The organism is Pedobacter panaciterrae (assembly GCF_013204795.1).
Lineage (GTDB): Bacteria > Bacteroidota > Bacteroidia > Sphingobacteriales > Sphingobacteriaceae > Pedobacter > Pedobacter panaciterrae.
In genome coordinates this window covers 922742-1153427 of the sequence record NZ_JABMKW010000008.1, presented here as the reverse complement: position 1 = coordinate 1153427, position 230686 = coordinate 922742, and the positions used below count along the sequence as shown (strand labels likewise).

176 protein-coding genes and 2 tRNA genes (2 of these 178 cut by a window edge) are annotated in these 230686 nt (G+C 39.3%); 52 read left to right on the top strand and 126 right to left on the bottom strand.

Annotated elements, in window-relative coordinates; all coding sequences use genetic code 11:
• From HQN86_RS07015 to HQN86_RS07000, 4 genes are all read right to left on the bottom strand, one after another.
• Positions 1-1635, bottom strand: the beginning of a protein-coding gene (locus tag HQN86_RS07015; protein WP_172660275.1) for a TonB-dependent receptor. Its footprint begins 1764 nt before the window's first position; the window shows 1635 of its 3399 coding nt (coding positions 1-1635); it begins with the start codon at positions 1633-1635; the stop codon falls past the left edge of the window.
• A 43-nt stretch (positions 1636-1678) separates the two neighbouring features.
• Positions 1679-2842 carry a FecR family protein gene (locus tag HQN86_RS07010; RefSeq protein WP_172660274.1) on the bottom strand — a complete coding sequence of 388 codons (1164 nt, stop codon included), beginning with the start codon at positions 2840-2842 and terminating at the stop codon, positions 1679-1681.
• Positions 2843-2940: 98 nt separating this feature from the next.
• The gene (locus HQN86_RS07005) at positions 2941-5304 is read right to left on the bottom strand and encodes an ABC transporter permease (protein WP_172660273.1); all 2364 of its coding nucleotides are present in this window, start codon (positions 5302-5304) and stop codon (positions 2941-2943) included.
• 134 nt (positions 5305-5438) lie between these two features.
• Entirely contained in the window at positions 5439-6017 is a 579-nt protein-coding gene (locus HQN86_RS07000; RefSeq protein ID WP_172660272.1) for an RNA polymerase sigma factor, read from the bottom strand.
• Positions 6018-6195: 178 nt separating this feature from the next.
• Here HQN86_RS07000 and HQN86_RS06995 point away from each other — a divergent pair, with 178 nt between their 5' ends.
• Positions 6196-7125: a DnaJ C-terminal domain-containing protein gene (locus tag HQN86_RS06995; protein WP_172660271.1), complete on the top strand. Its 930-nt coding sequence runs from the start codon at positions 6196-6198 to the stop codon at positions 7123-7125.
• 21 nt (positions 7126-7146) lie between these two features.
• The gene (locus HQN86_RS06990) at positions 7147-7434 is read left to right on the top strand and encodes a chaperone modulator CbpM (protein ID WP_172660270.1); all 288 of its coding nucleotides are present in this window, start codon (positions 7147-7149) and stop codon (positions 7432-7434) included.
• A 97-nt stretch (positions 7435-7531) separates the two neighbouring features.
• Here HQN86_RS06990 and purU read toward each other — a convergent pair whose 3' ends face one another.
• Positions 7532-8359 (bottom strand): formyltetrahydrofolate deformylase, encoded by an 828-nt coding sequence (purU, locus tag HQN86_RS06985; RefSeq protein ID WP_172660269.1) that lies wholly within the window; start codon positions 8357-8359, stop codon positions 7532-7534.
• 51 nt (positions 8360-8410) lie between these two features.
• A complete protein-coding gene (locus tag HQN86_RS06980; RefSeq protein ID WP_172660268.1) occupies positions 8411-9655 on the bottom strand; it encodes a hypothetical protein in 1245 nt (414 codons plus the stop codon).
• Positions 9656-9802: 147 nt separating this feature from the next.
• Here HQN86_RS06980 and HQN86_RS06975 point away from each other — a divergent pair, with 147 nt between their 5' ends.
• Entirely contained in the window at positions 9803-10444 is a 642-nt protein-coding gene (locus tag HQN86_RS06975; RefSeq protein WP_172660267.1) for a DUF47 domain-containing protein, read from the top strand.
• A 60-nt stretch (positions 10445-10504) separates the two neighbouring features.
• Here HQN86_RS06975 and HQN86_RS06970 read toward each other — a convergent pair whose 3' ends face one another.
• From HQN86_RS06970 to HQN86_RS06950, 5 genes are all read right to left on the bottom strand, one after another.
• Positions 10505-11674: an aldose epimerase family protein gene (locus tag HQN86_RS06970; RefSeq protein WP_172660266.1), complete on the bottom strand. Its 1170-nt coding sequence runs from the start codon at positions 11672-11674 to the stop codon at positions 10505-10507.
• A gap of 652 nt (positions 11675-12326) precedes the next feature.
• Positions 12327-12620, bottom strand: coding sequence for a colicin immunity domain-containing protein (locus HQN86_RS06965; RefSeq protein ID WP_394367890.1), 294 nt, complete (start codon positions 12618-12620; stop codon positions 12327-12329).
• Positions 12621-13352: 732 nt separating this feature from the next.
• Positions 13353-13820, bottom strand: coding sequence for an SRPBCC family protein (locus HQN86_RS06960; RefSeq protein ID WP_172660264.1), 468 nt, complete (start codon positions 13818-13820; stop codon positions 13353-13355).
• Between the two features lie 29 nt (positions 13821-13849).
• Positions 13850-15061 carry a S41 family peptidase gene (locus HQN86_RS06955; RefSeq protein ID WP_172660263.1) on the bottom strand — a complete coding sequence of 404 codons (1212 nt, stop codon included), beginning with the start codon at positions 15059-15061 and terminating at the stop codon, positions 13850-13852.
• Positions 15062-15143: 82 nt separating this feature from the next.
• A complete protein-coding gene (locus HQN86_RS06950) occupies positions 15144-16955 on the bottom strand; it encodes a hypothetical protein (protein WP_216854337.1) in 1812 nt (603 codons plus the stop codon).
• 241 nt (positions 16956-17196) lie between these two features.
• Between HQN86_RS06950 and HQN86_RS06945 the strand changes: the two genes are divergently transcribed.
• Positions 17197-19431, top strand: a complete 2235-nt coding sequence (locus HQN86_RS06945) for a S41 family peptidase (RefSeq protein WP_172660262.1) — start codon at positions 17197-17199, stop codon at positions 19429-19431.
• Positions 19432-19436: 5 nt separating this feature from the next.
• Here HQN86_RS06945 and HQN86_RS06940 read toward each other — a convergent pair whose 3' ends face one another.
• Positions 19437-19844: a winged helix-turn-helix transcriptional regulator gene (locus HQN86_RS06940; protein WP_216854336.1), complete on the bottom strand. Its 408-nt coding sequence runs from the start codon at positions 19842-19844 to the stop codon at positions 19437-19439.
• Between the two features lie 99 nt (positions 19845-19943).
• On the opposite strand from HQN86_RS06940, the gene HQN86_RS06935 reads away from it, so the two are divergent.
• Positions 19944-20669 carry an SDR family oxidoreductase gene (locus tag HQN86_RS06935; RefSeq protein WP_172660261.1) on the top strand — a complete coding sequence of 242 codons (726 nt, stop codon included), beginning with the start codon at positions 19944-19946 and terminating at the stop codon, positions 20667-20669.
• 80 nt (positions 20670-20749) lie between these two features.
• Here the strand turns inward: HQN86_RS06935 and HQN86_RS06930 are convergent, their stop codons facing one another.
• Entirely contained in the window at positions 20750-23110 is a 2361-nt protein-coding gene (locus HQN86_RS06930) for a TonB-dependent receptor (RefSeq protein ID WP_172660260.1), read from the bottom strand.
• 246 nt (positions 23111-23356) lie between these two features.
• Positions 23357-23884: a DinB family protein gene (locus tag HQN86_RS06925; protein WP_172660259.1), complete on the bottom strand. Its 528-nt coding sequence runs from the start codon at positions 23882-23884 to the stop codon at positions 23357-23359.
• Between the two features lie 274 nt (positions 23885-24158).
• Here HQN86_RS06925 and HQN86_RS06920 point away from each other — a divergent pair, with 274 nt between their 5' ends.
• The 3 genes from HQN86_RS06920 to HQN86_RS06910 all read left to right on the top strand — a co-directional run bounded on the left by HQN86_RS06920 (position 24159) and on the right by HQN86_RS06910 (position 28949).
• The gene (locus tag HQN86_RS06920) at positions 24159-24557 is read left to right on the top strand and encodes a BlaI/MecI/CopY family transcriptional regulator (protein WP_172660258.1); all 399 of its coding nucleotides are present in this window, start codon (positions 24159-24161) and stop codon (positions 24555-24557) included.
• A 19-nt stretch (positions 24558-24576) separates the two neighbouring features.
• The gene (locus HQN86_RS06915; protein ID WP_172660257.1) at positions 24577-26061 is read left to right on the top strand and encodes a M56 family metallopeptidase; all 1485 of its coding nucleotides are present in this window, start codon (positions 24577-24579) and stop codon (positions 26059-26061) included.
• 113 nt (positions 26062-26174) lie between these two features.
• Complete coding sequence (locus HQN86_RS06910; RefSeq protein WP_172660256.1) at positions 26175-28949, top strand: outer membrane beta-barrel protein; 2775 nt, start codon at positions 26175-26177, stop codon at positions 28947-28949.
• Position 28950: 1 nt separating this feature from the next.
• On the opposite strand, the gene HQN86_RS26845 is transcribed toward HQN86_RS06910, so the two are convergent.
• Both HQN86_RS26845 and HQN86_RS06900 read right to left on the bottom strand, forming a co-directional pair.
• Positions 28951-29571, bottom strand: coding sequence for an NUDIX hydrolase N-terminal domain-containing protein (locus HQN86_RS26845; protein ID WP_172660255.1), 621 nt, complete (start codon positions 29569-29571; stop codon positions 28951-28953).
• 4 nt (positions 29572-29575) lie between these two features.
• On the bottom strand, positions 29576-30325 hold the full coding sequence (locus HQN86_RS06900; RefSeq protein ID WP_172660254.1) for a DeoR/GlpR family DNA-binding transcription regulator: 750 nt from the start codon (positions 30323-30325) through the stop codon (positions 29576-29578).
• 101 nt (positions 30326-30426) lie between these two features.
• On the opposite strand from HQN86_RS06900, the gene HQN86_RS06895 reads away from it, so the two are divergent.
• Complete coding sequence (locus HQN86_RS06895) at positions 30427-31065, top strand: HAD family hydrolase (RefSeq protein WP_172660253.1); 639 nt, start codon at positions 30427-30429, stop codon at positions 31063-31065.
• 144 nt (positions 31066-31209) lie between these two features.
• Here HQN86_RS06895 and HQN86_RS06890 read toward each other — a convergent pair whose 3' ends face one another.
• Positions 31210-31659 (bottom strand): SRPBCC family protein, encoded by a 450-nt coding sequence (locus HQN86_RS06890; RefSeq protein WP_172660252.1) that lies wholly within the window; start codon positions 31657-31659, stop codon positions 31210-31212.
• A gap of 238 nt (positions 31660-31897) precedes the next feature.
• Here HQN86_RS06890 and HQN86_RS06885 point away from each other — a divergent pair, with 238 nt between their 5' ends.
• From HQN86_RS06885 to HQN86_RS06855, 7 genes are all read left to right on the top strand, one after another.
• Complete coding sequence (locus HQN86_RS06885) at positions 31898-32752, top strand: SDR family NAD(P)-dependent oxidoreductase (RefSeq protein ID WP_172660251.1); 855 nt, start codon at positions 31898-31900, stop codon at positions 32750-32752.
• Positions 32753-32834: 82 nt separating this feature from the next.
• Positions 32835-33758, top strand: a complete 924-nt coding sequence (locus HQN86_RS06880; RefSeq protein ID WP_172660250.1) for a helix-turn-helix domain-containing protein — start codon at positions 32835-32837, stop codon at positions 33756-33758.
• Positions 33755-34543: an SDR family oxidoreductase gene (locus HQN86_RS06875; RefSeq protein ID WP_172660249.1), complete on the top strand. Its 789-nt coding sequence runs from the start codon at positions 33755-33757 to the stop codon at positions 34541-34543. The genes HQN86_RS06880 and HQN86_RS06875 overlap by 4 nt, the downstream gene beginning before the upstream one ends.
• A gap of 43 nt (positions 34544-34586) precedes the next feature.
• Positions 34587-34937, top strand: a complete 351-nt coding sequence (locus tag HQN86_RS06870; RefSeq protein WP_172660248.1) for a DUF2200 domain-containing protein — start codon at positions 34587-34589, stop codon at positions 34935-34937.
• A gap of 77 nt (positions 34938-35014) precedes the next feature.
• A complete protein-coding gene (modA, locus tag HQN86_RS06865; protein WP_172660247.1) occupies positions 35015-35761 on the top strand; it encodes a molybdate ABC transporter substrate-binding protein in 747 nt (248 codons plus the stop codon).
• Between the two features lie 11 nt (positions 35762-35772).
• Positions 35773-36444 carry a molybdate ABC transporter permease subunit gene (gene modB, locus HQN86_RS06860; RefSeq protein ID WP_172660246.1) on the top strand — a complete coding sequence of 224 codons (672 nt, stop codon included), beginning with the start codon at positions 35773-35775 and terminating at the stop codon, positions 36442-36444.
• Complete coding sequence (locus HQN86_RS06855; RefSeq protein WP_172660245.1) at positions 36441-37055, top strand: ATP-binding cassette domain-containing protein; 615 nt, start codon at positions 36441-36443, stop codon at positions 37053-37055. The genes modB and HQN86_RS06855 overlap by 4 nt, the downstream gene beginning before the upstream one ends.
• A gap of 10 nt (positions 37056-37065) precedes the next feature.
• On the opposite strand, the gene HQN86_RS06850 is transcribed toward HQN86_RS06855, so the two are convergent.
• On the bottom strand, positions 37066-37425 hold the full coding sequence (locus HQN86_RS06850; RefSeq protein ID WP_172660244.1) for a winged helix-turn-helix transcriptional regulator: 360 nt from the start codon (positions 37423-37425) through the stop codon (positions 37066-37068).
• A 155-nt stretch (positions 37426-37580) separates the two neighbouring features.
• On the opposite strand from HQN86_RS06850, the gene HQN86_RS06845 reads away from it, so the two are divergent.
• The gene (locus HQN86_RS06845) at positions 37581-38234 is read left to right on the top strand and encodes a DUF2306 domain-containing protein (protein ID WP_172660243.1); all 654 of its coding nucleotides are present in this window, start codon (positions 37581-37583) and stop codon (positions 38232-38234) included.
• On the opposite strand, the gene HQN86_RS06840 is transcribed toward HQN86_RS06845, so the two are convergent.
• Genes HQN86_RS06840 through HQN86_RS06805 form a run of 8 tightly spaced genes read right to left on the bottom strand, consistent with a single transcriptional unit; the run spans position 38224 to position 43605 of the window.
• Entirely contained in the window at positions 38224-38676 is a 453-nt protein-coding gene (locus HQN86_RS06840) for a DUF1569 domain-containing protein (RefSeq protein ID WP_172660242.1), read from the bottom strand. The two genes, HQN86_RS06845 and HQN86_RS06840, sit on opposite strands and share 11 nt — an antisense overlap.
• Positions 38660-39094, bottom strand: coding sequence for a VOC family protein (locus HQN86_RS06835; protein ID WP_172660241.1), 435 nt, complete (start codon positions 39092-39094; stop codon positions 38660-38662). Before HQN86_RS06835 ends, HQN86_RS06840 begins: the two co-directional genes overlap by 17 nt.
• Before the next feature lie 47 nt (positions 39095-39141).
• Positions 39142-39594 carry a helix-turn-helix domain-containing protein gene (locus tag HQN86_RS06830; protein ID WP_172660240.1) on the bottom strand — a complete coding sequence of 151 codons (453 nt, stop codon included), beginning with the start codon at positions 39592-39594 and terminating at the stop codon, positions 39142-39144.
• Complete coding sequence (locus HQN86_RS06825; protein ID WP_172660239.1) at positions 39591-40409, bottom strand: sulfurtransferase; 819 nt, start codon at positions 40407-40409, stop codon at positions 39591-39593. The genes HQN86_RS06830 and HQN86_RS06825 overlap by 4 nt, the downstream gene beginning before the upstream one ends.
• A 28-nt stretch (positions 40410-40437) precedes the next feature.
• A complete protein-coding gene (locus HQN86_RS06820; protein ID WP_172660238.1) occupies positions 40438-41763 on the bottom strand; it encodes a HAMP domain-containing sensor histidine kinase in 1326 nt (441 codons plus the stop codon).
• A gap of 2 nt (positions 41764-41765) precedes the next feature.
• Positions 41766-42440: a response regulator transcription factor gene (locus HQN86_RS06815; protein ID WP_172660237.1), complete on the bottom strand. Its 675-nt coding sequence runs from the start codon at positions 42438-42440 to the stop codon at positions 41766-41768.
• 14 nt (positions 42441-42454) lie between these two features.
• Positions 42455-43324, bottom strand: a complete 870-nt coding sequence (locus tag HQN86_RS06810; RefSeq protein WP_172660236.1) for a hypothetical protein — start codon at positions 43322-43324, stop codon at positions 42455-42457.
• Between the two features lie 5 nt (positions 43325-43329).
• Entirely contained in the window at positions 43330-43605 is a 276-nt protein-coding gene (locus HQN86_RS06805; RefSeq protein WP_172660235.1) for a hypothetical protein, read from the bottom strand.
• 254 nt (positions 43606-43859) lie between these two features.
• On the opposite strand from HQN86_RS06805, the gene HQN86_RS06800 reads away from it, so the two are divergent.
• From HQN86_RS06800 to HQN86_RS06790, 3 genes are all read left to right on the top strand, one after another.
• A complete protein-coding gene (locus HQN86_RS06800) occupies positions 43860-44645 on the top strand; it encodes a DUF4382 domain-containing protein (protein ID WP_172660234.1) in 786 nt (261 codons plus the stop codon).
• A gap of 42 nt (positions 44646-44687) precedes the next feature.
• Positions 44688-45209 carry a hypothetical protein gene (locus HQN86_RS06795; RefSeq protein WP_172660233.1) on the top strand — a complete coding sequence of 174 codons (522 nt, stop codon included), beginning with the start codon at positions 44688-44690 and terminating at the stop codon, positions 45207-45209.
• 167 nt (positions 45210-45376) lie between these two features.
• Positions 45377-46915, top strand: coding sequence for a hypothetical protein (locus HQN86_RS06790; RefSeq protein ID WP_246269457.1), 1539 nt, complete (start codon positions 45377-45379; stop codon positions 46913-46915).
• A gap of 144 nt (positions 46916-47059) precedes the next feature.
• On the opposite strand, the gene HQN86_RS06785 is transcribed toward HQN86_RS06790, so the two are convergent.
• The 26 genes from HQN86_RS06785 to HQN86_RS06660 form a co-directional block, all read right to left on the bottom strand.
• Complete coding sequence (locus tag HQN86_RS06785) at positions 47060-48388, bottom strand: polysaccharide lyase 6 family protein (protein WP_172660232.1); 1329 nt, start codon at positions 48386-48388, stop codon at positions 47060-47062.
• A 5-nt stretch (positions 48389-48393) separates the two neighbouring features.
• The gene (locus HQN86_RS06780) at positions 48394-49830 is read right to left on the bottom strand and encodes an alpha-L-fucosidase (RefSeq protein WP_172660231.1); all 1437 of its coding nucleotides are present in this window, start codon (positions 49828-49830) and stop codon (positions 48394-48396) included.
• 97 nt (positions 49831-49927) lie between these two features.
• Positions 49928-51115, bottom strand: coding sequence for a glycoside hydrolase family 88 protein (locus HQN86_RS06775; RefSeq protein ID WP_172660230.1), 1188 nt, complete (start codon positions 51113-51115; stop codon positions 49928-49930).
• Positions 51116-51138: 23 nt separating this feature from the next.
• Positions 51139-53019 carry an alpha-L-fucosidase gene (locus HQN86_RS06770; RefSeq protein ID WP_172660229.1) on the bottom strand — a complete coding sequence of 627 codons (1881 nt, stop codon included), beginning with the start codon at positions 53017-53019 and terminating at the stop codon, positions 51139-51141.
• Entirely contained in the window at positions 53007-54170 is a 1164-nt protein-coding gene (locus HQN86_RS06765) for an alginate lyase family protein (protein WP_172660228.1), read from the bottom strand. The genes HQN86_RS06770 and HQN86_RS06765 overlap by 13 nt, the downstream gene beginning before the upstream one ends.
• A 5-nt stretch (positions 54171-54175) precedes the next feature.
• A complete protein-coding gene (locus HQN86_RS06760; protein ID WP_172660227.1) occupies positions 54176-56323 on the bottom strand; it encodes a glycoside hydrolase family 31 protein in 2148 nt (715 codons plus the stop codon).
• A gap of 10 nt (positions 56324-56333) precedes the next feature.
• On the bottom strand, positions 56334-58886 hold the full coding sequence (locus HQN86_RS06755; protein WP_172660226.1) for a glycoside hydrolase family 95 protein: 2553 nt from the start codon (positions 58884-58886) through the stop codon (positions 56334-56336).
• A 9-nt stretch (positions 58887-58895) separates the two neighbouring features.
• On the bottom strand, positions 58896-61355 hold the full coding sequence (locus tag HQN86_RS06750) for a glycoside hydrolase family 2 TIM barrel-domain containing protein (protein ID WP_172660225.1): 2460 nt from the start codon (positions 61353-61355) through the stop codon (positions 58896-58898).
• A gap of 41 nt (positions 61356-61396) precedes the next feature.
• Positions 61397-62089 carry a hypothetical protein gene (locus HQN86_RS06745; protein WP_172660224.1) on the bottom strand — a complete coding sequence of 231 codons (693 nt, stop codon included), beginning with the start codon at positions 62087-62089 and terminating at the stop codon, positions 61397-61399.
• 11 nt (positions 62090-62100) lie between these two features.
• Complete coding sequence (locus tag HQN86_RS06740; protein ID WP_172660223.1) at positions 62101-63648, bottom strand: RagB/SusD family nutrient uptake outer membrane protein; 1548 nt, start codon at positions 63646-63648, stop codon at positions 62101-62103.
• A gap of 11 nt (positions 63649-63659) precedes the next feature.
• On the bottom strand, positions 63660-66812 hold the full coding sequence (locus HQN86_RS06735) for a SusC/RagA family TonB-linked outer membrane protein (protein ID WP_246269455.1): 3153 nt from the start codon (positions 66810-66812) through the stop codon (positions 63660-63662).
• 94 nt (positions 66813-66906) lie between these two features.
• The gene (locus HQN86_RS06730; protein ID WP_172660222.1) at positions 66907-67785 is read right to left on the bottom strand and encodes an AraC family transcriptional regulator; all 879 of its coding nucleotides are present in this window, start codon (positions 67783-67785) and stop codon (positions 66907-66909) included.
• Between the two features lie 180 nt (positions 67786-67965).
• Positions 67966-72045 carry a hybrid sensor histidine kinase/response regulator transcription factor gene (locus tag HQN86_RS06725; RefSeq protein ID WP_172660221.1) on the bottom strand — a complete coding sequence of 1360 codons (4080 nt, stop codon included), beginning with the start codon at positions 72043-72045 and terminating at the stop codon, positions 67966-67968.
• A 79-nt stretch (positions 72046-72124) separates the two neighbouring features.
• Entirely contained in the window at positions 72125-73774 is a 1650-nt protein-coding gene (locus HQN86_RS06720; RefSeq protein WP_172660220.1) for an FAD-dependent oxidoreductase, read from the bottom strand.
• Between the two features lie 187 nt (positions 73775-73961).
• Positions 73962-74714, bottom strand: coding sequence for a porin family protein (locus tag HQN86_RS06715; RefSeq protein ID WP_172660219.1), 753 nt, complete (start codon positions 74712-74714; stop codon positions 73962-73964).
• Between the two features lie 79 nt (positions 74715-74793).
• Positions 74794-75144: a hypothetical protein gene (locus tag HQN86_RS06710; RefSeq protein ID WP_172660218.1), complete on the bottom strand. Its 351-nt coding sequence runs from the start codon at positions 75142-75144 to the stop codon at positions 74794-74796.
• Between the two features lie 94 nt (positions 75145-75238).
• A complete protein-coding gene (locus HQN86_RS06705) occupies positions 75239-76921 on the bottom strand; it encodes a family 2A encapsulin nanocompartment cargo protein cysteine desulfurase (RefSeq protein WP_172660217.1) in 1683 nt (560 codons plus the stop codon).
• Between the two features lie 3 nt (positions 76922-76924).
• A complete protein-coding gene (locus HQN86_RS06700; RefSeq protein ID WP_048906269.1) occupies positions 76925-77848 on the bottom strand; it encodes a family 2A encapsulin nanocompartment shell protein in 924 nt (307 codons plus the stop codon).
• A gap of 238 nt (positions 77849-78086) precedes the next feature.
• Entirely contained in the window at positions 78087-79148 is a 1062-nt protein-coding gene (locus HQN86_RS06695) for an IPT/TIG domain-containing protein (RefSeq protein ID WP_172660216.1), read from the bottom strand.
• Between the two features lie 2 nt (positions 79149-79150).
• Positions 79151-80749, bottom strand: coding sequence for a RagB/SusD family nutrient uptake outer membrane protein (locus HQN86_RS06690; RefSeq protein WP_172660215.1), 1599 nt, complete (start codon positions 80747-80749; stop codon positions 79151-79153).
• 18 nt (positions 80750-80767) lie between these two features.
• Positions 80768-83950 (bottom strand): SusC/RagA family TonB-linked outer membrane protein, encoded by a 3183-nt coding sequence (locus HQN86_RS06685; protein WP_246269454.1) that lies wholly within the window; start codon positions 83948-83950, stop codon positions 80768-80770.
• Between the two features lie 128 nt (positions 83951-84078).
• Entirely contained in the window at positions 84079-88275 is a 4197-nt protein-coding gene (locus HQN86_RS06680; RefSeq protein ID WP_172660214.1) for a hybrid sensor histidine kinase/response regulator transcription factor, read from the bottom strand.
• Between the two features lie 55 nt (positions 88276-88330).
• Positions 88331-89452, bottom strand: coding sequence for a glycoside hydrolase family 26 protein (locus tag HQN86_RS06675; RefSeq protein WP_172660213.1), 1122 nt, complete (start codon positions 89450-89452; stop codon positions 88331-88333).
• A gap of 94 nt (positions 89453-89546) precedes the next feature.
• A complete protein-coding gene (locus HQN86_RS06670) occupies positions 89547-90467 on the bottom strand; it encodes a lysophospholipid acyltransferase family protein (RefSeq protein ID WP_172660212.1) in 921 nt (306 codons plus the stop codon).
• Positions 90468-90554: 87 nt separating this feature from the next.
• On the bottom strand, positions 90555-92507 hold the full coding sequence (locus HQN86_RS06665; RefSeq protein WP_172660211.1) for an LTA synthase family protein: 1953 nt from the start codon (positions 92505-92507) through the stop codon (positions 90555-90557).
• Between the two features lie 55 nt (positions 92508-92562).
• Entirely contained in the window at positions 92563-92865 is a 303-nt protein-coding gene (locus tag HQN86_RS06660) for a CBS domain-containing protein (RefSeq protein WP_172660210.1), read from the bottom strand.
• 174 nt (positions 92866-93039) lie between these two features.
• Here HQN86_RS06660 and HQN86_RS06655 point away from each other — a divergent pair, with 174 nt between their 5' ends.
• The 3 genes from HQN86_RS06655 (at position 93040) to HQN86_RS06645 (ending at position 95377) form a co-directional block, all read left to right on the top strand.
• Positions 93040-94020 (top strand): helix-turn-helix transcriptional regulator, encoded by a 981-nt coding sequence (locus HQN86_RS06655; RefSeq protein ID WP_172660209.1) that lies wholly within the window; start codon positions 93040-93042, stop codon positions 94018-94020.
• Complete coding sequence (locus tag HQN86_RS06650) at positions 94020-94910, top strand: helix-turn-helix transcriptional regulator (RefSeq protein WP_172660208.1); 891 nt, start codon at positions 94020-94022, stop codon at positions 94908-94910. The genes HQN86_RS06655 and HQN86_RS06650 overlap by 1 nt, the downstream gene beginning before the upstream one ends.
• A 107-nt stretch (positions 94911-95017) precedes the next feature.
• The gene (locus HQN86_RS06645) at positions 95018-95377 is read left to right on the top strand and encodes a DUF4180 domain-containing protein (protein ID WP_172660207.1); all 360 of its coding nucleotides are present in this window, start codon (positions 95018-95020) and stop codon (positions 95375-95377) included.
• 14 nt (positions 95378-95391) lie between these two features.
• Here the strand turns inward: HQN86_RS06645 and HQN86_RS06640 are convergent, their stop codons facing one another.
• Positions 95392-96882, bottom strand: coding sequence for an alpha/beta hydrolase (locus tag HQN86_RS06640; protein WP_172660206.1), 1491 nt, complete (start codon positions 96880-96882; stop codon positions 95392-95394).
• A gap of 142 nt (positions 96883-97024) precedes the next feature.
• Here HQN86_RS06640 and HQN86_RS06635 point away from each other — a divergent pair, with 142 nt between their 5' ends.
• Positions 97025-97456, top strand: coding sequence for a hypothetical protein (locus HQN86_RS06635; RefSeq protein ID WP_172660205.1), 432 nt, complete (start codon positions 97025-97027; stop codon positions 97454-97456).
• Between the two features lie 4 nt (positions 97457-97460).
• Here the strand turns inward: HQN86_RS06635 and miaE are convergent, their stop codons facing one another.
• Entirely contained in the window at positions 97461-98042 is a 582-nt protein-coding gene (gene miaE / locus HQN86_RS06630) for a tRNA-(ms[2]io[6]A)-hydroxylase (protein WP_172660204.1), read from the bottom strand.
• 42 nt (positions 98043-98084) lie between these two features.
• A complete protein-coding gene (locus tag HQN86_RS06625; RefSeq protein WP_246269452.1) occupies positions 98085-99965 on the bottom strand; it encodes a beta-N-acetylhexosaminidase in 1881 nt (626 codons plus the stop codon).
• A 120-nt stretch (positions 99966-100085) separates the two neighbouring features.
• Here HQN86_RS06625 and trhA point away from each other — a divergent pair, with 120 nt between their 5' ends.
• The 4 genes from trhA (at position 100086) to HQN86_RS06605 (ending at position 102395) form a co-directional block, all read left to right on the top strand.
• Positions 100086-100724: a PAQR family membrane homeostasis protein TrhA gene (gene trhA, locus HQN86_RS06620; RefSeq protein ID WP_172660203.1), complete on the top strand. Its 639-nt coding sequence runs from the start codon at positions 100086-100088 to the stop codon at positions 100722-100724.
• An 81-nt stretch (positions 100725-100805) separates the two neighbouring features.
• Positions 100806-101369, top strand: a complete 564-nt coding sequence (locus HQN86_RS06615) for an RNA polymerase sigma factor (protein WP_172660202.1) — start codon at positions 100806-100808, stop codon at positions 101367-101369.
• The gene (locus tag HQN86_RS06610) at positions 101350-101619 is read left to right on the top strand and encodes a hypothetical protein (RefSeq protein WP_172660201.1); all 270 of its coding nucleotides are present in this window, start codon (positions 101350-101352) and stop codon (positions 101617-101619) included. The genes HQN86_RS06615 and HQN86_RS06610 overlap by 20 nt, the downstream gene beginning before the upstream one ends.
• Before the next feature lie 92 nt (positions 101620-101711).
• A complete protein-coding gene (locus HQN86_RS06605) occupies positions 101712-102395 on the top strand; it encodes an ATP-dependent Clp protease proteolytic subunit (RefSeq protein WP_172660200.1) in 684 nt (227 codons plus the stop codon).
• Here the strand turns inward: HQN86_RS06605 and HQN86_RS06600 are convergent.
• From HQN86_RS06600 to HQN86_RS26835, 4 genes are all read right to left on the bottom strand, one after another.
• A complete protein-coding gene (locus HQN86_RS06600) occupies positions 102392-103765 on the bottom strand; it encodes a sensor histidine kinase (protein WP_172660199.1) in 1374 nt (457 codons plus the stop codon). The two genes, HQN86_RS06605 and HQN86_RS06600, sit on opposite strands and share 4 nt — an antisense overlap.
• Before the next feature lie 126 nt (positions 103766-103891).
• Positions 103892-104353, bottom strand: a complete 462-nt coding sequence (locus HQN86_RS06595; RefSeq protein WP_172660198.1) for a YybH family protein — start codon at positions 104351-104353, stop codon at positions 103892-103894.
• Between the two features lie 114 nt (positions 104354-104467).
• Complete coding sequence (locus tag HQN86_RS27145; RefSeq protein WP_394367889.1) at positions 104468-104608, bottom strand: pirin-like C-terminal cupin domain-containing protein; 141 nt, start codon at positions 104606-104608, stop codon at positions 104468-104470.
• On the bottom strand, positions 104551-104841 hold the full coding sequence (locus tag HQN86_RS26835; RefSeq protein WP_246269450.1) for a hypothetical protein: 291 nt from the start codon (positions 104839-104841) through the stop codon (positions 104551-104553). The genes HQN86_RS27145 and HQN86_RS26835 overlap by 58 nt, the downstream gene beginning before the upstream one ends.
• Before the next feature lie 102 nt (positions 104842-104943).
• Between HQN86_RS26835 and HQN86_RS06585 the strand changes: the two genes are divergently transcribed.
• Positions 104944-105804, top strand: coding sequence for a helix-turn-helix domain-containing protein (locus tag HQN86_RS06585; protein WP_172660197.1), 861 nt, complete (start codon positions 104944-104946; stop codon positions 105802-105804).
• A 136-nt stretch (positions 105805-105940) separates the two neighbouring features.
• Here the strand turns inward: HQN86_RS06585 and HQN86_RS06580 are convergent, their stop codons facing one another.
• The 5 genes from HQN86_RS06580 to HQN86_RS06560 all read right to left on the bottom strand — a co-directional run bounded on the left by HQN86_RS06580 (position 105941) and on the right by HQN86_RS06560 (position 110018).
• Positions 105941-107341, bottom strand: coding sequence for an RtcB family protein (locus tag HQN86_RS06580; RefSeq protein ID WP_172660196.1), 1401 nt, complete (start codon positions 107339-107341; stop codon positions 105941-105943).
• 6 nt (positions 107342-107347) lie between these two features.
• Complete coding sequence (locus tag HQN86_RS06575; protein WP_172660195.1) at positions 107348-108079, bottom strand: hypothetical protein; 732 nt, start codon at positions 108077-108079, stop codon at positions 107348-107350.
• Positions 108080-108423: 344 nt separating this feature from the next.
• Positions 108424-108497, bottom strand: a tRNA-Pro gene (locus HQN86_RS06570).
• Positions 108498-108551: 54 nt separating this feature from the next.
• Positions 108552-108625 (bottom strand) — tRNA-Pro (locus tag HQN86_RS06565).
• 484 nt (positions 108626-109109) lie between these two features.
• Positions 109110-110018 carry an aldo/keto reductase gene (locus HQN86_RS06560; protein ID WP_172660194.1) on the bottom strand — a complete coding sequence of 303 codons (909 nt, stop codon included), beginning with the start codon at positions 110016-110018 and terminating at the stop codon, positions 109110-109112.
• A gap of 162 nt (positions 110019-110180) precedes the next feature.
• Between HQN86_RS06560 and HQN86_RS06555 the strand changes: the two genes are divergently transcribed.
• Positions 110181-110528: a DUF1622 domain-containing protein gene (locus HQN86_RS06555; protein ID WP_172660193.1), complete on the top strand. Its 348-nt coding sequence runs from the start codon at positions 110181-110183 to the stop codon at positions 110526-110528.
• Between the two features lie 8 nt (positions 110529-110536).
• Here the strand turns inward: HQN86_RS06555 and HQN86_RS06550 are convergent, their stop codons facing one another.
• The 3 genes from HQN86_RS06550 to HQN86_RS06540 form a co-directional block, all read right to left on the bottom strand.
• Positions 110537-110905: a winged helix-turn-helix transcriptional regulator gene (locus tag HQN86_RS06550; protein ID WP_172660192.1), complete on the bottom strand. Its 369-nt coding sequence runs from the start codon at positions 110903-110905 to the stop codon at positions 110537-110539.
• 198 nt (positions 110906-111103) lie between these two features.
• Positions 111104-111919 carry a slipin family protein gene (locus HQN86_RS06545; protein ID WP_172660191.1) on the bottom strand — a complete coding sequence of 272 codons (816 nt, stop codon included), beginning with the start codon at positions 111917-111919 and terminating at the stop codon, positions 111104-111106.
• Between the two features lie 28 nt (positions 111920-111947).
• Positions 111948-113234, bottom strand: a complete 1287-nt coding sequence (locus HQN86_RS06540; RefSeq protein ID WP_172660190.1) for an NfeD family protein — start codon at positions 113232-113234, stop codon at positions 111948-111950.
• A gap of 411 nt (positions 113235-113645) precedes the next feature.
• On the opposite strand from HQN86_RS06540, the gene HQN86_RS06535 reads away from it, so the two are divergent.
• Positions 113646-113990: a hypothetical protein gene (locus HQN86_RS06535; protein ID WP_172660189.1), complete on the top strand. Its 345-nt coding sequence runs from the start codon at positions 113646-113648 to the stop codon at positions 113988-113990.
• A gap of 7 nt (positions 113991-113997) precedes the next feature.
• Here the strand turns inward: HQN86_RS06535 and HQN86_RS06530 are convergent, their stop codons facing one another.
• The 3 genes from HQN86_RS06530 to HQN86_RS06520 are packed head-to-tail and all read right to left on the bottom strand — an operon-like array spanning position 113998 to position 116968.
• Positions 113998-115542, bottom strand: a complete 1545-nt coding sequence (locus HQN86_RS06530) for an ADP-ribosylglycohydrolase family protein (protein ID WP_172660188.1) — start codon at positions 115540-115542, stop codon at positions 113998-114000.
• An 8-nt stretch (positions 115543-115550) separates the two neighbouring features.
• A complete protein-coding gene (locus HQN86_RS06525; protein ID WP_172660187.1) occupies positions 115551-116351 on the bottom strand; it encodes a glycerophosphodiester phosphodiesterase in 801 nt (266 codons plus the stop codon).
• An 8-nt stretch (positions 116352-116359) separates the two neighbouring features.
• A complete protein-coding gene (locus HQN86_RS06520) occupies positions 116360-116968 on the bottom strand; it encodes a hypothetical protein (RefSeq protein WP_172660186.1) in 609 nt (202 codons plus the stop codon).
• Between the two features lie 157 nt (positions 116969-117125).
• Here HQN86_RS06520 and HQN86_RS06515 point away from each other — a divergent pair, with 157 nt between their 5' ends.
• Complete coding sequence (locus HQN86_RS06515; protein ID WP_172660185.1) at positions 117126-117665, top strand: RBBP9/YdeN family alpha/beta hydrolase; 540 nt, start codon at positions 117126-117128, stop codon at positions 117663-117665.
• A 160-nt stretch (positions 117666-117825) separates the two neighbouring features.
• On the opposite strand, the gene HQN86_RS06510 is transcribed toward HQN86_RS06515, so the two are convergent.
• The gene (locus tag HQN86_RS06510) at positions 117826-118389 is read right to left on the bottom strand and encodes a sugar phosphate isomerase/epimerase family protein (RefSeq protein WP_172660184.1); all 564 of its coding nucleotides are present in this window, start codon (positions 118387-118389) and stop codon (positions 117826-117828) included.
• Between the two features lie 60 nt (positions 118390-118449).
• Positions 118450-119646: a GAF domain-containing sensor histidine kinase gene (locus tag HQN86_RS06505; protein WP_172660183.1), complete on the bottom strand. Its 1197-nt coding sequence runs from the start codon at positions 119644-119646 to the stop codon at positions 118450-118452.
• A 99-nt stretch (positions 119647-119745) separates the two neighbouring features.
• On the opposite strand from HQN86_RS06505, the gene HQN86_RS06500 reads away from it, so the two are divergent.
• Together HQN86_RS06500 and HQN86_RS06495 are read left to right on the top strand one after the other, a co-directional pair.
• Entirely contained in the window at positions 119746-120567 is an 822-nt protein-coding gene (locus tag HQN86_RS06500) for a metallophosphoesterase (protein WP_172660182.1), read from the top strand.
• 31 nt (positions 120568-120598) lie between these two features.
• On the top strand, positions 120599-121474 hold the full coding sequence (locus HQN86_RS06495) for an AadS family aminoglycoside 6-adenylyltransferase (RefSeq protein ID WP_172660181.1): 876 nt from the start codon (positions 120599-120601) through the stop codon (positions 121472-121474).
• Here HQN86_RS06495 and HQN86_RS06490 read toward each other — a convergent pair.
• Entirely contained in the window at positions 121467-122528 is a 1062-nt protein-coding gene (locus tag HQN86_RS06490) for a sterol desaturase family protein (RefSeq protein WP_216854334.1), read from the bottom strand. The two genes, HQN86_RS06495 and HQN86_RS06490, sit on opposite strands and share 8 nt — an antisense overlap.
• 179 nt (positions 122529-122707) lie before the next feature.
• Between HQN86_RS06490 and HQN86_RS06485 the strand changes: the two genes are divergently transcribed.
• Complete coding sequence (locus HQN86_RS06485; protein ID WP_172660180.1) at positions 122708-124012, top strand: GH36-type glycosyl hydrolase domain-containing protein; 1305 nt, start codon at positions 122708-122710, stop codon at positions 124010-124012.
• Between the two features lie 6 nt (positions 124013-124018).
• On the opposite strand, the gene HQN86_RS06480 is transcribed toward HQN86_RS06485, so the two are convergent.
• From HQN86_RS06480 to HQN86_RS06445, 8 genes are all read right to left on the bottom strand, one after another.
• Positions 124019-124303: a hypothetical protein gene (locus HQN86_RS06480; RefSeq protein ID WP_172660179.1), complete on the bottom strand. Its 285-nt coding sequence runs from the start codon at positions 124301-124303 to the stop codon at positions 124019-124021.
• 55 nt (positions 124304-124358) lie between these two features.
• Positions 124359-125093, bottom strand: coding sequence for a ThuA domain-containing protein (locus HQN86_RS06475; protein WP_172660178.1), 735 nt, complete (start codon positions 125091-125093; stop codon positions 124359-124361).
• 5 nt (positions 125094-125098) lie between these two features.
• Entirely contained in the window at positions 125099-127384 is a 2286-nt protein-coding gene (locus HQN86_RS06470; protein WP_317171660.1) for a glycosyl hydrolase family 95 catalytic domain-containing protein, read from the bottom strand.
• A gap of 3 nt (positions 127385-127387) precedes the next feature.
• A complete protein-coding gene (locus HQN86_RS06465; RefSeq protein WP_172660177.1) occupies positions 127388-128854 on the bottom strand; it encodes a RagB/SusD family nutrient uptake outer membrane protein in 1467 nt (488 codons plus the stop codon).
• Between the two features lie 11 nt (positions 128855-128865).
• Positions 128866-132255, bottom strand: a complete 3390-nt coding sequence (locus tag HQN86_RS06460) for a TonB-dependent receptor (RefSeq protein WP_172660176.1) — start codon at positions 132253-132255, stop codon at positions 128866-128868.
• Positions 132256-132595: 340 nt separating this feature from the next.
• Entirely contained in the window at positions 132596-133768 is a 1173-nt protein-coding gene (locus tag HQN86_RS06455) for a FecR family protein (RefSeq protein ID WP_172660175.1), read from the bottom strand.
• Positions 133769-134009: 241 nt separating this feature from the next.
• Positions 134010-134597, bottom strand: coding sequence for an RNA polymerase sigma factor (locus tag HQN86_RS06450; RefSeq protein WP_172660174.1), 588 nt, complete (start codon positions 134595-134597; stop codon positions 134010-134012).
• 167 nt (positions 134598-134764) lie between these two features.
• Positions 134765-136453, bottom strand: a complete 1689-nt coding sequence (locus HQN86_RS06445; RefSeq protein ID WP_172660173.1) for a GH39 family glycosyl hydrolase — start codon at positions 136451-136453, stop codon at positions 134765-134767.
• Positions 136454-136759: 306 nt separating this feature from the next.
• On the opposite strand from HQN86_RS06445, the gene HQN86_RS06440 reads away from it, so the two are divergent.
• Positions 136760-137389: a DUF6266 family protein gene (locus tag HQN86_RS06440; RefSeq protein ID WP_172660172.1), complete on the top strand. Its 630-nt coding sequence runs from the start codon at positions 136760-136762 to the stop codon at positions 137387-137389.
• Here the strand turns inward: HQN86_RS06440 and HQN86_RS06435 are convergent.
• The 3 genes from HQN86_RS06435 to HQN86_RS06425 all read right to left on the bottom strand — a co-directional run bounded on the left by HQN86_RS06435 (position 137376) and on the right by HQN86_RS06425 (position 140662).
• Positions 137376-137675 carry an RNA polymerase sigma factor gene (locus HQN86_RS06435; RefSeq protein WP_172660171.1) on the bottom strand — a complete coding sequence of 100 codons (300 nt, stop codon included), beginning with the start codon at positions 137673-137675 and terminating at the stop codon, positions 137376-137378. The two genes, HQN86_RS06440 and HQN86_RS06435, sit on opposite strands and share 14 nt — an antisense overlap.
• A gap of 149 nt (positions 137676-137824) precedes the next feature.
• The gene (locus HQN86_RS06430) at positions 137825-139015 is read right to left on the bottom strand and encodes an alginate lyase family protein (protein ID WP_172660170.1); all 1191 of its coding nucleotides are present in this window, start codon (positions 139013-139015) and stop codon (positions 137825-137827) included.
• Between the two features lie 9 nt (positions 139016-139024).
• A complete protein-coding gene (locus HQN86_RS06425; protein ID WP_172660169.1) occupies positions 139025-140662 on the bottom strand; it encodes a right-handed parallel beta-helix repeat-containing protein in 1638 nt (545 codons plus the stop codon).
• 470 nt (positions 140663-141132) lie between these two features.
• Between HQN86_RS06425 and HQN86_RS06420 the strand changes: the two genes are divergently transcribed.
• The 4 genes from HQN86_RS06420 to HQN86_RS06405 all read left to right on the top strand — a co-directional run bounded on the left by HQN86_RS06420 (position 141133) and on the right by HQN86_RS06405 (position 148693).
• Complete coding sequence (locus HQN86_RS06420) at positions 141133-144423, top strand: SusC/RagA family TonB-linked outer membrane protein (protein ID WP_216854333.1); 3291 nt, start codon at positions 141133-141135, stop codon at positions 144421-144423.
• A 21-nt stretch (positions 144424-144444) separates the two neighbouring features.
• A complete protein-coding gene (locus HQN86_RS06415) occupies positions 144445-146220 on the top strand; it encodes a RagB/SusD family nutrient uptake outer membrane protein (RefSeq protein ID WP_172660168.1) in 1776 nt (591 codons plus the stop codon).
• A gap of 39 nt (positions 146221-146259) precedes the next feature.
• Positions 146260-147297, top strand: coding sequence for an IPT/TIG domain-containing protein (locus HQN86_RS06410; RefSeq protein WP_172660167.1), 1038 nt, complete (start codon positions 146260-146262; stop codon positions 147295-147297).
• A gap of 97 nt (positions 147298-147394) precedes the next feature.
• Positions 147395-148693, top strand: coding sequence for an alginate lyase family protein (locus HQN86_RS06405; protein ID WP_172660166.1), 1299 nt, complete (start codon positions 147395-147397; stop codon positions 148691-148693).
• Between the two features lie 123 nt (positions 148694-148816).
• Here HQN86_RS06405 and HQN86_RS06400 read toward each other — a convergent pair whose 3' ends face one another.
• The 20 genes from HQN86_RS06400 to HQN86_RS06305 all read right to left on the bottom strand — a co-directional run bounded on the left by HQN86_RS06400 (position 148817) and on the right by HQN86_RS06305 (position 182979).
• Positions 148817-150454: a glutaredoxin gene (locus HQN86_RS06400; RefSeq protein ID WP_216854332.1), complete on the bottom strand. Its 1638-nt coding sequence runs from the start codon at positions 150452-150454 to the stop codon at positions 148817-148819.
• Entirely contained in the window at positions 150451-152370 is a 1920-nt protein-coding gene (locus HQN86_RS06395) for a glycoside hydrolase family 97 protein (RefSeq protein WP_172660165.1), read from the bottom strand. Before HQN86_RS06395 ends, HQN86_RS06400 begins: the two co-directional genes overlap by 4 nt.
• Positions 152360-152926, bottom strand: a complete 567-nt coding sequence (locus HQN86_RS06390; RefSeq protein ID WP_172660164.1) for an RNA polymerase sigma factor — start codon at positions 152924-152926, stop codon at positions 152360-152362. Before HQN86_RS06390 ends, HQN86_RS06395 begins: the two co-directional genes overlap by 11 nt.
• Before the next feature lie 194 nt (positions 152927-153120).
• Complete coding sequence (locus HQN86_RS06385) at positions 153121-157275, bottom strand: hybrid sensor histidine kinase/response regulator transcription factor (protein ID WP_172660163.1); 4155 nt, start codon at positions 157273-157275, stop codon at positions 153121-153123.
• Positions 157276-157370: 95 nt separating this feature from the next.
• Positions 157371-158597 (bottom strand): glycoside hydrolase family 88 protein, encoded by a 1227-nt coding sequence (locus tag HQN86_RS06380; protein ID WP_172660162.1) that lies wholly within the window; start codon positions 158595-158597, stop codon positions 157371-157373.
• An 85-nt stretch (positions 158598-158682) separates the two neighbouring features.
• Complete coding sequence (locus HQN86_RS06375) at positions 158683-159699, bottom strand: LacI family DNA-binding transcriptional regulator (RefSeq protein ID WP_172660161.1); 1017 nt, start codon at positions 159697-159699, stop codon at positions 158683-158685.
• A gap of 18 nt (positions 159700-159717) precedes the next feature.
• Positions 159718-162561 carry a heparinase II/III domain-containing protein gene (locus HQN86_RS06370; RefSeq protein WP_172660160.1) on the bottom strand — a complete coding sequence of 948 codons (2844 nt, stop codon included), beginning with the start codon at positions 162559-162561 and terminating at the stop codon, positions 159718-159720.
• Positions 162561-163793 carry an L-fucose:H+ symporter permease gene (gene fucP, locus HQN86_RS06365; protein ID WP_172660159.1) on the bottom strand — a complete coding sequence of 411 codons (1233 nt, stop codon included), beginning with the start codon at positions 163791-163793 and terminating at the stop codon, positions 162561-162563. The genes HQN86_RS06370 and fucP overlap by 1 nt, the downstream gene beginning before the upstream one ends.
• A complete protein-coding gene (locus HQN86_RS06360) occupies positions 163780-163977 on the bottom strand; it encodes a hypothetical protein (protein ID WP_172660158.1) in 198 nt (65 codons plus the stop codon). Before HQN86_RS06360 ends, fucP begins: the two co-directional genes overlap by 14 nt.
• 121 nt (positions 163978-164098) lie before the next feature.
• Positions 164099-165097, bottom strand: a complete 999-nt coding sequence (locus HQN86_RS06355; RefSeq protein WP_172660157.1) for a beta-propeller domain-containing protein — start codon at positions 165095-165097, stop codon at positions 164099-164101.
• A complete protein-coding gene (locus HQN86_RS06350) occupies positions 165094-166116 on the bottom strand; it encodes a LacI family DNA-binding transcriptional regulator (protein WP_172660156.1) in 1023 nt (340 codons plus the stop codon). Before HQN86_RS06350 ends, HQN86_RS06355 begins: the two co-directional genes overlap by 4 nt.
• Positions 166117-166177: 61 nt before the next feature.
• Positions 166178-168937 (bottom strand): glycoside hydrolase family 2 protein, encoded by a 2760-nt coding sequence (locus HQN86_RS06345; RefSeq protein ID WP_172660155.1) that lies wholly within the window; start codon positions 168935-168937, stop codon positions 166178-166180.
• 18 nt (positions 168938-168955) lie between these two features.
• Entirely contained in the window at positions 168956-170149 is a 1194-nt protein-coding gene (locus tag HQN86_RS06340) for a PQQ-dependent sugar dehydrogenase (RefSeq protein WP_172660154.1), read from the bottom strand.
• Positions 170150-170264: 115 nt separating this feature from the next.
• Entirely contained in the window at positions 170265-172562 is a 2298-nt protein-coding gene (locus tag HQN86_RS06335) for a GH92 family glycosyl hydrolase (RefSeq protein ID WP_172660153.1), read from the bottom strand.
• A gap of 54 nt (positions 172563-172616) precedes the next feature.
• Positions 172617-174095 carry a glycoside hydrolase family 28 protein gene (locus tag HQN86_RS06330; RefSeq protein ID WP_172660152.1) on the bottom strand — a complete coding sequence of 493 codons (1479 nt, stop codon included), beginning with the start codon at positions 174093-174095 and terminating at the stop codon, positions 172617-172619.
• 163 nt (positions 174096-174258) lie between these two features.
• On the bottom strand, positions 174259-175857 hold the full coding sequence (locus tag HQN86_RS06325) for a RagB/SusD family nutrient uptake outer membrane protein (RefSeq protein ID WP_172660151.1): 1599 nt from the start codon (positions 175855-175857) through the stop codon (positions 174259-174261).
• A 12-nt stretch (positions 175858-175869) separates the two neighbouring features.
• Positions 175870-179175, bottom strand: coding sequence for a SusC/RagA family TonB-linked outer membrane protein (locus HQN86_RS06320; RefSeq protein ID WP_172660150.1), 3306 nt, complete (start codon positions 179173-179175; stop codon positions 175870-175872).
• A gap of 245 nt (positions 179176-179420) precedes the next feature.
• Positions 179421-180428, bottom strand: a complete 1008-nt coding sequence (locus HQN86_RS06315) for a FecR family protein (RefSeq protein ID WP_172660149.1) — start codon at positions 180426-180428, stop codon at positions 179421-179423.
• A 76-nt stretch (positions 180429-180504) separates the two neighbouring features.
• Positions 180505-181080 (bottom strand): RNA polymerase sigma-70 factor, encoded by a 576-nt coding sequence (locus HQN86_RS06310; protein WP_172660148.1) that lies wholly within the window; start codon positions 181078-181080, stop codon positions 180505-180507.
• A gap of 105 nt (positions 181081-181185) precedes the next feature.
• Positions 181186-182979 (bottom strand): helix-turn-helix transcriptional regulator, encoded by a 1794-nt coding sequence (locus HQN86_RS06305; protein ID WP_172660147.1) that lies wholly within the window; start codon positions 182977-182979, stop codon positions 181186-181188.
• A 164-nt stretch (positions 182980-183143) separates the two neighbouring features.
• On the opposite strand from HQN86_RS06305, the gene HQN86_RS06300 reads away from it, so the two are divergent.
• Genes HQN86_RS06300 through HQN86_RS06280 form a run of 5 tightly spaced genes read left to right on the top strand, consistent with a single transcriptional unit; the run spans position 183144 to position 186326 of the window.
• Positions 183144-183467: a DUF4870 domain-containing protein gene (locus HQN86_RS06300; protein ID WP_172660146.1), complete on the top strand. Its 324-nt coding sequence runs from the start codon at positions 183144-183146 to the stop codon at positions 183465-183467.
• Positions 183468-183478: 11 nt separating this feature from the next.
• Positions 183479-183943, top strand: coding sequence for a hypothetical protein (locus HQN86_RS06295; RefSeq protein ID WP_172660145.1), 465 nt, complete (start codon positions 183479-183481; stop codon positions 183941-183943).
• 16 nt (positions 183944-183959) lie between these two features.
• A complete protein-coding gene (locus tag HQN86_RS06290) occupies positions 183960-184958 on the top strand; it encodes a hypothetical protein (protein ID WP_172660144.1) in 999 nt (332 codons plus the stop codon).
• Positions 184955-185815, top strand: a complete 861-nt coding sequence (locus HQN86_RS06285; RefSeq protein WP_172660143.1) for a hypothetical protein — start codon at positions 184955-184957, stop codon at positions 185813-185815. The genes HQN86_RS06290 and HQN86_RS06285 overlap by 4 nt, the downstream gene beginning before the upstream one ends.
• Before the next feature lie 4 nt (positions 185816-185819).
• Complete coding sequence (locus HQN86_RS06280) at positions 185820-186326, top strand: hypothetical protein (protein WP_172660142.1); 507 nt, start codon at positions 185820-185822, stop codon at positions 186324-186326.
• Here the strand turns inward: HQN86_RS06280 and HQN86_RS06275 are convergent.
• Both HQN86_RS06275 and HQN86_RS06270 read right to left on the bottom strand, forming a co-directional pair.
• Complete coding sequence (locus HQN86_RS06275; protein WP_172660141.1) at positions 186304-187215, bottom strand: bestrophin family protein; 912 nt, start codon at positions 187213-187215, stop codon at positions 186304-186306. The genes HQN86_RS06280 and HQN86_RS06275 overlap by 23 nt on opposite strands.
• Positions 187216-187268: 53 nt before the next feature.
• Entirely contained in the window at positions 187269-189035 is a 1767-nt protein-coding gene (locus tag HQN86_RS06270) for an ABC transporter ATP-binding protein (protein ID WP_172660140.1), read from the bottom strand.
• Positions 189036-189163: 128 nt separating this feature from the next.
• Here HQN86_RS06270 and HQN86_RS06265 point away from each other — a divergent pair, with 128 nt between their 5' ends.
• Entirely contained in the window at positions 189164-189652 is a 489-nt protein-coding gene (locus tag HQN86_RS06265) for a DinB family protein (RefSeq protein ID WP_172660139.1), read from the top strand.
• Positions 189653-189716: 64 nt separating this feature from the next.
• On the opposite strand, the gene HQN86_RS06260 is transcribed toward HQN86_RS06265, so the two are convergent.
• Entirely contained in the window at positions 189717-190328 is a 612-nt protein-coding gene (locus HQN86_RS06260) for a YdeI/OmpD-associated family protein (RefSeq protein WP_172660138.1), read from the bottom strand.
• A gap of 460 nt (positions 190329-190788) precedes the next feature.
• Between HQN86_RS06260 and HQN86_RS06255 the strand changes: the two genes are divergently transcribed.
• Positions 190789-191886 carry a PAS domain-containing sensor histidine kinase gene (locus HQN86_RS06255; protein WP_172660137.1) on the top strand — a complete coding sequence of 366 codons (1098 nt, stop codon included), beginning with the start codon at positions 190789-190791 and terminating at the stop codon, positions 191884-191886.
• A gap of 5 nt (positions 191887-191891) precedes the next feature.
• On the opposite strand, the gene HQN86_RS06250 is transcribed toward HQN86_RS06255, so the two are convergent.
• The 3 genes from HQN86_RS06250 to HQN86_RS06240 all read right to left on the bottom strand — a co-directional run bounded on the left by HQN86_RS06250 (position 191892) and on the right by HQN86_RS06240 (position 194121).
• Positions 191892-192704: an AraC family transcriptional regulator gene (locus HQN86_RS06250; protein WP_172660136.1), complete on the bottom strand. Its 813-nt coding sequence runs from the start codon at positions 192702-192704 to the stop codon at positions 191892-191894.
• 42 nt (positions 192705-192746) lie between these two features.
• Entirely contained in the window at positions 192747-193775 is a 1029-nt protein-coding gene (locus tag HQN86_RS06245) for an SDR family NAD(P)-dependent oxidoreductase (protein WP_172660135.1), read from the bottom strand.
• 166 nt (positions 193776-193941) lie between these two features.
• Positions 193942-194121, bottom strand: a complete 180-nt coding sequence (locus HQN86_RS06240; RefSeq protein WP_068893411.1) for a histone H1 — start codon at positions 194119-194121, stop codon at positions 193942-193944.
• A gap of 420 nt (positions 194122-194541) precedes the next feature.
• On the opposite strand from HQN86_RS06240, the gene HQN86_RS06235 reads away from it, so the two are divergent.
• Positions 194542-195132 (top strand): DUF4142 domain-containing protein, encoded by a 591-nt coding sequence (locus HQN86_RS06235; protein ID WP_172660134.1) that lies wholly within the window; start codon positions 194542-194544, stop codon positions 195130-195132.
• A 71-nt stretch (positions 195133-195203) separates the two neighbouring features.
• Here the strand turns inward: HQN86_RS06235 and HQN86_RS06230 are convergent, their stop codons facing one another.
• From HQN86_RS06230 to HQN86_RS06205, 6 genes are all read right to left on the bottom strand, one after another.
• On the bottom strand, positions 195204-195578 hold the full coding sequence (locus tag HQN86_RS06230; protein WP_172660133.1) for a hypothetical protein: 375 nt from the start codon (positions 195576-195578) through the stop codon (positions 195204-195206).
• 188 nt (positions 195579-195766) lie between these two features.
• Positions 195767-198346, bottom strand: coding sequence for a TonB-dependent receptor (locus HQN86_RS06225; RefSeq protein WP_172660132.1), 2580 nt, complete (start codon positions 198344-198346; stop codon positions 195767-195769).
• A gap of 364 nt (positions 198347-198710) precedes the next feature.
• Positions 198711-200891 carry a TonB-dependent receptor gene (locus HQN86_RS06220; protein ID WP_172660131.1) on the bottom strand — a complete coding sequence of 727 codons (2181 nt, stop codon included), beginning with the start codon at positions 200889-200891 and terminating at the stop codon, positions 198711-198713.
• A 59-nt stretch (positions 200892-200950) separates the two neighbouring features.
• Positions 200951-201241 carry a hypothetical protein gene (locus HQN86_RS06215; RefSeq protein WP_172660130.1) on the bottom strand — a complete coding sequence of 97 codons (291 nt, stop codon included), beginning with the start codon at positions 201239-201241 and terminating at the stop codon, positions 200951-200953.
• 142 nt (positions 201242-201383) lie between these two features.
• Positions 201384-202913, bottom strand: coding sequence for a RagB/SusD family nutrient uptake outer membrane protein (locus HQN86_RS06210; protein WP_172660129.1), 1530 nt, complete (start codon positions 202911-202913; stop codon positions 201384-201386).
• An 11-nt stretch (positions 202914-202924) separates the two neighbouring features.
• Entirely contained in the window at positions 202925-206197 is a 3273-nt protein-coding gene (locus tag HQN86_RS06205) for a SusC/RagA family TonB-linked outer membrane protein (protein ID WP_172660128.1), read from the bottom strand.
• A gap of 306 nt (positions 206198-206503) precedes the next feature.
• Here HQN86_RS06205 and HQN86_RS06200 point away from each other — a divergent pair, with 306 nt between their 5' ends.
• The 4 genes from HQN86_RS06200 to HQN86_RS06185 all read left to right on the top strand — a co-directional run bounded on the left by HQN86_RS06200 (position 206504) and on the right by HQN86_RS06185 (position 213634).
• Positions 206504-207769, top strand: a complete 1266-nt coding sequence (locus HQN86_RS06200) for a YdcF family protein (protein ID WP_172660127.1) — start codon at positions 206504-206506, stop codon at positions 207767-207769.
• Between the two features lie 3 nt (positions 207770-207772).
• On the top strand, positions 207773-208651 hold the full coding sequence (locus HQN86_RS06195; protein WP_172660126.1) for a hypothetical protein: 879 nt from the start codon (positions 207773-207775) through the stop codon (positions 208649-208651).
• A 364-nt stretch (positions 208652-209015) separates the two neighbouring features.
• Positions 209016-212108 (top strand): SusC/RagA family TonB-linked outer membrane protein, encoded by a 3093-nt coding sequence (locus HQN86_RS06190; protein WP_172660125.1) that lies wholly within the window; start codon positions 209016-209018, stop codon positions 212106-212108.
• A gap of 23 nt (positions 212109-212131) precedes the next feature.
• Positions 212132-213634 (top strand): RagB/SusD family nutrient uptake outer membrane protein, encoded by a 1503-nt coding sequence (locus HQN86_RS06185; RefSeq protein WP_172660124.1) that lies wholly within the window; start codon positions 212132-212134, stop codon positions 213632-213634.
• 83 nt (positions 213635-213717) lie between these two features.
• On the opposite strand, the gene HQN86_RS06180 is transcribed toward HQN86_RS06185, so the two are convergent.
• The 10 genes from HQN86_RS06180 to HQN86_RS06135 all read right to left on the bottom strand — a co-directional run.
• The gene (locus HQN86_RS06180; RefSeq protein ID WP_172660123.1) at positions 213718-214470 is read right to left on the bottom strand and encodes an SDR family oxidoreductase; all 753 of its coding nucleotides are present in this window, start codon (positions 214468-214470) and stop codon (positions 213718-213720) included.
• A 29-nt stretch (positions 214471-214499) separates the two neighbouring features.
• Complete coding sequence (locus tag HQN86_RS06175; RefSeq protein WP_172660122.1) at positions 214500-215240, bottom strand: SDR family oxidoreductase; 741 nt, start codon at positions 215238-215240, stop codon at positions 214500-214502.
• Positions 215241-215333: 93 nt separating this feature from the next.
• Complete coding sequence (locus tag HQN86_RS06170) at positions 215334-216254, bottom strand: helix-turn-helix domain-containing protein (RefSeq protein WP_172660121.1); 921 nt, start codon at positions 216252-216254, stop codon at positions 215334-215336.
• 13 nt (positions 216255-216267) lie between these two features.
• On the bottom strand, positions 216268-216648 hold the full coding sequence (locus tag HQN86_RS06165; protein WP_172660120.1) for a hypothetical protein: 381 nt from the start codon (positions 216646-216648) through the stop codon (positions 216268-216270).
• 75 nt (positions 216649-216723) lie between these two features.
• Positions 216724-218556, bottom strand: a complete 1833-nt coding sequence (locus tag HQN86_RS06160; RefSeq protein ID WP_172660119.1) for a glycoside hydrolase family 35 protein — start codon at positions 218554-218556, stop codon at positions 216724-216726.
• 76 nt (positions 218557-218632) lie between these two features.
• The gene (locus tag HQN86_RS06155; RefSeq protein WP_172660118.1) at positions 218633-220336 is read right to left on the bottom strand and encodes a RagB/SusD family nutrient uptake outer membrane protein; all 1704 of its coding nucleotides are present in this window, start codon (positions 220334-220336) and stop codon (positions 218633-218635) included.
• 11 nt (positions 220337-220347) lie between these two features.
• On the bottom strand, positions 220348-223533 hold the full coding sequence (locus HQN86_RS06150; RefSeq protein WP_172660117.1) for a SusC/RagA family TonB-linked outer membrane protein: 3186 nt from the start codon (positions 223531-223533) through the stop codon (positions 220348-220350).
• A gap of 195 nt (positions 223534-223728) precedes the next feature.
• Positions 223729-227814: a hybrid sensor histidine kinase/response regulator transcription factor gene (locus tag HQN86_RS06145; protein ID WP_172660116.1), complete on the bottom strand. Its 4086-nt coding sequence runs from the start codon at positions 227812-227814 to the stop codon at positions 223729-223731.
• A gap of 163 nt (positions 227815-227977) precedes the next feature.
• The gene (locus HQN86_RS06140) at positions 227978-229669 is read right to left on the bottom strand and encodes a hypothetical protein (RefSeq protein ID WP_172660115.1); all 1692 of its coding nucleotides are present in this window, start codon (positions 229667-229669) and stop codon (positions 227978-227980) included.
• 11 nt (positions 229670-229680) lie between these two features.
• Positions 229681-230686: the 3' portion of a DoxX family protein gene (locus HQN86_RS06135; protein ID WP_172660114.1), read on the bottom strand. Its footprint extends 329 nt past the window's final position; 1006 of the gene's 1335 nt are visible here — the last part of the coding sequence; its start codon lies off the right edge, out of view — the gene reads right to left on this strand; its stop codon occupies positions 229681-229683.

The following is a 230686-nucleotide window of genomic DNA, read 5'->3' as shown; positions in this document are numbered from 1 at the left end:
ATATTGTGTGCGCCCGTTATACATATCAGGCAATGGGTTCCTGGTATCCACTATTGGCTGACCTTTGTTTGGCCCGCTTAAATAAAGCGCCTGCGTTGCACCGAATTTGCCGTCACGGGTATATGGAGCAGTAAATGGATACCCCCCATTCTGCATCAGGTACATCACCCGGCTAATTTCATCATATGGCCTTTGCGTAATTTTTCTGGTTGCCTGTACCGTTCCTCCTATCTCCATCCACTTATTCACCTTACTGTTCATGTTCAGGTTTAACCCAAATCTCTTCGAATCAGTTTCTTTAATTATACCATCCTGATCCATATAATTAAACGACAAATAATAATTCTGACGCTCAGAGCCACCCTTTACAGAAACATTATGCTCCTGGATTGGGGCGGTGGTAAAAACTTCATCAAAGAAATTGGTGTTTGGATATAGAAAAGGATCTGTCCCATTTTCAAAAGCGCTAATCACTTCCTGAGGGAAAAGCGGGTCGCCACCATTATTGGCCACTGCTTTGTTCCATATCCCCATAAACTCCGCGCTATTGTCTATAATATCAAAACGACGGCCCAGTTTCTGAACCCCATAATATCCATTGTAAGATAATTGGGAAGGCGAATCATAACTGCCTTTTTTTGTAGTTACCAGCACTACCCCGTTTGCAGCCCTTGAACCATAAATGGCAGATGATGCAGCATCTTTAAGCACCGTCATAGAGGCAATATCGCTGGGATTCAGCTCATTTAAGTTTCCTTCAACTCCATCAATTAAAATCAAAGGGTTTGTGTTATTTAACGTTCCAAATCCACGAACCCTTAATGTTGCGCCGTCACTGCCCGGAGATCCCGAATTCTGACTTACCCATACGCCGGTTACCTTGCCCGACAATGCCTGCGAAGCATTTGTAATAGGCCGGTTATCCATTTCCTTGGTAAAGTCAACAGAAGATACAGCTCCGGTCAAATTCACTTTCTTTTGGGTACCATATCCTACCACTACTACTTCCTGCAGTGCAGACGTGTCTTCTAAAAGTGTAACATCAATGGTTTTATTTGTGGATACAGGAATTTCCTGAGTGGTGTATCCAACAAAACTAAATACCAGAACCCCATTATCTTCAGGAACTGAGATGCTGTATTTTCCGTCGTTTCCCGTAACAGCGCCGGCAGTTCCCCCTTTTACTTTTACACTTACCCCCGGCAAGGGCAAGCCTTTTGAATCTTTTACAATTCCAGATATTAATACCTGCATAGCGCTTTCCTGCATAATAGCAGCAGTTTTTTTAGCAAGTTTTTTCTTTACAACAACCGTATTCTTGGTAATCACATAGGTAAGCGGCTGGTCTTTAAAAACAGCATCAAGTGTTTCCTTAAGGGTTGCATTGGTTAATTTCACATTTACCGGATTTACATCTTTCAGCATGTCCGAATTAAAGGCAAAATCGTAGTTAGATTGTTTACTTATTTTTTTTAATACTACTTCCAGAGAGGCATTTTCTTCAGCAAGGGTGATTCTTTGTGCATATGCCGAAGCTGTGATCTGGGCAGTTAATAGTATCAGTAATAAACATAATATTCTCATTAGCCTTCTAAATAATATAGAAGGCGGTTTATAGGTTAGATCAATTTTCATGAATGTTTTGGTTTAAGGTTAATAGGTTTGATTCAGATAGTACTTAATTGCTAATTGTGACCTCCCTTCCTTTAATGTTGTATTTCATTGATTCTGTTAGCTGAAATAGTTCAAGTACCTCAGAAATGGTACTTTTACGAGATATTTTTGCACTGAAGTTCAGTCCCGACATATTACCCTTATACACAACAGTTACATCATACCAGCGAGAAAGCTTCACCATAATAAGCTGTATATTCTCTTTATTGAAAACAAAATCACCATTTTTCCAGGCCATGGCTTCTTCCAAATCGGCAGGCAAATTCTCCAGATTTTCTTTCTTTTTATTCCATCTCGCCAATCTGCCCGGCACAAGTCGTGTTCTATCAGCCCCCTTGATCACATCAAGTGAACCCTCAAATAAGGTTGTAGAAATGTCTTTATCTTCTTTGTAAGCAGAAACATTGAAGTGGGTACCCAAAACCTCTACTTTCATGTTGTCTACAAACACCCTGAAAGGTCTTTTTTTATCTTTTGCTACTTCAAAGTAAACCTCGCCACTTATGTCAACCCGCCTCTCATTACCTGCAAAAAGCACTGGATAGGTAATGGATGATTCAGCATTCAACAATGCCCTGGTCCCGTCGGGCAGCGTTACCTGATATTGACCGCTGCGAGGGGTGGCAATCACATTCTTGCCTACTTCGTTATTCCCACTTGCATTGCCATTTGACTGGCTGTAAACAACTTTACCATCTTCTGTTTTTGTTATTTTCAGGCCAGATTCCTCTGCTAATATTCCATTTCCTGCCTTATCTAAAACAATAATACTACCGTTGGCAAGTTTTAATGTTGCTTTGTTCCCACCCGGAGCAACATCATCCATCGGCTTATCTGCTATTTCATTGTTTTCTTTAAGAGGCTTATTATAAGAAATAAAGTAGTAAGCACCACCACACAGGAATGCACACAGTAAAATCACTGCGGCAATCCGTAAAATGTAGGAAATAGTATGCTTTGTTTTTTGTAAAGGCTTATCGGTGATATCCGTTTGCAAGCGCGTCCATACACTTGCCAGATCATGTTCGGCCAATTGCTCATCCAAATCAAAACCGCTGTCATTGATATTTTCATACCAATGCTCTACCAGCAGTTTTTCTTCATCTGAGCAAATACCTTCCTTATATTTTTTTATCAATGCTTTAGCATCGAATTCTGAGCCAGCCATAGTTTTTAATGCTTCTTAAAACTATAGTCGGCCAAGTAAGGCGCAGGGGGGTAATAAAAATTGAAATAAATTCAGGATGATGAGATGGCTAACTCACATCATTCATATTTGATTGCATTTATAGGATTTGCTGATGCAGCTCTAACCGCCTGATAACTCACGGTCAGGTAAGCAATCAAAACAATGAATCCAGCTGAGCTGAACATCATGAACCCTGTGATCTCAGTTCGAAAATCAAATTTAGATAGCCAGATATTCATCAGGTAATAGCTTAAAGGAAGGCCTATACAAATAGCGATCAACACCATTTTTACAAAGTTCCAGCTCAGCAAATTAACAATGCCTACATGACTTGCACCTAGTACTTTTCTAATACCAATCTCCTTAGTCCGCAACTCTGCACTATAGGCCGAAAGCCCAAGCAAACCCAAACAAGATATAAAAATAGACAACCCGCCAAACAAATTAGAAAGTATAGAAAGCACACGTTCCCTTTCAAACTTCTCCTGATAAAGGCTGTCCACAAATTCCAGATCCACCGGATAAACGGGGTTCATCTCTTTCGTGATCTTAGTGATGGTTGCCAAAGCTTCTTTGGTACTTCTTGCACTGTTCAAACGCATCGTAATCACGTTTGGCAAAAAGGGTCCCCATGCCACTACCATAGGCATTTCCTTTTTGGTAGGATCAGCCCAGATGATATCTTCAAACACACCAATTACAGTCCTTCGTATTCCTTCATAGAGCACCTTTTTACCAATGGGCTGTTGCAGGTTCATAGCTTTAACCGCACTGGAATTCAGCATAATTGCAGAACTATCTGAAGCAATATCTTTGCTAAAATCACGCCCTATGACCATTTTTACGCCTGTAGTATTGCTGAAATCATTTGTGGTAATGATCTGGTTAAATCTCAGGGATTTATCTGCAGGTAGCATGTCCTCCCATTCAAGCCCGCTGGTCACAGAGTTTTGTGTAGAGATGCTTGCGGTGGTTTTACACATAGAAAGCACTGCCCCAGATTGTACCAAACGGTTTTTAAGCGCATCATAATTTTGGAACAACATCCCCTCCATTGGCATTTCTACCAGCGAGGTACTGTTGTAGCCCATTGGCCTGTTTCTGAGGTACTGAAGTTGATTATAAACCACAATTGTACCGGTGATAAGCAGAACCGCAAAACTGAATTGAACTACAACAAGGGCTTTTCTCAAAGTCACCGAAGATCCATTCTGCCTGATCAATCCCTTTACAGTATCAACGGGTTGAAAAGCGGATAAATAAAAAGCCGGGTAGCTGCCCGACAAAAGTGCTGTAATGAAAACAACAACACAGAGATAGAGCCAGTTTGTAAAGCCTAAGGATTGCAGGGTAAGGTTCACATGTAACAAGTTATTGAACAGTGGCAAGCTGATCTCAACAATTGTAATTGCTAAAATGAAACTAAATGATACCATCAGAATGGCTTCCAGCAAAAACTGATGAATCAATGAGCCCCTTCCAGCTCCCATTGCCTTTTTAATGCCCACTTCTTTTGCACGTTTACCAGCCTTTGCCGTAGCAAGGTTCATGAAATTGATGCAGGCAATGATCAGGATTCCGATGGCCAGACCAATAAAGATGCGTACTTGCCCAATCTTTCCGCCCGCTGGTTTCCCGTTTATAAAGTCTCCGTACAGATTGCTTTTAAGTAATGGATAAATGAAGATTGAGGTAACTTCTTTATTGCTGTGTTGGTTTAAGAAATTGCTAATGTTCTTGTTAAAATCATCGACATTAACCCCTGAGTTTAACTTTAGTAATGTGTAAAAAGAATAATTATCCCATTGCATGGCCTTAGGAAAAATACCCACATTTTCATTGGTCGATACCAGACTCTCAAACCTGTAGCTCATGTTTTCCGGCAGGTCTTCTATAATCCCCGTTACAGTAAGATTCGCAAAATTCATGAATTTGAGAGATTTGCCGATGGCAGAGGTATTAGGGAAAAGCCTTTTTGCCGTATTGCTGGTAAGGATAACGGAATTAGGTTTTGAAAAAGCTGTTTCTGCGCTGCCGCTGATGAATTTATAACTCAATATTTTAAGAATATCCGGCTCAGCTATGCGGTTATCTACTTTCACGCTGGTTGTACCGTTGACTAGTAAGGTTTGACTTGGCCAGGTGATAAATGCCGCTGCTTTCACTCCTGCTAATTCTGATCTCATGGCCAAAGGGAGCGCATTTGGAGAAACACCAGTGGTACCAAATACCTTACCCGCTGCATCCAGAAAATTGGTTTTCACTTCATAGATGTTTTCGGCATCTTTATATTGAGTGTTAAACTTCCACTCATTAGCCACATAAAGCAACAATAACAGAGATGCGGCCAAACCAATAGCCAATCCTCCGAGATTAATTAATGTAAAACCCTTATTTTTCCAAAGGTTCCTCCAGGCAATTTTTAAACTAAGCTTATCCATGCACTGCAATATACCAAGCCAATGCCAAATTTAAACAAGCTCATTTAAAGAACAATAAAGCAAATTATAGATTCCAGGATGTACGGTAGTGAACAGCAGGTGTTCAATTCTGAACGAGAGACTATCCTTAGAAATTACTTATTAAACAAAAGCAGCAACAACGGCAAGTATGTACTTAGCCTTACTCTTAATATACGCAAGGCATTTTTAACATGGCTACGCACACTTTGCTCAGATATGTTTAACCTTTCGGCGATCTCTGCATGAGTCAAATTTTCTTTCCTGCTCAACTCAAACACTTCGCGCATCCTTGTGGGTAAATTCGCAATCTCTTTGTCAATTATCGATGTCAGGATTTTTTCTCTTACCCGATGATCTGTTTGCGATGGATAACTCTCAATAAAAGACTGAAAATGACTAATGTACTGCTCGGCTGTAGAGCTTCTGTCAATAGTATCAATAATCTTATACCTAACCGCCTTAAATAGGTACGAGGATAGCTCTCCTTTTATATCCAAAGTGGTCTTTTTCTCCCACAAACTCAGAAAAATCTCATGAATAATATCTTTTACCTGCTCTCTATCCTTAAGTTTCCTATAAGCATGCACATAGAGCAATCCTTTATACTTGTTGTACAAAGTTTCAAAGGCCTGCTGATTCCCGAATTTCATTTCTAGTAAAAGGCTAGCATCATTGTTATGCTCTACAATCATTTTAACAGTAAAGTTTAATGTTTAGATAGCGGTTACACCATAGAAGTATATCCAGAGAGGTATTCGACAAATAAAATTCTAAAGTAATTAATATATTCACAACTACATTTAATATTTATCAAAAACTAAAACAAAATCGGCAATTAATAACTTAAGATAAATGACAAACTAGTTAATTATGGCATTTATAGATTACTACAAAACCCTGGGACTAGAAAAAAGTGCTACACAGGACGATATTAAAAAAGCCTATAGAAAATTGGCCAGAAAATATCATCCCGATCTAAACCCTAATGACAAAGATGCCAATAGGTTGTTTCAGCAAATAAATGAGGCTAATGAGGCACTGAGCGATCCCGAAAAGCGTAAGAAATACGATGAATACGGGGAACATTGGAAAAATGCCGATCAGTTTGAACAGGCAAAACAATCGCAGCAACAAAACCAAAATGCATACTCTGGTGCAGGTTATCAGGGCGGCGGTTTTAGCGGTGCTGATTTTGGTGGCGAAGGATTTAGCGGTGGCGGAGATTTCTCTGATTTCTTTGAATCTTTGTTTGGCAATGCAGGAGCACAGTCAAAACGCGGAAGCCGTAAATTCAAAGGGCAGGATTACCAGGCAGAGATTAGCATATCGCTTCGCGATGCCTACAACACACACAAGCAAACGCTGGCAGTAAACGGCAAAAACCTAAGGATAACCATTCCGGCGGGGATAGCGAATGGGCAAGTAATTAAATTAGCTGGTCAGGGTGCACCTGGTGCAAATGGTGGCCCTAACGGGGATTTGTACATCACATTTATTATTGGCGACGATCTGCACTTTAAAAGACTTAACAACGATTTGTATACCACCACAGAAATAGACCTTTATACTGCCGTTCTGGGAGGTGATGTAACGGTTACTACATTTGACAGTAAAGTAAAGCTTAAAGTGGCCCCTGGAACGCAAGGCGGAACTAAGGTGCGACTAAAAGGGAAAGGTTTTCCGGTATATAAAAAAGATGGAGAGTTTGGAAACCTCTTTGTAACGTATACAGTTAAGATACCAACCGAGCTTACAGAGAAACAGAAAGAGCTTTTTAATGAACTAAAAAACCTGGGGTAAGGCATTTAAATTAAATTAATCATGGAAACAGAATTAATAACAATAACAGAATATTGCTTTAAGTATGATATTGAACCGGAGTTTATTATATCCCTTGAAGACTCAGGAATCATTTCATTAATGAAGGTTGAATCAGAAAAGTACATACATATCAGACAATTTGGTGAACTGGATAAGTACATCCATCTGCATTACGATTTGCAAATCAATATCGAGGGAATAGATGCGATTAGACATTTGCTAGAAAAAGTAGATGCGATGCAACAGGAAATTCAGGAGCTTAAAAACCAGTTGCATGTACACCAGTAAGGAGGTTCATCATCCTCCTGGTAAAACACCCGTCATACTCTTATTAAAGCTATCGTCATCCTGAAATAAATTCAGGATGACGAGCATTTTGAAGTCCCTAATTCTCAAACACCACCGTTTTATTCTTATAAACAAACACCCTATCACTCAACACCAGCCTCATGGCCTTTGCCAGAACCGCGGTTTCAATCTCTTTTCCTGACCTTACCATATCCTTAGCAGTAAACGAATGATTTACCGGAATAATCTGCTGGGCAATTATTGGCCCTTCATCCAAATCATTTGTTACAAAATGAGCTGTAGCACCAATCAGCTTCACCCCTCTTTCAAAAGCTTGCTTATACGGATTTGCCCCGGCAAAAGCAGGTAAAAAAGAATGGTGTATGTTAATTATCCTATCGGCAAAACTAGCCACAAAACGCGGCGATAGAATTCGCATAAACTTAGCCAGAATCACATAATCAGGACTATACGCATTTATCTGATCAATCATTTCCTCCTCCGGATCATTCACCCCATCAGCATAAGAAATCAAAGAAAAAGGAACATCAAAGCGCTCGCAAATCTTTTTCAGTATATCATGATTGCCAATAACCCCAACCACAGTGGCTCCCAAAGTACCAAAGTTATTGCGTACCAAAATATCGGCAAGGCAATGATATTCTTTAGTGACCATTACCACAATCCTTTTCTCGGCAACAGGATTAACATGAATAAGTGCGCCGGCAGGTAAAATCTTGCACATAGCTTCTGTAAGTAAAGCCTCATCAGAATGCCCATCAACCTCCAAACGCATAAAAAACATACTTTCGGCCTTATCAACATGTTCCCTCATAGAAACAATATTTAGTTTTGCTGCAGATAATATCTGCGAAATATCGGCAACCAGCCCTATCTGATCTTTACACTGTATTATTATTATCATCGATTGTTAAAATAGGAAAGCAAGATAATAATATTTCTTACAAGCGTGAACCTACTCTGCCGATCTAAAGTATTTTGAGTCTGCAAGGTATTTCAATATAGAATCAGGGTCTTTATCCTTTACCTCGTTAACGGTAAACTCCTGCAAATGCCCCAGCTCCAGTAAAGAACCGCAGCCAGCTTTAATAAACAAGTCCTTTAATTGCTCATTCTTTTCGATATGATAAGAATTAAAGGTTGAAAGTTTATCTATCTCGAGGTATATTTTATCCGCTTTCTGCAGCCCTGCAAGCTTTTCCAGCTTGATCCCTTCGGGAGTCCCGTTATTGGTTAAAAATAAAAAAGTATGGATAACCAGCCTGTCGCCATGTAGTTCAACCTGCAGGTATCCTGCCTTTTTATCAGAAAGATAAAACTCAATCAGGCTCCTATCGTAATCCTTATGATGCTTAATTTCCGGATTCATAAAGGTCATAAACACAATAGAATGCATAATACCGGGTGTAATATTTATCCTCTCCTGCAACCTTTTCAGGGCATGCGTTTGTATATAAACATCAAGCGGCACATCTAGCCCGGCAACCCTAAAGCCAAGTGCCGATGGTTTAACTTTAGCAAAAATCCAATTCAGTTCCTCATCAATCCAGCCCAAACGAATCATCGAATGGTTCTCTCCGTTAATAAGCATCGATATTTTATTTGTCTTAAACTCGTACAAATAAATATCATTGTAGTTGCTGGTGATCTCAAAACAGGCCGTTTCACCATAATCAGCCTTAATGATGCTCTTGTTTAAATCACTTAAAAACACAATAATATCCTGCACCAGGGTACCCATCATTTCCTGAATACTTAAATAAGCCTCGGTATCCGGAAAATAATCTTTAAACTCTTCTTTAAGGAGCGCTGCATGAGGAAAATAGTTAGCAGGAACCACATGCAGGAAATGAATAAGCAGCAATCCTTCAGAAAGAAGCATACTAAACAACACCCGCTCACCATTGTTTAAATTAATATATTGATCTTCCAGAAAAGCACTGAGCAGCTTATTAGCCTTTATAACTGTCGATTTAGAAACATCAGAGTCCGGACTTGCCTTTATTTTTAATGCCGGATACCTGGTGGCATACATATGCGCAAGAATTCGCTCGGGGAATTTCTCAAAATATCCCGGTCCAACAAGCGCATTGCAAAGTAGTTCCATACGCTCAATAAATCTTTTCTGATGCATTAATGCCTGTTTAGCTGCATCTGGATTTGAACTACCGTTCCCTTTTTTCTTCTTCTGTTTGCTCATACTTAACTATTGCGATGATCAATTTCTACTAAAATATATAACATGAGTTATAAATGGTAATTTTTAATGTAAACCATTGTTAAATAGCACTTAAACTTCACAATGCGTTAACATTGCAATGATATTTTTGTTAAAAGCAAAAGTACTATGAACTCTGTATTTAATTTTTTTAGTCCTAAAGACAAAACATTTCAACCCATGTTTGAGCAGGCAGGCAACAACCTTGTGCAAATTGCCAAAACGCTTGTTCTTGCAGTAAACACTCCTGATCAGGAAGACAGAAAAGTACACATTAAAGAAATTGCAAGATTGGAACAAGTAGGCGACGATGTTACACATCACATCCTTTTGGGCTTAAGTAAAATATTTATCACCCCGTTTGACCGGGAAGATATACATGCCCTGGCAAGTTCTCTGGATGATATTGCCGATTATATTTATGCAGCAGCCATGAATATGGACTTATACAATCTAAAAAACATAAGCAAGCCAATGATAGAACTGGCCGAACTGCTTTTAGAGATGTGCAAGGATTTAAATATCGCCATAGCTGAACTTAGGAACTTTAAAAACACCAGGCTTATTGCTGAGATATGTATTAAGATTAATAAGGGAGAAAGCACAGCAGATCATATTTGCAATACCGCAGTAGGCAATTTATTTGACCACCAAGCTGATGCTATTGAATTGATTAAACAGAAAGAGGTACTGCAAAGTATGGAAATCGCTTCTGATAAATGCGATGACCTTGCGAACGTATTGGAAACTATTCTTATAAAGAATGCATAATCGTATTAATTAATGAGGGGTTAACACGATCGTGTTAACCCCTCATTAATTACTTACCTTTTACTTACTAAACTTGTAAATAGAAGTTGTTTTATACTGTTGCCCCGGATTTAAAACCGTGGTTGGAAACGCTGGCTGATTCGGAGAATCAGGGAAATGCTGAGTTTCCAAAGCAAGTGCAGTTCTGAAATCATCCTTTGCACCGCCTTTAAATACATTTTTGCCTTGCATAAAGTTACCGCTGTAAAACTGCAACCCGGGCTCTTGAGTATAGATATCCATGATCACACCAGATTTATCACCTTTTACAGTGGCAGCATGGATCATACCTAATCCTTTAGTGCCATTTAACACATAGTTATGATCATAACCTTTACCTGCCTTTAACTGATCGTTAGCTTCTTCAATACGTTTGCCAATAGTTGTAGCAGTTGTAAAATCAAATGGTGTACCTTTTACAGTTACATTTTTACCAAGAGGGATTAAAGTAGTGTCAACCGGAGTATAAAGGTCAGCAAAGATTTGAAGATCGTGGTTTAAAATATCGCCACTACCCTCTCCGTTCAGGTTAAAGAAAGCATGATTGGTTAGGTTAACCACAGTTTTCTTATCTGTAGTAGCCTCATAATCCATTTTCAATTCATTATCATCGTTAAGGCTGTAAGTAACTTTTACTTTCAGGTTTCCAGGGTAACCTTCTTCCATGTCTTTAGACAAGTAAGTAAGTATCAAAGTTTGCGAATCAGGCATTGCTGCATCCCAAACTACCGCCTGGAATCCTTTTTTACCACCATGTAAAGTATTTTGTCCGTTGTTAAGCGCCAAAGTATATTGTTTACCATCTAAGCTAAATTTGCCTTTAGCAATCCTGTTACCATAGCGGCCAATTGTAGCACCAAAATAAGGCTCAGTAGAATTCGCAAATCCATCAACACTATCAAACCCTACTACAACATCTACAAGTTTACCATCTTTATCTGGCACAAGCAAACTAACCAGTCTGCCACCATAATTAGTAAAGGCGGCCTGTACATTGTTTTTATTTTTAAGCACATACAGATTGGTTTTTTTACCATCTATTTCCTTTTGGAATTTTGTACTATCCAATTGAACAGTTGCAGCGGTACTATCGGCCTGCGCTACATTCGAATCAACTTTTTTTGGTTCATTACATGCTGTAATTGCAAGTAAAAATATTGCAGCTAAGCCTGGTTTTAATGTTTGCTTCATTTAATATTTGGTTTTAGTTATAATGTGTTGTGTTAATTTCAATAAGCCTAAATTAATGTATTATTTTAAAAGCGCCTTCATAAGTGCAGTATTTTTCAATTAATTCTATCTTTTATACATCATTAGATGAATTCTTTTAAAAGATATAGCAAATGATTTGTAACAGAACAAACCCAGTTTCACTAATAATTGTAATAAAACAAACATTATTTGTTAATTCCACTAAAATTGTTTGTATTGAAATTCGGCCAGAGAAACCAGGATCAGGTTTCGGGAATCCTTTGGGTGTCTAACAGGTATGTGACTGGTGTACACACATATGAAACCCCGGTTTAGCTCCTGTGAGGTTTGGGTGTCAGACCCGTGGCTAATACTCCTCAATTGATGTTAAAAACTTCCAATTGATTACCCAAAAATCGGATGAGTTTTGGCTTGGTTTTAGGTTGAGAAAGTAAGCGTTTTGCGGCTTATAATATAGTCCGTTTTTGCTACACTCTGAGACCGACATTGTTCGTACCTCGTTCGACCAGAGCCGAACATGTAGCGAACCAGAGTGGCACCAGGTTCGAAGCGTTTGAACTAATCAAAAAAAAGGCAAAAAGGTTGAATGTCCGGGCCAAAATTTTACTATGCTTGCACTGTATTTACCGGTTTATTTAAAGGCCTTTAACTTCTTCAAAGCTTCCTCTGCTCTGCTTTTCACTTCACCTTCATTAAAACTGATCAGATTAACATTAACAAAATCATTGCAGTCGTACAAATAATCGAGTGAGTAATCTCTCACATCAAGATAGAGCGTATCTAAAACCTTCCCAATTTTCTCATCAAACTTTCCCGACAACCAATACTCATCCTGAGCCCTAATTTGGACAAATACACTTTCAAATTCAGGAACCTCAATTTTTTCGGAACATAACAATGAAAGCAGATATAAATACTTTTTCAGGTGTATTTTGTCTGATAACTTTATATTAGTGGCTATAACACATTTACCCGACAGAATCAGGAAATTCCAGTTTTAAACTCTGTTGCATAATGGTGTAGAAATTTGCTATCTGTAGTTGAGGTACAAATAATTTGTAACATCTTATTTCCTGCAGCTTATCAGGATTCAATCTCTTTCTCGTTCATGTTCTTAAGGATGAATTTTTAGGCAAAGCATGGCCATTACGAAGAGTTAATTCGTTTTTTAATGCTGTTTTGTTAACTTTCTTGTTGCTTTAAAACAGTAGTCATCCTGAACTCATTTCAGGACCCCGCACTAGAAAAACTCAATCAGAATGATCGAGAATAAGCGAGTAAAGAATTGCGATACGTATTTCCATATTTAATAATCATGGCTGATATTATATGAAACTTTGAAGGAGGTAGTTAGGGATTTGCTTTATTAATGCAAAAAGCGCGGTACCCAACATATCCGCTAGACTAGGTACTGGTATACCCATAACAACGAATAGTGTGCCCACGCATTTTACACGTGAGTACATTTCACCTATCCCTCTGTTTTTATTTTAAAATTACCAGTTTTTGTCTAACAAAGCGCTCGGTGCTAAATGCTCCAACTATTTTGAAGATTTCGCAAAAATATAATATTAGTCCGTTACATACATATCTTGTTTCGACTAACATATGTAGGTTTGATTCAAACAAACAAATTAGGACGACAGATTTTTTATATTCACCTACTAATTGTTGTTGGTGGTATTACCTCCAATTGTTTTTCAATAAATTCCTTTATCAACATAATGGTAGTTCTCCAATAAAATTCAAGATGTTTAAATATATTTTCTGTAGGAAAATTTTCGATTGCTAACGTTAATATCGTCTGGTTTTCTATAGGTGTCAATGTAAATCTTAGGATTGAATAGTTTTGAGGTATGTCCACAAGTCTCGATACAGAGCTAAAATGACTATATTCAAGAACGCTGTTTATGTCATACTGTAAAACGATCCCCTTATTTTCAAACTTTATATGATGAAATCCACTAATAAGAATTGGACCATTAATTTGCCAATCGGTATGAACTTCTATTTCCATTTCCGGCTCTCCCATCCATTGCCTCATTAACATGGGTTGGGTTAAAGTTCCCCATACTATTGCCGGAGAGGCGTTTATTGTAATTGTATTTTCAATTCGATTAGTCATGGTAACTTATTTGTGTTTCAACAATGTTTCTACCGTGCCTTATCAACATGAATCATTGCCTCGTCCATTCCTTTTGCGTAGTTGTTTACGGAGTAAGTAATTGGTATATCTGGCCTCAGAGGCCCATCATATCCCTTCCAGGTTTCCCAGTACCTGGTAGAATAGCCAATAACAATTTTGGTATGAGGTAGCCTAAAACCCCTTACTTCTCCATAATGATTTACGCTCCCACTAGTTGCCTCTCCCAACAAGATTGCTTTAGTGCCCCGCTTAAGCGCTACTGCATTCATTAATGCCGATGAGAAGGTTCGCTTTCCAATGAGTACATAAAACTTCCCCTTAGTGTTTAAATGGCTTTGCTCAATACGTTCAATAAAAGGGGTTAAAATACCCGAATTACCGCCACCATTATCGCGCAGATCAATAACAAGGCGTTTAGGCTTATTTTTAATGATCGCAGCAAAGAGTTCATCGTTAAAGGCAGAAAATGGGTATCCCTCTTGCTCCTGGCATTTGTTGTAATTGAAATACAACGTACCAGTTCCTGCATCATAGTTGTACCAGTAATTTCCTTTTTTCTTTTTGGAAAGCAGCATGTTTTTCGCTTCTACCAACGGCAAATTATCGACGTTTGCTCCAGCCACAGATTTAATGACTCGTTGAATCTTTTTACCATTTGGATCGGTGAAGTCAAATGTAGTCTCATCTGAATTGCTGGTAATCTGTAAACCTTTCAAAATAAGAGGATTATTAATGAAACGCAAAAAACCTGTGTCAAAGAATGAAGGATTTTCACTTTGTATGATCTCTTTGAAACGACTCATCACCTCATTAATGGCATGTCCATTCACCGCATTTAGCTGGCAAAGTAGCACGTCAGCATTGGCTGTGTCTGTTGCTGTTACATATATTCCTTCAATAAACTTGTTAAACCTAATAGGTACAACTTTGGTAAAAACCGGTTCTATATGGGTGTGTTCATCGCGAATAGCAACAGTGAGTTTGAAAAGTTCAGTGGTAAATTTCTCATTATCGGAATCTGTTAACCGGGATTTAATTGAAGCTATGTTTTTATCGAAATCTTCTTTACTGATCTTGGCAAACAGGTTGATGTGCCGCTTAGACAGCGTATCTTTTAAATATTGCAGATCTTGAAAATAATCGGCTTTTGATAATTGCTGGCAAAAACTTAAACCACTTTGAAGTAGTATGACGCAAAGGAGAATTGTTAATCTGATCATGATTGTTTATTTCATTGTATACACCAACAAGACATCTAAAATATTATAATGTTGCATAATGAATATGAAAATTATCCGAAATCTAAAGCATCTCTATTGGTTTTCCATCTACTTTATTATCACTAAAGTCCACACCTATTACACGTTCAAAAAGAAAGCGTTTCTTATTACTATGAAATGCCGGATACTCTTTATTTGTTTGAATTTTATTGCCTGTAAAAACAAGTCCATCCACAGACTTTGCATATAAAATAGGCTGATCGAAGGTATCAAACTGGTTATTCAGTATCCTTATCCCCGAGTGAAAATATTTCTTTTGATTGGTAAGATCAGGGATTTCTGGATAAATGGAGATTATGGCAGAGGTAAACTGATACATACTGGTTAAGGCATTTACAAACTTATTATCGCGAATAGTAATGTCTCTGCACGATCCTGTTTCATACCAGCCATTACTATCGCCACATAACAATATCGCACATCCGGAAGTATGGTCAAATAAGTTATTTGCTACAAGTGTAGGTTTTGGCGTACTGAACAGTGCACCTCTTGCTCTGTTGTTGCGAATGGTATTGCCCGTAAAAACAACTGACGGTGTCCATGATAAATTTTCAATTCCAATATCCTGTTTGGAAGGATCAATTACAGGATCCAGCGCTTTGGTAAATTCAATCCTGAATTCCTTAATCGGATCGGTGCTATTGCGCAATATTGGCTTAATGGACGCAATAGTATTCTTTGCATCCCATAGTTCCATGGTTTTAGACTGTATGAACTGCACTGTATCCCGTATGTTTCCCCAATCAAAACCATAAGATTGCTCATGCATGTAATTAGCAATTACCGTATGATCATCTAGTTTCTTTGTTATTTTAAGATAGGTTCCGTGGATATTAATTGCGTCGTCCATCATACCCTCGTACAAACCATTTTTAGAGACGATTTCTCCTTTGCATCCCGAAAAATGCGTTGCATCGGCCTGTGTAGTGAAATATCGCGGGTCATTTTTCCCTCTCAGGCAAACGCCAAAACCATCCATATAGATGTTTTCTGTAAGCTGTGCCAAAAGCCCCATTCCCTCTGCATAATGTACCTTTACATTTTCAAAACTGATATTTTTGCCTTTGTGAACAAAAATACCAGGCGCAGGCCGCTGCCAGCTCCTCATGGCTATTACTGTTCCGGGAACCAGTTTCTTATTCTTCCAGTGGTGTGCCATGATTTTGCCTGGCGAAACCTCACTTACGCTCTTAGTACCTACTCCAATATCACCGCTATTGAAAATAATATGTTTAGTGCCGTTTTCGAAGGCAATGCCTGATGTTGGCTGCATTTCCCATCCTTCGCCAGTGTTGTAAAAGGTGCTGTCTTTTAATTTATATTTCACCCATGGTGCAGTTTCAAATACAATATTGCCTGCTGTGGTATCATTTGAAATTATCTTGACCTGGGTAATCTGAGGCTTTTCGAAGTCTATATTCAGATCTTTTATTTTCACATTGCTGCTTTCAATTAATGCCAAAGGAAGCATACGTCCGTGAAACATTAAATCGGTGCCTTTACCAATCAAGGTAATATTGTTGAATTTTTCTATTCCTATACCTACTGTTTTTGGATTGTCCTGATCGTGATTCGAGATATAATATTCTCGCTTGATGGCACCTTCCGGATAAAAATCATACCTACCTTTTTCAAACTGAATAATCACCTTATCGAGATCCGAAGTTTTACTTTTGATCTCCTTAAGCAAAGAAGTTAGCAGAGGTGTGGTATTTTTTCCAGAATTAGGTTTTATGCCATAAGCCGATAACTTGTATATTTTTACGTTGCTTTGCGCTGTTAATGAAAAGTTTAGAGCTGTGGTTAATAAAACCAATAAGATGATTTTTTTCAAGGTGTGTAGTTTATTTTAGTTTTACGAATCTCAAAACTATTAAAAATATTGGATTGGCGAGGGATTATCAATTTTAGCAACTACTAAACAAAAAGGATAACCAGAAATTCACGAATTAACGCAATATATTGACTTGATATACTGGCACTATGAGTTATCTCGTATTATTCTATGACGTTAAAAAAAGTTAAACTTGATTGCAAAATATAGCAGTGAATCCTTAATTCTGTAAATTAGATCTATGATAAGAATTAAACGCTCTCTTTTTTCCATACTCCTGTTATGCAGTGCATTAACACAGGCGCAAAACAAGTTTAACGGCAACTTTGAAGTGCTAGACAACACAGGAAATCCGGAGGGTTGGAATCTTAGAATAAAAACCCAAAGCCCGTACATCGTAAAACTGGATAGTACAATTAAACTGCAAGGAAAATATGCCATTTCTATTACCGACAGTGCAGGTGCTGATTACGGGGGCATAAACTTTAAAATAAACAAAAGATTTAAGGGAAAACAATTAATGCTAGTTGGGAACCTAAAAACCAAAAACGTAACTGGTGGTTTTGCAGGGATCTGGATGCGCACAGATGGCATCAATGGAAAAAGTGTGGGCTACGAAAATTCAGAGAATCAGGCTTTAACAGGCACAAATGACTGGAAAGAGTTTATGATTCAGCTACCTTATGACGGTCGTGAAATAGTAGCCATAAACGTTGGTGCGGTACTGGCTGGCAAAGGCACGGTCTGGGTTGATAGCTTACGCCTGTATCTGGACGAAAAGCCAATAGATGAAGCGCGGGAGCAACAAGCTAATATATACCAGGCACTAAAAGACACGCTACTAAATCAAAACTCTGGAGTAGATACCATTCCATTAACCCCCTCAACTCAAAAAAACTTAAGCTTACTCGGGGAATTATGGGGCTTTCTAAAATACCATCATCCGGCAATAGCCAATGGTGATTATAACTGGGATGCGGAACTTTTCCGTGTATTGCCTGAGGTTCTTAGCTGCAGAACCGATATACAGGTATCGCAGGTGATGGAAAAATGGGTTGATAAATTAGGCAAAGTTCCGCCCTGCGGAGATTGCAAAACACAGCCTAGCCTTGCAAACATCGCCGTTAGACCTGATTACGGAAGCCTATTCAAGAATAAAATTTTTAGCAAAACGCTTTCGGCCAAACTGGATTACATTTTAAAGAACGCAAACATCACAACGAATTATTATGTAGGTGGTCTGATTAATATAAAAAACAGTTCTTTTCTGCATGAAAACAAATACGCTGACAAGAAGTACCCTGATGCAGGTTTACGCTTATTGGCGCTTTATCGTTACTGGAGTATGATTCAATACTTTTGTCCAAACAGAGAACTAACTACTGAGAAGTGGAGCATTATCCTTCCTGCTTTTATCCCACAGGTAATTAAAGCTGATAATGAACATACCTACGTAAAGGCAATGGTTAAACTAATTGCAAGTATCCACGACTCGCATGCATTTATTGAAAGCGAAGTCCGTGAACAGGATCTGGGAAGATATAGATTGCCCTTTGATGCCGGATTTGTGGGGGATCAGCTTATAGTTACAAGTTCTCTCAAAGAAACCTTTGATGTTACTAAGAATCTAACCCGAGGCGATATTATAACTGCTATTAACGGAGAGAAAGTACAATCGTTAATCAATAAATACTTGCCTATCACCCCAGCTTCAAACCATGGAACTGCATTGAGAGATATGACTAGTGTTTACCTGAGAAGAGGTATCGATAGCACTTTTAACCTACAAATCATTAGAAAGAATGTGCCCATGACTGTGGTTCAACAAGGCTTAGAAATAAGCAAGGTCAATGATGTTTATCTGCAATCTCATAAACCTGCATACCAATTAATAAATACTGGTATTGGTTACGTTTATTGTGGCGCTTATAAAAACACCATGCTAGACAGCATAAAAACAAAATTTAAAGATACAAAAGGGATTATTGTAGACATGCGTGGCTATCCGGTTGATGAAATGGAGCGTACCTTTGTTGCCTATTTCAAACCAGACTCGAGTATATTCGCAAAATTTACTGGCCGATCCATCAGCAATCCTGGTATGTTTATATATGAAGAATCTGCCAAAACCGGGATTAAAACAACAGATTATTATAAGGGAAAAGTGGTAGTGCTTGTTAATGAAAATTCACAGAGCAATTCAGAGTTTGTTACAATGGCTTTGCAAAGTGCTCCAAACACTACTGTTATAGGCAGCTCGTCTGCTGGTGCCGATGGCAACGTTACCCCTATTTCTTTACCGGGTGCTATTACAACCTGGTATTCTGGCCTAGGGGTGTATTATCCTGACGGCACTAATGCTCAACGTGTTGGAGTAAAAATTAACAAAGTAGTAAGACCAACCATCGATGGCATACTAACCGGAAAAGACGAGGTTTTGGAAGAGGCTAAAAAACTGATTTTGATAAATAAGTAGCTATATTAAGATTCTTTTAATTCCTTTATTCTAGCTTTTAAAAAGCCTTCTTTATTTTTTTTTATCTCTTTCAACAATGCTTTCCTTTCAGCAGGTAGGGTAAAATATTTTTCGGCCCATAGGTTAATTTCGATCATTATAGGCAATAGATCAATCCCTTTTTGTGTGAGCCTATATAAAACTTTTGCCTTGCTGTCGGGATGGTTTAGTTTGGCAACAATCCCATTTTCTTCGAGCATTTGTAATCGGGTGGCTAAAATATTGGTTGCTATTTTTTCGTCCGATTTTAAAAAATCGCCATATGTGCACTGTTTCGCAAACATAAGATCCCTAACGATCAGCAGCGACCATTTGTCTCCCCAGACATCAAGTGAACAGCTAATAGGGCAATCCGACCTCTTCTTTGTATCCATAATAAAAATATTTATAAAATCACTTGCATTTTGCAAGTTGAAATGTATATTTGTACTTGCAAAATGCAAGCAAATTTACGAATTAAATTTATATAAACAATGAAAACAACAGGAAATACAGTATTCATTAGTGGCGGAAGCGCCGGAATAGGATTAGCAATTGCTAAAAAATTAAATGCAACAGGCAACAAAGTCATCATTAACGGACGTAATGAAGAACGCCTTCAGAATGCACTAAGAGAATTAGGCGATGCTGTCGCTATCCAGGGCGATCTATCGGTAGAAGCTGACAGGGTCCGTATCGCGGCACACCTGAAAGAGCATCACCCAGATGTGAACATCATCATAAATAATGCCGGAGCAGCCTTTAGTTATCTTTTGAATGAAACCTCAAATGCACACGAGAAGGCTGTTATAGAAATGAATACAAATTACTTTAGTGTAATCCACTTTACGGAATTGCTACTGCCACACCTGCTGCAAAAAGCAGAATCAGCGGTTGTAAATGTTTCTTCGATAGCTGTTTATGGGAGTAATAAATTCATACCTACTTATGGCGCAACAAAAGCTGCATTGCACAGCTATACCGTTGCATTGAGGTACACCTACGAAGAACAAAAAAACGTCCAGATATACGAAGTATACCCTCCTTTGGTAAATACAGAATTTTCGGCGGAAATAGGCGGTGCAAATGGCATTCCTCCTGAAGAAGTTGCAGATGAATTCTTTATAGCACTGGAAAAAAATCAGTTTGATGTTCCTGTGGGCAACACAAAGGCTTATGCTTCAGCATTTCAGGAAGCATTAGAAAAACTAAAGGGCTAGATTTTTAAATCTAATAAGAATTATCATGAGGAAATCGAGACGATTTTCTCATGATAATTCTATTTTAAATGTGACTAAAATTAGTAGTTTACTGATATGCCCAGGTTAATTGCTGTACCCCTGCCCTTGGAATAAAAACCAGGTTGCATAAACCATTGCGCCCTTGCTGGAAAATAATCCTGGTTAAACAGGTTTTCTACCCCTAAGGTAATCCGGGTATTTTTATTAGCCCTGTAGCTGCCTGCAAAACTGAATAGGTTATAAGCTTTAACTGCTCCTTCGTTACCATTGTAAACGCCTGAAGCATTTTTCTCGAAGCGGTTACGTGACGCTATTCCGGTATAATTAAGTGTTAAATCTAATATGGTCAACGGGCTATAAGTAACCGTTCCGGTAATTTTTGGTGCCGAAATTCGGCGGCCATTCATATACATGTCTGCACTGTCATCAAAGTTGCCATTGTTATCAATGTCGCGTTTACCTTCGGTGTAACTATAACTTGCACCCAATTCTAATGACGGCATCAATTTGTAATTGGCAGTGAGTTCAAATCCATATATTTCTTCTGGACTTCTTGCGGTATTAAACAATCCGGTAGCTGCGTCGTATACGACTTCAATACCAAGTTTCGATGTACTTTTGTACACAGAAGCAAGAAAAGTCAGGTCCTGATAAGTACTTTGAAAACCAGCCTCATAATTATTCACCTTTACAGCATCGGTATTGATCTTATCAATGCTATTCACTTTGGCCTCACGCAATGCCAGACCAATATCCATCACTGAAAAGCCTTGAGAGAAACTAACAAAAGGACTGAACAATGCAAAACGGTTATATTTTAATGCAGCATTATACAAATAGGTGTTGTACTTTAATTTGCCACCAGTAACATCAAAAGAAGGCGTTAATGTTCCCCCTGTTGCATTTGTAGTGCGCAATGTTTTGTAGTCGTCGACATTAATATTTACATGTTCCAGACGTATTCCGGTGGTAAATATCAAATCTTTTAATGCCGTTATACTTGCCTGTGCAAATGGAGCCAGGTTGGCCATATCCATTTCGGGTACCCAGGTCCTGCCATCAACTAAAGGTTGTGCAGTTTTATCCTTTAAAAAATCTGCACCATAAGCTAGTGTTGCCTTTATGGCCGAGGTTTGTAATACAGGTGTTTCTAAAAATAAACGGGCACCTTTTTTCTCATTTGTAGCAAGCGATTGTCCATCGCCACCATCAAAACGACCTAAAGAGACGTAAAATACATCTTTGCGTTTTTCAAAATAAGTATCAACATGCAGACTAGTGTTCAATAATATGCTGTCTATTTTATATGATAGATGGATATTATGGTTGTAATCGACCCCGGTTGGTATGCCTAGAGGTTTACCTAAAACTCCTGTAGCTTTTTGACCCGTGGCAAGATTACCATTTACTAGTGTGAAATTACTGTTCTGCAAACTGCTGTACAGATTGTACACGAGTTGCAAACGTTGGTTTTTAGTTGGCTGGTAACCAACTTTGAAGAATGCATTGTAACTGTCAGTTTCGCCTAAACTATAGTTCGGACCAACCACATCACCTTTGGCATCTTTATATTCACCGGTTTGTTCATAAGTTCCACTAGCTACGTAATCGATTTTTCCAACCTTCCCGTAAAACATTTGATTGATGCGTCCACCTCCGGAGTTTTTTGGGTTGATCATTGATCCATTTAAGTTAACAGACGTTTTTCCTGCAAACTTTGCCGCAGTATCTGGAACAAGTGTAATGTAGTTGACTAATCCGCCGGCTGCTCCATTTCCATAAATTGCCGTTGCACCTTTTACAACTTCTATTCGCTGCAAAACTGCGGGATCGATAGAACGTAGATCTACCTCTGCATTTCTTAAGGGTGAAGACTGGCTCACACCATCAATCATAACCAGCATTGGACGTCCTCGAAGATTTTGTCCTACGTTATTTCCTGTTTGTGCTGTTGGCGCGAACCCCGGAACCTGATTGGCTAAAATGGTGCTTAAATCAGGGTTGATAATCATTTCTGATTCTAGCTTCTTTTTTGAAACAACACTTACTGAAGCAGCTATGTTCCGTATATTTTCTGGTTTACGTGTCGCAGAGATGACAACATTTTCCAACGTATTGTTTTCTTGTTCCAATATCCAGTTTAAGGTTGTATCACGTTGTAAAGATCCTAATTCTATATTTAGGTTCTTATATCCTACAGCCCTTGTTTTTAATACTATCGGTTTCCCGGCTTCTACAAATAATGTAAAATGTCCCTTAGTATCGGTTTGTGTTTTTATCGATTTGTCTGCCTCGATGGTTACAAATGGAATCCCAGAATTTTTATCAGTAACCACGCCATTAATTTTAATATTCTGTCCATAGGTCAGAGAAAAGGAAAGCATTAAAAATGAGAGCAGCAAAAGTAAGTTTTTAATCATCGTATTTATTTTTTGCCGAAAGTAAGCAAAGTGCATTAATTATAATGAATCTAAATAAAAATACATGATATTACGCTTACTCTTGATCATGCAGATGATGATCTTGTTAAGGGCAGCTTATTGGTATGGGATGCAAAAGGTGCTCTGGTAAAGGAAACTAAATAAATGACCTGATTTTTAAGATTCTGTTAAGGGAGTAATTTAAATTGTCCCTTTAACAGAATCTAGAGGTTCCAGAAAACGTACCTAAAAAAGTTTTTCTTGCGGTGGCTTAACGCCTGCCAATCGAAGATATACAGTTGTTTGTCCTCTGTGATGTGCCTGATGCTCAAAAACTTTAGCCAGAGCCAATCTTTTGGTCATATCAAATTTTCCAAATAATTTGATGGGTGCATCGAGTTGCGCATCGGTCATCTTTTTTATGTTATCGATCACAAAATCATAGCTGGCCAGTACCAAATTGCTCACATTGGTTTTGGATTTATCACTGGTTTTTTCCAGCTCCCCCTGCCCAACCGGGCTCTTAGTACCTGTAACAGCCGAAACAAAACCATAATTGGCATCACCCAGGTGTAACACCTGTTCGGCAAAAGATCGCATTTCTGGAGTGGGCTTTAAAGCATAACCACTTTCTGGCATTGCATCCAGATATTCCTTAGTATAAGCTTTTGACCTTTCCCATTCCTTTACCAGATCGGTTACAGTTACTTGCGCCTTTGCCATTTGGTTGCCTATGATTAAAAATAGTACCACGGCTAAACTTTTAAGTTTCATGTTTTTTAGATTTTAGGGTGAGTATTTAGACTTTTCCTTCTTATAAATTTACTGTTTTTCAAACAATTAAGCTAAGTTAAGTTCTTGTCCTTGATAGTGAAATCGGATAGTTTCATAGTTATCTAATTAATCTTTAATGATTAATCAAATTTACATGCAATGATGCTGCCTGGCATAGGTCAAAATAGACATTTTAGCGGGCTGATTTGGACGAGCAGAAAATAAAAATCTCACTACCTATTGTTTCGTACGAAAAAATTCCTACATTAGATTTATGAAAGCAAATAACGAAACTGAAAACAACAAAATTGAACCTACTAAATCGGAACTTGAGATACTTCAGGTAGTATGGGAATATGGCCCGTCGTCAGTTAGATTTGTAAATGACAGACTAAATGAACGCAGGGAAATCAACTATACTTCTACTTTGAAGCTGATGCAAATCATGGCCGAAAAGAAAATCCTGAAAAGAGATGAAAGCGCGGTAAAACACATTTACCATGTTACAGAAAACGAAGAGAAAACAAAGCGTCACCTCTTGAAGAAATTTGTAGACGCAATGTATAATGGTTCTGCGAGTAAACTGGTAGTACAACTACTAGGAAACGGAAGCACATCAAAAGAGGATGTGAAAGAGATTAGAGACCTGCTAAACAAAATTAATGAGGAATAACTAATTAATCATTTTCAATATGAAACATCTGCTGATACAAGCAATTTGCGATACTTTACTACAATCTCTGTGGTTAGGTTTGGTACTTTCAGTGGTTACTGGTTTAACTATCATTTTTACCCGTAAGTCGAGCGCCAGGTTAAGGTATAGATTACTGACTGGATATCTTTTAATGTTTACTTTGGCCACAGGCTTGACCCTATTTTTCCATTTAGCTGGTCCCGAGGACATTAAGGACGTATATAATCAGACAATTGGCTCAAGTGAGAACAACATTCTTTTTTCCGGTTATCAATATTTAAATTCAAAATCGGAGATCATTGTGCTTATTTGGTTATTAATGATTTGCATCAAATTTACCAGGCTTGGTGTAGGATTTTATAATCTGTATCGTTTGAAGCGCGAACAGCTGATACCAATAGGGAAATACTGGGAAGATAAGGTCAGCTATTTGTGTGAGGTGTTGCAGATTAAAAATAAAATAACTGTAGCTGAGTCTGGGATTGCAAAAATGCCAATGGTTCTTGGTCATTTAAAACCGCTGATTTTACTTCCGGTTGGCTTGCTGACTAATTTATCCGTTGCCGAGGTGGAGGTAATTTTACTTCATGAGTTAAGTCATATTCGCCGTAGGGATTACCTGGTTAATGTATTGCAAAACTTTCTGGAGCTTATATTTTTCTTTAATCCGGCAGTTTTATGGATATCAACGCTGATTAAAGAAGAAAGGGAAAACTGCTGTGATGATATGGTAATAGCCACTAAACAGAATAAAACAGTTTATATAAATGCTTTGCTTTCTTGCCAGCAATACCAGGCAAATCAGCGATTTGCAATGATGCTTTCTGCAAACAGAAACAGTTTAGTTGGACGTGTGAGACGGATGGTTTCAAATGATAACCATACTTTGAGTGGCATAGAAAAAAGCTTACTGACTGTTTGTTTGATAACTGCTGTTGTGCTGACTGCAGCATTTTCGTCTGTAGGTTCACAAAGCGTAAGCAACACTCCTGATCACTTGCTTACTCTTGTGGCTAAAAATACAATTAAGCCACAGACCGACACATTAAAGCTTCGAAAAAAACTGACCACCAGGCCGCCAAAGAAGAGGGTTAAACTTAAAAGAAGTAATTCTTCGAAGCTGCCTGGAGCAAATGTTGTCCAGTCTGAAATGATTAAGATAAAATCTGATGAAGCGAAAGCGAGGTTTGAAGAAGACAGGAAGAGGTCTGAGGTGAATAAGAGAAGATCTGATGAAGCAAAAATAAGATCCGATGAAACAAGAGCGAGAGCTGATGAAGCAAGGGCGAGAGCTGATGAAGCGAAGATAAGATTGGACCAATCCAAAATAAGAATAGATGCAGCTAAAACAAGAGCCGAGGAGGTCAGGATTAGAGCTGAGGAGGTTGCGGAACGATCGTCTAAGTTACGTGTGAAAATAGAATCTTCCGGGCCTAAAGGAAGTCCTGGTCCAACTGGCCCAATTGGAGATTCGCCGAGATAAAACTTACAGAAAAGCAAAATACCTGAGACTAAACAAATAACAATTATTTACTGCAAAATTTAAAAATCACTAAAAAGTGAGAGGAAGCCTATTGCCTAAAATTTAGAAACTTTATGAAAAGAAACGTATTAACGATAGCTTTTGCGCTATTGTCGGTGACTCTATTTGCCCAAAAAAGCAGCCTTACCGGAGTGCTGATTGACAGTGCCAATCAAAAAATGACCATTAATTATGCTACAATTTCCGTTTTTAAGGGGCAGGACTCTGTTTTAACGACCTACAAACTGTCTGACGACAAAGGTGTGTTCAAGATTTCAAACCTGGAAGCTGGAACAAAGTATCGCCTGGTGGTAAATGCCTGGCAATATTTGGTTTTACGTAAAGAGGTTACGCTAACTACAGCAGGCACTAACTTAGATCTGGGGAATCTGCTAATGTCTGTGAAAACAAATGCTTTAAATGAGGTGGTTATCTATTCAGAACGCCCCCCTATCATTGTTCGAAAAGACACGATTGAGTTTAATGCCGGATCGTTTAAAACCCTTCCCACTGCTGTAGTAGATGATTTGCTGAAAAAACTTCCTGGTGTAACGGTTGCTGCAAATGGCAGTATACAGGTAAATGGTAAAGATGTTAGTAAGATATTGGTTGACGGAAAAGAGTTTTTTGGAGGGGACCAACAGATTGCGACCAAGAATCTCCCCGCAAATATCATAGACAAAGTTCAGGTTACTGACGATCAGGAGGCCAAAAGACAGGATCCGGATCTACTGGCCGGAAATGTGCCACAGGTAATCAATTTAAAGCTGAAGAAAGCCATCAAACAGGGCGCTTTTGGTAAACTTTATGCAGGTGGTGGTCTAAAAGAGTTATATGAAACTGGTGGCATTTTAAATTTTTTCAGAGATACGACACAACTAAGTCTGCTGGCTTATGGTAACAATGTGAACAAACCAGGTTTTAATGTTGGAGAGATTTCACGTATTGGTGGGTTTTCCAGAAGCGGCATTAGTTCTATGTATACCAATAGTGATGGAACTGCTTTTGTAAATGACATTTCATTTGGTGGCTCTTCTGCAGGAGTGCAGCGTTCAACCGGGGCTGGTGCAAATTTTAATACACTTACCAAAGGTGGGATAATAGTGAACGGTAAGTATTTCTTTGGGTCGATTGATAACTCCCTTGAACAGATCATTGATGCTAATCAAAATCTGGGTAATGAAAAGCTACACACCACAACCAATTCCAATCAGCGCAACAAGAATTATAACCACAACATTGGCGCCAAGGCTGAATGGCAAATTGATACGCTGACCAAGCTAATACTGGAGCCTTCTGTTGTTCTTCGCACTGTTCGCAACAATGGCTTTCAACAAACTGAGACCAGGGATGCTAGTAGCATTTTACTGAACAATGGGATAAATGATAGTAGATTGCGGGGAACAAATACAGAGTATTATTTTAACGGCAGTTTCTGGAAAGACTTTAAGAAACCTGGAAGAACTTTCTATGCTGCCATAGGCATCAGTGAAAGAGATAATCTCAATGATAATTTTAATATAGCGAAGAATGATTTCTATAATCCGCCTTCAAATAGTGTAACAGATCAGCTAAGAGATAACAACATCCGTAATTTTGGACTGAGCTTAAATGCCAACTATGCCGAACCGATTAGCAAAGCGTTTGCACTAAGTTTTGCTGTTGGCGGCAATTATCTTGACAATGAAAATGCCCTATTTACTTTTTATAAAAACCCACTAAATCAGGCGTATGATATTGCGGTTCCTACACTATCAGAAACAGTTACTCAAAATGGATATAAAAGCAATTCACGTGCAAGTTTGAGATGGAAGATTACAAAGGACTTTAACATCCAGCCAGGTTTTGTACTTAATACCATTGACCTGCAAAACAATTTCAATAGCGCAGCCTCATTTGAACAGCATTACCGCTTCGTTGCCCCTTCGCTGACGGTGAGATACAAGACCTTTAGTCTGGATTACTCCCCATCTTTCAGAGAACCAGATGTAAAATACATTCAGCCTGTGGCCAACAACTCTAATCCTTTGTTCATACAAGAAGGTAATCCTAACCTGAGACCTGCAAGAGCTCATCAAATTGGAACAAGGGTATCTAAATATGACACAAAACATTTGCTCAATTATTTCTATAATGGCTTCCTGACATTTCAGAAAGATGCAATTGTGATGTCCAGGGTAATACGCGACAACGGTGTTCAGGTAAACACTCCTGTTAATGAAGACGGCATATGGCAGTTTAATGGCGGTGGGTCCGTAAGCAAGGAGATTAAAAATGGCAAGAACCAGTTTACATTTGGAGGTGGTTTTTGGCTAACCTATAATCACGATGTAGTACTGGTTAATTCAGTAAAAAGTTTCGCCAATAATATAGCTTTAACCCCAAGACTCAACACTCGACTCAATTTAAATGATAAGTTTGAGTTTGCCGAGACCTATAACCTGGGTATTAATAAAAGTTCTTATGACGATCCTTTTTATAGTGATCTGGATTTTCTGGTACATACAAGTGAAACTGAACTGGTTCTTCGTTTTCCAAAAAAAATGGTTTGGGAAACAACCTATAAGCTACAGTACAATACCCAAACCATAGCAGGGTTTAACAATAACATTCAAATTTGGAATGCCGGCCTTACTTTCTTATTCCTAAAGAACGACAAAGCTCAGTTGAAGTTTGCGGTGAATGATATTCTAAATACTAATACAAGGAGGTCTATTAACATCAGCGAGAACTATATCCGGGATATCAGCACGAATAATTTAGGCCGTCATGGCTTGCTAACTTTGACTTACAACATTCAGAATTTTGGCGGCAAGGTTGGTGGCAGAGATACCTTTTTTAGATTCTAATTTAATCAATCAATGCTTGCTTTTCAGGATCATTTAAATACTCAAACATTAAGTCAATTTGCCCGGCCAGCACCCTGTCTTCCGAAAGCTCCGGTAAATCATCTTGTTTGAAAAAGCCCATATCTAAAATATCAAATGCCTGGTTGTATTCTCCGCTTGTAATTTCACACTGAATAAAGATCTTGTATACGTAATCTAATTGAGGAGGATGTGGATGGCAGCGTTTATCCAACACAGCTAATAGCTTTATCGGTTTAACATTAAAGCCCGTTTCTTCTAAAGCTTCTTTTACAGCGGCTTCCGTTGGAGACTGTCCGATATCTGCCCATCCGCCTGGCAGAGACCATTTGCCATCTGCTTTCTCTTTGACCAGCAAAATCTCATTTTTGTGGTCAAAAATAACTGCCCGTATATCTACTTTGGGGGTGATATATTCCTTTGCTGCGCTAAAATAGCCAGCTAACTGATCTGATGGTAATCCGGTTGCCATGTTCATCATTTCTAAACTGATCTGCTCCAATTCCCGATACCGATCTGTATCATATTCATTGTTGGCATAAGTTAAACCCAAATGGGCAATAGACCTGAGGCGCTTGGCATAATTTAAAATCGTTGACGACATAATATTAAAGGAGTTTTATCCCGGCTTTCCGGTAAGGTTGTAATAATAAATCTTCGGGATCCAGATTTGTGATCATCAGGTCGATAACATCTGTTTTACATATTTCGATGGTCGATACTGCATTCAGCTTTTCTGTGGTAGGTACAACGATCAACTGGTCGCTCATTTCGCTAATCCGTGTTTTAACGTCCGCTTCTTCCAGTACAGGGTCCGTTACACCCTGATCGATATGCAGACTATGTACACCGAGTACGCTGATATCTGCGTGAAGGGTATTGTACTTTTTAAGCACATCGAAACCGGTAGAAACTTTCGACTTTTTGGAAGCTTTTCCTCCTGCAAAAATGAGTTCAATATTGGGAAAATCAAAGGTTAAATTGGCAATAGGATAGCTATGGGTAATGAGGGTTAATTCAATGTTCCGTGGCAAATAGCTGGCAATTAGAAAAGGTGTTGTACCACCATCGAAAACAACAACTTGCCCATCTTTAAACAGACGTGCTGCTTTTTGGGCTACAACCCGCTTTTTCCCATTTGCATACAGTTCTCTTTCCTGGTAAGTAACTGGTAATATGGCTCTTGGCTGTGCCCCACCTTTTACCCTGGTTATTAAGCCGGCATCGGCCATCTCGCGAATATCACGCCTTATAGTATCTTCTGAAGTTTGCAGTTTTGCTGCCAGTTCCTGATAGCTCACCTGATCGTTCAGACGCAACTGATCTAAGATATGTTGTTGGCGTTTTGATTTTGTCATTGCAAATTATTTGCATCTAAAGTACAAATAAACACAATATATTTGCATAATATTCACAAAAAATAGCGTATAGTTGCATATTTAATACTAATTCAAAGACAATGACAAATTTCAAAGTAATCATTTTTGACCTGGACGGAACCATTGCAGATACCTTACCATTATGTATTGCTGCTTTTAAAAAGAGCATAGAGCCATTGTTAGGTAAGCGGATTAGCGACGAAGAAATTGTGGCAACCTTTGGCCCATCTGAAGAAGGCACCATAAGAAAACTGATTCCACTCCACGAGGATGCCGGTGTAAAATCTTACCTGACGTATTACGAACAACTACATTATACCTGCCCAGCCCCTTTTCAGGGGATTAAAGAGTTACTCGAAAGCTTGCAAAATAAAGGCGTACAACTGGCCATGGTTACTGGAAAGGGTAAGTACAGCACAAAAATTTCGCTTGAACAATTTGGCCTGTCAGAATACTTTGATGTGTTAGAAACCGGTTCGCCAGATGGCCCTAATAAAGTGAACGGTATCAGATCTGTGTTAAAGCGTTTTAAGGCCGAGGCCGAAGAATGTCTGTATGTTGGTGATGCACCAAGCGATATAGTTTACTGTAAGGAAATTGGCATCCCCATTGCAGCAGCAGCTTGGGCAAGTACTGCCGATATTACTGCCTTGCAAGCACTAAACCCCGAATGGTTATTTAAATCAGTAGAGGGGTTTCAAAGTTGGGTTTTAGATTAAACTCATCATCATGCTGAGGGTCCAGCCTTAGAAAAACGTTCCTTTTGTGACCGATCGTTTCTGATCAACTGCTTTTCCCGTCAGCCATATTTGACGATTACCAATTTTCACTAAAATTGATTCAGTGGTTTGAACCGGAGCTAATCAAGCATCCGGTATTTCAGGTTCTACCAACTTAATCAATTTTTCAATCGATTCCTGCCAACCCAGATAACACATTTCGGCTGGTATTACAGCAGGGATGCCTTCTTGTAATACTTTTAGCTCTGTACCTACAGATGTTTTTTGAAACCAAACAGAGGTGGTCATTACTCCTGGCAGGTTTGGATCGTCAAATTTATCTGTGTATTTCAAAAACTCACTTGGTTTAACCTCTAAGTATTCCCCACCAAATGAATGGCCATTACCAGTTGTGAAATTTTGGAATGACATTCTAAATGTACCACCTACCTTAACATCCATACTGTGTACAGTACAAAGGAAACCATAAGGTGGTAACCACGAAGCGATAGCCAAGGCTTCGGTGAAGGCACGATATACCTTATCAGGCGATGCCTTAATAACTCTGTGCAATGAAACTTTGTTGTCTGACATAAGAGTAGTTTTTAGTATTGATTTATGTTTATGTTAATTTTCTTTAACAAAGATGCACGTAAAAATAGGTATTGATCAGGGGCATATACGACAATTTCACGACCAATTTGCGACATATTAAGCATTATCGCCTTAGGTCTGACATCCTCATTTTGGCTACAAAAACCCTCAATTAGCCTACGAGGAGGCAATGCTATCTGTTGACCTTTGTTGTATCATTTATTTAAAATATAAAATCATGACACATCAAAAAGATCATTCAAATGCAAACAAAGTTTGGTTCATCACGGGCACTTCCAGAGGTTTTGGGCGCGTTTGGGCTGATGCAGCGCTAAAACGTGGCGACAAGGTTGCAGCTACTGCACGCAATTTGGAAAGTATTGCAGACCTGAAGGAAAGGTATGGTGAAAATGTGCTGACTTTAGAACTTGACGTAACAAATTCCGAGCAGGTAAGGGCTACAGTGGAACAAGCTTATAAGCATTTCGGCCGACTCGACATTGTGTTGAACAATGCCGGCTATTCATTGGTAGGAACTATTGAAGAAGCCAGCACATACGATATTCGCGCACTTTATGAAACCAATGTTCTTGGCCCTGTTGCCGTTATACAAGCCGCTTTACCATTACTTCGGAAACAAGGATTTGGTCACATATTGGGAACATCTAGTAATCTGGGCCATGTTACCCTACCGGTTATCGGTTACTATAGTTCATCAAAATGGGCATTTGAAGCCATACATGAAAGCCTTGCCGAAGAAATTAAAGCCTTTGGCATCAAGGTAACTATTATAGAGCCAGGCGCTTATGCTACTGAATTTGGTAGTAAGGATTCATTGAAGTTTGCACAAGGAATGGAAATTTACACAGAATTTAAAGCAACTTTTTTTGAAAGCCTAAGCACCATGGAAAGAGGCGATCCGAATGCGACTCCAGATGCGCTATTCAAAGTTGTAGATGCAGAAAATCCGCCACTACGGCTCTTCCTCGGTAGCCAATGCCTGCCATTGGTGCGTGATATTTACAATGAGCGTTTAGCCGTCTGGGAAGAATGGGAAGAAGTCTCTAGTTCCGCACAGGGATCCTCAAAATAATGCAATCTAAAATAAGATAACTTGTTAAAGCAGGAATGATAATCGATATTTAGCCAACCATTGGTTATCATTTCAATTGGCGATGAAAAAGAAAGAAAACATTCCACAGAAAATTGCTTCCTTAATAGATGCCCATCATGCTTTTGGGTTACCTAAGCCGAAACATCCGTTAGTGAGTCTGCTCAATGGTCCTCACTCACAGATGGAAGTGGTTAGACCTCTTCAAAATCATGTAATCGGTTTCTATAAAATATCATACAAACCCAGGCTTGGCGGGAGGTTAAAATATGGACAGGGTTATTATGATTTTGATGAGGGTGGTTTATTGTTCATTTCGCCCGGCCAGGTTATTGGCAGCGAAGATGATGACGATATTGTATGTTCTGCATATACTTTGCTCATCCATCCGGATTTCTTTTTAGGTTACCCACTATCTAAAAACGTAAAGCAGTATGGCTTTTTTTCTTATTCAACGAACGAAACCTTACATCTTTCAGAAGAGGAAAAAGCAACGGTCATAGAGGTTTTCAAAATGATTGAAAATGAGCTGAACAGCCGGATCGACGACTTTAGCCAGGATGTGGTGATTTCTCAGATTGAGTTATTGCTAAACTATGCCAATCGTTTTTATAAACGCCAGTTCATTACCAGAAAAGCAGTGAACAGTGACTTGTTACAACAATTGGAAAGGATATTAGACACTTATTTCACAGATGAAAGATCTTTAAGCGAGGGTATTCCTACTGTTCAATATCTTGCCGAAACACTAAATCTATCACCCAGTTATTTAAGTGACATGCTGCGCTCCCTAACCGGACAAAATGCACAGCAGCACATCCATCAAAAGCTTATAGAAAAGGCGAAGGAAAAACTATCTACCACTAACTTATCCGTAAGTGAAGTTGCTTATGCGTTAGGTTTTGAACATCCACAATCGTTCAGTAAGTTATTCAAAACAAAAACCAACCTCTCGCCGTTAGAATTTAGAAAGTCATTTATATTATGAACATTCAGCTAACATCAAAAAATGCACTGGTTGGCGCAAGTACTCAGGGATTAGGACTTGCTATAGCAGAGGAATTGGCTAAATGCGGGGCTAATGTAACCTTAATGGCCCGTAATGAGGCCAAACTAAAAGAAATCACTTCCCTTCTGCCAGTAATGCACGAAAATCAGGTGCATCAGTATCTTGTTGCCGACTTTTCAGATTTTGAAAAATATCAAATAATCATTTCTGATTTTTTCAAGAACCATACCGTCGATATTTTGGTGAACAACACCAACGGTCCGAAAGGGGGAACCGCATTAAACCAAGACGTCAAGTCCTATCAGCAGGCCTTTGACCTTGTATTCAAAACGGTTTGCGAAACAACATCGCTGGCGTTACCCCACATGATTAAACAAAAACATGGTCGCATTATAAATGTGTCTTCCATTTCTGTAATAGAACCAATAGATAATCTGGTGCTTTCAAATGCTATTCGATCTGCAACTGCAGCCTGGGCCAAAACACTATCTAATGAAGTAGCAAAACACCATATTACCGTCAATAATATTCTAACAGGCTATTTCGATACTGAAAGGATAAATGACCTTATTGATAAACAAGCAACCTCAAGCGGTCAAACGGTTTCTGAAATCAGGAAAGAAAGAGAAAACGAAGTTCCGATGAAAAGGCTTGGTAAACCTGAGGAATATGGTTATTTAGTGGCTTTTTTGGCATCAGAATATGCTTCATATCTCACAGGAGCAAGCATCCCACTTGATGGTGGCCTTGCTAGGTCATACTAACAACCCTAATAAAAAACAACTTTGAGAATTAATAACAGATAAAATGGACAGTACAAGAGTATATAAAATGTCTTTTGCGAGCGTTTATCCGCATTACATTCAAAAAGCGGAGAAAAAAGGCCGCACAAAAGAAGAATTAGATGAGATCATATTTTGGCTAACAGGATATGACAAACAATCACTTCAAAAACTCATCGACAACAAAACCAATTTTGAAACCTTTTTTGCTCAGGCACCACAAATAAATCCAAATGTTTCAAAAATTACTGGTGTTATTTGCGGTTATCGTGTTGAAGAAATCGAAGATCAGCTCATGCAAAAGGTACGTTATTTGGATAAGTTGGTTGACGAATTGGCAAAAGGAAAGGCTATGGAGAAAATTTTAAGGAAGTAAATACTTCGGCGAAAAAAGGAAACCGAGAAACGTGAGACAGGTTGTTTCAATAAAGGTTAAATTTGCCAATTAACGAAATGAAAAGGCTATTCCTATTTCTGCTTTTAATGTTGTCGTTGGCAACACAAGCACAACCTTTAAGAGTTGCTGTAGCTGCCAACGCACAATTTGTAATAAAAGCCTTGCAGGCAGACTTTAAAAAGAGAACCGGAACTGAAATAGAGGTTATTGCAGGTTCTTCGGGAAAGCTAACTACTCAAATAAAGAACGGCGCACCTTATGATGTTTTTCTTTCTGCTGATATGGATTTTCCAAATGCTCTTTATAAGGAAGGTTTCGGAACTAACCCACCGAAAGTGTATGCCTTGGGCAGTTTAATTGTATGTAGCACTTCAGATCTGGAAGTGAAAAACTGGCGGAGCCTGTTAACTACCAACAAAGTAAACAAGGTAGCTGTAGCTAATCCTGTACTAGCACCTTATGGAAAGGCGGCAGAACAGGCCTTGCGTCATTACAGGGTATGGAACAAGATCAAGGGTAAAATGGTACTGGGAGAAAGTATCTCGCAGGTGAACACCTATATTTCTACAGGAGTGGCTAGTGTTGGTTTTACAACAGAAGCATTAATATACGAAAGTCCCGATGCTGCAAAACTCAAATGGGTGAAGGTTGATCCTAAAGCTTATGATGAAATAAAACAGGGAATGCTTATTCTTTCTCATGCCAAAAAGGGGAATTACGATAAAGCTTTAAAGTTTTTCAGTTACCTTCAATCGCCCGCAGCTAAACAGCTTTTTAAGAAGAATGGGTATAGAATTCCGTAAGTTTAAAAAGAATGGATTTAACACCTATATTCCTTAGTCTAAAACTTGCCTGTGTGACAACGTTAATCCTTTTTGTGATTGGCTTGCCCATAGCTTATTGGCTATCTGGCCGTAGTTCCATCCCTAAGCTAATCATTGAGGCAATAATTACCATGCCATTGGTGTTGCCTCCTTCAGTGCTGGGATTTTATCTATTACTGGCTTTTAGCCCTAAAAATGCTTTGGGAGAATGGCTGCAGGAACATTTTAATATACACCTGGTATTTTCATTTGAGGGCTTAATCTTAGCGTCGGTTATTTATAGCTTGCCCTTTATGGTGAGTCCGGTAAAATCGGCTTTTATACATTTGCCTACCTCGATTAGAGAAGCATCCTATACCATGGGTAAGTCAAAGTTTGAAACCCTTTGGCATGTATTATTACCCAATATCAAATCCTCTTTGCTAACTGCGGCTGTGCTTACTTTTGCGCATACCTTAGGAGAATTTGGTGTTGTTTTGATGATTGGCGGAAATATTCCAGGTGCAACCAAAGTTGCCTCGATCGCCATTTATGATTCGGTAGAAAGTATGGATTATGCCAATGCAAATTACTACTCCCTGATTCTGTTTTCAATCACTTTTGTAATAGTCCTGACTGTTTTTATTTTGAATAGAAAATCTGCAAAAAGCCCGCTTGAATGATAGAAATTAATATAAAAAAAAGAGTTAGAATCTACAATGGAACTAATCTGATTCAGGTAAAGGCTTCATTTCATCATCGGCACATTACCCAGATTATTGGTCCTTCTGGATCGGGTAAAACAACGCTTTTAAAAATTATTGCCGGTTTGATTAAACCGGAAGAAGGAAAGATAACTGTGAACGAGAATGTGTGGCTTGATACCAAAGCCAACAGGAATCTGGAACCTCAGAAACGTAGTATAGGCTTTGTATTTCAGGATTATGCCTTGTTTCCAAATATGACTGTTATAGAACACCTTCAGTATGGTTCAAACGATGCTCAATATATTGACAGGTTAATAGCGATAGGCAGGCTTGACGCTTTTAGAACACATAAACCTAAGCATCTGTCAGGTGGCCAGCAGCAACGCCTGGCTATTTTAAGGGCTTTATCTACAAAACCTAGTCTATTACTAATGGATGAGCCTTTTTCGGCTTTAGATAATGTGCTCAAAAAGGATGTAATGACCGACCTGAAAACTTTATTTGATGAGTTAAAAATCACCTGTCTGGTTGTAACTCATCATCCGCTGGAAACGGAAGGCTTTGCTGAATATTCTTTCTTGGTCTGAGAATGCGCTCTTATTCATCTTCTTGCAGTTCACTCATTCGATCTTTGATGACCTCTGCATGTTCAATTCCCCACTGATCTATTTTGGAAAGAATAGGCAATAAGGTTTCTCCAAAGCTGGTGAGTTTGTATTCAGTTTTTTTTGGATAAACATCTTCCGCACATTTTTCAACAATACCGTAAAAAAGCAGTTCTGCCAATTGCATTTCGATAACACGTGTGGATGCTTCAGTGATATATCTGGCAATTTCGCTGGGCCTCGAAATACCTCTAATTGCATCCAGAATGCAACATTTCCATTTTCCGCCCAATACTCTCATCGCTAAATAGATACCACAATCTGGATCTTCTTGTATTTTTCTTGTATACATACTTTTATTATTGCTGGTTAAAATTACTCAATCCATCCCGAACCTCACAGGAACCCCATACCGAATCTTTTATCGGTTATTGTTGCCTTACAATCTTTCAGGGAAATTTGTGTTATCGCTTATCGTGATTAATTAAAACAAAAGAGGAATCTGAAATGCAAAAAGAACTGAATGTAAAAGGCCAATTTAAACTTAACTGGATTGACACCCTGCCGTTACTAATATGGATAACTGTTTTTTTTATAACCTGGCTATTCATGCATGGAGCAGATCATTACCTGCAAATGACACCAGAAGCATTAGGCAGATATTTCCCTCAACGGTGGTTCCTCATCGCGCATATTACAGCTGGTGGTGGAGCATTGATTTCCGGTATTATTCAATTCTGGTCTAAACTACGTACCTATAGCTGGAAAATACATCGCGTAATTGGTTATTTGTATCTGTTGTCGATCCTGGTAAGCAGTATCAGTGCCCTGGTGCTTGCTTCAACAACGGCCTATGCGGTAAATTGGGCTTATGCTTTTACACTGCAGATCTGGGCTAGTGTTTGGATCAGTACAACTTTTATTGCTTTCTATACCGCTATGAGGAAACAATTCAAGCTTCACAAAGAATGGATGATCAGAAGTTATCTGGTTACCGTAGCTTTTCTGATCTCAGGTTTTATCTACAAGATTCCATTAGTACAGCAATTGGGCAGTTTTGAAGAAGTTACTGTTCCTCTTTTTTGGATGGGTTGGGCAGTGCCACTTTATACTTATGAAGTGATCCGCAGCATTTATTCCAGTAAGAAACTTAAACGTTAAACTGCCTTAAATGATGATCTGAATGCTTATAAACAAATATGCCAATTTGCTCTCTTGTCATTTTACCAAAGAAATCGTGAATGAACTTATCATTTGAAAAGTTTTCAAAATCAGCTATCAGGTTCATCAAGATCTTCTTTTGAGCTTCCAGATCACATTCTTTTTGCTTAATGGTAAATGCTTTTCCTGCCGGCATATTTTTACCGATTGGCTTGTCGTTTTTAGTATTGCTTTTGAGCGCCATTTTGCCGAAGATTTTACCTAAAAATTCTTGCCCGTTAACAGGATTGGTTATTCCTAAAACCCATTCGTTCCATTTTGTGCAATGCATGGTCATTTGATAAACATTCATCTTACCCCAAAGCGGCTTGCTGTTTTCATTCAGTGAATTAACCCTGGCAGTCAATTCATCTATTGTTGCCTTATCAAATATCGTTTTCATTGTCAAAATTATTTATAGGTTGCAATGAAAAATAGTTACCAGAATCATCTTTAAATAATGCATCTGTTCCGTAAAACTCTTTGGTTGGCGGTTTTATAAATTCAACACCCTTGGCTTTAAGCTCCTCGTAAGTAGCATGTATATCTTTGCAAGTTAAAACCCCACAGCCAAATATCCCTTTTTTGATAAGGTCTATTAGGTTTTCCGCTATTTCTTTGGGAAACATTTTACTTACTGTAACCGGAAACAATACCAATTGCAGGTCGGGCTGCTCGGGAGGCGAAACGGTAAGCCAACGGGTTCCCTGCCCCATTGGAAAATCGTCTACCAGTTTGAATCCCAACTTGTTTACATAGAAGTCATAGGCACTATCCTGATCTATAACATGAATGTTTGTAATGGTCATTTTTGTAATCATGGCTATTTGCTTTAGATGTTAAACTCATTACAAACTTGAGCAATAAATCAAATATCAGTTTCTTCAAAATTGCTATTTTCGAGCCAACCATGTTGGTAGGCATAACAACCCGGCACAAAGGCAAGAGGTGTTAAACTGATCTTCTTTTGGTTTTCTTGGTGGTGTTTCAGGTAAGTTGACGGGGATTTTCCGACGACCTTTGAGAATAGTCCGCTGAATGAAGAAAGGCTATCGAAGCCCACTAAAAAGCAGGCCTCAGAAACAGGAGTATCTTTTTTGAGTAGTTCTTTTGCCTTTTCAATTCTCACATATTTTAAATACTGATGGGGTGTTTTTCCGTAAGCAGATTTGAACAGTCGAATAAAATGAAATTTTGAAAAATAGGCCTCGTTAGAAATATTATTGAGGTCTATTTTGTCGGCATAGTTGTTATCGATGAATAGTTTTGCCTGAACTATTCTTCTGTATAAATAAACCTTCGGGTATTGCTCGGTTGTCATTTGATTTTATTCCTGCTCCACTCACTCCAACTCCCCACATACAACTTCGGGATTTCTAAACCTGCATAGTCCATTGCTAAAAGTGTATGACAAGCCGTTACGCCAGAACCACAATGCACAATCACATTTTCCGTTTTATAATCGGCTAAAGCTTTTGAATATTTCTCTTTTAGTATTTCAGGTGCTAAAAAATCCCCGTTAGCATCCAGATTCTCACTAAAAGGAATATTTATTGCGCCAGGAATATGGCCCGCAATTAAATCAATTGGTTCTGTTAATCCTGCATAACGATTAGCATCGCGAACATCAATAACTGCATGATTATCACTGTTACCAGCAACTTCTACCTCATCTATTTCTGCTAATGGTAACTGCCATTCGGTGATCTGATAAGGCTCTGCTGTTTCGGGAGTTGGAATCTCAGAACTAACAGCAAATCCCGCTTTAACAGCAGCATCATAACCGCCATTTAAAACCTGAACTTTTTGGTGTCCTATTGACTTTAACATCCACCAGAATCTGGCAGCAGCATTAGCGCCATTCTTATCGTCGTAAACAATTACATGGCTATCTTTTGTAACCCCGTATTTTGCTAAAACTTCAGAAAAATGTTCAAACGTAGGTAAAGGGTGCCTGCCTCCAACAGCGAAATCCTTAATATCGGCCAGATCTGTATTTAGATCAAGATAAAAGGCACCATCTAAGTGCTGTTCATCATATCTGGCTTTCGATCCGGCGCTAACATCAAATAAAATAAAATCGTTTTTACCTGGTAAAATCAATTCCTGTGGCTGTATTATAGAAGATAATTTCATGGTATTTAAAAACATGAATATATGAAAACTATCCCAACATTACCTGTGGAAAAGTAATTGTAAAGGTTGATCCCTGCTTAACTGCAGATGCAACCTTAATATCAATATTATGATATAATGCAATACTTTTAACTATTGAAAGGCCAAGCCCATAACCCACGTTTTCAGATAAATTGGCCTTCCTGAACCGATCGAAAATAAAGTCAATATCTTCACTTGCAATGCCAATACCCGTATCCTTAATGAAAATCTGATAGTCGCCTTGTTTGTTAAAAGCATCGGTAACCATCACGCTCCCACCTTCAACATTGTATTTAATTGCATTATTTATAAGGTTGTAGAACAACTGAAAAAGCAGATCGTGGTTAACATTTTTTAGTGTAACCTTCTCTTTAATATGTATAGAAAAAGTAAGGCCTTTGTCCTCTAACCTGTGACTAATCTCTTCTTTTATGTCTTCCAGTAAATCTGTAAGTTTTACAGATGCCAATTTTACAAACTGATCGTTCTCAATTCTTGAAATGAACAGCAATGAGGAAGATATTTTCTTTAATCGGTCCAGCGTTTTCATCATTCCCACAATGCGCATTGCCACATCTTCAGTGATCTGGTCATCAGCAAGCAGGTTTTCCATCTTGTTTTGGAGGATGCTTATCGGAGTCATCAGCTCATGAGAAGCATTGGCTGTAAACTCTCGCTCCTTTTCAAAGTCGACATTGATCTGATCCATCAAACTGATGAGCGACTCATCTAAATATTTAAAGTCCTGTGTGGTGGTTTTTACAGGTTTACTTTGATCTTTAAAAGGAAACTTTCGGTTTAGCAGTTTGCTTTCTATGATTTTGCCAAGCGGTCTTATCAATACCCGGGTAAAAATAAGGTCTATTACAATAGTTAAAGCGATTAGCCCCATCAGAACATATAAGGCTATGCGTTGCAAAGGCTTGTTATATTGATTGATGCTACCTACAGTTTTCCCGATCTCCAGCAGATAGTTTTTGTTTTTGGCCTTAAAAGTATGGTTAAGTACGCGGTAACTCAATGTATCCCCCTCCACAATACGTTCTACTGTTTTTATGGTGTCAATAAGTAGCTCTGGTGCAGCGGGCTCAATGGCAACATATTCCTCTTTAAGCATAGTATAACTTCCATAGCTGTCATCGCCCTGCAGATAATAATCTATACCATCTTTCTGCACCTTATCTAATGCTTTCTTCTGCTGATCTCTTAATGAATAATTGGTGTATTCTGAAGCAATACGTGCTACCAAAAAGGGCATAGAAAGTATAAATAACAGCACAACTGCAAGTTTAGATCCGGTAATGAAGTAAATAAGCTTTGCAGATAGTTTCACGTCTATTTCTTTATTCTATAGCCCACACCTCGTACTGTCTCTAGCCAGTCGGTAGGTGCCCATAAATTTAATTTTTTTCTGATGTTTTTTATGTGTGCATCAATGTAGTTCGAATCATAGTCATCGTCGGCAAAGGTGCCCCAAATATGTTCGCTCAGCTGCATTCTTGTTAAAACGCGGTTTTTGTGTAGAAACAGATAGCTTAACAAATCGTATTCCTTACGCGACAGTTCAATTTGTTCTTCTTTGTATTGAACAAGGCGCTTTTGAAGATCAATGCTAAATTCTCCAAGTGGGATTGCTTCTTCTTTTACATTAAATTTACGACGGGCAATTGCCTGCATTCTTGATTGAAGCTCTAGCAACGAAAAAGGTTTAGCAAGGTAATCATCAGCCCCAAGATCTAATCCTGTTATCCTATCTTCCAGGTTGCCTCTGGCAGTTAAAATAATATATGCAGCTTCTGGATTATGCTTTTTTGCTTTTGGAAGCAGCGACAGTCCATCGCCATCCGGCAAACCAAGGTCAAGCAGAATAAAGTCGTAACTGTTTACTTCAATTTTTTCTAATCCTTGTGCTACAGTATGCGCCAGATCGCACAAGTAAAATGCCTTTTTTAAAAAGGTTTCCATTTCGTAAGCAAGTGTTTTTTCGTCTTCAACTATGAGTACTTTCATTTATGCAACTGAAATTAAAATTGATAATAAAGACCAAGGCTAATAAAAGATTGCTGCCTTTTAGCTTCAGTAATGGCATTTGCACCTAAAATAGAAAACTGATAGCTGACCTCGGCCATATAACTTGACCTACTATAACTCAATGGTATTTTAAAATTGTACGACAAAAGTTCAAAACTTGTTGCCGGCAAAGTAGTGGTTATTGTACTATTGCCATTTCCGTTTCCATTTCCATTACTATTACCGTTGCCATTTCCGTTGCCATTACCATTATTCTTTTTATTCTTCTGCTCCGTATAAGTTTTAAGAAAGTGCTGTGTACCTGCCACTATTTCTATCGAAGGTTCTATGGATAATAGATCTTCCTTACTAAATAGCGTACCTAGTTCTATTAGTTTTGAATTTGTTAATCCTGCAAACACATCGCTTTCTTGTCCAAAAGCATAGTCAGCAGATAAAGAACTCTTAAACCATGGCCAATTGTAATCGGCTGTTACATTTAGATTATTCTCATTAGATGCTTGTAATAATGGAGAACTTTTTGGGTAGAATGATCTGCTATAACCTACGCCGGCAGTAAATCTTTCGTTAAAATCATGATCATAACCAACTCCTAAATCTGTTTCAGAAATACCAGATCCAACATTTAAAAGTTTATATGCACCTGCAGAAAAATATAGACCAACAGGCAATCTTACTGTCGCATTGGCCAATACATAAGGCAGCTTTTCGGCCGTTGTTTGTCCATAGTAACTCACGTTATTGCTATATATAGCGGCCAAAGTTATTGTAGTTTTTTTTGTGTCGGCAGAGTCGATGTCTTTTTGAGCCTTAACTTTTATACTTAGCAAGCAAATAATTACACTAAGGGATAGTAATTTCATACAGGCTAGTGTTTTTTAATTTTGGGGCGACTTACTTTGATGGGTTTAACATCTGGCCTCCCCTTGGGCTTAACAACCTCAGGTTTTGGTTGTCTTCTTGATTTTGGCACTTCCTTAACCTCTTGCTTTTGCCTGTCTCCTTTAGAACGATCTGCTTGTTCAGATTTACCTTTTTTTTTCTGATTATAAGATTTCAGAGATGAGGTTCCCAAAGTATTTGATACTGCAGGCGAAACAAGTAAACAGATGGCTATTGTTACAGTTAATAAGTGTCTGACCATTGTTTGTAAATATATCGAAATGCTCATCATGTAAATATAAAGAAAGTTTACCTCTTTCGAGGCAAACTTTCAACCCCTCCTAAAACATATTCATGTTCATCTGCGCCACTCAATATCTATAACAAAGGTTGTTAGCTAACATGAAATTCAGATGAAATTTCAAAAGAATTAAATTATTTTTTGAATTTCATGTTGTTTTCATGTTCAGAGTTGAGCTTTGAGTTATTAATTGAAGAATTTAAAACTCTACTACTATGAAAAACAAAACAATTTATGCAACCCTGATGGTATTGGTTATTGCAATAGCATCACTTATAGGTTGTAAAAAAGACAGTCAGGCTTCTGGCACTACTAAGGTAGAGATCAGGATGACTGATGCTCCGGGAGATTTTGACGCTATCAATTTAAATGTAAAGCAAGTAATTCTGCTTTCGGGCGGTAAACCTTACACCTTTGAGGTTGATCATGGAATATTCAACATTCTTGATTTTCGAATTGGCACCAGTAATCCTGATATCTTAGTGGCCTCTGGCGATATGCCATCTGGCGAGATCACTGAGATCAGACTCGTGCTTTATGACAACAATACCATCGTTGTTGATGGCCAGGTACAAGATTTAAAAACACCTAGTGCACAAAGCTCTGGATGGAAAGTAAAACTTACAGAAAATCCTGAATTGTTGCCAGGGGTTACTTATTCTCTGCTTCTTGACTTTGATGCAGCTAAATCTATTGTTGCAACTGGAAATGGAAAATATATACTTAAACCTGTTGTTAGAGGTGTTACCGTTGCAACATCTGGTTTAATTTCTGGTGTAGTATTACCACTAACAAGTCACCCGGAGGTTTTGGTTATCGCCGGAACTGATACCGTTGGAACTGTAACAAATGCTACAGGTATGTTTACTGTTGGAGGGTTAGCCACAGGAAACTATACTGTAAAAATATTACCTGTTGAGGGTTTTGCAGAAACTACTATTCCTAATGTTTCTGTCACAGCTGGTCAGAATACCAGTATTGGTACCATTAATTTACAATAAACATTATTACCATTTTTTAACACACACTTAAAACATTTGGTTATGAAAAAGCTATTATTTTTAACATTACTTGCGGCAATTGGGCTTTTGCCTAACAAGTCAGATGCTCAGGTTAGCCTTAGCGTAAACATTGGTTCTCAGCCCGCATGGGGCCCTTCAGGCTATGATCATGCTGATTATTATTATATGCCTGATATTGAGAGTTACTATTATGTTCCTACCAGACAGTTTATTTACCTGAGTAATGGGAACTGGACTTTCTCTGCGGGCCTACCTCCAAGATACAGAGATTACGATTTATACCATGGATATAAGGTGGTTATTAATTCACCTGAGCCATATCGCTATTATAGAGACCATAGGGTAAGATATGCGAGATACAGATCATACCGTTCTCAACCGGTTCGTTACAGCCGTCAGGTGCGCTATGTAGATAGAGGTTATGACAGACACGATTCTTATAAGTATAAAAAATACAAAGGCAACGACAGAGGCTGGAAGGGTGATCGTGGAAGAGGACACGGAAACGGTCATGGCAATGGTCATGGGCACGGAAAACATTAGAGTTCCATTTTTTAGTTAAAAGGCTTTGAACCGGATGGTTCAGGGCCTTTTTTGTTTCAACATGCCAACTCGGTTGATTATTGTGCCAAGTACAGAGAGTAAAAATCCCTCAATTATTGCTCAATTGCATGTGTACAACTGACAATAAGCACCAGTAATATTAAAAAATGAGCAGCAACAAAAACATACTAAAGGCATTCTATCTTATTCTGATAAGCTCTTGTCTGTTTATCTACCCCATTATCATTTCCTTTAAAAAGGACGGCACTTTTTGGAAGTCAAAATTTCTTACCGTAAATAAGGATGGCAGCATTACTTATATCCCCGATGAAAATGGAAATACCATTCCTGATTTCAGTAATGTTGGCTATCATCATGGATTAATAGAAATACCTGATATAAAAGTAGTTAAAAACCTTAATCCGGTACAGGGTGATGCAGGAAAGGCAATTCAGCAGGCTATTGACGAAGTTGCGGCTTTAGCACCCGATAGAAATGGATATAGAGGGGCTATCCTACTTAAGAAAGGGAGCTATCCCATTTCCGGAAGCATTTCTATACAAACAAGTGGTATCATTTTACGCGGAGAGGGCGGTGTTACAAAGCTTATTGCAACCGGAAAAGGACAAAGATCTCTAATTAAAGTAAGTGGAAAGGGAAAGGTTATTGAAGTAAAAAACAGCAGGGTAGAAATTGTTGATGACTATGTACCAACAGGTGCTAAATCTTTCAATATAGCATCATCAGAAGGCTTAAAAAAAGGCGATCGTATAATAGTTTTCAGACCAGGAACGGAAGCATGGATTCATGACTTAAAGATGGATCAGATTATTGCCAGAGATGGTACAAAGCAATGGACAGCACAAGAATACAACCTTAGTTATGAGCGACAAATAACGGCTATTAACGGCAATAAGATTTCTATAGACAACCCGATTGTAATGTCTATGGATAAAAAATACGGTGGTGGTGAGGTATTCAAATATCAGTATGCAGGCAGATTAGCCGAAAACGGAATAGAAAACATGCGTTTTGAATCGGAATTTGTTGGTGATGTTGATGAAGACCATGCCTGGGTTGCAGTTGAATTTGATCATATCGAAAATGGATGGGTAAGGAATGTGAGTTCTTACTATTTTGGCAACTCCTGCGTGAGTCTTAGACCAGGTGCTAAAAACATAACAGTAACTGATTCTAAGTGCTTTGATGCAAAATCTATCATTACAGGTGGCAGAAGATATTCTTTTAATAATGAAGGTCAGCAAAACCTTTTTCAGAATCTCGAAACTACTGAAGGACGCCATGATTATGTTACAGGCGCCCGCGTTAATGGACCGAATGTTTTTTACAACTGCAAATCCAGAAAAACACATGCCGATATTGGACCACACCACAGGTGGGCTTCAGGAACATTATACGACAATATAGATACCGATGGAGAAATTAATGTGCAGGATCGTGGCAACTGGGGCAGCGGACATGGTTGGTCGGGTGTAACTCAGGTATTATGGAACTGCAAGGTATCAGGCGCAGCAGTACAAAACCCATGGGTTTCTGGAAAAAACTATGCAATAGGTTTACGAGGCAAAAAACTAAAAGGTCGCTTGGATGGTAAAGAAAGTGGAGAATGGGAAGGTCTAAACCAATCAGATTTGGAGCCTTCTTCTTTGTTTAAAGCACAGTTGAAAGCAAGAAGTACAAAATAAACCTGACAGGTTAAACTCTTATACATGCTAGTACTCCTGCTTTCCTAAAAAATCACCTTCTTAGAGGAGGCCTAGGAACTTTTGCCCTTTTTAGCGATGCGGGCAAAAGGTTCCAGACTCCGAAAAGAACGGTTATTTTTGCCTTTATTCGATTTTAAATACCTCGGTCATGCCTTTTTCCCAAGATGGGCCAATAGCTTCGGTTTTCCAAAAAGGCTCATGGGCTAACTCATCAGGCCTTAAGTACAATCCATTTTGATCCTTTTTTAACTTAATATTTTGAACAGCAAAACCTCTTGGAAGCTCACCAAAAGCACTATTACCTACAATCAGGTTGTCTTTAAATTCAATTTCTACCTTGTTATCATTCCATTTTAGCGGTTCATGTTCGGTTACAATTACATTTTTTGAGAAAATGGTGTTTAATGGTGGCAAATACCTGCCTGGATTATAACCAGCACTTATTGAAAAGGGTTCAGTAGCGTTAATGATCAGGTTGTTGATGATACTTGCGTTTTTAACCTGCCAGTGGCTTTTAAGTTCCGGATTTGGTAATCCGGCCATAATAGAAATTGCTGCGCTAACACTCTTTCCTGTAATACCTTGCAGGTAATTGTCGTGCACGTTATGCCCTTCGGCAATTATCCTTATTCCGCCTGTACCTGGTTTATTGTTGCCTATAAAGTAGTTTCCGTATACTTCTGAGTTATTGCCATGGCGCAGGGTAAGTGTTGCTTTACATTCATAAAACAGGTTGTTGCGGATAATATTTTTGCACGATTTAATAGATACAGCTTCCAATTCTCCGTCGCAATGTTCAAATATGTTGTTTTCAATGATGGTCTTTGAATCATGAAGGGACCAGGTGCTGTTGCCTATCCTTAAAGTTTCACCGCCATTACCTCCCAATTCCGGTCTTTCTCCAAAATAGTTATGGTCTATTCTGTGGTAGTTAGGCTTGTCTGACAGCCATACCGTAAGGGTAACCCCCTGATGGCTTTTACCTTTGATAAAGCAATGATCTACCCTGTTATTAAAACCATTCATAGATATCCATCGATAATCAGCTGTTTTATCTGGGTTATTATATTCAACAATAGCAGTATTCGTTAGTCTGCACCATGTTGATTTGGTTGAGAATAGTACTACATCACCCTTGTCGATATATCCATTTGCAAAGGAAAGACCATCCACGACCAGCCATGCACCATCAATTTTAAGCGTAGAATTTCCACTTAGTGTGATACTGCCGGGTGTTGCGCTGGTAAGAGTAACAGGCTGATTTTTGGTGCCTGTTCCTTTAAATACCAATTGCTGATCTTTCCATTCTCCGGCTTGCATAATCACCTTATCACCTGGTTTTAAATGTAAAACTTCCAGATCTTTAGCCGATTTTATTTTGTATTCTTTTGCGCTTAAAGCAGAGTTAAATCCCAGAAAAAGGATTAATCCCAGAACTATATTTTTCTTCATTATAATTAATCTAGTGCTCCTGTTTTCATTGCTTCTTTGGGCTTCGTCTGAATTTGATTTCCAACAATACCTTCAAACTCAACCTTTATTACACTTGCAATTGCATCTGGCGCTGCCGAAGGTAGTGCTATGGTTAAAACACCATTTTCTGTAGCGGTTTTCAGCTTGCTTTTTGTGGCTAACAATGTAGCTGAAAGCACTTCATTTTTAAGATTAGGAATAACCAATTTGCCATCTGATGGCCAATTAAATACAGAGAAATAAAGCGTGGTACCTTTGGCTGTTTCTTTTCGGGTACAGCGTCCCCATTCTAGCGGGGGTATCGGACTTGATTTGGTCGCGTAAATCGCTTCGCTATTTACTTTCATCCAATTGCCAATGGCTTTTAATCGTTCTATGCTTTCCTCAGGAAAAGTTCCATCTGGCTTAGGCCCTATGTTCAATAGGTAATTACCACCTTTAGAGGCAATATCGGCAAGGTTTCTGATCAGCGTTTCTGTCGATTTCCATTTGGTATCTGAAGTTCTAAATCCCCAGGTTCCGTTCATGGTCATGCAGGTTTCCCAGTCCATTCCATCCAACTCTGCCTGATTGGGTATTTTTTGTTCAGGAGTTTTGGTATCTCCCGGAAAATTAGGACGTTTTAAACGGTCGTTGGTAATAATCTGAGGTTGTGTTTTTAAGGCATCCTGTAATTTCAACGCTGCTTCATCTGTCATGTTTGTTGGGGTATCCCACCATAGCACCGCTATATCGCCATAATTGGTCATCAGTTCTTTAACCTGAGGTACCGATACCTCATCAATATACTGAGCAAAGGATTTGGTTTCCTGGGCAGGATCCCAATGTCCATGATGAGCTTCAGTGTAAGCGTCGACCTTTGCCGAGTCCGGATTTAACCAGCCTTCAGTCATTACCTTTCTTGCTGCAGATCCTCCTGCGTTATTCCAATCTTGGGCCTGCGAGTAGTAAAAGCCAAGTTTCATTCCTTGCTTTTTACAAGCTTCTGCCAAAGGCTTTAACAGATCTTTACCGTATGGCGTGGCATCAGTTATGTCCCACTTGCTGGCTTTTGAGTTAAACAAGGCAAATCCATCATGATGTTTAGCAGTAATGATGATATATTTCATGCCTGCGTCTTTTGCCATTTTTACCCATGCATCCGGATCGTATTTTACAGGATTAAAACTTTTAGCCATTTCCTGATATTCGGCTACCGGGATTTTAGAACGGTTCATGATCCATTCGGCCCCACCCCTAAGTTGTTCATGACCTTTATAAACCCCTGCAAACTGTGCGTAAACACCCCAGTGAATGAACATTCCAAACTTGGCCTCTCGCCACCATTTCATACGTTCATCTTTAGATAATTGTTTCTGACTGTAGCCTGTTTGTCCCAGAAAGAGAAGCGCTAACGTTATTAAAAATAGTATTCTACGCATGTTATATTTTGATAAATGTAATTGAGCAATACCTAAATTAGGGAGTAATAACTGGTTAATACTCTTTGTTTTTTGCCTATCGTTCAGCCTAATTGGCTTATTTATTTAATGCTTTGTATCTTAAAAGTGCTTCCAGATAATAATAATCTGCATAAGAAATCGGTACATCTACTTCGCTGTTAGATGGCTTTGAACCTGTACTGTGTAATAAAATAAAGCCCTTATTCTCTCCTTCAGGTGAAATATACTTTGTGCTTAAACTCTGCAACATGAGATTGGCTTTACTTTTATATAAATTCTTATTGCTGCTATATTTGCTTAATTCGTAAAGACCAGACGCAATTACTGCAGCAGCAGAAGCATCTCGAGGCTCATTAGGTATACCAGGGGCATCAAAGTCCCAGTAAGGCACCAGGTCTTTTGGCATGTTTTTATGATTAAGAATAAAGGCTGTAACATGCTCTGCCTGATTTAAATATGCTGGATCTTTTGTATAGCGATAACACATAGTATAACCATACAGCGCCCATGCCTGCCCTCTTGCCCATGCCGATTCATGACTATATCCCTGATGGGTATTCTTTTTTAAAACCGCCCCTGTGTTTGGATCATAATCGATAACATGATAAGAGCTATAATCTGCACGGAAATGATTCTTCATCGTAGTGTTGGCATGGCTCACAGCAATTTTATAGAATGATGAATCACCCGTAAGCTTAGTTGCTTCAAAAAGCAGTTCCAGATTCATCATATTGTCTATAATTACCGGATTCACCCACTTATCCGTACTATGATCCCATGATCGGATCACTCCAGTTTTAGGATTAAATCTTTTACTCAATGTCTGCGCAGATTCGATAATTACGTCTTTGTAGTGTGGATCTTTGGTAAGCCTGTATCCGGTTCCGATACTGCAGTACACTTTAAACCCCATATCGTGGGTTACGCCATTTAGCTTTTCCTTTTCTATGTCAGCAGAAAATTTCTTTGCCTGTGTCAGCCAGTTTTCTTTACCTGTATATTCGTATAAAAACCATAGTTCTCCTGGGAAAAAACCGCTTGTCCAGTCTTTGGAGGCTACCAGTTTTAAATTGCCATGATCTAACGTTCTGGGCGAAACCAGTTCGGATTTACCGGAAGCTGCCTTTGCCTGATCTACTTCTTTAAGCATCAACTCTGTTTGTTGCGATGCCTGCTCAAATGCCTTTTTTACATTGATCTTTTGCGCAAGGGATGGTAATTGAAAAACAGATAAAATAAGTGCGGTAGAAATATATTTATTCATGATTGGGTAATGCTTTATAGGTTTTATTGAATAGGAATTAGCTGTACCTCTAACAGTTTCATTAGCTCAGCTCCTTTAATTTGTGTTGGTTTAATGGTAAGCAGTTGTATACCCACCGACGCCGAAATAACACCTGCATCCTGTGAGGTTACCATTCCATCGGCCGGAGGAACTACGGATGTGTTAATTTTAGTAGTTCCCAATTGGATTTCATAAGCAGCTCCAGAAGTTGAGCCTGCAATATATTTAACTACTACTTTATATTTGGCTGCTTGAAGTGATTTTAAGGTCCACGATAGGTATTGGTCCTTTAGCCTCCACCCATCCACATAATAGCGGTCTGCTTTACCATCGCCAAAAGTAAATTTCTTACCATGCAGTTGGGCATCAAAAGCAAGCAGTCTGTTGGTAGTGTTTTTTACTAACCGTCTTACCGTATCGGCAAGTATATTGCCTTTTACTTCCAGTACAACAACAGCATCAATAGCATCTGGCACTTTTTGAGGCAAAGTGACTACAGCATCTTCAGGCGTTAAGCGTTTGATTATCAATTTCTTTTCCGAAGGATCCGCCAAAAGATAAGCGTTACTTACATTGCTCTTTAAGCCTCCAACAAGCAGATTACCATCCGCTGGCCAGTCAAATACATGAAGGTAAAGCAGGTTAGCTTTCTGAGTAATAACACCCCATGCAGGGATAGGTAAGGCTGAACGTTTTGTGCCTTTTATGCTGGCTGAATTGGTTTTCATCCAGGTTCCTATTTCATCTAATATCCTGATATCTTTTTCATCAAAACTACCATCGCCTTTTGGACCAATATTCATTAAAAGATTACCACCCCTTGAAGCACTGGTTGCCAGAAGTTGTATAAAGAATTTAGGAGATTTATGACTGTTGTCGTGTTTTGAGTAACCATACGACTCATTCGTTGTTGGAATTGCCTCTGAGTCGCCTTCTACCGTTCTCAGTTCGGCTGGCCTATCGCCGGTGTTTAGGTAATCGCCAAAGTTGCCGTAATTACTTCTTGCAAGTCTGCCGTTGACAACGATATTTGGATCTGTTTCACGGATGGCTTCCAGTATCCTCAGATTTTCAGAAAGCGGTAGTTTATGTGGGGTATCAAACCAAAGTATATCGGGATGATACTTGTTAATTAACTCTTTTATTTGAGGAATGGCCTTTTGATCTACATATTTCACAGCTTTAGGAAGCCATTCCGGGTGACTATCGAACCAGTTTGCACCACCCAATAATTTATCACCTCCGGGATTTTGGTATTCCCAGTCGTTTCCGGGTGCATCGGGATGTTCCCAGTCAAAAGCATGAGAATAATAAAATCCAAACTTCATGTTGTACTTTTTAGCTGCTGCTGCCAGTTCCGCCATTGGATCTCTCTTAAACGGTGTTTGTTGCATTACATTAAAATCGGACACTTTACTGTCATACATTGCAAAGCCATCATGATGTTTAGCGGTAATGATAAAGTACCCCACACCAGCATTCTTTGCTTTTAAAATCCATTCTTCGGCATTAAATTTTAATGGGTTAAATTCATGTGCCAGATCAAGATATGCGGCCCTTGTGATCTTTTCTTTCCGCATCAAATGTTCCGAATAGCCATTTACTTTTTTGCCTTTCCACTCTCCCGCAGGGTTTGAGTAAAGTCCCCAATGAATGAACATTCCAAAGCGTGCCTCTCGCCACCACGCGATGCGCTGATCGTGCGTTTTCATAGATTTGCGCCACCATCCTGCTGTTGCTGCATCTATGGCTTTCTGATCTCTTTGCAAGGCCTGATTAAACATGTTTACATCTTCATCTCCCGAAACCTGACTCTGTGCGGTGCTGCACAATAGCAGAAGTAATAGAAATAAAGAAATGTTTTTATAGTTTAGTTTAGCCATATCAAAGGATTTCTTACCGGTAGGTTTCTGATTACTTCTTCTACTTTTGGGTCATGCTCCAGCTTTAACCAGGTGTTTAACCATTCTGTTTTATGAAATGCCTGTGCTCCAAATATCAAAGCTGGCTGTGCAACGGGCCAGTTTTCCCAATACATCACATCAGGTTTTAAAGTCCACTTGCTTTTATCAGCCAGGTAAGGATAAAGATAGCTAATCCCCTTCTCAATAGATTTCCCGTCAACCGTCTTATACTCCCATAAATTATCGGTTTTAGTAGAAAGTATCTGGCAAAGCGTAGTCATGGCATCTAAATTAAAAATGGAATAACCATAAGGTTTTGTTCTCGACAGTTCTCTTGGAAAGCTTCCATCTACCGCCATTTGATCTGGCAACAACACTGTTTTATACCTTTCTTTGCAAAAGTTAAGCAATTTCTCATCCCCTGTAAGTTTAGCAAAGGATGCGACCTGCATGGTAAAGCAGGTTCCATGATTGTTCTGAGCATTCATTTCTGCTTTGCCATAAGGATGGCTCATTAACCAGCCCAGGTATTCTGTAAACCATTTTCTGGTTCCCGATAAAACCTTTGGATCTAGTACCTGTTGCATCACTATAACACCTTGTGCAACCTCTAATAGTTGTATGGTATCAATTATTCCTATCCCTCTGCCTGTAAACCTGCCTTTAATTGCCTGTGCATATTGCAGGTTTGCATTCATTAAAGTAGCAGCATTTATAAACCAGGCTTCTAAATGAACCATTGCCTGCTTTACATATTTATCATCTCCTGTTATTTTATAAGCAGATGCAAGTGCTCCAATGATTTTGCTGAACCGGATCATCGCCAACCGATGGGCAACAAAATTATCCGGATTGGTCATCCCATCTTTTTGAATATAAGGCGCGTTTGCATCTTTAGGATCAGGCCACCAGTAGTCGCCCTCCGAATAGAAGTCGTGCTTACCACCTGCACTTCTTAAGGAAGTTTCGGCTGTAACGGTAACCGGTTCTTGCTGCATAGCCCAGTTGGCCTGCTCCATTATCTGCGTTTTTAACACATTAACAGGCGCTTTTTTTATGGATGAACACGATTGCTGCACCATCATTACCACTATGGCTGTAAAGAAGATAAGTACGAATTTTCTAATCATTGCTGCTAATTGGTCATTGCTTTAAAAGTTACTTTATCAATTGTATTTGGCTTTCCGTTTTCGGCTTTAGATATACTTGTTTTCAGTTTACCACCTGCTGTTTTAGAGATGCTGATCTCTCTAAAGCTATACCCTCCTTTTTCATAATTAAAGGTCTCACCATCATCATCATAAAGCTGATATTTTGCAGGCTTGCTACCATAATACCTGATTTCCAGATTTACTTTTTCATTAGGTTTTGGTGCATGTAGTAAGGCCGGCCCCATTGGGATAATGCCACCGTCTTTAACATATACAGGTATTTTATCCAGTCCTGGTGTAACAGTGATCACCTCTCCATCACCCGCATATTTACCGGTATAAAAATCGAACCATTTGCCTTTAGGAAGTATTACTGTGCGCGTTTGCTTTCCGGTAAACATAGGAGCAACTAACAGATACTCGCCTGCCATGTACTGATCTTTAACCTCTTTACTCACTGCCTCTACATAAGGATTATCTTCAAGATTGGTGCTTTTTACTTCTTTTTTAACATCAGATTGATAACCTTCCTCCAGGTTCATTGCCCTAAACGGAGGGATTCCCTGAAAGTGGTATTTCGCAAACTCGCTGTACCAGTAAGGCATCATTTGCATACGCAAAATTGCCATGTCTTTCACTTGCTGTTCTACTTCCGGGTACGACCACGGTTTTGTACCGCTAGACCACGCATTGATCATTGCCATTGGCGAGAAAACTACCGACTGCATACGACGCAACCATTCCTCTCCGGTTTTAGATGCCCTCGCTTCGGGAGTCCACAATACCCCAGCAAAACTGCTGTTTATTAAAGCGGTAATAAAATCTTCATGGTTATAGTAATCGTTATAAATTACATAAGGCAATGAACTGCCACCACCATTAGAAGCCCGTACCAATCCATAAGTACGTTGGTTACGCTCATGATATAAGGCAGCGCTGTAGCGCTGAATAAGCAGGCCATAGGTTTGGCGCAATTGCTCTGCACTTTTACCCGATGGGAATATCGTTACATCAGGCCATAAATAATGGTCATAGCCATCTACCTCATCAAATTTATATCCGCTTATGCCAATATCTACCTGGCTCTTTTTAAGCTGTCCGAAGAAAATATCGCGGGCCTCGGGCATGGTTAGATCTGGAACTGCACCTACCCAAACTGTATGATCGGCAGTGTAGGGTTTGATCTCCTTATAAATCGACGCTTCCGGCGATACATAAGGGTTAGTCCACAGGTTAAGTCTGATGCCTTTACCCAGCATCTCTTTTACAAAAGCAGCAGGTTCTGGATAGCGCTTAGTATCCCACTCAAATGTGCATGGATAAGCTCTGCTTTGCCATCCCGGCTCCAGTCCGATAAAATCTAACGGAAAGCCTTTGTCCTGAAATGCTTTAGCTTCGTCTTCCACATCCTTAGAAGTAAACAAGGTTTTAACCCGCTGTGTAAAGCCTAAACCCCAACGTGGAGGCAACACACCACCGCCATTAAGCAGGTTATACCTACGAACGGCATCTAATGGTTTTGGGCCCGCAAAAACATAAAACTCTACACCTTCTGCAGGAACAAGGATCTCTACACCATCAGAATAAGGGCGGGCCGACCAGCTTTTATCTGTATTACGATCTTTGGCTTCAGGCACGTTGGCACCATCTCTTTTAACCGAGGAACCTGCAAATACTTTTAAATAACGTGCTGAATTTACAAAAACGCCATATCCATTAGATGAAACATAAAATGGCGTTGGTGCATGGGTGCGTCCATTGTCTTTACCTCCATAATGATCTACATGGAGTTCAAGGATTTTACCGCGCTGGTGCACTGTTTGAAAGTTTAATCCAAAGCCATAAAGCTGCTCTTTTTTATCTAATGGAAAACGCAGATAGGTTTTACCATCTGATAGTTTTCCGGTGATTTCGCTTTTTTCAAATGGGAATGGTGCATCACCCATGTTTTTTAGTCCATCAGCAGATGGTGTAGCACCTGAAGCAGTTAATAGGTTATAAGCCTCTGGTTTCCCGACACTGCCTTTCCATACACCTGGAGCCACTAATTCCCATTTAATATCCTGTGCGGCAAGATCAGTAGTTAAAAGTAAGAGCAACAGATACATCGGGTATTTAAATATTTTGTTCATGAAGGCAATTTTATAGGGTAATTATTTTATAGGTTTTTCCTTTTTCTGTTTTAAAATCAACTATATAGCCTTGCTGTACCGGAACAGATTGCAAAGCAGATTTAGCATTGTTCTTATATTGCGGTTTGTACGGTAGTTGTGTAAGTAGATTTGGATTTGATCCGTTCACAGGCTGTGCATCTGCTTCCACCACCTTTACTTTTTGCAAGGTTCTTAGGCGGCAGTTACCACCAATTTCCGACTTAATAAGTGCTTGTGCAAGCTTTCCGTTCTTCCAATCAAGGTTTACAACAAAATTGCCCCTGGCTTTAATTCCTTTTATGCTCCCTTCTTTCCAGGCATCTGGTAAGGCTGGAAATAAGCTTAGCATCCCGTCCTGACTTTGTAAAAGCATTTCGGTCATGCCTGCCGTTGCACCAAAGTTTCCATCAATCTGAAATGGAGGATGTGCATCAAAGAGATTGGGATAAGTTCCACCTCCGCTCATTTGTTCCTTTTCTTTTGTGGGGTCTATATAGGCAAAAGCATCTTCCAGTATTTTATAAGCATGATTGCCATCCTGTAACCTGGCCCACCAGTTTATTTTCCAGGCCATAGACCATCCTGTGCTTACATCTCCTCTGTATATCATAGATTGTTTTGCCGCGCTCGCCAGTTCAGGTGTTTCAAATACAGAAATCTGATTCCCGGGATATAAGCTAAACAAATGAGAGATGTGTCGATGGGTATCTTTTGGATCATCCCAATCCTGAAACCATTCCTGTAACTGACCATACTGACCAATATGAAACGGATACAGCTTCTCGCGTGCAGCGATCAGCTCTGCTCTAAAATCTGCATCCTCATTTAAGGCTTCCGAGGAAGCAATAATATCTGTAAAAAGCTGTCGCAGAATAGACATATCCATGGTTGAGGCCATAGAGAGCTGATATTCTTTACTTTTTATTTTTACCGTATTTTCAGGAGAGGTAGACGGATTTGTGATTAAATAATTGCTGTTAGGGTCCTTAATGAGCCATTGCAGCATAAACTCGGCAGCTCCTTTCATTAATGGATAAGCGGTATTTTTTAAGAAAACTTTGTCGCCAGTAAATTGGTAATGCTCATATAAATGGGTGCTAAACCAGGCACCACTCATAGGCCATGCAGACCATCTTGGCATCCCCTTAGGGTCTGAATCGTAACCACCTGGAGGGGAGCTCTTAGCCCAAAGATCAGAGTTGTGGTGTACCACCCAGCCCTTGTTTATATTATAATTAACCTTGGCTGTTTTAGCGCCATTTACCGCCAACTCCTTCATAAAATTAAACAGCGGCTCGTGACATTCAGAAAGGTTTGTGTTTTCTGCCAGCCAGTAATTCATCTCGGTATTAATGTTTGTGGTATAATTACTGCCCCAAGGTGGTTGTACCATATCATTCCAGATCCCCTGCAAATTGGAAGGTCGTGAACCTGGTCTGGATGCTGCAATCATTAAATACCTGCCAAACTGATAATACAATGTTTGCAATCCCTGATCGTTTTTGTTCTTTGCATATTGCAGCAAACGCTCATCTGTGGGTTGCTGTTCTGCCGCAGGGTTGGTTTTTAGCAGAAATTCAACTCTCTTAAACAGTTGCTGATAATCTGCAACATGCTTAGCTTTTAAATCATTATATGCTTTTGCATAAACCTTATCCAGATTTGCTTTAGCTTCAACCGAAGGGTCCTTACCTTTTAAACCGGGAGACTTATCAAAGCCGTTAAAACTCGTGGCCTCTGACAAGTATATCGTCACTGCATTTGCATTGGCTACTTCTACCTGCTGGTTATTGATTTTTACGGTACCCCCTTCATTTTTTACTTTAATACGAATCTCGAAGTTCATCCCCTCTCCCGATTGTTCATCGTATTCTATTTGTTTCGGATCGTAATCTCTGTTTGCTACATATTTTGGTGCCTTCCCTGTAAGGATAAGCCCGTTCTGATCTGCACCATTAACATTAAACCGCAGCTTACTTGCTAACCCGGCTTTAAAGTTTAAAGCACCCGGCTTGCTGGAGGTTATCCTCACCAGTAATGCTTTATCCGGATAACTGGTAAAAACTTCTCTTTTGTAAGTTACCCCATCAATAGTATAACTGACTGCAGAAATGGCGGTATTGATATCCAGTTCTCTTTTGTATGATGTGGTTACACTATCCTTGCGGTTATCCAGAATATAAAGCTCGCCTAATGGTAAATACCTCGCCGAATATGGACCCTGCATCTTTTTCCAAAGTAGGGCAGCCTGATCGTAATTGCCTTCAAAAATTGCTTTACGAACCTGAGGCAAAACCTGCGGACCGTTAACATTGTTGCCAGCATCTGGAAAGCCAGACCAAAGTGTATTGTCGTTTAACTGGATGCGCTCGCGGTTTACGCGACCATAAACCATTGCGCCGGTTTTACCATTGCCTAAAGGCAATGCCTCTTCCCAGGCCTTTGCCGGTTTATTATACCACAATTTAAGGTTATTTGTTTGTGCCTCTGCGCCGATACTCATTAGGATAGCGCCTGATAATAAAGCCTGCTTTAATTTCATTGTACTCATTTAAAGTTCTATAAATGCAGAAGGTATTCCAGTTGCCTTAACACTGGCTACGCTTTTTCCGCCATTTAGTTTTACACTAATAATTGCATGCCCGTTACTTAGCTGCACTTTTCTCGATCCGCTGGAAGTCCCCTGATCGTCTACCAGACTTCCATCTCCAGTTAAGCCAAATGTGATGTAATTTGCGGCATCCAGACACAATATACCTTTATCATCAGTCAATTTTACCTGAATTGTTGCAACTCCTTCTTTTTCTGAAACTTTTTCTAATACCATTTTAGCCGGTTTAGTCCATTTTGCAGTCTGGTACTGTTGACTGATCTCATCCGTTATAGTCTTACCATCCTTAGTAGCCACTACTTTAAAGTTATTGGTTCCTTCATTTAGTTTCACCATCCACCTTAAACCCAGCGCCGGGAAGCTTTTAATGTTTCGTTTTTTCTTGCCCAAACTTTTACCGTTCACAAAAAGCTCAGCTTCATCGCAATTAGAATATACTTTAACCATTTTTTCCTCTCCTGCATCTCCCCATCTTACCGGCCATGAATGTCCGTAAATATGTACCATCGGCATTTTTGTCCAATAGGCCTGAAAAACATAGTAAGATTCTTTTTTGGTAAAGTCTCGCTCTACAACCCCTTTTTGATTCACATAAGGAACAGGATTATCCGGACGAATTGGTGTAGAGAAATCTTTAAATGGCCAGTACGCTGTACCTGTTAACCAAGGCATAGATTCCTGCTCTTTTAAATGCCAGTCTATCAGGTTCACAATATAGCTTTCGCTCCAGTCGCCATCCTTAGATACCCTCGCACTACCTCCATATAATGATGCATCACCTTCTCTTTCATCTGCCCCTACGCCTGTTTTAACCAGGCTTAATGCTTTATCCGGACTCTCAGAATGGCGGCCGGCATGACTATCGCCACCCCATTCTACATGCAGAAAATGGTCTACACTTTCAAATTCCTTTTTAGAGGCTTCCTTATACTCCGTATAAATACCACGGTACCAACCTGCCCATATAGAAGGCGAATAAACATCAACAATGTCTTTGCAGAAATCACATCTTCTAATCGCTGTTTTCCTTGATGGATCCAGCTTATGCGAAAGGTCGTTTAACTCTTTCATAAAAGCCCTGATCTTGTCCTTCTCAAATTCAGCAAAATCCCCTGGCCAGTCATTTTCATTGCCAAGCCCCCAGATAATTATTGAGGCATGATTGTAATGCTGCTCAATCATATTGGTCAGCATCCTGCGTGCCTGATCTTTATAAATATCGCCACCTAAACCGCCACGGCACCATGGAATTTCCTCCCATACCAATATTCCCAGGCTGTCGCACAGATCAAGCACTATTCTCGATTGCTGATAATGGCCCAGGCGGATAAAGTTTACGCCCATATCTTTCATCATCATCATTTCCTGCTTTATCATGTCCTCGGTCATTGCCTGCGCTACTCCGGCATGATCTTCGTGCCTGTGCGTTCCTCTTAACAGCATTCTTTTGCCATTCAGCATGAAAGGGCCCTTTTTTACGAACTCGAAATTTCTGAACCCGATCTTTTCCTGGTGAACACTTGTTTCGCTTTTAACGTTCACAATAGTTTCAACGGTGTAAAGATTCGGTTGATCGGTAGACCAGAGTTTTGGGTTTTTAACCACGGTATCCCAAAGCACCTTATCGCCTGTAAAAGCCCTGATTTCCTTTTTCCAGCTCGAGATTACATTACCCCGAGGATCTTTAAGATTAATCTTTACAGAAATTGTATCAATCCCGTCCGGGTTTAATAATCTGGCCGCCACCGTTAATCTACCTGAACCGCCTTTTGCATCAACGCTTGCATCGGCAAATACTTTATCTAAAGATACCTGTGGAGTATAAACCAAATTTACATAGCGGTACAAACCACCATATACATTAAAATCGGATAAGCTGGAAGGGATCATTTCCAGATCCCTTGAATTGTCGCAGCGTATTTCTACAGGAATTTTGCCCTTAAATTCCTTTTGAAAGACTTCATTTTTTTTGAAGGCCTCCACCTCATCTGTTATATCAATAGTGAATTCATCGTAGCCGCCAACATGTTCACCTACCTTTTTGTTGTAGATGTAAACCTGTGTTTTTTGTCCGGCACCCTCAAAGTGAAGCAAAGTTCTTCCCTTTTGGTATGGGTTGGCAATTGTTAGCTGTGTACGATACCAGCCTGGCCCCTGATAGTAATTCACATCAGGATCTACCGCATCGGTAGCATTAAAGCAATGCGGTAGCGTAACCTCCTGCCAAAACGGAACACTTTCCGGATTGCCTTCCTTAACTGGCCTTACAGCTTCCCAAACACCTCCCAGATCGCCTTTTAAATATTCCCAGTTTCCGGATAAACGTTGTTTTTGTTGTGCAAATAAGTATTGGTTGCAAATCAGCAATCCTAAAAAGAGTATCAGTCTGTATTTTTTCACTTTTATCAATATAATTTATAGGTATAATCGGTTTCTAAGGACTATTCAGGAATACTTGTGGTTAATACTCCCCCAATTACATGTATAGAGCCATTTGTTGCCTGGATGCTGCTGGTTCTAACATTCAATACCTCATTTAACACAATCGGATAATCTGAGGTATTAGATGGCGATGAATTAAGCACCTTAATGGTCATAATTGAATTAGGGTTAGGTAAAAAAACACTGGTTGATGTAATACCCACCGGTAACTGATTCCAGTAGCCTTTTGGTGCCAGTGTATTGCCTTCTATTGTTTGAAGCGCAGGAATGGTAAAGTGATCATGCTGGCCCTCCACAATAAGATACAAGAGGTAGTTTTTAACAAACTCTTTAGGATAATCGTCCCATTTTGTCGCAACTTTATTATTTATTTTATAGGTACCCCAAAAGTTCGCACCAGTAACAGCACCGTTATTTAGCAGTATAAATGTTCTGTTCGGCTTTTTGTATTCATTTGTATCTATCCCGGAATACTCAATAGCTTCCATCATCCTGTCAAATATCCTTGCCTCGCTATTAGCCCCTCTGGATCTGTCCTTTAGGTATTGCCATGTACTCTTATAGATCTTTGGGTCTACAGTATGCGGAACCCTGTCGTAGTTTTCCTGCAAGTCCAGCCCTGCAAGAGAACATCCCGAAATTAAAGTAGCAACAGCGGCTACCGTTAATATATTTCTAAATAAATTCTTCATTTTCCTGATCATTAATTGTAAGTTGGATTTTGAACTAATTGCCTGTTGTCTTCCAGAACAAAGCGGTTTATCGGCCACAACAGTTTTTCTTTCAACGGCCCAAAACCACCGGTTGCAGGCACTCCACCTTGCAGCCTGGTAAGTCTTCTGTTAATTACAGGATCCATTATTTTGTTCACGTGGTTTGTACGAACCAGGTCAAACCACCTTTTACCTTCTCCAAAAAGCTCATATCTTCTTTCCTGAAGGATGGTATCTTCCATAGCAGTTTCATTTGCAACCGAAGGATCATCAGCAGACAGCGTGGCCAAACCAGCACGCACCCTAATAAAATTCAGGTATTTCAAGGCTCCTGCACGGTCGCCCGTTTTATTTAGCGCTTCAGCATAAGAAAGATAAACATCACCTAAACGGTACATCACCAGGTAAACATTGTACTCTTTAGCAGGCTTGCCACCTCCCGGGAAACCAGAACCCGGAACATCATAATATTTAAGTAACCTATCGAAATGTGCCAGCGTTTTCAAAGTATCAAGTGTTTTAGTCACTCTGGTATCAGCTTTATTCAGTTTCCAATCGTTGTGAATTACTGAATCCAGTCGAATGGTAGTGTTAGACTCTCCTATTGAAACTGGAATGCACGCGCAACCGTTATTTAAGTTATCCCAGTAAATGCTCCAGATCGCCTCTTTAGAACCTGTTGGATCAAGAAACAATTTCGGTTTCCAATCTGCCTGGCTCTCAAGATCTGTGATCTCATTACCACCATACACCTTGCCCGAAGGTGCTTTTGCTGCAAAAACCCTTTTGATCCACATTATTGCATTCTCATAATCCTGAGGCTGGTTATTTGCACCTGCGTTCCACATGTAAGCATCTGCTGCAATTGCAGCTATACCAGCCTCACCGATTAACCATACATTAGGCGTTTGAAGTTTCTGCGTTAATGAATATGCTTTTTCCAGATCAGCAAGAATAATCTCCTTCATGATCTTATCCTTAGATTCTCTTGGCCTCTCATCTTCCTGTGAAAAATCATCATATGGTTCAGTCCATATTGGTGCATCTCCCCAGAGCCTGATGATATAGAAATAGCACATTGCCCTCATTGCATAACATTCTGCCAAATTCTTATCCCTTATTGCCGGAGTAATCTGGTTATCTAAAGAAGCCGCTTGTGGAATGTATTTGATTGCGGTGTTTGCTCTTCCAATAGTTCTGTACAGCTCGGCCCACGATGACTGTGCATTTCCCGAGGTAAGGTTGTTTAATGAAAGCTCCTGCATGGTAATGTTGTTATAACCAGGATGCAAATCAAAATTATCTGATCGGGCCTCTCCCCAATAATGGTACTTACCGCTAAAATTTGCCCCCGTACCTGTCATTACCTGCTGAAAGGATCCGTAAACACCGGCCATAGCAGCATTTACATCTTTTAATGATTTAAAATAATTCTTGGCAGACACCTGTGTTAATGGTTCTTCGGTAAGGAACTTTTTGCAGCTGCCTAAAAAAAGAACTGCACTAAATACCGCACTTATATATAATATTTTCTTCATGATTTCTGATTTTAAAATGTAAGGTTAACGCCCAAACCGAATTCTCTTATTTTAGGGTATCGACCAGAATCATTACCCGGTTGTAGCTGATTTGAGGTACTGAACTCGGGATCAAACAAGCTGTAATTTGTCCAGGTTAAAAGGTTCTGTCCAAAAACATAAACCGTTGCCGATTTCATTTTAGCCTTTGCGGCTATTTTAGGATCAAGCGTAAAGGCCAATCTGGCACTGCTTAACCTGATAAATGCGCCATCTTCCAGATAAAGACTGTTTTGTTCATAACGCATGTTTCCTCTTGTATCCTTGCGTGATGCCATAGGATATTTGGTTACATCACCTTGCTTATACCATGAAGTAAGTGCAGCATCCGGTGTTGGCGGAGAATAAGTAGAGTTAAATCGGTTCTGGTCAGCAGCTACCCTGTTATAGATTTTATTACCGAACTGACCATTAAACAAGAAGCTCAATGAAAATCTCTTGTATCTAAAGGTATTACTTAGTCCGAAATAATAAGTTGGCAAACCATTTCCGGCAATGATCTTATCATTGTCGTCAATATTTCCGTCATTATTAGCATCAAACCACTCAGTGTCACCACCTTGCAGTTTTACATTGTTATAATATTTACTTTTAACAGTTCCGGTGTATGGTTGCCCATCTAAAGTATATCCTCCAAAACTGGTCACTGTGCTACCATCTTCACTAACCACCACGTTTATAGGAGTAAGTCTTTTACCTTCGGGTGTATATGCATTTGACACATCGTATTGGTAAACACCAAGATTCTTAAAAATAAAAAAGTCACCGATTTTACCACCTTCCTGTATCAGCCATTTATTACCCGATAAAAATGCAGTACCATCAGCAAGTTTCTTCACTCTTGCTTTAGGGAATGTAATGTTTGCATTTACGTCCCAGCCAAACTTCTCGGTTTTAATTGGAGTGCCCACAACGGTAAATTCCAGACCTGTATTTTCTATGGTGCCTAAATTTACTGCAACCTGAGTTTTTCCTGTTTCTTTAGCCAGCTCGCTCTGATAAAGCAGGTCTTTCGTGGTTTTGTTATAGTACTCTGCTGTAAAAGTTAACCTTCCTTTGATCATGGTAAGGTCTATTCCATAATTGGCAGATGTAGCTGTTTCCCATTGGATAAGCGAATTTCCTAAAACCACATTCTCTGCTGCTCCGCTTAACCCGTTATAATAGTTGCCACCGAAGTTTATGGTAGTATACGATTGATAATCGCCGATAGCATCATTTCCCGCTGACCCATAACTATATCTTAACTTTGCATCATCCAGAAAACTTTTGCTCCAATCCATAAATTTCTCATCAGAGAATCGCCATGCGGCCGACATAGATATAAAATTTCCCCATTTGTTATTTTCTCCAAATCTTGAAGATCCGTCTCTGCGGATAGTTCCCTGAACAATATATCTTCCTTTATAGCTATATGATCCCCTTGCCAGCAACGATACATTTGAATTTGCTGTCGCAAATGTTCCCGTATTTGTAGGGTCAATTATCCCCACATTCGAAGTAAAAATATCGTCACTCAACAACTCCTCTACCCTGATTCTATACTCATCCCTACGTCTTCTATCGGCAGTAAAACCAGCTACACCAGTTACTGTATGGTCTTTGCTAAAGGTTTTGTTGTAGTTCATATAGGTCTGACTTTCCCAATAAACCTTTCTTTCTGCTGATCCTGTTCCTGTAGAAAATGCAGCATTGTTTATAATAGCCGGAGTTACATTTCTACTGTTTTGATTATCGAGTTGAGCATTGAACATGGTAGTAATGCTCAAATCTTTATAAATCTTATACTTGGCCTGGGTGTTAAACTGAGCCAGGTAATCATTATCGATGTTCTTATCTAACAAGGCAAAAGCAACAGGGTTTCTTTTTGATTCTGTAAAACCTGCAAGTGTTCCATCAGGCCTATAAAGACTTGTCCACGGATTACGTTCAAAGATCTGCCTTGCTGTATTCTGAATGTTCAGGATATTTCCTGTCTGATAAGCAAAAGCAAGGTTGTTGCTAATGGTCAGCTTATCTGATATGGCATATTCTACGTTTAATTTCGATTGTATTCTTTTAATCCAGCTGTTCAATGCGATGGCTTGATTATCTACATAGTTTAAGCCCCCGTAATAAGTTATTCCTTTTGAGCCTCCACTTAAGCTCAAGTTAACAGTATGCTTTTCCGATGTTCTGAACAATAATTCCTGATAATCATTGTCAGCATTCAGATAAGGGTTAATAGAATCCACATTTCCGCCAATTCCGGCACCACCCCCTCTGATCATTCTGTAAAACCTAAGTTCATCAGCAGAAATAGTTCTTATTTTATTTGCCAGCTCACCTCTGTTATAAGTATACTGAACGCCAATAAGCGGCTTACCTTCTTTACCTCGTTTAGTAGTTATGATGATTACACCATTTGCACCTCTTGCACCATAAATGGCCGCAGACGCTACATCCTTAAGAATTTCAAATGACTCAATGTCTGAAGGGTTTATATAATTCCCGTTCTCACTAATGATTCCATCGATTACATACAAAGGGCCGGTACCCGATGCATTTATTGAAGAAGCTCCACGGATCTGGATGGTTCCCTGTCCGGCCGGATCGCCGTTATCATTGGTAACCAATACGCCAGAGGCTTGCCCTTGTAATGCATCAAATAAAGTAAGTGGCTGGCGTTCTGCAATGTCTTTAGCAGTTACTGATGATATTGAACCGGTGAGGTCACGTTTTTTAACTTTTTCGCCGTATCCGGTTACTACAACCTCGTCCAATGCAGACTCATCTTCTTTCAGGGTAATATCAATTACCTTTTTATTGCCCACAACCGCTTCCTGCGAAACAAGGCCGATGTAAGAAAACAGAAGTGTTGAATTTGCATCGGGAACTGTAATGCTGTATTTACCATTTGCATCAGTCTGTGTGGATACTTTGGCATTTTTTACCCTAACGCCTACACCGGGTATTGCTCCCCCTCCGCCGTCCTTTACTGTTCCCGTAATATTAATGGTTTGCCCAAAGGCTGCTGAACCGGTAAGTAAAAACCCAATTATCACCATCCGTAAGGATAGGAAACTGAATAATTTACATACAGAATAGCCATAACATGAAACTGTTTGAGTATCATTTTTCTTCATAGCGTTTAAAATATTTGGTTGGTTAATTCACGAGTTGCTCAAACCCGTAGTTTGTTAGGTTGGTTGGTTAGTTTATTGATTGTATGTTTAATATTTAACTGAAATTGGTAACAAATTCTTTTTGATAACATAGCGGACTTTTTCCTGTGATCTTTTTAAAGCATTTGTAAAAGCTCGCGAAGTTATTAAAGCCACAATCATAGCATACCTGTTTTAGGTTAAGGCTGTGTTCAATTAACAGTTCGCAGGCCCTGCCCACTTTAATCTCTATCAAAAACTGCGAATAGGTTTTCCTGGTGCGAGATTTAAAATACCTGCAAAATGAATTAGGACTGATCTTAGCTACATCAGCTATTTCTTCTAAAGTGATCTTGTTCTTAAAATTAGCATAAGAATAATCGTAGATATCGTTAATGCGATCCTTTTCATGAGGCTCCATTTCATGCTGAAAACCAATTGATGAAAACGTTTCCAATTTTTCACACTTAGTGATTTCAGCGAGCACTTGCATTAAAATAATTATCCTGTCTATGCCTTCTGCATTGGGCATTTCAGAAATCAAATCAGCTATATGCTGTTTGTTTTTACCCTTAATCTTTAGCCCTCTTCTCGACTTTTCCAGGACAGACTTTAACAGCTTATTCTCGGGTAAATTCAAAAAAGATTCACCCCACATATTTTCAGAAAAATGAACCACTCTTACGTCAGGGTTAGAGGCAGGATTATTATTTCTAAAGTACATATCATCAAATCGCCAGTAGTGTGGCAACTGAGGGCCAACAAGAACAATATCACCTTGATTAAACCTGCTAATATTGTCTCCGATAAATTGGGTACCTTTTCCTTTACTGAAATAAACTAATTCAAATTCTGGGTGATAATGCCATTTGTTATTAACAGATGGAACCACATCCTGCCTAACACTAAATGACTGAGCAGGCGACATTGAAACTTTTAGTAGTTGTGCTTTCATAGTTTAATTTATTAAGTTAAAACCATAAGATGCGGGCGCACAAGAGAACACTGCTTGAGATACCTCGTTCATACACCGGTGATTTACATATTTGGTTTAGCTAATGTAAGCGCCAATAAAATGCAAGAGGGGTTAAAATCTTAAAGAAAGAGGGTGATTTTCTTAAATTCAGAAAAAAGGTTACTTTAAACTGTACTCTGAGGGGGTTTGTCCGAATTGCTTTGCAAATTCTTTACTGAAATATTTACTATCACTAAAGCCCACCATATAGGCAACCTCATAAACGGTATAAACATCCTGCTTTAGTAACTGAGCGGCTCGCTTTAAACGAACAGATTTGATGAAGTTATTTACCGTAAGATCTGTAAGCGCCTTAATTTTCTTGTACAAAATTGGTGTGCTCATCCCTACCTCCGCAGCAAGTGTATTTACACTAAAATCTTCATTGTTAAAATTGGCTTCGATATATCCCATTATTTTATTCAGGAATTCCTCGTCGGCCGATTCTATTAAAATATTGGTTGGCTGAAGTGTTATCTGCTGACTAAACTTTCTACGCATATTAGCCTGCAAGGTTAGCAGATTATAAATATTAAGTTGCAAGCTGTTAATGCTAAATGGCTTTGTAATGTAGGTCTCTGCTCCTGTTTTCAGTCCGTTTACCTCATGGATATTGCCGGAACGCGCAGTAAGCAATATAATAGGAATATGGCTTGTGCGTGGGTCTGTTTTAAGTGTACGACAAAGCTCCAATCCATCCATAACCGGCATCATCACATCACTCACAATAATATCAGGAATCTTCTCTATCGCCATTTCTACACCCTCTTCGCCATTATTGGCTTCTATTACCTGGTACGACTGCTTTAAAGATTGCGCAATAAAGCTCCTTACCTCAACATTATCTTCTACTATTAAAACAGTTATCCCGTCTTCTGTTTTCTCTGCCGGCTCATAATTCTTTACCGGTTCAATTTCCGATTCCTGCTGATAAAGAATAGGGTTTTCACTGCTGATATACTGTTCAATAAGTTCATCCTTTTTAAAATGTTCTTTCCCTAATTTAAGCCTCAGGCTAAAACAAGTATGAACGTCTTCGTCTTTAAGCTCCTCATTATTTACCAATGATAAACGACCATGATGCAACCTGCTTATCTTTTCGGCTAAGGCCAGACCAATTCCTGTACCCGTAGTTCCCGAGCGATGGTCTCTAACCTGATAAAAGTTTGTAAATATCTTATTCCTGCTTTCTTCGGGAATCCCTTTTCCATTATCAGCTACCCTTATTTCGACCTGGTTGTCGCTGGTCTTAAGAATATCCAGGCGGATAATTCCATGATCAGGTGTGAACTTAAACGCATTAGAGAGCAGGTTAAACAATACTTTCTCCAGTTGTTCACTATCAAAATACACTTCTATGATGTCCTCATCGCAGTTAAAGCGATAATCAATATGATTTTTAAGGGCTACGTAGGTAAATGAAATATAAATCTCTTTAGCAAAGCTTACAATATTCCCCGGTGCCACATTAAGTTCCATATTACCCGATTCGGCTTTTCTAAAATCCATCAGCTCATTCACCAATCTGGTTAGCCTGCCAGCATTTTTCTTTACCGTAAGTAATCTTCTGTTTAAGGCAGGCGATTCCTTTGTTTCGTTTACCAAATGCTCCAACGGGCCCACAATAAGGGTTAGTGGCGTTCTGATCTCGTGAGATACATTTGTAAAGAAATCGAGCTTCATCTGATAAATCTCGTGCTCTTTCCTTAGCAATGTTCTTATCCACAGGAACCTTAAAACAAGGAATATAAGCCCCGAAAGCAAAAGTATATAGATAAGATATGCCCACCATGTTTTCCAATAAGGCGGATTTACATTAATGATCATCTCCTCGGGCTTGCTGGTCCACACCCCATCGTTATTTGCTCCTTTAATTAAAAGGACATACCTGCCCGCCGGCAAATTGGTAAACGCGGCCTGTGGATTAGTTACATAATTCCATTCTTTTTCGAAACCCTTAAGTTGATAAGCGTATCTGTTTTTTTCGGATTTTACATAGTTTAGAATGGCAAAATCAATAGTAAAGATATTCTGATGATAAGAAAAAGTTAATTCCTTTGTTAAGCCTATATTTTGAGTAAGCAAGCCTGTTTTATCATTAATATTTACGGGTTTATTAAACAACCTTAACCTGGTAAATATAGCTTTGGGCACCTTTTTATTATCTCTTATCTGATCCGGGAAGAAACTCACCATACCGTTATAGCCACCAAAGAACATTTCGTTCTTACTGTCTTTAAAAAAGGAGTTGTAATTAAAAACATTTCCCGGCAACCCGTCATCAACAGTATAGTTTTTAAAAACCCGTCCATCAAATTTCGATAAACCGTTGGAAGTACTTACCCACAAATTCCCCTTACTGTCTTCCAAAAAACCTACTGCGTTATTACTAGGTAAACCATCATTAATCGTAAACCTACTTATTTCTCTGTTTTTATCATACTTAATCAACCCTGATTCATAGCTACCTATCCAGATATTGCCTTTCGAATCTTCTTTAATAAAATTGATGTCGTCGAATTTAAAATCAATGCTATTACTCTTGAACTCTTTAATCTGATTAGAACTTGCTGAAGCTATATAAATACCGGAATTTGTAGCTATCCATATATTTTTTGCAGAATCCTCAAAAAAAGTTCTTACAAACTTTAACTCCTGGTTATAGGCAGCGCTATTGAGCAACGTAAAATTATCCTTAGCCTCATTATAAAGAAAAACGCCCTGTGCGCGTGTTCCCACCCACAATCTGCCCCGGCTATCGTGTAGCAAACAAACGATCCTGTTCGAGTTTAAGGCATGTGGATCTGCAGTATTTGGTTTATAATGCTTAAAAGTACCCGAAAAAGGCAAATATCTATCCAGATTCCCCTCATAAGTAGCTACCCAAACACTTCCTTTCTTATCAATTGAAATGGCTTTTACCAGGTTTGAACTTAATGAATTAGGGTTGCCTATTTCATTTTTTATAGCTTTGAATTTCCCGGTTGTTCTGTTATAATAATTTAACCCTTCTGCTTCTGTCCCAATCCACAGATTATGGTTTTCATCTTCAACAATAGCACTAACTACATTGCTGCTGATGCCATTACCGCCCAAACTGGTCTTGTATTCTCTGAACGGGGTAGAGTTGGCATGGTACACATTAACCCCTCCATAGTAAGTACCTACCCACATGGAACCTGCGGCATCTTTCAGAATATCATAAGTAGAATTTTGGTTTAAGGTTAATGGATCATTAGGGACGTGGTTCAGAACCGTGAACTTCCCTGTTTTAACATCAAATATATCTATACCATTTAAGGTAGAGATCCATAATTTTCCATCTTTGTCTGCCTTGATTTTGCGAATTACATTACTGCTAAGTCCACTACTCGGTCCGCCTTTTGCCGAGTAATGCTTAAAAGTGCCGGTAGCCCTGTCCATTAATTCCAGTCCATTATTATGCGTACCTATCCATAAATTATGGTACTGATCTTCAAAAACAGCACTAAGGTCGTCATCAATTAAACTAGCTGGATTGCTGGGGTCATGAAAATAAGATTGAAAAACATACTTTCCTTTTTTTTCTTTCATGCTGGTAAGGCCTTGCATAGTAGCAATCCAGAGTACATTATTATGGTCCTGATGAATAGCTTTTATTAATGAGTGCGCCAACCCTTGACCCTTAGTATTGCTGCTATAAAAACGCTGAAATTTATCAGGCGCTATCATCTTGTTTAGCCCGTTGTCTGTTCCGACCCAAATATTTCCCTTATTGTCTTCAAAAAGATTCCTGATAATATTGTGACTGATACTGGTTTTGTCTTTCGGATCGTGAAGAAATCTCTTAAAAGAATTACTTTTAGGCAAATAAAGATTTAATCCTTTTTGTGTACCTACCCATAAATTGCCCTTTCTGTCTGTAAGCAAATAATTAATATTCTGACTGCTGCTTAAAGAGGCATTGTTGTTTTTATCGTGTTTAAATACTTCGAATCTTTGAGTATTGAACTTGTTAAGTCCATCTTTAGTTCCGAACCACATAAACCCCATACTGTCCTGAGCTATAGAGAGTACACTGCTTTGCGACAAACCATCTTCTACCGTTAGGTGATTAAAGCTTATATTGTTTTTTTGAGCACTGGCATCTACACCGCAAAGAAGCGGCACTAACAATAATACACTGTTAATTAAGTGATACAATAATTTATTACGGCTCATATTTGGTGTTAACCCTATCCTTTAGTTCAACGAAAGTAAAACAAATAGATTTGCCATAAAAATACAATAGTTGTTTTTATTAATTCAACCTTAATCTCTGCTTTTGCTTTAGCAGCTGGGTTTCCAGTTTTTTAAAGGCAACCTGCTGAACATCTACCTGGTCATCTATGGCTATAACAGCTGCAGTTGCTGCTGATTCACCAAGGATCATAAAAACAGGTTCCATTCTAACGGAACCATAAGCAATATGGGAGCTGGAAACACAAACCGGCACCAGCAAATTGCCACACTCTCCTTTTTTAGGAACTATTGATCCGTAAGAGATGCTATAAGGTTTAGGGGCATGCACACCTATATCGCCCTCATTCTGCACAAATCCCTTATCGGTTACATATCGTTGTGTATTATGCGAATCTAAAGCATAAGAACCCATCCCAATAGGTTGAGGCACTTCCTTCCGTCCTAAAGTTTCGTTTTCTGTAAGTACCTGATCACTTATCATCCTTCTGGCCTCTCTTACATAAATTTGGTGGGGCCAGTTTCCATTATCTTTAAATTCGTCTTTAGATAAACCCCATGTTTGCAGTCTTTTTTGCAGATCAGCCGGAACACGTGGGTCTGTGATCATGAAATACATTAATCCTTTCTGATAATCTTCATGCTGTTTAATGATCTGCTTTCGCTTTTCGTACGAAGCCTCCGGATAATCGTAGTTCATGCCAATATAATCGGTACTGAACGGACCATGATTGTTGGTATCCGTTTTATGATTGGGTATGTCATCAAATTTATCAAACAACTCTTTCCATCCACTCTGAAACACCCTAGCCAGCAATTCGTAATTTGCCGGGTTGTAATTATCAGGTTTTGGAAATGTAATTCTGTTCTCTGCCTTATTGGTGAGACACATTCTAAAGCAATATGCCTGCAACTTATTATCGCCCTCTCCTTTTATCCCCGGATCCTGGTCGGATATGCCTGCCAGTAGACCGCTGCTTTTATCGCCGGTAACTTTATATGGATCTATATTTGTTTTAAAATGATGGCCATGCTGAAACACTTCTGTTTGCACGCCATTCCAGGTTTCTCCGTATACACTGTTTGCTTCACGGCCTATGTGGTAGCTAACCTTTGCCGCAGCCATCAAATCTCCCTCATAGGTGGCATCAATAAACATTTTACCACTAAATTGCTTACCACTTAAGGTAGTGATTGATGTAATTTTACCATCCCTCATCTCTACACCATCTTTACGGTTCAACCATTCATTGCGGTAAACTTTAATATTACTTTCTTTGATAAAATCTTCCATTATTTTTTCGGCAACGTGTGGTTCAAATATCCACATTGTGCGGTCTTTACCATCAATAGCAGGTGTTCCTTGCCCCTTGTTCCCATATTCTTCCTTTTTTTGCCATTTCCATGCAGTATCTTGCTGATAATGTAAATAAACCCGATGATAAAAATCTCGGGATAAGCCTCCTATCACCTCTTTATTTCCGGTATCTGTAAAACCCAATCCACTGGATGACAAGCCTCCGAGATGAATATCGGGAGAAACAACAATAACAGTTTTACCCAATTTTATAGCAGTTACTGCTGCTGTTACCGCTGCTGAGGTACCACCGTAAATTATAAGATCTGCTTCATATGGTTTTTTATCTGCAGCCTGCAGACCAAAATTGGAAAGTATAATAAAAATGGAAGTAAGTATCGTTTTATATAACATTTTATTAGTAATAGGGTTAAACATGTATTTGGTTAGAACAGCAAAATATACATTTTATATCAAACTTTTGGCTGTGGGGCTTTAACAGGGCCTTGATAGGGCCTTGATAGGGCAAAAAGCCCTGGGAATGCCCTATCAAAGCCCTAACAACACCTCAGTAAAACTCCGATAACGACTGGTTTACTAATTAAAACCTTACACCAAGGCTTGCAGAAAAGGTAAGCATTCGGGTATCCAGGTTATCGCCTTGGTCTGATACAGTGCGATTAAAAACCGGCAGCAGGGTGTAACTGATCCTAAAATCACCATAAAGATTTATTCTAAATGGTTTATTGTCGCCCACCTTAATACCCGCAAGCAAGCTGTTGTTAAAATGATTTACATATTTTAAAGGCAGCGTTTCGTTTCGGCCCCTGCCGCCATCGCCGTCTACCCCATCTTCATATCTTAATTTTGTTTTCGAATTAACAGCAATACCCGGTGCCATGCCGGCATAAGCCGATAAGAAGAGCCTGTATGCACTTGGTTTAAAATTGTAACTGATCAGAATTGGGAGTTCTACATAATCAATATTGAAATTATAGTTATTATAGGCCTGCTGCTCCTGTCCGTCATCGTCAACAATAATTACATAATTATTCTTTTCTCTGTAAACCATCCCTCTGGAATTAAAGAGCAACTCGGCACCCAGTGTAATTCGTTCTGTTAATCGCCCATCGGCAGTTAATCCAACAAGTGCAGATGCACGGAAATAGCGGTTAAAATAACTGAGGTCAGTTCTTTTTGAGTTGGCTGTGGGCGTTACGTTGCGTGTAAAAAGAGAGCCGTTAATGCCTGTTTTAATCCCAAACCTTACCTTTTTCTCAAAATCAGGCTGTTCCTGGGCCTGAACATACAGCCCATAGAAGAGCAGTATGAAAAAACATAAATTAGATTTCATAGCGTGTTTTATTTGTGTGTACTCTAATTTATGAAATATAATCCGTTACTATCGTAACATTTTGAGCGAGAAAGCTTTACTAATCCATCTCCTGAAGTTCTTCAGGACGGATTTTGCGTTCCGGACGGTAGCCAATCAAAGCAAGGTTGATTTCGTCCTGTTTGTTGGGATTAATTAAACGCGAACAGTATGAATCGCCGTTTTCATAGCAGAAACTGATTACTACACGTTCCTTAGGATGATCGATCTCTGGCAATGTTCCTAAAACCTCATACAAATTGTTAAGTGCATGGCTAACATCATCCGTTTCAGGTAAAACAAATAAAATCTCATCTCTTTTAGCATCAAAATAGCTAATTGAGCGCCAGTTGCGGCCAAGATAATGTGCTTTTAGGTTTACTAAAAGTTCTGATTTATAAGGATGGTCCATTTAATAGTTTGCTTGCTTCCGCTAATATAGCAGTTTTGGCTTAATAATAGTTGAGGCTGGCATACTTTCTATATACCAGCCTCAATAAGATCTGCTACCTTACACGAAATTGATTTCCGCTTTTTAAGCTGCTAACTGTATCAGCCAATTTATCAATCTCTGCACAAGTGTTATAGAATGCCAAAGATGGTCGCACTGTTGCTTCCAATCCAAACCTTCTCAGTATGGGCTGAGCACAATGATGGCCGGATCTTACGGCAATACCTTCTTTGCTTAATGCCTCGCCAACTTCAGTAGTTGTAAATCCATCTAATACGAATGAAAGCACACTCGTTTTATTAGTTGCCGTTCCAATTAAGCGCAACCCTGGAATTTGCTGTAACTGCTTTGTTGCGTAGCCTAACAAAAAATGCTCATAGCTGTAAATATTGTCAATCCCAATCTTTTGAACATAGTCTATTGCCGCGCCTAAACCAACTGCATCCGCAATATTACCTGTTCCTGCCTCAAAAAGTGATGGCGCGGGATTAAACTGGGTATGTTCAAACGTTACATCTTTAATCATATTGCCGCCACCCTGATAAGGCTGTGAACTGTTTAACAACTCCTCTTTACCATATAATACACCAATACCTGTAGGCCCAAAAATTTTATGCCCAGAAAACACAAACCAATCTGCATTAAGTGATTGTACATCCGTACGAATGTGTGAAACAGACTGTGCGCCATCGGCAAGCACTTTTGCTCCCGCAGCATGAGCCATATCTACAATTGTTTTTGCCGGGGTTACCGTTCCCAATGCATTAGACACCAAGGTGAAAGAAACCAGCTTTGTTCTTGGATTCAGCAATTTTGCATATTCATCAAGAATGACTTGTCCATCATCATCTACCGGGATCACTCTTAGTTTTAAGTTCTTCTTTTTGGCCAATAACTGCCAAGGAACTATATTGGCATGATGTTCCAAATGGCTGATGATGATTTCGTCTCCTTCCTGAAGATATTGGGCACCCCAGCTATCTGCAACCAGGTTTATAGCCTCGGTTGTTCCGCGTACAAATACCACTTCATTTGCTGATCTGGCATTTATAAAGTGCTGTATCTTCTGTCTTGCTGCTTCATAAGCATCGGTAGAACGGGCAGCTAATTCATGGGCAGCGCGATGTATGTTGGAATTTTCATGTGTATAAAAATAGCTTAACCTTTCTATTACCTGTCGCGGTTTTTGGGTGGTTGCAGCGTTGTCCAGCCAAATCAGGGGTTTTCCGCTTACATACTCTGAAAGGATTGGGAAATCGTTACGAACAATGTTTACGTTAAATGCAGGGTAAGATTGGCCAGTTATTTCGCGGTAGTCTCCTTTGGCAAGCTTTTCTGCAGAAGAGAAGTAATATGAATGTTCTCCCAAAACTGCCGAAGGTGTAAATGGCAATTGAGAAGAAGGACTGTAAACATTAACTGCAGCCAGGGCTTTGCTCAATTCTTTCTCAAAGGGTCTGTCGTTTTCAAACGGCAGGGCATTCACTGATTTGGTGCCGGGTGAGATACCCCCACTTCCATGTGTGGAGGCAGGCACATGCCCCAGCCCCAGATTATTTGCATCCGGCAAACTTGTTTGCGGATCCAGAAGATCGACAGAATTTCCCTGATTAATTGCCAAAGGTGAAGATTGAGTTTTATCCAATGTTCCGGGAGCCGAGAAAAAAAGTTCATTTGCCAGTTTCTCTAAGAGATGTACATCTGGCAGTCCATTCGGACCATTAATTGTACCACTCATAACCTAGTATTTATATTCATGATATTTATTAATTTCAACATCGTCGAGTACAGCAATAGCATCATCTACCAAAACTGCCAGCGAACAGTAAAGAGATACCAGATAAGAAGCAATTGCTTTTTCATTGATCCCCATAAAGCGAACTGATAAACCAGGAGATTGCTCACCGGGAAGATCGGGCTGATATAAACCCACTACACCCTGACGGCTCTCTCCTGTTCTGATGAGCAATATTTTACTTTTATTATTTTCTATAGGCACTTTATCGGAAGGGATTAAAGGAATTCCTCTCCAGGTGATGAACTGAGAACCAAACAAAGATACCGTTGGTGGTGGTACGCCTCTGCGTGTACACTCCCTGCCAAAGGCAGCTACCGCTAGTGGATGAAGGAGGAAGAATCCGGGTTCTTTCCATACTTTAGTGATCAACTCATCCAGATCATCTGGTGTGGGTGCTCCTGAACGTGTAGAAATACGCTGAGAAGGTACAATACTGTGCAACAAACCGTATTCTTTATTATTGATCAGTTCGCTTTCCTGACGTTCTTTAATGGCTTCAATAGTAAGGCGCAATTGCTCACTGATCTGGTTGTAAGGTTTGCTATACAAATCGGAAACCCTGGTATGTACATCAAGCACGGTATTTACTGCACTAAGCAGATACTCACGTGGCTGTGCTACATAATCTACAAATGTGTTAGGCAATACACGTTCGTCTCTGTTAGAGCAATCTACATCCACTGATTCTCCTTCTTTTACTTTGTTCACTCTGTAAATCCCTGACTCTACGGGCGTCCAGCTTAAAAGATGAGGCAACCATCTTGGAGTAATAAATGATGCCTGCGGCACGGTACGGGTTGCAATAGCCAGCGGCCTTGCGGCAACATCACCTAATGCGGTTTGTGTTGGATTTAATTTTTCTGCCATGATTTGTTTAATTAATTATGTATAAATAGATCTATTACTTTAAATAATCCTTCCCTAAATATATAATTTATATATTAATTCTACGGAATTAGTAGACTATTTAATAAAATAGTTATACCTTAGTCAAATCATACACAATTTCTAATCGAAATTTGTTAGCTCGTCTGAGTTTTGTTTAAAATTTAAAGCCAGGTCGGATGACCTGGCTTTTTAAATTATAATTGGTTTAAGTGTGTTTTTATTTTACAAGGATCACATCATCGAAGTAGAAACTTTCATCTTGTTTTTCAGGGCCTTCTATCCAGAAGCCTAATTGTTTCATCGGACCTTTTTTCCAAAGTTCAAGTGTTGTCATCGGGATTTTAAAGTAAGTCCATACATTAGCAGGTACTATTATTGGAACGCTTCTATCTGAATTTCCATACCCCCCTGCCCTTGCATCGCCTGTTACATAAAGCGTATAGTCGGCCGAAGCTCCCTTAACCCAGAACGACAAATAATTATACTCTGGCATACTGGCTACACCATTCCAGTTTGCAAAACCATCTGCACTCCAGTTTCCTTTGTTATATCCTGCTTTAAAGGATTTGGTTCCACTTTTGGCAAAATCGGTTGATATTGAAGCGGGGCCCCATGATCCGTTTTCGAAACCATTACCATAATCATCTGTAAAGATCTTATAGGCTTTATCCAGATTCACAAATACCTGATTTGTGGTAATTGGCCCGGTAGAGTTGGTAAGTATTAGTTTTGCGCTGTTTACCGTAGTTGCAGGCATTTTAATTACCAGTTCTTTTTTGGATTGAGATACGATACTGGCCTCGGCCGCTGCGCCATCCAGCGTTATGCTGGTTACATCCTCAAGGTTGTTTCCAACCAGGGTAATTTCTGTGCCTTCAATAAAATTATAGTTAGAGGCTGTATTTACCAAAGGCAAAGCAACAACATTAAATGGCACTTTTAGCTGAACTCCAAGTCTGTTTGTTAAAATGATGTTTTGGGCACCACCATTTGCAGTATCAGGCACTCTAAATATCAATGCATTATCTGTATTTAGTGTTGGGTTAAATGAAGCAGGCACATTCCCTTTTTCAAAAACAATACTGGTCATATCGCCCAGGCCGCTTCCGGTTAAGGTGAGTACAGTATTTCCGCTTGCCCTTTCCGGATCAAGCTTATTGGCCACCGGACTATTGGATGCTTTACTGTTCGACTGCTCTTCTTTTGTGCAGCCTGTTATGGTTAATGCTCCTGCCATACATGCCAGCAGGAATATCTTTAGATTTTTAATAGTTTTCATATCTATTTATAATAAGCTACTGCAGGTTCAAGCAGTAAAGGATTAATAACTGTTTCTGGTTGTGGTACCGGAAGGTACAACTGCTTTGCCGAAGTAAGTGTGGCCTTAAAGCTGGTTAACTGGCCGTTACCACCTAATGTACCACGCTCCTGTGCGGCTATCATCTGCTGTGCCTTAGCAAATCCTTGTCTTTGGATGTCAAACCAGTAGTCGCCTTCAAATGCGAACTCTACTTTACGCTCGTGTAAGATATCATCAAGCGTGATGTTGGTTAAGCTTACCAGACCAGCACGGTTATGTACTTCGTTAAAGGCACTTAAAGCGGTAGCATCGCTGGTAGAGCCCCCTCCGGCCATTACTGCCTCTGCATAAATCAGCAATACGTCAGCGTAGCGAAGAATATAAGTAGAAATGCTGTTATGACTGTCGGAAGTTACTACTTCAGCGCTTCTGTTTGGTCCTACAACATATTTCTGAATATTGGAGCGGGTGCCTGTTTGAATTTTAAAATCGCTTGTTATCCCTGTAGTATCATAAGTAAATCCGTTAGGGAAATTGTCGTTGATCCAATCGGCTTTATGAAAGCCCTGCTGCATTACCGACCATCCTTTTCTACGGTCGCCGGTAGCATAACCTGTTGAAGCATTTAACATGTCGAACGACGGAACCACTGCTGAATAACCATTTCCTCCTGTTGGTTTTGGTTTTAACAAAGGTTGCGGACCTACGTAAAGCATGTACCTGTTTCCTCCGTTCCATCCCATAGCAGCTAACCATCTTAATGAAAACAACATTTCTTTGTTGTTTTTGTTGGCGATGTCTGAGGAGGTAAACATGCCCTGAAAATCAGGATTCAGGCCTATTCTTTTGGTTGATGTTGCATAGTCTATAACCTCTTTGGCTTTTAACCTTGCGTTTTCATAGTCCTTTAAGTAAAGGTAGATTTTGGCCATCATCCCTTTTGCTGAATATTTATTAACCCGACCATCCTGAGTTGCTATTTCGGGCAGGTTTTCTTCTGCAAACTTAAGGTCCTCAAGTGCAAATTTTAATACATCTTTTTGCAGGTATCTTGGTGTTGCAGGCGCCCCGGCTTTGGTTAGATCTACCGGGTTTTCTACTATGGGCGCATCACCAAAAGCACGGCCGATATAGAAGTACGCAAACCCACGGATAAACTTGGCTTCGGCAATACCTACATCCAGATAGGAAGGATCGGCCACCTGAGTTTTTTTATTCATAAAAGTATGAATCAGTACAGATGCCTGTCCGGCTGCCTTATAGCAAGACTTCCAGGTGTCCATTACTAGACCATCTGTACTTTGGATATTAAAATTATAAAATGAGTTGTATTGTGCGTTGCCCTGCACTCCGGTTACGGTACCGCCCAGCACATCACCTACAGATATAAAGGCTTTGTCAGACCAGTCGTTCCATACAGAATTGTACAAAAGTCCTGTGGCACCATTTACTTCGGCTGCTGTGGTATAATAATTTTCGGTGGTTGGTCCCGTTTCTGAGGGATTATCCAGGAAACTCTTTTTACAGGAAACTCCAATTAAAGCTACTGCAAAAAATATGATGATGAGATTTGTTTTCATTACTTTAATTTTTAGAGGTTAGAATTCAATGTTGGTACCCAGGGTAAATGTTCTTGGAACCGGATAATGACCATTGTCGATATTCATGAACCTGATGTTGTTATTAAGCGCTCCCAGTTCCGGATCGTAACCCGAATAATTGGTAAATGTGTACAGGTTTTGAACAGAAACGTAGAACCTGGCATTGCTCACCTTTATTTTGCTTATTAAAGATTTTGGCAGGTTATAGCCTAGCGCTACGTTCTGTATCCTTAGGTAAGATCCATCCTCAATGTACCGATCAGAAATTCTGTTGTTATTGTTGTGCCATTGATTATACCTTGGCAAATCTCCATTAGGATTGTTTGCAGAGTATCTGTTCAATACAGTAGTAAGCTGATTGTTGTAAGGAGAGCTTAATGCTTCGGTTTGGCGACGACTATAGTTGAAAATGTCACCTCCCTGGCTACCATAAATGAATATCGAAAGGTCAATTCCTTTATAGCTAAAGGTATTTGTAAAGCCGTAGGTGAAGTCTGGATTAGGATCGCCTATAACGGTAACATCCTTATCATCAACCACCTTATCGCCGTTTAGATCTTTAAACCTTACATCGCCCAGCCATAAGCTACCCGGAGCAATTGAGAGTCCGTAATCTATCCCATTGTTTAGCTCTGCCTGCGATCTGAATAATCCATCGGTAACATAGCCATAGAATGCACCAAGCGGGCGACCCTGTTGAGATAAGGTAACCAATGATTTGGTCCCATATTCATCAAAAGTACCAGGTAAAGTGGCATTAGGCTCGTTCATCCTGTTAAGGATATTTTTATACTTACTGAATATGATATTGGTTTTCCATGTAAAGTTGTTATTCTGAATGTTATAAGAAGTTAGTCCGATATCGAAACCAGTGTTGGTCATGCGGCCATCGTTTGTTGTTGGCGTTTTGATATCGTTCCATGCCGTTCCTAAACCAGAATAAGCACCAAGCTGAGTAGCCAGTAACATATCTGAGGTTACTTTTTTATAGGCATCAAAGCTGAACTCTAATCTTTTATTCCAGGTGGTAAGGTCTAAACCTGCATTGTAGGTATTGGTAGACTGCCAGGTAATTAACAGGTTATCTACGTTATCAGGCAATCCACCCGGACCAAATGGTGCAATAGGAAATAGTCTGATATTTGCAGAGTATAGGTTACCTGAGCCGGCATCCTGCCCACCCACTTCTCCATATCCGAATCTTAGCTTCAGATAATTAACATATTTGTTGTCTTTTAAGAAAGATTCGTTACTTGCTGTCCACGATGCCGAAACAGCCGGGAATGTACCCCATTTGTGGCCCGGGCCAAAGTTAGAAGATCCGTCTCTTCTTATTGTTCCGCTGATGGCGTACCTGTTGTCGTAATTATAGTTTAAACGTGCAAATACCGACTCCATACTCCATGTTGCCGCGCCAGCTCCTATACCTTGAGTATCGCCTGCATCACCGGCATTTAAATTTGGGATATTAAGAACCAGATTATCTCTGTTGGCATTGATAAAGTCGTATTTGGATCTTTGTGCCTCATGGCCTACCGTAGCAGCTATATTATGCTTACCAAAGGTTTTGTTATAATTAGCATAGTTTTTAATTGCCCAGTAAAGGCTGTTATTTCTTTGCTCTCTAAGCCTTGCCGGAGAAAGGATGACGGCTTTGGTTTCAGCATTTTGTACATATGGCTGAAATGCCCTATCGCTGCTCAGATTAAAATCAAAGTTACCCTCTGATCTGATGGTAAGACCACCTATGATGTTCAGATCTGCATATACTGTTCCGAAAGCTTTTGAAGATTGATTGCTTACATCACGCAACATTGCTAATGCAACCGGATTATTTGGATTTCCAAATGTGCTGCCTCCTATTACATTGGTAGAGATATAATTACCAAAAACATCTTTAACGGGAGTTACAGGACTATTATAAAGCACTGTACTGGTAACGGCATCGAAACCATCTGAAAGGCCGATCTGCTGATTGGTTCTGGACAGGTTTGCAGTGATACCTGTTTTTAACCATTTAGTAGCCTGGTGGTCTATATTAGCTCTTAGGGTTATTCTTTTAAACCCTGTTTTGATGAGAGTTCCTTCCTGATTAAGATAGCCACCAGAGAAATAGAACTGTGTTTTTTCTGTTCCTCCTGAAAAACCAAGTTGATGGCTTTGAGTAAATCCTCTTCTGTAGATCTCGTCCTGCCAGTCGGTACCCACACCTAATAAGGATGGGTTTTTAAACTCTGCAATACTATCCATTCCACTTCCCGGAACCCCTCTTACTTCTAAAACCAGAGCGTTCATGTATTCTGCATTTTGGCGCAGATTCATTACAGAAAGCTTTTTTGGAACTTCTGAAATACCAACATAAGAATCGTAAGTAATTTTACTTTGGTTGGCCCTGCCTCTTTTGGTATTGATGAGCACTACTCCATTTGCACCTCTGGCTCCATAAATGGCCTGTGCTGATGCATCTTTCAGGATATCGATGGTTTCAATATCGGCAGAGTTCAAGGTTGCCAGCACACTTTGCCCGGTTTGTCCGGAACCTCCACCTAAAAAGTTTTGTTCCAGGGAGCTGCTTTTAGAGTTCATAGGAACTCCATCTATTACGTATAAAGGCTCATTATTTTCGCCTGTTGAGGTAAGCCCTCTGATTCTTACGGAAACTCCACCTCCTGGCTGACCGCCATTGTTATTTATGGTAACACCTGCTACCTTACCTTGCAAGGCCTGATCTACGCCGGCAACAGGTAAATTTTTAATGTCCTTTTGGGAAACAGAAGAAATTGCTGAGGTTACTTCTGATTTACGCAATGTACCATAACCGATAACTACTACATCTGATAAGGTTGAAGTAGAGGATTCAAGGTTAGCGTTAATTACTGAGCCCGAACCTACGGTAAGTTCTTTTGTGGTCATCCCTACATAGGAAAATACAAGTACACTTGCATTTGAGGTAACCATGATGGAATACTTACCTTCATTATTAGTTAAAGCGGTGGTTTTGGTTCCCTTTACCACTACAGATGCACCGGGTAAAGTTGTTCCGCTTTCATCAGCAACAACACCCGTAACTATTCTATTAGAAGTACTTTGGGCGTAACCGGATTTGGTGATTCCGGTAAGTGTAAAGATCATGAACAGGATAAAAATCCATTCATTACAACTCGTTCTTGTCGTTTTCATGTTTGGTCGTCATATTTGGTTTAGTTAAGATCCCCAGGGGATGGGTTTCTATTTGTTAAAACTAGATACAACTGAATCCTGTATTGCTAAAAAAGGGGTACGCAAATGTTAACCTTTCGCAAAAAAGGCTACAAAGCGGTAATATCCGTGCTCTCAGCATATTTTGAAGGGAGCACATCAAATTCTTCTTTAAAAGATTTGACAAAATTCTTGGTGGTTTTAAAACCTACCTTATAACAGATCTGTGAAACGGTTAATTTTCCTTGCTCCAGCAGCTGCGCTGCCCGTTTTAAACGATAAGACTTGATAAACTCGAGCGGGGTTTTGCCGGTAAGTGCTACAATTCTTTTGTACAAGGTTACACGGCTTATCAGCATCAGGTTGCTAAGCATATCTACAGAGAAATTGCTATTCCCTATATTCTTTTCTATCTCCTGAAGAATCTGCTGCAGGAACTGTTCATCAGGGCTCTCCATTTCTATGGTTGCCGGTTGTACTTCTACCTGCTTCTGATAAAGCTTTCTGAAGGATTCCTGCTGAATTAATATGTTGCGGATTTTGGAGTTTAGGATTTCAAAACTGAATGGTTTGGTCATGTAGTCATTGGCCCCTGTTTCCAGACCCGTCAGCTCCTGCTCCTCGCCAGTTAAAGCGGTTAACAGCACTACTGGAATCTGGGTTGTTCTGGAATCGCCTTTGATCTTTTTGCAAAGTTCTATACCAGTCATTTCGGGCATAGAAATATCGCTGACAATGATATTCGGATGGTAGAATAATGCCTTTTGCCAGCCATCTTTTCCATTACCGGCTTCTATTACATTAAAGTCTTCCTTTAAATTATCTTTAAGATAAAAACGCAGATCGGCATCATCCTCAACAAGTAATACAGTTGCTTTTTTAGAAGAGATCGTAACGTTTGCTTGCTGATTGTTTAACGTATCCTCATTAGCAATTAGATTATCTACAAAGTTATCCGTTGGATTGCTTTGATGTCTAAGTTCCTCGAATGGCAGCAAAATGGTAAAGCAACTGCCAATGTTTTCATCGCTCTCTAAAAAGATCTCGCCACCGTGAAGTTTTACAAACTCTTTGGTTATTGCCAAACCTATTCCACTACCCTGATTAATGATAGATTCTGGAATATCATTCTGAAAAAAGCTTTCAAATATCTTCTCCTGTTTCTCTTTTGGTATACCTATTCCGGTATCGCGAACTTTAATCTCAACCATGTATTGGTCGATCATAATACAGTCTACAGACACATTTACCTTGCCGTTATCCAATGTAAATTTAAAGCTGTTAGAAAGCAGGTTAAAGAGAATCCGCTCTATTTTATCATGATCAAAATTTACATCAAGCTTCTCGTAAGTAGCATTAAAGGTTAACTGGATGTTTTTCTGTTCGGCGAGATCCTTAAAGGAATAAGTAATGTCTCTGATGAACGAAATGATATCGCCAGGTCTTTTTTGAAGTTTGATCTCTTTAAGCTCCATCTTTCTGAAATCGAGCAGCTGGTTTACCAGGTTGAGCAGACGCTTTGCGTTTTTCTGTATCAGAGAGACCTGCTCTTTAATCAGATTATCTGATGATCCTTTCAGGATTTTGTCTATTGGTGCTAGAATTAAAGATAATGGCGTTCTAAATTCATGACTTACATTGGTTAGGAATTTGATTTTCATAGCATCCAGCTCTCTGTACCTCATTGCTTCTAAACGTTCATTATCAAGCAAGCGTTGTGATTCTACTTTCTCTTGTTCAATCAGTCTCTGAACTTTTTGTTTTTCTTGCTCAGCAGCAAATTGCTGCTTTAGTTGCTGGATACCGCGGTATCTGAAATAGTACAATGCACCGCCTATGGCCAGAAAATAAAGAATATACGCCAATGTAGAAGTATACCATGGGTTCAGTATCCTGATCCTTAAGGTTACCGGTTTAGCATCAGAAATGTTTTCGGTACTTGATGCCCGTACCTTAAAAACATAATCGCCCGGATCAAGGTTTGTATAGGTGGCCTTGCGTAAAGTATTATCTGCAGAAATCCATGTCTTATCAAATCCCTCCAGCATGTACTGATGTTTCACTTTATGAGGGCCAATGTAATTTAATGATGCAAACTCTATGGTAAATACATTTTGATCGTGGTTTAAGGTAAGCTCTTTAGTATCAAAAATTGATTTTTTAAGTATTACCCGGCCATCAATTGCAGTGTTTGCTGTTACACTCTTATTGAACAGTTGAAAGTCGGTTATAAAGAGTTTAAAGGTTTGATTATAAGATTTAATTAAAGAAGGTTGGAAAATATTGATCCCATCAGGACCTCCAAATGCAAGTTCTCCGGTTCTTAGTTTTACGGAGGCAATTCGGTTAAATTCCTTACCCTGCAGGCCATCATTCTCATCAAAATTCTTGAAAATGAGGTTAAGTTTTTTGTTATAAGTAACCGATATCTTTGATAAGCCGTTTGATGTGCTTACCCAAAAGTCACCTTGATTATCTTCCTGAATGTCCATGATGTTATTATCAGGCAATCCATTTTCGATGGTATAATTGTAAAAGGTTTTGGTTTTGGGATTATAAAGGCTCAAACCATCTCTTGTTCCTATCCAGAGGTAGCCCCTGCTGTCTTCAATAAAGCTGTTAATGTTGTCGTTGATCAGGCTGTTATCGTTTTTTGGATCGTTTACTATCTTGATAAACTTTGTCCCTCCTTTTGGCAATACATTCATCCCATAGGATGTACCTGCCCAAATGTTTTGATGCGAATCTTCCAGTACCTTAAATACATAATCGGAACTAATTAGACTCAGGTTCTGCGTATATCTTTTAAATTTCTTTGTGGTTCTGTTGAAAAGGTTTATTCCACCTCCCATGGTGCTTATCCAAAACCGATTTGATGAATCTTCCAGAAAATCAGAAACCTTATTATCGCTTAAACTTTCAGGATCTGAGGCGTTGTATTTGTAATGGATAAACTTACCATTATCCATGTAATCGAAACCTCCGGTATAGGTTCCAATCCATAATTTTTCAAAACGGTCTATATAAATAGCAACAATGGCATCGTGAGACAGGCTATTGTTGTTTGAAGGATCGTGCCTGTAGGAAGTGAATTTATGGGTACTCCTGTTATAATAAACCAGCCCTTTGCCATTGGTACCAATCCAGATATTACCCAGCTTATCTTCGGCCATCCTGTTAATATCACTATGTATTAAGCTATTGGGATCAGAAGAGTGCTTAATGAGGTTAAACTTAATGATATTTGGGTGGTAAAAATTGATCCCTTTTCTGAAAGTACCTATCCAAATCATACCCATATTATCGTAATAGATACTGGAAATACTGTTCTGGCTTAAACTTTTGCTGTCATTTTCATTGTTAAGGATATACCTGATGCTGAAGTTTTTCTTATCGATAAGGTTAATACCTCCATGATCGGTGCCAATCCATATGTTGTCGCTATTGTCTTGAACAATACCCGTTACAATATCAGAGTTCAGTTTAAGTACAGGTGAGCTTTTACTGATCTTATTCAGTACATTTTTTACAGGATCAAAGTAATAAATACCTGTGGAAGTGGATATATCGTAGATCCATATCAATCCTTGTTTATCTATAAAGATCTTATAGGTATCGCTTTCTTTGTTTGAGAACTTGCTCGACAGATCTATTCTTTGCACAACAATATCCGTGTTCTTTTTCAGCATCTCCAATTTTCCGTCGGAATGAATAAGCCATGCATTTCCGCTTTTATCCTCTGCAATATCAATAATTGGGCTTGCCGAAAGACTGCTCTCTCTTCTGATTTTATGTGCTATATAGTTAGTTTTCTTTGTTACCGGATCGTATTTATATAATCCGGATGCGGGAGAAATAAACCAGAATGCGCCTGAAACACCCTTTTTTAGCGCTCTGATGGTGGTTCCCGGAACCCCATATTTTGAAAGCTCCGGTTGTATATTGTGATCAAATAATTCGGTTACAGGATCATAAACATCCATTCCGGCCCTTGTTTCTATCCACAACTTATGATCGGGGCCTTGCGTTATAGAACGAACATCACTATCGCTTATGGTAGATTTGTTTTTTATCCTGTGCCGGTATACTTTAAAGCTATATCCATCAAACCGGGCAAGGCCAGCAAGTGTTCCCAACCAGATAAATCCTTTATCATCCTTGTAAAAGCAATTTACATCGTTATGCGGCAAACCATTATTAATATCCAGATGGGAAAACTGATACTGGTTATACTGTGCAGAGGAATGTATGCTGGTAAACAGCAGGCATACCCCTACCAAAAGCAGTATTTTCAATTTGTGTCCCATTCGTTCTATTCGGCCGTTATCGCTATTTTAAAGCTGATTGTCAATATACAAATACTTATTTATAAATGTCTTTAAGGTCCTTTTCAAAAAGGGTATAGGGGTCATTATAGAATTTCTGAAAATCAGGAATGTTTGGATGACCAGGGTAAGGCGCATAAAAATGTGTAGCGCTTTTGGTATCGTTACGCCATACCAACACATAGCTCATTCTTATTTTATCATTTTTCATTACTTTAAGCAGCACATCGTTCCACCAGTTTGGATTGGTAAGCGATTCCAATCCGGTTTCGGTAAAGGCAGCGAGCTTACCGTTCTTTTGAGCGTATGCCGAAACGATGCGGAGTTTCTTTATGGCAGCATCCAGATTGTATTTGCCATCGCGTCCCATATCACCATAATTATCCGTTCCAAGCATATCTACCCATTCTTTACCAGGAAAACGTTCCAAATATTGCTGTTCAGAATTGAATAGATTATCGGGAGAAAATGCATAAATAAAGTTGTGCACACCGGCCGTATCACGTAAATAAGAAACAGTAAATTTCCATAGGGATTTAAATTCATCAACTGTACAATGTGATTTTCCCCACCAGAACCAGTCGCCATCAAACTCATGATAAGGTCTGAAAATTACGGGTACTAGGTTGCCATCCGGAGCTTTAAGACTTTTTGCCCAATCAGCAATATCGTTAAGGATTTTGATATACTTATCGTGCGCTTTACCTCCTGGAATAATGTACCCGACAGCAGGTAAAGAAACCGAGTCTTTCCAGTAAAAGTCTCCTTCTGAAACCGGGTTAGAGAAATGCCAGGCTATAGTGGTAACCCCGCCTCTGTTATAGGTATCTATAACATTCTTTCTTAGGTGTTCTTTTGTTTTCCCAATCTGAGCCTCCGATTGTCCGGTTAATCCAGACAGATCGATTCCAATAACAGCTGGATGAGATCCAACAACTGATTTAACATCTGAACGATCAGCATCACCAGACCAGCCATGGCCATATTCAGTAGCATGCTGATGCCCGAATAAAGTATGCTTTTCGGATAATTTGTACAGGTTATCGAAAAGAGCCTTCGTCTCTTTTGTTGCCAAAGGATCAATGAGGTTACGTTGCTGGGCTATTGCCTGGCCTACAAGCAACATCGGGAGAATGATAAAGAAGTACTTCAGGTTCATAAAATTGTAATTTACAATAGCGTACTATTTACTATGAATTAGTAAAAGTATTGTACTGAATATTCCTTAATGCTAAAAAATGGGGTTCCAAATGTTAAACATCGGAATAAAGAATGTCTGTTTTAAGAGAAGGCTCCGGCATTTGTACCGGTTTATGTTTCCATCTGCGATGGCTCCATAACCAGTAAGCAGGTTCATCTTTAATAATCTCTTCAAGAAACTGCGTATGCAATCTGGTGATCTCAAATTCTTCAGTATCCATTGGATTCAAACAGAGGGGCACACAATCAACCTCATAATGCCCGCGCTTTAGAACCTTAACTCTTAAATAAAAAATAGGGCGATTGGTTTTTTTTGCAATTTTCTCTATCCCAAGTTGAATGTATGCCGGTTGGTTTAAGAATGTTCTGCAGTAATGCAGTTCCCTTATTGATGGTGATTGATCATTACCAAAACTAAAAATACTTGGTGTATTTTTGCTGGCTTGAATAGCCCTTAGGGTTTGTCGCATTGGGATGAGTTTGTTCCCAAACTTACTCCGGGTTTCGCGAAACCATTTATCAAATATTGAATTATTTAAGGGCTTATAAATTGGGTAATGATCAGCAGAAAAGTTTAAGCCTATCCCTAAAGTTCCCCATTCCCAATTACCATAATGTGCTGAACAAACTAATACACTTTCTCCTTTATTTAGATATTCATTTACCAGCTCTTTGTTTTTAAAAACAAACCGTTTTCTTATTTGCGCTTCAGAGATGTTAATCATCTTAATCACTTCAAATATCAGGCTGGATAAATATCTGTAGTACTTCTTTTCAATTACGATAATTTCTTTCAGTTCCTTTTCGGGAAACGAATTACAGAGATTTTCTCTTACTACCTGCCTGCGATAGCCAAAAACATAATAGAGCAGGAAGTAAGCTGCATCTGCCCAAATGTATAGAAACGATAATGGCAGCAGGGATAATACAGCTAAAAAAAACGTCCCTAAATGAGAAATGCTCTTTTTAAACATACTACAATGATTTTCTACAAAATTAAAAGCTTAACCAAAAGGTTTTGCCATAAAAATGTTAGATTACTATTTTTTTTAAAGCCCCTGTTACTGATGCAATCCGCCGTTTTTAAACAAGTCGTAAGCAGTTTGGTAATTTGCTATTGCCTGATCTATTACGGTTTTAGACAGCTTATTAGGGATTTGCTCATTACTTGATTTGCGATACAAAAAGGTTTCTGTAACCTTATGAGGACCTAATATGACCAAACTATCCTTCTTTAAATAAGCTAGTTTCTGATAAGTACCTAAAACTGCTCGGGGCTGATAGGTCGGATTTAATACATTCTGACCATACAGGTTGCTTTCATAATTCCATCCCAAAAGGCTAAACAATGTTGGATAAAGATCAATTTGTGAACAAAGCTTATCTATTACCATTTTGCCCTTTACCGGTAAATTTAAAACGATGCACGGAATGTGGTATTTGTCGATATCAATTTCATTCTTTCCGGCACTGGCGGCACAGTGATCCGCCACTATTATCACAATCGTATTCTTATACCATGCTTTCTTTTCAATATTTTTAAGGAATGTTGCAATGGCATAATCTGTGTAACGAACTGCACCTTCCCTATTGCCTTGTTTCATATCTACTTTTCCCGCTGGAAAGGTAAAAGGCCTATGATTTGAGGTTGTCATTACAAAACTGTAAAATGGCTTCCCTGCCTTATCATCGGCATCTGAGCCCCTTATAACTGCATCAAAAAGATCTCCGTCCGAAACTCCCCAGGCATTTTCAAAATGAATCTGATCATCCTGAATGATCGTTCTTTTTGTCAAATAACTATCTCCAATTTTGATATTTCTTCCCCTGTCTGTAATGTTAAAGCCGTTACTGCCAAAATATTCGTTCATATTGTCGAAGTAGCCATCCCCGCCATAATAGAATGTCCTGGTGTATCCCTCTTTTTCAAAGATATGGCCCACGGTTGTCAGGTTTTCATTTCCCTGTCTTCTTACAATACTGCTACCAGGCGTTGGAGGTATGGATAAGCTTAGCGCTTCCATACCTCTAACTGTACGGGTACCTGTTGCATACATATTTGTAAACATTAGATTCTTATCGGCAAGAGAATCAAGTACGGGTGTTAGTTTCTGTGTATTGCCAAAATGCGCAAGAAAACTGGCACTTAGGCTTTCAACAGTAATCATGATTACGTTTGGTTTATAAACCTGACCACCGTTTTGGATATTCCTTTTAATTGAGTTTCCATCATTTACAAAAGTGCTCTGCTGATCCTTTAGCTCACTTCTCATTATACCAAACGCCTCATTTAAAGGGAGTAAAGCATAAAAATGGTTATAATTTAACTCGTTGTTTTTAAACGCTGCAAAAATGGAATAAATACCTGCTTTTGATAGTTCATTTTCGTATCGGTTGGTACTTGATTCGGCAAAGGAATTTGTTAGGAAAAAGGCATATAATGACGTAATAACAAGCAAAATCCCGGTTATAACTGCCCTACTCTTAAATGCGACAACAGATTGGAAAACATTTTTAAAAATCCTCTTCTTTGCAAAAAGCCACATTACCAATAACACCATTACCAATACTCCACCAATTAATAATGGCAGCGGATATGATTCATTTATGTTGTTGATGACTTCATAAGTATAAACAAGATAATCCACAGCAATGAAGTTGAACCTGCTTTCAAACTCTTGCCAGAAAGTAAGTTCAGCAAAAAATGAAAAGAAAGAGATAAGAAGGATTATAAAAAGAGCCACATAAGTAATGATCTTATTTGCAATTGAAGCCGACCATCTATCTGGAAGTATAAGTAAATATAAGCTGTACAAAGTGGTTAAAAAGAGACCTACTCCAAAATCATAAACAAAACCGAGCAGGTAAATTCTTAATACACCTAAGAATGAAAAGTCCGTTTTGCCAATCGAATCAATAAACAAAACAGTACGGATCAGGAAGGAGATAAAAACAAAAATGGCTAAAAAAGAAAATAAGACGCTATATCTGCCCTTAAATAGTTTACTTATCATATAAAATTTTATATAAAAAGCAAAGGTAGATTGGAATTCTGTTTGAATTCTGAACTTAAGCTGTGTATGCCAGTTCGCCTCTTTCTGTCAGCATGATCATAACACTTTCTATGCTGTAATTCAATTTATGAAAAATAAGGTTTTCTTCTCGCTCTTCGTGGGTAAGAAAACTGATAAGATCTTTAAACCGAACAACTCCAATGTATTTTTTATTATAAAAAACAGGCATTGTATATAGCTCCTGCTTAAGCATTATATCTATTACCTCAATTACCAATTGCTCAGAATGCAGCCCGACATGCCTATCGGACCCACATTCTAACAAAAATACTTCTTTACCCTGTACATTAACCCCCATTACTTTGATAAATTTGATAAGGATATCAAATTATTTCGCAAAATTAGCGCCACCAACAACAAATAAGAGCCAAAATAAGGTTTAAAAATACCCGATGAGGACATTTTTTTATGAAATTAAGAAAAAAATGCACAATAATTAACGAGATAGCTCCCCATACTTGTTCATTTTAGTATGAAAGAAGTAATTTATCGCTTTGGAGTTGAGACAGATTGGGTTGAAGAATTGGCCGTTAACCTTGGCGGATTTGTACGCGGCAATTTTATCATTGTTCCTGATGATATATTAACGGGCACTTATTATACGCTTCAAATAAGCGAAAACATTACGGTTATGCTGGTAGATGTGATTTATCATCAGGATGTGTTGTACAAAGTCAGGAATATTAAAAATGATTTTGCAGGAATATATTTCAATCTTACTGAAGGAGATCTGGTTCACGTTATGGATGATATTTCACGGTCGGTGGGGCGATGGAATTACAATCTGGCGATTACAGATAGTCAACTTGATATAGATTTTGTAATAAAGTCCGGAAGTAAATCGTACGGCATTTCACTTTTCTTAAAGAAGCATATTCTAAGAGAATATCTATCCAAAACAGGTATCCTTGATGAGGTACTAAACAGAGTTTTTGATCAGAAGCAAAATACCCTTCTGCATTATGCCCATATGAGTAGCAACAGTTGGCATATCATCAATGAGTTCAGGAAAAGCACTCCAGGAAGCATATCTTTCAACCTCCTATTAAGTGGTTTGGCTTACAACTTGCTGGCAGATTGCCTGGATAACATCATGAAAAGAGAAATAATGATTAGCAAAGTTCTTCGTACAGATCTTGCAATGATATTAAACTCACAAACAAGCCTAATTAAAAAACAAGAGGGCATTTTCCCCGGAATAACTTCGTTAGCTGCTGAGGCAAATATGTCGGCAACAAAATACAAGAAACTATATAAAAAAATCACCGGCCAAACTCCTAATGCCTTCTTCCTAAACAACAAGCTTGAACTTGCAAGAGATTTACTTGGATCCGGACAGTATACCATTAGAGAATTGGCCGAAAAATTGAATTTCACAAGCACCTCTCATTTATCAGAGCAATTTAAAAGCTACTTTGGGATGTCGCCTAAAGAATATGCAGCATCATTGTAATGGCAACAGGAAAACAAATATCAATTCCTCATGATATAGCTCAAGGCTGTTCTTATTTTATGGAGGTAATGCCCGGATTAATGGCCCTTGTTGTTGATTTTACTTTGCAAAGAAGTGTTGAACTAAACCAAGTAGTAAATGCGGAAGACTTTTACATTGCCTATTATGATCTAAGCGATGAAATTGATATTCAAAAAATTAACCACAGCAAAGTTAATTATCATTCGAAATTGGGAATGATTGTGGTCGATGCCACATTAAAAAGCAGCTATACCCCTTCTTTTAAAATGTATTCATTCTGGTTGCTCATAGCTAAACCCCTGCTTCAAAAGTATCTGTTAGGATCTACAGGTGGTCCTAAAATGGGGCAAAATAACACAATCGTTTTTACAAGCCACATGGACAGTCGCACCCGTCTTTGTATTCTTAAACTCAGAACGCGAAATTATAACGACCCATCATTTGAACTTTCTTTGCGTGGAACCTCATTGCAGGTTTTTGCATACCTGGTAGAACGTATAAATGAAAATGACCTGGTATTAGGGAAACTTTCTGAATTAGATACTGCGCAGATCATCAAAACTCAAACTTATCTGATGGAGCAACTTTTGGGAGCATTTCCCGGAATAGATTTTTTGGCTTACATGGCCGGCATGTCTATTTCTAAATATAAGAAGCTGTTTAAGAGAATATTTAAGGAAAGCCCCAACAGTTTCTTTATTCGCGAAAAATTAAACCTTGCACAAGAGCTCTTGAAAAGTGGAAATTTTAATACAATAAATGAGGTAGGCAATGAACTTGGATATTTAAAACCGGGATACTTTGCTGCGATCTACAAAAATCAATTTGGACAATTACCTGGAGAAGTTTTTGTGAAAAACAGGTTATAAAGAAGCCAATTGCTTACCGGTTAAACCAGCTTCTTGAGATCATTAAAGCAAAAGCATTATAATAAAAACCCGTATATATTCTTATGTTTGAGTCAAAAGAGATCCAAATGAATATAGAAATACATCAAACAGGAGAAATAAGAATTGCAGAGGTCGTCTCTGATAAAGTCCTGATTAAGAATCCGGAAGAAGGATTACAGTTACTGGCAGATTTATACTACCAGGATGTTGATAGAATTATCCTTCAGGAACAAAATATATGTACTGAGTTCTTTGATCTGAAAACAGGTATTGCAGGAGAAATTCTTCAAAAATTCTCAAATTACAGGGTTCGCCTTGCTATTGTTGGTGACTTCAGTAAATACCAAAGCAAAAGTATGAAAGACTTTATTTACGAAAGCAACAAAGGCAAACAAGTAAATTTTGTAGGCAGCTCGGAAGACGCAATTGCAAAACTAAATCAATAATTATACACAGATTACTAATATTTAGTAATCTGTGCCACAATAACCTCAGGCGCTATTGTAATAAAATGCCCCTGCCCCTCTTTTATTACAATTTTTAATTTCCCACCAAGCTTCTTGTAATGTTGTTCTATTACCTTAGTATGCTCCTTAAACCAAGGGTCCTGACTTCCAGAAACAATTAACAAGGGCACAGCTTCCTTTGCAATCAGACTAAGTCCATCGAACAGATTCTTTTTGGTCATCAAACTGCGCATCACCGGATTTACAGCATAAATAGCAGAAACTTTTTCCGGATTTTCCATTGCCCATGCAAAACATTCCCCTGCATTAACTCCTGATCCTTCTAATATTGGTTTCTTGGAGAATCCATGATCAGTTAGCATTTTATAAACCCCATCCCACTGTTCCATTACTGCACCTGATTGTGCGGTAAGCGGGGTAATAACAATATGATATCCTTGAGCCAGCAAAGCCTGATCTACCAGGGCATTTCTGTCCATCCGATCACTTCTAAAAACCCATGGTTTGCCTTCAGCGGCTTTATTAGGTGCTATAATAATCATTGAAGACACCCCATAGCGGCTCTTTCCTTTAACTTCATATTGCTCATAATAAGGTGTATAACCGGGGCCTCTGGCGGTCATCCATGTATTTTCTTCTTTTAAATACAGGTAGCTGCTTTGAGTATTATAGTAATAAGACTTGATGAAGTCATCATCAATAAAATCTGGCAATGGCGCTGCTTTAGCAACATTTTTAACAACCCAGTCTACAATAGGACCTGGGTTGCGCAGACTGTGCGGATGATGAGCTGTCCCGTCTTTAACCAGAACAGTCATTCTCCCACCCATTTGTAAATAAATATTTTCAATAGACAGCGTATTTTTTTCATACAGAAAATCTTCGGAACCGCAGATACTTAATAAAGGAACATCGTGTCTAGCAAGCTCTGCTATTTTTGCCAGACTTTCTGGCATGATTGCAGCGTTGTCTCCATAAATACAAGATACCTGATCAGGGTGATTTACAGACCAGGCATAGGCATTAATAGCTCCTCTACTCATTCCACCAAAGGCCGGTTTTTTTGAAAACCCATGTTCCTTGGTTAAAAAGGCATACCATGCATCCCATTGTCTGCCAGCATCGCAGTTAATGTATCCTATAAAAAAACCTTTTTTTAACAACTCGATTTCCGACTGGGGTTCATGATCCCAATAGAATCCTCTCCATGACCAGGGATTTCCTGCGGCTGCAGTTTTTGGTACAACAACCAGACAGCGCACCTTCCCTTTTACCTCAACATTAATCCCGAAACCCTCACTTTCAACAGCTTTAAATGGAGTTATTTCCAAGCTGAGTGTATCCATTAGAAAATCATATCGGTCAAATCCCCTCCAGGTAGTTTTATCGCCTGAAAAACCGGTTGTAGTTAACTGAGCCTGAGTTATGTTAAAAATTGATGTACAGATAAACAGTACAAAAATAAGTGCAATAATTTTTCGCATCCGTGGTTTTATTTGGTTATGGTCTTGTAAGCAAAAAAACTAAATCTGGTTAATATTTACTTAATAATCCATTAATCAGAAAATCTTTATCAATTTATGTGGAGATAAAAATTAGCATATATTTGAAGGTACTCATCATTATATGAAGAAATTTGCAGAAATTCTATGTTTAATTGTCGCTTTCGCGACATACGGTTGTTCAAGTACTAGCGTAGAACAAGATAACACCAAAACATTATATCGCGCTATAAGTAAAGATGATACTGCTACTTTTAAAATAAACATTACTGACAAGGAGTTCTTCGGGCAGCTTGAAATAAATTACCATGGTCTCTATAAAGATTCCGGTGATGTAACCGGAATTGTAAAAGGAGACGAACTAAAGGGAACTTATCGCTTTCAGCATTATGGAGTTGAGACATGGCACAAGGCTCCCATAGCACTGTTAAAAAAAGACGGAAAGTTAATTATGGGCGAAGGTTCAATGGAAATTTATATGAACATACGTTACTTCAAAAAAAATGTTCCAATCAATTATCAAGACGCAAAGTTTGTGTTTGAAAAGATAAAGTAAACAATTAGCCGTGAATGGCTTCCTTATTGCCGAAACTTTGTATAAGCTCACCTTCAAATTCAAGCCATTCTTTCCATCTTTTATCCACATCAATATCAATGGAATATTTGCGGGCGAAGTTCAGAAAAGTAGTGTAGTGGCCAGCTTCTGACACCATCAGGTCATAATAGAATTTTGCAAGTTCTTCATCTTTGATGTTTTGCGACAGTACGCGGAAGCGCTCACAACTTCTGGCTTCAATCATCGCCGCAAATAAAAGACGGTCAATAAAAGCCGAGTTTCTGCTTCCATCCCTTCGACTGAATTTAACCAATTGACCAACATAGTCGTCTTTACGCTCACGACCAAGTGTATACCCACGTTTCTCAATTATATCAACCACCATCTTAAAATGTTGCATTTCTTCAATAGCAATAGCTGTTAATTCCTGCACCAAATCCATATGTTCTGAATTATTAGCGATCAGGGTAATGGCATTCGTTGCTGCTTTTTGTTCACACCAGGCATGGTCAGTCAAAATCTCTTCTAAATTCGATTCAGCAATGTTTGCCCACCGCGGGTCCGTCAATAATTTTAATCCAAGCATGGTAATAAATATCTTCTTTAGGCCAAAATTAGTAAGATTTGCTTACTCTTCCGTACGCTTTTCCAGATCTTTTATACTAACAGTAATCATTTTACCCATTGGTTTGCTATCGAGGTAAGTTAAAACCCTTAAATGATCTGCTCCTTTTGGTACTGTAAGGGTATCGGTATACTTTGGAGAGAAGTTATCCGGATAAGTATTATCAAACGTATAATAGATGTCTAATTTCTTTATCTCCGTAGCTAATGCAATACGCAGCGTTTTATTAACAGTATCTTTTAAAGGTTTTATTGTGGCATCATACACACTTCTTGCATAGTTGATATTTGCTACATCATACCTTTCAAGATTATGCTCCATACGGGAGATAAAGCTATCCCATCCCTTGTTTTCTTTTTGCGACCAGAAAACTTCAGCCAAGGCAAAGGCACGGGGCCAGGTCATGTATTCTACATGGCGGTAATTCGGAACAGATTCTGTCCACAAATTGCCCTGACCTCCTAATATCAGTGAAGGATCAGGTATTTCAGCCGGAATGGGTTCAAAATTATAACAACTTGATAAGGTAAGCATAGAATAAGTTGGTGGTTCTGCAGCTGGGTCTCCCTGATAAAGATCAAGATAACAATTATCGGCAGGAGTCATTATCACATGGTGATTCATTTTTGCTGCTTCGATGCCTCCTTTCATTCCTCTCCAGCTCATTACCGTAGCTTCGGGTGCCAATCCACCTTCCAGAATTTCGTCCCACCCCATCATTTTTTTGCCTTTAGACTTAACGATGTTTTCCATACGCCTGATGAAATAACTTTGCAGTTCTTCCGGGGTTTTCAGGTTTTCGTCCTTCATTCTTTTCTTGCATTTTTTGCAGTCTTTCCAAAATCCCTTAAAACATTCGTCACCACCAATATGGATATACTGACCGGGGAAAAGCGCTGCCACTTCTCCCAATACTTTTTCCATAAACACGAAACTTTCCTCGTTACCCGGACATAATGCATTGTCATCAACACCATAAAAGGTATTGCCAACATTTACCTTAAAGGGCCCACCTGTGCATGACAAGTTCGGATAAGCAGCAAGTGCAGCTAAACTGTGTCCGGGAACATCAATTTCGGGCAGGATGGTTACAAAACGTTGCTGAGCATATTTAACAATTTCCTTAACATCTTCCTGGGTATAATACCCTCCATAATCTGCAACCTCATTTGCCCCTTGTGGATCACGTTTCCACCATAAACCCATTCTTGGAGCACGCCAGGCCCCTACTTCAATAAGTTGTGGTAAGCTTTTAATTTCTATCCTCCATCCCTGATCATCAGTTAAATGCCAATGAAATACATTCATTTTGTATTTAGCAAGCTGGTTGATGTATTTTTTAACCACTTCTTTTGGGAAATAATGCCTGCTTACATCAAGCATTAAACCCCTCCATCCAAATCTTGGATAGTCTGTTATTTTAACGCAGGGTATAGACCATACTTTATTTTTAATAATCTCTGCACTTTCTATTTCTTTTGGCAACAGTTGCATTAAAGTTTGCATGCCATAAAAAAGACCTGTAGGCTTGTTTGCCTGGATAGTAATCTTGGCTGGCTTAACATCTAAAGTATACCCTTCTTCGCCTATCTGCTTATTGTAAGCTTTGTTCATAGCTAACTGAATGGTTGAAACTCCCCCCGATGCGTGACTTAATGTAAAGCCTGTTGGCACTTTGATCATAGCAGCGAATAATTCTGCTATTTCTTTATTTGCAGGAGCTGCAATCAGTTTAGTAGTCTTGCTTATTTTGAAGCTACCTGGAAGCCTTTGAAACTTTACTGGCTGCGGAATTAGGGCCGGAACACCTTCTACGGCAAATATATTTATGGAGAATAGCATGCAAAGCGTAAATATTGCTATCCTCAAGTATCTGAAATTCATATTTAGTGGATTAGGTAAGCCTTCATAATTTAAAGGTTTGGACAACTAAGATAATTATTTACATTACAATAAACATTGGTATATAGGTAACTTTTACAAAGTTCAATTGTTACTTATTTGATGGGGGAACTTAAATACAAGTATACCAGAAAACAAGAACTGGTTCATGGACTGATACATGGTATTGGAGTCGTATTTGGCGTTAGTGGCCTCCCGGTATTAGTAGGAATTGCAACCGCTCACAACAATGTCCCGGCAATTGTCGGCGCCGGAATATACGGCTTTTGCTTTATGCTTTTATTTACTTGCTCAATGGTATACCACCTGGCCCTGGAACCGGCAGTAAAAAGATTATTCGAAATCTTTGATCACATTAGTATTTATTTCCTGATTGCCGGAACCTACACTCCTTTCCTACTCATCTATATGAACAACCATTTCGGTATCACCCTGCTTTCGGTATTATGGGGACTAACGCTTTTAGGTGTATTTTTTAAAATATGGTTTACGGGCAAGTTTAATATAGTGTCAACAATTATTTACTTGCTTATGGGCTGGATGATGGTTATTGGAGGCAATAGATTCTTTTCAGTGCTTCCGGAATCTGTGGTCATTATGCTTTTTATCGGTGCGGCATTATATTCGGCCGGAACTATTGTCTACCTATTTGGTAAACGATCATATACGCATTCCTTATGGCACGCAATGGTACTTGCCGCAGCAATTTGCCATTATGTAGCCGTATTGCTTTCTATGTAGAAAAAAAATAGTAAAAAATAATTACCAGATTTGGGTGATATTTATGTCCAAACTGGCACATACTATTAAAACATAGTTGCAATGGTTACAAAACTCAATAAAGATAAAGTAAGCACAGATAATGAAGCTTTGCTGATGTCGCTGTACCAGGATACTTTTCCTCTTGTAGCAAGCCATGTGAGTAGAATGGGCGGATCATTTGATGAAGCCAAAGATATTTTTCAGGATGCGCTGATCATTTATTATGAAAAAGTAAAGCATGCTAAGATAGTGCTTAAACATAGCGAAAAAGCATACCTTTTTGGCATTACCAAATATCTTTGGAATAAACGGTACAAAGAAACCAGCAAGCAGCTGCCTCTTGATCAATTGAATATTGAACTAGATGTAGACGCAGCCCCGGCTGATTCTGTCTATGAAGAGGTATCTTCTTCCAGATTACTTCATTTGATGCAAACGGCAGGTCAGAAATGTATGCAGCTCCTAAGCGCTTTTTATTATGAAAAGCTGAATATGGAAACACTGGCTGAACGATTTGGATTTTCAAGCGCCCGGTCAGCAACTGTTCAGAAATTTAAATGCCTCGAAAAAATAAAAGAAACTGTAAAAGAAAAATCATTGGAATATGAAGACATCATGGAATGAGCTGCGATTAATAGAGGATTTTCTTTTATCTGATACAGATACAGAAGACATACTCCTTTTTGAAGCTAATCTTCTGCTTCAACCAAATTTAAAGGAAAGTGTTTTTTGGCAGCAAAAAACATATAGTCTGGTCCATAAATACGGAAGACTGCAGCTGAGAAAAGAAATAGATCAGGTACATGAAAAGTTGTTTACGGCTCCAGAGCATCATTCTTTCAGGCAAAAGATCATGCAGCTTTTCGGCAAATAACATCCGCATTTAATTTAGCACTAACAATTATACCCCTCCAAACCAGAGGCATGGGCAATCTATGCCTAAAAATTTAACTAATAACAACAGACATGAAGAACAACGAATTTCGCAATTATGCAATAAAACACCATCGGATCAACAGTCTACATGTAGATCGTCACATCTCCCAAACATCAGCCAATGTTGGTCCATTTGCTATGACCCCCTACATCATAGAAGAACGGCAATTAAACGTAGCGCAGATGGATGTATTTTCACGTTTGATGATGGATAGGATTATATTTATTGGTGAGCCTATAGACGATAGAAATGCCAATGTGATACAGGCACAATTACTCTTTTTACAGTCTGCCGATGCTGAAAAAGACATCCAGCTATATATCAATTCTCCAGGTGGATCAGTCTACGCCGGGCTTGGTATTTATGACACCATGCAATATATAAGGCCTGATGTTGCCACAATCTGTACAGGTATTGCACTCTCTATGGCTTCAGTATTGCTTTGTGCAGGTGCAGATGGGAAACGCTCCGCCCTAAAACACTCAAGGGTAATGATCCATCAAGCCTCTGGCGGAACGCAAGGAACTGCTGCAGACATGGACATCAGTATCAGAGAGGTACTTAAGATTCAAAACGAATTGTACCAGATCATTGCTGAGCGTAGTGGTCAGAGCTATGATAAAATAAATGAAGTTGCAGCTCGCGATTATTGGATGACAGCTACAGAAGCCAAAGAATTCGGTATGATTGACGAAATATTGGGGTATTCCTAAATCTGAGGAGTTTGGGAAGCCAATTCTTTACTTGAGTCTGTAGTTAAGTAATTACCAGTGTGTGAACCCACAATGCCTTCATCATTCGCTTCAGGGAATTCTAATGTGAAGGTTGTTCCACTACCCGGTACGCTATGAAAACTGATCTTACCTTTCTGCATCTCAGTGTACTCCTTGCATAAGTTCAGGCCAAGCCCAACACCTTTTTCGTTGCTTGTGCCGTAAGTAGATGCGGCATTCAGCTCAAAGAGATTTCCCTGCCTTGCCACCGGAATGCCCACGCCGTTATCCATAATATGTAACCTCACACGACCAGAATCTCTGGAACTATATATTTGAATATTCCCACCTGGCAGCGTAAACTTAATCGCATTATTAATCAGGTTGCGGATCACCAGTTTAAGCATATCCAGATCCGCCGTAAGCTCGGCAGAGGGATCAATATTCACACCGATTGTGACCGTTTTTATATCTGCTGCTGCTTGTTGTACAGCCAAACAGGTTGATACTATTTCAAACAGGTTCAGTCTCACCATATTTACGCTGGTACCACCGTCCATCTGCGATTTTGTCCAGTTCAATAAATTATGCAGCAGCACCTGCGTGTTTTTTGTTTCATTAAGCAGGTTCTTTTCCAGAAATCGGCGTTCATCCGGCGATAATTCATATTCATGGAGCATTTCAAGAAAACTGGCAATTGAATTCAACGGAGAACGCAGGTCATGCGATAAAATAGATAATAACCGGGTTTTGGAATCATTGGCGTCTTTTAAAGCAAGGGAAGCAGCCAGGGCATTATTCTTTTCCCGCTGATAACTGTTGATCAGGTAAGAAAATACCGCACCCATACAAACAACTACACAGATATAAGTTGTCGCTGTGTCCAAAAACAGATCACTTCGCTTTGCATAGGTGACTTTTACAAATCCTCTGTTATAATACTCAACCAACAATAACCCACCAACAATACCCACGTTAATCAGCATCCAAAATACATACTGCCTGGTCGGCATTACAGACAAAGTAAAAACCAGCGAAAGAAGATAAAGTATCAATGTAGGTCCATGTATACCTGAATTGATGAAATAGTTAAATGCCATCAATAAGCTCGTACCTGCACTAAATATGATAAAGCTAAGCTGCAGTCTTCCAAAATATCTGGAATTGATGTACATCGCTGCAGTTACCATCCAGCCAGCCGAGAGTGCTACATTGGCTAATGGCACCTTTATCACAATATTTACCAGCACTGCCAAAGGAAGACCGATCATAGCGATCAGGCTAACTTCATGAAAAATTCTGGCCTGGAGTGGCGTGTCAGCACTGTTACCGATCAATTTGGCATGCAGCCCTTTAATAGATTTGATCATCAAATATTTGCCAATTTTAAAAGCAGTAAATCTAAGAAAAATCTACTCACATAATTGGCACTGTTTAAAAAGCCAAGGTCTTTTTATTAACTTCCGACATACCGATTTAATACAGCACGACAGTTCCTAGCCTTCAGTCGTCGGCTTTAAACCTACCGAGGCCTTTCCTGTTTGAATGTCAAATGGGACTGAATTGTGCGAATGAACAATTAACCATTTCCCATTCATTTTCTGATAACAGGTAGTTTCCCTCCAGAACATATCCAGGATTCCCCCATCCTTCTTTGCGGCAAATACATGGTTTAAATTATAGCAGAAAGCTACATCCTCGCGCACCAAAAGAAAAGGCTCAGCAATCTCAAAACCAATCGGGCCTTCACCAAAAGTGGAGAACCAATTTTTCAAGCGCATTCTGATGTCATCCAGACCTGAAAGCTGAAGCGGATCAACCACATCAAAAGAAACAATCCGGTGAGAATAAAATGATAAAGTCAATTCCAGGTTCTTTTGTCTTATCGCCTCAAGACGTTTATTTATTGTCCAGAGTACCTGGGCTTCCTGTGCAGCAAATTGATCGTTGTTTTTCATAATGTAATTGTTAACTCACCTAAACGGCCATCTCAATCTCCAAGGCGCCTAGCTATAACCGATAAGTTGCAGAAATTGTTTCGCCTGTTCATTCTTTGTCTTACATTTTACAATTTATCGCAGCGATGATAGATTAATACTTCCGCAGGCTCCGGCAAAAAAGTCCCGGTAGGCAGTTGCTATATCAGCATAACTGTTCATAACAAACGGACCTTCTGCCACGATTGGTTCGTTATACGGCTTGCCTCCGAAAATGAGAATATCTGCTGCATTGATCTTATCGTTCTGAAAAACGATTCCTTGATACCTTCCTCCATCAGCAACATTTTGCTGTTGCCTAACACAATACCATTTACATCTACTTCCGAAGCAGTGACAAATACAGCAACTTCATCATCCTTTCTCGGTGAAAATGAGAAACTGGAATTGGGATTCAGGCTATAAATAGCAGTGACCGGTGGCAGGCAGATCAAATGATTTCCTGCCATTTTTTGTTAACGATAGTAACTAAAATCTTAAGCTGGCATTCCCGAAATCTTGCATTTTGAAACCAGATTTGATATCTTGCTAAAGATTAAACGTCATCATAGATGAAGCTCAAACTACGAGAGGAAGATACAAATGGCGAATTGCTGATTTTTAAGGATGAACCAAGTTTCAGCAGGTTGTTTTATACCAAAGATCGATTCGACAAGTATTTTACCATTGCCTGGAATCCAGGAGAAAGCCAAGCCATCACTATCGACGGAGCTGAATATGTTTTTCCAAAGGATTCATTGGTAACTTTGCTGTTCAACCAATCCTTCAGCTTCGAAAATTCTGAGGGCATCGTTGCCTGGCAGTTTAACCGCGAATTCTATTGCATTATTGATCACGATAGCGAAGTAAGCTGTGTGGGATTCCTATTCAGCAGTACAGACCATTTATTCATCCAGCTAGGCGACGAGGCAAAGCTAAAGCTGAAACTGCTCTGCGATGTGTTCATTGATGAGTTTAAGATTTCCGACAATATCCAGAATGAAATGCTGCTGGTATTATTAAAGCGTCTGATCAGCTATGTGACGCATTTGGCTAAAGCGGGGCATGTTCCAGTAAAGAAACTGCCGGACGAACGGTTCCATATTATCCGAAAGTTCAATCTGCTGGTTGAGGCAAACTTCAAATCGGAACATTCCGTTAGTTTTTATGCCGGACAGCTTTGCAAATCGCCCAAGACATTGTCTAATCTTTTTGCGATCTTCAACCAAAAGACCCCTTCGCAACTTATCCAGGAAAGGATTATCGTAGAAGCCAAACGGCTTTTATATTATACTGATAAATCTGTAAAACACATCACTTTTGAACTTGGTTTTGAGGACATGGCCTATTTCTCCAATTTTTTCAAAAAGAATATGGGTTTGTCGCCCTCCGACTTCAGGAATTCGCCAAAGGATTCCAAAGAAGGGAAATAACCTCAACTTATCGGAAAATATGGGTTTCTCATTAGATGGAGCCTGAATGCTTTCTGAATTATTTTATGTTATTATACCCGGCAGCATTGTGCCGGGCCCTTACCTGATGTAATCTGTATCATAATTTCCTTCATCACTACTCTTTATTCATTCTAACAATACGTGGATAAAATTTACCTTGTATTTCCACTAAATCATGTTGTGCAGTTATAACGGTTTCAATATCCTTATAAGCTAAAGGGTTCTCTTCAACCGTCCCTCCAATCAAGCTAACACGGGCATTAGCAAGCAACTTTTTCATGGCAGACACAGTCATACTATCCTTAGCCTTTTGCCTGCTCATAGCACGGCCAGCGCCATGTGATGCAGAGTATAATGCATCATAGTTTCCTTTGCCAGACACCAGATAAGCCGGTGTTGTCATGCTGCCAGGAATGATACCCAGTTCACCTTTATGCGCTGGGGTCGCCCCCTTACGGTGTATGATCACATCTTTACCATCAATTAATTTATCCTTCCAGGCAAAATTGTGATGGTTTTCCACCACATGGAGCGCCTTTAACCCTAATGCTTTTAAAAGGTTTGCATGAATGCGGTCATGACAAGCTTTAGCATAATCACCGGCCAATGTCATAGTAAGCCAATATTCCTGCCCGGCTTCGCTATTAATATCTAGCCAAGCTAGTTGTTGTGCGTACCGTGGTAGTTTACAGCTATCCATAGCTATTTTTGTGTAGTGTTTAGCTATAGCTGCACCTAAACCACGGCTTCCCGAATGTGTTAATAATGCAGTATACTTCTTAGCGGGTAATCCTAAGGTATTATCGGCCAACAATTCAATTTCGCCAAACTCTACAAAATGGTTACCATTGCCGGATGTCCCTAATTGCCTTACAGCTTTACCTCTTAATGGTTTCAAAAAAGATACTTCATTGAACACCAAACTATCTAAAACCTCATGTTCTTGCCTCATATCCAACCCACCTTCCATTCCAAAATGAGTGTGATTTTTTAATGCCTGCTTGATTTGATATTCAAATCTTTTTATAAAACTATCACTTTCATCAATAATAGAAAGCGCCATTCGGCAACCAATATCCATGCCCACTGCATATGGGATCACTGCATTATCTGTAGCCAACACACCACCAATTGGTAGCCCAAATCCCATGTGCGCATCTGGCATTAAAGCACTTTGTACGCTTACCGGCAACAGACCTGCAAGTTCCATTTGCTTTTTGGCTGATTGTTCAATACCCTTACCTCCGTATGTCTTACAGAATACTGGTTCATCGCGTAACTCGTAAGTTTTAAACGATGCCCCTTCTACTTTGCCTATTATCTTCTCAGCTATCTTACTTGTTAATTCATTATCCAAAAATGCTTGCGGATCATTGTTAATATTCACCAACAGATCCAGCAATTGTTGTTTACTATAGTGTTTGAAATTTTTGGAGGCTATGCCAATAACCAGGCTTCGCAGCTGATCATTATGATAACCTATTTTACTTAAATCTTTTGTTCTTAAATTGCCCATGTGGGTTTATGTTTCTAATTCCAGATAAGCTTCTTTTGGGCTGTATCTGGGTATGTTTTTAATTTTGTTAATGTATTTATTCTGCTCGTAAAACCATCCGCTCCAACGGTACCCTCTGCCTCGCGTTAGCAAGTTAATACGTGGTTCCAGGTTATGATTATCAATATGATCGGCTATATATGATAGCTCTCTTTCAATATCCAGATCCATCAACTTTATATGCGTAATCATATGGGGTGTAACTTTTAACTTATATCGCCAAGGCTCAGTAAATACGTATTTTATACCTACGCGTCTGGTTTTAACATCAAAGGTTTCAACGCATGTAAAGCAAGCCTTTTCGTCGTCGGTTAAATTCACCTTTTTAGCATCCCAGCTATAAATGGAAAACTCACGCAATAATTGTTGCTTCACTTCGTACCCATAGCGCTTTTTAGGTCGCTTCTTCCGTTTGAACGTCTTATCGTAATGGTATTCAACGGTGTTTATCTTCGCAAGCAGTGTTTCATAAAACGCTGTCCTTGGACTATGTTTTAAATCTTCTCGAAGTACAAAAAAACGTTTCCAGCCACGTTGGTAGGGATGTTCTAATGGTACCAGTGGCAAAAGCCTCTTTTGTTGCCAAAGTTCTGCGCGTCGTTTGTCAAACTGTATCAGCTGCTTATCACGATCTGTTTTAACGAGTCGTCTTTTCTGACGTACCGATTTAATACGGTACGACCATTCCTGTGTGTTCATCACACTTTCATTTTAATTTTTTATTGAATTGGATTTCTAATCTCAGTTCGTCCTTGTGTAAGGATATACCCATTTAAAAGTGCTCAGAAAAACCCAATGAATTGGTGGAGACAAACATTGCAGAAATTACTTATGCAATTGTTAATTGTTTAATAAAACGGCGGTTTGACTGCCTTATCAGGCAATGAGCGAAAGGGGCGATATGTAGATATGCTCTGTCATGATTCCTTGATATTTTAAAGGTTAACAAATCAGGAATTGGATGCAAAGATATAAAATTATTTTAATCCATAGAGAATAAAAAAATCCTGTAAGCTATTAGCTTACAGGATCTAATAATTGTGTCGGGGTGGCAGGATTCGAACCTACGACCTCCTGCTCCCAAAGCAGGCGCGATACCGGGCTACGCTACACCCCGAACTGGTATCTGTTTTTACTGGTCAATATTAAACTACTCATCTAAGTAGTTGTGTCGGGGTGGCAGGATTCGAACCTACGACCTCCTGCTCCCAAAGCAGGCGCGATACCGGGCTACGCTACACCCCGAACTGGTATCTTCTTTTTCCCTTTTTCGAAGGGATTGCAAAGTAACAACTTTATTTTTATAAAAGCTAACTTTACTTTTTTTATTTCTAGCTTCATCAGCTAAGGCTGCAAAGATAGAAATAATTCATTTGCGTGCAAATATTTAAACACTAATTAGAGCTAAAAAACATCCTTTTACGATACATTAATCGGGTTTCAACTCTATATCAACCACTTAAAAAACATAAAAATTTAAAGTTTTTTAAGTAGCATAGGCATATTTGGGTTTCAGCATCAGTATTCTCCCCTTAGCAGTGAGTATTTGAATAGAATCAGAGGGAATTGTGGGTGGTCTTTTTGCTTAGAAAAAAATGCTAAAAAAAAGAAAGCGGGAATAAACCAGATTGGCCACTCCCGCTTAAATTAACGCTCTCACCACAAATATACGACTGTAAATTGGATTACCTACTAATTTTTTAAAAAAAATGTAGGTTTCTTCTTAGAGCTACAAAGTGTTTTTTAGATTGCTGTTTTCAACCGAAACGTTATACAATTCATACCAGTCCTGATGATCTAGTTCTATAGTAAAGGCATTTACTGCGTTTCTTATTCTTTGTTCGTTTGTGGTACCAATAAGTGGTAAAGCGCCCAATTTAACTAACCACGCTACGGCCAATGATTCAATATGTACATTATATTTTGCACTTAATTCCTCTAACTTTTCGCGCACCTTAACGGCTTGTTTATCTGTTCCTGCAGCAATTCTGCCTTCTGCAAGAGGAGCGTAAGCCAGCGGGCGCATGTAACGTTGTTTGATATAATCAATCTGTCCGTTATCCAATGCCTGCATATTCAGAAGATTCAGCTCAATATGATTGGTTACAATTGGCTTAGTCAAATAAGAAGCCAATAACTGGTGCTGAAAAACGGAGAAATTTGCTACACCAATGTTTTTGATCTTACCTGATTCTTTCAGTCGCTCAAGGGTTAATGCTGTTTCTTCAAGATTAGATATTGGATCTAGTTTATCTAATAAAAAGATATCGATATAATCAGTTCTCAAATTCTTTAATGATTGCTCTACACTGGCAATAATATGAGTTGCTGAGGTATTATAATGTTTAACTCTGATATCAGGGCGCTGTGCATTTGGAAGCCTTAGTCCGCATTTACTAAATAAAACAACCTCTTCTCTTTTAAAAGCGCCTTCTTTTAGCAACTCTCCAAATAATTGTTCGCATTTCTCGGAACCGTAACTGTCGCCATGTTCAAAGGTGTTAATACCCAGCTCCATGCACAAATAAAAAATCTTTTTTAAAGTAGCATCAGCATCCTTAACATCATCCCATCTGTAAAAACCGTATACTGCAGGTGACACTTTAGGCCCTGCATCTCCCATATAAATCTTTTGCATATTCTCTTTCTATAATTCAAATCTAAGCATTACTTCAATCTATATAAATTTTAGTAAAAAAATACTTACATTTTTTAAATAATTGTCTTTGTGCAATATTGGTGAATTTTATAATTGCATCCTAAATCGTATATTTAATTCAAACCCTATTCAGCAATAACCATGTCGCAGCTACTCCAAACTATATCTAATATCATTAGCTACGTCAGTATCGCAATTATCTGTTATGGTGCTGTAATAGGCTTATTTAAATTTATCAATAATGAATTTGGTAGATTCAACCGATCCTTTTCGTTAGAAAAAACTGTTCAGATAAAAATCGAGGTGGGGTATTACCTATTGCTTGGTCTGGAATTCTTAATCGCCTCCGACATCATTGATACCATACTTAATCCTTCATTTGAAGATTTAGGAATATTAGCCGGTACTGTACTTATCAGAACGGGCCTGTCTTTTTTCCTAAATAAAGAAATTGAGAATATCGCCAAAAACGATCCCTTAAAGGATTAGCTTCCTTTCTATGCTTTTATCTTTTCTCGGTGATTAAGCCCCCATATCACTAAACTCTCTGTTACCGGCAGCACACTGCTACCGTATTCAGTGATCGCATATTTTACGGTAATGGGTCGGGTATCCAGCACGGTCCGGGAAACAAGCAGATTAATTTCAAGATCATGCAGCTCTTTTGATAACATTTTGGCCGAAATGCCTTCTATTTCACGCTGGATTTTTTTGAAAGTATTCTGGCCATCCTTTCTATTGTTGAGGTATCGCATGATCCTTAGTTTCCATTTTCCACCAAGTATTTCGAGGCTATCACGAATTGCTGATAGTTCCTGTTCGCAGGTTGCCTCCTTTATATTTCCGTTGATATTTATTGTTGCCATACTTAAATGGGTTAACTAAAGGTAACCGGTTACCTTTAGTTAACCCATAACAAAAATAAACTATTGCCTCCTAATTTTGAAATAGAATTTCATATACTAATCAATAAAGTATGCAAATCAGGAAGATATTTCGCTGGATTTTTAGATTAAAATGTCGCTACAGCAAACTCTCTAGTTACCATTACATTAAAGATATCATTAAGTAGGGTCATCGCCCTCTGTATCTTTAGCGAGCTTATCTTCCTTTGGATGCAGTTCTACGGATGGTTGCATAAAAGGTTTCAACAGATCAATTGGCACCGGGAAAATCGTTGTTGAATTATTTTCTGTTGCAATTTCACGAAGTGTTTGCAGATAGCGCAGGGTAAGTGCGCTTGGCTGTTCACTTAAGATCTTTGCAGCATCCGATAAACGTTGCGAGGCCTGGTACTCTCCCTCGGCAGAAATCACTTTTGAACGCCTTTCACGTTCCGCCTCGGCCTGTTTAGCCATTGCTCTTTGCATTTCCTGAGGAAGGTCTATTTGCTTTACCTCAACCGCCGTTACCTTTATGCCCCATGGTTCCGTTTTCAGATCAATGATCTGTTGCAGGTGCAGATTTATTTTATCGCGTTGCGAAAGCAGGTCGTCAAGCTCCGATTGCCCCAGCACGCTACGTAATGTTGTTTGCGAAAACTGAGAGGTAGCAGTTAAAAAATTCTCAACCTCCACCACAGCTTTTTGAGGGTCTATTACCCTAAAATAAATCACAGCATTAACCTTTATAGATACGTTATCTCTTGTAATCACATCCTGAGGAGGCACGTCCATAACAATAATACGCAGTGATATTCTTACCATTTTATCTATAAAAGGAATCAAAAGAATCAATCCAGGTCCTTTTGCACCTTTGTCTAGCACCCTGCCCAAGCGAAAAACAACTCCCCGTTCATATTCACGAAGTATACGAATCGCGCTGGAAAGTACGATGACAGCAAAAAAAATGAGCACTATAATAAAAACATTGTAATACATAAACACCTCCTTTTAGTTAAAAATAGAATTATACAGTACGCCCTAGTGGCTCCACAAATAAAGTAAGCCCTTTAACCTTTATTACTTTTACAAGCTCACCCTTATTAATTTTTCCTTTAGTTGATTCCGCAGTCCACACTTCTCCATTTACCTGTAGCTGACCCTGTGGGTTAAGCAGACTCAGCGCTTCTCCGGTCTGGCCCAGTAAGATATTAATCCCTGTTACCGTTTTGAGTCGCTGTGCCCGCAAGCCTAAAACTATTACACAGAGAAAGAAAGTGGCACTTAAAACAGTAACTGAAATAACCACTCCCGTAGATATTTTAATCATATCTAATGAAGAACTTGACTTGAACAGCATTACCGAACCCAGAAACAACGAAACCACACCTCCAATTGCCAGCACCCCATGACTAACCACCTTAATTTCGAGCAGAAAAAGAACCAGAGAAAAGACGATCAACATTAATCCGGCGTAATTAACAGGTAAAGTATTCATAGCATAAAAGGCAAGAATCAAACTAATTACCCCAACCACTCCTGGCAACACTGCCCCGGGGTTAAACAATTCAAAGTATATCCCTGCCATGCCCAGCATGAGTAAAACATAAGCAACATCGGGGTTACTGATAAAGTCAAGTAGCTTCTCGGAAGCATTCATCTCTACATATTGAATTTTAGCTCCTTTGGTATGTAAAGTAACATTTCCGGAGCCTAGTTCTACATTTCGTCCATCTATTTGATTAAGTAATTCATTTTCATTTGCAGCGATATAGTCGATTACCTTCTTATTGAGTGCCTCATTTTCAGTAATCGACAAACTATTTCTGACTGCATCCTCGGACCATTCAAGATTGCGTTTTCGTTTTTCAGCTATACTTCTGATAAATGCTACGGCATCATTGGTGGCTTTTACATTCATTACTGAATCTGTCTTACCTACCAGGTTCACAGGGTGCGCAGCACCAATATTGGTTCCGGGTGCCATCGCGGCAATATGAGCTGCAAGGGTAATGAAAACTCCGGCAGAACCTGCATGTGAGCCGGATGGTGAAACGTAAACCACTACCGGAACCGGTGAGGTTAAAATATCGCTAACAATAGTACGGGTAGATTGTAGTAAGCCTCCCGGTGTATTGAGGTGAATAACCAGACATACTGCCTTTTCCTTCGTTGCCTTTTCAATTCCGTTATGTACAAAGGACGCTGAAACCGGATTAATTGCACCATCAATCTTTATCATCACAACCCTTTGTGCACTTAACATCAACGGGAAACAAGCTAGAAAAACCAAGAAGAATATCTTATTTTTCATACGGTTGAATCCATTACTCGTGTAATATATAAATATACTGAAAATCAACCACTTATTATTCTTTTTTAAGCAATATTAAAGGTAACTTTAATATGACCAGCCTATTGATATATTACTACCCAAATCTGCTACAGAAAGGAGTTCAATTATGGGAAAAGTTGGAAACATCTTACAAGAAAAAAACAGTTCTACAATTTTTGTAAGCCCAAACACCACAGTCTTTGAAGCGTTGGAATTAATGTTTAAAAAAACATCGGATCGCTTCTGGTTATGGATTATAATATTTCTTTACCAGAAGATCACTATAGTAAGCGCATCTCTTTGATCATTTTTTTGAAAAAGGATTACAAAAATGGAAGAAAGACAGATAACTTTTTTTATTTTCGGCCCACATCTGCTTTTTAGAAATACATGAAACCTCCTTTTACCTGCTTATATTACCTGGAAAATGATTCCGATTGCTTACTGGAAGTGAAACGCAATGACCTGCCTGCAAATGCAGACATTGCTGACATATTCAGATGGCTGTACATAAACAAACAGACATTTGAAATTTCACCCCTGATTTTCCGTTCAATGGATTCATCTGGCGAAGTACAGGAACGTTTCTTTGACCAGGGATACTTAAAATTTAACGACCAAACGGGCACTTATATTGAGAAATTTAATTCTGCACAGCATCAGCTTGAAAATAAAACAGGATTAGCCATTTCTGATGAACTACAGCATATGATAACACGCTATCTTAATCTATAAACTGATTCTATTTATGAGCCATTATCCCATCAATGGCTTTATCGCCATAGGTTATGTAATCCCATGCCCTTAAATAATATCCCTTTTTAGGATTCAAAACCTCAATTTTTATATGATGATTGCCACTGGCTAACTGATAGCGCCAGCAAATTTCATGTCTTCTGGTTCTGTAAGCGGTAGGTAAATGAGCAGTTTCGACGATCTGACCATCAACATATACTTTGGCTTTAAGTTCATAATCATCCAGATTCTGATCATTTTTTCCGGCATTGCCGCGCAAAACAAATCCGGTTCCTTCAAAGTCAAACTCATAAACATCATCAATATTACGATTAAGTGGCTCTTTTGCTACAGGATAAATTCCCTCAAAACCTTTCTCCAAGCGCACCACCTCTGGTTTTTGCACCTTAATAATTACTTCGGCATCACCTACTTTGCCATTATTTGCAGCAATTGCTTTCAAAGCATGCTGATAACTTGTTTCATACACTTTATTTAAAGACATATTTGTGTATTTGAAGTTCAGATCCTCACTACCATTTAATCCTTTTTTCCAGTAATCCGGAATTTTACTGTAGCCTAGTATTGTTCCCAAAATCCCTCCAACTGTAGATGGGTTACAATCAGAATCCTGTCCGGAACGTGTAGCTATTTCCAACGTCCTTGTGTAGTCTCCTTTTCCATAAAGCAGCCCCATTACCACATAAGCAGAATTAACTTTCGCATCAATGTCAAACGGACTGAATATACCCTCAGGACACCCTGCTTCTTCTGACCATTTCTTCTGAACCTCGTACCAGGTCTGCTTCCAATCGTTTGGATATTTTTTATGCCATTTGATTACATCGGCAATACATTTATAAAAATCACTTTCTTTTGGTATGGTTTTCAGAGCCTCATTCACCACGTAGTTCACATCGTCAGATAAAAAGGCCAGACTGTACATTGCCCCAACATAAACCCCGCCATACCATCCATCACCATAATTCATAATATGGCCAACTTTATCACTTAAAGTACTTGCCGAATTGGGCATTCCCGGATGCATTAATCCTGCAAAATCTGCCTCTATCTGATAGTCAATATCATCAGCGTGTGGATTATTTAGCCAATGTCCGCTTTGTGGTGCTTTTATTCCATTAAGAATATTATAACGAGCAGCCTGGTTTGCATGCCATAAATTATAGGAAGCATTTGCAAAGGCATTTGCAAATGAATCAACAGGAGCATCAAAGCCAGCTCTTTCCAATACTTCTACAAAAGTAAGGTCCATATATATGTCATCATATAAATCCGGCCATTCCAGCATCAGTTTTTTAACATATCCTTCTCCCCATGGGATTACCTGATAATCTTGTATAAAAGTACCATTGTGCCGGAACTCTGTATAACTTCCAAAGCTCACCCCAATAGTTTGGCCTGCCCAGCCTCCTTTTATTTTATCACGTAATTTCTCTTTTGTGAATGTTACAGTTTCTTTCTTGTGCTGCTTAAGGGTGAATGCAGACATCAAGACGGTCATTATAAGTCCGGGGATTAGTAATTTTTTCATCTTATTTTTTAATAGCTAAATAAATGATCGAATACGGAATCAATTTGAAAATAGAGCAGCCCAGTTGACTTTAATTTATCAGCCTGTTCTTTGGCCTTGCCCATAACATCAGACGATTTTAGCGCCCAGGAGTTAATTACACCTACGGCTAAAATATTATACTTACCAGCCCATTCAACATCTGATTCTGAAATACTATCAGAGAAAAGAAAATAGTTAGATGAAAGGTAATTGGTTTTAAGCATATTTTCTTCAAGCTGCTTTCTGGTACAGCTGAGCTTTATCTTTCCAGTAAAAAAATCAGTAGACTCATCTGTACCAATCATTAGCGCATTCTCGTATAGATGGTGTCTTTTCAGCATGTCTATCACTTTTGCAAATAGTAAGGTATCGTTTCCATCTATTTTATTATCAATCATAACCTGCAGTTTACCTTCGCAGTAATTGAGTACCTCCTCAAATTTTAATATTTTATTGCCTCTTTTATCTCTAAGCTTACTGATCTGCTCCCAGGTCATGGACGAAACATCCGCATCCAGACCAAAAGATCGTTTCAAATTCTTATCGTGATTTGTAATTAATACTCCATCTCTGGTTAACCTTAAATCCACTTCTACCATCCAGTAACCTCTATTTACTGCCTTTTCTAATGCTAAAAGACTATTCTCCGCAGAAAGGCTATCCACCACACCACCGCGATGGGCTATCAGTTTATAGTTGGCAGCGAATGAATGCTGTTTCGAATTCTGGCATACACCCACAGATTGGATCAAAGAAAGTAATAAACAGATTCCTATGGCAAACTTCATATTCTTTTCTATTCTATAAATGAAGGAAGGTACCCAGTTCTAAATGTCTTTACAACAGATTTTGGAGTTAAAACAGATAATTTTTCTTTCGGCAACAACTTTGCTATCCCATACCCTTCTACCGACCAGAGATACATCATTCCATTCCTTATTAAATAAGGTTCATTTTTAAAGATAATAAATGTGCCGTCTGGTAGTGCATCCGGGTATTCCAGAAAGGTAACCTTTTTGTTATTTTGATCAATCCTTTCCTGTTGAAGAATATCATCTATCGCTTTTATTGGTGTTTTAGCGTTAAATCCATATTCAGGATTTCCTTTTAACCAAAACGTTTTGAAAGCAGTCGCCTCAGCTCTGCGACACTCAAAACACGGTCGGTGACCAGCAGCAAATGAGGTGGGTTCATCAAGAAAAAACAACTCAGTATATTGTCCCGGAGCCATTACCGGCCGCTTCCTATCTTTAAATTCCAACACGCAGGTTATCCAGGCAGTGAGCTTAAAAAGGCGTCGAATCTCCTGCTTTTCATTGTGCAGCAATCCCCTATTCCCCATAAATGTACCCCTCGCAGGAGATTTGATAAGGTTGCCATATGGATCAACTCTGTTTTGTAACATGTCTTACAATTAAAATACCCTTGTAATTTAGCAAATATCATTTTTAAAATGGCTCAATAAGTTCATTACAGTTTACTAAATTGTGCGCAATATTAGGAGCTAAAATCTATACCTAAGCCCTATTAGAATAAAAGAATAAACAACTGCATTTAGAAAAATGGAAGCAAAAATTGTGATTATACCTGGACTAGGCGGTTCTGGAGATGACCATTGGCAAAGCTTTTGGTCGAGGAGCTTTGACAACGTCGTAAGGATCGAGCAGGAAAATTGGGATGAACCTGAATTGGAAAAATGGTTAGAAAAACTAAATGAGGCCATAGAAAAATTGGACTCGCCGGTTATTTTAGTTGCCCATAGTCTTGCGGTTTCACTAGTGCTTCATTGGGCGGTTAAATATGATAAATCTAAAATCAAAGGAGCATTGCTTGTAGCTCCTGCAGACGTTGATTCTCCTGAACACACCCCCGATGTTGTAAGAGGGTTTGCACCAATACCAATAATAAAGCTCGCTTTTCCATCAATAGTAGTGGCAAGTCTTAATGATCCTTACCTAAGCTTAAACAGAGCCAAATATTTTGCAGAACAGTGGGGCAGTGAATTCATAAATATCGGTGAGAAAGGCCATATTAATTCCGACTCAAACCTAGGATTTTGGGAGGAAGGCCAATTGATTTTACAGAAATTGCTAAAGTATTAAAAATACAAAGAAGTGGTAATGACAATCATGCTATCGTTGACAATCATACTACCGTCAACGTACGGCGCTCTTCTTTCGAGATGACGAGCGATCTGGTTATTTAACCAACCAGATCAACCGACTAAAGTTTTTACATAAAAAAACTTTGAGTAATACTCTTTTAAGGATCAATTTTAATAACATCCTGCTCCACAAAGAGATTTTCAAGTCCCGATAATTTAGCCTCGGCCAGAATACCCTTATAATCAATTCTGCCCGTTCCTACTTCAGTATAAACAGACTTGTCTGTTTTATCCATATCCTTCACGTGCCACATTTTAAAACGGCCCGGATTTTCTTTAAATAAAACCAAAGGATCATAACCTGCATTAATAAGCCAAAAAATGTCCAGCTCAAAACTAACTAGTCCAGGATCAGTCTCTTTTAAAAGTACGTCATAGCCTGTTAGCCCATTACGCAAATCCTTGAACTCAAATGCATGATTGTGATATCCAAGTTTAAGTTGGTGATCTTTACATAATTCGCCTGCCCCGTTAAACTTTTGTGCCATTCGTTTATAGTCATTGATAGTGCCAGGTGTCCTGATATCTGTAGGCGTCGCCGGAACCACAAAATATTGCTGGCCAACTACAGCAGCGGTTTCGATATGAGATTTCAATACATCCTCATTTCCATCAGGGGATAAATAAGCAGTTACATTATAATGCCCGCTTGGAGAACTCATTTGATTGGCTTCAAGTAAACAATAAACCCATAAACGCCAATTAAGACAGGAATGATTGGATCACTTAGGCAAGTAAAGAAAAAAGGTAGACCCTACATCCATTGTAGATTCTACCTCAATACGTCCACGTAATCTCTCTACCTGCGATTTCACAGTACCAAGCCCAATACCATTTCCGATATTACTGAAGCGATCCAAAACGCCGGAACAATAGCCGTGCTCAAAAATACTGCTTAGAACCTCTTTCGACATACCAATGCCATTGTCGCCTACTACGAAAGTATATCCTTCTGCAGTTTGTTCAAACTTTATTTTAATCTCAGGATGAATTTTATCGTTATATCTTATGGCATTACTTAATAGGTTCAGCAATATCTGCTCCAATGCAATTCTGGAGGAACAAATTTCCGCGTCCAGCGGAAGTTGGAGTTTGCAATTTTCTGGTACAGTAAGCATACTGATTACTTCTTCCAGTAAATGGGTAAGGGAAAAAACTTCCTTCTCTTCTCCTACCCCTGTAGAAGTTTTTGTGTCCCTGAGCAGTTCATTAACGTAGTCCACTAGTTTCTTTGCTGAATTTAGCGAAATGTCAATAAAACGATAATAGCCATCATGCCCCGCCTTCTCTGCTTTACTTCTTAAAGCTTGTGCCGTAAGCATGATATTACCCAATGGATTTTTGATATCGTGGGCTACGCGCTCGGCAAATTTCCGAACCAAACCATTTGACTCTTCCAGCGCTTTATTCACTTCTTCATATTCGTATACTTTCTTACGTAGCTCGATCAATTGAAGCGCCTGTCGCCCCAGAATTTTCAATGCCCTTATCTGGCTGTCATTGAGCTGTTTCTTTTCATTACCAATAACACAGATACTCCCAAGTGCATATCCATCAGGATTTACCAGAGGAACACCTGCGTAGAAAACCACTTTATGCTGGGTTACCATCGGGTTATCAAAAAAACGAGAATCTTCAGTAGCATCGCTGACGATCATGATCTCCTGATCATCTATTATTGCATGGCTACAAAAAGTATAATCACGGTGATTTTCTGTTAATTCAGTCCCATATCTGGATTTAAACCATTGACGCTGCTCTCCAATTAAGGTAATCAAAGCAACTGGTGTCTGACAAATTTCTGCGGCCAGCATAGCAAGGTCATCGTACTCCTGCTCCTGTTCACTATCCATAAGTTGGTAGGAAGCAAGGGCCGATAGCCTGGCAGATTCATTTTCAGGTAGTGAAGCGACTTTCATGAATATATACGTTGATGCTAAAGATAGTATAATCCCATCGTGTAAAAATCGAAAAAAATCGTTTCTTTGGAATACGGCCCTTAATATTTAAAGTTGACAATGAAACTAACCAGGCGAAAATTCATAAGGGCAGGTCTTCTGGCTACATTCGGAGCCATCCTGGCAGATATGTTTTGGATTGAGAAGTTTTTTATCGAAACTAATGAATTTTACATTGGCAAGGCAACTAAAGAAACAACCCATATCAAAGTTGTTCAAATCTCTGATTTGCATCTTCAATCTGTAAATTATCAGTTAAAGCATCTGGCAAATAAGCTTAACAAATTACAACCTCAACTAATCTTAATTACCGGTGATGCGATAGGTAAATCGGAAAACACTCCTCTACTCAATGAGTTTTTAAAACTAATTGATAAGCAAATAAAAAAGGTGGCCATTTTAGGTAATTGGGAATATTGGGGTAATATCGATTTAGATGAGTTAAATAAAATTTATGCAGGCAATAATTGCACTCTGCTAATTAATGAAACAAAACAGTATTCGTTCAAGAATAAGTCCATTTCAATAACAGGTGTAGATGATTTTATTGGAGGCAAGGCTGATTATGGCACTGCAATAAAAGGCTATAAAAAAAGCGACTACCATATTGTTCTGAATCATTGCCCTCGGTACAGCGACTATATTTCAAGTCAAACGGATAAGGACACGAATATTGATTTTATCCTTTCGGGACATACACATGGAGGCCAGATAAATTTATTTGGCTATGCTCCATTTTTGCCACCGGGAAGCGGAAAATATGTTAAAGGATGGTATAATCATAATGTTCCTAAAATGTATGTTTCCAAAGGTATTGGAACGAGTATTTTACCTGCAAGATTTGGAGCAAGGGCTGAAATTGCTATTTTTAACCTGCTATGAACTCAATTTCCAAAACAACTACCCAATCACTATGGTTAAAGCCAGAAACGAAAAGCTAAAACACATCATAAACTGGGCTAATTCAAACCATGAGATTAGGGCTGTACTGCTCACCAGTTCATTGGCCAGCGCCATTGCACCCGTAGATAAATTCAGCGACCTTGATATTGAACTGGTTTTTGAAGATTTAACTGCAGTCCTTAAAGATGACAGCTGGCTCAGTGAGTTCGGAAGAGTTATTGCCAAAGTAGCTGAAAGTGAAGAAGCCTTTGAGGGGAAGCATGCCATGAGAATGGTGCTTTATGAAGATTATGTAAAGGTTGATTTCAAACTCTATAGCATACTGGAATTTCAAAAAGAAGCCGCTAAATCTGAATTGCCGGAAGATTGGGATGTAGGCTATAAAGTTTTAATAGATAAAGATCAGCTCTGTAAAAACTTAAAGCCGCCAACATATCAGTCTGTTATCATAAAAAAACCAGGAGCTGAAAAATTCGCACAAGTGATGAACGACTTCTGGTGGGACATGACATACGTGGCCAAGTGCCTTGCCCGGGATGAGCTTTTCTATGCTAAGTTCATGACGGAAAACATGATGAGGAATGATTATCTTGTACCAATGATTGAATGGTACATCTCTCTTTCGCATGACTGGAAAATTACCACCAATAAACACGGCCGCTTTTTTAAGAAATACTTGTCATCTGAATTATGGAAAAAAATTGAAGCAACTTTTGCCTCTGCCGAAATCCAGGACAACTGGCGGGCTTTATTTGCCTATGCAGACATTGCCCATGAGTTGGGCACAGAACTGGCAGAAAAACTAACTTATCAGTATCCTGTTTTGCTGGAAAAAGATATCAGAAATTACCTTAATGCAATAAAAAACCACACAGAACTTAAATAGATTCCTGAATCACTATTTGCTTTGGATCCGCACTAAAGTCAGACGCTAACTCATTTTGTATCGGTTGGCGTTGAATTTCCTTAAACTCATTTCTGGCTTTACTTGCCGTCTTATGATCACCTGTATGGCTCCATCCTGGTGGCATAAAAATATACAGGAATTTATTTTTAAGTCCTGGGGCTTTGTAAACATCCCTTATCAAACAGGCGAACTCCCCAAAATAACTATCCAGAAAACTATTAGGTTTCATTTCTCTGGTAATACCGTATTCGATTGGAAGATTCTTCTCCTCAGGCTGATAAGTGCCAAAAACTCGATCCCAGATATTCAGCAGGTTACAAAAATTTGTATCCATATACAATGGATTTTTAGCATGATGTACCCTATGGTGCGAAGGTGTCAGAATGTATTTATACAAAAAGCCCAATTTACCATCCTTCATCAGTTGTTCACCTATATGTATAAAACCACCGTAAAACCCATCAATAAACATAATTACAAACAACATCGGCGGATTTACGCCTAATAAAATGCATACCGTAGTTCTAATCACATCCGCATAAGGCCCCTCCAGAAAAAAGTGTGCATAAGATACAGACAGATTCATAGCCTGTGGTGCATGATGAGTAGAATGCAGGCACCAGAACAAGCGAACTTTATGACCAAGATAATGATAAATGAAATGCCCGAATTCCCATACTATATAGCCATAAATAAACCAATACCAGGTAAAACTAGTTTTAAAGATAGCATACTTCTCAAAAAGCCCTATACAAAATACAATTGCAGCTATGGAGATAAATCGTCCTACAAAAGCATTAAAAACGTACGAAAAGAAAGATATTTTATAATCAATGGCTTTAAATTTCCTTAATATTAAAGCCGTTAATATCTCAATTACCAAAACTATTGGAAAAAGAGGCCCAATAATAGAGGTAAATCCGTCGTAAGTTAAAAAGGAGCTGTAATCCCCAGAGTTAACGATCTTGATAAAATTTCCAATACCAAAGAAACCGATAACCCAATCATAAATTGCTTGAAAAAAATCCATCATAATACTTTGTGCTATTTGGTTAAGGCTATTTATATTGTATATACATATATACAGATATTTTTTAAATCCCGCACATAAAAATATAAAAAAACTATTCAAACTCAAATAATTCAATGAATCAAATGAATTATTACATTTTTATTATCTTCGTATGTACATACATTAAAAACCACAAACTCATGAAGATTTATTCGGCATATCTATTGGCCCTTACCTTTCTTATTTGCTCCTGCTCATCCACTAAACAAAGTGAAGAACAACAACTCGCAAAATCTATTCTGGCAGACACCTCCATGCAAATAGTAGACAGCATGGCCAGAACTGCCATAAAAGAAGGGTTTAATGCAGGAAGTGGTTACTCGCAGATCTGGGCACGCGATATGAATACCTTTATTGTAACCGCGCTCGAGGAGACTTCCAAAGAAGAAGTTAAAGGGGCCATTTTAGTCTTCTTCGCGCTTCAGCAAAAAAATGACGAGATGGTGGATGGTTATGTCTTGAAAAAGGACTTCACATGGAACGATGATACACCTTACTATTCTGATAACGACCCTAAGCATGTAGGCTTTAAAAACACTGTTGAAACAGATCAGGAAACCTCATTAATTCAGCTTGTAGGAAAATACGTTAAGAAAACAGGAGATACAAGTATTTTAAGCGAACAAATTGCCGGTGTAACCGTATTAACAAGAATGGAACGCATGATCAGGTATTTACTTAAGGAAAGATACAACAAAAGTTATGGCTTGCTTTACGGAGCAATGACGGCTGATTGGGGAGATGTACAGCCTAATGATGACTTTGGCTGCGACTGGAACAACCTATCTGATGAAGCAATAGATGTATATGATAATGCAATGCTAATTATTGCACTCAACTATCTTCAGGAAATGACCACTGATAAAAACCAGATCACCCAATGGAAAGAATTACAGAAATCAGTTAAAGCAAACGTGAGAAAACACCTGTGGGACGAAAAAAGGAAGAAATTCATTCCTCATATTTATCCGGGAAAATCTCCTGTCCCCGCAGGCTTTGACGAGAATAATATTCACTATCACGGAGGTACTGCGGTTGCTATTGAGGCAGGATTATTATCAAAAGATGAAATTGCAATCGTTAACAAACAAATGGTTGAAAACGTAAAGCTTTCGGGCATGCCAAGTATTGGCCTTACCATATACCCTACTTATCCTGAAGGCCTTTTCCGTGGAGGGATGTCAAAACCATACATTTATCAAAATGGAGGAGATTGGACCTGGTTTGGAGGAAGAATGATCCAGCAATTGATTGCTAATGGATTTGTAAAAGAAGCTTATGAAGAAGTTCGCCCTATGATTGATCTTGTTATCAAAAACCATGGTTTCTATGAATGGTATGGCAAAGGTGGGGTACCAAGCGGTTCTGGCAAATTCAAAGGCTCTGCAGGTGTTCTTAGTAAATCAATTACTCAGTTTAAAGACTGGGCAAACGAACAGAAATAACGACCTCTAAAGCCCCTCAATATCGCTGATCTGCTTGCCAATATCTTGTACTACAAGTTCATCAAGCAGCAGATCAGCATGCCCGGATGTTTCATCGTACTCATAAATGGGGTAACCACCGGAATCCAGATCGTCAGCCGAAACAGCCTCCCAGCTCCCTGATTTGCTCATAAATATTTCCCCTACAAGTCCGCCATGACAAACCACCTTATAACTGCCTGCTTCCTGGGGGTGTATGTTTAAATCAACCTTTTCCCCATGGCTGGTGATGATAATATTAAACGGGTCCATAATTTGCTCTCCTAATGTACCTTATAAACCAACAACAGACTAAATAGTTTTCATTTCAGGATTTTTTTCTATGCCGCAATACCGACCATTCAATGCCCTGCAGTAGCAACTTCCTGTAATTGGGATTTCCAAAGGCTTCCGGCCCATGTCCTAGTTGGATGAACAATACATCTGCTTGTCCATAGGTATTAATCCATGCGATATCATGTGAACTCCCTGGATGAGTAGTACTAAGCAGGGGTCTGATGTTTGGCTGAGTACCAAAATGGCCATATACTTCATCGTAAATCTCGAAATCTTTAAGCCCTTTGGTAACAGGATGCTTATGGTCTTCAATTTTTACGGGTATAATAACATCGTGCTGGTAGCTTGATTTTATGGTATCCCCTTTTACAACGGTTGCCTGCTCATAATATTTACCTCCAATGATCTTCTGAAACTCATCCCAATCCTGATAAGATACCAAAGAATGATGCAAAAATATCATTGCCTTTCCCTTGTTCAACAAATGCATATAAGCCTGTTTTTGTACAGAAGTAATGGAATTGTACATATCGTAAAAAACCAGGGCATCATACTTATCAACAGCCGGAGAGGCGATCAGCTCATTGGCTGCAGGTTGTTCCAGTTTGTCATAGCTAATATTCTTGCTTAATGAATCAAACATATGATAAAACGGCTCCTGCTTAAAACCATGCCCGCCTGTAATGACCAGGATGTGTATCTTCTTCTGTGCAAAACAAGCTATACTAATGATACATAGCAGGATGGTCATTCTCATTGATTTCATAATTTTCATATTATTGTTAGCTCCAGCTGTTCGCCTCTTTTTGTATCAAACGTAAATGTTTTACCAGCTAACACCTCTACCTTCTGCCCGTTCCTGATTAACTGCACTTTTTTTCCCAACCAAGGGTTGTCTATACTGCATGGTCTACCCGCCTCGCTTACTAGTTTAACATATTCAATTTTGCCATTTTTCAGGCGGCTGCTTACTAAGAAAGCACCATAGGCCCGCAATTGCTCAAAGCTTGCATCTTTAGCCTTGTTCCAGTTTGGAAATATTCTGATCACCTGTTCATAACTCTGCATCATCATTTCGTTTATCGTTAATGGAACCGCGGCAAGGGTTTCTGTCCCTCCACCATCAGCAGTGATCCACAGATTTGGAAGCGATTGCAGTGCAATCCGGTCTTTCAGCTGTTTAATAATTTCATCAGAATCATATCCAACCCTTACCGCGGCAGGAAAACAGGTTTCAATTCCATTACCCAGCGTATTTGCCCATTCACCCGGAGCTTTCATTCTTTCCTTCCATCTGCTTACATCACTAAGCAGGATCTGGTTAAAAGCTGAATCCGTTTTAGGGCCACATACACCACCCGGAAGTATCAACCCATGGATAGAAACCCGTGCCAAACCGGAAATACGGCTATGCCTGACCGAAGGGCTCTTTTCAACTTCTTTTAAGCTCAGTTTACCATCTACTTCACCCACAGTAAAATCACTTATATGTTTTACAATATGCTGCCATTTATCTACCCTTTCAGGGTCGACTTTTAAAAAGCTACTTACATCAATGATTCCCTTAAATAACATTTTCACAAGGCCAACAGAAAGTGTCGAATTAAAATCGCCCAATTGATCTCGCCATTTCCCCTTATTTTTAAGGTTTGGCATCACCTCACCATAATGATCCATATAAATCACATAACGCCCGTTCTCAAACTTTAAATAATCCTCCCAAAAATCAGCACATTCCAGCATATAAGGATAAACTTTTTGGGCATAAGCGGTGTCATAAGTACTGTAAAAACGCATCAGCATATTCCCTACACTAAAAACAGCGTTGATCTTTTGGCCTAAAAATTTATATCCTCCATCAATGGTATTCTCCTTTGTCGCATATCTTTTTTCCATTTCATCCGGAGTAAGCGGCCAGCGGGTAGTTACCAATCCCTTAGGGCCTATTCCAACGGGATAATAAATCCCTTTAATATGAAGTAATTCCTGGGCGTGTTGTTTTCCCTTTTCCATATAATCCAATAAGGGCTGATCGAAATTAGCCGTCTGATCTATGTAATTGGACGAATATGCAGCCCAATAGGGAGCCTGGTAGTTATAATTTAAATGATAATCCCCTCCCCATGAGGATGAATCCCTGGTTATAAATGGTCCCCAGATACCGGGAGCAAATTTATTCCCTCTTGAAGTAGATCCGAACAGATATTGTGAAGCATAATAATACTTCTCAATTAAGGAGTCGCCAATTTGAACGTTTGAGCGGCTCCAAAAATCCTTCCACCAGCCCTCATGTTCTTTCTTTATGGCCGCAATTGAATTTTGTGTTGTAGACTGCGCCTCTTGGATCGTCTTTTCCTTCCAATCATTTTTATCGTAATTGGTATACATGGTAACAGATAGGGTGAGTTTCTGGTTGGCTTTCATATTAAGCGTCCCATCTTTCTCAACTTTTCCGCCCAGTACTTTTAGTGCGATAGCAACATACGAAGGCCATTCCAGTAATGGAGTATTCTCGAAAGAGCGGGTTACCCAAATCACATCTCCATTAATACCTTTTGTGTTTACAGAGGTATTTCCTTCAGTAGCATTTAAGGCAAGGTTCATTGTAAAGGCCTTATTTGCTGTAAATTCTGCAATCACCGTATTCGTTGTAGCCGATACCCAGGAGTTAAGGATTACTGTAAGATCATCCTTCGTAAACTTTCCCGCAATTAAGGCCCTGTCCTGAATTTGTTCTGCATAATAATTAGCGCCCTTAAGGGCGCTAATATGAACTTCCAACCATCCTGGCAAAGCAATACCTCCTCCGGGATAAACCGGATATGCCCGCCAGAAATCATTTTTACCTAAGTAGAACAACAATTTATCAGGGCTACCACCAAGGGTAAGCCCAATATCTCCATTTCCCGCCAACGGACCATCTGGAGTTTTTGACGTTGGGACCTTTTTAGGCGCAGTTGCGAAAACAGCTTTATATCTTCCTGAATATATTTCCTGTGCCTTACTTTTTTGAGCAAAACAGAACAGGATCAGAAACATGGCCCACAGACTACGCACTACCTAAAAGTTTGGATTCTGTGTCCACACGGCTTTCATAATATCCATTTGGCTCAATGGAATCGGAAAAAGGTAAGACTTAAACTTTCTCTTTGTTCCTTTGGCATCATAAGCTACCTGAGGGATAACCTGATCTGCTATTTTCCATCTGATTAAATCGTTGTACCGTAAACCCTCAAAGGCAAGTTCTACTCTACGCTCGTTTCTAATGATTTCACGGGTCAGCACAAGCTGTGCCGGCATATTAACTCCAGGTCTTGCCCTTACATCATTCAATGCCTTTAAAGCACGCGGGTCAGCACCTTGCCCATTTTCAAACATGGCCTCAGCATACATCAGCAACAGATCGGCATAGCGGATTTTAACCATATGCTGATCACTCAATGTAGCACCAGATGCATTATTTATAGCAGGATTTACCCATTTTTTAAAGGCCATAGTGGTATAAGGAATTTGTCCTTCAGCCGTACTTCCAGCTTGTTTAAAGCCTCCCGGATTGTATGCCCACGGATCCCCCGCTTCAAAAATGGTCATCTTTCTGCGCGGATCATTTGGCTCATAAGCATTCTTCAGTTCTACCGTTGGAAATACCGACATACGCCCACCAATAACCTGATCCAAAGAGTGATAATCATCTGGGGCTTTAAATTGCACAGAGAACATGATCTCTTTGTTGTTAATTTGATTACCAAAAAATATACCTGCATAATTATCAGAAAGCCTAAACGGATTACCGGCATCACCAATTAATGTCCAGGCTGCATCAGCCGCCTCACCATATCGTTGATTATTTAACAGCACCCTGGTTTTAAGCGCTATTGCTGAACCTTTTACTGCACGGCCGTCACTAAATGCAGTTGCTGGCAAGTAAGAAATGGCCAAATCAAGATCTTTCAGGATCTGGGCAACTACCTCGGTTTTAGGTGATCTGGGTGTTTTCAAAAAATCGCCATCCAATGTAGCTGGTTTCAAAATAAGTGGCAAATCTCCATAAAGCTGGGTAAGATCATTATAGTAAAAAGCCCTTAGAAACAAAGCCTCGCCTTTCATTTTGTTCCGTACAACATCTGTAATTACACTAACACGGTCTATGTTGTCCAGAAAATAATTACAATAAGCAATTCCCTGAAAACCAAAAGTAAAAGATTTACTCACAATTCCTGTTGTCGCAGAATTATGCTCTCCCCTCATTACAATATCAAATGCTTCGTAATTAGAGGTATTGGACGCATTGTCAGACAGCGCTTCCCAGTAAAGGAAATTACCGCTTTGCCCTGCCCCATTGGAAATAATTGGTTCTTTAAGCTTATAATAGCAAGCTATAAGTGCCTTATTGGCCTCTCCTTCTGTTTTCCAAAAATTTTCGGAATTGGGATTAGAAAGCGGATCTGTATCTAAAGTCTTCTTACATGAAAACACCATTGTGCTCAACATCATCAGAAGCATTGTTTTTATATATATAGTCTTCATAACATCAATGATTATAGTGTTACTTTCACACCGAATGAATAAATTTTAGCCTGGGGGTAAATTGCTGCCCGGCCACTGGCTGCTGCCCGTTCAGGATCGCTCCCTTTAAAAAAGTCGCTAAATGTTAGCAGATTGTCTCCAGATACATATAATCTTAGTGCCTTAATTTTAGCTCTGTTAATTAGCTTGGCCGGGAAGCTGTAACCCAGCTGAAAATTCTTTAACCTCAAATAAGAAGCATCCTGTAACCACCAGTCAGAAACCTGAGTATTAGGCGTATAATTTTCGTTGAAAATATGAGGGATGGTATTTGATGTACCTTCTCCATCCCAGGCATTTCTCCAGAACGTAGGCGGCGGCCCTGCTTGTCTGAATGGCGCAATTCCCCATTCTTTAACATAGATCTTACGGCCTTGAACTCCCTGGAAGAAGAAACTCAGGTCAAAGTTTTTATAATCAGCGTTGAAGCTTAGTCCGTAATTAAATTTAGGGAAAGCCCCTCCAACAACCATTCTGTCATCTGTAGTAATTTTGCCATCAGGAACACCATTTGGCCCACTTACATCTTTGTATTTCATGTCGCCAGGTTTAGGTTTAACAAGTGGAGTTGGACCATTGTCAATTTCGACCTGATTTTGATAGATGCCATCAAATACATACATAAAATAAGAGTTATAAGGCAGCCCTTCCTGATTGATCGTTCCATTGCCGCCATTAATTTCACGCGCACCATATTTCACTACCTTATTTTTGTAGGTCTCAAAATTCCCCTGCACTTTGTAATGAAAATCATTGATCTTGTTTTCGTATCCCAGCGAGACTTCGAAACCAGTGTTGTTCATTTCGCCAAGGTTTACTGTTGGACCGGCAACGCCTATAAAATCAGGCACCTGAAGTGGCCTCAAAATATCCGTTGTGTTTTTAGAATACCAGTCTACGCTACCAAACAACGATGATTTAAATAAACTGAAATCCAGACCTATATCGGTTACCGTAGTTGTTTCCCAGGTAATATTTCTATTAATCAGATCGGTTCGGGTTACCCCTTGCTGTAAAGAGCCTCCAATATTGTATAAAACCGGATTCAAAACATCCTGATATGGATAAGGCATTGATTCACCACCAAGCGATCGATTAACATTCTGGTTCCCAACCTGTCCCCATGATACCCGCGCTTTTAGGTTATCCACCCAATCAACAGATTTCAGGAAGTCTTCCTGCGAAATTCTCCATCCGGCAGAAGCAGATGGAAAAAATCCCCATTTGTTTCCTTTCGGAAAACGTGAAGAACCGTCATAACGGAAGTTTCCTTCCAGCAAATATTTCTCCTTGTAATTGTAATTGATCCTTCCAAATAGCGATTGTAGTGCCCATTGATAAGCATAACCATCGGCCAGCTGTCCACCCGGAGAATAAGACCCAAGTTCGATCAAATCATCAGAAGGGGCATTTCTTTTAAAGCCCTGTAAACGATCGTAGCGAAAAGTTTCCTGACTTCCTCCCAATAACGCAGAGAAGTTATGTACTTCATTAAAGGTTTTGGTATAATTTAATGTTCCGAATACAGTATACTGAACATCCTTTTCGTTTCGAACGGTCAGGTTATTTTCACCTACGGTTCCGTTCCATTGTGTATTGTACAGGTATTGTCCGCTTGCATCCGGCAGGAACATATATCCCGGTACACCAACAACATGTACCTTCGTTTGCTTATCATTATATTTTACTGCGCCTTTAATCTCTCCTTTTAATCCAGGAAGAATATCTACATCAAGAAATGCAGATGCCAGTGTATAATAGTTCTTGATATACCTTCCGCCATTTTCTGCCGTGGCCACCGGATTCTTATTTCCTCCTTCCTGAATAAAGGCTTTAGCAGCATATCTTCCACTTCCATCCGGAAGTTTTGGTGTAAATGTAGGGTGAGCAGCTAAGGCACTTAAAATCTGGTCTTCTGTCGAATTTCCATCAAAATTATTATTCAATGCAGTCTCATTCCGGTCTCCTTTAGAAAAAGCAATGTTGGTTCCGAAAGTGACTTTATTGTTCAAACTTGTTTTAAAGTTAAACTGTGCATCATATCTTTTATAACCGGTTGCTATAAGGATACCATCCTGATCAAGATAGCCGGCACCAAAATTATACGTTGTTCCTTCCTTACCACCATTAACACTCACATAATGCTGTTGCATTGGAGCTGTGCGAAAAATCGCATCCATCCAGTCGTAACTTGGGTATTGTGCAGGATTTGTAATGGCACCCTGGCGGTATTGCTCAATCTGATCGGGGGTATAGATTTGGTTGGCACTTGTACCGGTGTGCGCAATTGCTTTATTAAGCAATTCCATAAATTCAACAGAATTGGTAATCCTGTCATAGATAGAAGTGGCCCTCTGACTGCCATAATTATAGCTATAGTCAACATTTAATCTTCCTGCTTTACCAGCTTTGGTGGTTACCAAAACCACCCCATTTGCAGCCCTGGAACCATAAATTGCTGCCGAAGCAGCATCCTTTAATACAGAGATACTTTCTATCTGATTTGGGTTTACATTATTTAAATTACCTTCTACACCATCTATCAGGATAAGTGGATCATTGCCTGCACCACTAAAAGTACCCTGACCACGAATTTGTATAGTTGCACTCTCTGCTCCCGGCTGACCAGAATTCTGTGTTACCTGCACACCCGGCATTCTGCCTTGTAATAAAGAGGTTGTGTTTGGTGCCTGCCTGGTGGTTAACTCTGTACCCGTAACATTACTTACAGCCCCGGTGAGGTTCACTTTCTTTTGTGTGCCATAACCTACCACCACAATCTCAGAAAGCGCGCTGCTTTCTTCTTTTAACACCACATTAATGGAGGTACGGTTATTTACAGGAATTTCCTGTTGTGCAAAGCCAATAAAGCTAAATACAAGCGTTCCCGTTCCATCAGGCAAGGTCAGCGCATAATTACCATCACCATCTGTTATGGTACCAGTATTACTTCCTTTAAGTTTTATATTAACACCAGGCAATGGCCCGCCCTTTTCGTCAGTAACCTTTCCTTTAAGTTCTAATTTTTGAACCGAAGTACTTTTGGCTGGTATAATATCGGCCACATTATCTTTAATGATCACCGTTTTGTCCTTAAACATATAAGTAAAAGGTTGCCCCTCAAAACAGCGTTTTAATACTTCTTCAAGCGTTTCATTGTTAACTGAAATATCTACTCTTTTCGCTTTCTTTATATCTTCCAGATTGTAAAAGAAATCGTATCCACTTTGTTTACGGATTTCTTTAAACAATTGTTGCAGACTGGCATTCTTTTTTGAAAAGGTGATACGTTGAGCCTTACTTGCCTGGGCAATCTGCAAAAAGAGGGTGATTAGTAAAATTGTAGTAATCTTAACTCTCATAATTAGTTTACTATGATCTGTCTCTTTAAATCTGCGTAAAGCAGAATTCATAATCAGCAGAAATTTAGGTACAAAGCTCCGCGGCTTACATACAGATTGTTTGTAAAAGTTCATACATTTGTTTAGTTGGGGTTTAACGAAAAAATAACTCTTGGAGGGTAATCCCAGCCATTTTTTACCGGGAGTGGTTCGAAGCACTTCCGGTTTTTTAGGCTTGGCCTGGTTGTTACAGCATAATACCGATTCCAGGCTTTATTACCTCAAATCAGGGTATAAGTTGTGTGGTCATTCTTCTTCTCATGCTGTTTATTTTTTTGGTTAGTTATAAATATTTGCTTGTTTATTTTTTATCGCGCAATACCGTGATCCGATTGCCTTCAATTACAAAATGTATTTTGCCTGTGGACTCCATAATTCCTAATACCGACGATATGTTTTTTGAGCGGGAGATCAAGCCACCAAATTTCACATCATCAAACTCGCCTTTATAGATCACTTCTACATCATACCATCTTGCTACTTTTCTCATAATACTTTTCAGATCATCGCCATCAAATACAAAGTCTCCGTCTTTCCAGGCCAGAATACTTTCCGTATTCACTTCTTTTACATTTATTTTCTGATCACCCAGCTCGCTCTGCTCACCTGGCCTTAACAATACGTTGTTATCAGTCGCATTCACATTAGATTTTGAGCGGATTACCCGAACACTACCTTCTAAAAGGGTAGTTTTTATTGGGCCTTCGTCTTTGTAACTGTTGATGTTAAAGTGTGTTCCCAGAACCTCTACTTCTTGTCCTTCGCTTTTAACAATAAATGGGATTTTACCGGGTAGTTTAGCTACTTCAAAATAGCCCTCTCCTTTCAATTCAACAACTCTTTTACTTCCACTAAATTTAGTTGGATAACGTAATAATGAAGCGGCATTTAGCCAAACCCTTGTGCCATCAGGCAAATTAACCTGATACTTTCCTCCATTGGGCGTTTCTATGGTATTGAATAACTGAACTCCATTTTTACCCTGGAGGTCAGAGTCTGATACTGTGTAAACCAGCTGACCATCTGCAGTTTTATTAATTACCAAGCCCTCCTGTTTAACCACCTCACCATTAGCCGCATCGGTTAATGAAATCCTTTTGCCATCGGCAAGTGTTAAAAATGCTTTGTTACCTCCCGGAGGGATGTCTTGTTTTTTTGAAACGCCAGCTATTGAGGGGCGGTTCCCTGGCTTGTTTAAATAAATAAAACCAATGAAACCGATGATGCTGATTACAGCTGCCCAACTGGCAACTTTAAGTAAGAGCTTACTTATCTGAACAGGCTGAGATTCCTTATCCTTCTGGGCCGACAATGCCGCCCATACCTCGTCTTTAGTATTGCTAATAATTTTATGTGAAGGAGCCTCCTTTCCAGAATGTAATTCCAGATACCAGCTTTCAACAATTGCTTTTTCTTCTTCAGAGCAATTGCCGGCCTTGTATTTTTCTAACAGTTCTCCGGGATCCCTATGCATACAATATATTTGGTATTTATACTTTATGCTACTATGACAGGAAAGCTGGGGGGTATGGGGTACTTATTTTAATAAAAAAAAGATAAAGGAATAAAATCCCGCTATCGGACTGCCCGTCATCTCGAATGTAAAGAGAGATCTCTTGGCCACGGAGTAACTGCGAACCTTTGCATAATCAGGAGATTTCTCCTATCGTCGAAATGACGGCAGCTTAAAACAATCTGGCATTGGTATTCAAACGCTATATGAAGTACAAAAACAAACTATAAAAAGCAATAACAAATAAATCAAACTTGGGCCTAAGTATGCGTAAAGCCTTTTTCACATGCATGCGTACGGTCTGTTCAGATATCTGAAGCCTAACTGCAATCTGTTTATAAGAGAGGTAGTCTCTCCTGCTCAGTTCAAACACTTCTCTCATTTTAGATGGTAAGGCCGAAATTTCCCGTTCAATCATCTTTCTCATTTCAACCTCCCTTATTCTATGATCTGCAAAGTAGGTATCGCGATCTATAAAGCCAGCCAGTGAGCTGATGTATTTATTTTCTACAGCATTGTGCGAAATACGGTTTATAATACGGTTCCTGATGGCCGAATATAAATAAGAAGATAGGCTACGATCAAATGAAATGGTTTCGCGACGCGTCCATAATATTTCAAATAATTCCTGAACTACGTCTTTTGCCTCGTCCTGATCGTTTAAAAGCTTACAGGCATGTACAAATAATAAACCATAAAAACGGTCAAAGATGGCAGTGTATGCCAAATGATCTCCTTTCTTCAAGAGATCAGCCAACTCCTCATCGTTTAATTGTTTATATAATAACATTGGTAAAACTGTAAATGGACTTTACGCCCATGCCCGACACAATTATTGAAACTAGAATTTTATATTTGATTAGTATCCAGATCAAATGTAACACATTACCGCTCCCGTGCTTACGCTCATATTGGCTTTTTATTCAACTATTTTGCCATAAAAGGTTTTTGGTTTAATTATTTAAATGAAAGATGCAGAAAGGATACACCCTGTCTTGGCAGTAAGATTTCTAAATTAGCAGTTCCATTTTTAGTTTTAAGTATCGAAGGTTTTTCGAGCATAGCCAGTTGCCCGGCTTTTTCAAGTTGTTTGATTTGTACAGCTGTCGGACTTACCGGAGAACCCATTTTTTTCCAAACTTCGTACGAATTGCTGTGCTGATCATCAATACGATAATGTTTAAGCTCTATTGTTTTCGAGGGCAATCCATTAAGCTGAATGTTAACTTTTTCGGCGCTGCCTTTTTCATCAGCATCATGATAATTCCAAACCATAACCGCAGCAGATTTTGCATCTTTTGATGCCAATGCGCCAATATCTGTGTGGGCACCACGAATACCAGATGCTAAAATACTATCCAGAGGATACATTCTGTTTGCATCAACCTTTACCAAATCACCTCTCATCATTCCAAACATCCTGAATACATTCAATACCGGTTTATCAACTCCATTAGTTGCCAGGTCTCTGAAACCATAAAACCATGGTTGGTTTTCAAATTCAAAAGCCCAGGTAACCGCACCAATCAGGTTAGATTTCAGTAAGTGAGCCAGTTCATATTTACGGGCAAAAGATGCGGCAGTATAGCTGGAATACATGGTTCCGTTTCGATATGCATTTTGAGGATCAGTAGCCATACCGCAAGCGGCACATCCTTCGGGGTCCGACTCTCCAATCACTATCGGTAGATCCTTTAACTGCGGATAAGCCGCAATGACCTTTAAATTATCATTAATGTTTCGAAGCTGACTACGGATTCCCATAACCACTCTTCCATTTTCCAATTTTGGAGATCCTTTGGCATGAAATAAAAGGATATCAAGCGGCGATCCGGTTTTTCCGGTTGCATAATTCGTCTCAAACAAACAGTGTTTTATAAAAGCATCCTGAAATTTCATTGCTCCCCCTGTAATATCAGTCCCTCCAATTTTTGCCGTTGGCAAAGCTCTTTTAACAGCATCGGCAGAATAATCATATAATTTAAAAAATTCCTGCTGTGTTCCTCTCCAATATTGCGAATCTGGTTCGTTCCAAAGTTCCCAATACCAGCTTTCTACTTCTTCTTTTCCGTAACGCTCAACACTATGTTTTACCCATTGATAAACAAGCTCTGTCCATTTATTGTAATCTTTAGGAGGATACGCCCAACCAGTAAAAATATCGCTGTATTTATCACCTGGTTTCCAGTTATGTTTATAAGGAACAGGTTTGCTCGAGAGTGCTTCGGGCATAAAGCCAATCTGTGCCAGCGGTTTCATACCTCTTTTGATATAAGTATCAAAGATACTGTCGATAATAGACCAGTTATAAACCGGATTTCCACTGGCATCTTCGGTATAAGCATTTGTTGAGCCCCATTTTAAAGCAGCCACACCATCACCGGTTACCAATAAACTATGCGCCCTAACGAACACCGGTACGGGACTTGCCGCCGCAATTTCGGTCAGTAATTTCTTACCATCCTTCATATAGGTATAATTTGGTTCATCATATCCAAACCAGGCCCATAGTGGTTTCATTGGCGCTATTGATGCTGAAAAATCAACAGCAACCTTTACCGGCTCATTTTTATTCGTTTGAGCGTAGGCAAGGCTGTTTATGCCTACTGCAATGATAAAGAGTTTAATACTTTTTTTTAATAGCATGTGCTTTGGTTTAAGCGATATATCTTTTATACGATTAACGATCATCCAAATTAAATATATAGCTTTTTTTCTTTCTAGTATAATCCGCTAAGCCAATTGAAAAATAAAGTGCCTCTAAAATTACCCGCAGATTCCAGAGCGCTTATACGGCGATTTCATCGTCAGCATAAACAGGGAGATAACAGGGAGGTAACAGGGACATAGTAGGGATAAAATCCTTTTAATATCCCTATATAGTTCTAATCAAATTTTTATTTATAAAAAGATATTAATATATTATATATCAACCTTTTAGCAATTATAATTATGGCAATTATCAAAAACGGAATTTTAGGAGGATTTAGCGGAAAAGCGGGCACTGTTGTCGGTTATCAATCAAAGGAAAGAAGCCTTATGCGTGGCAAACCAAGGCTTAGAACAAGCCCACCCACGCCAAAAGAATTAATAAACAGAGAAAAATTCGCCTACGTGCAGGCATGGCTACAACCACTACTTGAATTTTTACGTGTTGGATTTCAGGGATATGCGGCCAATTTTGAGGGTTTTGTAGCTGCAAAATCTTACAATTCTAAAAATGCGCTAATTGGGATTCCCTCCTATTTCCAGATCAATCCGGCCCTGGCATTGGTAAGTTTTGGAGATATGAGCCAGGCCACCACTGCAACAGCCGTTGCAGAAAGCGGAAATGTAATTAGCTTTAGCTGGACAGGTGGCAATTTTGCTTATGACGACAGAGCAATGCTGGTGGCTTATGACATAACCGGTGAGCGGGCAAAATTTAATACCGCATCTGAAAGAGCTAAGGAAGGATTTGCCAAACTTAAGATGGATGAAAGTTTTGTTGGAAAACAAGTAGATGTATATCTGGCCTTTGTGTCGGAAGATAGAAAACGACGCAGCAACAGTCAGTACCTTGGGTTGGTTACTGTTTTGTAAGTGTTGCTTCTATTTGCTGGCTTTTAACATAATTGGCGATCATTGAGCGGACAGACTTATGAAAATAGGCCTTAACATCACTAATGCTTCCGATCTGTAATTTGTTATGCCAGAATTTGACAAAAAATTCGACTAATAAATCATCTGCAACACTTTCATTTTTGATTGTCTTAACCGTATAACTAAATAAATAAGGATACAATGATTTGTGAAGCAAGGCAAAAGACTGCTCTTCGCCTTTTATTGAGTTATCCCACAACTCCGTCAATTCATTAACTTTTTGCATGTTTAAATATTTGGCTTATTCAAACTTACAAAAGCTAAACCTGTTTAGCTAACAATAAACAAGTTTTATTCATTTAATAAAAAAATAGCATAAAAAATATCAAAGTCACATAAAAACAATTACTATTATTAAAAATATTAACGGTTTTATTATTTATCTGGCAAGCTTTCCTTAAGCGAGAAAAATAAAGTTCCAAAACCTGCATTATCTGCATTAAACCCCGCACCTTCGGGTCTTAATTTATCTGCCGCAGCCTTTGTATATTTATACTGTTCAGCTGGTATTCCCTTTACCCTAAAGGCATAATGATTATACACCTGTTCAAAAATAGAGCGGAGGTTGCCCCTACCATTGGTAGAAATTGTGGATGCAGGAAACCGGCCGCTAATATCCATGTGGGGTTCAAAGGGTACATCTTCACCTAAATTATATTTGGCCGTGTATTCGAATCCTTTTAAAAGTCGGTTATCTGAGAATTTATACATGTCCAGGCCCTGATTCCATCCAATTTCGCACATCTCGGCAAGGTGACCAATTCCCAACATACTGTGTGGCTGATCGCGGCCGCTCTCTTGACCCTGCCCGGCTTCATTGACAATGTAATGCAAAAGACTCCCATTTCCAGGGCCTCTGTAAAAAAAATCTACTGCCTTATCAAACATCTCATGATCATCATTAAAAACTGCAATAGACATCATACCTTTCATACAAGCTAAATCCCAGTTTCCATGTGCCCAAAGCGCAAAATATTGGATGGGAGGATAAAATACATTACTAAACATGTCCTGGCATTTCTTAATTTCTGCCTGCGACCATTTAGGATAAGTGGCACGCATAATTTCGGCAGCACTGGCCATTTTAAATACATTCAACCCTGCTCCAAGCTCTACATCGGTACCATCAAAGATTTTAAAGGTATCAGACCAGGCATTGATAATCCGAACCGCTGCTTCTGCATGAGCTTCATCTCCGGTAATTGTCCACATCAGTGCATTCTGATAAGCAGCACATACATCCTTTTCAAGATTACCTATGTTTTTCCCGGCTCCCGTTAGCAGACTTCTTTCTGCATGTGCCGCTGCGCTTGGCTTCCAGCTGGCGCTAGAATAAGGACTTTGTTTAAATTTTTCAAATCCGCTCTTCCAGGGTTCAATTCCCCTGGCTACCATATCCTTCATTCTTAGCAGGTCGGAAGACGAATGCAGCAGGCCAGGATGTGTAAAAGGAGCCGGATGATAAGCTTTCGGCTTTTCCAATTTTAATACCTGTGCATTACTCATTGATGAAATAATCACTAAAAAAGTGCACATGAAAATTCTGGCAAATAAAAATCTGATCATTGTATGTTGTTATTTTAACAGTAAAAATGAATTAGGCAGTTTCGGATTTCCGTTAGGATACTCGATATACTGCTTACTTAAAGCAAAAAAACCGATGAAATCTGCATTAAATTCGGGATGTGTTGTTACGTTCCCCTTCAGGTTAACTTTAACATTTGCACCACGCTCAGTGTGTATCAAATGGAAATTGGCATCATCTACAAAATTGTTGTAATCTATCTTGCATCCCGTACAGCTTTGGGTATCCAGCTTTTGTTTTACAAAAACATTCCCAAACCAGCGATGGTCTATATTGAGAGAAGGAATGGTTTGTTTGATGACTAAAGTATGGGGCAGATAATTACTTGTGGCCACCGATTTCCCTGGCTGACGTTCATTGGTAAAACTACAATTGTAAAACAGGTTTTTGATAAAAACATTCGCTTCACTGGCGAGCATTTTGACACCTGATTTTCCGGCCTGATTTCCCGAAGCAAGCACATTGTTGTCGACCAGCGCCGGCCCATGGCTGTTGAAAAGATATATTGCATCAGCCCCTGTATCAGAAATTATATTTTCGCTGATCCGCGTAGCCTGAAACAAGGGTCCCAGATAAATACCAAAACCTTGCTTTCCTTTGATCTGGCGGATTAAGTTCCCTTTAATCACAGCGTCTATGGCCACTGCCAATCTGATGCCGGCAGATTCTGTGCCTGTGTACAACCCTTCGGTATTGATCTTTTCAATCAGGTTTCCATTTATCAAACTTGCAGTGCCTCCCGCTAAACCAAAAATTCCTGCCTGGCCGCAGTTTAATATATGGTTATTACGAATGACGTGATGACCAACCTTTTCGATTTCTTTATAATTGCTTAACTCCGGGTTTCTTGGGCTGGCTTCAGGATACGTTTTACCGGTATTACCAATTGAGATACCCACGCCACTGCAATTGTCTACGGTGCAGTTTTGGATGATCCAGTGTGTTCCTCCACCCGTCTCAATTGCTCCTCCCTGTTTTCCATAGATGCTGGAAATGGCGCTCACTACCTGACTCACATGAATTCCATCTATCGCAATATAATTTACATTTTCCAAAGCTGAAATTCCGGATGACCTTACGGGTATTTCGGTAAGCGATTCGTTGGGATTGCTTTTACCAAAATTTGCTTTGATCATAACTTTTCCACCACCGTTTTCTGCTATCCAGCTTAATACAGCTCCATTTACGTGTTTAAGCTCATTCTGCTGCTGCATTTTTACATTATTGAAAAAAATAATGCCTTTAAACGATGAGGTATCTATAAGCAATTTCCAAATGCCGTTTTTTTCTTTGGTCCAGCTTTTTGCCTGTTCAGAGCCTCTAATGCTTACGGTTTCGCCTTTAGCGGCTTTTATGGTAATCCTTTGTTGTTCAGATGCCCCACTCCTATTTAATACTACGAGTTCCCTGTACATACCTTTCCGAACAATCACCTGGTCCCCTGGCTCTGCTTTTAATATAGCCTGGCTAATAGTCAAAAGCGGCCGCGCAAAGGAACCATCGGCAGAATCATTTCCGGATTTGGATACGTAAATCAACTTACCAGAGCCTGGTGTCTCCTGAAAAAAAGCATTAACCAAAAAAGATTGGGCAAGGCAAAGACTAAGAAACAAAACAATTTTTTTCATTTAAAATCTAGTTATAATGATATGACAACATAATGGGCTTTTTATACTCATTGGCTCACTCATCATGCTGACCACGAAATAGCTGCGAAGCAAAATTATCAATGACAGATTGTTTAAAACTGTCGTCATCTCGAACGTTGTGAGAGATCTCTTGAACTGGCAGAACCAAGGGATCTCTCACAACGTTCGAGATGGCGATGTGCCTTGCATGACGAAATGTACCCATATGTTATTCCCACCACGGCAGAAATAAAGCTAACAAACTATAATTTATATACAAAACACACCAATAAAATCTGGCAAGAGAGTATTGAATGGAAAGTGCTGCGTCTATAGATAAACCACTTAAACCGAGCGTATGAAAAGGATTCCTTAGGATAAAGAGATTTTATGTTAATTAATCTTGCCGCAACTATTTAGAATAGGAAAGCGGTCTTTTTATTTTTCCATTTAAAGAACCAAATAAATTTATGAAACTTCACTTACAAAATTCAACTCAATGGAGTAAGATTATGAGGGTTGGATTTGGTCAGATGATTCTATTTTCATCATTGATCAATCTAGCCTATTCTAAATCCTCTAACACTCATAACACCCCTGATAGCTTTTCGGATCCCCACTATGCTAGTATAAAGGGCTTAAAAAATAACAGCAGAAATCATTTTGCAAAAATGGATCAGGTAGTGTCGGGTACTGTAACCGATGCCAAAGGAGAAGCAATTCCGGGAGTATCTGTTAAAGTTAAAGGCACCAATCTGGGTGCGGTTACAGATAAAAACGGAAAATTTAAGTTAACCGTACCAAATAGTATAAGTATTCTGGTTTTTAGTTCCATTGGGTTTGAAACGCAGGAATTGGCAGTTAATAACAAAGAAGTTATTAATGTGAAACTAAAAGAAACAAATGATGTATTGGATGAATTGATAGTTGTAGGTTATGGAAAGCAAAAGAAAGCGACACTTACAGGTGCTGTAGAAACTATTGACCGCAAAGTGTTCCAGGATCGTGCTGTAACTAATGTGGGCCTGGCATTGCAAGGTCAATCGCCAGGACTGTTGGTTACCCGTAGTTCACCCCGCCCTGGTAACGAAGGTTTAGCATTCAGGATTCGTGGGAATTCTTCTGTGAATGGTAGCGATCCATTGATTATTGTGGATGGTGTCCCTGTTCTCAATTCCTATTCCTTCCAGAATATGAATAGCGATGATATTGAGAGCATTTCTGTTTTGAAAGATGGGGCCGCAGCAATTTATGGTTCACGGGCTTCCAATGGTGTGATACTGGTAACAACTAAGAAAGGAAAAGGCAAATTACAAGTGAATTACAATGGTAATGCGCGTTTTAATACCAACGGTATTACCGGTTATTCGCCCAATATGCAGCAATATGCTTCAATATGGCTAGCGGCAAACAAAGAAGAAGCCGGACCAAATTACTGGGTTTGGGGAAATAAAGAAAACCTGGAGAAAATGCAGCAAGGTGTGGAAGGCAGATATGATCTTTTTGGAACAGATTACTATATCTTTAATGCTAACCGATTGGATGAGATGTTTGCCACGCGTTATTCTCAACAGCATAATTTAAGTATTTCCAGAGGTACAGACTCAACAGGATATCGTCTGTCTGTGGGTTATGCAAACAACAGAGGAAATTTGGCTACTGCTTATGACGGACAGAAACAATACAATCTTCACTTTAACCACGACTATAAGCTATCTGATAAATTTAAACTTGAATCGAATGTTAGTTTGGTTAATGCCAATACCAGTACACCTTCTGTTGGGCTAGACAATACACTTTATGCTTACGACATGCCTTTTTATCCAGCGAAAAATCCTTTCGGGCAATGGTTTGCCACATTTAACGGAATTGACGGGGGTGCCAACAGAAATGCAGCGGCTATGACAGCTGCCGGTGGGCGAGAAAATAAAAATTCACTTACCGGAAGAGTGGACGTAACCGCCACCTATCAGATTTTTAAGGATCTTGCCCTGGAAGGTTTGGCATCTTTGCAAAACGAGAGATTTAACTCAGAAAGATATGTATTACCTGTGCAGTTGTACAATTGGTATGGCACGCCCACAGGGATTGGTTTAAATACCGGAGGTACAAATAACACTTACAATACTTATGCCTGGCAAGGGCTTTATCAATATTACTCGGCATTGTTACGTTATGAAAAAACATTCAATGGTGTACACAATATATCGGCGGTAGCAGGCCTCAATGCAGAAAAAAGCAACTCGCAACAGGTAACGGCTAACCGTGTGGGTTTTGAAGACCAGGGCGTTTATGATATTAGTCTGGCCGGGTTAGAAACGCAAACAAACAGCGGAACCAAGACCCAAAATGGCAGGTTTTCATACCTGACAAGATTGAACTATAATTATGCCGAAAAATATTTGGCGGAATTGATAGGCAGAAGAGATGGTAACTCCAGGTTTGCCTCAGGCTATAAGTTTAAAAATTTCGGATCTGCACAATTGGGATGGGTATTTACCAAAGAAAGTTTTCTGACGGGCATTACGCCAGTACTTAATTTCGGTAAAATAAGGGCTTCTTACGCAACTACTGGAAATGAGGCATCTGGCTTGGGTGCTTTCGATTACCTGTCGACCGTCAATATTGGCTCTGCTGTTTTAGGTTCGCCTGCTGCACCACAGTCATCAAGTAGTTTGAACAACAACGGACTAATTAGTTATACCCGCACATGGGAAAAAGTAGAGCAAAAAAACCTGGGTATTGATCTGGAATTTTTTGACAGTCGATTAACTACCAACTTTGATATTTTCGAAAAAAACAATATTGGGATGCTAATCAATGTAAGCTATCCTTCTGTGTTAGGAGGTAACGCACCAAAAACCAATAGCGGCAAATTCAATACTAAAGGCTGGGAGTTTGTTATAGGCTGGAAAGACACAAAAGGTGACTTTAGCTATAATTTCGCTTTTAACATTGGTGATACAAAAACCTTGGTATCGGGAGTTGAAGGTGCTGATAGTTATAACGCTGGTAGAAACGGAATCGTAAACGGGCGCCCATGGCAATCCTGGTTTGTTTACAAAACAGATGGCTACTTTAAAAACCAGGCAGAAGTAGATGCATATTACGCTGCCTATGGGTCTAGTACAAACCTGGCCAACATGCCTAAAAACAATCAGGCAGTAGCTTTACGTCCTGGTGATACAAAAAGAGTTGACGTTGCAGGAACAGGTAATATTACCAATATAGGTAACGAAAAAAGCTCTTTGGTATATGCCGGTGATGGCACACCACATTTTAATTTTGGTTTCAATTTGGGTGGTTCATGGAAAGGGTTTGATTTAAACGCTTTCTTTCAAGGTCAGTTGAAACAGAATATCATGCGCAGCGGCTACATGGCTTATCCATTTGGTGCAATATTTACGAATCAGAATCCCGCATTTCTGGGAAAGACATGGACAGAGGGCAATCAGGACGCATTATTTCCTCGTTTAACAGTTAATGGAACCAGGGCTAAATGGAATTATGAAAATAATGATTTTATGTTGCAAAATAACCGATACATCCGTTTAAAAACGTTGATCGTAGGTTATACTTTACCTCAAAGAATTACGGAGAAGATAAAACTATCCAAAGTAAGATTTTACTTCTCAGGAAACGACTTATGGGAAGCAACATCTGTTAAAGATGGTTTTGACCCGGAAATGGGCGAGTCTTCTATAAATAGCGGTTATCCGTTTGCAAGAACGTGGTCGTTCGGTTTAAATGTTGGATTTTAACAACCAGTAATGATTAAAGCAATGAAAAAGATATTCAATTATATAACTATAGGGGTACTTGGCTTCAGTATTTCTGCATGCCAGAAGGATTTTATAGACCTGGACCCTACTGCACAATATACAGATGCAGTATATTTTAAGAAGTCCGCAGATTTTAAAGCATTTGCGGCCGATTTCTATGGCCAGCTACAGGGATGGAGTTTTGGTAATATGGACAATAGCTCAGATCTGTCTGCAAATTCCAATGGAAATGGTTATGATATTGGTTATGGCACCATCGTAGTTGGCAATAATGATTGGAATTATTCCGGTATCCGTAACTGCAATATTTTGCTTGCAAAAGCAAGTACCTATGCAAATGCAGCAGAAATTAGCCAGTATGTAGGCGAAGCTTATTTTTTTAGAGCTTATGCTTATTTTGGTTTACTTAAAACTTATGGTGGTGTACCAATAGTAACAACTGTATTAGATATAAATTCGCCTGAATTAAAGGCAAAACGCAATAGTCGTTATCAGGTGGTAGCACAAATTTTAACAGATTTAGATGAGGCTATTGCAAAATTACCTATTGAGCAAAACATAACTGCCACAGATAAAGGAAGGGCAAGCAAATGGGCAGCCAAGGCTTTGAAAGCCCAGGTCCAGTTGTATGAAGCTACCTGGGAAAAATATGTAGGGCAGACTCCTGATGGAGATGGCACAAGCAAGGGTGCCGGCACAGCCGGATACGACCCTGGTAATATAAACAAGTATCTTACAGATGCTGTAGCCCAATGCGAGGACATTATGACCAATGGGGGTTATGAATTATGGAATAAAAATGCCGATTCAAAAATGGCAAATTCGAGTTCATGGTATTTGTTCAATCTTGAGGATGCAGGGTCTAATCCAGGTGGGTACGACAAGACCTCTAATAAAGAATTCATTTTATATCGGACTTATGATTATACCTATAGACAGGCAAGACTAAACATAACCTGGACCTCGGGACAATTATATCCAAGTCGCAAATTTGTGGATATGGCGGTGTGTACAGATGGATTGCCACCGGCTAAATCGCCTTTGTTCCAAGGGTATCATACCGCAGTTTCAGAATTTCAGAATAGAGACAGACGTTTATTGAACTACTTGTACGCCTCCACTACCGCACCCGCATCTGTTACACTGGACTTTGGAGGCTTAGGGTCAAGTGGCTACGGAAACAGCAAATATGCGGTATACGGATATGGTTCAAGAAGGATTGACAATACTGAATCTGCCAATTGGCCAATTATTCGACTGGCAGAAATTTACCTGACTTATGCAGAAGCATTAGTTGAATTAAATGGTAACATCACTGATGCACAACTGGATGCTTCTATAAATAAATTAAGAGATCGTGCTGCAGTAGCACATTTGACCAATGCATTGGCCGGGGCTAACGGTCTGGATATGAAAGAAGAAATCAGAAGAGAAAGAGCAGTGGAGTTATACCGCGAGGGCAAGCGTTTTGATGACTTAAAACGCTGGGGCATTCTGGAAGTCTCTTTAAATGCTTCTCGATTGGGAAGAGTTGTAGGAGATGCAAGTTATGCCACACCATTTAAAGATGCTTCGGGGCAGCCAACTTCTCTTTATAAACCTACCTCGTATGTATGGGGAGAAGAGGCAGTACAAACGCCAAAAGGGATGCTAAAAAGCGTTGTGGTTTCCAGTTCGGCAAACCATTCTCTTGCACCAAAACATTATTTATATCCTATACCTGTAAACCAAATTATTTTGAATAAGAATTTGCTTCAAAATCCTGGTTATAACTAGTAGGACAGACATTGGATTATCATTAGATCTTTAGAAATTATGAAAAAAATACAAGTTTATAATATATTGAGTTGGTTCGGTATCCTCTCCTTTTTCGCGATTTTGTTCGCTTCCTGTGAGAAAGATCCTAACTTCAGAGAATTTAATTATCCTGAACTAACTGTAAATGATTTTTCTCCGGCTGCAGGACGGCCCGGATATCAAATCACCATTAACGGCACTAATTTCGGAGATGTTAAGAAAGCTGTTACTGTTTATTTTAATGGTGTAGCGGCTACTCAGGAGGACATCATCAGTGTTACCGACAAGCAGATCGTAGTAACTGTTCCTAAAACTGCCACCAGTGGAAAGATCTCTGTAAAGGTTTGGCAATTTACCAAAGAAGTGGCCGGTAATTTCACCTTTATACCCGGTGGAGAGATTATTAATATTTCGCCTGGGTTCGGTCTGGAGGGTTCATTAGTTACCATATTGGGTAAGAACTTTGGAACCATAGCAAGTGACATTAGGGTTACTTTTGGTGGGGTTAATGCCGAGGTGATCTCTGCAACAGATGCGAAGATAGAAGTAAAAGTACCTGTTGGAGGCCTTACCGGCACAATAAAGGTTTATATAGGCCTACAGGAAATTGAAGGTATTTATTTCCTGGTTGGTGAGGAGAAAATAACAGGAACCATTATTGGAACACCCGGCTCATGGAGCAATAATCCTGCTACAACAATTGCAGCTGCGTTTGATGGAAATATAGCAACTTTTGTCGATGGTGCTGTTGCATCGGGATATCTCGGTTTTGATTTGGGAGCCGCCGGGAAAGCGAAACTAAACAGGATGCGTTATTACCCTAGAACAGGTAATGCCGCAAGAATGAATGGCGCCCGGGTGTATGGGACAAATGATCCTGATAAAATAGGGACGACAAATGGTGACCTTTTATACACCATCACAACAGCCCCTGCTTATGACTGGAATGAGGCAGCCATAAACAGTACAACCAGTTACCGTTATCTATACCTGTATTTTGCTACCGGAAACCTGAATGTAAGTGAGCTTGAGTTCTATGGCGTAAAAGACAATTAAAACCTAAAATTAATACTCCCGGGTTTGATAAATGCAAGCCCGGGAGTATTTTTTAAAGTATACCCGTGGTAATCCCTATCAATTTTAAATCTCAATTATGAAACTATTTACTAACCTGGTTCTGCTTTTTGCAGGATCAATATTTCTTTTAAACTGCAGTAAGAAAGATGCTGCTAATCAAGTACCAGATCCAACAGATCCACCTCAGGGTACTGCTTTATCTATTGATACACTGGCGCCAGGCGCCCCAATGAAACATGTTGGAGGATTACACACCGCAGCAGATTTCGCAAGAATAAAAACAAAGCTGAACGAAAATGCACAACCATGGCTTTCAGGATACAATAAACTTCTGGCAAATTCACATGCGCAGTTATCTTACACGCCAAATCCTCCTGAAAAATTGGTACGGGGTGGCGGAAGTGCGGAAGAACCAGATCCTGATAATTATTCAAGAGCCTTTAATGATGTTGCAGCTGCCTATCAGCTGGCATTGAGATGGAAAATTTCCGGAGATAATACATATGCGCAAAAATCCATTCAAATATTAAATGCCTGGGCAAGTACCTGTAAACGCATCAGCGGCGATTCAAATGCGCAATTGGCTGCCGGCATCTATGGCTATCAATTTGCATTGACCGGGGAATTGATGAGGGATTATAGCAATTGGCAGGCAGCAGATTTTAAAGCGTATCAAAAATGGATGACAGACGTTTTTTATACGATAAACAAAGATTTCTTAAATAGACACAACGGCACTTGCGATTCCCATTACTGGGCAAACTGGGATATGTGTAACCTGGCTTCTATTATGGCCATTGGTATATTAACAGATAACCGGTCAATGTATAATTATACCATTAACTATCTGCAAAGGGGAAATGGCAATGGCAACTGGTTTAAAGCGATTAATTATGTGTTTGATGGTGAAAATGCGGGTTTGGCGCAGTTGCAGGAAAGTGGACGTGATCAGGGTCATGCTACACTGGTAATCGCGTTAATGAGTACAATTTCGCAAATGGCATGGAACCAGGGCGACGATTTTTATGGTCTTGATAATAACCGTTTCCTTAAAGCTTGTGAATACACTGCCAAATACAATGTAGCGAGGCTGGAAGTTCCTTTTCATGAATATACCCGTCTGTGGGCAGCAAATTGCGCCCAATCAGAGGTACACAAGGTAGTAAGTGACAATAGCCGGGGCACGGTTCGTCCGATGTGGTCTGCCGCCTATTTTCATTATGCGAAGATTAAAAAAGTTGCTGAATCTGAAGCGAGGTATACGGCTTTGGGTGTACAAACAACTTTACCAGAAGGAGGCGGAGGTGACTACGGACCAAACAGTGGGGGCTTTGACCAGTTAGGGTTCGGAACATTAATGTACTCTTTACCTTGAGGTGTTTAGCACACAATGCTATAGCACTCGCCGTCATCTCGACGATAGGAGAGATCTCTTGTTCAGGCATAGTTCAATAGATCTCTCCTATCGTCGAGATGACGGACGCTTTTAAAACAAAAGCTAACGCGTAATCCAGAAGGTATTTATAACGGGAGCTGCAGTTTGCAATTTGGGTTCATTGCTGTTTCCATATTGCCAGGCTACAACAGTAACTTTTACCGGAAAACGACTACGTGGAGGAATTTTCAAAAGATTCAGGCGATTACCTACAATTTCTGCGGGGCCATCCTGCACATAGAAATAAACAGGCACATTTGCATCTGAGCTGGCTTTAAGTTCAATCCCGTTTTTATTTGCAGACTGATCCGGAATAGGTAAAAAAGTAAGGTGCTGCTTCCTACCGGCAGTATTCATAGGAGGAACAAGCATTTGGGCCTGTTGCACAGCTGGCCTATACTGTTCATCTCCTGGATGGCTAACGGCAAACCACAGCTCATAACTATGTGGGTTTTGCCAGAATCCCGACTGAGGCTGAATTCGAAAAGTAGTGTCATTAAACCTGATCATCGGGCCTGTAATTCTTCGGATCACGATTGATTCCGCATTATTTGCGTGCCCAATACGCTCACCAGCAGAAGCACCTGCCCATATAGCCGGACGGGGGCTTCCCCCCGGTATAGTATCGTAAAAAGCTGTACCTAATTTAAACGTTATCCCATCTGGCAAGGGTTCAAATTTCAGATTAATCTGCTGATGTGTATTCTTTTGTTCAACTTTTTTCCCATTTTGCACATAGGCAATAAGCTGAACTTTTTTATGGCGATACCTACCCTGATAATCCATAGTGGCCTTTGCCATTTCCTCATCAAAATACCAGAAGGCTTGTGCAGGATCTCCTTTGTACCGACTCACTGGCGCCGCTTCTGCCTTTGGAAGCTCATCCCTACTCCACTTATCAACCAACCAGCCTGTTTTAGTGGGATCTAAAGATCGAAGTCTGGTTTGGCCAGTACCTTCGACCCAACGGTACTGCATTACTTTCTTTATGTATAGCGCAATATATTTACACTTTTCAGGGCTACTTGCAAAATGCCCCTCTGCCGGACTTGCCAGCATACTTAAAGGCAGCAGCGGATGTGTTGCTCTTTGCTTTAATCCTTCTAAAGCCACACTTTCAGCAGCCTCATACTCTCCCATGGTTTCCAGGCAGGGTATAAAATCTATATTTCTAGTTCCCCAGATATCCGGAGCAAAAACGGGATGGCGAAAATAAGGCCATTGGCCGCTAACTGAAATCGCAGCAAGTGCTCTTTCAGGATTCCACGCAGCCATGTAATATGGAGCGCTGGCGGCAGCAGAATGCCCCATTCCGATAAATGGAGCGTTCCGCAATTCATCATAACCAGATACCTCGGCCAGATCATTCATAACATCATTGAAAACAGTTCCTGCCCCCTTACTAAAATTAAAAAAAAGGTCATAGGCCGGACTAATCCAGACCTGGGCGATACCTAGCTTACCCATAGCTTTTCTGAATTCAGGATCCTCCAGAATGGAATGCTCTTCCATGTTGTTCTGCGAAAAAATAAAAGCTTTAACCCTTTTACAATCGGGCGGAATCCATAAATAAGCCCTGCAAGGCTTATCGTTTTGAATGGTCTTCACTGCCACTGACCATTGCCAGACGGCTCCTTTGACAGGAATTGATAGGATCACAAAAAAAAGAACAATCAGGAGGTCAAACTTGGTTTTCATCATTTAGTAATTTCTCTTATCCAGATGGCCTGCCCACCAGATGGAATTAAATCTGTATCAATTATGGTTTTATGATCTACCGGTTTCCTGGTTACCCTTACTTTAGTAGCCGTTGCAACCGAAGGATCATCTGAATAAATACTGGCAATGTATTTTTTATCCTTTGGTAAAAAATTTAAAGGTATTTTAAGCTTACGTGCATCATTGTTGGTCAGCGTTCCAATAAACCAGTCCTTTGCTTTTCTCCTGGCAATAGTAATGTATTCACCAGGATTTCCTTGTATGACCTTGGTTTCATCCCAGGTAGTCGGGATTTTATCCCAAAACTCCAGTTCCGGTTCATCTTTGGAATGAGCTGGCTTATCGTACCAATATAAGGTTTGTAAGGGACTATAATAAACTGCCGCCATTGCCAGCTGATGGGCATGAGTAGTTTTGATTCGCTCGTCGTAATAACAAATGGTATAATCCGCTGCTCCGGCAATGTATCGGGTAAATGGCATAATGGTATTGCTGGTGGCATCGGGCATTTCCTCATTTCCTCTGATGCCTTCTGAAGTCAAGAGATTAGGCCATGTACGCTGTTCCCCTGTTGGCCGCCAGTCATCATGAATGTTCACCATGATATGTGCATCTGCAGCCTGCTGAATGGCTTTTTGCACCCATGTTGTCCAGCGATGAGACCCCACTTGTACAAACCCAAATTTCACCCCTTTCACCCCCCATTTCTCATAAACCTTAAACAAACTATCAGATTGACTATACAAACCCTGAAGGTTTACATACAGCCAAACACCAACGCCTCTTTCTTTCCCATAATTGATAATATCAGGAAGGTCAAAATCCGGAATGGCCACCTTAGTAGCATCAGATTTAAAAGTAAATGATGGCCCGTACCATTTCCAGTCGAACAGGATATACTGAAGGTTATGTTTTACCGCAAAATCAATATTCGCCTTTGCATCTGCGGTGGTCTGGGTCATTACCCTGATGATCTTGCCCGGCTTAATCCAGCTTTCATCCTTTATCTTTGATGGAGTATTAAGGTTAAGCAGCAAGTGATTGTTTTGTATGAGATCTCCGGGTTTTTCTGCTACCATTACGACTCTCCATGGAGTGCCAAATGGCGAGATCAGATCTGCAGGAGTATACATGGAAGTTTGAATGGTATTGGATTTTACAGTGCTCAGTTTGAATTTTGTACGTGCATAATCAACCATCTGCGCCTCAGCAAGACAGGCATATAATCCACCAGGCAGTTCCAAAGTTAAAGGTCTTTCTCCCTCATCCGGCCAGTTCTTTAAAGGCAATAACCGGTAAGGTGCCTGAGCCCATGAAGCATGCCAGGCATTAGTTCCCTCGGGCAATGAAAATTCGGTATTCTCAGACACAATCCGATAATAGGTTCCCTTCTCATTCTCGGGAAAGAAATACCGGAATGCGGTGCCTTCATTATAAGCACGTATTTCTATGTGGATGGGATAAATTGGATTGTCTTCTTTTACTGCTTGTATCGTGATGGCCTGATAATGATCTCTGATCTGGCTACTCTCACCGGTTATGGGCGTCCATGCTGTATCTTTAGAATTGCGAACAATTCCGATTATCTTCAGGTTTTCAAACCATTTTTCGCGCCGGTCAACCTTTAACGCCATCGCCTGCTCACTTAAATGATTGTCTAACTGTAAATCCAATAAAGATTCGAGTATAACGGGTTTTCCTTTAAAATTTACCGTGTAATACATCGCACGGGTACTATCGGTTAATTGTTTCTGATAGAATGTTATTAAGATATTTTTATCCGGAGAATACAATTGTTGAAGAGATCCTGAAACCAGTTGCTGTGCCCTAACGGAACTAAAGAAACCAGCCAGAGCAACAACAAAGGTTAAGAGTGGTTTTAATTTTCTAAGCTGCATAAATATTGGAAAGTAGACACGTTTCACGTAAAATCTGAACTGCACGGTAAACCTGATTAACTACAGATTGATACTTTATCCCCGTGATTTCTGATATCTGGTTATAATTAAGGTCCTGGTAAAAACGCATATGAATGACCTCGCGTTGTTTCAGTGGTAAATTATTAATGGCCCCCATCATTACCTCTTTTAACTCCACATCCTGCTCCCTGGAAATAATGGCATCTTCATTTGAATATTCAAATTCTGCAAAAGGCATTGCCTCAAGCTTTGATGCTTTCAATTGGGATTTCCGGATGTGGTCCAATAAGGTACAGCGGGTGGAACGGTAAAAGTAAGCTCGGACATTAGTGATTTCACCTATCCTCACTCTGTTTTCCCAGAACTTAATAAAGAGTTCCTGCAGAAGGTCATCGACCAGATCAGCATCCTGAATCGTGGTAAATGCATATCTGAATAAACCCGGATAAAGTGCTTTGTGAAGTAAGGCAAAAGATCCTTGCTCACCATTCCTGGTCTGATCCCATAACACCATCAAATTGTCGACTTTGCTCATAAGAATTACATATTTGGTTACTGCAATGTTTGGTTTGCAACAAGCCTGAGCAGAAAGATTTTCAGCTCTGGTTTGCCGTAAATTGCAGTTACGAATATGGTTTGGAATAAAAAAAAGGAAGGGTACAAACTCGTAATTAAGGAGTGTATTTTCGCCAAATGGCGTTTTTTAACCTAAAAGAAGGCTATTTTTCGCTAATCTTTGAATTTATAGCGCTTATTAAAAGACTTGCGGTGTTTCTTTATGAACTCAGATGGGTTGGAATGAAACAATTTAAAAAATTGTTTGCTGAAATATTTAGCATCATTAAACCCGGTTTGAAAAGCCGCCTCGTTTACATTACAATCTGTATTGATCATGATCCTTGCTGCAGTACGCAAGCGGATGAAACGAATAAAGGAACTTACGGATTGTCCTGAAATTGACTTTACCCGTTTGTATAAATTGGAATGGCTCATTCCGATCTCCTCTGCAAGGGCCTTAATTCCAAAGTCGGCATCATTTAAATGCTGTTCAACAATGATGATACACTTTTCCAGGAATTCTTTATAAGCTTCGGATATGGTCAGGTTATTTGATTGAAGCGTAATCTCATTATAAAAATACCGCTGCAGGTTATTCCTGTTTTTCAAAAGATTTGCCACACGGGCCACCAGGTATTCTTTTTCAAATGGTTTGCTGATATAGTCATCAGCACCACCCTCCATACTTTTTAGCTTTATGTCTGCGGAAGCACTTGCGGTAAGTAATATGACGGGAATATATGATAATGCGGGGTCATTCTTTATCTTTTCACAAAACTCTATTCCATCAATGCCCTGCATCCTGAAATCAGTAATGATCAGGTCAGGTAATTTCTCTGTAGCCAGTTTCAGTCCATCAGTCCCGTTTTCCGCTTCATAAAGCAGGTAATCTGATTTGAATACACTTTTAATATAGGTTCTGATATCTGCTTCGTCATCAACTATTAAGATACTTTGTTTATCACTAATCAGTTCTACCTCTTCATCTGCATTAAACTCATCTGAAAATGCATCCACTTCGCCAAGCATTTCATTAAATAAGACGGATTCACCCTGATTATCCAGGTCTGCGATAACCTCCGGAAAATGCGATTGTCCTTTTAACAATGAAAGGTAAAATGAGGTGCCGTTACCCAGCTCACTGGTATAACTTAATTGCCCACTATGCAGGTCTGTAAATTGTTTGGCCAGGAATAAACCAATTCCGAAGCCCGGTTTAGCGGAATTATCTTTTCGTATGGCCTGGTAAAAACGTTCGAACAATTGATCGCCTGCATCGGCAGGAACACCAGAACCGTTATCTTCCACTTTAATGAGTACATCTTCAGTTGTTTCTGTTACTTCGACCAAAACGGCACCACCGGAAGGGGTATATTTTAGTGCATTCGATATCAGGTTAAACAAAACAATTTCCAGTTTCCCACGATCAGCAAAAATTTCCAGTGCTTTATTTTCGAAGATAAGCTCGTACTGAATCGCTCTTGAAGCTGCTTGCTGGGTAAAGCACAGATATACCTCCTGACACAAATCATATAAGTTTAATTTCGAAACCCTAATATGGTCAAACCCCGCTTCGGCCTTTCTAAAAAGCAAGAGCTGATCAATCAGACTCAGCATTCTTCTTGCATTTCTGTGGATAAAACCGAGTTCCTTAATGTCCTCAGAAGATCGGTTTTCTGACTTTTTCATCAAATCCTTAACAGGATTGATGATCAGGCTTAATGGGGTTCTGAACTCATGGGAAATATTTGTAAAGAAAGACAGCCTTTTTTCATTCAACTCTTTTTCATTCTCATTAATTACACGCTCTTTTTCATGTTCAAGACGTTCTTTTTCATGTTTTGCCACTTCCGCTTCATACTCGGCTTTTTTGCGTTCTGCACTGAGATTTGCTATTTTAACTTCATAAGTAAGTTTAGTTTGTCTGGATTGATAGAGAAAATACAGATACACTAAAGCCGCAACTGCACTGAAGTAAATTAGGTATGCCCACCAGGTACGATACCATGGTGGCAATACAACAATCTTTAAATTGATTTGCTTACTGTTCCAAACACCCTCGATATTGGTGCTTTTTACTTTAAAAACATAACTACCCTCATCCATATGGGTATAAGTAGCTGTGCGCGAATTCCCTGCTTTATTCCAGTCCCTGTCCCATCCGTCCATATAGTAGGCGTATGAAATCTTATCGGCGGCAGAATATTCAAGCGCAGTAAATTCAAAAGAAAACACTGCCTTATCATAAGGAACCTTAAGTTCCAGAACCCTGCCACTCTTACTTTCTTTTACAAAAGAAGGATGCTGTTCAACTGGTACATTATCAATGTTGAGTCCTGTTAGCAACAGATTGGGCGCATTGTTAACAGGGACAATACTTGCAGGCTGAAAAATATTAAATCCCTTTATCCCCCCAAATACCATCTCTCCAGATTTTAGCCTCAGACTTGAATTGATCTGAAACTGGTTACTTTGAAGACCGTCACTCTGATAAAAATTTGTAAACTCCTTTTTTGCAATGTTAAATTTAGAAATCCCATTATAAGTGCTGATCCATAGATTACCCTTCTGATCATCGAGCAGGCTGAGTACGGAATTGTTACACAGTCCATTTTCTGTGGTATAACGTGTAATTATTTTACCCGTCTTTCGATCAAAAAGCAAAAGACCACCACCTTCTGTACCAATCCAGAAATTGCCACGCGCATCCTCATTAATTACCCGAACCGTATAACCAATATTAAAGAACTGGTGTTTTTTACCCAATTTGTCGATTTTCACCAGCTGGTTCAGATTCCCTCCCCAAAAAACACCTCGGGCATCCTCATGCAATACAAACAGGTCGGTAAGTTTGGTATCAAAGAGCTCAAATTTATTTTCGGTGCGGTTTAATCTGTATAAAGCTCCCAGTAAACTGCCGCGGCGCAAAGTAGCTGCCCATAAGGTATGGGCACGATCTTCGTATAAGTTGAACACAACTTTACTTTCTATTCCGGTTTGAGGATTAATACACTTATATCTCTCAAAAGTTTGGGTTGATCTGTTGTATCGGTTTAATCCGTCGGCAAAAGTCCCCAGCCAAACATCCCCCTTATAATCGGAGATAATAGCGGTAATAAAATTTCCCGAAAGGGATTTTGGATCTCCTGGAATATTTTGATGCTGAACAAATGAGTTTGTTTTTCTGTTCCAGATATTAAGTCCTGAGTTTTCAGTACCAATCCATAGCTGATCCTCCTGATCACCGTAAAAGGCTGTAATGGCACTCTTTGCCAGTGACTTTTTGTTTCCAGGCTCATTCGCGATTGTTTGAAATTTCTTTTTATTCGGATCAATGATGCCCACCCCGATAAAAGAAGTTCCGATCCATTTCCTGGACTCCTTATCAATATAAATAGAATAAATCATGCCACCGTCCAGAGCATTTTTATGATCTGCCGTTTTCAAAGATTCTATTTCCGAACTGGAACCATTAAGGAGATATATCAGTCCGGCAACTGTCCCAATCCAAAGATTTTTTGATGAATCAAACTTAAGTGTAGATACTGCACTACTAATTGGCACATTACCCGTAGCAAACATCTGTTCCACGCCATTGTGAAGCATATCATATTTAAACAGGCCGTTATTTGTTCCAATCCAGATATAGTTGCCAAGAATTTCCATGCAAAGCGACATACTAAGGGAAGTGTTTATTAGTTTAAGCTTGCCTGAATGCTCGTCCAGGACACATAACCCAAGATTTTGAACAAATACCCAGAGCTTTCCCTTCTGATCCATTTTAAGAGATTGAACTCCATATGACCTGGTTTCTTTTCCATTTACAACTAAGGGAATCTGGTCTGCAATAAGTTTATCGGCTTTGCATAAGAGCAAGCCAAGGCCTTCAGACCCGATAAAAACATTTCCTTTGGCGTCTGCCTCAATATCTTTGATCACTTCCCTTATGGTGTCCGTGCCTTTGGCAGAGTGATAAGCTACGGTATTGAATTTTCCGGAAAGCTCATCGTAGACGCTAATTCCCTGGCGGGTTCCAATCCACAAATGATTCCTGACATCACTGGTTATGACATGAATAATGTTATGCACCAAAGAATGCGGATCATTGAGCTTGTTTCGAAATACTTTAAATCCATATCCATCATACCTGTTCAGGCCATCGCGGGTACCAAACCACATAAAGCCGTTGTGGTCCTGATAAATGGAACGCACCAGATTATTGGACAAGCCATTTTCTATCCCCAAATAGCTCATAGGAGGAAAATCCGTTGCCTTTAGCCCTGTTAGGCTAAAAAGAAAAAGCAATAAAATCAGCGAAATCCTCACCCCTGTTCAGTTTATTAATTCAGTAGCCTAAAATAGGCAGATTATATCTGCATCCGGCTAATACTTTTCAAATAAAAGCAGTTCTGTAAACGCTTTTATTTCAAGGCATTCCTAAGATTTAAGCCCTTTTGAAGCCTTTGAAGCCTCAATAAGGCTTCAAGATAATAATAATCTGCATATATAATAGAAGCATCAACTTCAGATCCGTTGGGTTTATGTCCCGTTGAATGTAAAAGAAAAGCACTATTCTTTTGTCTGCTCTGGTACTGTACTGATGATAAAGAAGTTAGCATTTGCTCTGCTTTATCCCTATAGGTGTTTGCCTTAATTTTATCCTTGGTAAACGTTGAAAGTTCCAGTAAAGCTGAAGAAACAACAGCTGCTGCAGAAGCATCTCTTGGGGCTTTTGGAATAGCAGGATCACTGAAATCCCAATAAGGAATCAGATCGGCAGGCAATCGCTGCAAGTAAACATCAGTCACTTTCTGAGCAAAATCTAAAAATAAAGGGTCTTTGGTTTCCCTGTAACACATAGTATATCCATATATAGCCCATGATTGCCCTCTTGCCCACATGGAATCATCTTCATACCCCTGATGGGTTACACCTTTTATTTTTTTACCGGTTTCTTTATCGTAAACCACTGCGTGATAAGAAGTATAATCCGGTCTGAAATGATTTTTCATAGTGGTTTTGGCGTGTGATACAGCGATATCATAGAGCCTTTTATCACCTCCATTTTTTGAGGCCCAGAATAACATTTCCAGGTTGATCATGTTATCAATTATAGTATTATGCTGTGGCCATTCCATATTGGAAACTGGTCGTGGCCAGGATAAAATAGTGCCTACCTTTGGATTGAACAGGGTTGCCAAAGTATCAGCAGAGGCGAGTATGATCTTTTTATAGTCAGGATTCTTTGTTAATCGATAACCATTTCCAAAGCTGTTAAAAATCTGAAAACCGAGGTCATGATCAAATGCCTTCATCGTAGAAAGTGGTGTAAGCTCGCGCGAAAATTTATCGGTCTGGGTTTTAAATTTCTGATCATGTGTACCTTCATAAGCATACCAAAGTATTCCGGGCCAGAAACCACTACACCAGTCCTGATAGTTAATGAACTGCCATTGCTGCTGACCAGAAAGAATACTTCTTGGTATATTTTTCACACTATCTGCAGGAAGCTGACTAAGCGTTTTATGGATTTGTGAAGCGCAATAGGCAATGGATTGCCTGGCGTTCAACTGCCCAAAACTGATCTTGCTGCCAAGAACAACTACCACTGTGAAAAAAAGATTTCTGAAAGTATTTATTGTCGCCATACACTAGTGACACTTAAATTTATCAGTTATACTCAGAAATAAATAAATTTTAGAAAATTCTAATTACAAGGAATACACTGCTTTGCTATTTTTTAGTCGAATCACGAACGATGAATGCTGATTGGACAACTATCTTTTGAGGAAACTGAGCATTTTTTTTAGGATCCAGCATATCCAGCAATATGCGGATGGATTGACTTGCCAGTTCTGAAATCGGCTGTGCTACTGCCGTTATGGTTGGAGCGTAAATATCAAAGACCTGATGATCATCAAAAGCAACGATGGCCACATCACCTGGAATATTAAGATTTAACTGATTAAGTGCTTTTATTCCGCTAAAGGCCAGGTAATTTGTGGCAAAGAAAATAGCCTCTGGCTGATTATTATTCCTGATAGAGTTGACCAGCCTCGCTGCCTTTTGGTCCATTGTACTGGAGAACGGTATTTTTAACAACAGCGGCTTAAGGCCTTTCACTGCCAGGGCATCCAGGTATCCCTTTCGCCGATCGAGCATCTGACTCTGATCGGAATCAAGTTCAACGAAGGCAATATTTTCGTGACCACTGTTAATCAGGTACATTACTGCATCGAAGCTTGCCTTATAATTGTCAAGAATCACATAGCTGCTATTTACTTCTTCGAAATACCTATCAAAAAGTACAACAGGCAAACCTTCATCAATCAATGCCTGGATATCCTGCTCAATGCCGGCCGGAGGTGTAATGATATATCCATCTACATGTCTTTCACGAAAAAGATTAATGAGTTCTCTGGTTTTGCGAGCATCATTATCTGTACTGCAATAAATGATCTTATAACCATTCTGATAAGCCAGCTCTTCGATATGATAAGCTACCTGCGCAAAGAAATAATCAGAAATTTTTTCGACCATGAGACCAATAATCATGGTTTTACCGGTGCTAAGGCTTTTTGCAAGCTGGTTAGGCTTATAATCCCTCCTCTCCACATGATTTACCACCCGCTCGATCAGCACATCGCTGATCCTGTTTTCCTTTGCCTTACCATTTAAAATAAGAGATACTGTGGTCTTGGATATGTTTAGTTCGTCCGCAATATCTCTTATGGATAGTTTCTTTGTCATAACCTAAAGATATTGGTATTACTGTTTAATAGCAATTTCGGTGAGATTCAAAGCCGGCATCATAAAAGAAACAACCTTTGTTCCATTGTTTTCCAATCTATTACCTATTATTCTTTTCAGCTTTCCTTCAATGGTAAAGCTTATTGAAACTTCTTTATCGCTAAGGTAAACGTCGGGAAGTGTTAGATTGATTTCGGCGGATGAGCTGAAAAAAATCTGTTTGTCTTTAAAAGACAACACTGCCGAAGCACTTTTACCGGCGAACAGACCATATCCAGATTTTGAGAGTTCATTCCCATCAGTAAGAAACAAAAACACTAATCCATCAGCTTTAGCTCTCGCCATTCCATAAGTACCTTTAAACTGTATATCCTGATATTTAATGCTTTCGGCCGCTGCCCCTGCAAAAATATAATCGATCATTCCATTTTTACTTTCAACCTGGATTCCCGCAAAAGAAGAATCATTTCCTACCCCTGCAAATGAAGAGATCCTGGCAATATCTCCTCCAGTATTACCTTCGGCAGGCTCGTAAACTGCTACAAAGGGGCGCTCCCATGCCGCTCCATTCTGACGTACCACAACAGTAGGTAAAGGCAAGTTGGCAATACTATCAGGTATCAACTGATCTTTTCTCCAGGATTTTGAGGGTGGTGCTTTCACGCTGAAAATCTCACGATCCGGATATCCTTTCATCCACATGTTCATATATACTCCTGCCCTTCCAGGAATATCTAGCTCAAACCTGCCATTGAAATCGCCTGATGAAACGACAGACTGCTTATCGTACCAATAATCATAACCCATCAGCTCCTCATTGGCAAAGGTCAGCTTATCAGTAGCCTTTAAGGGCAATGGCTTTTTTAAGGCATCAGTAAGACTAAGTCGCTGCCCTAGATTATGATAGATATAATCATGATACTTATCACCTCCATTTTTTTTAGCCGACCGGAAAACATCAACATAATACCCACTAGAGTCACTGGTTCGTACAATGCTCATTAGCCTGTTCTGGTTAGAATTGGTCTCTGGTTCCAGAAACAGTAAATTCGAATAAGTAACATCCTTAAAGTATCCCTGTTTTATACCCGGTTCCGGATAAGCACCCTGTAGTTTAAGAAAATGGTTACTTTTCATAGTAGGGTATGATGAAATGCCATCTACCACTACAGTATTGTGTGCCGGGAACTGAGAGTAATATTCTGCATAATCGGATTGAAAATAACTACCTCCAATTCCCCCTTCAGGAGCAAGTATCAAGCCTTTCCCATATAATTCCATCGCAATTCCGTTCGCATGCGCATGATTTCCGCCTGAACCGGCCTGAGAGATCATTAGGCCATGGTGCGGATCAATACCATTGCGCTGTACCATCCAGGCTACATTAGGCGCCCAAAAAGTGGCAGTCATATAATCCTCTGGTAAACCAGTTGCTACCGATTCACTAAGCGTTAAAGGTGGATTACTAAACAAAGACATAAAACCAGTCCTTAACTTTGGCAAACCTGATTCCTCCTTTTGTCGCAGATTCTGCATTGTTTTTAACAAACGTGTATAATATAATTCCTGTTGTTTTTTTCCATGCAACCTGGCATTCCTGATCAGATCTTCCATGGGTTCCATGCGGATTGGCCCATAATGAGTGTCCCCAAATCCAACGATAGACCCATTGGGAAATAAGTATTGTGGCTGTGCAGAAACTGCCTGACTAAGCACAGGCAGTTCAGGTAAGAGATCCATTTTCATGGTTCTATCAAAGAAGTTTACAAAACCCGTAAAATCAGCCAAAACATTTACCGAATAGCCCGGAGATTCGGCCCATATTCCCGTCTTGGGATCATAGCCTTTCTTTAAAATATCGGTAAGAGCCCATTGCCGTGTATGAGTTTGATTCAAAATCTGATCCAGATAGTACCCACAACCTTTTTTATCCGGATAAACCTGATCATTTTCAAGTATCAGGGCGATGCAGGCAACAAACCTTGCCTCTATCAGGTTCCAATTATTGAAAGGCACACCGTTTTTAATAACAATATCCGCCCATCTCTTAAATGTTTCTGCATACAAAGGCAATTGTTTGGGGTGTTTTTTTTGAATGTAGCCATGCAAAAAATCATAGCATGCAGTTAAAGGCTCCAGCATGTCTTCATGAATTACTTCAAATGACGACAAACCTACCAAAGTCTGATCATGCCCTTTGTTCAGGTCTATTGGTTCATTCCGGTAATACATTCCGGTCATATAGGTATTGAAAAGATCGTAAGCGAATTTTCCATATTTTTCTGATCCGGTATGCCAGTAAATCATTGCCGCATCTCTTGCCTTATTGATGATTTCAATATTTATCGATTCAATACTTCTGCCTGTTTTAGACTGATCTACCCATTCCCAGTCCTGTCCGGATCCCTTGCTTTGAAAATAGACCTTGCCATCCTGATCCATGTAGGGTTTAATATCTTCCAGTTTAGGCCGCATATACTGACTGACAACATCTCTGGTACCGGTAAACCGTACTGTTGGGACCGGCGCTTTTCCTGTTGCATAGGCATAAGCGCCATTTTTTATGAAAACATCTGTTGAATGGGTATTCCAGTACATCTGCAGGCGGGAAACCATCCAGGTGCTGTCTTGTTGATGCCGATCAACGTAAGGACTTACCTCAGCAGTAATTTTCTCATATGTAGTTTTTGCCCAATCTTCACGACTAATCAATGTGGCCAGTCGTGCTTTTCCCGTTTTCGCATCGGTGAGCAGTCTTGGGTGTTCAGTATGGGTTAAAGAAGGTATTTTGATGTGCTGAGCCCTTGCCATACCAACCCAAAAAAGGCCTGACAAGAACACACTTACTATCTTTCGTTTCATTAATGTTTTACTTTATAAAATCTAGCTCCGAAAAAGAAAATCACCAGGTAACAGGCAATGGGTGCATAATACGCATGAGCCACTCCAAAATGGTCTGCCATTCTTCCCATAATGAATGGAAAAAAGGCCCCTCCCACAACTCCCATAGAAATGAATGAGGAAGCCTGCTGGGTGTGGGCGCCTAGATTCTTGATTCCAAGACTGAAAATAGTAGGAAACATGATGCTAAAAAAGAAATTGATCATCAGCAAGGCTACATAAGAAGGCCAGCCCAATCCTTGTGCTACGATAATACACATTAACACATTCCACAGGGCAAAAGCCGCCAACAGCTTATTTGGTGCAATTACCCGCATTAAAAAGGTACCTGTGAAGCGACCTAGAAGCATTAACCCCATAAACAAGACCATATAATTTCCGGCTTTTTCATCGCTGAATCCCATTTTTTCATGTCCGTAGTTGATAAAAAATGCCCAGGTTCCAGCCTGCGCCGCCACATTGAAAAATTGTGCAATCACCGCCCATACAAAATGCTTGTGTTCAAAAAGTTTTTTATCAGGTGCAGCATCAACATTCACAGCTGCTTCATCTGCCAGCACGGCATGTGGATCAGTGGTATCTTTTACCTTAACCATTGCAAAAGAAATGGCAATCAATACAATCACTCCCCCTATTACCAGATATAAAATCCTTACTGAAGTTAGGTCTGTGCTTCCCGGCGTGTTGTTTCTTAGTAAAAAATAAGAGCCGATCAATGGTCCCAGCATTGCGCCCACTGCATTAAAAGATTGGGCAAAATTAATCCTTTGATCACTTGTGCGCTGGTCTCCTAGTGCAGCTACAAAAGGGTGTGCTACAGTTTCGAGCGTTGATAAGCCACAACCCAGGATAAACAAGGCAAGACCAAAAAAAGCAAATGAGGAGGTATAAGCAGCAGGAACAAAAAGAAAGGCACCTGCTGCAAAAAGTGATAAACCAAGTAATACTCCGTTTTTATAACCATATCGTTTCATAAACAAGCCGGCAGGAATTCCCATCACCGCATAGGCGCCAAACACGGCAAATTGTACAAAGGCCGATTGCGATCTGCTCAAGCTCAGTACATGCTGAAAATGTTTATTTAAAACATCGGCCATGGTAATGGCGATGCCCCATAACATAAAAAGAGAGGTGACAAAAAAAAGGGTAACCAGATATTTCTTATCCGTAAAGGAAGCTTTAGTAGGTATCATTTTTATTGGGATTATCTTTGTTATTTGGAATACCAGCATCGGGAGCCGTCTTGGGTATTCCATTAATTCTATTCGCTATTTTTTGCCAGTGTTCCTTTATTTTTTGTGGAGAAACTTTTTCAACTCTAAAGGATAAAGGCCCTTCTTCCTCACAATCATCTTTTTTTGGTTTCTTTTCCTCCATACAATCAAGACAGAAAGAATCCGATCCCATACTCTTAGAATTGCAATTAAATTCAATGAAAATAATTTTATGCGTAAAAAAAGCCCCAATCATTCGAATGGGGCTTTCATTTTAAACATCTTTATCTTATTTCACCAAAATGAAACTTTTCCAGTGAACCGGTATCATTAAGTAACTGGATGGTAGTTGACGGACCCAGATTTACAGGTGCTGCCCATGAGTGGAGCGCCCACACAATTTTTTTAGCTGGCGTAACTTCGATAGCCTGAACCGGTGCATTTTCGGGGTCTAATTTACTATCCCATTGATTAAACCAGTTATTTATAAGTGTATTGCCATTTGGCAAACGTGTTGCAATTTGTGGTGATGAAACCTTATAATCGGATATTTCGTCTAAAATGTACTCCCAAACGATCTTCCCGCTACGGGTGATTTCCCGAACAAACCGATTATTACTGGTGACCAGTATATTACCATTTTTTAACTGTACGGCCGACCAAACACTGGGAACCTCAAGTGATAAAAGTTCCTTGCCATTGATGTCATACTCACAAACCTTACCCAAGTCCATATGAGCAACCAGAATGGTTCCTTCTTTTGTTAATCTGGCATGTCTGATTTGACCATGAGTACCACTTTTAAAAGGTAATTTAAACTCTTTTTCAATCTTGTTACTGCTGATATTCATGACCAAAACTTTAGCCGGATTACCATTTTGAACAAATACAACGTGTGTTTTGCCAATGAGCTGAGCTGTATGGGTTTCGAACCCTTCTGGTGTATTATACTTCCAAAGCACTTCTTTATTGGAATTAATTAAAGTAATGCCATATTGGTGGGCAAACAATACATTTCCATTTTTCATTAATATTGCATCACTAATTTCCCCTCTTCCCAGTGTATCTATATAAGACCATGTTATTTTACCACCACGCACAATATACATATTGCGGGATTTGGCTTCACCGGCATAAAAAAAATCGAATTGCTTAAGTCCTTTTCCTGGTAAAACTTTTGGCGCTAAAATATGACTGATGCCGGTTTGAGCCATCGTCTGTTTACCAATGCCAATCATCAATGCCAATATCAGCATGAACTTTAACTGAAGTTTGTTTTTCATACGCTTAGATGTTCTACCCAGAATATATCAGCATCAATGACTTTGGTATCAAAGTCATTGATGGGATATTTAGCCTCAATTATTTTTAAAAGCATGGTCATAGATATTTGCCCCATTTCAAAAGCTCGTTGTCTGATATGAGAAATTGGGGTTTGAAGCAAATCAATAATATCTACATTCGAAAAACCTATGATTGACAGTTCATCGCTTTTAATACCTAAATTTTTTACAGCTCTCAGGCAAGCCATGCTTAGCCTGTCTCCCGCCACAAATATTGCATCGGGGCTCTCGTCTAAAGCCATCAATTGTTTTATTGCCAGTTCAACTTCTTCATAATCGCTGCCCCCTGAAGGACAGAACTTGATCAGTTCATCACGCGATGAAATTAGCTGATCAGTCATTGCTGTTTTATATCCGCCTATCCGCTCTTTAGATATTGACAATTGTGGTGCATTAGCTAGAAAAGCGATATTTCTTTTACCATTTTCTATTAATTGCGTAGTGGCCTTATAGCAGCTTTCAAAATTATTACAGACTACTTTATAAGTATTTATTTCATCTACAATCCTGTCGAAGAAGACAATGGGCAAACCGCTTTTATGCATTTGCTGTAGATGTGTATATTCAGTTGTTTCGGAAGACATGGTAATGATCAGACCATCGACATAGCGGTTAGCCATATGGTTAATCACTTCGATTTCCTTGTGATATGAATCTTTTGTTTGCGAGATTATGGTATGATAACCCTCTTTTTCTGCTATTGACTCAATTCCTGATATGGCTTGTGAAAAGAAACTATTTGCTAAATCAGGGACAACTATGCCAATAGATTTACTTTTTTTACTCCTTAGTCCGGCCGCCATTGGGTTGGATTGATAATTTACAAGAGTGGCATAGTCATTCACCAGTTTTTTTGTCTTTTCACTAATGTCGTAAGTATCCCTTAACGCCCGGGAAACCGTTGAAGGTGAAAGGTCCAGTGCTATTGCGATATCTTTTAAAGTTATAGGTTTATACATAAAGCACGTAAGCTAAAACATGATGAATGTACTAAAAAACTCCTACACTTACCTAAACGACCTAATTGAAGTCGAACCAAAGCTTTCCTGATACCTTTGAACCCACCGCAATGTTTTTTTGACTTTGTGGTCCCATTGAATCTGCCTGCTTAAATTTATTCCCGATAGGTGCTATTGCATTTAAAAATCCAAGGTTTCCTTCTGGAAAAGGAGGGTTTACATGAGGGATGAACGATGTACGTTGCTTATCCGGTTTCAGCATCTGCAGAAACAAGTCTGATTTATCAGTATATACCTTAAATGAAGAACTCCCCGCTTGTATTTCTGCCCAATATAGATTAGCATGATAGCCCTTAAATTCCGGGTAAATAAAAGTTTCGCCAGTTATGGTATTATTGTAACTCTTTTCCCAAACGCTTGTACTCACTCCTTTTAATCTGTTTTTCCAGGTTCTGTAAGGTCCATCGCCCAACCATCGCATTCCTTTTATTTTAGATTCGTCGATGTTAAAAGTGATCCCATAAAAATTTGCGGTTCCTGTTTGTGTATAATCGTACTCCAGAGTTACAGGTTTTCCTGCAGCAAATAACCATTTGGCATGCAGCGTTGATTCACCTGAGTAAGAACTTTCTACTATGATTCCCCCATTTGCTGTTTTAGTATGTTTAAAGCTCTGAAGTGTCTGATCTACACCTGCAAGGATAGGACCATTACCAAGGGAAACTGCCCCTTTACTATTTTCAACAGTTTTTAAATAACCCGTCTGCGTATCAAAAGTATATGTTATACCATTCTGTACCACAACATATTCATTCTCTTTTTCTGAATCGGTAATTTTACTTTTTTGTTTGACTATAGAAATCAAATTCTTCTGTGCAATTTGAGCGGTGGTTTTAATAGGCCAAATCCAGGTATAAATTTCTCGACCTTGACTGTTTGTAGCGGTAAACCGCAATGCATCTGCATCTTTCCAGTTAGAAGAAAGGTTTAGTTTGAAATTATCTGTTTTACCCGGTGCCAATGCAACTGATAATTTGCCCGAAGAAATTTGGGTAAATCCACTTTTTTTATCTGTTGCCAAAGGATATTTAACCAGTTGCCAGCTAAACTTACAATCAGAAAGATTGGTGTACAAGTAGTTATTTTCTAGCTCAATAGTTATGTTTTGTGAAGTAAAATCCGGTTTTTTTGGCTGTACCGGGCTCCAAACCTCTTTGATGGTATAGAAACTTCCTTCTTTTTCGCGATGAGGACCAACAATACCATCCGCCCCATGGTTTCCATCGGTATCCAGACTGTCTTTTTTATCTTTTCTAACCACTCCTTCATCGGTTAGTGCCCACAGGAAGCCTCCTGCATGCCTCGGATTTTGACGAATGAGCTTCCAGTTATCATCCAGACTTGCTCCATGTCCTCCGTCGTAAAGACCATGGATCATTTCAGTATGAAGCAGTATATCTTGTTTTTTAGCGGCATTTTCGATGTAACTGTATTCAGGATAGTGTTTAGTGTTTATGTTGTTAAAATTACTCCAGGGATGAATCACTACCCGTTTTTGCGGATCATAAAATGCATAGTCGTTATCCAAATCGAAATTAAACCCTCCTTCATTTCCATTTGCCCAAAATACAACACTTGGATGGTTCACGTCACGAACTATCAATTCTTTAACCAGCTTTCGCCCAACGGGAGTACCGTAGTGTTGTTGCCAACCGGTTAGTTCATCAATTACAAATAATCCTATAGAATCGCAAAGGTCTAAGAATTCGGCATCAGGCGGATAATGGGACATACGAACACCGTTCATGTTCATATCTTTCATGAGCATAATGTCCTGAAGATGAATCTTTCTACTTAGTGTTCTGCCGCTTTCCGGCCAGAAACTGTGACGATCTACCCCTTTTATTAAAATCTTAGTGCCGTTTACATAAATACCGTCCGACTTTCTTACCTCTACTGTTCTGAATCCAAAGCGTTGATTTAGTAGATGAACAACGGCCCCATTTCTTACTATGCTCACATCAGCAGTATAAAGATTTGGGAATTCAGGGTTCCAGAGGCTAGGATTAGTAAACTTACCGGCAAGCCTTATAGAATCTGCAGGATTAGATACACTGTAAGTTAACGGAGTTCCGAATGAAGCTCCTTTTAATGTTTTCAATTGCACGGATATTTTATCTCCAGACTTTATATTGCCAGTAAATACATCTATTCCGAAATTCCCATCGGCCTTTGCATCAATTGCAACACGGTTAATAAACGACTTAGGCATTACCTTAAGGTAAACAGGGCGAAAAATACCTCCAAACACCCAGAAATCGCCTTCTCTTTCAGCATCATTTACTGTAGGATCAGCACTTTGTTTACTTACGGTTACTTCCAACACATTATCGGCATCAAATTTTAACAGATTATTTACATGGTAATTAAAACGGTAAAAACTACCCTGGTGTATCGCTCCAGCCAGCTGACCGTTAATTTTGACTTCAGCATCAGTCATCACCCCTTCAAAAACAAGTTGAATCTCTTTATCAGCCCAGGATTTGTCTGCTTTAAAATGATAGCGGTACAGACCCTGTTCATCCGATTTTTTCTTGTCATGACCATAATTGTAACCACCAAACCCCTGTAGTTCCCATTGAGAGGGAACTGGTATCTCAGTCCATTTACCGCTATTCATTCCCTTGGTACAAAAGAATTCCCACTTAACAGTATTGTCCTTATCAGTTCCTGATAAATAAACAATCTTGGTTTGCTGCGCAAAAACTCCAACAGAGATTAAGCCAACAAGGCACAAGACACAGAAAATAATTCGTTTCATGATTGTCAAATTGAAAGATTATGGAACCATTTTATACAACACACCCTTTTGGCTTTCCAGTAAAACGGTAAGCATATATATATCACCTTTAAGATCCTCCCCAAAACTGTAGATATGCCAGTATCCCGGATCTCTGGAAATTGACATTTTTGTTCTTACCCATTTGTTGTTTGAACCTTTGGAAAGGTTCCAGACCGGCCCCATAAAATCGCCAAAAACATACTTACCACTTAAGGATGGAATTGCCTTACCACGGTATACATATCCACCTGTAATGCTTATGCCTTCGGTATGCGGATATTCGGCAATTGGCAAAATATGTTCTTTAGGTTGTGGATCTGCTGGCCTGTAGGAATGAACACCTTCAAATGCACGCCAACCGTAGTTGCCCCCTTTTGTAACCAGATCTATTTCCTCGTATTTATCCTGACCTACCTCACCAGCAAAAAGCTCATTGGTTTTACGATCAAAGCTGAAACGCCATGGGTTTCTAAATCCATAAGCATAGATTTCAGGGCGTACATTAGCAGTATTTACAAATGGATTATCGGCAGGAATCCCGTATGGGATCTTATTTACATCAATCCTGCTAATTTTTCCAAGCAGATTGGTTAAATTCTGTGCATTCCCATATTCACCATGCATGTCGTTCTGGCCACCGCCATCGCCAAGAGAGATATAAAGAAATCCATCTGCTCCAAACTGCAAACACCCACCATTATGATTGGATTCTGGCTGATCAACAACCAGTACCTTACGCATTTTCGTCTTATCGGCAATCTTGTTATTATTTTTAGATGCCGTATATTCTCTTACCTCCGATTGGTGGTCTGTTCCTTTGCCTTTTTGTGAAGGAGCACTGCAGTATATATAGAATTTACCATTAGTGGGATAGTTGGGATGAAATGCCAGGCCAAGTAATCCACGTTCATCGTAGCCTTCATTTTTTATCACTTCCTTTGAGATGTCAAGAAAAGGGGTTTGAATTAACTTTCCATTCTCTATAATACGTATACGACCCTCCTGTTCACAAACAAAAAGCAAATTCGGTTCTTTTTTAGTAACAGCCATTGCTGTAGGATGTGAAAGTCCGTCTGTAATTAGTTTTAATTTGACATTGTCAGTTTTAACTGCTTTCTGCCCAAATGAGGCTACAGCGGTTACTAAAACAAAAAGAATTGGCAAAAGGATCTTATTTAATGTTATTTTCATTGAGTGTACTTGGTTAAAAGGGCGTATTTCAATACGATATTAAGAAGTTTAATGCCCTTTTGCCTAATGTAAGCAATAAAAATTTATGCAATCGTTGCCGAAATCATGCAATTATTTATTTCTTTACCAAGGGTTGATCAGTTAAACCTGTAGCCCACCTTTTATTCGGTTTATCTGTTAAAGTAACTTCAATAAGGCCCCCATCTTTCAATCTATCATGACTGAGGTAACTCTTGGTATAAGCTTTCTTATCCCACTTAACCGCTGAAATATGGCCTGAGTTTTTAGATTGTTTGTGTGTTACAATAGTTAGTTTTTTTGCATTAGGAAGACTTATCGTAATGCGGTCAAATAAAGGAGTGGTAAGCAAATAATTATTGGAAACCGGATCTACAGGGTAAAATCCCAGAGAAGCAAACACATACCAGGCAGACATTTGCCCGGCATCATCATTGCCACTCAAACCTCCAGGTCCGTCACTATATTCATTGGCCAGAATCTCTTTTACCCTAAGCTGTGTTTTCCATGGGGAACCGGTGTAATTATATAAAAAAGGTATCTGGTGCCCTGGTTCATTTCCATGCCAATACTCGCCGCCATTAAAAAGCGTATCTAATGATTGTTCCAGCTTGCTTCTGCCTCCCATCAATTCGGCCAGTCCCTGTACATCATGTGGTACGTAAAAGGTATACTGTTGCGGTGTACCCTCTGTAATATAAGGCTCTTTGGCATTTCCTTTAAAAGGCTCATACCAGCTTTTATTGATATACCTGCCCCGCATCATGTTCACCTTTGCATCAAAAACATTGCGATAATTTTTACTCCTGCTCATCAATGTAGTATAATCAGCAGTTTTGTTCAATCCCTTTGCTACCATGGCCAAAGCATAATCGTCATAGGCATATTCCAAAGTTCTGCTGACCTGTTCTTTTTTATGAAAAGCCTCGGGTACACTGTCTTCCATTGGAATGTAGCCATATTTCAAATAAGTATCCAATGCACGTCTTCCTTGCCCGTTTGCATAGTCTGGTTTTGATGGACTATCAAACGCATTTTGTCGCATCAATCGATAAGCCTCATTCACATCGTAATTACGGATTCCCTTTGTATAAGCAGAGGCAATAAAAGCTGTTCCATGATCGCCAATCATTGCTGCAGTATAACTGTTCCAGCATGGAAAAATAGGCAACCAGCCTCCCTGGCTCCCTTTCAGGATCATAGATTGAACCGCATCATTGATCAATTCAGGTTTCAGCAACTCAAATAAGGGTAATTGAGCCCGGTAAATGTCCCACATGGAAAAATCGTCATAATAATTGCCTTTTGATAATTTTTCTAACTGATAGCTACCTGAAAACCTTGGATAGGTGCCATCCACATCATTAAATAAGCGTGGGTGCTGCATGCTGTGATAAAATGCTGTATAGAATATACGCTTGTCTTTAACAACTGATGTCTCAACTTTGACCTGACTCAGGGCTTGTTGCCAAACTTGCTTGTTTTGTGCGGTTAGCGCTGGAAAGTCCCAATTAGTGATCTCCTGTTCCAGGTTTTTCCTTGCTCCTTCCAGACTACTGAAAGAAGTACCTACCTGCACCCTTAGTACCTCTCCTTTATTTACTTTAAATCCCAGATAGGCACCAATATCTTTTTGTTTACCAATAGAATCTGTAGCAAGGACACCTTTGGAACTGAATGTTCCCTGACTGGCAATTGCCTTTTCAACTTTCAGATAAAAGAAGCCGTTAAACCCCGCAGGTTCACCCCAGCCCTGATAAATGCGGTGAACAGGATTATAACCCCACACCACTCCATTTTCTTTATCGATCTTCACAAATCCTTTTCCCTGATCGCTGTTAGGCATAATCAGCAAGTATAAGCTATCTGCACGATGTGCTGTAAACTGCATCATCGACGAACGAAGTGTTGCAGTAAGTTCTACATCCAATTGATACTTAGGTAAGCTGACCTTATAGTAATTTGGACTGGTGATTTCCTGCTCATGAGAAAATACTGCGCCATATTCTTCTGGTTTGGTCTTTAAACTCCCCATCATCGGCATAATAGTAAAGCTGCCGTAATCCTGTGTACAGGAACCGCTAAGCCAATGTGTAGCCCTAATACCGGTGAGCACACTGTCTTTATAAAGATATGGGGGAAGACATTTGGTTTCTGATTTACGTGTTTCGGGACTGAACTGAGTCATCCCAAAAGGGAGGCCTACGGCTGGGATAGTATTGGCATTTAATTCGGTTCCGCTACCGTGCTTTAAGGCTGCACTGGTTGTGCTGGCGGCTGTACCGGCAAGAGGCTGCACATACTGTACTACATCTTGCGCTTTTAAGGATAAACCAAGGCTAAACAGCAACAAACTGCCCAAACCACAACGAAAAATAAAGGAAACACTTCTCATAATTAAACTACGTATTGTTTTTAAAGCTAATAAAAAACGATCTGATTATGTTTTTCATTGTTTCTTGATTGCCTCAAATTTAGCAGGGAAAGCAGATTCCCCTTCCAGGTTAATCGTTTTTAAATCTATAACGCCATTACTCTCCAATACATGTGCAAAATAGTCGGGCCTGTTTTTACCCCAGGTTACCGCGCAATTTCTTAAGGTAATCTGACTTGCCTTATCAAGGTAAAAAGCGGATGTTCTGGCTTTCAAAAGCCCCTCAACATTGCTCGGCCGACGATCGTAAACTCCTCCTGGTAGTGTCGTCGTTTTATTGATGAATACATCAACCCCATCAAAAACAACTCCCGACACTTTATCTGGCGATTCTGCACCTAGATAAATACCATTCTCGCTAACACATTTAATATTGTTGAAATAGATGCCCGTTACTGCTCCCACTTTTCCTTCAGTCTGCCCCTTAGGGAAACGCCAGCCTGCATCTTTATTATTGCCTTTTGCCCGCGGATAGGCAGTTACATAGATTGGCTCGGCCTTGCCCCACCAAACATCAGAAAACAAATGAGCCTCAATAATTATATTTGAAAATATCACGTTGGAAACTGTCCCTTCATCCCTGTTTTGAATACCAATACCTCTATTGCTTTTGCTGATAATACAATTATTAATTAACACGTTATTGATGCTATCCATGTTTTCTGACCCTATTTTAATAGCACACGAACGAGAGCTCATGGTACAATTGCTAACAGTGATATTTTCGCAAGCACCAAATTCTTCATACTCCCTTCTGTTTTTTAAACAGATACAATCATCACCAGATTCTATGTAACAATTACTGATCCTTACATTTTTACTGTGATCAAGATCTATCCCATCACTATTCCTTACTTTTAAACTGTTCAAAAGGGTGATATTATCTATGACCACATCATCGCAGCCAATTAAATGGACTGTCCAATAGGCTGAGTTTTGAATGGTAAGGTCACTTATTCTGATGTTCCTGCCTCCAATAATGGTAAGAATATGGGGTCTGGGATCAACAACATTAAAAGGTTTTAACACATAAGAATCTTCTAATTCAGCACCCATAAAAGAGATACCATTGCCATCAATAGTTCCAGCTCCATGAATGGTAACATTAACTAACTTCTCACCACCAATCCATATGGTTCCTTCGCCTTTATTTTCACGAAATGCACTTTCGGTATATACTTTCTCATCGGGATTTGCCAATATTTTAGCATTGGTTTCAATATAAAAATCTACAAAAGACTTAAGCTTGAAAGGTCCGGCCAGATAGGTTTTTCCTGAGGGTACAACTACCCTACCACCGCCCGCATCAGAACAGGCATCAATGGCCTTTTGAATGGCCAGAGCATCATCAGTTCGGCCATCTCCTTTTGCCCCGTAGGTAACAATATTATATTCTTTAACATTATCTTTTGAGCTTATGGCCTTAGAAATTAAGGGTAAGAAACTGATTAAAAAAATGTTTAAGACAAGTGTATATTTTCTTAGTTCATTCATGGTTTGTTGTCATCTTTAAAACTGTCGTCATCTCGACGATAGGAGAGATCTCTTGACCATTAAGTAGCTGGGAAGCAAATTGGTATAAACAAGAGATCTCTCCTATCGTCGAGATGACAAAGTGGCGATAGCATAACGAAGTGGTTATACCATAAAAATCGCTCTAATTATATCCCGGATTTTGTTCAAGTTTGGGATTGAGTACCCTGGCACTAGCGGGTATAGGCATCAAACGTCTTCGCACATCATTGTTTGTTTTAAAACCCCATGTCCCTTCATACTTTCCAAAACGGATCATATCATTACGGTGCCAGCACTCCCAGGCAAATTCCCTGCAACGCTCTTTATAGAGGTCTTCAAGAGTAACGGAGCCCCAAGCTGCCGAGGTAGTACGTACTGCACGCAACTGATTCACCAGTGATAAAGCCGTTTGGCCCTGCGTAGGGGTTGCTCCACGCAATATCGCCTCTGCTTTCATCAATAAAATATCGGAATACCTGAACATTGGAAAATCATTATTTTGATTCCTGTTGGACGAAGTACTGTCGCAATAGAATTTATTGTTGCGATAGCCCATGTTCCATGCGATTTCATCATTACCTGCGTCGAAAGGTCTGGAGGCATCACGTAAAGTAACGTTTGGCGTAATGTCTACCTGATAATTGATCGGAGTAGCGCCATCAGATCCCGCATAGAATTGATCGTATCCTTTCTTTGTTGTCGATACATTAACAGGCGCTCCCGAGAACAAGTATTGCAAACCTTTTATCCATTGCATATTTCGCTTGTCATTAGGATCATCGAAATTTGCATAGTATTCAGGTAGCGTACTCATAGGTGCACTTGGTGTATGTTTCAAGCTAAACTTTGTTTGTAACGAGCGAGGCAAGGAATACCTTGCGAAGAAGAGATAACCATTTGAGAACCCTGGATCAAAGGGTAAAGCGAAAATAAACTCTTTAATTTGAGGTCCATTATCTATAAAAAACATCTTTTTATAGTCTGATTCTAAAGCGAACGGACTTCCTGTTGCGGTAATAATGGCATCGCACTGTGCTACGGCATCGTTATAGCGTTGTGTTCCGGTATATACCTCTGCATTCAAATACATCTTAGCCAATATTGCATTTGCTGTGTATTTGGTAGGACGGCCATAAGTAGCGGCTCCCACAACCGAACTCAGGTTTGGTAAAACTTCTTTAAGCTCGGCCTCAATGAAATTAAAAACCTCTGTTCTGGATTTTGTCTCAGGAGATGTAGTTTCACCAAAAGTTGTAACAATAGGGATGTTGCCCCATAGATCCATCATCATGAAAAAGGCCAATGCACGTGTGGCTCTAACTTCAGCTAAAGCTGTGGTTTTAGCGGGAGATTCCGGTGCATCCTTAAGTAAGAACAGGCTTTGATTGGCCTTGCTGATTACACTTGACAGCCATCCCCAGCCACTGCTAACATGCCCATTGTCAGGATCCCAGGTATGTTTATGGTGTTGTTCATACCTACCACCATCATACCAGTTACCTCCTCTTGCAGGCATGATGGATTCATCAGTACTTAGCGATTGCATGAAAAAATAATCGGTGGTGATGCCCTGACGCAACTGGACATATACCTGTCCGGTCAATTGTATAAAATGTTGATCTGTTTGGGGAAAGGTTTCAGGAGTTAACTGGGTTTTCACCTCCAGGTCCAGTTTATGGCAGGACGTAAGTATTGTTAGTGATAAAATTACTCCGGTTGCTATGTTTATAAGATTTTTCATCTTCTTAAGATTTTAATTAAATGATACATTTAGACCAAAAAGAAAGGTTCTGGTTTTTGGATAAAAGTTATTGGTATCTACACCTGGTGCCAAACCACCCTGATTGATCTCTGGATCAATACCTTTATATCCGGTAATCACGAATAGATTGTTGGCAGTAGTGTAGAGACGCAAAGAACCAACCCCAGGAATAATGTTTTTCTTAAAGGTGTAGCCCAAAGTTGCATTGTCCAATCTCAGATAGCTGCCATTCTCAAGAAAGCGCGAAGAATACCTGTAAGAGTTAAAATCTGCTGTAGATTCATTCTCTACTTCAACAGGTATGTTGGTAAATTGAGCAGTGTTAGGACGGAAGAGGTCAGCTCTGGTTACATTCATGATCTTATTGCCCAATACTGCCCTTACGAAAACACTCAGATCAAAGTTCTTATAGTTTACCGAGTTGGTCCAACCAATCAAAGCCTTAGGTTGTGCATTACCAATTACGTAATAATCAGTTTTATTCAGTAATCCCTGTGTTTTGATATTTCCTGCCGCATCGTAATATTGAGAAACTCCATTGGCATCTTTACCAGCATATTTGAAGGTAAAGAACGTTCCTATTGGCTGTCCGGGTGATAGAATCTGCAATGTTGCCCCACTTTGTCCCCCACCGTCAGGTTGGAAGATGAGCCTATCATCGATTTTAAACTGGCTATCAGAAAGTGTGAGTACTTTGTTGACGTTGTGGGCAAGGTTGATTCCTGTAGTCCAACTGAAATTGCCATTACTTACCGGTGTACCATTCAGAACAATCTCCACCCCTTTATTGCTTAATTTACCTACGTTGGCTGTTAACTGACCTGATGGGTAGAGGTTCTGATCGACGTCGAAGCCGATGATCAGGTCTGTAGTCCTTTTATCATAAAAATCTACTGAACCACCTAATCTTCCTTTAAAGATGCTGAAGTCCATACCGATATTTGCAGTAGCTGTTTTTTCCCAACGCAGATCCGGGTTCTCATTTTGAATAGCACCATAGGCCCCTTCTCTAGGAGATCCGTTGTAATAAAACTGCCCCACCGCTCCATAGATCAATTTTGTAGTCAGTGGAGCAAAGCCTAGCGAATTACCAGCAATACCATAACTTCCACGTAGTTTCAATGTGCTGATCAGACTTTGATTTTTTAAGAAATTTTCCTGGTCGATGTTCCAACCGGCGCCTACAGAAGGGAAGTAACCCCATTTTTCGTTTTTGCCGAATACGTTCGATCCATCTCTCCGGATAGATCCTTGCAGTAAATACTTATTTTTGTAATTGTAATTTACTCTTGCAAAGTCAGAAATTAACAGAATTTCCTGATAAAGGTATTCTGGGCCATAGTTAACACGGAAATCTGTGATTGCATAAGGGTTACCTAAGCTCAGGTTGTAATAGCTAACCTGATTAATCGGAAAATTTGTTGAGGAAGTCTGTAAACCATCGTTGTTCAGTGATTGCTGATAAGAATAACCGACTACCGCGTTGATATCATGATCACCAAACTTTTTGTTCCAGGTCAGGTAAGTTTCCACGATCTTATTGGTATTCTGATAAGCGTTTCTCAAGGCTAAACCATCTTTACCAACCAGTGAAACAAAGGAAGGATTTGCCGGAGGGTCGGGTGTGTTCCTTACGTTGTTGTATCTAGAGGTATAAATGCTGTTGTAAAAAGCCCCATATACGGTTTGGGTATTCTGATAAGAAGCCGCAACATCATAAGTGAAACCAAAAGGCAATTTAAGATTTGCAGTAAAGGTCCCCAATATATTTTTAGTTTTCAGGTTCTCAGTTGCATTCTCCAGCATGGAAACCGGATTATAATAACTGGTCTGAATCAGGTTGTCAAAGTATGTTCCATCAGGATTTTTAACTGGCGAAGTAGGCAAATAAGTAAGCATCTGAGAAAGAACTGTATTACGATAAGGCACCAGATCGGCATCGCTAATTGAATTACTCAGATTTAGCCCGATCTTTAATTTATCATTCAGGGCTTTTTGTTCAAGACCTATGCGGCCAATAAAACGGCCCAGATCACTTGTTCTTACAATACCTTGTTGTTTGAAATAGTTCAAGCTGGCATTATACGTAGTTTTATCTGTACCACCACTAAGCGAAAGGTTGTGGTTTTGCGATATGGCATCCTTACGTTGTACTTCATTTTGCCAGTTGGTATTTGCACCCTGATCATTGGCTGGTGTTAACGCAGAATTATTTCTAGCCAGGAAAGCTTTCAACTGCTCAGCATTCATCATCTCGTACTGGTTGGATACATTCTCAACACCAAAATAAGCGCTGTAAGCCAATTGAGCTTGTCCTGCGGTACCCCGTTTTGTAGTTACCATGATCACTCCGTTTGCAGCTCTGTTGCCGTAAATGGCAGCAGCAGCAGCATCTTTCAAAACGTCGATCGAGGCTATGTCATCTGGTGCAAGCAATGAAATATCAGCACCTGGTACACCGTCGATAACGAATAAAGGTGATTGTGCACCCTCGCGTAACGTAGAAGCCCCACGCATAACAATAGCTGCATTGCGATTCGGATCACCACTTCGGCTGATGTTTAGTCCAGGTACCTTACCTTGCAGCATCTGTCCGACGTCGCTTATGGCGCCTTTATTCAGTTCATCACCTTTAACGGAAGATATTGAGCTGATCAGGGCCTTTCTGGAACTCTTACCATATCCCACTACAACAACTTCACTTAATGATTTATCTTCTGGTTTTAGCTGAATAGTTAAAGGCTGAGTGCCATTGACAGGCGCTTCAAAGGTTACATATCCGATGTATTTAAAAACTAAAATATCATTTGCACTTTCAGCAGAAATCTTAAACTTTCCGTCTATATCTGTAATGGTTCCAATTTTTGTTCCTTTTACAGTAACACTAACACCAATCAAAGGCATATTGATCTCGTCAACCACCTTACCGGTAACCGTAATGGCTTTTGAGCTGACTTGAAGTTTTGTTTCGAGTCGCTCACCGTCAATCAGAATGATTTTGTTTTTATACACCTGATAGTGAATTGAATATTTGCTCAACAGATTATCAAGCACTGTTTTGAGTTCAACGTCGTCGAACTGAAGAGACATCTTATTGTTAGAGTGAATAACATCCTGGTTATAAATAAACTGAACTTTATTAGCCACAGCCAGTGTTTTCAAAACTTCAGGCAGCGTTTTATTCACTATGGTTAAACTTATTTTTTTATTCAAAGCCTCCTGGGCCAAAGTGGGCTTGGAATAGGTGATGCTGGTAAATAGTATCAATACCAATATTTGACTTAGTGTAATTCTCATGATTTTGCACCAGAAAAGCTTATGATGTAAATAAAATTTCATAATTTTAGTAAGTTGTATTTGAAAAAATATAATTAATTGAGGTCCCCTCACCAATTTAATTGATGTCACAAAGGGGGCTTTTAAAAGCCTAGTACAGGAGTGTTCGAGCACTCTTGTACTTACTTAAGAAGCTTATTGGATCATGTTTGTAGAGTCTTTTTCATACTGGTTCGTTTGAAGGTTTACTTATTGGTTAATTTTGGTTAATTCTTTTTGGTCACTACGATAATATCATTGTCAATATGGTATTCCAGATTTAGCGAAGCCTTAAGCACTTCTAACACATCAGGGAGATTTAAGTCCGTTAAATCGGCATTCATCACTACTTTATTGAGCTCTTCATCCTGAACTTTTATAACAGTATTAAATTCCGAGCTCAGAACCTTCACTATTTCTGAAAGGTTTTTATCACTAAAAGACAAATCAACATGGTTCCAGATCGCAACAGAAGACATATCTGCGTGCTTTTCTTTATAAAGAAGATTTTTATTTCCTTTAAAAACGATGCTTTCCTTCGGCAGTAAAAACACCTCATCATCTGATTTACGGTTGGCGCCCTTTTTACTTACAGATACCTTACCGGTTACAACAATTACATTGGCAGAGCTTCCATCTTTAGAATCAGAAATCCTAAAGCTGGTACCCCATACCTTGGTAATGATATGATTACTATTGATTATAAAAGGTTGATTTGGATTTTTAGTGATCTCAAAGAAACATTCTCCTTCCATAATCACCTCTCTGGATGCCTTTTTAAATTCAACAGGATAAGTAAGACTTGCCTGAGGATTTAAATAAACAACACTTTGATCTGGCAGTATTTTTTTAATGATAAAACCAGTTTTATTTACCAGGTGAATTTGCTGACTGGACAATTGTTCTTTTTTGTTCCACGGTAGCGATTTATTCAAAAAAAAGAAAGTAACAGAAACTATCAGCAGTATTGCTGCTGCATATTTAAGCCACCATATGCCAATTTTAGGCCTTGGTATTTCTGGTAAATCAGGATTATCTGTTTGATCTGTAGATGCAACGATGCTTAAAAAAATCTTGTTCTTTAAAAGGTTCTGATTTTCTTCTGATAAATCCTGAACAAAATTAGGACTATCCTGATATTGATCATACCAATGATTTAACATTGAAACCTCTTCAGGCGTACAATTGCCATTGATATAATTTTCCAATAATTTGGAAAGTTGTAAATTGTTCATACTACGTTAAACTCTATGTGGTTATTTATTTAACATGTCGTTTAACAACTGCAGAACCCTTGCTGTAAATCTAAATTTATTTTATAAAAAATAGTAAGATGGGCATAAGTTCAGTTATTGTTACCCGTAAGCTTTGCAACGCTTTTGTAAGATGGCCTTCTACCGTTTTTTCTGAAATGTTAAGTTCCGATGCGATCTCTTTATTTGTTTTAAACTCAATTCTACTTAACTGATAAACAGAACGACATTTGACCGGCAACTTAGCGATCATCATATCAATGTGTTTTTTCAAATCGTTAAGAAAAATGTACTCTTCGGTAGAGTTGTCGAGTTTTAACTGAACCTGTTCTGAAGTAATAAAATTTTCCCTTATAGCGTGTTTTCTGTAATGGTCTATTACATTATACCTAACTGCCGTATACAGGTAGTTACCAAGGCCAGTTGTAAATAGGAGTGAGGTTCTATTCGTCCAAAGTTTTGTAAAAACATCCTGTACAATTTCTTCGCAGGTTTCGGTGTTCTTAACCCTTTTATAAGCTGCGTTAAGTAACCTATCCCAATACCGATCATAAATCTCCTTAAAAACATCCGGGCCAGCATGTTTCAACAACAAAGCTAGTTCTTCATCAGTATGTTTTGAATAATTACCCATTGTTAAAATCAGTTCCCAGCCATTAGATACCTGGCACAGCCGCTAAAAGTAACTAAAAAAATACAATTAATTAAGGGGGAAAAATGTGAATTTAAATTACAAGGATTACCCTAGTTTCTGTAAAAAAATATTCAAATCATCTTCCTTACCCAATCCCAGTTTTTGCTTGATCCGGTAACGACTCATGCGTACGCTTTTGGGCTCTATATGAAGGATGCTGGCTATTTTCTTTGTGTCCATTTGCAAATGCAGGTAAGCACAAAGCTTTAGATCAAGCGGAGTAAGTTTTTGCTGCGCTTTTTCATTCAGAAGGCCGAAGAAGTCGGGGTGTACTTGTTGAATATGCATCTTTGCATCATTAAAATCATTGTCCAGCAATAACTCTTCATTCCATATTCTATTGATATTCAACTCCTGGCTATCATTTAACTTTTCTTTGATCTGTGAAAACACTTGTTTCTTGTGTTCCAGTTGCAACACATTAGCCATCATTTCTTTTTGCAATTGTTGCTGTTGGGTTTCCAGCAGTTGCTGCTCTGCCCGTAGCCGCAGCTGTTCTTCTTTATCTAATTTTGTTTGCAATTCGGCCTCTTGTTTTTCTAAATGCAATTGCTTTTCACGTTGCAAAGAGTAACGCAGGCGGAAATGATAAGCCCGGAACATAAAAATAAGGCCCAATAAAGAAATAATCGAAATACCTATATATAGATACCGTTGTACCTGATTATACTTTTCCTTTTGCCGCAACAGGATCACTTCATTGTTTTTTTTTTCGGCTTCGTATTGAATTTCCAGCTTTTGCGCGTTTAATGCCTGTTTTTGATCAAAAAGTTTACCGTTGTATTCTGTTACTTTCTTCTGGAATTTTAATGCCATGGAGTCGTTTCCAGTTTGCTCATACAATCTGGAAAGCGAGCTCACCACATTGACCAGGGTATAATAATAGGGAATTTCCTGCGCCTGCATCATGCTATAAGCCCGCATCAAATAACTTTCAGCCATTGGAAAGTTTTTTTCACGCATGGCATACTCACTTAGAATACCCAAACCGCTGGCTATAATTTCTTCGCCATTCGGCGCATCTTTCATCACTTCCTGAGCTTTATTAGCATATTGAATAGCACTTGCTTTCGCATCTTTATCTGTTTCTGCAAAATTTTTCAAGTAATAATCTGCAATATTAATGCAGGCAATACCATAAGTCTTTGCTGCTATTTCTTTCGGATGCTGCTCGTATATCTCCTCTACCTTCTTTAAGAAAAAGAGGATGCTATCTCGCTGGCCGATACTTTTGGAAGCATTATAATTATAATCCGCTGATATGGATAAAGCGGTATAGCAATTACCAAGTAAATTGTAATCTTGAGTGAGCAAGGCATTTTCTGTGGCTAAGCGAGCGTACCGATTTATATTGGGCATATTATTCCAGCGGGTATTTAAAGCGTATAACAAGTAATATATTTTAGCCAGAATGTAATGATCCGGAGTTTTTGCTAGTTCCTTAAGTGCCATCTGGCCATATTTCATGGAAAGTTCGGCATTATCGATACTCTTGTATAAAAAAGCCTGGGCATAATAACCATAGGCAATAGCTGAAGAACCATGCGCCTGCTTTGCGGTAACCATGGCAGAATCGCTCATTTTTTTTAACAATGGAAATTCCTGCATATTGGCGTAAATATTGGCAAGAACAACATAGCCCCTGGTTGCGGTAGTAAAATCCTTCAGTTTTAAGGCAGTATTAACAGCAAGCCTCCCCTGAACAAGCCCTGCTTTATAATTTTCATTGATACGAAGTGATTCAGCCGAATGAATAAGCTGAGCAGGTGTTTGTGCTATTGCAGTATAAGATGACAAACCCGCAGCTACAAAAAACAATAGGTGCCTTAAATAATTCATAAAGTAAAATTAATATAAATCAACTATCTATTTTTTCATGTAGACATATTGTAGACGCTTGTGCAACTTGAATGTAGGCGTTTTGTAGTAAGCCTGAATTTGGTAAAACTTTGAGTAAGAGTGCAACTTTACATCAAATAATTTTACAACAAAATACTATCAAAATGAATAACAAAACACTATCTATCGTATCCTACATCACCATTATTGGTTGGCTTGTGGCCTATTTAAAGGGAAAAGACAATGCAGATTCAATGCTTAAATATCATTTACGACAAGCATTAGGTCTGGCACTTGTGAACATTATTTTTAGCCTTGCTTTAAATATAGTAGCTATGGTTATACCTGCCTTATCTTTTATAGGTGTATTTGGCTTTGTTTTTTTGATATTATGGATTATTGGAATTATCAATGCGGCTAATGGTGCTCAAAAGCCTTTGCCAATAATTGGTAAAATGTTTGAAAACAAATTTGCTTTCGTTGGTTAATTGGAATAATTATGCAAACATTTAAATATTTCGAAAAAGAAGGCAGCACTTATCATCTAAAAGTGCAAAAAGGCTTTTTTTATACCATGGCTGCAATAATTTTTGCCATAATGGTACTTAACCTCATATATGCGAGTACGAAAGGAGCTGCAGTATTCGCTGTGTTTCTGGCTGTAATTGGGGTATTGAGCATATTGCGAAGTACTACAGAAATAAGCTTTGATATGGTAGATCGTAAGATTCACTATAAAGCATTCTTCTTTAGTGCACCCATCACCTACAGTTTCGATGATTTTGATCATTTTCTAGTCTCCAAGCTTAAAAGTCTTTTTATCACACTAGGCGTATCGGGTATTTTGGTAATGCAAAAAAACAGGAAAACAAAAAACATTTTTCTACGCCAATGTTTTTTCTCGGCAAAGCCATTACAAAAATTAAATGATGAACTGTATATCATAATGGGTTTACCTGATTAACAAAACTGAAAGTATTATGGGTAAAGGCTTCTTTATATTTTGGAAACTGTTCGCATTATTTTATGCGATACCTTTTCCCATGATCTTATACTATGGTATTAAGAGTGATAGTTATCCGCCAGAATTAGCAACAAGAAATCCCTGGCTTGCTCTGGGCCTTGTAGTCTTATCTATCATTATTTGGATTATTCTTTTGACAGGCTACTACAACAAATGGATACTTCGGACTCTTTCTATAAAAAGAAAAATAGAGCACCTTAAAAATACCGGCATAAAGCGGGAGGCCAGGATTCTTACTAGTATTGACAAATCAAACCCAAAGGTCAACTACAGTACTTATGAGCTTAATTTATCATTTAAAAACCTTGTAGGTACCCAAATTGAAGAAAAGATAACTGTAAATGACAAAACCCCTTATGAACGCAGGTTTGAGGCGGGAAAGAATGTAGAATTGGTTCTCGATCAAAATCCAAACGATTATCCTTATATGGTTCTGTCCAGCTTCCAGGTAAGTGTTAAAGGGAATGTAATTCTCTTGCTTCATATTACCCTGCTTGTTATTGCAGCTCTGATAGCCGGTTATTATTGCTTTGCTTATCAAACAGAAAGTGAAGGCATGGGATGGCGCTTTATGGTTTTTTATCATCCGCTCCTGGTTTGTGCCTTAATACTTAACCTGGGTAATATTAATCTTCTTGGAAGATTGATGTCAAAATTTGCCAATCAAAATCCTAAAAATGATTTTGTAATAAAGTACAAAGGATTGCCGGCAACAGCCAGATTACTCAAGGCCAGTCAAACTGGAACATACATAAACGAGCAACCCGTGGTTGAGTTTGTGCTTGAATTTACAGACCATCAAAATCAACGTCATGGTGTTAGTATAAAAAAAATAGTAGACCTGTTAGATCTGGATAGCACACGTCAAAAAGAAGTGGATATTTTTTACCTCAAGGAAGATCCCAAACGGGTAGCCTTTGCCAGCGATTTAAAAGAGTTAAGCATAATAATATGAAGACCTTAAACATCATAGCTAGCTCATTGATCATTGGCTGTTTACTACTAACAGGCTGTAAGCAGATCAACAAAAGTGTGAACGAAACTTTTAAGCCCAGTGATGCTGCCTTGAAGCGCCAGGCGCAGAAACAGTCGACAACAGGTTTCACTACAACCACAACGCAGCAAATACAAAAATCTGAAGTGATTATAAACGGCGATACCCTTAAAGCTAATGGTATGCAAGAAAAAGCCGCAGTACTTTTTAAGGATTTGGAAACATTGCAGAAAAACAAAACAGGTAACAACAGTAAAGAGATACAGGAAAAAGTAAATGAGTTTTTGAAAAGCATTAACATGTCACAAAAGGTCAATACTATACCTACACCCCAACCCAAAACAAAACGCGAAAAAGCTTTTTTTACTAAAGCAGAATTGGAAAGAGCAGAAAGGGAGCTTATACAATTGCCTCAGTATGCCGGCAAAGAAATACAGATATATCAGTCTGTTCACTTTAATGGCGATGGACGAATCAGGTTAATGTTGCAACATCCCGAAAATCCAAAATATGTAGATGCTTATGAATACGAAAATGGCAAATGGTCGGCCCCAAAGCCTATACAAACAACTTCCGGCAATATAGAACGTCGGTTGGTCCCATTAAACCAAATCAACTTTTCCTCTGCCCTAACAGTATTGCAAGCGTATAATCAAAAGGTATTACAGGTAGAAGGTGCAAAACCAACAACACATGTATACCTGTCTTTCTGGGATGGCCGCATACGCTGGTTCCCCGGAACAATAAATGGAACCCGGGAACGCTATTCGATTGATTTCGAACCTAACGGAACATTAAAAAACTTTAAACAAGATTAAACATATGGCAAATTATAACCTAAAAATAAAAGGTGATCGATTAAGTTTTCAACCCAAACGAGATTATAAATGGAAAGTTATCCTTTTTACCGTTGTTGCTTTGATAACATTTATTATGATACCCACACTTAATTTGAATTATGAAACCAAATGGGGGATATTTGCTATAGGCTTGTTATGTGGATTTACTGCATTGTACGATTTTCTGTTTCACTTTAACCTGACCTACATATTTGATCAGACTACCAGAAACATCTACTGCAAAATCCCTGGCTTGTATACGCGCCAGATCATAACTTTTGATGAGGCTTTCATACTACGCATAGAAGAAGATTGCTTATTGCATTATGCGCTATCAAAAAAACAGAATAAATATGGCAACAGCTACGCCATAAGCCAATCATTTGGCAGTAACAAGAAAAGCAGAAGAAGACAAGAAACATTTGAAACAGAAGTTCTGTCGGCTATAGAAAGTTTTATTCACCATCTTAAAGTACATACTCATTATTAATCGGCTTTACAGGTTCAGGTATATTTGTTTCACCCAGCATTTCCAGTAGATTGATCTCTATAGTACGTGTAATTTGATTTAATGGAACAGCTGCAGAATTATTATCGAAAGGATTCATCAAGCTCATCCCATTGATCTGAGTAGACACATAAACAAAGCCTACTAACCACCCTAAAAATATAGACCACACCCCGGCAAAAGGGCTGATGACCAGGGTAAGCGACACCACAAAAAGCCATATAAATGCTTTGGTAAAATAAATATAAGCGGTTGGGTATATGGTATTTTTAATGCGTTCACTCATACCCATCTCGTCAGAAAATTTTACAAGCAACTGATTCATTTCAATAAAACGGAAACCATCAATCATTCCTCCTTTTTCGAGAAGCTGCAGGGCTCTGGATTGCTGCATCAAAATTGCATTAGCAACATTACTATGTAACTTAACTTCCTCCATATCATGCGGTTCAAGATACTGGCTATAGGTTTCATCAACGGCATCTCTAAGTTTTGCTTTGAGTGCATATAAAAACGCTATTTGCTTATATACCATTCGTTTCTTTAGCGCAGCATATTGTTGATCATCAGTTTCATTTTGGGAAATATAGCTAATGATACTTCTTGCCCATGATCTGGAATCATTCACCAGAGAACCCCATATTTTCCGGGCCTCCCACCAGCGGTCATATGCCTGATTGTTGTTAAAACCTACAAAAAAAGCAATGGCTGTACCTAAAACAGCAGGGATAATGGAAGGAATTTCAAAATGATGCCTGATTAAAACTGTCCTCACGAGATAGGCTGCTGTGCAGGATATAATCATAATGATATCTACCTGCCATGTATTTCTAAGAATACGGCTTAACCGTATGTTTGGTTCAATTAGCATTTTTATCTTCTTTTAATTTTCTGTGATATTTTTAACTATTATACGTCTAATTACTACACATCTATTGAGCTGCGAATTTCTCTTCTTTCTCCTACTTGCTGACGCCACATGGAATAATAAAGTCCTCTTTGCTCCAATAGTTCATCGTGAGTACCGGCTTCCGAAATAATCCCTTTTTCAAGAACGTAAATAACATCTGCGTGCATGATGGTAGAAAGACGATGAGCAATTAATATGGTCATTTGTTGTCTGCTATCCGATATCTCCCTTATGGTTGTGGTAATTTCTTCTTCAGTTAGCGAATCTAATGCAGAAGTAGCTTCATCAAAAATCAGTAATTGAGGCTGGCGTAATAATGCCCTGGCAATAGACAATCTTTGCTTTTCTCCGCCAGACAACTTCATACCACTTTCTCCAAGGATGGTATTTAACCCATGAGATGCTCTGGCAACCAATCCAGAAGCTGAAGCTTTTTCCAGCGCATCATTAATATCTGCATCCGTAGCCGTTGGATTCACAAAGAGCAGGTTATCTTTAATAGAACCAGCATACAGCTGTGTATCTTGTGTTACAAAGCCTATTTGCCGCCTAAGCGGATTATATTGTACCTGGGTTGAAGGTACATCGTTAAAAAAGATCCGTCCATCAACAGGAACGTACAATCCAACCAGCAACTTAACCAGCGTCGACTTACCTGATCCAGACGGGCCCACAAAGGCTATTGTCTCCCCTCTTTTAATCTTAAATGAAATGCCGTCGATGGCATTATAGCCTGCCGTTCTATGACGGAATACGACATTATCAAACTGCAGGTTTTCGAGTTTGCCAATCTCAATTGAATTTTCAGGACGTTGCTCTACGGGTTTATTCATCAGCCTGTCGAAACTCTTTAAAGATGCATCTGCCTCTCTATAAAGCACAATCATATTACCAAGGTCTTGTAAAGGAGTGAATATAGCCGTAGAAATAAATTGCATAGCAATAAGCTCCCCGGTACTAAGTACTTTCCTGAAAATAAGCCACAAAAGAATGAAAAGGATAGATTGCTTTAGTAAGTTTAGCATATTCCCTTGCAAAAAAGACAAGAAACTTACCTTGCCGGCCTTTTGCATTTCCAACTCAAATATTTTCAATGTTTGTTCATTCAGTCGCCTGATTTCCGGAAACGTTAACCCAAGGCTTTTAACCAACTCAATATTTCGCAAGCTTTCGGTAATAACCCCAGCCTGGCTATCTGTTTGCCTGTTTATTGATCGTTGAATCCCTTTTATCCTTTTAGAGACTAAGCCCGTAAGCGACCCAAGAAGCACAATTCCTACAAAGAAAACGGGAACCAAAAGCCAATTCTTGTTTATGCTATACCATATTAAAAAGCCAACTCCTACAAGCGAAGAAAACAAAACATTGATAAAGGAATTAATAAAACGCTCTGCATCAGTTTTCACTTTTTGCAGAACAGAAAGCGTAGTTCCGCTTCTGCTCTCTTCAAATTCCTGAAATGAGAGGCGTAAGGTTTGCTTTAGGCCATCATTGAATATATTCATGCCAAAGCGTGCTACAGCTTTGCGGGTTATATAATCCTGAGCAGCTTTACATAGTTTAGCCACCACAGCAATGCCAAGTGCTATTAATAACCAATATAAAATCCCATTTATCAGTTCAGTTTCAGACAAGTGGTTCTTATTTGTGGCATATTCATCAATGATCTTTCCAAATATTACAGGATCAACCAGGCTGAGTAATTGAGCTACAGCAGCTAGTATTAAAGATAAAAAAACAAGCGTGCGATGCGGCTTAAGGTATTTCCAAAGTATCCTCATAATAATCGATTAATGTTACACTTTAAACCCCCAACATCTGCTGCCATGAATGTTGGCTATTGCATTTTAGAAATAAGGACCAATGCCAGAAAGTATCTAAATTACTAAAAAATCGTAATTTTATTTCCATGACATCAATATTGGCTAAAGAATTACTAAGACAACAATATGTCCTGGTAAAAAGTTCCAGGACTGTTGTGCTCGATTTTTTAGAGACACAATTAAAAGAGGAAGTATTCAGCCCATTGGACCAATTTAATGGCTTCTCTCCAGGCAAAATGTTATTGCATATTGCAGGAGTATATTGCCATTGGATCGGCAATTTCTCTCTAAAACTTAACATTGATACTTATCAGGATTACAACGTTTCTTCATTTAGGGTGCTTAGAACCTTATTTGAAAAAGCCGACAGCCTCATTTTAACTTATATTGATGAATTTGGTAATAACCCAAACCAAGTGATCAGCGGAATAATTTCGGGCAAAAAGATGGAGGCTACTACCCTGGAGGTCTTTACCCATGTCTTAACACATGAATTTCATCATAAAGGGCAAATTATGATTATGTGCCGCTTACTTGGGCATACTCCTCCGGATACAGATATTATCAGATTTTAGTTTAATTTACATATTATGGATCAGGATAAAAAAAGGCAGAACCAGACAATACATGGGGTTTGGATTATTTATTATATTTCCAAAACCTGCCTTTGCCTTCGGCTATCCATTCTAAGGCTTGTTCTATTCTGGTTTGACGAGTGGCGTCTGTTTTTGCATCGATTATCCAAACTAAATAGTCTTTCCGAAATGAAGGTGATTTGCTTTCAAAAATCTCTTTAATCGGTGGATTTGCTTCCAGGATTTCACTAAAATAATCTGGTACTTGAATAACTTTGGGCTTCTCAGCTTTCGGTTTTACTATTTTTATTCCATTTTCATTTAAAGCCATCGCCTCTTTTACATACGCGATCAATGTTTCTTTGTCCGGCAAATCTGACAGGGATTTGATTTTATCCATATTTCCCATTGTTTGCTCAGGTTTAATGTTCTCTTTCAGTTTTGGATTAGTTATTAATGCTGCTTTCCAAATGCTGAATGAGCAGTGATTTTTGTAGGCAGCAAAGATGCACATCATATCGCCATGGTAATCGAAATGTGGAATACCCCATTTAATTACTTCCTCAACATCCGGACATGTTTCATGGATTATTTGGCGTAAATATTCCATAATAGGCTTTGCAAAATCTGCTGATTTTGCATAATACTCATCGAATTTTGGATTGAATTGTGGCATTTTTAAAGTAAGGTGTAAGTAGTTTGCTAAATAAAGATGATGAAATTACCCCTAAAGTCAAATTTTATATACTTCTAAATTATAATCTAACTTTTGTTTCAATCAGACTAAGCAAGGGGTAACTTCGTTCATAGATTGATAAGACCAACGTTAACACTGGTTCGAGACTGCTTCGGAAAAAGGTACCTATTTTCCGAAGAAAACCCGAATTGAACTTGATTCTGTCTTAATTCTGCCCAGCAGGAGGTTTCAGTGAGCAGATATTTAAACCCAAATAAATTATTTTTCGTCACCCCTCTTTAGCAGAATCTAATGATTATCAGATAAATAAGCATATCCCCCTCTATGCGGAGCAGAAAATAGAAAATTTATTACTGAATAAAATGAACAAACAGCTAAACTTTAGTAGATTTAGTATAACTAACAGCTATTAACTTCAGAAAAAGCGATCCTTGGCCGTATGATACCTAAAGCAAATAACCAGCATCGAGTTTCTGTAGAGAGTTTTGATAGCGAACCTTTTTTTGAAGTTTCTCAGGATTTAATGTGTATCGCCGGATTTGATGGATACTTTAAAAGAATCAATCCTGCGGTTTCTAAACTGTTAGGATATAGTGATGAAGAGTTATTTTCAAGACCTATTAATGATTTTGTTTGTGAAGAAGACCAGAACATTACAGAAGAACTTAGGAACAACCTCAGGAAAAATATTCCACTCTTAAATTTCGAAAACCGCTACCTCACTAAAAAAGGCGAAATTGTGTGGCTGTCATGGACTTCAATTCCTGTTCCTGAATCCAAACTGGTTTACGCGGTTGCCAAAAATGTAACACACAAAAAGAAACTTGAAGAAGAACGGAATAAACTTTTGATCAGCCTATCAAAGATTAATGAAGAGCTGCAGCATTTAACTCATATGGCCTCGCATGATCTGAGGGCACCTGTAAATAACTTACTTGCAATATTTAGTCTTTTGGATACTTCTACAATTCAGGATAAAGAAACTGAAAATCTGATCAATATATTACAATCAACAACAGAGGAATTGAAGGTTACCTTAAATTATTACCTGGATGCGGCCAGTCAGAAAAAAAGCGTTCATGTGCCCACAGAAAACCTGAATCTTCATCATTCTCTGAACGGGGTGTTTCATTCTATAAATTCATTGATACTAGGCTCCAGAGCTATTATTAGAATTGATTTTTCTGAATTTGATACGATCAATTTCAACAAAGTTTATATGGACAGCATATTTCTAAACCTGATCACTAATTCCATTAAGTACGCAAAACCAGATTCACACCCTGATATTTATATTGCCACCAGAAAAACAAATGGTGCCCGACAATTGATTTTTTCAGACAAAGGCCTGGGGTTTGATATGGAAAAATGTAAAAACAAGATATTTGGGCTACATCAAACATTCCACAATCATACAGATAGCAAAGGTATTGGCCTTTATTTGGTATATAACCACATTAATAGTTTAGGAGGCCATATTGATGTAGAAAGCAAGGTAAACGAGGGAGTTAGATTTGTGCTCACTTTTAAGGATTAGCCCTATTACCTAAATCCCTCTGTGGGTGCGTAGCCAAAAAATTTCTTAAATGCGTAACCAAAATGGGAGAGATTTTCAAATCCTGTTTCCAGATAGACTTCTGAGGGCTTCCGTTTTTTTTCTCTGATTTGATAATGGGCCAGTTTCAGTCTTTTTTGAGTAAGCCATTTCTGTGGTGTGGTTTGAAAAGTTTTTTTGAAATCGCGCTTAAACGTTGTCAGGCTACGTCCAGTCAGGTAACCGAATTTTTCCATCGGCATATTGAACATATAATTTTTTTCCATGAAATTAGCGATATCAATCTTTCCGGGCTCTGCAAAGTTGGCCAGCATATGGTCAATACTGGGTTCGATAGTTCTCAGGATATGGATAGCCTCTTCTATTTTGAGTGAAGCGATGGCGCCAGGTAGTTTTTCTTTGAGCTCAAAATACGGGATTAGTGAAGAGAGACAGCTTTTTAATAATGGATGTTGTTCAAAGGTTCGAAAGCTAGGAGGTGGAATCGGTTCTCCCTGGGACTGGGGCTCATTTTTATTATAGTAGTCTTTTAGCCGCTCCAGCTTAAGGTGCATGGCTACCGATTTATGAGACAAGCCATGTTTAGGATAATTGAGAACCGTAGCCAGCAAGTAACGCGGAAACAGCAGGGTATCTCCTGCTCCAAACACATAGGTCTGATCGGCTTGCACGATCCTGGTTTCTCCCGAGATGATCCATACCAGCAAATGGTCTTCAAACAGCACATCGGCTTTGAAGAACTGGTCTTCAAAGCACGATCTCTTAATATCATCGTGTATGTATTCTATCTGATGTGCCATGGTTTACCATCTAAAATTAGGGAATTAATTGCATAGCAATGTTCAATCTGCTGTAAATATCACTTTAGTCATTTCTTCACTTAATTGCCAAAGCCGTTTTGCATTTTCTGGATCTATTGAGTAGGGTGTCACGCCACGAAGTGTTAAAGGGTTATCGTACTGATGATCGATGTTTCCCAAGTCAAGCTCTGCAATGTCTCCATTTTCACAATAAACGCCGCCTTTACCCTCAAGCTTTTGACTGGTTGCACACCACAATGTAGTTGCGGCACCCTGCGGTATTGTTTTGAGCTTTTTAGCTACCTCTGGATAGATTTCGCCATTCTCGTCATGGGTTCCCATCTGCTGAAACAAAGCCATTGGGGCTACCCTTCCGAGATCTGTACCGTTTACAGAGCCAGGATGCAATGAGAAGGCACGTACGCCAAAGTATCTACCCCTATGATCCAGCTCTACAGTAAACAGGTTATTTGCCGTTTTAGATTGACCATACCCCTGCAAAGTTTCGTATTGACGATGTTCAAAGTTGGGGTCTTCAAAATCAAATGGTGCCATTTGATGTCCGAATGAAGACACATTGACCACTCTGGCGCCATTTGCCTGTTTTAATGCCGGCCAAAGTTTAGCGGTAAGCTGAAAATGTCCTAAATGGTTGGTGGCAAGCTGCGACTCATAACCGCGTAAATCGCGCTGAAGCGGCACCCACATAATGCCTGCATTGTTAATTAAAAGATGCAGCGGGCTATTGGTTTCGAGAAAATTCCTGGCAAAGGCATCAATGGATTCGGGATTCATCAGATCCAGATGTTCAACGGCAATGTTTTTTACTCCATCAAGATTTTTTTTGGCTTTAGCTACATCGCGGGCGGGGACGATTACTTTGGCCCCTGCTCTACTTAATAACTTAACTGTTTCTAAACCAATACCAGCATAGCCACCTGTTACAATAGCGATTTTTCCAGTGAGGTCGACTCCTTTAATTACATCATTGCTTGTTGATGTGGCATTAAACCCTGAACCAATGGGTTGTTGTAAAGTACGATTGTACTTGTTTGTTTCTTTTTGTTCCATCTTATTTGTTATTTATAACAACAAAATTAGATGGATATTGGCCGGTGTGTTTTGTTTAAAAGACCTAAATCTTTTGTTTTAAAGACCAATTGATCAGGAAAGTGTTTTCCACTATCCTGATCAATTGGATTGGGATGTAAATTGTATAATTTAAGATTGCAACAATCTATTTCCCTTGATTTTTCTTTTCAGTAATCTCTGTTCTGATCTCCTGGGCAAGCCCTTTAATCTCTTGTAAAGCTTTACGCACTCTGGTGCCGGCAGCACTGTTTCCAGCGTTATAAAATTTTTCTACGTCTGTCTCTACCGAGGCTACAACCTCTTTTAATTTTGCGAACTTGCTCATAATGTTTTTAAGTTAATTATTAATATTTATTAGTTTTCTGGCGTTGAATAGCTACTATTACCTATCCAACAATGTAAACATAGAAGAATAAAAATAAAGTCGCAAATAAATACTACTAAATTAGTATACTTTTTTTATATTTGTTTATCAACAGCATTAATCGTTAAGATTATTCATGTTTTTACTTAAGGTTGAACCGTATGCTCAGTACGGTAAAAAGCGGGTTGTTTACTCATTGCAACCTGCTTTTTAAAGTTCCATGCTGCGAAGCACGAACAATACTCGTTTAATTTATATTTGGTTTTTAAAGGCTATCTGAAGAGATAGCCTTTACTTTAATCAACTAGTAAACAGACACTTTCCTAAACTTTTCAGAAAATGGGTTGTTGTTAAATATACATCTACATTTATCCAACAGCTATGAAGAATCCGATTAAACTAGCAATATTAATAACTACATGTTATGCAATTTTTATTGCGCCCAGTTCTGCGTCAGCTCAGCAAAACGATTCCATTACCGCCGATCAATTCTTACAACAAGCATCCATCAGTGGTATTAATGAAGTTTCTATGGGAAATCTGGGATTAAAAAGAGCACAAGACTCGAAAATTAAAGATTATGCTCAAGTCATTTTGAACGACCACATGGTTATTAATGCCGAGATAAAGGCTCTGGCAAAAAGAAAAAATATAAAACTACCAGATTCGATGAGCATCCCAATTAACAGCATGCAAACCAGGGTAGATACTGCCCTGAGTAGTCCATCTGTAAAACAAGCGGATACGTCTACAAACAAAACTATAGTTGCAGATTCTGTTGAAGCGAATTTTGATTCTGGCTATATGCAAATGATGATCAAAGATCATCAGAAAGCCATTGATTTGTTTACGCAAGGAAGCCAAAACAAGGATCCCGATATACAAACATTCTGCTTAAAATATCTACCTGTTTTGAAAAGGCATTTAGATGATGCAGCGAGTATTTCTAAGGAAATGCCGCTTAAGAAATAGTAGAGATCGGCATATAAAAAAGGCCCGCCACTATAGCGAGCCTTATGATAAGCTTAATTTATTTGCGTTTATTACCTGGTGCAATCAGCTGTCCAGGTAGCTCCATTATTAGAAACTAACACTTTTAAGGTACTGGCATTAATTGAAATACCAGTTACTCCACTTCCAACACTGACATAGTTGTTATCGCCAGATTTTTCAAACTTCACTCCCTTTATATCAGGAATATTATTGCCAAAGAAAAAATTGTAAGTATCTCCGACTTTACTCACTGTAACCTTTCCTTCTGAACTGGTTATTGTGTTGTCATCTTTTTGGTAAGAGATAGATCCTCTATAGGTTCCAACAAAGAAGTCTTTGTCTGCCGGATCTGTGTCTTTCTTACAGGCGATCATAACCGTCGTAGCGATTAAAAGTAAACTGAGAATTCTCATTGTCTTTTTCATAATATGATATTTTGATGTAACAGTCCTATTACAAAGGCCATGCCAACAGTGGCATTACAGCCTTAGCAAATGGCGCGGAACGATCAAAAAATACTAAAAATTCAAATGGACAAAAAGTACTTTAAGCAAAGAAAAAAGGGCTATCCAATTTGGACTGCCCTTTTTTCTTTGCGTATTAAATAACAATCTTAGAACGCGTAGCGCACTGTAGCTCCATAAGTTCTAGGGTCACCAAGTACACCTGCATATAGGCCAGAGTTGCCAGCTGCAGCCTGTAACTGTTCGAAGTAATTGGTATTTCCAATATTTCTAACCCAGCCAAAAATGGAGATTTTATCTGATTTGAATCCAAGTCTTCCGTTCACTAATGTATAACCATCAACATTTAAGACTTTTGAAGGTGTTGGATTCGAAGAATATTCCGAACGATAACTAAGATCACCAGCGATAAAGAACCTACCATCTCTGGTGCCTACTTTACCAGGAGCGCTAAATTCAGCACCACCAGAAGCATTCCACTTAGATATACCTGGCAATCTTCCACCTGAAGCATCTTTAAAGGCTACTTGAGTTGCAGTACCATTAACAAGTTCTGTATGTCCTGTTTCTTCTAAAGGAAGTGGTGCATTGGTGAATTTTTTATATTTACCATCAAGGTAAGCAACAGCAGCATTTATAGACAAGAACCTTTCTAACTGATAACTTCCATCAACTTCCAAACCTTTTACATTCACTTTTTCTGCGTTTGCAAGATAACCTCTGTTTACACCTAGTTGTGGAGATTGGACGTTAGTTTGGTAATCTTTAATATCTGTATTAAAAGCTGTTACATTTACAATAGCACCTTTAAGAGGTTTTGTTTTTAAACCGAATTCATAATGCTGAACATATTCCGGTTTTACAACAGCAAGAGACAAGTCTGCTTCACCAGTACTGGTAGTTGGTAAACCTCCTACGTTCACACCAACTGGTTTATAAGCGGTAGAATAAGTTCCATAAACGTTCAACTTAGTTGTAGGGCGGTATGACAAGGTGATGTTACCAGACAAGTTATTGTTATCTGTGTTGATATTGAATTTTTGATTGGCATAAACAGCAGCTTTAAGCGCAAGCAAAGCAGGATCGGTAGTTTGAAGACCTCCATAAGTTGTTCTGTCGTAATCAACATCTTTCTTGTCGTAAGTAAACCTTAAACCAGGTAAAACGTGCAAGTGTTCTACAAACTCCCAATCGGCCTGCGCAAAAATAGCAGCACTTAAAGATTTGATAGTTGAATTGGTTTTGATACCGAAGCCATCTAACAGACCAGGTGTTGTATATCCTGCCTGAGCACCGGTTGCAGATGTTTGTACAAATCTCCATTGATCTTTACCCACCTCTTCAGTCTGCGATAAACCTTTCAAATTCTGAGCAAGTGCAAATACACCTATCACACCACTTACTTTCTCTGTGATATTTCCAGCATATCTAACCTCTTGCGAGTATTGATCATGGCGAGAGTTTCCTTGCGATTTAGTCAATGCCGACAATTCAGAGAAATCTCTGTCGTTTGTAGGATCCCAGTTCCAGAATCTCCAGGCAGTAGTAGATGTAAGTGTTCCATTTCCTATTTTATAATCCACGTTTAAAGAGATACCGCCAATTGACTGATCCTGTTTCCATGGTGTATTGGTATTGATCTTTCTTGAAAAAGGATCTATTTTAGGTTGCTCATATCCTAAATCAGAAACAATTTTGGCATACTGACGGTAAGCACTTCTTTCTGTAGCAGTTACACCAGCAATGACCAATGGGTAACCTGCCGGATGCTGAATGCTTACATCACTGCTTAACAAAATTTGTAATTTATCTGACGGGGTATAGTATAACTGGCCTTTAAACCCAAGGTTATTTTGACCACTGTATCTGCGTTCTTCGCTGGTATTAAAAATTGTACCATCTCTTTGTGTGCCTGAAATGGCCAACTTTGCGGCCAGATTTTTTGCTACTGCTCCAGAAACCGATGTTTTAGCTTGTATAAAGTTGTAATTTCCAACATTCAATTCAACTTTTGCAGTTGGAACCAGTGTTGGTTTTGTAGTGGTGATGTTGAAGGCACCTGCGGTTGTATTTTTACCAAACAAGGTACCTTGAGGGCCACGAAGGATTTCTATCTGCTCAATATCAAGAAAATCTGTAGATGTAGCAGCGGGACGTGCCTGATAAACTCCGTCTACGTAAAAACCTACCCCAGGATCAATACCGTCGTTGGTTAAACCAAATGTTGACCCTAATCCTCTGATATTAAGTGTAGTGTTTCTTGCATTTGAGGCATATAGCTGTACAGAAGGCACCAGCTCTTTTAAACGGTTAACGTTAAAAGCTCCTGCGTTTTCGGCAGCCTGACCACCAATAACAGTAATTGCGATAGGCACATCTTGTAAAACTTCCGAACGTCTTCTTGAAGTCACAACGATTTCGTCAAGCTGTGCATTTTCAACCAGGGTTAACTCTAAAGGAGTATCCTGAAATTTCAGGATTTGAAAATCCTGGGCTTTGTAGCCTACTGAACTAATTTGAAGATAGAATGGAGGCTCCTGCTTTGTACTGATGCTGAATTCTCCTTTATCATTAGCAGATGTAGTTATTTTTGTACCTCTGATGAGCACAGTTGCATTTGGTACCGGAACGCCATTGGCACCCTTAATAACACCCGTTATTGTGCTTTGGGCAAAAGTAACGCTTGCCGTGAGTATAAGTGAAAAGAGAATAAGTAAACTTTTTTTCATGATTTTAAGATTGATTGTTTGGTTATACGCTTTGATTTTGTTTTGTTTAAAATGGTATTACTCAGGATAAAATTGCAAAGCAATGCCCTGCGGATGTTTTTTGACATCCCTTATTATTATATTAATGGAATTTGTGGGTGTTAGTTTACGCTGAGATTGCAGCGCGCTGAATCAACAACAACAACATTCTAAAAGGAAATGCATTCCTTTTTTAGATGTTTTTCTTTTCATTTTTATAAAATGCAAATCTGTTTTCATTTGATTACAGCTTGTAAACAGTTATTTAATTATGCAAATATAATACTTTTTTTAAAACAAACAATAAAATCTATAGAAATAGTAGTTTATTACTTAGACACTCCCATTAAAGCCTTAGCTTGATCCCTCCATTAATTACAAAACCGTCAACAGGAGCGTAAATATCCCTGAATACAGGATCCGTAATTGTACCAGTATAAATGGTATCAAACTTGGTTTGTCGGGTATTAGTGAAATTTTCAAAATTCACAAAAATGGAAAAGCGTTCCCATAATTTTTCAGCCATCAATCCTGCTGTCCAGTAGCTTTTACCTGTTGCACCGTCATTTAATCTTTGTTTACTGAAATAATAAGCCTCGGCACCAATTTTCCATTCATCCTCTACTTCGTACATGAGCACATTGTTGAGTCTATGTTTTGAAACCAGTGGATAAGCTGTACTGGTACTGCCAGTATGCTGATTTACATCGGCATAGGTATAGCCAATAAATAATTTGAAATCACTATAGGTGATCTTGGCATTGGTCTCCATCCCTTTAGTATCCAGATTTCCCTTTGGCTGCACATATTCCAAATTGCCCCCTGTAACTGCAGTAAGCAAAATCGGATTGTTGATTCGGGTATAAAAGAACATTTGGTTAATACTGAAGCCTACCTTATCTTCAAATAATGTAGTTCTATAATTGATGTCATAATTGGCACCATAAGAACGCTCTGCCTTGGTGGTGGTCACGTCAATTGGCAATACATTACGGAACTGGATTCTTTCTGCATCTTCTGTAAACACCGTTGGCGCTTTATAACCTAGTCCCCCACCTAAACGGGTCGAGAAATGTTCATTGATCTTCCATAGTCCAGAAATTCTGGGTAAAAAGAAAATTCCATATTCGTTATGGTAATCGCCCCTGACACCCGATTCAATATTAAAGCGTTCTGACAAGTTCCAGGTATTTTGCACAAATGCACCAATGGTGTTGTAGTTGTAACTCCTTAGTGCAGCATTGCTGTTCTGGTCTTCTTTGAAGTGATCAGTCAGGAAGTTTACACCCGCTACCCAGTCTGCTTTTTCTCCGTTGCGATTATAATTGGCTTCACTGTAAGTAGATACTTGTATGCCCGAAAACAGGTAGTTCGGCAGACCAATGCTCCGGTCGTAATAACTCACGGAATTACGGACAACGAGTTTTTCCTGATTATTAAGTTTATGATCCAGTTCAAGCTGGGAACTGTAACGTCCGGTTTTATTCTCTTCAAAATAAGAATGGGCTACACTACCATTTCCTTTTACATATTCCAGGTCACCTCCTATCCTTTTTTCAGTCGTGGCATTGATTCCAGCCGAAAGTGTAGTTGCATCATTAAAATAAAAGAACAGTTTCGGATTTAAAGTAAAGCGGTCGAACTTAGGAATAGCGGTTAAACCAATATCCGAAGGATCATAAGCTGTTCCTTTGTTATAGGCTGCATAAACGGTAACACCGATTTTTTCGAACTTTTGGGCATAAAAACCACTAGCATCTAATCCCAATGCAGATGTTCCATTCAACAGGAAGCTCAGCTGGCGTTCTTCGGTTGGCTTTTTCGACACTAAATTAACCAATCCGGCTATCGCTCCACCGCCGTATAACGTTGATGATGAGCCTTTAATTACCTCCACCTGCTGTAGATCAAGCGGTGCGATTTGCAACAAGCCTAATCCACCCGAAAAACCTGAATATAAGGGAAAGCCATCCCTGATGATCTGGGTATATTTTCCATCCAATCCTTGTATACGGATGCTGGAATTACCGCTGGTAGCAGAGGTCTGCTGAGTTTGGATCCCTGTACTTTCAGCGAGCATCATTCGAATGTCTCCAGGTTTCATATTTCCTTTCTCATCAAGTTCTTCACCAGCAATTACCTCAACCCGTGTTGGGACGTTGTCAATTGTACGGCTGCTCCTGGTAGCGGAAACCACTACTTCGTCAAGTTCCTCCTCTTCCGCTGCCGCTTCAAGTAAAACCACTATGTCGGCAGTCTGATCAATCGGAAAAGTAAGGGTATCTGTCTTTGTTTTAAAACCTATGTAACTGAACTGGATGACCTGCGGGCCTGCGGGAACATTGCTTAAAGCTACATGCCCATCAAATCCGGATACCGAACTAATAGCAGATCCAAGCAATTTCACACTTGCCCCAGCTAGTGGTTTATTTGTTTTCGCGTCTTTAACAAGCGCTTTATATGTATTTTGAGCATAGGCTGAAACTGTAAACAGCAACACAGCCAAAAGCACAATCAATTTTTTCATGATAAATTTGTAAATAAGATAATTCAATAATACTGGTCGGAAAGACCTCGGACAAGAAACTAGCTTAATTTAGGTGGTTGCCAGATTGGAGTAGATATAAGCGGAAGTTCAACCGAAAGATAAAACATATTGTGCTGCACTGCTTTAAATGGCACCGCGAAAGTAAAGGCAGAAAAACCAGTAAACGTAAAACCGATACAGGTGCCACAAACATAAAACGGCGAACAGTCCTTGCAACAACTGTCTTCATTTTCCGCACAATGATGATCAACCTCTTTTTGAATGGTTTGATGGATATGGGCCTCATCTTCCTCCAATGCGCAACACGGCACCAATGTTAGTGTTAGCACAATGATCGATAAAAATAAGGCAATTAGCTTCACAGGGTAAAAGTAGAAAATTTCGGATGATATTAATCGTTGGGGTTACAAAAAATGGCGACTGAAATTCAGCCGCCATAATAATAAAACAGAAATAAAAAGATTCTAAATATTAATAGCCCGGATTTTGGTACATCTTAACCGGATCTAATTTTACTTCATCAAAAGGAATTGGATAGTAACGATCTTTTGTGGTCATGTTGGATAGTTTAGCAATGCCGTATGATGATTGCGGTTTTGCTTTAAAGTAAGCCACCAATTCTGTCGTATTAAAAGTTCTGATAAGATCAAACCATCTCTGATGTTCAAAAGCAAGCTCTACTCTACGCTCATGTAAGATGGCCAGTTTCAGGGTTGGGTATTTTGAAGTATAAGAAGCGTCTGCTTTGGCAATGGCGTAAGTTGGCATACCTGCTCTGGTTCTAACCATATCCAGATATTGAATGGCTTCTCCTTCGTTGCCCTGAAGATTACTAACTTCTGCCAGCATCAGGATCACATCTGCATAGCGCATCAATATACAATCATTGCCTCCGTAACCATTTTCAGCTGCTCCTGAACTTGCGTCACGGAACTTGGTAACAAACCAATCCTTAACAATCGGGTCATTTGCATACTTAACCGAAAAATCTTTTCTCAGGTCGTTTGTTTCATAGTCATTAATCAGATCAAGTTTTACGTTTCCGCCAATACCTGTAGCTTTTTTCAAGGAATTGATAGTTTCTCCTTTAGCTTGATTGTTGGCAGCTATGCTTGAACTGTAGCTAACATCTCCCTGCTTATAAACGATCTGAAAAATCAACTCTTTACAAGTTGTCTTTTTACTGACATCAAATACCTCTGTATAGGGAATTTCTGACAAGGCCCCGAAAGCACGCATGTTGTAAGCAGCGAGTAGATAAGTTTTAGCATTGGCTAAGTTCTCTGGCTTGTTGGCTTCAAGGGAAGTAGCCATAGTTAGGTAAACTTTACCCAGATAAGCATTTATTGCAGCTTTTGATGTTCTTCCAAGACCTGAAACTGGCTGGAAGTTTGGAAGATTAGTATTTAATGCGTCCTTTAGGTCTGCAACGATTTGATTATATACCTCTGTTTCAGATACTCTTACCGTATTTTCTGTTACCTCAGCAGTAGTAGTTAGATGTTTGGTAACCAAAGGTACAGCACCCCACTTACGAACCAGTTCAAAATACATCAAAGCCCTGATGAATTTTGCCTCTGCAGTGTAAATGGGCTTATTGGCTGGATTGGTAAATGTTGGCTTGTCTATGTTGGACAGAATTACGTTACATCTGGTAATGGATTGATATAAAGCCAACCAATGACTTTTTAAATAGGAGTTACTTGGTAAAAGAGAAAAATCGTTGAACTGAAACGGCTCTCCGGCGTTACTCTGATTGTCATTTCGGCCGGCATCATCAGAACGTTCATCGGTAAAAAGGCCACTACTCTCACCAACTGTATTGCTGCTTCTAAGGGATTGGTAGGCACCATTAACAGCTAGCAAAACGTCATTTTCGCTCTTAAAATAATCGTCAACTTTAATGGCATTAGGGTTGGTTTGTGCCAGGAAATCTTTTTTACATGCACTTAAACACACCACGATGCTTAAGGCCAATACTTTAAAAATATGTTTTTTCATCTTTCTTAATGCTAAAAAGTAAGTTTAAGACCAAGGTTATAAGCTCTGGCAAGTGGATAATTTCCATAATCGACACCAGGGGTTAGGTTAGAACCTTTACTATAATCAACTTCGGGGTTATAGCCTTTATAATCAGTTATGGTAAAAGCATTATCTACACTTGCGTAAATGCGGACGTTACTTACTTTGAGTTTATTTGAAACAGACTTTGGTAAGCTGTAGCCTAAAGTAATGTTGGTACATCTGAAATACGATCCGTCCTGAATATAAAAGGTAGACAAACGTGTGCTATTGCTTTGAGTTCCGGCTCTTGATGCTCTGTAAATTATACCTGAACCTGGATTGGCGTCGTTACGGTAGCGGTTTGCCACTTCTGCATACTGATTGCCTGAACCCTCCATATTGAATAAATAATAATCCTGACCATCCAGTACCTGATTCCCCTGAGAGCCATTGAATGACGCTCTAAGATCCAGTGTTTTATACGAAGTATTTAATGCAAAGCCATATGTGAATTTGGCATAGGGAGTACCAATTACAGTTTTATCAGCATCGTTTACAATTCCATTGCCGTCTGTATCCTGAAAATAAAGATCACCCACCTTAAGAGGATTTGTAGAAGCGGCTGAAGGAGCAACTTTGTCAAGATTTTCTGCAGTTACCCTGCCCAGTACTTTAAAGCCATAGAACATTCCGACCGGTTGGCCTTCTTGTGTAATGTGCGTAAGGTAAGAACGTTCGGCACCATTAGCAAAAATGGTACTTGCACCACCCATATCTAAAACCTTATTACGGTTTAACGCGATATTTCCGCTCAGGCCAAAAGTGAAGTTTTCTTTTTGAATGATCCTTCCGTCTAGTTGCAAATCAAAGCCTTTGTTTCTGATCTTACTGTCATTAAGGTTTGTTAAAATAGATGAGGTACCGGATATGGCCGAGATAGGTTGATTGAACAACAGATTATAAGAGTAACTCAAATAATAATTAAAAATAACGGATAGGCGATTTTTAAATAAGCCTATATCTGTACCGAAATTGTATTGTGAAGTAGATTCCCAACCCAATTCTATATCCTGAATTGCATTTGGCCATATAGCTGTTGATACACTATTCCCAAATACAACACCCCCAGGTGAGCTCATTTCTTGTTGCGTACGATAGTTTGGAATGTTGTTGTTACCACTTAAGCCCCAACTTGCTCTTAATTTAACGGTTGACTGTTCACCAAGGAAGTTATTATAGAAATCTTCCTCTGAAATACTCCAGCCTGCTGCAATTGAAGGGAAGTTTCCATATTTATTCAGTGGCCCAAATCTTGAGGAACCATCACGACGGAAGGAACCTGTCAGGAAATATTTTCCTGCATAATTATAACTGAAACGGCCAAAGTAAGATAAAAGAGTAGTGGTTGATTTTCCGGTTTCGGTACCTAGTGTAAAAAAACCGGCATCGGCTCCTTTATCAGTAATTTCTCCAATGTTATTATTCTGGAAACCTTTTGCGGAAACCCGAATCAGATCACTAGTGCTTTGCTGAGCAGAATAACCGCCTAAAACATCCAGCTTGTGTTTGCCAAAAGTTTTGCTGTAATTTAGAGTAAATTCTGCCAGTTGGTCAACTTCTTTTAATGTTTGTGCAATTGCGGTTGCTGCTGTTATCGCCTCGTTAGAATACGGCGGATTATTGCCACTGCTGAGACTGGTGGGCAAATAGTAATCATACTTTTCACTGAAGGTTTGCATGCCCACATTTGCTTTGAACTCCAGTCCCTCAATGATCTTATAGGCAGCATTAGCATTATAAGTACTTTTGTCACCCTTTCTTGTTATTTTCATTTGCTGAACTGTAGCCAATGGATTTTCAGGGTTTTGGATGCCGTATGCTGAGGCTAGTGAAGCCATTCCAAACTGAATAGGTGCGCCATTTGCATCTCTGGCAGGAAGATAAGGCAAATATAGTAAGGCAGACATCATTGGACTCAGATTATAACGTCCTTCCTGCACTTCACCGTTGCTGTTTTGCGTGTAAGCAACATTAGCACCCACATGCAGGCGTTCACTTACATTTCCATCTATATTTGACCTGAAGTTGATCACCTTTTGATTCGTGTTGGTTACGATACCATCGTTGTCCTGATAACCACCACTTAGGAAATATTTAATGTCTTTATTGCCTCCGGAAAAGGATAAGTTATGGCGCTGAAAAGCTGCATTTTTATACAACTCATCTTGCCAGTCGGTATTATAAGCAGCAGGAATAGCTTGTTGGGTACTAAAATTATAAATATCTGAAGGGATACTTACACTACCTCCGTTACCTATATTAGCAATACGCGCAGCATTATTGTCAGAGAACATAGCATCTGTCCATGGTTTTCCGGCATTTACCATCAGGTCCTTATATGCATTATTACGTCCATCAATTAGTAACTGAATAAACTGATTAGCATCTAATAATTTTACTTTTTTAGCCAATTGAGAAATACCAGTCTGCACATCATATTCGAAACGGCCTTTTCCATCTTTACCTCTTTTTGTGGTTATCAAAACCACACCACCCGATGCTCTGGAACCATAAATAGCAGCTGAGGCCGCATCCTTCAAGATATCTATACTTTCGATATCCTCAGGATTTATGGAAACGTTATTCCCGGCAGGATACCCATCGATTACATATAAAGGATCTGAACTTGCATTGATTGAACCAATACCTCTTACTCTTATTTTTGTACCTGAATAAGGTGCACCACTTGTTTGAGATACCTGTACACCGGCAACTTTACCTACAAGGGCCTGCCCAACGGTTGCTGAAGTTAAGTTAAGCTCACTAGCTTTAACACTGCTAATAGCCCCTGTTACATCAGATTTTCTGATCTTTTGGTAACCAATCGCTACTACCTCATCCAGTGTGTTAGTGCTTTCCTTTAATGAAATATTTAAGGTTCTTGCCCCATTTACCTGCACTTCCTGTGATTCGTAACCGATGAATGAAAAAACTAAAGTTGATCCTTCCTCAAGCGAAATCGAATATTTACCATTAACATCTGTGGAAGTAGATTTTTTGGTCTTTTTATCATAAACGCCTACACCTGGAAGTGGCAGTTGGTTATTATCGGTTACAATACCGCTTATGGTGAAAGTTGCTTTATTTTTGAGAACAGATGTATGAATACTATATCTGTTTGAAGCCATTATTGGCGAATTGAAAATTGCGAGTATTCCTACCGGAAAAAGCAATTTTCTACAAGTGTTTTTAATACCTGCATTGAAAAAAAATGATGTCATCTTTAGTTTTAGTAATAATTTTGAATAATTCCTGGTTTAAATGTTTAAAGAGCATGTAGAATCAGATTCACATAGGCAAATAACTTTAGTTAAAAAACAAGTTTATTTGAGTGCTTTAATTCAGCCAAAAGTATGTGTGTATTTTTAACACTATGTATCCCCAGTATTAAGTCTATGAGAAGGTTTTTAGGTAAAAACCTAAAAAATTATCATTAGAATCAGATTCCATTAAAATCAGCCCAACAGAATTAATACAGCCATAATGTTATATTAATGGCACTTATTTAGCTTGCGGAAATTTATTTCATGAGAATACTCGTTACTATTTTGCTATTTTGGTTATTTATATTTCAGACAAAAGCACAGCAAAATTCTGCAGATCAATCTTATCAGCTGATTATCGGAAAAAGTCAGTTATATAATCCTTACATTCAGTACAAAAGTTATTATTTGCTTACACTCATACAGGAGCTTCCTGATTTGAGAAAAGCAATAGCCGAAGATCTGGTGTTTCAGAAGCTGTTAAAGGACAAAAGCAGTAATGCAGCTACTGCATTAAAAACCTGCGCACAAAATATTAGCTGTTATGCTGATGCAATGAAGTTTAGCGAGGCAGAAATTTTATTGGTTAATGAAAGACTTATTACTTTATATAAAAAGGAAAATGTATTTGGTGAGGTTGTTAAAAACCATCTGTTACCATCAGGCTGCTACAGCTTGTTTCAGGATTTACCTGGCCAACAATTACTTATAAAAGCATGGGAACAGGACGCTAAAGCTCTTAATTATGCTATTGAGGTATATATTGAAGGTAAAAAACCTAATTATCCCAAAATAGATTCTATTGCTTTCAGCTCAAAGGATAAGGAATTTCCTACGTTCATTTCTTCAAATGTATCGCTCAATACAGGGCCTGATAAAAAGCTCTTTTTTGAGCCTTCAATGAATTTCGCATTAGGTGCACTTGAATTGAACAACCGTTTAGAAGCAGCGGATTATGAACCCATGAACACTGGTGTTAACCAATCTGCAATCGCAAAAATCAAAAAAACGAATTTCAAAAATTACAAATACAGCGTAATCTTAGTTCCAGGAGCCGGACCAGAAGATAGAGATACTGAGTTAAGTGTGGGTGGTATGATACGTTGTAGAATTGCAGCAATTCAGTATCATAAAGGCGTGGCGCCGTTTATAGTGGTATCAGGCGGAAGGGTTCATCCTTATAAAACCAAATATAGTGAGGCTTATGAGATGAAGAAATTCTTGGTAAGTACTTTACATATTCCTGAGAATTCAATTATTATGGAACCTCATGCCCGACATACCACAACCAATCTTCGTAATTGTATTCGTTTGATGTTTCGTTATGGGATGCCGATGGAAAAATTGGGATTGATTAGCACAATCAAATCAACTATTCCTTACATCTCGGGAATACTTTCTGACCGCTGTAAAAAAGAATTGGGTTATTATCCATATAAAATAGGACAAACGCTGAGCGATACGGAAGTTGAATTTTATCCGAACAGCATGTCTTTACAGATTGATTTTGACGAACCCTTAGATCCTTAGCTAATGAAACTTCTTAGTGCGACATTGATTACTGGATTGGTGATCTCTGTATTTAGTTATAAACCACTTTCGGGCACCATTACAAAATCTTTTACACTAGATTCCCTAGGAGCCTGTCAGGGAATATCCAATCAGGACGGAAAGTATTTTCTATACGGCGATCGCGAGATTGGCGTAATGCGGCAATATCATTTAAAAAATGATTCATTGATATACCGGCCTGAGGAGTATCATTTTACCATTAAAGGCGAAAATATAATTAAACATCCTACAGGTATTGCCTTTAGAAAAGGTATGCCAACTTTTATCGGAAACTCTGTACGTCAAAATGCTGAGGGAACTCTATGGAAAGCAATGATATATTCAATTGATTGGTCAAGGTTTCTAAAAAGCAAAACCTTAGACGGTAATTTATTGAAAACAATAGAGGATGATGCCTGTATACAAGGAACCAGACCAGAATACGTAGAGCATAAAGGAAAATGGTTTATGGCTACAGCTGATTACGGAAATAAGGCAAACGAAGTGCGCCTTTATGATGCTATTAAGCTTTCCAAAGCTGACAAAACAAGTGAAAAAGGATTATTGTATCATAAATTCACATGCTCTCCCTGGGTACAAAATCTTCATTTTATAGAAAGTAAAGGCATACTGGTTCTTATTCAAAATCAAATTGAAGGTCGCAAATGGAGGTTAACTTTTGTAGACTTAAACAAATCGATCGCGAGCGGTCATGAAGAAGTTATTAAAGTTATCGATACAGATAAAACTGATGAACTTGAAGGATTCACTTTAACCGACGATCAGAACAAAGGAATTGCAGTTAGCTCTTCCAGGAAAAATAACATCAGCTTAATGGATATTAATTGGAGCAAAAGTTAAAGACACACAACTATTTAAGAGTTTAACACCCGATTTCTCAAGTCATTAGAAGGCAGCTCAAAAAGCGAAAAAGTGCCCTCACTTCTCTGATTTTACATTTTTCTGACCAATAAACAAAAAGACTACCAAATTAGTCGTATTTTTATTTATCTTTGCAGCCAATTAATTTATTATTCAACCCAATTGATGAAAGACATGCAAATATTTGTACGCTACCTACATTCTATTCCTATTTAACTTGTTAAGCTGATCCTGTTAATACAGTTTGGCTGACACATCTAATTCAATTTAAATTTTAACCATTCATAAGATATGCCATAAATGGCTATGGAATTCTTATGTCCAAAAACTCCCATTTATTCAAATGAAAACAAAATTAACTATTCTATGTTTTTTGTTCTTCTTTCAATTCGTAAACGCGCAGCAGGACTATAAAGTGACCGGCCGTGTTGTTGAAAAAGGAACCAACCTTCCCCTACCCGGAGTAAATGTACTCATCAAAGGCTCTAAGGCAGGAACAAGTACCGATCAGTCAGGAAATTTCAGCATTACGCTAAACAAAGAACAGGAAGTACTCAGCTTCTCCTTTCTGGGTTTTACCAGTCAGGAAGTTGTTGCAAAGGCCGGAAGCACCGTTAACATCATTTTAGGTGATGTAACCAATAGCCTCGATGAGGTAGTTGTAGTGGCCTATGGTACTTCTAAAAAAAGAGATATCACCGGAGCTGTTTCACAGATCAATGCCGATCAGCTCCAAAACAGACAGGTATCTAACATCACCAAAGCACTTCAGGGTCTTGCTCCCGGAATACAGGCGGTATCCTCGAGCGGACAGCCCGGTACGTCTGCAACCTTGCGTATCCGTGGTGTTGGATCGATCAATGCATCTGCGGCTCCATTATATGTGGTAGATGGCAATCCGTTTTCGGGTGATCTCAGCTCAATCAATTCCAGCGATATTGAATCTGTAAGTATCCTTAAAGATGCTGCTTCAAGTGCATTGTATGGTTCAAGAGGTGCAAACGGAGTGATCATTATTACCACTAAAGCAGGAAAACGCAACGACCAGACAGAGATCACAGCTAATTTTAGTCAGGGTGTTTCAAAGCGGGCCGTAAAGGATTATGAACAGGTAACAACTGATGAATATTTCCAAAACTACTGGCTTGCTGTTAAAAACAAACAAAAAGCCTCTAACCCAACTTATACGGATTTGCAGGCTGGTCAGGCTGCAAGCGAGCAGATCATTACCGATCTGGGTATCAACCCTTATGGCTCAAAATACCCACTTCCTGTAGGACCAGATGGGAAGCTTGTTGCAGGAGCAACACCATTATGGGATGATAATTGGGGTGATGCAATGGAACAAACCGCAATACGTACCCAAGCCGATCTTAGCTTTAGTGGTGGTAACGAAAAAAGCCAATACTTTATTTCTGGCGGATACCTTAATGATAAGGGTATTGCATTGGGTTCCGGGTACAAAAGATATAGCGCAAGGGTTAATTTAACTACCAAAGCAAAAAAATGGTTAACTGCCGGACTGAACATTTCAGCAGCAAATACCCTTCAGGATTATCCTATTTCTGAAGATAGTAATACAGGAAACGTAGTAAACTATTCGCGTTTGGTGCCAAGCTTCTATCCTGTTTATGAACGAAATCCTGATGGCTCTTACAAAACTGATGCAAATGGCAACAGAGTTTATGATTTTGGCGCTTATCGCCCAAGTTCAGCCATCCCAAGAAGCAACCTCGCGGCAACTGTTGATCTGGATAAATCTGAAATCTTAAAAGACAATGTTTCGGCACGTACCTTCCTTGAAGCTACCATAATCCCCGAATTAAAATTCAAAACTACTTACAGCGCTGATTTTGCAAACGTTAACAATCATAATTATACGAATCCGGTACTTGGCGATGGAGCTGAAACCAAAGGTTCGGTAAGTAAAAGCAACAGCAGAACTTATTCATGGACATGGAACAACATCTTAACTTACGAAAAGACCTTTAACGAAGACCATCATTTAAATTTACTTGCAGGTCAGGAGATTTACAAATACAATTACAGGATCATTTCTGGTAGCAGGGAACGCTTTGTACTCCCTGGCTTATATGAACCAGACGCTGCTTCACAATTAAACGATTTTGGCGGGTCGGCATTGGACTATACCTTACTAAGTTTTCTTGGACGCGCAGAGTATGATTATAAAAAGAAATATCTGCTTTCTGCATCACTAAGAACAGACGGATCTTCAAGATTTGCTCCGGCAACACGCTGGGGAACATTCTGGTCGCTAGGTGCTTCATGGAAACTATCTGAAGAAGACTTCTTAAAAGACAATTCCTGGTTAAGTACACTAACGCTTAGAACCAGTTATGGTGCTCAGGGAAATGATAATATTGGTACTTATTATGCTTACGAAGGCTTGTACACCATCCAAAATAACCTTGGTGAAAATGGTTTGGTAACTTCAAGACTTCCAACACCAGATCTTAAATGGGAAACCAACTTAAACTTTAATCTGGGTCTTGATTTCGGAATTCTGAACGACAGAATCAGCGGTACAGTGGAGTATTTCGATAGAAGATCGAGAGATTTGCTGTTTAGCAGACCAAAGGCTCCGTCGACCGGTTTTGGTTCAATTGACGCCAACATCGGTGCTTTAAAAAACACCGGTATAGAGGTTCAGATCAATGCAACCCCTATTCGTACTGCAGATTTTAGATGGAACATTAGCCTGAACGCTACACATTACAAAAACGAAATTACTGCTTTGCCTCAGGAAGATATCAAAACTACTACAAAGATCATGCGTAAAGGTGGTTCTGTGTACGATTTTTTCCTGAAAGAATGGGCCGGAGTGGATCCGGAAACCGGAAATCCATTATGGTATAAACAAGATGCTAATGGGAACAAAGTAACCACTAATATCTATGCCGATGCGATACAATATGTTCAGGACAGTGCGCTTCCAGATCTTACTGGCGGTATAAGCAATACATTCAGTTACAAGGAGTTTGAATTATCGGCATTGTTTGCCTACAGCATCGGTGGTAAAATTTTAGACAATGATTATTTATCATTAATGCACAATGGCAGCAGCACCGGGCGTACCTGGTCTAAAGAAATATTAAACCATTGGACCCCGGAAAACAAATATACGAATGTACCAAGATTAACAACCGATAACCTTGGATGGACTCAGGCTTCTACCCGTTTTCTTTACAGTGCAACTTATGCTCGTTTAAAGAACTTAACTCTAGGGTACAGTTTACCTAAAACTCTGGCCAGTAAATGGGGCTTAAACAACCTTAAACTAACCTTAACCGGCGAAAACCTATTTACTTTTTACGGACATGATGGTATGGATCCGGAACAAACTGTTGATGGTACTACTTATTACCGTTATCCGGCTATGCGTACTTTTTCTGCCGGACTTAGCCTTACTTTCTAATGCATCTATTAAAAATTACAAAAATGAAAATTAAACAGATCACCTATATAATTGGGATATCCGCTTTGCCCTTTCTTGGATGCAAAAAGGAGCTTACCACTACACCGACTACCTCCGTTCCCGAATCATTGATCTATGGGACAGCAGATAACATTGAAACCGTGCTGAATGGAACCTGGTCGTACATGAACGACACCTATTTTACTTATGCAAATCCTGGTTACTCTTCTATCTTAAGAACCAGTGATGTAATGGGAGACGATATTGCCATCATTACCAACAAATACGGATATCGCGATGCATATGAATATACATTGGCTAATAATCAAACCAGACTGGGTGCTTTCTGGACCATTCTTTATCGTGTGATAAATAACACCAATAATATCATCAGTAAAATTGACGCCTCAACCGGAACGGCAGAGAAAAAAGCGCAGATTAAAGGTCAGGCTTATGCATTAAGAGCCAATAGTTATTTGAATCTGGTTACGTACTACCAGTTCAATTACCAGGTAAATCCCCAGGCCAAAGCGGTTCCTGTTTATACGGAACCTACCGGTCCGACAACTGAAGGTAAATCAAAATCGACTGTTGAGCAGGTTTATCAGCTGATCATCTCAGACCTTACTGAGGCAGAAAAACTACTTCCAGTTTATCAGCGTCCGGGCACTACCAAGTACAAGATCAACATTGATGTAGTAAATGGCTTGCTGGCAAGAACTTACCTGAACATGGGTAAATGGGACTTAGCTGCACAACATGCACTTGAAGCAAAAAAGAACTATCCATACATGTCTGAAGCCGATTACAGCAATGGGTTTAACGACCTTAAGAACAGCGAATGGATTTGGGGACATGGTCAGCAACCGGATCAAAGTACAGCTAGTTATAGCTTCCATTTTCTGGACACCAGCAGTCCTTCGGCCTATTATTATAGCTTTATGGCCGATCCTAACTTTCAAAAGTTATTTGATAGTCATGACATCAGAACAAAACTATTCTTATGGGACGGTCTGCCAAGCAGAGAAGGTTATTTACGCTACCAGAAGTTTAAGTTCAGGGCTGATCAGACAGGCGATATCGTATTCATGCGTGCATCAGAAATGACTTTGATTGCTGCAGAGGGCTATGCCAGAAATTCAGACTTACCAAAAGCAGTTGAGCAGCTGAACTCGCTTCGTGCCGCCAGAAAAGCAGATCCGTTTACACTTGGATCGCAAACCAAGGATCAGGTAATTGCTGAGATTCTTATAGAAAGAAGAAAAGAATTATGGGGTGAAGGGTTTGCACTGTCTGATATTTTAAGAACTCAGACTGCTGTAGTGAGGAATCCAGCGCTTGGTACAGATGGTAAGCCACTTCAAGTTACTGTGATTACTCCTGATGGAAGTAGCAAGGTTGTTTCTGCAAAGCAGCATACAACTTTAAAATTCCCTGATGGCTCGGCCTTTAAACCCAACAGCAGTTACTACCTGTTCTCTGTACCGCAAACTGAATTGAACAACAACCCGAATATCAACAAATAATGGTATTTGACTAATAAACTTAACGGCGCTATATATAAAACCGAGTCTGAAAATGACCCGGTTTTATATTTTAAATGATTTCACTAGTTGGTAGCCCCGCCATTTACCAACAAATGCTGGCCATTAACAAATGACGAAAGGTCACTGGCAAAGAATTCAGCTGCATTGGCAACGTCTTCTACCTCTGCAAGTCTACCCATCGGACAGCTGTCCAGCAACTGTTTCCTTAATTCAGGATAGCTATCTGGCTCGGCAAAAATACCCGAATGATCTACTGCGAATGGAATGATGGTATTTACAGTTACTCCTCTATGGCCAATCTCTTTAGATAAAACATCAATCATATACCTTGGTGTAGTTTTACTCCCACCATACACAGCCATGCCCTGAACCGGAAAGGCTGTAGTACTGGAAGCAATGTAAATGATACGCCCTTTGTCTTCTACGTTTCTTGCAGCCTGTTGCATTGTAAAATATGCTCCTTTAGTGTTGATGGCAAATAACCTGTCAAACTGTTCCTCTGTAAAATCTACAACAGGTGTTTCTACCAGTTCGATTCCGGCATTGGCTACTACGATATCGATTTTCCCAAATTCTTTTTTTGCAGTTTCAAACAGACGTTCCAGATCAGCCACTTTGCTTACGTCTGCCTGTACCGCAATTACCCTTACCCCCATTGCCTTGATATTACTTAGCACTTCATCAGCTGATGCTTTATCTCTTGAATAATTGATCACCACGTCTGCGCCTAAGGCAGCGTAACGTTCGGCAATAGCTTTACCTAAACCTCTTGCTGATCCTGTGATTAATGCCACTTTATTTTTTAAACTGTTCATGATATTTTGATTAAATAATACTGATTGGATTAAGCCATGCCGCCGTTAACGCCAATATTCTGTGCAGTAATCCATTTTGCCTCATCCCCCGCAAGGAATGTCACCACCTGTGCAATATCCTCAGGCTCACCAATTCGGTTAAAAGCAGAAAGAGATGCCAGGCGGTCTATAACTTCCTGAGATTTACCTTTAGTAAATAATTCAGTATTGGTTGGTCCCGGCGAAATTGAGTTTACATTGATACCTCTGCCACCAACCTCTTTAGAAAATACACGGGTTAATTGTTCTACGGCTGCTTTTGTAGCCACATAAGTACTATAAGTAGGCAACATGATACGGTTCACAGAAGTTGAAAAATTAATGATGCTTCCGTTGTCCGATAATCGGGTAGCTGCTTCACGCATCGTATTAAAAGTTCCCTTAACGTTAATATCAAATTGAAGTGCAAAATCTTCGTCAGTAGTATCTTTAAGTAATTTATTGATCATGATACCTGCGTTATTCACCAAAACATCAATCCGGCCATAATGATCAATTGCGGTGTCAAACATAGCTTTAACAGCAGCGGCATTACTTACGTCTGCCTGAATGGCAATGGCATCACCACCTTGTTGTATAATGTCGTTTACGGTTTGTTCTGCCGCAGCTCTACCACCTGCATAGTTTACAATTACTTTTGCACCTGCTGATGCTAATTTATGAGCGATACTTGCGCCTATGCCTCTTGAGGCACCTGTAATCAGAATTACTTTTTCTTTTAGAGTTTTCATGTTTTCTTTATCTTATTTTGATAACTCAAAGGTCAGATAAAGAACAACTGCAAAAAGGACGGATATTAAAGGATTAAGTATAAAAATCTAAGATTAGCTTTGCAGCTTTCTGTAAGCTATCGGAGTAAGCTCTGTATACTTCTTAAAGTAATTACTAAAATGGGTAGCCTCTGAAAACCCAAGTGTAAAAGAAATTTCTTTGATGGAAGCTTCTGAGTTATGCAATAGCGACTTTGCCTTTGCAACTGTTTTTTCAGCAATCCACGTGCTAACAGGTTTACCTGTTTTTGTTTTGATTACGCTACTTAGGTAATTCGGATGTAAATGCTGCAAATCTGCGTAGTCCTGAACCCGGAATAAAATATTTTCCTGACCAAAAACGATAGCCCGATAGTGATCTTCAAGGTTCTTTTTAAATACTTTAACAATGAAGGAACTCCTATTCCCCTCATATATAGGATTATAATTTTGCCAGAAGTATTCTTTTATTTTTAATAGCAGAACCACAAACATGCTTCCAATAATTCTATTCTTATAGATAGAATTGCCCAAATGCTCTTTATGGATCTGGTGATAGAGCTTTTCTATTTCATCAAACTGTTCAGGTGGCATCAACCTTGGCTGAACTGTTTCTGTAAGCAAAAAAGAAAAGTCCTGATAAACATCCTGATGAACATGTTCTTGCAGATAAGATTCATTAAATGTGATCAGATAGGCCTCTGTAATTTCAGACCATTCAAAGCTTCTGTAATTTCCCGGATTAGTGAAATAGATTGTACCGGGGGTAATGTCAAATGTCATCTCATCTATGATATACTTTCCGTATGCATTTTTAACGAAAACAAAGCTGAAATAATCTGGTCGGTAAGCAATCGATTTAAAAGGGAGATTCTTAAATGTTTCTCTTAAGGAATGTACAGTAAACCCCGACTCGGCACTTACCAAGTCTACAGGCAAGCCCATCATCTCGTACAGATCAGCCAGGTTTTTCGATACTGATTCCTTCGGGTTCATGAGAAGTCGTTTTTTAATGTTTTTTATACTTATCAATATCCTGTTTAGTTGCAGGATAGATTTCCGCTACCTCACTTCTATTGTCCTGGAATACTTTCACTTTTACAGGAACATCAGATTTATTAGCCTGGCGGATCATCTTCAGTTTTTGTTCACTCCCCTTAAGTCCAAGGTCAATAATAAAAAAACTGGCATAAGGATAAAGAGCCAGTTTTGCTGTATCATTTTTGATCTCCCTGATTTCTGGAAAAACAGTTCCAAGTTCGCTCGTTGGAGCATCTTTGACCTTTTTGTTTTGATCTGGATTATTCTGTTTCCTACAAGCAACTGGAATAAGCATTATTGCAATGCTAAAAGAATAAATAATGGAGGAGGTTTTGAAGATTGAAAGCATATAATCAATTAATGGTCAACCAAATTTAGCTATTCTATCGTTCAATAGAATAGTTAAATTTGATTTAATTGATTATTACCTGGTATTAATCTGATCCAAAATTGGTTTATTAAGACTGGTAAGGAACTGCTGATCGGTCTTAAGCAAATCAAGTACAACCACCTGGTTTTTACCTTTTTTCAGCCATTCAGCAGGCAGGTAAATTGTTTGCTGAGGGCCAATACTCCAGTACTTTCCAAGATTATGACCGTTTACCCAAATCACGCCTTTACCCCATTTCCGCATATCCAGATAGGTATCCTGTAAGTTTTTCAGTTCAAATTCTGCATACTTTAACATTGGAGCATCCCGATTAACTGCATTGCTAACCTCTTTTTTAAGTGGCTGTTTATCAAAAGGCAATGAAAACATATCCCATGATTCCAAGACCGAACCAGCTAAGGTGACTTTGCCGGTAATCCCTTTTTTATTTTGAAGTAAAAATGGCCCGAAATTAATCCTTCCCATATTTTCTACTAATATATCAAGAGTGATCTTACCCGATGGTAAATCTATCATGAGACTATCCTGATTCAGTCTCCTGTCCAAAATACCCTGTCGTTTACCGTTAACATAGACCAGACCGAAATCCTTCAATCCATCAATTTTTAGCATACCCTGCTTTCCTCCATTGATAGTTGTGCGATAAAGTACATATCCATAGGCCTGGTTCAGGTCTTCGAAAGTCAGTGGCTGAATGCTTTGCTTTGATTTTCCAAGATACTCGTAAATACTAACTTCGGATGAAAAGGGAATAGCATCAAGAGCTGCTGCTGGCTTTGGGGCAGGAACAGCAGGCAACTTGGCACCAGCAGGCAAATGCTTTTCAATAACCGCCCTGAATTTCATAAACTTTTCAGTTGCGTTACCTGCTTCGTCAAGTGGTGCGTCGTAATCATAACTGCTGATCTGAGGTTCGTAGGGTATAGTATCACGGTAATTAGCTCCGTTCATGAAAGCGCGGGTACTACCGCCGTGGAACATATACATATTGATGGAAATGCCAGCTGCAAGTACGGAATCGAGCTTTCCTGTATATTGTTCAGCCGGAACTTTATGATGCGGTGTACCCCACCAATCAAACCATGCCGGATACCATTCGGCTATAAAGAAGGGGCCTTTGCCACCATTTAATTCGCGGATTTCCTTTTTCACGATTTCCGGATTGTCTTGCCCATTAATTGCAGGAAGTGTTCCGGGCAGAAATCCTTTTTTGATGTCTTTTTGAGGATCACATGTATATAGTAATCCATCGAACCCCGCATCAATAAACATCTCACGGTTAATACGCAAGTATTCCTTATCAGATCCATAAGAACCATATTCATTTTCAATCTGCACCATAAGCACATTACCTCCATGGTTGACCTGCAAGGGAGCAAGTTGTTTACCCACTTCGTGAATGTATTTGCGGTATTCTTCCAGGTATTGTTTTTCCCGGCTTCTTACTTTCAGACCTTGTTCATTTTGAAGCCAGTACGGATAACCTCCAAATTCCCATTCGGCACAGACATAAGGACTAGGCCGCAATATTACCCATAGCCCTTCTTGTTGTGCTATCTTTACAAATTCAGCAATATCATTGTTGCCAGAGAAATCAAACACATCTTTTTCAGGCTCATGTGCGTTCCAGAACACATAGGTTCCAATAGTATTGAGTCCCATGGCTTTTGCCATTTTCATCCGGTCTCTCCATGCTTCTCTGGGTACGCGTGGATAATGTATTTCACCGGATACAATCTGAAAAGGTTTTCCGTCGAGCAGAAAGTCATTATCCCCAAGTTCAAAAGTATGTGCTGCATTATTTTTACTGCAACTGCATAATAGTAACAATACTGCCGACAAGTAAATTAAATTGAATATTTTCATTTAGGATGTTTTATAAATTGGAAAATTTACAAAATGCCGGAAAAACGTTTTGTTTCCCGGCATTCTATAAATTCTGCTAGTAGTTCGGATTTTGCTGTAATTGGTTCCCTGAGGCAAGAATTTCAGTCCTTGGAATTGGTAACCAATAATGTTTGGTCTCGAACTTACGCCCATCAAGTGCTATCTTGGAAGTAAAAGTAAAAGTTCCATCATTATTTTTGGTGATGACCACACCTCTTGAAGGAAGATTTTCCGTTACATCTGCTATTTTCCATCTTCTAACATCATAGAAACGATGCTCTTCAAACGCAAGCTCTATCTGACGTTCGTGTCTGATAGCAGTACGCATATCAGTCTGTGCCATTCCAGCAGCCAGATCCGGCATATTTACACTAGCCCTTGACCTGATCATATTGATGGCCTGACGGGCTGAGAAGCTTGATCCGGCTGGTACAACATCAGGGCCATAGGCTTCATTTGCTGCTTCTGCAAAATTGAGCAAAACTTCAGCATACCTGATATAAATCCAGGGCTGGAAGCCAGCATTACCCCATGGATTCTGCAAAGGATAGGCATCGTTCATGAATTTTTTAAGATAATAACCGGTTTTTGTAGTATTCCAGTTGTCATTTCCATCTCTGCTATCTTTTCCGCCTGGTATAAACGTTTCTATATTACGCTCGCGATAAGCTGCACCATTATACAAAATGGTTGCTTTAAAACGCGGATCACGATTTTCATAAGGTTTAGCTGGATTATACAGTGGGTTACTGGTATTTGCCGGAAGGCCGTTGGTTAGATCATAAACGTCTACCAGGTTTTGCGTAGGGGTATTTCCGGCCCAACCGCCATAGCCATTTGGTCCGTTAGCGATTTCCAGGTGAGTGTGATTGGCATTCTTGGTATACACACGTTCAAATATGGCTTCATTACTTTCGTTAATCAGGAACATATTACCATAGCCTCCCTGATAGATTCCATATTTGTTTAGGCCAATTACCTGTTGTGCTGCATTTACCGCAGCTTGCCAGGTACCCGCTGCTTCATATAAAGGACTGGCAGCATACAGCAATAATCTGGATTTTAGTGCCAATGCAGCACCTTTGGTAGCCCTGCCCAATAACCATGAATTGTCATTATTCAACGGCAATTTAGCCGCAGCGTCATCAAGCTGTGCTGCTACATAATCAATACCCTCTTTAATAGTTGAACGTTTGAATAGCGCAGGATCCTGAAGGTTATCTGTTAAGCCAAGCACCTGATCTCCCATAAGCACTACCTTTCCGTAGTTACGGATCAGATCCTGATAACGGAATGCCCTGATGAACTTTAACTCACCTTCGAGTCTGGTTTTGCGCGCGGCACTCATTTGTATGGTAGTTAAAACCTTGAGGGCATAATTGCACTCGCGAATGCCGCGGTAGCTTCTGCCCCATAATACGCCAAGTGCTCCCAGGTTTTCCGGGGCTAACTGCCCTCTTTGTACCAACCAGGTATTGTCATCATTATTATAAATGGACTCATCAGTCAATGAACTCCACATGCTATATTCGAACCCACGTCCAAATCCTGGATTGGTTCCATCTGCTTCTTTATCTTGCAGCCTTGTTCCAATGTAACTATTGGTTACAAAAGCCTCAAACACGGCGGTATCTGTTTCCAACGTATTCGTTGGGATCCGGTCTGTTGCAGTAACATCCAGAAAATCCTTTTTACATGAACTCAGTGCCAGTACACCGCTTATTAAAATAAAAACTGGTATGCTATATTTGTACTTCATTTTTACAAGATTTAAAATTTAACGTTTGCACCTAAATTGATGATCCTTTGCTGCGGATAAAACTGTCCGCTTTCGCTGCTACCTTCAGGATCATAGTCTTTTACTTTAGTGATTGTGAATAAGTTAAAGGCACTTGCAAATATCCTTACTCCGGAAACCTTGATCTTTGATAGAAAATCTCCTTTCAGGTTGTAGGCAAGCTCTACGTTCTTAAGACGCAGGAATGAAGAATTATTCAGCCAGAAATTGTTTTTATAAGCTCCCCCACTAATGGCGTTACCTGCACGTTCAGTCACTTTTGGAAAAGATCCGTTAGGATTGGAAGGGCTGAACCTATTATCGGCCCAACTGCTATAAAAATTACCTATACTACCTGATTCTGGCAATACATACTGGCTTACCCTTGCCTGTCCTGCGAACAATACCGAAAGATCGAAGTTTTTATAAGAGGCATTGAAGTTAAAACCATACGTAATTTGAGGAATGTTACCATATTTTGCCATGCTCATATCATCTGCGTTGAGCACGCCATCACGATTATAATCTTCATAGATCAGGTCGCCGATTTTCGCTCCTGAAACATGAGGATTATTATCCAGATCAGCCTGGGTACGGAAGATGCCTATCGCATTGTACAACAAATAACTGTTCAGTGGCCTGCCGGTCTTTTTTTGATAATCTAACGTACCAGAGGCTTCATCGATGAAGATGACTTCACTTTTAGCATAAGTCATGTTACCAGACACACCCCAGTTGAATTCATTTCCACGATGCGTATAGCCCAGTGTACCCTCAAAACCTTCGCTGTTGACTTTACCAATATTTTCTGAAGGAACCAATGGATTGTAATTTGAACTGCCATCATTATAAGGATTCACAATACCAGAAGATCCAGGAAGAGAGGCATTACGTGTTGCAAGGATGTCGGACCTTTTTTGTTTGAAATAGATCGCCTCAAATGTGAAGTTTTTCAGGAATGTAGCGTTAATCCCTATGTCAAGTTTTTTTGATACTTCCCAGGTAATATTCGGGTTAGCAAGTTTTGACAAACCCACTCCCGGTTGAATAGTTGGCGCACCACCTGGTGCTTGCGCCACAAAGCCATTACCTACCAGAATGTAATTATCATAGTACTGAAATGCATTAACATTGTCATTACCCAACGAACCATAAGAAGCTCTTAACTTCAGTTCGTCGAAGAACTTCACATTATCACCGAACCATTTTTCTTTATTGATGCGCCATCCAGCAGAAACCGAGGGGAAAGTACCCCATTGTTTGCCAGGAGCAAAGATGGATGAACCATCGCGACGCAGTTGACCTTCAAATAGATATTTATCGTCGTAGGCATACGCCAGTCTGCTGATTATACTTTTGCGGGTATAGTTTGAACTGTAACCGGAATTCAGAAAATCTGTTGCTGCTGTTCCTCCCTGAGAAAGCTCAGGCAATTGGTTTGACAGGTAATTGAAGCGATCAGCGTCAAAGAACTCAAGGTTATTTTTGCTTTGCTCATACCCCACAAAGGCGTTAATATTATGTACACCAAACTTACGCTCAAAATTCAGTTTAATGTTTGAAGTGAGTAATGATTCTCGTTTTTGCGATTCTTTAAGGGTGGCTTTATTGTTATTCCCTCCATAAACACCTGAAGTGTATGTATCGGTTGATGCTTGATACTCATACAATAAATAAGGTTTATTAAAGGTTTTCACAAATACATTAGACTTGTCTACAGAGAAAAATCCATCTGCCGACAGGCCTTCGATACCCGGTATCTGGTAGCTGCCTTTCAAAATAGCATTAAGCACCTGTGTAGGGTTATTGCTAGTCCCCCCCAAATCCGTTACAAGTATTGCAGGGTTTGAGCCTTCTATCCCTCTGGTTGGCAATCCATTTGGATAAAATGCAGCTACAATAGGTTTAGAGCGGTAAAGTGATCTGAAAAGATCATTGGCGCCAGTTATTGGAAATTTGCGATTTTCTTCGCGGCCGGCAAGTGATAATCCCACTTTCAGACGCTTGCTCACATTTGCATCAATATTTGAGCGGAAATTGTATTGTTTATAGCTGGTAACCCCATTTTTATAGATTCCGTCCTGATCGATCATACCAAGCGACATGTAATACTTCACATCATCAGTTCCTCCGTTTACAGACAAACTGTGCTGATTCTGCAGCGCAGATTTCTTGAGCACTGTTTGAGCCCAGTCTGTATTCGGGTACAAGATCGGATCAGAACCATCCCTGAATTTCTGAATTTGTTCTTCGGAATAAGATTGGTTCAAACCTCCGGATTCACTTGCGTAATAGTTGATCTCGTTCATGATCTGCGCATACGTTGCTGCATCCGCAAGTTTTGGCAAACGGGTAGGTGAACTAAAACCCTGGTTAAAGCTGTAGCTTATGGTAGGCTTACCTGTTTTACCTTTTTTAGTGGTTACAAGGATTACTCCATTGGCAGCGCGATTACCATAGATCGCTGCCGAAGCATCCTTCAGTACCGACACGCTTTCAATGTCGTTCGGATCCAGGCGTTCCAAACCTCCGATTTGTCCGGGTACACCATCTACCACTACAAGCACGGCATTGCTACCGGTTGTGGCTTGCCCGCGAATTGTGATGCTCGAACCATCGTATCCTGGCTCTCCTCCTCTATTATTGATTACCACACCCGAAAATCTTCCTGCCAGTGCATTGGATAGGTTGGGCTGTGGACTTTTAACAAGTTCAGTTCCCTTTACCTGCGAGATAGATCCGGTTACCGTTTCTTTCTTTTGGGTACCATACCCAACAACAATCAGTTCATTTAATGAAGTCTGATCGGGAGTGAGCTGGATATTTAACAAAGTCTTTCCTCCAACAGGCAATTCTATTTTTGTATACCCAATATAAGTGAAGACAAGGATGGCATTGTCAGGCGCATTTATACTGTATTTACCTTGTGCATCAGTGATTGATCCGGTTGTTGTTCCTTTCACAATTACACTTACTCCCGGTAAAGGGTTGCCTGCTTCATCGCGCACTGTACCTGTGATCACAGCTTGCCGAGCATTAAATGTTGAGGGTTTTACTATCAGCTCTGATGCTTGTGTCGACTGCGCCGAAAGCAGTACCGCGTTTATTACCGTTGCAACAAACACCTTCTTTGTCATCGGCCAAAGCGGAGAATATACATTTCGTATAGTTTTTCTCATATCGATTTATATTTGGTTTTGAAATTATCCTGTCAACTGCTCCCGTTCAAACACAGGATTTGTGTTGTGCGCACAACATAAATCCCCGATCTTCGATTGAGTCGACAGGGCTAAATTCGATGGATTTACAGAGAATCAAAGGGGGTAAACAACCAATATTAGAGGGGTAAAATTTAGATTCCACCTCAAAAAAGGCTATTTCCTTACTACATCCTTGTTTAGGGTAATATTTTTTGAAAAATTCTTGCGGTATTTTTTGATGTAGTCTGAAGGATTCATCTCGAACAATTTATTAAACTGCTCTCTGAAATATTTAATGTCATTCATGCCTACCATAAACATGGTCTCTGAAATGGTATTGTCTGTATTAATAAATATTTCAGCAGCTTTCCGTAAACGTATAAAACGAATAAAACTGTTAGACGATCGTCCGGAAATAGATTTGATTTTGTTAAACAAGTTAGAGCGCGACATACCAATCTCATCAGCCAGGATCTGAATATTAAAGTTTGGATCAGTAATGTGTTTTTCTACAATCCTGATGCAGTCTTGAAGGAAATCTCTATACTCAGCCGAGATTCTAAAATTATTTGGGTTCAAAGTAACCTCATTGTAGAAATATTGCTGAAGGCTGCTCTTGCTTTTCAAAATACCCGCAACCCTGGCCACCAACAAATCCTTATCAAAAGGTTTACTGATGTAATCATCGGCACCGATCTCAATACCTTTCAATTTAATTTCAGGCGATGAACTGGCGGTCAGCAACACTATTGGAATATGGCATAAAGAGGTATCTTCCTTGACCAGACTACAGATCTCTATTCCGCTAATGCCTTGCATCATGACATCACTGATGATGAAATCAGGAAGAAATTCCCGGATCATCTTCATCCCCTCCTCCCCACTTGCAGCAACATACAAGTTGTACTGGGTTTTAAAAACCTCAACCAGATAATCCCGGATGGATTTATTGTCATCTATGATAATGAGGGATTTTCTTTCTGAAGCAAAGGCAGCGTCATATTGTTCTACAGTTATACTTTCTTTTTGATCAAGCGGATTCACCTCATCATCGGCCAATTCCTTTAACAGTAAAGAACTCGTTTCCGAAACCGGGAGAATCTGATCTATGTTAAGGTGCGTTCTTCCTTTCAGCAAGGTGATAAAAAAGGTAGTCCCCTGATTCTGGCTACTTTTATAACTGATCGTACCGCCATGACTCTCAATGAAATTCTTTACCAGATATAATCCGATACCGAAGCCAGTTCTTAAAGAATTGTTATGATCAGGCTCCTGATAAAACCTGCTGTAAATTTTCTGTCCTGCGTTGTCGGGAATGCCAGATCCGCTATCTTTGACCTGAATCTTTACTGTATCCAAAGTTTCTGACACCTCAAGGGAAACGCGTCCTTCATCTGGTGTAAATTTTATTGCATTTGAAAGCAGGTTAAATATGGCAATCTCTAATTTTTCGCGGTCTGCATAAATCTGTATATGATCTTGTGAAGAGATGAATTCATAGTTTATCTTTCTTGAGCGAGCCTGATGTGAAAAACACAGATATACTTCTTTACACAAATTGACGATATCCAGATCTGCAGCTTTCAACTTATCTGCCTGGGTATCAGCCTTTCTGAAAAGCAGTAGCTGATCAACCAGGCTCAGTAGTCTTTTTGCATTCCGATAAACGATATTAAGGTTACTGGTATCTACATTTTTATCATCATGATAAAGCAATTCCTTAATCGGATTGATGATTAAAGTAAGAGGAGTTCTGAATTCATGAGAAATATTGGTAAAAAAAGAAAGTTTTTTCTCATTGAGTTCCTTTTCTTTTTCACTTTCGATATTGGCTACCTTTATTTTATACTTCAGGTCTTCCTGTTTATTTCTGTACAGTATATATGCGTAAATGGCCAGGCAAACTGCTGCCGCATATAAAAGATACGCCCACCAGGTCCAGTACCATGGCGGACTGATATGGATAACCAGAATCCTTCCCTTATTGTTCCATACACCATCATTATTAGACGCTCTTATCCAAAGTTTATACGTTCCCGGATTTAAGTTTGTATAAGTTGCCTTACGTTGTGAACCAACATAATTCCATTTCTTATCAAAGCCTATTAATATATATGCATATTTATTTTTTTCTGGATACCTGTAATTTAGGCCCACAAATTCAAATGAGAAAACACTTTGCTCATAGTCAAGAGTCAGTTCCTTTACGATATTCAGGTTTTCTTTTAAAGGCCCTTTGGAGGTTGGGAGAACAGATTTATTGAACAATTGAAAATCAGTAAAATATACTGGTGGTATGGTTTTATTTGAATGGATAGCCAAGGGATCAAATTTGATAATTCCCCTACTTCCGGCCAGATGTATGTTTTGCCCATCATTAAACATAACCGAATTCACGTAAACCCCATCAGCCTCATCGAAATTCCTAACTGATATATGCTTAGGATCAAATGTTGATATTCCACTTTCAGTAGTTACCCACATATTTCCTTCAGCATCTTCAGTAATTCCTCTGAATACATTATTGGAAAAACCATCCTTTTTCGAATATGTAACAAAACGTTTCTCTTTAGCTACATATTTGTTTAATCCATCTGGTGTAGAGATCCAAATGTTATCATTGGAGTCCTGATAAAGGCTTCTGATAATGTTGCTACTGATTCCAGTACCTGAGCGTTCTGAAGACCGGATCACCTGAAAGCGTTCTGAGTTTCTGTCAAAACGGTTTAGTCCGCCCCCATATGTTCCAATCCAAATATCACCTCTTTTGTCCTTTAACAAGGAATAAAGGTGGTTATTGCTTAAGGAATACCTGTCGTCCTTTTTGTTATAATAATGCTTAAAAGTATTGTTATTGCTATTGTAAACTTTAAGCCCCGCATCGGTTGCAAGGTAGTAGATGCCGGGGTCAACCTCAAGGATATCCCGAAAAACATCTTCGTTAAAAAGACTGCCCAAAGCGGAGTGATGATTATGGTGAACAAATAAGTTGCGCTCCTGATCGTAGCTATCAAATCCATTTTCGGTCAAAATCCATAAAACCCCCTTGCTATCAAAATAAAGCTTACTTATGTCATTGCTCTTTAAGCTAGTTGTTTGTACATTTTTTTTAAAGCCAGACATCTTTCCAGATTTATAGTCTAGCGTAAACAGTCCCTTGCTGGTACCAATCCAAAGCGTATTACTTTTACTTGCCAGGCTATTCACTTCGCAATTCTCCAGCTTAAGATCTGTCAAATCAAACTTATATTGCTGACGATCAATCTTCAAAACACCATTCCTGCCGTTAATCCAAATGATACCATTACGATCTATGTAGGAATCTCCAAAAGCATAGTTTATCACATTTTTAATAGGCTCCCATTTAGAATTCTGAGTATTCAACCAATAGAACCCATTACTTGCTCCAACAATGAGCGTGTTTTTTTGTATTGGCAAGATACTGTAGACACCATTACTGGCCCTATCTGGCAACAGAACTGACTTGAAATTGTTTTTTTCCGGATCGAACTTAAACAGACCACTCCAGTAAGTACCAATCCAAATTATACCATTTTCATCATATGCAAGTGACCAGATGTCGTTTGGATTTTTAAGTCCGGGTAACTGCGTCTGCTGAAAATTGGTGAAACGCTTTGTGTGCTTATTAAACTTATTCAGTCCACCACTCCAGTTTCCAAGCCATAAGCTTCCGTGTTTGTCTTCGACAATAGCGTTAACTGATTTCCCAACCATAGCACCTGGTATACCCGGATTGGGCTGATAAGTGGTGAAGGATCTGGTTTGTTCATGAAATCTATTAAACCCATCATCTGTTCCAACCCATATGGTTCCCTCACGATCACAAAGTATCGACCATATTTTATCATTACTGATCGAAGAACCTACTTTTTCATCATGATGAAAGCCCTGAAACTTTTCAGTAAGTGGGTCCAGTAAATTTAAGCCATCCATTGTCCCAACCCATAACCTACCTTGATGATCCTCTACTATTGTGCTAACATAATTATTGCTGATAGAAGTATGATCTCCTTCCGCATGGTAAAATACTTTAAATGTATAACCATCAAAACGACACAAGCCGTTTTCAGTACCTATCCAAATAAAACCTCTTCGATCCTTAAGAGTGGCTGTCGTATTTTTAGAAGGCAGTCCATCTGCAATAGTATATGTTTTAAATGCATAGCTTCGATACAAAGATTGTTCATTGTTCCCCTCTGAACTTAGCTGTGCTTGAACAGGCAGAGACTGAACTTCCATCCATATTAAAACAATAAAAAAATAAAGTAAACGCATGATGAACCTATGGATAGTAGGGTATAGTTGAGACGGAAATTATCCTCGAAGATAACATTTAGCCATCAATTTCAACAACCATCATGAATTTTTCGCTCATACGACCCATATGAGCGAAAAATTTTGTTTAGTATTTTCCTGCGCTAAGTTTACTTTCAGGCAAAACGTATTTCCTGTTAACTTTATCCAATACAACATAAAGAGAATCATTATTCTCATTTAATCCTTCCAGGATAACTTTGTTTCCATCAGTGGTATGGTAATTCAATGTCAACCTGGCCCGATTTGAACTCCGCTCAGGACGAGCAAATTCACGGTCTCTTCTGGTAGACCAGGCGCGTTTATCGATCATCCTGTTTTCATCACCTATATTCTTCCATGCCACTTTACTGATCCAGTTATCTGTTTTACCGCTTTCCTTCTCGTCGGAGCCACCCCTTCTGCCTCGTCCACCTCTAGATGCAAGGGCATTTTTATCCTGTAGATAAAGTACATGTTCTACAGTATCAGCATAGTAATGAAAAGCACGCTGTCCGCCTGCGGTACCGGCAATTTCGAATGTACGTTGTATATCGCGCATTGGACTGCCACCGCCATTGGATGGGTCAACTACTACTGGTTTATTAATCCTGAATGTCAGCGTGGTCCATTTTTCAAAGGTGGCTTCCTTCCATCGTACACTATCTAATGGGGAATACGGAATCTCCTGTCCATTTATTTTAAACACCGTAACATTATAATTGCCCCTTAGTGTTTTCACCCCTGCTGTTGATGGCTGTTTATAAGGATCATACTTAAAATTAATCACTTCGGTATAAGTCAGAATTACAAAGAAGATAAGGATCGTAAGTCCCTTTAATGCAATCCTGGTATATTTATATATCGGCTTACTGTAATCCGGATAGTAAAATTGTGGTACGGTATAGCGTTCAAGAATCAGCAGGTTGTATAATCTTGGCACGTCTGCAGCAATGACTAAAGTGCCCAGCAAAACAAAATAGAAGGCATATACATGCACTCCACCATCATAAGCATAGTTCACAAAAGTGATATCGCCCAATGCACCAATAAGTAATACAGCACCATAGGTAGCTGTCTTTCTGAAGAGCAATAAGGCTCCGGCAGCAAGTTCTACTATACCACCAAATACCTGATACCAGGGTACTATACCTACGGAAAGCCAGTAGATTTTTTGTGCGGTGAAGTCGCCAAAATCTGTATTCAGTAGGCCCAGTGAAGGAAAAGGCATTTGAGTTGGGAACAATTTTGTAAAACCAAAACCAATAATCCCTATAGCTGCCCTAAAACGTACAACTACGGTTAGCCAGTAATATAATACATTGTAAGACTGCCTTTTTCGGTCGAGCAAACTCCACACCAGCCCTACTACTACTGCTATAGCCAATGCATTTCCCCATGAACTGTAGTCGCTAAGCCAGCTTCTTTTTCTCTGAACAAAACTTTCATTGCGTTGTGATCTCTCTTTATCTGAATCAATCTTTGATGATTCAGCTCCTTTTGCCCGCGTTAAGGAGTCGCTGCGACGCTGTTTTTGAGGACTGGCAGCTTCTTGTCCTTCCCCATCAGCAATGTTTGGCCGTCCTGAACCACCAAATAGCACAGGGGGTGTATTGGTACCGAAGCGTGCAATATCATATATATCACGATAATGTGGATTTAGCCAATCGATGGCAATTAAATTTTTATACCAACCACTACTTAGCGGAATGGATACCAGCAAGAAGAACACAAACGTAATGCGAAATGCTATTTTTTTGCCTGTCGACCACTGAGTTGGTGTATTTTCTGAATTATTCATTTTCATTTGTATTAAAGTTTCAAACGATTACGACGGCCAAGTTTAATGGGATACTTCTTGTCTATTTTGTTCAGTAAAACGTAAACAGAATCTTTTGAATTGTTAACGCCCGAAAGGATTATTGTTGCGCTATCTGGCCTGCTATACTTCAGTACCAGTTTATCGTTCTTGTAATTGCTGTTTTTGTTTTGCAGTAATAACAGATGGTTTACTGTATCTGCTTTATAGCTGTAATAATGTCTTCCACCGGAACCGGCCAACTCGTAATTTCTGTCTTTATCTTTATAGCTGATCTGTTCATAGTTGGTAGAATCAAGTATAACCGGTCTGTTTGAACGGATACTTATTGTGGCCCATTTTTCAAACACCACATCCTTCCATCTTGTTGAATCCGTAACAGAATAAGGGAATACTTTGCCATTGAGTTTAAACTCACTAACATTATAAATCCCACTAGCTCCTTTTAATCCTTTTGCTTTTGGAAACTGATAAGGGTCGGTCCTATACCCTTTGTAGGTTTTAAACCCGTAAACAAATACAAAAAAGAAGATCACTGCACTTTTCAAAACAATCCTGCCATTTTTTAACCATCCGGTAAATACGGGCTTAAATAAATTCGGAGCAGTTGGTTTGCCCAGTGAGATCAGGTTATAGATTCGCCCTGCATCATAGGCCAATACAAATATAGCCAGCGAGATCAGGTAAAAGCTGTACACATATTCTCCGCCTTCGTAAGCAAGATTTGAAATGAACACATTCCCTGTAAACACCAGTATAATAAACGCGCCTATTGAGGCTGTTCTTCTGAAGAACAAGAGAATGCCTGCAAGCAGTTCCACTCCACCAAGAAAAGACTCGTAACCCGGCACTACACCAAGGCTCAGTGAGAATATCTTCCAGTCGGTAAAGTCGCCATAACTGGTATTCAGGTTACTGATGGATGGAAAAGGTGCCTGCAACGGAAAAAACTTGATAAGCCCGTAACCGATAACTCCTATAGCCAGCCTGTACCTCAAT

Bases quoted from the DNA above. Each gene is read 5' to 3' on its own strand.
- HQN86_RS07010 (WP_172660274.1), bottom strand. From the start codon at position 2,842: ATGGCTGGCTCAGAATTCGATGCTAAAGCATTGATAAAAAAATATAAG.
- HQN86_RS07005 (WP_172660273.1), bottom strand. From the start codon at position 5,304: ATGGATAAGCTTAGTTTAAAAATTGCCTGGAGGAACCTTTGGAAAAAT.
- HQN86_RS07000 (WP_172660272.1), bottom strand. From the start codon at position 6,017: ATGATTGTAGAGCATAACAATGATGCTAGCCTTTTACTAGAAATGAAA.
- HQN86_RS06995 (WP_172660271.1), top strand. From the start codon at position 6,196: ATGGCATTTATAGATTACTACAAAACCCTGGGACTAGAAAAAAGTGCT.
- HQN86_RS06990 (WP_172660270.1), top strand. From the start codon at position 7,147: ATGGAAACAGAATTAATAACAATAACAGAATATTGCTTTAAGTATGAT.
- purU (WP_172660269.1), bottom strand. From the start codon at position 8,359: ATGATAATAATAATACAGTGTAAAGATCAGATAGGGCTGGTTGCCGAT.
- HQN86_RS06980 (WP_172660268.1), bottom strand. From the start codon at position 9,655: ATGAGCAAACAGAAGAAGAAAAAAGGGAACGGTAGTTCAAATCCAGAT.
- HQN86_RS06975 (WP_172660267.1), top strand. From the start codon at position 9,803: ATGAACTCTGTATTTAATTTTTTTAGTCCTAAAGACAAAACATTTCAA.
- HQN86_RS06970 (WP_172660266.1), bottom strand. From the start codon at position 11,674: ATGAAGCAAACATTAAAACCAGGCTTAGCTGCAATATTTTTACTTGCA.
- HQN86_RS06960 (WP_172660264.1), bottom strand. From the start codon at position 13,820: ATGACTAATCGAATTGAAAATACAATTACAATAAACGCCTCTCCGGCA.
- HQN86_RS06955 (WP_172660263.1), bottom strand. From the start codon at position 15,061: ATGATCAGATTAACAATTCTCCTTTGCGTCATACTACTTCAAAGTGGT.
- HQN86_RS06945 (WP_172660262.1), top strand. From the start codon at position 17,197: ATGATAAGAATTAAACGCTCTCTTTTTTCCATACTCCTGTTATGCAGT.
- HQN86_RS06940 (WP_216854336.1), bottom strand. From the start codon at position 19,844: ATGGATACAAAGAAGAGGTCGGATTGCCCTATTAGCTGTTCACTTGAT.
- HQN86_RS06935 (WP_172660261.1), top strand. From the start codon at position 19,944: ATGAAAACAACAGGAAATACAGTATTCATTAGTGGCGGAAGCGCCGGA.
- HQN86_RS06930 (WP_172660260.1), bottom strand. From the start codon at position 23,110: ATGATTAAAAACTTACTTTTGCTGCTCTCATTTTTAATGCTTTCCTTT.
- HQN86_RS06925 (WP_172660259.1), bottom strand. From the start codon at position 23,884: ATGAAACTTAAAAGTTTAGCCGTGGTACTATTTTTAATCATAGGCAAC.
- HQN86_RS06920 (WP_172660258.1), top strand. From the start codon at position 24,159: ATGAAAGCAAATAACGAAACTGAAAACAACAAAATTGAACCTACTAAA.
- HQN86_RS06915 (WP_172660257.1), top strand. From the start codon at position 24,577: ATGAAACATCTGCTGATACAAGCAATTTGCGATACTTTACTACAATCT.
- HQN86_RS06910 (WP_172660256.1), top strand. From the start codon at position 26,175: ATGAAAAGAAACGTATTAACGATAGCTTTTGCGCTATTGTCGGTGACT.
- HQN86_RS26845 (WP_172660255.1), bottom strand. From the start codon at position 29,571: ATGTCGTCAACGATTTTAAATTATGCCAAGCGCCTCAGGTCTATTGCC.
- HQN86_RS06900 (WP_172660254.1), bottom strand. From the start codon at position 30,325: ATGACAAAATCAAAACGCCAACAACATATCTTAGATCAGTTGCGTCTG.
- HQN86_RS06895 (WP_172660253.1), top strand. From the start codon at position 30,427: ATGACAAATTTCAAAGTAATCATTTTTGACCTGGACGGAACCATTGCA.
- HQN86_RS06890 (WP_172660252.1), bottom strand. From the start codon at position 31,659: ATGTCAGACAACAAAGTTTCATTGCACAGAGTTATTAAGGCATCGCCT.
- HQN86_RS06885 (WP_172660251.1), top strand. From the start codon at position 31,898: ATGACACATCAAAAAGATCATTCAAATGCAAACAAAGTTTGGTTCATC.
- HQN86_RS06880 (WP_172660250.1), top strand. From the start codon at position 32,835: ATGAAAAAGAAAGAAAACATTCCACAGAAAATTGCTTCCTTAATAGAT.
- HQN86_RS06875 (WP_172660249.1), top strand. From the start codon at position 33,755: ATGAACATTCAGCTAACATCAAAAAATGCACTGGTTGGCGCAAGTACT.
- HQN86_RS06870 (WP_172660248.1), top strand. From the start codon at position 34,587: ATGGACAGTACAAGAGTATATAAAATGTCTTTTGCGAGCGTTTATCCG.
- modA (WP_172660247.1), top strand. From the start codon at position 35,015: ATGAAAAGGCTATTCCTATTTCTGCTTTTAATGTTGTCGTTGGCAACA.
- modB (WP_172660246.1), top strand. From the start codon at position 35,773: ATGGATTTAACACCTATATTCCTTAGTCTAAAACTTGCCTGTGTGACA.
- HQN86_RS06855 (WP_172660245.1), top strand. From the start codon at position 36,441: ATGATAGAAATTAATATAAAAAAAAGAGTTAGAATCTACAATGGAACT.
- HQN86_RS06850 (WP_172660244.1), bottom strand. From the start codon at position 37,425: ATGTATACAAGAAAAATACAAGAAGATCCAGATTGTGGTATCTATTTA.
- HQN86_RS06845 (WP_172660243.1), top strand. From the start codon at position 37,581: ATGCAAAAAGAACTGAATGTAAAAGGCCAATTTAAACTTAACTGGATT.
- HQN86_RS06840 (WP_172660242.1), bottom strand. From the start codon at position 38,676: ATGAAAACGATATTTGATAAGGCAACAATAGATGAATTGACTGCCAGG.
- HQN86_RS06835 (WP_172660241.1), bottom strand. From the start codon at position 39,094: ATGATTACAAAAATGACCATTACAAACATTCATGTTATAGATCAGGAT.
- HQN86_RS06830 (WP_172660240.1), bottom strand. From the start codon at position 39,594: ATGACAACCGAGCAATACCCGAAGGTTTATTTATACAGAAGAATAGTT.
- HQN86_RS06825 (WP_172660239.1), bottom strand. From the start codon at position 40,409: ATGAAATTATCTTCTATAATACAGCCACAGGAATTGATTTTACCAGGT.
- HQN86_RS06815 (WP_172660237.1), bottom strand. From the start codon at position 42,440: ATGAAAGTACTCATAGTTGAAGACGAAAAAACACTTGCTTACGAAATG.
- HQN86_RS06810 (WP_172660236.1), bottom strand. From the start codon at position 43,324: ATGAAATTACTATCCCTTAGTGTAATTATTTGCTTGCTAAGTATAAAA.
- HQN86_RS06805 (WP_172660235.1), bottom strand. From the start codon at position 43,605: ATGGTCAGACACTTATTAACTGTAACAATAGCCATCTGTTTACTTGTT.
- HQN86_RS06800 (WP_172660234.1), top strand. From the start codon at position 43,860: ATGAAAAACAAAACAATTTATGCAACCCTGATGGTATTGGTTATTGCA.
- HQN86_RS06795 (WP_172660233.1), top strand. From the start codon at position 44,688: ATGAAAAAGCTATTATTTTTAACATTACTTGCGGCAATTGGGCTTTTG.
- HQN86_RS06790 (WP_246269457.1), top strand. From the start codon at position 45,377: ATGAGCAGCAACAAAAACATACTAAAGGCATTCTATCTTATTCTGATA.
- HQN86_RS06785 (WP_172660232.1), bottom strand. From the start codon at position 48,388: ATGAAGAAAAATATAGTTCTGGGATTAATCCTTTTTCTGGGATTTAAC.
- HQN86_RS06780 (WP_172660231.1), bottom strand. From the start codon at position 49,830: ATGCGTAGAATACTATTTTTAATAACGTTAGCGCTTCTCTTTCTGGGA.
- HQN86_RS06775 (WP_172660230.1), bottom strand. From the start codon at position 51,115: ATGAATAAATATATTTCTACCGCACTTATTTTATCTGTTTTTCAATTA.
- HQN86_RS06770 (WP_172660229.1), bottom strand. From the start codon at position 53,019: ATGGCTAAACTAAACTATAAAAACATTTCTTTATTTCTATTACTTCTG.
- HQN86_RS06765 (WP_172660228.1), bottom strand. From the start codon at position 54,170: ATGATTAGAAAATTCGTACTTATCTTCTTTACAGCCATAGTGGTAATG.
- HQN86_RS06760 (WP_172660227.1), bottom strand. From the start codon at position 56,323: ATGAACAAAATATTTAAATACCCGATGTATCTGTTGCTCTTACTTTTA.
- HQN86_RS06755 (WP_172660226.1), bottom strand. From the start codon at position 58,886: ATGAAATTAAAGCAGGCTTTATTATCAGGCGCTATCCTAATGAGTATC.
- HQN86_RS06745 (WP_172660224.1), bottom strand. From the start codon at position 62,089: ATGAAGAATTTATTTAGAAATATATTAACGGTAGCCGCTGTTGCTACT.
- HQN86_RS06740 (WP_172660223.1), bottom strand. From the start codon at position 63,648: ATGAAGAAAATATTATATATAAGTGCGGTATTTAGTGCAGTTCTTTTT.
- HQN86_RS06735 (WP_246269455.1), bottom strand. From the start codon at position 66,812: ATGAAGAAAAATGATACTCAAACAGTTTCATGTTATGGCTATTCTGTA.
- HQN86_RS06730 (WP_172660222.1), bottom strand. From the start codon at position 67,785: ATGAAAGCACAACTACTAAAAGTTTCAATGTCGCCTGCTCAGTCATTT.
- HQN86_RS06725 (WP_172660221.1), bottom strand. From the start codon at position 72,045: ATGAGCCGTAATAAATTATTGTATCACTTAATTAACAGTGTATTATTG.
- HQN86_RS06720 (WP_172660220.1), bottom strand. From the start codon at position 73,774: ATGTTATATAAAACGATACTTACTTCCATTTTTATTATACTTTCCAAT.
- HQN86_RS06715 (WP_172660219.1), bottom strand. From the start codon at position 74,714: ATGAAATCTAATTTATGTTTTTTCATACTGCTCTTCTATGGGCTGTAT.
- HQN86_RS06710 (WP_172660218.1), bottom strand. From the start codon at position 75,144: ATGGACCATCCTTATAAATCAGAACTTTTAGTAAACCTAAAAGCACAT.
- HQN86_RS06705 (WP_172660217.1), bottom strand. From the start codon at position 76,921: ATGAGTGGTACAATTAATGGTCCGAATGGACTGCCAGATGTACATCTC.
- HQN86_RS06700 (WP_048906269.1), bottom strand. From the start codon at position 77,848: ATGGCAGAAAAATTAAATCCAACACAAACCGCATTAGGTGATGTTGCC.
- HQN86_RS06695 (WP_172660216.1), bottom strand. From the start codon at position 79,148: ATGAAAACTATTAAAAATCTAAAGATATTCCTGCTGGCATGTATGGCA.
- HQN86_RS06690 (WP_172660215.1), bottom strand. From the start codon at position 80,749: ATGAAAACAAATCTCATCATCATATTTTTTGCAGTAGCTTTAATTGGA.
- HQN86_RS06685 (WP_246269454.1), bottom strand. From the start codon at position 83,950: ATGAAAACGACAAGAACGAGTTGTAATGAATGGATTTTTATCCTGTTC.
- HQN86_RS06680 (WP_172660214.1), bottom strand. From the start codon at position 88,275: ATGGGACACAAATTGAAAATACTGCTTTTGGTAGGGGTATGCCTGCTG.
- HQN86_RS06675 (WP_172660213.1), bottom strand. From the start codon at position 89,452: ATGAACCTGAAGTACTTCTTTATCATTCTCCCGATGTTGCTTGTAGGC.
- HQN86_RS06670 (WP_172660212.1), bottom strand. From the start codon at position 90,467: ATGTTTAAAAAGAGCATTTCTCATTTAGGGACGTTTTTTTTAGCTGTA.
- HQN86_RS06665 (WP_172660211.1), bottom strand. From the start codon at position 92,507: ATGATAAGTAAACTATTTAAGGGCAGATATAGCGTCTTATTTTCTTTT.
- HQN86_RS06660 (WP_172660210.1), bottom strand. From the start codon at position 92,865: ATGGGGGTTAATGTACAGGGTAAAGAAGTATTTTTGTTAGAATGTGGG.
- HQN86_RS06655 (WP_172660209.1), top strand. From the start codon at position 93,040: ATGAAAGAAGTAATTTATCGCTTTGGAGTTGAGACAGATTGGGTTGAA.
- HQN86_RS06650 (WP_172660208.1), top strand. From the start codon at position 94,020: ATGGCAACAGGAAAACAAATATCAATTCCTCATGATATAGCTCAAGGC.
- HQN86_RS06645 (WP_172660207.1), top strand. From the start codon at position 95,018: ATGAATATAGAAATACATCAAACAGGAGAAATAAGAATTGCAGAGGTC.
- HQN86_RS06640 (WP_172660206.1), bottom strand. From the start codon at position 96,882: ATGCGAAAAATTATTGCACTTATTTTTGTACTGTTTATCTGTACATCA.
- HQN86_RS06635 (WP_172660205.1), top strand. From the start codon at position 97,025: ATGAAGAAATTTGCAGAAATTCTATGTTTAATTGTCGCTTTCGCGACA.
- miaE (WP_172660204.1), bottom strand. From the start codon at position 98,042: ATGCTTGGATTAAAATTATTGACGGACCCGCGGTGGGCAAACATTGCT.
- HQN86_RS06625 (WP_246269452.1), bottom strand. From the start codon at position 99,965: ATGAATTTCAGATACTTGAGGATAGCAATATTTACGCTTTGCATGCTA.
- trhA (WP_172660203.1), top strand. From the start codon at position 100,086: ATGGGGGAACTTAAATACAAGTATACCAGAAAACAAGAACTGGTTCAT.
- HQN86_RS06615 (WP_172660202.1), top strand. From the start codon at position 100,806: ATGGTTACAAAACTCAATAAAGATAAAGTAAGCACAGATAATGAAGCT.
- HQN86_RS06610 (WP_172660201.1), top strand. From the start codon at position 101,350: ATGAAGACATCATGGAATGAGCTGCGATTAATAGAGGATTTTCTTTTA.
- HQN86_RS06605 (WP_172660200.1), top strand. From the start codon at position 101,712: ATGAAGAACAACGAATTTCGCAATTATGCAATAAAACACCATCGGATC.
- HQN86_RS06600 (WP_172660199.1), bottom strand. From the start codon at position 103,765: ATGATCAAATCTATTAAAGGGCTGCATGCCAAATTGATCGGTAACAGT.
- HQN86_RS06595 (WP_172660198.1), bottom strand. From the start codon at position 104,353: ATGAAAAACAACGATCAATTTGCTGCACAGGAAGCCCAGGTACTCTGG.
- HQN86_RS26835 (WP_246269450.1), bottom strand. From the start codon at position 104,841: ATGGCAGGAAATCATTTGATCTGCCTGCCACCGGTCACTGCTATTTAT.
- HQN86_RS06585 (WP_172660197.1), top strand. From the start codon at position 104,944: ATGAAGCTCAAACTACGAGAGGAAGATACAAATGGCGAATTGCTGATT.
- HQN86_RS06580 (WP_172660196.1), bottom strand. From the start codon at position 107,341: ATGGGCAATTTAAGAACAAAAGATTTAAGTAAAATAGGTTATCATAAT.
- HQN86_RS06575 (WP_172660195.1), bottom strand. From the start codon at position 108,079: ATGAACACACAGGAATGGTCGTACCGTATTAAATCGGTACGTCAGAAA.
- HQN86_RS06560 (WP_172660194.1), bottom strand. From the start codon at position 110,018: ATGCAAAAGATTTATATGGGAGATGCAGGGCCTAAAGTGTCACCTGCA.
- HQN86_RS06555 (WP_172660193.1), top strand. From the start codon at position 110,181: ATGTCGCAGCTACTCCAAACTATATCTAATATCATTAGCTACGTCAGT.
- HQN86_RS06550 (WP_172660192.1), bottom strand. From the start codon at position 110,905: ATGGCAACAATAAATATCAACGGAAATATAAAGGAGGCAACCTGCGAA.
- HQN86_RS06545 (WP_172660191.1), bottom strand. From the start codon at position 111,919: ATGTATTACAATGTTTTTATTATAGTGCTCATTTTTTTTGCTGTCATC.
- HQN86_RS06540 (WP_172660190.1), bottom strand. From the start codon at position 113,234: ATGAAAAATAAGATATTCTTCTTGGTTTTTCTAGCTTGTTTCCCGTTG.
- HQN86_RS06535 (WP_172660189.1), top strand. From the start codon at position 113,646: ATGAAACCTCCTTTTACCTGCTTATATTACCTGGAAAATGATTCCGAT.
- HQN86_RS06530 (WP_172660188.1), bottom strand. From the start codon at position 115,542: ATGAAAAAATTACTAATCCCCGGACTTATAATGACCGTCTTGATGTCT.
- HQN86_RS06525 (WP_172660187.1), bottom strand. From the start codon at position 116,351: ATGAAGTTTGCCATAGGAATCTGTTTATTACTTTCTTTGATCCAATCT.
- HQN86_RS06520 (WP_172660186.1), bottom strand. From the start codon at position 116,968: ATGTTACAAAACAGAGTTGATCCATATGGCAACCTTATCAAATCTCCT.
- HQN86_RS06515 (WP_172660185.1), top strand. From the start codon at position 117,126: ATGGAAGCAAAAATTGTGATTATACCTGGACTAGGCGGTTCTGGAGAT.
- HQN86_RS06510 (WP_172660184.1), bottom strand. From the start codon at position 118,389: ATGAGTTCTCCAAGCGGGCATTATAATGTAACTGCTTATTTATCCCCT.
- HQN86_RS06505 (WP_172660183.1), bottom strand. From the start codon at position 119,646: ATGAAAGTCGCTTCACTACCTGAAAATGAATCTGCCAGGCTATCGGCC.
- HQN86_RS06500 (WP_172660182.1), top strand. From the start codon at position 119,746: ATGAAACTAACCAGGCGAAAATTCATAAGGGCAGGTCTTCTGGCTACA.
- HQN86_RS06495 (WP_172660181.1), top strand. From the start codon at position 120,599: ATGGTTAAAGCCAGAAACGAAAAGCTAAAACACATCATAAACTGGGCT.
- HQN86_RS06490 (WP_216854334.1), bottom strand. From the start codon at position 122,528: ATGATGGATTTTTTTCAAGCAATTTATGATTGGGTTATCGGTTTCTTT.
- HQN86_RS06485 (WP_172660180.1), top strand. From the start codon at position 122,708: ATGAAGATTTATTCGGCATATCTATTGGCCCTTACCTTTCTTATTTGC.
- HQN86_RS06480 (WP_172660179.1), bottom strand. From the start codon at position 124,303: ATGGACCCGTTTAATATTATCATCACCAGCCATGGGGAAAAGGTTGAT.
- HQN86_RS06475 (WP_172660178.1), bottom strand. From the start codon at position 125,093: ATGAAATCAATGAGAATGACCATCCTGCTATGTATCATTAGTATAGCT.
- HQN86_RS06465 (WP_172660177.1), bottom strand. From the start codon at position 128,854: ATGAAGACTATATATATAAAAACAATGCTTCTGATGATGTTGAGCACA.
- HQN86_RS06460 (WP_172660176.1), bottom strand. From the start codon at position 132,255: ATGAGAGTTAAGATTACTACAATTTTACTAATCACCCTCTTTTTGCAG.
- HQN86_RS06455 (WP_172660175.1), bottom strand. From the start codon at position 133,768: ATGCATAGGGATCCCGGAGAACTGTTAGAAAAATACAAGGCCGGCAAT.
- HQN86_RS06450 (WP_172660174.1), bottom strand. From the start codon at position 134,597: ATGTTATTATATAAACAATTAAACGATGAGGAGTTGGCTGATCTCTTG.
- HQN86_RS06445 (WP_172660173.1), bottom strand. From the start codon at position 136,453: ATGCTATTAAAAAAAAGTATTAAACTCTTTATCATTGCAGTAGGCATA.
- HQN86_RS06440 (WP_172660172.1), top strand. From the start codon at position 136,760: ATGGCAATTATCAAAAACGGAATTTTAGGAGGATTTAGCGGAAAAGCG.
- HQN86_RS06435 (WP_172660171.1), bottom strand. From the start codon at position 137,675: ATGCAAAAAGTTAATGAATTGACGGAGTTGTGGGATAACTCAATAAAA.
- HQN86_RS06430 (WP_172660170.1), bottom strand. From the start codon at position 139,015: ATGATCAGATTTTTATTTGCCAGAATTTTCATGTGCACTTTTTTAGTG.
- HQN86_RS06425 (WP_172660169.1), bottom strand. From the start codon at position 140,662: ATGAAAAAAATTGTTTTGTTTCTTAGTCTTTGCCTTGCCCAATCTTTT.
- HQN86_RS06420 (WP_216854333.1), top strand. From the start codon at position 141,133: ATGAAACTTCACTTACAAAATTCAACTCAATGGAGTAAGATTATGAGG.
- HQN86_RS06415 (WP_172660168.1), top strand. From the start codon at position 144,445: ATGAAAAAGATATTCAATTATATAACTATAGGGGTACTTGGCTTCAGT.
- HQN86_RS06410 (WP_172660167.1), top strand. From the start codon at position 146,260: ATGAAAAAAATACAAGTTTATAATATATTGAGTTGGTTCGGTATCCTC.
- HQN86_RS06405 (WP_172660166.1), top strand. From the start codon at position 147,395: ATGAAACTATTTACTAACCTGGTTCTGCTTTTTGCAGGATCAATATTT.
- HQN86_RS06400 (WP_216854332.1), bottom strand. From the start codon at position 150,454: ATGATGAAAACCAAGTTTGACCTCCTGATTGTTCTTTTTTTTGTGATC.
- HQN86_RS06395 (WP_172660165.1), bottom strand. From the start codon at position 152,370: ATGCAGCTTAGAAAATTAAAACCACTCTTAACCTTTGTTGTTGCTCTG.
- HQN86_RS06390 (WP_172660164.1), bottom strand. From the start codon at position 152,926: ATGAGCAAAGTCGACAATTTGATGGTGTTATGGGATCAGACCAGGAAT.
- HQN86_RS06380 (WP_172660162.1), bottom strand. From the start codon at position 158,597: ATGGCGACAATAAATACTTTCAGAAATCTTTTTTTCACAGTGGTAGTT.
- HQN86_RS06375 (WP_172660161.1), bottom strand. From the start codon at position 159,699: ATGACAAAGAAACTATCCATAAGAGATATTGCGGACGAACTAAACATA.
- HQN86_RS06370 (WP_172660160.1), bottom strand. From the start codon at position 162,561: ATGAAACGAAAGATAGTAAGTGTGTTCTTGTCAGGCCTTTTTTGGGTT.
- fucP (WP_172660159.1), bottom strand. From the start codon at position 163,793: ATGATACCTACTAAAGCTTCCTTTACGGATAAGAAATATCTGGTTACC.
- HQN86_RS06360 (WP_172660158.1), bottom strand. From the start codon at position 163,977: ATGGAGGAAAAGAAACCAAAAAAAGATGATTGTGAGGAAGAAGGGCCT.
- HQN86_RS06355 (WP_172660157.1), bottom strand. From the start codon at position 165,097: ATGAAAAACAAACTTCAGTTAAAGTTCATGCTGATATTGGCATTGATG.
- HQN86_RS06350 (WP_172660156.1), bottom strand. From the start codon at position 166,116: ATGTATAAACCTATAACTTTAAAAGATATCGCAATAGCACTGGACCTT.
- HQN86_RS06345 (WP_172660155.1), bottom strand. From the start codon at position 168,937: ATGAAACGAATTATTTTCTGTGTCTTGTGCCTTGTTGGCTTAATCTCT.
- HQN86_RS06340 (WP_172660154.1), bottom strand. From the start codon at position 170,149: ATGAAAATAACATTAAATAAGATCCTTTTGCCAATTCTTTTTGTTTTA.
- HQN86_RS06335 (WP_172660153.1), bottom strand. From the start codon at position 172,562: ATGAGAAGTGTTTCCTTTATTTTTCGTTGTGGTTTGGGCAGTTTGTTG.
- HQN86_RS06330 (WP_172660152.1), bottom strand. From the start codon at position 174,095: ATGAATGAACTAAGAAAATATACACTTGTCTTAAACATTTTTTTAATC.
- HQN86_RS06325 (WP_172660151.1), bottom strand. From the start codon at position 175,857: ATGAAAAATCTTATAAACATAGCAACCGGAGTAATTTTATCACTAACA.
- HQN86_RS06320 (WP_172660150.1), bottom strand. From the start codon at position 179,175: ATGAGAATTACACTAAGTCAAATATTGGTATTGATACTATTTACCAGC.
- HQN86_RS06315 (WP_172660149.1), bottom strand. From the start codon at position 180,428: ATGAACAATTTACAACTTTCCAAATTATTGGAAAATTATATCAATGGC.
- HQN86_RS06310 (WP_172660148.1), bottom strand. From the start codon at position 181,080: ATGGGTAATTATTCAAAACATACTGATGAAGAACTAGCTTTGTTGTTG.
- HQN86_RS06305 (WP_172660147.1), bottom strand. From the start codon at position 182,979: ATGAATTATTTAAGGCACCTATTGTTTTTTGTAGCTGCGGGTTTGTCA.
- HQN86_RS06300 (WP_172660146.1), top strand. From the start codon at position 183,144: ATGAATAACAAAACACTATCTATCGTATCCTACATCACCATTATTGGT.
- HQN86_RS06295 (WP_172660145.1), top strand. From the start codon at position 183,479: ATGCAAACATTTAAATATTTCGAAAAAGAAGGCAGCACTTATCATCTA.
- HQN86_RS06290 (WP_172660144.1), top strand. From the start codon at position 183,960: ATGGGTAAAGGCTTCTTTATATTTTGGAAACTGTTCGCATTATTTTAT.
- HQN86_RS06285 (WP_172660143.1), top strand. From the start codon at position 184,955: ATGAAGACCTTAAACATCATAGCTAGCTCATTGATCATTGGCTGTTTA.
- HQN86_RS06280 (WP_172660142.1), top strand. From the start codon at position 185,820: ATGGCAAATTATAACCTAAAAATAAAAGGTGATCGATTAAGTTTTCAA.
- HQN86_RS06275 (WP_172660141.1), bottom strand. From the start codon at position 187,215: ATGCTAATTGAACCAAACATACGGTTAAGCCGTATTCTTAGAAATACA.
- HQN86_RS06270 (WP_172660140.1), bottom strand. From the start codon at position 189,035: ATGAGGATACTTTGGAAATACCTTAAGCCGCATCGCACGCTTGTTTTT.
- HQN86_RS06265 (WP_172660139.1), top strand. From the start codon at position 189,164: ATGACATCAATATTGGCTAAAGAATTACTAAGACAACAATATGTCCTG.
- HQN86_RS06260 (WP_172660138.1), bottom strand. From the start codon at position 190,328: ATGCCACAATTCAATCCAAAATTCGATGAGTATTATGCAAAATCAGCA.
- HQN86_RS06255 (WP_172660137.1), top strand. From the start codon at position 190,789: ATGATACCTAAAGCAAATAACCAGCATCGAGTTTCTGTAGAGAGTTTT.
- HQN86_RS06250 (WP_172660136.1), bottom strand. From the start codon at position 192,704: ATGGCACATCAGATAGAATACATACACGATGATATTAAGAGATCGTGC.
- HQN86_RS06245 (WP_172660135.1), bottom strand. From the start codon at position 193,775: ATGGAACAAAAAGAAACAAACAAGTACAATCGTACTTTACAACAACCC.
- HQN86_RS06240 (WP_068893411.1), bottom strand. From the start codon at position 194,121: ATGAGCAAGTTCGCAAAATTAAAAGAGGTTGTAGCCTCGGTAGAGACA.
- HQN86_RS06235 (WP_172660134.1), top strand. From the start codon at position 194,542: ATGAAGAATCCGATTAAACTAGCAATATTAATAACTACATGTTATGCA.
- HQN86_RS06230 (WP_172660133.1), bottom strand. From the start codon at position 195,578: ATGAAAAAGACAATGAGAATTCTCAGTTTACTTTTAATCGCTACGACG.
- HQN86_RS06225 (WP_172660132.1), bottom strand. From the start codon at position 198,346: ATGAAAAAAAGTTTACTTATTCTCTTTTCACTTATACTCACGGCAAGC.
- HQN86_RS06220 (WP_172660131.1), bottom strand. From the start codon at position 200,891: ATGAAAAAATTGATTGTGCTTTTGGCTGTGTTGCTGTTTACAGTTTCA.
- HQN86_RS06210 (WP_172660129.1), bottom strand. From the start codon at position 202,913: ATGAAAAAACATATTTTTAAAGTATTGGCCTTAAGCATCGTGGTGTGT.
- HQN86_RS06205 (WP_172660128.1), bottom strand. From the start codon at position 206,197: ATGACATCATTTTTTTTCAATGCAGGTATTAAAAACACTTGTAGAAAA.
- HQN86_RS06200 (WP_172660127.1), top strand. From the start codon at position 206,504: ATGAGAATACTCGTTACTATTTTGCTATTTTGGTTATTTATATTTCAG.
- HQN86_RS06195 (WP_172660126.1), top strand. From the start codon at position 207,773: ATGAAACTTCTTAGTGCGACATTGATTACTGGATTGGTGATCTCTGTA.
- HQN86_RS06190 (WP_172660125.1), top strand. From the start codon at position 209,016: ATGAAAACAAAATTAACTATTCTATGTTTTTTGTTCTTCTTTCAATTC.
- HQN86_RS06185 (WP_172660124.1), top strand. From the start codon at position 212,132: ATGAAAATTAAACAGATCACCTATATAATTGGGATATCCGCTTTGCCC.
- HQN86_RS06180 (WP_172660123.1), bottom strand. From the start codon at position 214,470: ATGAACAGTTTAAAAAATAAAGTGGCATTAATCACAGGATCAGCAAGA.
- HQN86_RS06175 (WP_172660122.1), bottom strand. From the start codon at position 215,240: ATGAAAACTCTAAAAGAAAAAGTAATTCTGATTACAGGTGCCTCAAGA.
- HQN86_RS06170 (WP_172660121.1), bottom strand. From the start codon at position 216,254: ATGAACCCGAAGGAATCAGTATCGAAAAACCTGGCTGATCTGTACGAG.
- HQN86_RS06165 (WP_172660120.1), bottom strand. From the start codon at position 216,648: ATGCTTTCAATCTTCAAAACCTCCTCCATTATTTATTCTTTTAGCATT.
- HQN86_RS06160 (WP_172660119.1), bottom strand. From the start codon at position 218,556: ATGAAAATATTCAATTTAATTTACTTGTCGGCAGTATTGTTACTATTA.
- HQN86_RS06155 (WP_172660118.1), bottom strand. From the start codon at position 220,336: ATGAAGTACAAATATAGCATACCAGTTTTTATTTTAATAAGCGGTGTA.
- HQN86_RS06150 (WP_172660117.1), bottom strand. From the start codon at position 223,533: ATGAGAAAAACTATACGAAATGTATATTCTCCGCTTTGGCCGATGACA.
- HQN86_RS06145 (WP_172660116.1), bottom strand. From the start codon at position 227,814: ATGGAAGTTCAGTCTCTGCCTGTTCAAGCACAGCTAAGTTCAGAGGGG.
- HQN86_RS06140 (WP_172660115.1), bottom strand. From the start codon at position 229,669: ATGAATAATTCAGAAAATACACCAACTCAGTGGTCGACAGGCAAAAAA.